The sequence below is a fragment of the Xanthomonas sp. CPBF 426 genome, assembly GCF_903989465.1.
Taxonomy (GTDB): Bacteria; Pseudomonadota; Gammaproteobacteria; order Xanthomonadales; family Xanthomonadaceae; genus Xanthomonas; species Xanthomonas euroxanthea.
This window is the reverse complement of sequence record NZ_LR861805.1, coordinates 515,684-746,369: the sequence shown is the minus strand read 5'-3', so window position 1 is coordinate 746,369 and position 230,686 is coordinate 515,684. Positions and strand designations below refer to the sequence as shown.

The 230,686-nt window shown below is 66.1% G+C and carries 191 protein-coding genes, 2 tRNA genes and 2 pseudogenes (1 of these 195 only partly in view); 92 read left to right on the top strand and 103 right to left on the bottom strand.

The features are described 5' to 3' along the window. Positions 1-412: 412 nt before the first annotated feature. Both H7A87_RS03155 and H7A87_RS03150 read right to left on the bottom strand, forming a co-directional pair. Entirely contained in the window at positions 413-1,429 is a 1,017-nt protein-coding gene (locus H7A87_RS03155) for a hypothetical protein (protein ID WP_180496879.1), read from the bottom strand. A 275-nt stretch (positions 1,430-1,704) separates the two neighbouring features. Continuing rightward, complete coding sequence (locus tag H7A87_RS03150; RefSeq protein ID WP_104649252.1) at positions 1,705-2,457, bottom strand: DNA-formamidopyrimidine glycosylase family protein; 753 nt, start codon at positions 2,455-2,457, stop codon at positions 1,705-1,707. A gap of 107 nt (positions 2,458-2,564) precedes the next feature. On the opposite strand from H7A87_RS03150, the gene H7A87_RS03145 reads away from it, so the two are divergent. Then, complete coding sequence (locus H7A87_RS03145) at positions 2,565-3,347, top strand: DUF72 domain-containing protein (RefSeq protein WP_119129540.1); 783 nt, start codon at positions 2,565-2,567, stop codon at positions 3,345-3,347. 469 nt (positions 3,348-3,816) lie between these two features. Then, entirely contained in the window at positions 3,817-5,490 is a 1,674-nt protein-coding gene (gene treA, locus H7A87_RS03140; protein ID WP_115675961.1) for an alpha,alpha-trehalase TreA, read from the top strand. A gap of 147 nt (positions 5,491-5,637) precedes the next feature. On the opposite strand, the gene H7A87_RS03135 is transcribed toward treA, so the two are convergent. Together H7A87_RS03135 and H7A87_RS03130 are read right to left on the bottom strand one after the other, a co-directional pair. Next, positions 5,638-6,597 (bottom strand): arabinan endo-1,5-alpha-L-arabinosidase, encoded by a 960-nt coding sequence (locus H7A87_RS03135; protein WP_119129539.1) that lies wholly within the window; start codon positions 6,595-6,597, stop codon positions 5,638-5,640. Between the two features lie 91 nt (positions 6,598-6,688). Further along, positions 6,689-6,901 carry a hypothetical protein gene (locus H7A87_RS03130; protein ID WP_126942928.1) on the bottom strand — a complete coding sequence of 71 codons (213 nt, stop codon included), beginning with the start codon at positions 6,899-6,901 and terminating at the stop codon, positions 6,689-6,691. A gap of 230 nt (positions 6,902-7,131) precedes the next feature. On the opposite strand from H7A87_RS03130, the gene H7A87_RS03125 reads away from it, so the two are divergent. After that, positions 7,132-7,827: an AIM24 family protein gene (locus H7A87_RS03125; RefSeq protein ID WP_039523320.1), complete on the top strand. Its 696-nt coding sequence runs from the start codon at positions 7,132-7,134 to the stop codon at positions 7,825-7,827. Between the two features lie 717 nt (positions 7,828-8,544). On the opposite strand, the gene H7A87_RS03120 is transcribed toward H7A87_RS03125, so the two are convergent. The 3 genes from H7A87_RS03120 to H7A87_RS03110 form a co-directional block, all read right to left on the bottom strand. Further along, positions 8,545-9,456, bottom strand: coding sequence for a CorA family divalent cation transporter (locus H7A87_RS03120; RefSeq protein ID WP_104649256.1), 912 nt, complete (start codon positions 9,454-9,456; stop codon positions 8,545-8,547). 187 nt (positions 9,457-9,643) lie between these two features. After that, entirely contained in the window at positions 9,644-11,020 is a 1,377-nt protein-coding gene (cycA, locus tag H7A87_RS03115) for a D-serine/D-alanine/glycine transporter (protein WP_115675957.1), read from the bottom strand. 327 nt (positions 11,021-11,347) lie between these two features. Further along, positions 11,348-11,563 (bottom strand): hypothetical protein, encoded by a 216-nt coding sequence (locus H7A87_RS03110; RefSeq protein ID WP_104649258.1) that lies wholly within the window; start codon positions 11,561-11,563, stop codon positions 11,348-11,350. 410 nt (positions 11,564-11,973) lie between these two features. Here H7A87_RS03110 and H7A87_RS03105 point away from each other — a divergent pair, with 410 nt between their 5' ends. Then, positions 11,974-12,774 (top strand): transporter substrate-binding domain-containing protein, encoded by an 801-nt coding sequence (locus tag H7A87_RS03105; protein WP_119129538.1) that lies wholly within the window; start codon positions 11,974-11,976, stop codon positions 12,772-12,774. Between the two features lie 129 nt (positions 12,775-12,903). Here H7A87_RS03105 and H7A87_RS03100 read toward each other — a convergent pair whose 3' ends face one another. Beyond that, a complete protein-coding gene (locus H7A87_RS03100) occupies positions 12,904-13,779 on the bottom strand; it encodes a DMT family transporter (RefSeq protein WP_046345616.1) in 876 nt (291 codons plus the stop codon). A gap of 314 nt (positions 13,780-14,093) precedes the next feature. Here H7A87_RS03100 and H7A87_RS03095 point away from each other — a divergent pair, with 314 nt between their 5' ends. Next, complete coding sequence (locus H7A87_RS03095; RefSeq protein ID WP_119129537.1) at positions 14,094-14,945, top strand: SAM-dependent methyltransferase; 852 nt, start codon at positions 14,094-14,096, stop codon at positions 14,943-14,945. Positions 14,946-15,149: 204 nt separating this feature from the next. Further along, positions 15,150-15,704, top strand: coding sequence for a hypothetical protein (locus tag H7A87_RS03090; protein WP_180496878.1), 555 nt, complete (start codon positions 15,150-15,152; stop codon positions 15,702-15,704). Between the two features lie 170 nt (positions 15,705-15,874). Here the strand turns inward: H7A87_RS03090 and H7A87_RS03085 are convergent, their stop codons facing one another. Beyond that, positions 15,875-16,087, bottom strand: a complete 213-nt coding sequence (locus H7A87_RS03085) for a hypothetical protein (protein ID WP_119129727.1) — start codon at positions 16,085-16,087, stop codon at positions 15,875-15,877. Positions 16,088-16,358: 271 nt separating this feature from the next. Beyond that, positions 16,359-18,233, bottom strand: a complete 1,875-nt coding sequence (locus H7A87_RS03080; protein WP_115675953.1) for a diguanylate cyclase — start codon at positions 18,231-18,233, stop codon at positions 16,359-16,361. Positions 18,234-18,665: 432 nt separating this feature from the next. Between H7A87_RS03080 and H7A87_RS03075 the strand changes: the two genes are divergently transcribed. Together H7A87_RS03075 and H7A87_RS03070 are read left to right on the top strand one after the other, a co-directional pair. Next, complete coding sequence (locus H7A87_RS03075; protein WP_119129535.1) at positions 18,666-19,757, top strand: DUF1615 domain-containing protein; 1,092 nt, start codon at positions 18,666-18,668, stop codon at positions 19,755-19,757. A 160-nt stretch (positions 19,758-19,917) separates the two neighbouring features. Next, positions 19,918-22,242, top strand: a complete 2,325-nt coding sequence (locus H7A87_RS03070; protein WP_180496877.1) for a S9 family peptidase — start codon at positions 19,918-19,920, stop codon at positions 22,240-22,242. A 317-nt stretch (positions 22,243-22,559) separates the two neighbouring features. Here H7A87_RS03070 and H7A87_RS03065 read toward each other — a convergent pair whose 3' ends face one another. Beyond that, positions 22,560-24,491 (bottom strand): S9 family peptidase, encoded by a 1,932-nt coding sequence (locus H7A87_RS03065; RefSeq protein ID WP_119129726.1) that lies wholly within the window; start codon positions 24,489-24,491, stop codon positions 22,560-22,562. Positions 24,492-24,684: 193 nt separating this feature from the next. Next, entirely contained in the window at positions 24,685-25,020 is a 336-nt protein-coding gene (locus tag H7A87_RS03060; protein WP_180496876.1) for a DUF3817 domain-containing protein, read from the bottom strand. A 150-nt stretch (positions 25,021-25,170) separates the two neighbouring features. On the opposite strand from H7A87_RS03060, the gene H7A87_RS03055 reads away from it, so the two are divergent. The 4 genes from H7A87_RS03055 (at position 25,171) to H7A87_RS03040 (ending at position 28,803) form a co-directional block, all read left to right on the top strand. Then, positions 25,171-25,794 carry a YiiX/YebB-like N1pC/P60 family cysteine hydrolase gene (locus tag H7A87_RS03055; protein WP_119129532.1) on the top strand — a complete coding sequence of 208 codons (624 nt, stop codon included), beginning with the start codon at positions 25,171-25,173 and terminating at the stop codon, positions 25,792-25,794. A gap of 231 nt (positions 25,795-26,025) precedes the next feature. Further along, positions 26,026-27,009, top strand: coding sequence for an alpha/beta hydrolase-fold protein (locus tag H7A87_RS03050; protein WP_119129531.1), 984 nt, complete (start codon positions 26,026-26,028; stop codon positions 27,007-27,009). Between the two features lie 107 nt (positions 27,010-27,116). Beyond that, positions 27,117-28,046, top strand: a complete 930-nt coding sequence (locus tag H7A87_RS03045; RefSeq protein ID WP_119129530.1) for a CPBP family intramembrane glutamic endopeptidase — start codon at positions 27,117-27,119, stop codon at positions 28,044-28,046. A gap of 295 nt (positions 28,047-28,341) precedes the next feature. Further along, positions 28,342-28,803, top strand: coding sequence for a DUF4126 family protein (locus tag H7A87_RS03040; RefSeq protein WP_161959829.1), 462 nt, complete (start codon positions 28,342-28,344; stop codon positions 28,801-28,803). Between the two features lie 143 nt (positions 28,804-28,946). On the opposite strand, the gene H7A87_RS03035 is transcribed toward H7A87_RS03040, so the two are convergent. The 3 genes from H7A87_RS03035 to H7A87_RS03025 all read right to left on the bottom strand — a co-directional run bounded on the left by H7A87_RS03035 (position 28,947) and on the right by H7A87_RS03025 (position 31,365). Then, a complete protein-coding gene (locus H7A87_RS03035; RefSeq protein ID WP_119129529.1) occupies positions 28,947-29,342 on the bottom strand; it encodes a VOC family protein in 396 nt (131 codons plus the stop codon). A 91-nt stretch (positions 29,343-29,433) separates the two neighbouring features. Beyond that, positions 29,434-30,408, bottom strand: a complete 975-nt coding sequence (locus tag H7A87_RS03030; protein WP_119129528.1) for a glutathione S-transferase family protein — start codon at positions 30,406-30,408, stop codon at positions 29,434-29,436. A gap of 177 nt (positions 30,409-30,585) precedes the next feature. Next, the gene (locus tag H7A87_RS03025; RefSeq protein WP_119129725.1) at positions 30,586-31,365 is read right to left on the bottom strand and encodes an SPFH domain-containing protein; all 780 of its coding nucleotides are present in this window, start codon (positions 31,363-31,365) and stop codon (positions 30,586-30,588) included. 429 nt (positions 31,366-31,794) lie between these two features. Between H7A87_RS03025 and H7A87_RS03020 the strand changes: the two genes are divergently transcribed. From H7A87_RS03020 to H7A87_RS02985, 8 genes are all read left to right on the top strand, one after another. Continuing rightward, positions 31,795-33,381: an SDR family oxidoreductase gene (locus tag H7A87_RS03020; protein WP_119129527.1), complete on the top strand. Its 1,587-nt coding sequence runs from the start codon at positions 31,795-31,797 to the stop codon at positions 33,379-33,381. A 192-nt stretch (positions 33,382-33,573) separates the two neighbouring features. Beyond that, a complete protein-coding gene (locus H7A87_RS03015; protein WP_119129526.1) occupies positions 33,574-34,599 on the top strand; it encodes an alpha/beta hydrolase in 1,026 nt (341 codons plus the stop codon). A 287-nt stretch (positions 34,600-34,886) separates the two neighbouring features. After that, positions 34,887-35,513, top strand: a complete 627-nt coding sequence (locus tag H7A87_RS03010) for a GntR family transcriptional regulator (RefSeq protein WP_180496875.1) — start codon at positions 34,887-34,889, stop codon at positions 35,511-35,513. After that, positions 35,491-35,649 carry a hypothetical protein gene (locus tag H7A87_RS03005; protein WP_180496874.1) on the top strand — a complete coding sequence of 53 codons (159 nt, stop codon included), beginning with the start codon at positions 35,491-35,493 and terminating at the stop codon, positions 35,647-35,649. The genes H7A87_RS03010 and H7A87_RS03005 overlap by 23 nt, the downstream gene beginning before the upstream one ends. Positions 35,650-35,910: 261 nt before the next feature. After that, positions 35,911-36,051, top strand: a complete 141-nt coding sequence (locus H7A87_RS03000; RefSeq protein ID WP_119129525.1) for a lasso peptide xanthomonin 1 — start codon at positions 35,911-35,913, stop codon at positions 36,049-36,051. A gap of 48 nt (positions 36,052-36,099) precedes the next feature. Further along, positions 36,100-36,246: a benenodin family lasso peptide gene (locus H7A87_RS02995; protein ID WP_104573314.1), complete on the top strand. Its 147-nt coding sequence runs from the start codon at positions 36,100-36,102 to the stop codon at positions 36,244-36,246. A 110-nt stretch (positions 36,247-36,356) separates the two neighbouring features. After that, complete coding sequence (locus H7A87_RS02990; RefSeq protein ID WP_119129723.1) at positions 36,357-37,031, top strand: lasso peptide biosynthesis B2 protein; 675 nt, start codon at positions 36,357-36,359, stop codon at positions 37,029-37,031. Further along, positions 37,031-38,764 (top strand): lasso peptide isopeptide bond-forming cyclase, encoded by a 1,734-nt coding sequence (locus H7A87_RS02985; RefSeq protein ID WP_119129524.1) that lies wholly within the window; start codon positions 37,031-37,033, stop codon positions 38,762-38,764. Before H7A87_RS02990 ends, H7A87_RS02985 begins: the two co-directional genes overlap by 1 nt. A gap of 70 nt (positions 38,765-38,834) precedes the next feature. On the opposite strand, the gene H7A87_RS02980 is transcribed toward H7A87_RS02985, so the two are convergent. The 9 genes from H7A87_RS02980 to H7A87_RS02940 all read right to left on the bottom strand — a co-directional run bounded on the left by H7A87_RS02980 (position 38,835) and on the right by H7A87_RS02940 (position 49,660). Then, positions 38,835-40,916 (bottom strand): Atxe2 family lasso peptide isopeptidase, encoded by a 2,082-nt coding sequence (locus H7A87_RS02980; RefSeq protein ID WP_232087917.1) that lies wholly within the window; start codon positions 40,914-40,916, stop codon positions 38,835-38,837. 69 nt (positions 40,917-40,985) lie between these two features. Continuing rightward, complete coding sequence (locus H7A87_RS02975; RefSeq protein WP_119129522.1) at positions 40,986-43,433, bottom strand: TonB-dependent receptor; 2,448 nt, start codon at positions 43,431-43,433, stop codon at positions 40,986-40,988. Between the two features lie 267 nt (positions 43,434-43,700). After that, positions 43,701-43,943 carry a hypothetical protein gene (locus H7A87_RS02970; RefSeq protein ID WP_147421122.1) on the bottom strand — a complete coding sequence of 81 codons (243 nt, stop codon included), beginning with the start codon at positions 43,941-43,943 and terminating at the stop codon, positions 43,701-43,703. 167 nt (positions 43,944-44,110) lie between these two features. After that, on the bottom strand, positions 44,111-44,434 hold the full coding sequence (locus H7A87_RS02965; protein WP_119129521.1) for a DUF4880 domain-containing protein: 324 nt from the start codon (positions 44,432-44,434) through the stop codon (positions 44,111-44,113). 94 nt (positions 44,435-44,528) lie between these two features. After that, positions 44,529-45,101 (bottom strand): RNA polymerase sigma factor, encoded by a 573-nt coding sequence (locus H7A87_RS02960; RefSeq protein WP_232087916.1) that lies wholly within the window; start codon positions 45,099-45,101, stop codon positions 44,529-44,531. A gap of 622 nt (positions 45,102-45,723) precedes the next feature. Next, entirely contained in the window at positions 45,724-46,317 is a 594-nt protein-coding gene (locus H7A87_RS02955; protein ID WP_147421121.1) for a hypothetical protein, read from the bottom strand. Positions 46,318-46,489: 172 nt separating this feature from the next. After that, positions 46,490-48,196 carry an XVIPCD domain-containing protein gene (locus H7A87_RS20775; RefSeq protein WP_232087915.1) on the bottom strand — a complete coding sequence of 569 codons (1,707 nt, stop codon included), beginning with the start codon at positions 48,194-48,196 and terminating at the stop codon, positions 46,490-46,492. 29 nt (positions 48,197-48,225) lie between these two features. Beyond that, positions 48,226-49,038 (bottom strand): hypothetical protein, encoded by an 813-nt coding sequence (locus tag H7A87_RS02945; RefSeq protein WP_147421120.1) that lies wholly within the window; start codon positions 49,036-49,038, stop codon positions 48,226-48,228. Between the two features lie 205 nt (positions 49,039-49,243). Next, complete coding sequence (locus H7A87_RS02940) at positions 49,244-49,660, bottom strand: SymE family type I addiction module toxin (RefSeq protein WP_119129516.1); 417 nt, start codon at positions 49,658-49,660, stop codon at positions 49,244-49,246. Between the two features lie 720 nt (positions 49,661-50,380). Here H7A87_RS02940 and H7A87_RS02935 point away from each other — a divergent pair. The 3 genes from H7A87_RS02935 (at position 50,381) to H7A87_RS02925 (ending at position 52,130) form a co-directional block, all read left to right on the top strand. Next, complete coding sequence (locus H7A87_RS02935) at positions 50,381-50,944, top strand: hypothetical protein (protein ID WP_119129514.1); 564 nt, start codon at positions 50,381-50,383, stop codon at positions 50,942-50,944. Positions 50,945-51,042: 98 nt separating this feature from the next. Further along, positions 51,043-51,705, top strand: a complete 663-nt coding sequence (locus H7A87_RS02930) for a hypothetical protein (protein WP_119129513.1) — start codon at positions 51,043-51,045, stop codon at positions 51,703-51,705. 74 nt (positions 51,706-51,779) lie between these two features. Further along, a complete protein-coding gene (locus H7A87_RS02925) occupies positions 51,780-52,130 on the top strand; it encodes a hypothetical protein (RefSeq protein ID WP_119129512.1) in 351 nt (116 codons plus the stop codon). A 799-nt stretch (positions 52,131-52,929) separates the two neighbouring features. Here the strand turns inward: H7A87_RS02925 and H7A87_RS02920 are convergent. Then, positions 52,930-53,868, bottom strand: coding sequence for an XVIPCD domain-containing protein (locus H7A87_RS02920; protein WP_119129510.1), 939 nt, complete (start codon positions 53,866-53,868; stop codon positions 52,930-52,932). A 9-nt stretch (positions 53,869-53,877) separates the two neighbouring features. Next, positions 53,878-54,516 carry a hypothetical protein gene (locus H7A87_RS02915; RefSeq protein ID WP_119129509.1) on the bottom strand — a complete coding sequence of 213 codons (639 nt, stop codon included), beginning with the start codon at positions 54,514-54,516 and terminating at the stop codon, positions 53,878-53,880. A gap of 173 nt (positions 54,517-54,689) precedes the next feature. Here H7A87_RS02915 and H7A87_RS02910 point away from each other — a divergent pair, with 173 nt between their 5' ends. Next, entirely contained in the window at positions 54,690-55,196 is a 507-nt protein-coding gene (locus H7A87_RS02910) for a transposase (protein ID WP_232087914.1), read from the top strand. 320 nt (positions 55,197-55,516) lie between these two features. Further along, the gene (locus H7A87_RS20770; RefSeq protein ID WP_232087913.1) at positions 55,517-55,969 is read left to right on the top strand and encodes a transposase; all 453 of its coding nucleotides are present in this window, start codon (positions 55,517-55,519) and stop codon (positions 55,967-55,969) included. A gap of 964 nt (positions 55,970-56,933) precedes the next feature. Here H7A87_RS20770 and H7A87_RS02895 read toward each other — a convergent pair. From H7A87_RS02895 to H7A87_RS02875, 5 genes are all read right to left on the bottom strand, one after another. Continuing rightward, on the bottom strand, positions 56,934-58,178 hold the full coding sequence (locus H7A87_RS02895) for an AAA family ATPase (RefSeq protein ID WP_119129721.1): 1,245 nt from the start codon (positions 58,176-58,178) through the stop codon (positions 56,934-56,936). A gap of 63 nt (positions 58,179-58,241) precedes the next feature. Then, positions 58,242-60,929 carry a pyruvate dehydrogenase (acetyl-transferring), homodimeric type gene (gene aceE / locus H7A87_RS02890; protein WP_104585704.1) on the bottom strand — a complete coding sequence of 896 codons (2,688 nt, stop codon included), beginning with the start codon at positions 60,927-60,929 and terminating at the stop codon, positions 58,242-58,244. A 520-nt stretch (positions 60,930-61,449) separates the two neighbouring features. Further along, on the bottom strand, positions 61,450-62,451 hold the full coding sequence (locus H7A87_RS02885; RefSeq protein WP_119129507.1) for an arabinogalactan endo-1,4-beta-galactosidase: 1,002 nt from the start codon (positions 62,449-62,451) through the stop codon (positions 61,450-61,452). Positions 62,452-63,490: 1,039 nt separating this feature from the next. Beyond that, on the bottom strand, positions 63,491-64,813 hold the full coding sequence (locus H7A87_RS02880) for an XVIPCD domain-containing protein (protein ID WP_119129506.1): 1,323 nt from the start codon (positions 64,811-64,813) through the stop codon (positions 63,491-63,493). Then, the gene (locus H7A87_RS02875; RefSeq protein WP_179464996.1) at positions 64,810-65,409 is read right to left on the bottom strand and encodes a hypothetical protein; all 600 of its coding nucleotides are present in this window, start codon (positions 65,407-65,409) and stop codon (positions 64,810-64,812) included. Before H7A87_RS02875 ends, H7A87_RS02880 begins: the two co-directional genes overlap by 4 nt. Before the next feature lie 295 nt (positions 65,410-65,704). Here H7A87_RS02875 and H7A87_RS02870 point away from each other — a divergent pair, with 295 nt between their 5' ends. From H7A87_RS02870 to H7A87_RS02855, 4 genes are all read left to right on the top strand, one after another. Next, positions 65,705-67,657, top strand: a complete 1,953-nt coding sequence (locus H7A87_RS02870) for a SpoIIE family protein phosphatase (protein WP_232087963.1) — start codon at positions 65,705-65,707, stop codon at positions 67,655-67,657. Further along, a complete protein-coding gene (locus H7A87_RS02865; RefSeq protein ID WP_104585696.1) occupies positions 67,654-68,085 on the top strand; it encodes an ATP-binding protein in 432 nt (143 codons plus the stop codon). Before H7A87_RS02870 ends, H7A87_RS02865 begins: the two co-directional genes overlap by 4 nt. Beyond that, positions 68,082-68,501 carry an STAS domain-containing protein gene (locus tag H7A87_RS02860; protein ID WP_005923815.1) on the top strand — a complete coding sequence of 140 codons (420 nt, stop codon included), beginning with the start codon at positions 68,082-68,084 and terminating at the stop codon, positions 68,499-68,501. Before H7A87_RS02865 ends, H7A87_RS02860 begins: the two co-directional genes overlap by 4 nt. 239 nt (positions 68,502-68,740) lie before the next feature. Then, positions 68,741-69,361, top strand: coding sequence for an HAD-IA family hydrolase (locus H7A87_RS02855; RefSeq protein WP_119129505.1), 621 nt, complete (start codon positions 68,741-68,743; stop codon positions 69,359-69,361). A 173-nt stretch (positions 69,362-69,534) separates the two neighbouring features. On the opposite strand, the gene H7A87_RS02850 is transcribed toward H7A87_RS02855, so the two are convergent. The 9 genes from H7A87_RS02850 to mdcA form a co-directional block, all read right to left on the bottom strand. Beyond that, the gene (locus tag H7A87_RS02850; protein ID WP_104649291.1) at positions 69,535-70,254 is read right to left on the bottom strand and encodes a GntR family transcriptional regulator; all 720 of its coding nucleotides are present in this window, start codon (positions 70,252-70,254) and stop codon (positions 69,535-69,537) included. A gap of 79 nt (positions 70,255-70,333) precedes the next feature. Further along, positions 70,334-71,689, bottom strand: a complete 1,356-nt coding sequence (locus tag H7A87_RS02845; RefSeq protein ID WP_039523211.1) for an SLC13 family permease — start codon at positions 71,687-71,689, stop codon at positions 70,334-70,336. Positions 71,690-71,843: 154 nt separating this feature from the next. Continuing rightward, positions 71,844-72,764 (bottom strand): malonate decarboxylase subunit epsilon, encoded by a 921-nt coding sequence (gene mdcH, locus H7A87_RS02840; RefSeq protein WP_119129504.1) that lies wholly within the window; start codon positions 72,762-72,764, stop codon positions 71,844-71,846. A gap of 178 nt (positions 72,765-72,942) precedes the next feature. Further along, positions 72,943-73,755, bottom strand: a complete 813-nt coding sequence (mdcB, locus tag H7A87_RS02835; protein ID WP_232087962.1) for a triphosphoribosyl-dephospho-CoA synthase MdcB — start codon at positions 73,753-73,755, stop codon at positions 72,943-72,945. A 344-nt stretch (positions 73,756-74,099) separates the two neighbouring features. After that, entirely contained in the window at positions 74,100-74,741 is a 642-nt protein-coding gene (gene mdcG / locus H7A87_RS02830; RefSeq protein ID WP_119129502.1) for a malonate decarboxylase holo-[acyl-carrier-protein] synthase, read from the bottom strand. A gap of 2 nt (positions 74,742-74,743) precedes the next feature. Continuing rightward, positions 74,744-75,448: a biotin-independent malonate decarboxylase subunit gamma gene (mdcE, locus tag H7A87_RS02825; RefSeq protein WP_104583578.1), complete on the bottom strand. Its 705-nt coding sequence runs from the start codon at positions 75,446-75,448 to the stop codon at positions 74,744-74,746. Further along, a complete protein-coding gene (locus H7A87_RS02820) occupies positions 75,439-76,359 on the bottom strand; it encodes a biotin-independent malonate decarboxylase subunit beta (protein ID WP_119129501.1) in 921 nt (306 codons plus the stop codon). Before H7A87_RS02820 ends, mdcE begins: the two co-directional genes overlap by 10 nt. 406 nt (positions 76,360-76,765) lie before the next feature. Beyond that, positions 76,766-77,083: a malonate decarboxylase acyl carrier protein gene (gene mdcC / locus H7A87_RS02815; protein ID WP_104649296.1), complete on the bottom strand. Its 318-nt coding sequence runs from the start codon at positions 77,081-77,083 to the stop codon at positions 76,766-76,768. Between the two features lie 9 nt (positions 77,084-77,092). Continuing rightward, positions 77,093-78,739 (bottom strand): malonate decarboxylase subunit alpha, encoded by a 1,647-nt coding sequence (gene mdcA, locus H7A87_RS02810; protein ID WP_119129500.1) that lies wholly within the window; start codon positions 78,737-78,739, stop codon positions 77,093-77,095. 193 nt (positions 78,740-78,932) lie between these two features. Between mdcA and H7A87_RS02805 the strand changes: the two genes are divergently transcribed. After that, positions 78,933-79,475 (top strand): PadR family transcriptional regulator, encoded by a 543-nt coding sequence (locus H7A87_RS02805; protein WP_119129499.1) that lies wholly within the window; start codon positions 78,933-78,935, stop codon positions 79,473-79,475. Between the two features lie 358 nt (positions 79,476-79,833). Beyond that, the gene (locus H7A87_RS02800) at positions 79,834-80,622 is read left to right on the top strand and encodes a siderophore-interacting protein (protein ID WP_104583573.1); all 789 of its coding nucleotides are present in this window, start codon (positions 79,834-79,836) and stop codon (positions 80,620-80,622) included. A gap of 301 nt (positions 80,623-80,923) precedes the next feature. Here the strand turns inward: H7A87_RS02800 and H7A87_RS02795 are convergent, their stop codons facing one another. Together H7A87_RS02795 and H7A87_RS02790 are read right to left on the bottom strand one after the other, a co-directional pair. Then, positions 80,924-81,652, bottom strand: coding sequence for a YceI family protein (locus H7A87_RS02795; RefSeq protein ID WP_104583572.1), 729 nt, complete (start codon positions 81,650-81,652; stop codon positions 80,924-80,926). 231 nt (positions 81,653-81,883) lie between these two features. Beyond that, a complete protein-coding gene (locus H7A87_RS02790) occupies positions 81,884-82,474 on the bottom strand; it encodes a malonic semialdehyde reductase (protein WP_119129498.1) in 591 nt (196 codons plus the stop codon). Between the two features lie 136 nt (positions 82,475-82,610). Between H7A87_RS02790 and H7A87_RS02785 the strand changes: the two genes are divergently transcribed. The 4 genes from H7A87_RS02785 (at position 82,611) to H7A87_RS02770 (ending at position 86,057) form a co-directional block, all read left to right on the top strand. Beyond that, the gene (locus tag H7A87_RS02785) at positions 82,611-83,558 is read left to right on the top strand and encodes an ELM1/GtrOC1 family putative glycosyltransferase (protein ID WP_119129497.1); all 948 of its coding nucleotides are present in this window, start codon (positions 82,611-82,613) and stop codon (positions 83,556-83,558) included. 49 nt (positions 83,559-83,607) lie between these two features. Then, the gene (locus H7A87_RS02780; RefSeq protein WP_119129496.1) at positions 83,608-84,471 is read left to right on the top strand and encodes a DUF2145 domain-containing protein; all 864 of its coding nucleotides are present in this window, start codon (positions 83,608-83,610) and stop codon (positions 84,469-84,471) included. Then, positions 84,468-84,971: a hypothetical protein gene (locus tag H7A87_RS02775; RefSeq protein WP_119129495.1), complete on the top strand. Its 504-nt coding sequence runs from the start codon at positions 84,468-84,470 to the stop codon at positions 84,969-84,971. The genes H7A87_RS02780 and H7A87_RS02775 overlap by 4 nt, the downstream gene beginning before the upstream one ends. Before the next feature lie 528 nt (positions 84,972-85,499). Beyond that, positions 85,500-86,057 (top strand): VUT family protein, encoded by a 558-nt coding sequence (locus tag H7A87_RS02770; RefSeq protein ID WP_119129494.1) that lies wholly within the window; start codon positions 85,500-85,502, stop codon positions 86,055-86,057. Positions 86,058-86,201: 144 nt separating this feature from the next. Here H7A87_RS02770 and glnE read toward each other — a convergent pair whose 3' ends face one another. The 9 genes from glnE to H7A87_RS02725 form a co-directional block, all read right to left on the bottom strand. After that, positions 86,202-89,033: a bifunctional [glutamate--ammonia ligase]-adenylyl-L-tyrosine phosphorylase/[glutamate--ammonia-ligase] adenylyltransferase gene (gene glnE, locus H7A87_RS02765; RefSeq protein WP_119129493.1), complete on the bottom strand. Its 2,832-nt coding sequence runs from the start codon at positions 89,031-89,033 to the stop codon at positions 86,202-86,204. Between the two features lie 420 nt (positions 89,034-89,453). Beyond that, a complete protein-coding gene (locus H7A87_RS02760; RefSeq protein ID WP_119129492.1) occupies positions 89,454-89,804 on the bottom strand; it encodes a DUF3325 domain-containing protein in 351 nt (116 codons plus the stop codon). Next, a complete protein-coding gene (locus H7A87_RS02755; RefSeq protein ID WP_119129491.1) occupies positions 89,792-90,115 on the bottom strand; it encodes a hypothetical protein in 324 nt (107 codons plus the stop codon). The genes H7A87_RS02760 and H7A87_RS02755 overlap by 13 nt, the downstream gene beginning before the upstream one ends. Next, a complete protein-coding gene (locus tag H7A87_RS02750) occupies positions 90,112-91,710 on the bottom strand; it encodes a PepSY-associated TM helix domain-containing protein (protein ID WP_232087912.1) in 1,599 nt (532 codons plus the stop codon). Before H7A87_RS02750 ends, H7A87_RS02755 begins: the two co-directional genes overlap by 4 nt. 64 nt (positions 91,711-91,774) lie before the next feature. Continuing rightward, positions 91,775-94,294, bottom strand: coding sequence for a TonB-dependent siderophore receptor (locus H7A87_RS02745; RefSeq protein WP_119129489.1), 2,520 nt, complete (start codon positions 94,292-94,294; stop codon positions 91,775-91,777). Positions 94,295-94,411: 117 nt separating this feature from the next. Next, positions 94,412-95,461 carry a FecR domain-containing protein gene (locus tag H7A87_RS02740; protein ID WP_119129488.1) on the bottom strand — a complete coding sequence of 350 codons (1,050 nt, stop codon included), beginning with the start codon at positions 95,459-95,461 and terminating at the stop codon, positions 94,412-94,414. Between the two features lie 9 nt (positions 95,462-95,470). Further along, positions 95,471-95,980: a sigma-70 family RNA polymerase sigma factor gene (locus H7A87_RS02735; protein WP_104534532.1), complete on the bottom strand. Its 510-nt coding sequence runs from the start codon at positions 95,978-95,980 to the stop codon at positions 95,471-95,473. A gap of 418 nt (positions 95,981-96,398) precedes the next feature. After that, entirely contained in the window at positions 96,399-98,813 is a 2,415-nt protein-coding gene (locus H7A87_RS02730; protein ID WP_119129487.1) for a hypothetical protein, read from the bottom strand. A 206-nt stretch (positions 98,814-99,019) separates the two neighbouring features. Next, positions 99,020-101,197, bottom strand: a complete 2,178-nt coding sequence (locus tag H7A87_RS02725; RefSeq protein ID WP_119129486.1) for a hypothetical protein — start codon at positions 101,195-101,197, stop codon at positions 99,020-99,022. 389 nt (positions 101,198-101,586) lie between these two features. Between H7A87_RS02725 and H7A87_RS02720 the strand changes: the two genes are divergently transcribed. Next, the gene (locus H7A87_RS02720) at positions 101,587-103,101 is read left to right on the top strand and encodes an acetyl-CoA hydrolase/transferase family protein (protein WP_119129719.1); all 1,515 of its coding nucleotides are present in this window, start codon (positions 101,587-101,589) and stop codon (positions 103,099-103,101) included. An 838-nt stretch (positions 103,102-103,939) separates the two neighbouring features. Here the strand turns inward: H7A87_RS02720 and H7A87_RS02715 are convergent. The 4 genes from H7A87_RS02715 to H7A87_RS02700 form a co-directional block, all read right to left on the bottom strand. Further along, a complete protein-coding gene (locus H7A87_RS02715) occupies positions 103,940-105,013 on the bottom strand; it encodes a 3-deoxy-7-phosphoheptulonate synthase (protein ID WP_104649313.1) in 1,074 nt (357 codons plus the stop codon). 729 nt (positions 105,014-105,742) lie between these two features. Then, positions 105,743-108,634 carry a TonB-dependent receptor gene (locus tag H7A87_RS02710; RefSeq protein ID WP_119129485.1) on the bottom strand — a complete coding sequence of 964 codons (2,892 nt, stop codon included), beginning with the start codon at positions 108,632-108,634 and terminating at the stop codon, positions 105,743-105,745. A 467-nt stretch (positions 108,635-109,101) separates the two neighbouring features. After that, complete coding sequence (groL, locus tag H7A87_RS02705) at positions 109,102-110,742, bottom strand: chaperonin GroEL (protein WP_011035771.1); 1,641 nt, start codon at positions 110,740-110,742, stop codon at positions 109,102-109,104. 147 nt (positions 110,743-110,889) lie between these two features. Beyond that, the gene (locus tag H7A87_RS02700; protein ID WP_003483210.1) at positions 110,890-111,177 is read right to left on the bottom strand and encodes a co-chaperone GroES; all 288 of its coding nucleotides are present in this window, start codon (positions 111,175-111,177) and stop codon (positions 110,890-110,892) included. A 474-nt stretch (positions 111,178-111,651) separates the two neighbouring features. Between H7A87_RS02700 and H7A87_RS02695 the strand changes: the two genes are divergently transcribed. The 7 genes from H7A87_RS02695 to accC all read left to right on the top strand — a co-directional run bounded on the left by H7A87_RS02695 (position 111,652) and on the right by accC (position 119,740). Beyond that, on the top strand, positions 111,652-113,463 hold the full coding sequence (locus H7A87_RS02695; RefSeq protein WP_119129484.1) for an endonuclease: 1,812 nt from the start codon (positions 111,652-111,654) through the stop codon (positions 113,461-113,463). Positions 113,464-113,742: 279 nt separating this feature from the next. Beyond that, positions 113,743-114,075, top strand: a complete 333-nt coding sequence (gene cutA / locus H7A87_RS02690) for a divalent-cation tolerance protein CutA (protein WP_104583552.1) — start codon at positions 113,743-113,745, stop codon at positions 114,073-114,075. Positions 114,076-114,080: 5 nt separating this feature from the next. Next, positions 114,081-116,432 carry a protein-disulfide reductase DsbD gene (locus H7A87_RS02685; protein ID WP_119129483.1) on the top strand — a complete coding sequence of 784 codons (2,352 nt, stop codon included), beginning with the start codon at positions 114,081-114,083 and terminating at the stop codon, positions 116,430-116,432. A 463-nt stretch (positions 116,433-116,895) separates the two neighbouring features. Continuing rightward, positions 116,896-117,342 carry a type II 3-dehydroquinate dehydratase gene (gene aroQ / locus H7A87_RS02680; protein WP_104649184.1) on the top strand — a complete coding sequence of 149 codons (447 nt, stop codon included), beginning with the start codon at positions 116,896-116,898 and terminating at the stop codon, positions 117,340-117,342. Between the two features lie 91 nt (positions 117,343-117,433). Beyond that, a complete protein-coding gene (gene accB, locus H7A87_RS02675) occupies positions 117,434-117,922 on the top strand; it encodes an acetyl-CoA carboxylase biotin carboxyl carrier protein (protein WP_104649183.1) in 489 nt (162 codons plus the stop codon). A 78-nt stretch (positions 117,923-118,000) separates the two neighbouring features. Continuing rightward, a complete protein-coding gene (locus H7A87_RS02670) occupies positions 118,001-118,330 on the top strand; it encodes a four helix bundle protein (protein WP_221202722.1) in 330 nt (109 codons plus the stop codon). A 42-nt stretch (positions 118,331-118,372) separates the two neighbouring features. Continuing rightward, the gene (gene accC, locus H7A87_RS02665) at positions 118,373-119,740 is read left to right on the top strand and encodes an acetyl-CoA carboxylase biotin carboxylase subunit (protein ID WP_104583546.1); all 1,368 of its coding nucleotides are present in this window, start codon (positions 118,373-118,375) and stop codon (positions 119,738-119,740) included. 278 nt (positions 119,741-120,018) lie between these two features. On the opposite strand, the gene H7A87_RS02660 is transcribed toward accC, so the two are convergent. Together H7A87_RS02660 and H7A87_RS02655 are read right to left on the bottom strand one after the other, a co-directional pair. Beyond that, positions 120,019-120,381, bottom strand: coding sequence for a hypothetical protein (locus tag H7A87_RS02660; protein ID WP_104534522.1), 363 nt, complete (start codon positions 120,379-120,381; stop codon positions 120,019-120,021). Next, the gene (locus H7A87_RS02655) at positions 120,378-121,301 is read right to left on the bottom strand and encodes a hypothetical protein (RefSeq protein WP_119129482.1); all 924 of its coding nucleotides are present in this window, start codon (positions 121,299-121,301) and stop codon (positions 120,378-120,380) included. Before H7A87_RS02655 ends, H7A87_RS02660 begins: the two co-directional genes overlap by 4 nt. Before the next feature lie 366 nt (positions 121,302-121,667). Between H7A87_RS02655 and prmA the strand changes: the two genes are divergently transcribed. Then, positions 121,668-122,588, top strand: a complete 921-nt coding sequence (gene prmA / locus H7A87_RS02650) for a 50S ribosomal protein L11 methyltransferase (protein ID WP_119129481.1) — start codon at positions 121,668-121,670, stop codon at positions 122,586-122,588. Between the two features lie 12 nt (positions 122,589-122,600). Here the strand turns inward: prmA and H7A87_RS02645 are convergent, their stop codons facing one another. After that, complete coding sequence (locus tag H7A87_RS02645; RefSeq protein WP_180496873.1) at positions 122,601-123,116, bottom strand: hypothetical protein; 516 nt, start codon at positions 123,114-123,116, stop codon at positions 122,601-122,603. A gap of 146 nt (positions 123,117-123,262) precedes the next feature. Between H7A87_RS02645 and H7A87_RS02640 the strand changes: the two genes are divergently transcribed. The 3 genes from H7A87_RS02640 to fis all read left to right on the top strand — a co-directional run bounded on the left by H7A87_RS02640 (position 123,263) and on the right by fis (position 125,644). Beyond that, positions 123,263-123,640: a helix-turn-helix transcriptional regulator gene (locus H7A87_RS02640; RefSeq protein WP_104583543.1), complete on the top strand. Its 378-nt coding sequence runs from the start codon at positions 123,263-123,265 to the stop codon at positions 123,638-123,640. 469 nt (positions 123,641-124,109) lie between these two features. After that, entirely contained in the window at positions 124,110-125,255 is a 1,146-nt protein-coding gene (locus H7A87_RS02635) for a DUF3426 domain-containing protein (RefSeq protein ID WP_119129480.1), read from the top strand. A 116-nt stretch (positions 125,256-125,371) separates the two neighbouring features. Continuing rightward, positions 125,372-125,644, top strand: a complete 273-nt coding sequence (gene fis / locus H7A87_RS02630; protein WP_104583541.1) for a DNA-binding transcriptional regulator Fis — start codon at positions 125,372-125,374, stop codon at positions 125,642-125,644. A 324-nt stretch (positions 125,645-125,968) separates the two neighbouring features. Here the strand turns inward: fis and H7A87_RS02625 are convergent, their stop codons facing one another. Next, entirely contained in the window at positions 125,969-130,261 is a 4,293-nt protein-coding gene (locus tag H7A87_RS02625) for an Ice nucleation protein (protein WP_180496872.1), read from the bottom strand. A gap of 1,022 nt (positions 130,262-131,283) precedes the next feature. Continuing rightward, a pseudogene (locus H7A87_RS20765) lies at positions 131,284-131,424 on the bottom strand (CDP-alcohol phosphatidyltransferase family protein); the annotation flags it as partial. Between the two features lie 74 nt (positions 131,425-131,498). On the opposite strand from H7A87_RS20765, the gene purH reads away from it, so the two are divergent. The 3 genes from purH (at position 131,499) to yccS (ending at position 136,972) form a co-directional block, all read left to right on the top strand. Beyond that, entirely contained in the window at positions 131,499-133,082 is a 1,584-nt protein-coding gene (gene purH, locus H7A87_RS02615; RefSeq protein WP_119129452.1) for a bifunctional phosphoribosylaminoimidazolecarboxamide formyltransferase/IMP cyclohydrolase, read from the top strand. 138 nt (positions 133,083-133,220) lie between these two features. Continuing rightward, positions 133,221-134,516 carry a phosphoribosylamine--glycine ligase gene (gene purD / locus H7A87_RS02610; protein WP_119129451.1) on the top strand — a complete coding sequence of 432 codons (1,296 nt, stop codon included), beginning with the start codon at positions 133,221-133,223 and terminating at the stop codon, positions 134,514-134,516. Between the two features lie 242 nt (positions 134,517-134,758). After that, the gene (yccS, locus tag H7A87_RS02605; protein ID WP_119129450.1) at positions 134,759-136,972 is read left to right on the top strand and encodes a YccS family putative transporter; all 2,214 of its coding nucleotides are present in this window, start codon (positions 134,759-134,761) and stop codon (positions 136,970-136,972) included. Between the two features lie 133 nt (positions 136,973-137,105). On the opposite strand, the gene H7A87_RS02600 is transcribed toward yccS, so the two are convergent. After that, positions 137,106-138,296: an MFS transporter gene (locus H7A87_RS02600; protein ID WP_119129449.1), complete on the bottom strand. Its 1,191-nt coding sequence runs from the start codon at positions 138,294-138,296 to the stop codon at positions 137,106-137,108. Between the two features lie 97 nt (positions 138,297-138,393). Between H7A87_RS02600 and H7A87_RS02595 the strand changes: the two genes are divergently transcribed. The 4 genes from H7A87_RS02595 (at position 138,394) to H7A87_RS02580 (ending at position 142,283) form a co-directional block, all read left to right on the top strand. Then, entirely contained in the window at positions 138,394-139,302 is a 909-nt protein-coding gene (locus H7A87_RS02595; RefSeq protein WP_119129448.1) for a LysR family transcriptional regulator, read from the top strand. A gap of 61 nt (positions 139,303-139,363) precedes the next feature. Beyond that, entirely contained in the window at positions 139,364-141,286 is a 1,923-nt protein-coding gene (locus tag H7A87_RS02590) for an MFS transporter (RefSeq protein ID WP_119129447.1), read from the top strand. A gap of 242 nt (positions 141,287-141,528) precedes the next feature. Further along, positions 141,529-141,873 (top strand): CD225/dispanin family protein, encoded by a 345-nt coding sequence (locus H7A87_RS02585; protein WP_104583533.1) that lies wholly within the window; start codon positions 141,529-141,531, stop codon positions 141,871-141,873. Beyond that, positions 141,873-142,283 carry a DUF2752 domain-containing protein gene (locus tag H7A87_RS02580; RefSeq protein WP_119129446.1) on the top strand — a complete coding sequence of 137 codons (411 nt, stop codon included), beginning with the start codon at positions 141,873-141,875 and terminating at the stop codon, positions 142,281-142,283. Before H7A87_RS02585 ends, H7A87_RS02580 begins: the two co-directional genes overlap by 1 nt. Before the next feature lie 520 nt (positions 142,284-142,803). On the opposite strand, the gene H7A87_RS02575 is transcribed toward H7A87_RS02580, so the two are convergent. The 6 genes from H7A87_RS02575 to H7A87_RS02550 all read right to left on the bottom strand — a co-directional run bounded on the left by H7A87_RS02575 (position 142,804) and on the right by H7A87_RS02550 (position 148,546). Then, positions 142,804-143,697 (bottom strand): cobalamin biosynthesis protein, encoded by an 894-nt coding sequence (locus H7A87_RS02575; protein WP_119129445.1) that lies wholly within the window; start codon positions 143,695-143,697, stop codon positions 142,804-142,806. 79 nt (positions 143,698-143,776) lie between these two features. After that, on the bottom strand, positions 143,777-144,667 hold the full coding sequence (gene nudC / locus H7A87_RS02570; protein WP_119129444.1) for an NAD(+) diphosphatase: 891 nt from the start codon (positions 144,665-144,667) through the stop codon (positions 143,777-143,779). 310 nt (positions 144,668-144,977) lie between these two features. Next, entirely contained in the window at positions 144,978-146,240 is a 1,263-nt protein-coding gene (locus tag H7A87_RS02565) for a lipase family protein (RefSeq protein WP_119129443.1), read from the bottom strand. 645 nt (positions 146,241-146,885) lie between these two features. After that, complete coding sequence (gene erpA, locus H7A87_RS02560; RefSeq protein WP_024938186.1) at positions 146,886-147,272, bottom strand: iron-sulfur cluster insertion protein ErpA; 387 nt, start codon at positions 147,270-147,272, stop codon at positions 146,886-146,888. A gap of 83 nt (positions 147,273-147,355) precedes the next feature. Further along, positions 147,356-147,805, bottom strand: coding sequence for a polymer-forming cytoskeletal protein (locus tag H7A87_RS02555; RefSeq protein WP_104583528.1), 450 nt, complete (start codon positions 147,803-147,805; stop codon positions 147,356-147,358). A gap of 3 nt (positions 147,806-147,808) precedes the next feature. Further along, positions 147,809-148,546: a DUF6776 family protein gene (locus H7A87_RS02550; RefSeq protein WP_104583527.1), complete on the bottom strand. Its 738-nt coding sequence runs from the start codon at positions 148,544-148,546 to the stop codon at positions 147,809-147,811. 128 nt (positions 148,547-148,674) lie between these two features. Between H7A87_RS02550 and H7A87_RS02545 the strand changes: the two genes are divergently transcribed. From H7A87_RS02545 to H7A87_RS02535, 3 genes are read left to right on the top strand one after another with little or no spacing between them, the layout of a single operon-like run. Then, a complete protein-coding gene (locus tag H7A87_RS02545; RefSeq protein WP_104649169.1) occupies positions 148,675-149,301 on the top strand; it encodes a DUF4126 domain-containing protein in 627 nt (208 codons plus the stop codon). 38 nt (positions 149,302-149,339) lie between these two features. Beyond that, on the top strand, positions 149,340-151,292 hold the full coding sequence (locus tag H7A87_RS02540) for an EAL domain-containing response regulator (RefSeq protein WP_180496870.1): 1,953 nt from the start codon (positions 149,340-149,342) through the stop codon (positions 151,290-151,292). Positions 151,293-151,331: 39 nt separating this feature from the next. Then, positions 151,332-153,599 (top strand): ATP-binding protein, encoded by a 2,268-nt coding sequence (locus tag H7A87_RS02535; RefSeq protein WP_180496980.1) that lies wholly within the window; start codon positions 151,332-151,334, stop codon positions 153,597-153,599. A 255-nt stretch (positions 153,600-153,854) separates the two neighbouring features. On the opposite strand, the gene bfr is transcribed toward H7A87_RS02535, so the two are convergent. The 3 genes from bfr to H7A87_RS02520 form a co-directional block, all read right to left on the bottom strand. Continuing rightward, positions 153,855-154,325 (bottom strand): bacterioferritin, encoded by a 471-nt coding sequence (gene bfr / locus H7A87_RS02530; protein WP_005990707.1) that lies wholly within the window; start codon positions 154,323-154,325, stop codon positions 153,855-153,857. 351 nt (positions 154,326-154,676) lie between these two features. Then, positions 154,677-154,886 carry a (2Fe-2S)-binding protein gene (locus H7A87_RS02525; protein ID WP_024938191.1) on the bottom strand — a complete coding sequence of 70 codons (210 nt, stop codon included), beginning with the start codon at positions 154,884-154,886 and terminating at the stop codon, positions 154,677-154,679. 80 nt (positions 154,887-154,966) lie between these two features. Beyond that, the gene (locus H7A87_RS02520) at positions 154,967-155,584 is read right to left on the bottom strand and encodes an RNA pyrophosphohydrolase (protein WP_024938192.1); all 618 of its coding nucleotides are present in this window, start codon (positions 155,582-155,584) and stop codon (positions 154,967-154,969) included. 118 nt (positions 155,585-155,702) lie between these two features. Between H7A87_RS02520 and H7A87_RS02515 the strand changes: the two genes are divergently transcribed. After that, positions 155,703-155,779: transfer RNA gene (locus H7A87_RS02515), tRNA-Met, on the top strand. Positions 155,780-155,831: 52 nt separating this feature from the next. Next, positions 155,832-155,905: transfer RNA gene (locus H7A87_RS02510), tRNA-Gln, on the top strand. A 447-nt stretch (positions 155,906-156,352) separates the two neighbouring features. Here the strand turns inward: H7A87_RS02510 and rpsI are convergent. Together rpsI and rplM are read right to left on the bottom strand one after the other, a co-directional pair. Next, complete coding sequence (gene rpsI / locus H7A87_RS02505; protein WP_016902423.1) at positions 156,353-156,745, bottom strand: 30S ribosomal protein S9; 393 nt, start codon at positions 156,743-156,745, stop codon at positions 156,353-156,355. A 2-nt stretch (positions 156,746-156,747) separates the two neighbouring features. Next, positions 156,748-157,176, bottom strand: a complete 429-nt coding sequence (gene rplM, locus H7A87_RS02500; protein WP_016902424.1) for a 50S ribosomal protein L13 — start codon at positions 157,174-157,176, stop codon at positions 156,748-156,750. A 181-nt stretch (positions 157,177-157,357) separates the two neighbouring features. Here rplM and coq7 point away from each other — a divergent pair, with 181 nt between their 5' ends. Next, entirely contained in the window at positions 157,358-158,011 is a 654-nt protein-coding gene (gene coq7 / locus H7A87_RS02495; RefSeq protein ID WP_119129441.1) for a 2-polyprenyl-3-methyl-6-methoxy-1,4-benzoquinone monooxygenase, read from the top strand. Between the two features lie 287 nt (positions 158,012-158,298). Here the strand turns inward: coq7 and H7A87_RS02490 are convergent, their stop codons facing one another. Next, positions 158,299-158,613, bottom strand: a complete 315-nt coding sequence (locus tag H7A87_RS02490; protein ID WP_003483069.1) for a multidrug efflux SMR transporter — start codon at positions 158,611-158,613, stop codon at positions 158,299-158,301. A 163-nt stretch (positions 158,614-158,776) separates the two neighbouring features. Next, complete coding sequence (gene speD, locus H7A87_RS02485) at positions 158,777-159,571, bottom strand: adenosylmethionine decarboxylase (protein ID WP_005990692.1); 795 nt, start codon at positions 159,569-159,571, stop codon at positions 158,777-158,779. Between the two features lie 137 nt (positions 159,572-159,708). Here speD and crp point away from each other — a divergent pair, with 137 nt between their 5' ends. Next, a complete protein-coding gene (gene crp / locus H7A87_RS02480) occupies positions 159,709-160,401 on the top strand; it encodes a cAMP-activated global transcriptional regulator CRP (RefSeq protein ID WP_024938194.1) in 693 nt (230 codons plus the stop codon). Between the two features lie 227 nt (positions 160,402-160,628). Here crp and H7A87_RS02475 read toward each other — a convergent pair whose 3' ends face one another. The 6 genes from H7A87_RS02475 to H7A87_RS02450 form a co-directional block, all read right to left on the bottom strand. Next, complete coding sequence (locus H7A87_RS02475) at positions 160,629-161,345, bottom strand: haloacid dehalogenase-like hydrolase (RefSeq protein ID WP_104583522.1); 717 nt, start codon at positions 161,343-161,345, stop codon at positions 160,629-160,631. Continuing rightward, the gene (gene trpC, locus H7A87_RS02470) at positions 161,338-162,135 is read right to left on the bottom strand and encodes an indole-3-glycerol phosphate synthase TrpC (protein ID WP_104583521.1); all 798 of its coding nucleotides are present in this window, start codon (positions 162,133-162,135) and stop codon (positions 161,338-161,340) included. The genes H7A87_RS02475 and trpC overlap by 8 nt, the downstream gene beginning before the upstream one ends. Positions 162,136-162,266: 131 nt before the next feature. Next, a complete protein-coding gene (gene trpD / locus H7A87_RS02465) occupies positions 162,267-163,304 on the bottom strand; it encodes an anthranilate phosphoribosyltransferase (protein ID WP_119129440.1) in 1,038 nt (345 codons plus the stop codon). Positions 163,305-163,420: 116 nt separating this feature from the next. Then, the gene (locus tag H7A87_RS02460) at positions 163,421-164,053 is read right to left on the bottom strand and encodes a flavin reductase family protein (RefSeq protein WP_119129439.1); all 633 of its coding nucleotides are present in this window, start codon (positions 164,051-164,053) and stop codon (positions 163,421-163,423) included. Between the two features lie 174 nt (positions 164,054-164,227). Further along, on the bottom strand, positions 164,228-164,806 hold the full coding sequence (locus tag H7A87_RS02455; protein ID WP_104583518.1) for an aminodeoxychorismate/anthranilate synthase component II: 579 nt from the start codon (positions 164,804-164,806) through the stop codon (positions 164,228-164,230). A gap of 789 nt (positions 164,807-165,595) precedes the next feature. Continuing rightward, positions 165,596-166,735, bottom strand: coding sequence for a lipocalin family protein (locus H7A87_RS02450; protein ID WP_119129437.1), 1,140 nt, complete (start codon positions 166,733-166,735; stop codon positions 165,596-165,598). A gap of 164 nt (positions 166,736-166,899) precedes the next feature. On the opposite strand from H7A87_RS02450, the gene H7A87_RS02445 reads away from it, so the two are divergent. Beyond that, on the top strand, positions 166,900-167,610 hold the full coding sequence (locus H7A87_RS02445; protein ID WP_164738990.1) for a TetR/AcrR family transcriptional regulator: 711 nt from the start codon (positions 166,900-166,902) through the stop codon (positions 167,608-167,610). A gap of 94 nt (positions 167,611-167,704) precedes the next feature. Here the strand turns inward: H7A87_RS02445 and H7A87_RS20710 are convergent, their stop codons facing one another. From H7A87_RS20710 to H7A87_RS02430, 3 genes are all read right to left on the bottom strand, one after another. Continuing rightward, entirely contained in the window at positions 167,705-167,896 is a 192-nt protein-coding gene (locus tag H7A87_RS20710; RefSeq protein WP_181901080.1) for a hypothetical protein, read from the bottom strand. A 325-nt stretch (positions 167,897-168,221) separates the two neighbouring features. After that, the gene (locus H7A87_RS02435; protein ID WP_180496869.1) at positions 168,222-168,416 is read right to left on the bottom strand and encodes a hypothetical protein; all 195 of its coding nucleotides are present in this window, start codon (positions 168,414-168,416) and stop codon (positions 168,222-168,224) included. Between the two features lie 745 nt (positions 168,417-169,161). Continuing rightward, positions 169,162-169,554 (bottom strand): hypothetical protein, encoded by a 393-nt coding sequence (locus H7A87_RS02430; protein ID WP_119129435.1) that lies wholly within the window; start codon positions 169,552-169,554, stop codon positions 169,162-169,164. A gap of 221 nt (positions 169,555-169,775) precedes the next feature. Here H7A87_RS02430 and H7A87_RS02425 point away from each other — a divergent pair, with 221 nt between their 5' ends. Continuing rightward, positions 169,776-170,627 (top strand): helix-turn-helix transcriptional regulator, encoded by an 852-nt coding sequence (locus H7A87_RS02425; protein ID WP_119129478.1) that lies wholly within the window; start codon positions 169,776-169,778, stop codon positions 170,625-170,627. A gap of 350 nt (positions 170,628-170,977) precedes the next feature. On the opposite strand, the gene H7A87_RS20950 is transcribed toward H7A87_RS02425, so the two are convergent. Continuing rightward, positions 170,978-173,599 carry a methyl-accepting chemotaxis protein gene (locus H7A87_RS20950; protein ID WP_119129434.1) on the bottom strand — a complete coding sequence of 874 codons (2,622 nt, stop codon included), beginning with the start codon at positions 173,597-173,599 and terminating at the stop codon, positions 170,978-170,980. 157 nt (positions 173,600-173,756) lie between these two features. On the opposite strand from H7A87_RS20950, the gene H7A87_RS02415 reads away from it, so the two are divergent. Next, the gene (locus H7A87_RS02415; RefSeq protein ID WP_119129433.1) at positions 173,757-174,854 is read left to right on the top strand and encodes a hypothetical protein; all 1,098 of its coding nucleotides are present in this window, start codon (positions 173,757-173,759) and stop codon (positions 174,852-174,854) included. 192 nt (positions 174,855-175,046) lie between these two features. Here the strand turns inward: H7A87_RS02415 and H7A87_RS02410 are convergent, their stop codons facing one another. Next, entirely contained in the window at positions 175,047-175,676 is a 630-nt protein-coding gene (locus H7A87_RS02410) for a TetR/AcrR family transcriptional regulator (RefSeq protein ID WP_119129432.1), read from the bottom strand. Positions 175,677-175,826: 150 nt separating this feature from the next. On the opposite strand from H7A87_RS02410, the gene H7A87_RS02405 reads away from it, so the two are divergent. Continuing rightward, the gene (locus H7A87_RS02405) at positions 175,827-176,639 is read left to right on the top strand and encodes a universal stress protein (protein WP_180496868.1); all 813 of its coding nucleotides are present in this window, start codon (positions 175,827-175,829) and stop codon (positions 176,637-176,639) included. Positions 176,640-177,080: 441 nt separating this feature from the next. Next, positions 177,081-178,472 (top strand): NAD(P)/FAD-dependent oxidoreductase, encoded by a 1,392-nt coding sequence (locus H7A87_RS02400; RefSeq protein WP_232087911.1) that lies wholly within the window; start codon positions 177,081-177,083, stop codon positions 178,470-178,472. A gap of 153 nt (positions 178,473-178,625) precedes the next feature. Here H7A87_RS02400 and H7A87_RS02395 read toward each other — a convergent pair whose 3' ends face one another. Beyond that, the gene (locus H7A87_RS02395) at positions 178,626-179,705 is read right to left on the bottom strand and encodes an alcohol dehydrogenase catalytic domain-containing protein (RefSeq protein WP_115675808.1); all 1,080 of its coding nucleotides are present in this window, start codon (positions 179,703-179,705) and stop codon (positions 178,626-178,628) included. A 26-nt stretch (positions 179,706-179,731) separates the two neighbouring features. Then, a complete protein-coding gene (locus H7A87_RS02390) occupies positions 179,732-180,502 on the bottom strand; it encodes a glucose 1-dehydrogenase (RefSeq protein ID WP_232087910.1) in 771 nt (256 codons plus the stop codon). Positions 180,503-181,233: 731 nt separating this feature from the next. Here H7A87_RS02390 and H7A87_RS02385 point away from each other — a divergent pair. Both H7A87_RS02385 and H7A87_RS02380 read left to right on the top strand, forming a co-directional pair. Further along, positions 181,234-183,480 (top strand): methyl-accepting chemotaxis protein, encoded by a 2,247-nt coding sequence (locus H7A87_RS02385; RefSeq protein ID WP_119129430.1) that lies wholly within the window; start codon positions 181,234-181,236, stop codon positions 183,478-183,480. Between the two features lie 510 nt (positions 183,481-183,990). Then, complete coding sequence (locus H7A87_RS02380) at positions 183,991-185,574, top strand: thioredoxin family protein (protein WP_119129429.1); 1,584 nt, start codon at positions 183,991-183,993, stop codon at positions 185,572-185,574. Between the two features lie 224 nt (positions 185,575-185,798). Here the strand turns inward: H7A87_RS02380 and H7A87_RS02375 are convergent, their stop codons facing one another. The 7 genes from H7A87_RS02375 to rpe form a co-directional block, all read right to left on the bottom strand. Further along, complete coding sequence (locus H7A87_RS02375) at positions 185,799-188,084, bottom strand: glycoside hydrolase family 3 N-terminal domain-containing protein (protein WP_119129428.1); 2,286 nt, start codon at positions 188,082-188,084, stop codon at positions 185,799-185,801. A gap of 217 nt (positions 188,085-188,301) precedes the next feature. After that, positions 188,302-189,084, bottom strand: coding sequence for an SIMPL domain-containing protein (locus H7A87_RS02370; protein ID WP_104649152.1), 783 nt, complete (start codon positions 189,082-189,084; stop codon positions 188,302-188,304). A 30-nt stretch (positions 189,085-189,114) separates the two neighbouring features. Next, a complete protein-coding gene (locus tag H7A87_RS02365) occupies positions 189,115-190,179 on the bottom strand; it encodes an aminotransferase class I/II-fold pyridoxal phosphate-dependent enzyme (protein WP_119129427.1) in 1,065 nt (354 codons plus the stop codon). Then, complete coding sequence (trpE, locus tag H7A87_RS02360; RefSeq protein WP_104583485.1) at positions 190,179-191,654, bottom strand: anthranilate synthase component I; 1,476 nt, start codon at positions 191,652-191,654, stop codon at positions 190,179-190,181. The genes H7A87_RS02365 and trpE overlap by 1 nt, the downstream gene beginning before the upstream one ends. Before the next feature lie 292 nt (positions 191,655-191,946). Next, positions 191,947-192,876 (bottom strand): lipid kinase YegS, encoded by a 930-nt coding sequence (yegS, locus tag H7A87_RS02355; RefSeq protein WP_119129426.1) that lies wholly within the window; start codon positions 192,874-192,876, stop codon positions 191,947-191,949. A gap of 233 nt (positions 192,877-193,109) precedes the next feature. Continuing rightward, entirely contained in the window at positions 193,110-193,601 is a 492-nt protein-coding gene (locus H7A87_RS02350) for a GNAT family N-acetyltransferase (protein ID WP_119129425.1), read from the bottom strand. Further along, positions 193,598-194,269, bottom strand: coding sequence for a ribulose-phosphate 3-epimerase (gene rpe, locus H7A87_RS02345; protein ID WP_119129477.1), 672 nt, complete (start codon positions 194,267-194,269; stop codon positions 193,598-193,600). The genes H7A87_RS02350 and rpe overlap by 4 nt, the downstream gene beginning before the upstream one ends. Positions 194,270-194,391: 122 nt before the next feature. On the opposite strand from rpe, the gene H7A87_RS02340 reads away from it, so the two are divergent. Next, positions 194,392-195,231 (top strand): outer membrane beta-barrel protein, encoded by an 840-nt coding sequence (locus H7A87_RS02340; RefSeq protein WP_104583586.1) that lies wholly within the window; start codon positions 194,392-194,394, stop codon positions 195,229-195,231. A 92-nt stretch (positions 195,232-195,323) separates the two neighbouring features. Here the strand turns inward: H7A87_RS02340 and H7A87_RS02335 are convergent, their stop codons facing one another. Further along, a complete protein-coding gene (locus H7A87_RS02335; protein ID WP_104649147.1) occupies positions 195,324-195,653 on the bottom strand; it encodes a DnaJ domain-containing protein in 330 nt (109 codons plus the stop codon). A 208-nt stretch (positions 195,654-195,861) separates the two neighbouring features. On the opposite strand from H7A87_RS02335, the gene H7A87_RS02330 reads away from it, so the two are divergent. From H7A87_RS02330 to H7A87_RS02300, 7 genes are all read left to right on the top strand, one after another. After that, positions 195,862-196,788 (top strand): phosphoribosylaminoimidazolesuccinocarboxamide synthase, encoded by a 927-nt coding sequence (locus tag H7A87_RS02330; protein ID WP_164741009.1) that lies wholly within the window; start codon positions 195,862-195,864, stop codon positions 196,786-196,788. A 118-nt stretch (positions 196,789-196,906) separates the two neighbouring features. Continuing rightward, positions 196,907-197,605: a hypothetical protein gene (locus H7A87_RS02325; RefSeq protein ID WP_180496867.1), complete on the top strand. Its 699-nt coding sequence runs from the start codon at positions 196,907-196,909 to the stop codon at positions 197,603-197,605. Positions 197,606-197,880: 275 nt separating this feature from the next. Further along, positions 197,881-198,387 (top strand): hypothetical protein, encoded by a 507-nt coding sequence (locus tag H7A87_RS02320; RefSeq protein WP_119129423.1) that lies wholly within the window; start codon positions 197,881-197,883, stop codon positions 198,385-198,387. A 233-nt stretch (positions 198,388-198,620) separates the two neighbouring features. Next, the gene (locus H7A87_RS02315; RefSeq protein WP_104583479.1) at positions 198,621-199,157 is read left to right on the top strand and encodes a hypothetical protein; all 537 of its coding nucleotides are present in this window, start codon (positions 198,621-198,623) and stop codon (positions 199,155-199,157) included. Positions 199,158-199,231: 74 nt separating this feature from the next. Then, positions 199,232-200,989, top strand: coding sequence for a peptidoglycan-binding protein (locus H7A87_RS02310; protein ID WP_119129422.1), 1,758 nt, complete (start codon positions 199,232-199,234; stop codon positions 200,987-200,989). Positions 200,990-201,419: 430 nt separating this feature from the next. Continuing rightward, a complete protein-coding gene (locus tag H7A87_RS02305) occupies positions 201,420-203,015 on the top strand; it encodes a M4 family metallopeptidase (RefSeq protein ID WP_119129421.1) in 1,596 nt (531 codons plus the stop codon). Between the two features lie 98 nt (positions 203,016-203,113). After that, positions 203,114-203,599, top strand: a complete 486-nt coding sequence (locus H7A87_RS02300; RefSeq protein ID WP_119129420.1) for an Mpo1-like protein — start codon at positions 203,114-203,116, stop codon at positions 203,597-203,599. Positions 203,600-203,715: 116 nt separating this feature from the next. Here H7A87_RS02300 and H7A87_RS02295 read toward each other — a convergent pair whose 3' ends face one another. Beyond that, positions 203,716-204,618 carry an NAD-dependent epimerase/dehydratase family protein gene (locus H7A87_RS02295; RefSeq protein ID WP_164739686.1) on the bottom strand — a complete coding sequence of 301 codons (903 nt, stop codon included), beginning with the start codon at positions 204,616-204,618 and terminating at the stop codon, positions 203,716-203,718. A 166-nt stretch (positions 204,619-204,784) separates the two neighbouring features. Here H7A87_RS02295 and H7A87_RS02290 point away from each other — a divergent pair, with 166 nt between their 5' ends. From H7A87_RS02290 to H7A87_RS02260, 7 genes are all read left to right on the top strand, one after another. After that, entirely contained in the window at positions 204,785-207,613 is a 2,829-nt protein-coding gene (locus H7A87_RS02290) for a monovalent cation/H+ antiporter subunit A (RefSeq protein WP_119129418.1), read from the top strand. Beyond that, positions 207,613-207,987 carry a Na+/H+ antiporter subunit C gene (locus H7A87_RS02285; protein ID WP_119129417.1) on the top strand — a complete coding sequence of 125 codons (375 nt, stop codon included), beginning with the start codon at positions 207,613-207,615 and terminating at the stop codon, positions 207,985-207,987. Before H7A87_RS02290 ends, H7A87_RS02285 begins: the two co-directional genes overlap by 1 nt. Then, positions 207,984-209,528, top strand: a complete 1,545-nt coding sequence (locus H7A87_RS02280; RefSeq protein WP_119129416.1) for a monovalent cation/H+ antiporter subunit D — start codon at positions 207,984-207,986, stop codon at positions 209,526-209,528. Before H7A87_RS02285 ends, H7A87_RS02280 begins: the two co-directional genes overlap by 4 nt. Next, on the top strand, positions 209,525-210,031 hold the full coding sequence (locus H7A87_RS02275) for a Na+/H+ antiporter subunit E (RefSeq protein WP_119129415.1): 507 nt from the start codon (positions 209,525-209,527) through the stop codon (positions 210,029-210,031). The genes H7A87_RS02280 and H7A87_RS02275 overlap by 4 nt, the downstream gene beginning before the upstream one ends. Then, complete coding sequence (locus H7A87_RS02270) at positions 210,028-210,312, top strand: K+/H+ antiporter subunit F (RefSeq protein WP_016901330.1); 285 nt, start codon at positions 210,028-210,030, stop codon at positions 210,310-210,312. The genes H7A87_RS02275 and H7A87_RS02270 overlap by 4 nt, the downstream gene beginning before the upstream one ends. Beyond that, on the top strand, positions 210,309-210,734 hold the full coding sequence (locus H7A87_RS02265; protein WP_115675773.1) for a Na+/H+ antiporter subunit G: 426 nt from the start codon (positions 210,309-210,311) through the stop codon (positions 210,732-210,734). The genes H7A87_RS02270 and H7A87_RS02265 overlap by 4 nt, the downstream gene beginning before the upstream one ends. A gap of 248 nt (positions 210,735-210,982) precedes the next feature. Then, positions 210,983-211,534 (top strand): hypothetical protein, encoded by a 552-nt coding sequence (locus tag H7A87_RS02260; RefSeq protein WP_119129476.1) that lies wholly within the window; start codon positions 210,983-210,985, stop codon positions 211,532-211,534. 211 nt (positions 211,535-211,745) lie between these two features. Here H7A87_RS02260 and hmgA read toward each other — a convergent pair whose 3' ends face one another. Together hmgA and hppD are read right to left on the bottom strand one after the other, a co-directional pair. Beyond that, positions 211,746-213,059, bottom strand: coding sequence for a homogentisate 1,2-dioxygenase (gene hmgA / locus H7A87_RS02255; protein WP_119129414.1), 1,314 nt, complete (start codon positions 213,057-213,059; stop codon positions 211,746-211,748). Positions 213,060-213,425: 366 nt separating this feature from the next. After that, positions 213,426-214,541, bottom strand: coding sequence for a 4-hydroxyphenylpyruvate dioxygenase (gene hppD, locus H7A87_RS02250; RefSeq protein WP_180496866.1), 1,116 nt, complete (start codon positions 214,539-214,541; stop codon positions 213,426-213,428). A 122-nt stretch (positions 214,542-214,663) separates the two neighbouring features. Between hppD and H7A87_RS02245 the strand changes: the two genes are divergently transcribed. Further along, positions 214,664-215,152, top strand: coding sequence for a MarR family transcriptional regulator (locus tag H7A87_RS02245; protein ID WP_119129413.1), 489 nt, complete (start codon positions 214,664-214,666; stop codon positions 215,150-215,152). A 51-nt stretch (positions 215,153-215,203) separates the two neighbouring features. On the opposite strand, the gene H7A87_RS02240 is transcribed toward H7A87_RS02245, so the two are convergent. From H7A87_RS02240 to H7A87_RS02230, 3 genes are all read right to left on the bottom strand, one after another. Continuing rightward, on the bottom strand, positions 215,204-215,794 hold the full coding sequence (locus H7A87_RS02240) for a thioredoxin family protein (RefSeq protein ID WP_104583472.1): 591 nt from the start codon (positions 215,792-215,794) through the stop codon (positions 215,204-215,206). An 11-nt stretch (positions 215,795-215,805) separates the two neighbouring features. Beyond that, entirely contained in the window at positions 215,806-217,320 is a 1,515-nt protein-coding gene (locus H7A87_RS02235; RefSeq protein WP_119129412.1) for an oligopeptide:H+ symporter, read from the bottom strand. 188 nt (positions 217,321-217,508) lie between these two features. After that, positions 217,509-218,411: a tryptophan 2,3-dioxygenase family protein gene (locus H7A87_RS02230; RefSeq protein ID WP_119129411.1), complete on the bottom strand. Its 903-nt coding sequence runs from the start codon at positions 218,409-218,411 to the stop codon at positions 217,509-217,511. Between the two features lie 531 nt (positions 218,412-218,942). Between H7A87_RS02230 and H7A87_RS02225 the strand changes: the two genes are divergently transcribed. From H7A87_RS02225 to H7A87_RS02200, 7 genes and pseudogenes are all read left to right on the top strand, one after another. Next, positions 218,943-222,530: a lamin tail domain-containing protein gene (locus tag H7A87_RS02225; RefSeq protein ID WP_119129410.1), complete on the top strand. Its 3,588-nt coding sequence runs from the start codon at positions 218,943-218,945 to the stop codon at positions 222,528-222,530. A gap of 177 nt (positions 222,531-222,707) precedes the next feature. Beyond that, positions 222,708-223,796: a pyruvate dehydrogenase (acetyl-transferring) E1 component subunit alpha gene (gene pdhA, locus H7A87_RS02220; protein ID WP_104649134.1), complete on the top strand. Its 1,089-nt coding sequence runs from the start codon at positions 222,708-222,710 to the stop codon at positions 223,794-223,796. Further along, positions 223,789-224,859 carry an alpha-ketoacid dehydrogenase subunit beta gene (locus tag H7A87_RS02215; protein ID WP_166766449.1) on the top strand — a complete coding sequence of 357 codons (1,071 nt, stop codon included), beginning with the start codon at positions 223,789-223,791 and terminating at the stop codon, positions 224,857-224,859. The genes pdhA and H7A87_RS02215 overlap by 8 nt, the downstream gene beginning before the upstream one ends. A 1-nt stretch (position 224,860) precedes the next feature. Next, positions 224,861-225,244 carry an SH3 domain-containing protein gene (locus tag H7A87_RS02210; protein WP_104649133.1) on the top strand — a complete coding sequence of 128 codons (384 nt, stop codon included), beginning with the start codon at positions 224,861-224,863 and terminating at the stop codon, positions 225,242-225,244. Further along, entirely contained in the window at positions 225,241-226,779 is a 1,539-nt protein-coding gene (locus tag H7A87_RS02205; RefSeq protein ID WP_119129409.1) for a dihydrolipoamide acetyltransferase family protein, read from the top strand. The genes H7A87_RS02210 and H7A87_RS02205 overlap by 4 nt, the downstream gene beginning before the upstream one ends. Positions 226,780-227,170: 391 nt before the next feature. Beyond that, positions 227,171-227,455, top strand: a pseudogene (locus tag H7A87_RS20755) (hypothetical protein). A gap of 126 nt (positions 227,456-227,581) precedes the next feature. Then, positions 227,582-228,874 carry a DEAD/DEAH box helicase gene (locus H7A87_RS02200; protein WP_119129407.1) on the top strand — a complete coding sequence of 431 codons (1,293 nt, stop codon included), beginning with the start codon at positions 227,582-227,584 and terminating at the stop codon, positions 228,872-228,874. A 60-nt stretch (positions 228,875-228,934) separates the two neighbouring features. On the opposite strand, the gene H7A87_RS02195 is transcribed toward H7A87_RS02200, so the two are convergent. Beyond that, positions 228,935-229,267 carry a DUF6172 family protein gene (locus tag H7A87_RS02195; protein ID WP_104649192.1) on the bottom strand — a complete coding sequence of 111 codons (333 nt, stop codon included), beginning with the start codon at positions 229,265-229,267 and terminating at the stop codon, positions 228,935-228,937. A 220-nt stretch (positions 229,268-229,487) separates the two neighbouring features. After that, positions 229,488-229,892, bottom strand: a complete 405-nt coding sequence (locus H7A87_RS02190) for a helix-turn-helix domain-containing protein (RefSeq protein ID WP_104649130.1) — start codon at positions 229,890-229,892, stop codon at positions 229,488-229,490. A 129-nt stretch (positions 229,893-230,021) separates the two neighbouring features. Between H7A87_RS02190 and H7A87_RS02185 the strand changes: the two genes are divergently transcribed. Then, positions 230,022-230,686 carry the 5' portion of an SDR family oxidoreductase gene (locus H7A87_RS02185; RefSeq protein WP_164739689.1) on the top strand. It continues 91 nt past the right edge of the window, so 665 of the gene's 756 nt are visible here — the first part of the coding sequence; the start codon lies at positions 230,022-230,024; its stop codon lies off the right edge, out of view.

The following is a 230,686-nucleotide window of genomic DNA, read 5'->3' as shown; positions in this document are numbered from 1 at the left end:
CCATGCCGCGTAAGGTCCCGCGACGGTAGGCGGGCAAGGACCAGCCGGGATGGTCGGTGCATGGTAAGAGCGGTGCCGGATACGTCTTGTTCGATCATCGAAGCATCGGCTCCAGGTCTGATGCACACCGCACGACAGACAGCTTTTCGAACGAGCGCCGACCGACTGTCTGGTGCGGTGCCCTCGCCGGTTGCGGGACCGTGTGGCGGCATGAATGCCGCCACCGAGCCCCCAGGGACGGGTTCACGGCGTGTCCCGCAAGCGGTGAGGGCGCCGCGCACGCGACTCACCGAGCTGTTGACTACACCCAGATACCGCGACGCCCTGACATTCAGTCGTCTTGTCAGCAGCGTTCTAAAGGTGCTGCCAGCCACCTACAGCGCAGCGCAGGCAAACGCGCTCCCCGAACCACTCACCCGATCGCGCACTGCTTCAACTGGCGGTCCGCATACCACAGCGCGCGGCGGGCCAGGTCGTAGGCGCTATCGGCCTGGCGCGGCAGCATCTGCGCGGCCATCACCGGGTCGGCGCCATTGTTCAAGGCGTGTTCGGCGCGTTCCAGGTCGCCCAGATGCGTACGCACCGGCGACAACAGGGATTTGCGCTTGGACGCATCGCAGCGCGCGCTGCGTTGTTCCAGCGCTGCCAGCGCCTCGCGGATACGGCGGCTGGCTTCGCCCTTGAGGTCGGGCGGCGTCTCGTGCGCGATCGGCGCGGCCTTGTAGGCATCGCCGGTCGCTTCGCTGCCCATCTCGGCCTGGTTACCGGCCAACGCGGGGTTGAAGCGCACATCCGGCGGTGGCCGCGCCTTGGCCACCTGCGTCTGCGGCCCGTTGAGCATGTCGTTGAACTTCTTCATGCCGCGATTCATTTCCTGCATCGCCACATCGCCCAGCGTGCCGTCGCTCTTCCAGTCCTTGGCAAAGCGCGTGTCCTGGTACTGCACCGGATTGACCCGTTCCATCACGTTGCGCGCCTTGGCCTGCGCGCGTTCGTCGGTCATGCCCGGCGGCGCTGCACCGGGCTGCGCCATCGGGTCGACCTGCGCGTCACGCGGCATGCGCAAGCGGCCTTGCCCGGTGTAGAGCTGGGCCGCCATCGACTCGCCAGCCGGCGCATTGGCGGCCGCCACCTGCCGCTGCGGCGGCGGGGTGCGTGTCGGTGGTGGCGCAGTGCGGGCGGATGAGGCCGCGGCCGGCGCAGCGCGTGGTGTGGGTTGGCGTTGCGGCGGCGGCGTCGCCGGCGCCGGCACCGGCAGCGTCAATTGCGGACGCGGCACGAAATACACCTGCAAACTGTCGTCGCGTCGCACCGGGTCGCGCGGCGGCGGCATGTACAGCAACAGACAGGCAAGAAAGAACAGGATGGCGCCCGTGCATGCGACAGCAGCGACATGCGGGACAAGCGTTTCCTTCCTGCGGGTAATCACAATGCGGGAGACCGATGAGATGGGAGATGCGTGCGCGCACCGTGAACCCGGTGCAGGATGCGCAAATCTAGCGGGCGCGGCGCCAGCGCGCGTTTGAAATTCGTTGTTTGGGCGGCAAACGCCAGCCGCCATTCACATTGGCAAGCACGACGGGTCGTTACGGCGCCTGCCAACGGCCTCAGCCACTGCCCCAACGGCATGCATCCTTCCTGCCGTGCACCGGGCGCACGCCCATCGCGACCGACCACGCACGCCGGGCGCAGGACGTACCCGCCTCAGCCGTCCTCCGAGCGGTACAGCCGCTGGCAGACCTCGCAGAAGAATGCCCGCCGCCCGGCCTTGCCCAGGTGCTTGCGATACTGCAACGGCGCGCCATCGCGCGGGCAGCTGGTTTTGGTATGCACCTGGTAATGCTTCTTCAACACGAAGGCTTTTTTCCAGGTGTAGAAATCGAAACTGTACGCGCGCGCCTGGGTGACCAGCTCGCCAAGCTTGCGCGCCGGCAACGCGCCCACCGGGCTTTCCGGATGCACACGGATGCGATGCAGCACTTCGTTCTTGATGATGTTGCCGACGCCGGCAAAGATGTCCTGGTCCAGCAATGCATCAGCGGCGAGCATGCCCGGTGCGGCGCGCAACTTGCGCCGTGCCTGCGCGCCATCCCAGTGCGGGTTCATGACATCGGCCGTCCAGTCGTAGACCTCATCCAGCGGGCGCTCGATGAACTGCACCGAGCAGGCGTAGAAATTCAGGCGCTGGCCCTTGGAAAATTCCAGACACAGGCGCGGCACCGCATTCGGCTTGTCTTCGTCGATGCGATAACTGCCGAACAACAGGAAGTGGATGCGCACGCTGAACTGCGCGCACTCGATCAGGAAGTGCTTGCCCCAGCTGCGTAACGCCAACACCTTCTGCTGCCCCAGCCGCGCGATGTCCTGCTTGCTGTTGCCGGACACGCGCAGGATCTTGCGACCGACAAACGCCTCGGTCTGTTCGCGCAGGATGACAAGGGAGGGGCCTTCTGGCATGTGCCCAGTATCGAAGTCGTTGGTGAGTCGCCCGTGAGCGCGGTGCACACGCGGCGCTGACGCGCGCGCATGCATAGAGTGCTGCCCACTGGCCTTGCGCACACCCTATGCAAGCTCGTTCATCCGTCGCCCTGCCGCGCGTGCGCTGTGGCTGCGCGGGCTGGTCGATCCCGGCCGCCGACCGCGCCGCATTCGGCGATGGCACCAGCGTCTTGCAGCGCTATGCCACACGTTTTGATGCGGTGGAAATCAACTCCTCGTTCCATCGCCCGCACCGTGCCGGGACCTATGCACGCTGGGCCGACAGCGTGCCGCAGGATTTCCGCTTTTCGGTCAAGCTGCCGCGCAGCATCAGCCACGATGCACGCCTGCAGGGCACCGGCCCATTGCTGGATGCATTCCTCGCCCAGGCCGGCGCGCTGGGCACGCGACTGGGCTGCCTGCTGCTGCAACTGCCGCCCAGCGCCGTCTTCGATGCGGCAGTGGCGGCCAGGTTTTTCGCAATGCTGCGGCGGCGCTGGGACGGCGGCGTGGTCTGCGAACCGCGCCATGCCAGCTGGTTCCTGCCGCAGGCACAGGCGCTGCTGGCGCGCCACCGCATCGCACGCTGCGCCGCCGACCCGGCACCGGTGCCGGACGCCGCCACACCGGGGACGACAGCCGGCCCGCAGTACTGGCGCTGGCATGGCGCACCACGCATTTACTACAGCAGCTACGACGACAGTGCGCTGCAGGCACTGGCCGACGCGGTGCGCAACCCTGCGCACGATGCGGCGCATCCACAGGCAGAACGCTGGGTGATCTTCGACAACACTGCCGCCGGACTGGCGGTGCCCAACGCGCTGCACCTGCAACGTTTGCTGCATACCGATCGCCGGCGCCCACGCTGACGCAAGGACACTAAGGTGCGCCTGGACCACACGAAGACGGCAGGCCGCCTGGCGTGACCCGGCCTGCCACCGGTGCATCCCGGTGCGTCCACGCCGCCGCCATTCGCCGGGCGCGCCAGGCCGCCTGACGCCCGCCATTGCCCACGCGCACCGGCTGCCGTGCACGGGCAGTGCCGCCCTGCCCGTCGCTCACTCCGCTGCGCACCCGCCGCACGCTGTGGCGCGCATCTTGCAGCAATGTCGGCAATCCGACACGGCCTGGACGCGGCTCAAGCTGCCTCGATCCGGGCCGATAGGCCTGAATCGGCAAGGCAACCGGCGCAACCACCTGCAGTCCCGCGCCCGATCGCCTTGCTGAATCCTGTCGTCTCCGTGCGAAGTCTGTCGGCCTGCCGACCCCCTCGTCCGGCCCCGCCCGCCACTTCGGTCGTTTACCATGCCGCACGTCACTGCCCGTTCTGGAGATGCCATGAGTTCTGCCGCGCCCCCGTGCTGCACGTCGCTGCTTGGCCTGTCGCTGAGCATGTTCGTGGCGCCCTGCACGCTGACCGCCGCGCCGATGGACACTCCGGTCGTCAACGCCCCGGCGGCCACCCCGCCCACGCCCGACCTGGCCTACCCGGAACTGTTCCAGGCGGTGCAGCGCGGCGAGCTGTTCGACGACCAGAAGCACTTCGTCGACTTTCTGCCGCTGCGCGACCCGGCGCTGATCAACGCCGACTATCTGGCGCAGCACGACCACCCCGGCTTTGACCTGCGCAAGTTCGTGGATGCCAATTTCGAAGAGTCGCCGCCGGTGCAGACCGACGCGATCCGCCAGGACACCGCGCTGCGCGAACACATCGACGAACTGTGGCCCAAGCTGGTGCGCAGCCAGACCCACGTGCCGCCGTACAGCAGCCTGCTGGCGCTGCCATATCCGTACGTGGTGCCGGGCGGGCGTTTCCGCGAGGTGTACTACTGGGATTCCTACTTCACCATGCTCGGCCTGGTGAAGAGCGGGCAGACCACGCTCAGCCGCCAGATGCTGGACAACTTCGCCTACCTGATCGACACCTACGGGCATATCCCCAACGGCAACCGCAGCTATTACCTGAGCCGTTCGCAGCCGCCGTTCTTCTCCTACATGGTGGAACTGCAGGCCGGCGTGGAAGGCGAAGCGGTCTACCAGCGCTACCTGCCGCAGCTGCAGAAGGAATACGCCTACTGGATGCAGGGCAGCGACGGCCTGCAGCCTGGCCAGGCCGCGCGCCATGTGGTGCGCCTGGCCGACGGCAGCCTGCTCAACCGCTACTGGGACGAGCGCGACACCCCACGCCCGGAAGCCTGGCTGCACGACACCCGCACCGCCGCCGAGGCCGGCGACCGCCCGGCCGCCGAGGTCTACCGCGACCTGCGCGCCGGTGCCGAGAGCGGCTGGGACTACACCAGCCGCTGGCTGGCCGATGGGCAGAACCTGCGCACCATCCGCACCACCGCGATCGTGCCGATCGACCTGAACAGCCTGCTGTACCACCTGGAGCGCACGCTGGCCCAGGCCTGCGCGCAGCCCGGCGCCGAATGCACGCAGGACTACGCGGCGCTGGCACTGCAACGCAAGCAGGCCATCGATGCGCATCTGTGGAACGCGGCCGGCTACTACGCCGACTACGACTGGCAGGCGCGCAAGCTCAGCGACCAGGTCACCGCTGCGGCGCTGTATCCGCTGTTCACCGGCCTGGCGACCGACGCGCATGCCAAACGCACCGCCAGCACCGTGCGTGCGCGCCTGCTGCGCCCCGGTGGCCTGGCCACCACCGCAGTGAAGACCGGCCAGCAGTGGGACGAGCCCAATGGCTGGGCGCCGCTGCAATGGGTGGCGGTGGACGGCCTGCGCCGTTATGGCGAAGACGCGCTGGCGCGCACCATCGGCGAGCGCTTCCTCACCCAGGTGCAGGCGCTGTTCGCGCGCGAGCACAAGCTGGTCGAAAAATACGGGCTGGAAGCCGATGCGGCCGGCGGCGGCGGTGGCGAATACGCGCTGCAGGACGGCTTCGGCTGGACCAACGGCGTCACCTTGATGCTGTTGAACCTGTATCCGGACACGGCGACCAAGCCGGCGCCTGTCAAACGCGTGCGCAAGCCCGAAGCGGCCACGCGCTGAATGTGCACCAGCGCTGCCGGGCAGTGCCCGGCATCCGCTGGCGGCATCGCATGTCGATCAGTCGGCAGCGCCGGCCGATCACTCCGACACGCATCGCCGGATCGTTGCGTCATTGCAAGGCGCCGCAGCGTGCTCCATTGACTGCTGCTACTGCACCACCGGCCATGCACTGCTGTCGTACCCCAGCCGGTTGATGCCCAGGCGCGCATCGCCGCGGTCGTCGTAGTAGTGGTAGACCAGGATGTCGCCGTCGCCATCGCGGAACACCGATTGCCCGCCCGGCCCATGCATGCTGCCCAAGCCGGACTGGATCACCGTGCCGCCGCCGTTGCGCATGTCCACACCGGCGCGATCCAGATACGGCCCGGTCACCGAACGCGCACGCCCCACCGCAATCTTGTAGGTGCTGCTGGCGCCCTTGCAGCACGCATCGAACGACACGAACAGGTAGTACCAGCCATTGGCCTGCTGGATGAAAGGCGCCTCCACCGCGCCCGGGGACGGCCGGCTTGCCAGGCTGTAGCGCGTCGTGTTGCCGGACAGCTGCTTGCCGGTGCCGGGATCGAGCTGGATCAGCTTGATGCCCGACCAGAACGAGCCAAACGCCAGCCACCACTTGCCATTGCCATCCACCACCAGATTGCCGTCGATGGCGTTGTAGTCGTCGCTGCTCTTGGACGTATAGACGATGCCTTGATCCTTCCACGAGCCAGGCTTGCCGGTGCTGCTGCTGGCAAGCGCAATCGCCGAGGTATTGGTGGCGAATCTTGAGGCGGTGTAATACATCAGATACTTGCCGCCATGGAAGGACACATCCGGCGCCCACAGCTGGTTGTCCGGGTTGTAGCTGCGCACCCAGCTCGGCATGCTGCTGAAGATCGCGCCCGCATTGCTGAACTTGGTCCGGTCGGTACTGGTGACCACGCCGGTGGTGGCATAGATGTAGTACCGCCCGTCGCTCAGCTTGAGCACCGACGGATCGTGCACGATGGTGTCGCCGCTCACCACACCCGGCCCCACGGCCGCGTGCGCGGGTGCGCTGTGCAAGCCAGCGGCAGCAGCGGCCAGGGCCAACAACGACGCGATCGCGCCACCACGCAGCGACATTCCAGACCAGCCCCCTTCCACTCGACTACCACCAACAACGCGCATCGCCCCACTCCTTGAACAACGTAAAGACGTTTTCTGTAGGAGCAATCTAGCCCGGCAGCAATGCCACGAATCCGACGCCGATCTCAGAAGCACCGCGCAGGCCGAGCAGTTGTTTTATTTGCGACGTGCCTTCGTGCCGAACTGTGTAACGCAGCCGAGATTGCATACGCCGGAGCGTGGCGCGCACAGTGTCACTGCACCAGTGGCGTATCGGCGTTATCTCTTCATCGTCGTGCAGTGCGTCGATGACAACCCGCATCCATGACGCTGCAAAAAGCTACAGCACCTCCTCGCCATGACGCACAGATCCTGATGGATGGTCGCCAGCTTGTGGCTGTCATCGCGCGCGACGCGCTGACTGCGCGCCATGTGCGCCGCAACATCAGCGCGCCATCTGTGCAGACGCAAAGCGACTCGCACACCAGTACGCTTCGAAGACACCAGCCTGCCGCGTATCATGCGCACTCTTTCACGCATCGGGATGGACCCATGGCCGTACGCACGCTCAACGAATTTCTCGCCCATTCCAAGGAAAAGGATGTCAGCCCCGATCCGTTCGAACTGGAAAACCCGCACCTGCTGGAAGTGCGCCTCGACGGCATGGTGTGGTCCAAGGCCGGCGCCATGGTCGCGCGTACCGGCAACGTCAAGTTCACCCGCGAGGGACTGCTGGAACAGGGCCTGGGCAATCTGCTGAAGAAGGCCGTCAGCGGCGAAGGCATGCAGCTGATGAAGGCCGAAGGCCAGGGCCGGGTGTATCTGGCCGACCTCGGCAAGCTGGTGACCTTGCTGCGCTTGAATGGCGAGGCGATCTTCGTCAACGGCAACGACGTGCTGGCCTTCGAATCCGGTGTCGAACACAAGATCACGATGATGCGCAAGGTGGCCGGCATGCTGTCCGGCGGCCTGTTCAACGTGCGCCTGAGCGGCCACGGCATCGTGGCGATCACCTCGCACTACGAGCCGCTGACCCTGCCGGTCACCGCCGCCAGCGGCCCGGTGTTCACCGACCCCAATGCCACCGTGGCCTGGTCGGGCACGCTGAGCCCGGAGCTGGTGACCGACGTGTCGATCGGCACGCTGTTCGGCCGCGGCTCGGGCGAGAGCCTGCAGATGCGCTTTGCCGGCGAAGGCTGGGTGGTGGTGCAGCCGTACGAAGAGGCCAGCTTCCAGGCCAAGGGCTGATCCAGCCCGCCCCGTAGCAATCAGCAAGGCGCATCGCCTGGTCACACGCTACGCAGCTAGGCAGTTTTCCAGTCACGATACAGGTGCGCAGTGACAGGCTGCGCACCCCAGCCCTTTGTAGGAGCGCACCTGGGCGCGAGAGACTTACCGGTAACGCCACGTCGCGCCCAGGTGCGCTCCTACGGGTTTCGTGCATTTTGCCGCGCGATCCACAACTACCGAAGCCGCATTGGCTTGGCAGTGCGTGGTCGCGAGTCGTGCACACCAGATGATGCGCTGGCGGCACGTCGTAGGAGCGCACCCGGGCGCGAGGGCCTTACCGGTAACGCCACGTCGCGGCCGGGTGCGCTCCTACGGGTTTCCGGTAGTTTGGCGCGCGCGGCACAGCTACCGAATTGCGCTGGCTTGGCAGTGCGTGGTCGCGAGTCGTGCACACCAGATGATGCGTTGGCGGCACGTCGTAGGAGCGCACCCGGGCGCGAGGGACTTACCGGTAACGCTATGTCGCGCCCGGGTGCGCTCCTACGGGCTTCCGGTAGTTTGGCGCGCGCTGCGCAGCTACCGAATTGCGCTGGCTTGGCAGTGCGTTGTCGCGAGTCGTGCGCACCAGATGATGCGCTGGCGGCACGTCGTAGGAGCGCACCCGGGCGCGAGGGACTTACCGGTAACGCCATGTCGCGCCCGGGTGCGCTCCTACGGGCTTATGGCCCTGATGCGTTACACCCAGCCACGTTTGCGAAACCACGCCAGCGGAACCACCATACTCAGCACGATCACGCCCAGCGCCCAGTAGTAGGCATCGTGCCATTTGAGCTCGGGCATGTAGGCGAAGTTCATGCCCCAGATGCCGACCAGCACCGTTGGCGGAATGCCGACCACCGACGCCACCGCCATCACCTTCATCACGTTGTTCTGGTCCATGTTGATCATGCCCAGCACGCTGTCGAGCAGGAACTCGATGCGGTCGTCCATGTGCTGCTGGAACTCGCTCAGGGTGGTCAGGTCCTTGTGCAGCAAGCCGATGCGTTTGGCCGCATCGGCGCCGAACCAATCCGGCGCAGTGCCGTCCAGATAGGTGACCAGGCGCAGCAGTCCCTGCCCGGCATTGTGCAGGCCGCCCAGACGCCGCCCCATGCCACCGACCTGATGCAGCATGCGCTCCAGGTCCTTGGTCTTGTGCGGGTTGTCGAACACCTGGCGGGTGGTGTCGGTGACCTCGGCTTCCAGCGATTCCAGCCGGTCTGCCAGCCGCCCCACCAGCTGGTCGAAGATGCGCAGCAGCAGATCGTCGGCGCTATGGCAGGGGTCATGTTGCAGCTGCGCCGCCACTGCATCCAGCGAACCCATGTGCTGCTCGCGCAGGGTCACCAGCATGGTGGGCGACAGCGCAAAGCCCAGCGGCGCGGTCGGGCCATCGTCGTCCTGAAAGCGCGGCACGTTGAGAAACAGCACCTCGCCCTGGCGCCGCACCCGGCTGGAGAATTCGATCTCGCCGATCGCCGCGCGATCCGGCAGCGCAAACCCCACCGTGTCTGCGGCCTGCGCCAGCTCCTGCGCGCTGGCCTGGCACAGGTCGACCCAGCACCCTTGTGTGTGCTGCGTTGTGGCGATCGGGTGCGTGGTGATCATGCGGTGGGCCGTGGCGATGGATGGCGGCGAGCATCCCGTTCCATCCGATCCGCGTCAACGTCACGCGTACAACACGCTTAGCTGCCAGTGGCCTTTATCTCGGCGCCGTGCAGCCACACACGCCAAGGCCCCGCAATGCGGGGCCTTGAGGATGTCTTCGGTGGATGTGTTCGGCCCGTGCGAGCGCTCAGCCGCTGCGCGCCTGCTGCCGCTTCACCGCATAGCCGATCGCCAGGATCAGGAACCACACCGGGCTGGCCAGCAGCGCCTGGCGCGTATCGGCCTGCAAGGTCAGCAGCACGATGACGAAGGCGAAGAACGCCAGGCACACGTAGCACATCACCACGCCACCGGGCATCTTGAATGCCGAGGCCGCGTGCTGCTCGGGCCGCTTGCGCCGGTACGCGATGTACGCGCACAGGATCAACGACCACACGAACATGAAGAGCACCGCCGACAAGGTGGTGACCAGCGTGAACGCGGTGACCAGGTTGGGGATCAGATACACCAGCATCGCGCCCAGCAACAGGCACAGGCAGGAGAACAGCAGGCCACGTGCCGGCACCGCCGCACGCGAGAGCTTGGCGAAGCCCTTGGGCGCGTGCTGCTCCTCGGCCAGGCCGTAGAGCATGCGGCTGGTGGAGAAGATGCCGCTGTTGGCCGAGGAGGTGGCCGAGGTCAGCACCACGAAGTTGATCAGGCTCGCGGCCGCCGGCACCCCGGCCAGCACGAACAGCTCCACGAACGGGCTCTTGTCGGCCACCACCTGCCGCCACGGCGTCACCGCCATGATCGCGACCAGCGCCAGCACGTAGAAGATCAAAATGCGCACCGGGATCGAGTTGATCGCCTTGGGCAGGTTGCGGCGCGGGTCTGCGGTTTCCGCAGCGGTGGTGCCGACCAACTCGATGCCGACGAAGGCGAATACCGCGATCTGGAACCCGGCAAAGAACCCGCCAATGCCCATCGGGAACATGCCGCCGTCGTTCCACAGGTTCGACAGCGAGGCCACGTTGCCCGACGGCGAACGGAAGCCCCAGGCCACCAGCCCGGCGCCGGTGATGATCAGCGCGCAGATGGCGATGATCTTGATCAGCGCGAACCAGAACTCCATCTCGCCGAACAACTTGACCGTCACCAGGTTCAGGCTCAGCAGCAACAGCACGCAGAGAATGGCGGGGATCCACGGCGCCAGCCCCGGAAACCAGAACTGCGCATAGGCGGCGATCGCAATGACATCGGCGATGGCGGTGATGATCCAGCAGAACCAGTACGTCCACCCGCAGAAGAACCCCGCCCACGGCCCGAGCAGGTCGGTGGAGAAGTCGATGAACGACTTGTACTCCAGGTTGGACAGCAGCAGTTCGCCCATCGCGCGCATCACGAAGAACAGCATCGCGCCGATGATCAGATACACGAACAGGATCGACGGGCCGGCCAGGCTGATCGTCTTGCCCGAGCCCATGAACAGCCCGGTGCCGATCGCGCCACCGATGGCGATCAGCTGCAGGTGGCGATTGGAGAGACTACGTTGCAGATGATCGGGCGCGGACGGATCAGACATGGGGCACGGCACCGGCAAGTGAACAAGCCGTCAAAAATACGAGATCGCGGCAGCGCACACCAGCGGTTTGCGTCGCCGCGCCGGGTAGGCCACAGCGGGCGCCGGCGCAGGTGGCCGGCTTGCCCCACCCTGGTGCGCCAGATATCCGCGCGTTCGGCACTGCTCTCATCGAGGAATCGCAGCCCCGGCGATGCGCGCACCCCACGCCCCGAGCGTCATCGCCATTTGCCTGGCACCTGCGTATTGCAACGACCGACGCTGAAAGAATCCCGGTACCGGCCGCGCACCAGGTGACTGATCGAGCTTAGCCGCGATTACCCGCCCGTATTACCCACCCGCAAGCCCACCGCCAGCTCGGCCTGGCAAGGCCTGATCATCATCTTCTTCGAGGTCGCCCACCTCCTCGCGCAAACCGCCTTGCTGCGGCGTCTGCTCTTCCAGCGGGATCTCGTCTTCGTTGGTATCCGGATCGGGGGTGCCGTGTGCCGACAGACCGGCATTGGCGATGGTCATCGGGCGCGCAGTGCGTGGATTGAGCTGCATGGAGTGGCTCCGGTGGGTTCGAATGGAGCCCCGACAGTGCGCATCGCAGCGCTACCGCACCGTGATCCTGGGCCGGATCGTGCTGACATTGCGTTGACGTCGGCAGGCTGACGCGCGTCAACGCGGCTCATCCACTAGGCACTTGGCACTTGGCACTTGGCACTTGGCACGTGTACCTGGCACTTGCACTTGGCACGTGTACCTGGCACTTGCACTTGGCACTTTGCGACCAAAAGACAAAGGGCCATGTCTATCGCCAAGGCAGTCTGCGTGCAGACGCCGCTGCGGCCTGGCCGGCCTGGAGCGCAAGCGTTGGCGCGTCGCCTGAGATCGACTTGTCCGCTTGAGCCCTACTCGACCACGCCGTGCCGACCGCGACTATCATGGCCGCACTCCTTCGAGGCCACGCCATGCGCCATCGCATCTGCCTTGTAGTGCTGCTGAGCTGCGGCATCGCCCACGCGGCCGAGCCCGAGCCTGCCTCGCGCCTGGATGCGGTGCTGCAGTCCGGCGTGCTGCGGGTCTGCACCACCGGCGACTATCGTCCTTACTCGCTGCTGCGCGCCGACGGGCAGTTCGAAGGCAGCGATATCGCCCTGGCGCAATCGCTGGCCGGCAGCCTGGACGCGCGCGTGGAGTTCGTCCGCACCAGCTGGCCGCAACTGATGCCCGACCTGCTCGCCAACCGCTGCGACATCGCCGTCGGCGGCATTTCGGTCACCTTGCAACGGCAGCGCCAGGCCGGTTTCAGCACGATGCTGGACGTGGACGGCAAGATTCCGCTGGTGCGCTGCGCCGACCAGGCGCGCTACCGCGGCATCGCGCAACTCAATCGACCCGAGGTGCGCGTGATCGAACCACCGGGCGGCACCAACGAGGCCTTCGCACGCCACCAGTTGCCGGGCGCAAGCCTGCGCCTGTTCGCCGACAACACCACCATCTTCCAGGAGCTGCTGGCGCAGCGCGCGGACGTGATGATCACCGACGCCTCCGAAGCGCTCCACCAGCAGGCACGCCTGCCCGGCCTGTGCGCGGTCGCACCGGAGCAGCCACTGCAATACGGCGAAAAGGCCTTCCTGCTACCGCGCAACGACCACGCCTGGAAAGCCTATGTCGACCAGTGGCTGCACCTGAGCAAGGCCAGCGGCGAGTACGCGCGCATCGTTGACACCTGGCGTGCACCGCGCGAGGAATCCACGACGGCGCCGTAACGGGAATCGGGAATCGGGAATCGGGAATCGGGAATCGCATCAGCATCAAGCGCATCGCGACATTTCGATAGAGCGCCCCTCCGATTCCCCATTCCCCATTCCCGATTCCCGCGGCGCACAGCGCCGCCCTCAGACAATCTTGGTCCGCCGCCACCACCGCGAGACCTGCTCTTCGCGGATCAGCGTGAACAGCCCGGCACCCAGAATCAGCGCGATGCCGACCGCCATCGGCCAGTCCAGGTGGTCGTGGAACAGCAGGTAGCCGAAGGCGATCGCCCACAGCATCTGGCTGTATTGCGTTGGCGCAACCACACTCACCGGCGCCATGCGCGTGGCATACATCAGGCAGATCGCCGCCAGGCCGGCAAGCAGGCCATAGCCCGCCAACAGGCCCCACTGAGACAGCGTGGGCCAGACAAAGGTCGGCAACATCATGATCCCGCCCATCACCAACGGGCCGATCACGCCGGCGCCGTACAAGGTCAGGCGTTTTTCGCTGTGGCCGGCCATGCGCAGGGTGATGACCGAGATGGCGCCGACCAGGCCACACACGATCGCGGCCACATGCCCATGGGTGAGATGGCGAAAGCCCGGGCGCAGCACGATCAACACGCCGATGAAACCCACGATCACCGCCGACCAGCGCCGCCAGTGCACCTCTTCCTTGAGAAACACCACCGACAGCACGGTGACGAAGATCGGCATCAGGAAGATCAGCGCGAATGCCTCGGCCATCGGCAAGGTGGTGAACGCAATCACCGAGGTCAGATTGCCGATGGCGCCGGTAAGCGCACGCAACAACCACAGGCTGGGTTGCTTGGCCATCACCAGTTCGCGCAACCGGTCGTCCGGCTTCTTCAGGAATGGCACGGCCACCAGCATCAGCAAGGCGCCGAGAAACAGCACTTCGTAGACCGGCAGCGTGCCTTCCAGCAGCTTCACGAACGCATCGCTGATCGAATAGGCCGCATAGCAGGCAAACCCCAACAACACACCCTTCAGCATTGCCGATCCTCCATTGCCGATCCTCCACGGTTGGCGCCAATCGGACACCATGTCGACGGGGCGGTGCGCAGTATGCGGTGCGGCGTGCGCCAGAGGAATCGGCGCAGGTCTCCGGGCACGGGCGCTCATGCACTGCCACCGGCACCGCCGCACACGGCCGGGCTGGCCACCGCGTTGCAGAACGGCCGCTGCGCCGCCCCGCCGGCGTGCGGGTCATGCATTGGATGCCCATGCGCGGTGGGTCGGTTACGATGCCGGTCCATCCCTTGTAATGGCGACGCGCGTCACGCGCGCCGACCCCAGACCAGCGACCCGTGCCCAACTACTCCGGCCCACTCCTCACCTGCTCCGATGCCCAGGCACTGCTTGCCGCGCGCGGCAGTGGCCTGACCCAATGGACCGGCTCGCTGGACCTGGGCCGCAGTACCGGCATCGCCCAGCTGGACGCGCAGACCTGGCAGTGGCGTGGCCGGGGTTACCCGTATCCGGGCAAGCTCAAGGAGCGCACGCTGTACTTCTGGGACGGCGACGACTTCGCCCCGATCTCGCGCTTCGGCGGCGCGTTGATCAAGCTGGTTCCCACCGAATGGGGCGCGCCGACCTTCGAGATCGATGGCATCAAGATGCTGCCTTCGGCGCAGCTGTCGCCGTTCGAGGATGCGCGCCGCAAGGTGGCGCTGGTCGATCCGCGCGGCAAGGTCGTGCTGGATACCTGTGGCGGGCTGGGCTACTTCGCCGCCTGCTGCCTGGAGGCCGGGGTGGCGCAGCTGCAGTCGTTCGAGAAGAATGCCGACGTGCTGTGGCTGCGCACGCTCAATCCGTGGTCGCCGGATCCGGACGATGCCGCCCACGGCGGGCGTCTGCAGCTGACCCAGGCGGATATCTCGCAGCACATCGCCACGCTGGCTGACGGTGCGTTCGACGCCATCCTGCATGACCCGCCGCGTTTCGGCATCGCCGGCGAGCTGTACTCGCAGCTGTTCTACGACCAGCTGGCGCGGGTGTTGCGGCGTGGCGGGCGCCTGTTCCATTACACCGGCGCGCCCAACCGGCTCACCAGCGGGCGCGATGTGCCCAACGAGGTAAGCAAACGCTTGAGCAAGGCCGGTTTCAGCACGCAGCTGGCGCTGGATGGCGTGCTGGCGACGCTGCCGGCGCGGCGCTGACTGCACGATTTTTCTGAGGTGACCGAAGCGCGCAGTCTGGAGCGGCCAGCCGTGTGTCGATGCTGCGGGCGAAACCGCGGTACAGCAGACAGACGCCACACCGAGTATCGGCTACCCGTACGCGTGAGGCGCATCGCGTCTGCCACCGGCATCAGGCCTGCAAATGGATCTGCGATACTGCACTGCCCACGACAAGGACGTTGCATGCGCATCCACCTTACGACCTGGTTGCTCTCCGCGCTGTTGACGACGACGGGCGCGCCAGTCCACGCCCAGACCGCGCCGCAAACACCGTCACCGTCGCAACCCATGTCCGAAGTCACCGCCCGCCATCCGGTCACCACCGCCGTCCTGGCCGGGCGCGCGATTCGCCTGGGCGAACACGCCGGCAAGTGCGCGCTGCTGCGCGATGATGAAGTGCTCCCACTGGGCATCGGCGCGCCGTGCTACTTCAGCATCAATCGCGAGCATGGCGCCCAGGTGCATCACTTCAACGGCAGCGATATCGTGCTCGTGCAACATGCCCACCCCCGCGCGGAACCGGACTGGGACATCAAGCTGTACGGGCCGATCTGCGCATTCGAAGCGCAGGCCGTGCGCGAGGTGGATGGCGTGCTGGAACCCGGCAGCGTCGCCAATTCCTGGCACTGCGACCCCACCGTGGGCGCCGATCAGAAGCAGTTCGTCTACAGCTACGACACCTGGCCCAGGCGCGAGACGCAGACGCCATCGCGCAAGCAAAAGCAAACGCAGCCCTGATTGCCGCATGACGCGCAGGTGTCGATCGGCGCAGGCGGTTGCCACCGCCTTGCGACCCCTTTGCTGATCAACACCGTGTACTGACCAGCGGCTCGCCGCACGCCTGCGCCGCCGCGTCGTCGTCGACAGTGTGGCACCGCAGTTGCGCATGCCGTGGAGCACCGCGCAGGTCATCGCCGGCCGCGTCTTTGCGCCGTCCAGACAACGTAGGCGAACCAGGCGATGACCGCCAACGGCACACTGGTCAGTAACGCATCCCAGCCGATGGCGATCCAGAAACGCTGCGGGTCTGCATCCGCATGGAAGATCCTGGTCGGCCGGCCGCGGATGACGCTGATATAGCGCCCCGTGACGATCGCCTCCAGCAACAGCCACAGCCGCATGCAGCAGGCGATCGCCACGACAACGGCCCCCCCGCCGATGATCCATTCATGGATCCGGGATGCTGCGGGCGCTGGCGCAGGTGGCGGTGATTTGGGCCGCTTTTTTTTCACGCAGGCATCGGTTCGATGGAGGCGGCGCAGTGTACGCCCGTGGGTGTCGGGCGGTCGCGGGCAGAGCCTGGTGACCGCTGCCACCCACCACCGCGCGCACTGCACTCGGTGCATCAGCGAGCGCTGCGGCAGCCAGGCCGCAGGTGCCCTCATCCACGCGTCAACATACCGCCCACTGATCGCGCCCGGCGGTCTTGGCGGCGTACAGGGCAAGATCGGCCTGCCCCAGCAGCACATCCAGGCCGGTTCCTGCAGTCACGCTCACCGCGCCCATGCAGAAGCGCACCGGCTGGTCGGTGGGCAGGCCGGCGATCTCGATCGCGGCCACTGCATTACGCAGCCGCGTAAACACGGCAGGAATCTCTTCTGCGCTGCAGCCCGGCAGCACCAGCAGGAATTCCTCCCCGCCCAGCCGTCCCAGGCGATCCTGCGTCCGCAGCGCCAGCCTGGAGGCGCAGGCAAGCGCCTTGAGCACGGCATCGCCGGCAGCATGCCCGTGCACGTCGTTGATCAGCTTGAAGTGGTCCAGGTCGATCAATGCCAGCATGCACGGCACCTGCGAGCGCACCGATTGCTCGACCTGCTGCTGCGCCTCGGCGCGAATGGCGCGGCGGTTGGGCAGGCCGGTGAGCTCGTCGCGCATCGCCAGCCGCGAGAGTTGCCGCCGATGGCACGCACCGAAGGCCAGCACCACCAGCGCACCCAGCAACAACAGGCAGGCCGCACACAGGGCGATCCACAGGGCGCGTTGACCGGCTTCGCGGGCCTGCAAGGCCAGTTGCGCGGTCTCGCTGCGCCGGCGCAGCTCGGCGGTTTCGGCGCCACGGCGCGCGTCTTCGTAACGCGCCTGCAGGCGCAGCATCACGGTGTCGCGCTGGCGATCCAGGCTCTGCGCACGCAGCGTGTTGGCGCGTTGCAGTTCCTGGTATGCCTCGGCATGGCGCCCCTCCGCCGCCAGTGCCTGGGCAATGGCATCGAGCAGTTTCGCGCGCCGTCCCAGCGACAGGTGGGGGTCGTCCGCCGCCTTGGCCGCGACGATCTCCACGCCGAGGCTGCCGGACTTGAGCGCGGTCAATGCCTGCAGCAACACCGCATGGCAGGCGGCCACCCGGCCGACATTGCCCTGGCGTTGCATCAACGGCAGTGCCTCGCGCGCCATTGCCAATGCCGCGCTGGCATCGCCGGCTTCGATCAGGACCTCGCTGCCGCTGGTCAATGCCGCGGCCACGCCGGCCTGATCGCCCAGCTCGCGACTGAGCGCCAGCGCGCGCTTGAAATGCAGCAATGCCGCGTCCGGCTGCTGCGCTGCCAGCGACGTGCCGTACTCGTATTCGATCAGGCTGCGCTGAAAGCGTGCCGGCTGGCCACGCAGGCGCTCCAGGGCACGCTGCAGGTAGTCTTCGGCGTCGTTGTCCTCGGTCGAGCGGCCACCCACGCGGCTGGCCAGCGAACCGAGCTGGGTCAAGGCATCCAGCTCCAGGCCCAGGCTGTGTTCGCGCACTGCGCACTGGTAGCTGGCCTGTGCGGCGTTCCAGGCCTCGTCGCTGCTGCCGGAGGCGAGCATGCTCCACATGTCGACCGCCTCGACCTCGCACAGCAGATCGTTGCGCCCCAGCGCACGCGCCTGCTGACGCAGCGCTTCCAGCCGCGCCAGCATGCCGCGGTTGGGACTCTCGCGCACATCGCTGAGCGCCTGCACGATCGCCAGCCACAGCTGCGCCTGCGCCGTGTTGCCACGCACGTTCGTCAACATCGCACGCGCCTGGGCCAGGGCCGCCTGACGGCGCTCGCTCTCTTCCAGGGAAATCAGCACGCGCGCCTGCGCCAGCAAGGCCCAGAACTGCGCGTCGGCGTCGCCATCGCTGCGGGCACGCTGCAACGCGGCCTGGGCGACCTGCAGGGCGGCCCTGGGGTCGTCGATCGTGGCGGTTTCGATGCGCTTCCATGGCTGCGGCTGCGCCCACAGCGTCGCACTGCACAGCATCGCGGCCATCGCAACGACCATGCGCCGCCAGCGCGGCGTCGCGCCGCTCATCGGGCCCTCACGGCGACGACAAGCCACACCGCATGGCTGCCGTGGACGGGACATGCCGCCCGCCCCGTATCGGGTTTGCTGGTTGCTGCAGCACTGAAGCTCTCCCGTGGCTGGCTGGCTGGCGGTGGAATCGGAGCGACGTCGGCGTCTGCCTGACGCCGCGATGCAAACACACGGTCATGATGACTGGCGAGCGCGGCAGGTCATGTGATCGCCACGCATTGCGCCAGGATCGTTAGCGGCCTGCGGGCTGCGGGCTTGAATCGGCCTGCAGCTCGTGCCGGTGGCGACCGGCGACCGGGCGCGTTGCGAAACGCCTGCGACCCGGCAGGCTGGCCGCAGCCGCCCTGCTGCACTCGCCGGATGCGGCCCGGCGACAGCCACGTAAACTGCCGCACGGCACCTGCCGCCCCCACCGATTTTGGAGACGCCGTGACATCCCGCCTGCCCCGCCTGCTCACGCTGCTTGCCGTCGTCTTGCTGTCGGCCTGCGCCACCCAGGCGCCGCGCGCGCCACAGCGCTCGCCGGACGCGGTCAAGGCCGACATCGCCCGGCGCCTGCCGACCACGCTGACCGATCGCGCCAGCTGGGCCGACGATGTGTACGTGGCCCTGTCCTCGCAGGGGCTGGACACCAGCGCCGAGGACATCTGCGCGGTGCTGGCGGTGACCGAGCAGGAGTCGACCTACCAGGCCAACCCGGTCGTGCCCAATCTCGGCAGGATTTCGCGCGCGGAGATCGACCGCCGCGCCGGCGCGCATCACATCCCCGGCTTCATGGTCGATGCCGCCTTGCGCATCGCCTCGCCCGATGGCCGCAGCTATGCCACGCGCATTGCCAGCGCGCGCACCGAGCAGGAGCTGAGCCGCATCTTCGAAGACTTCACCGGCAGCGTGCCGCTGGGCGCGCGCCTGTTCGACGGGCTCAATCCGGTGCATACCGCCGGGCCGATGCAGGTCAGCATCGCGTTTGCCGAGCAGCACGCCGAGCGCTATCCGTATCCGCCTGGCGACTCGATCCGCCACGAGGTCTTCAGCCGCCGCGGCGGGCTGTGGTTCGGCACCCGGCACCTGCTCGGCTACCCAGCCAGTTACGACGCGCTGCTGTACCGCTTTGCCGACTTCAACGCCGGCTGGTACGCCAGCCGCAATGCCGCGTTCCAGGCAGCACTGAGCAAGGCCAGCGGGATCGCATTGACCCTGGACGGCGACCTGCTGACGCCCGGCGCCAGCCTGGATGCGCCCGGCGCCACCGAACGCGCCGCACGCGCCCTGGGCAGCCAGCTGGCGATGAGTGACCGTCAGCTCCGCCGTGCCCTGGAGGCCGGCAACTCCATCGATTTCCAGGATACCGAGCTGTATCGCCAGGTGTTCGCGCTGGCCGAGCGCAGCGCCGGCAAACCGCTGCCACGTGCGGTACTGCCCGGCATCACCCTGGACAGCCCCAAGATCACCCGCACCCTCACCACCGCCTGGTTCGCGCAGCGGGTCAACGCGCGCTGGAATCGGTGTATGGGCAAGTAGTCGCCGGTGCCGCAGGGCGAGCGGCACCTGGGGCGCCACGCCTGGCATCTTCGTTCCACGGCAAGGCACGACGTTTGGCAGGGTCGCATGCCCCGCCCGCACACGTAGCATGCGAGGTTGCACCGCCGTTGTCGGCGCGCACCCTTTTGATGAGGTCCACATGCCCACACCGTTGCCGTTGCGCCACCTGCTCGCTGCCCTGATGACCGCCCTGCTGCCCGCGGTGGCCAGCGCGCAGGCACCGGGCGTGACCGAGGCCGACTACGCCCGTGCCGAGCGCCTGATCTACTACGCCGCGCAGCCCCTGGTCGACCATGCTCCCACGCGCGTGACCTGGCTGGATGCCACCCATGTGGTCTACGTCGACCACGATGCCAAGGGCGACCGCCTGCTGCAGCTGGACACCGCCACCGGCAAGACCGCGCCGCTGTTCAAGCCCGCGGCGCTGGCCACCGCGCTCAACACCCTGCTCAAGACCGGTGACAAGCCGCTCAAGGCCGCCACCCTGGCGCCCAAGGTCAGCCTCGGCGCCGATGGCCGCTACCGCCTCAACGTGCGCGACACCGCGGTGGTCTGCGACGCCCGTGCGCGCTGCAGCAAGCTGTATGCGAAGGACAAGCCCGAACCGGGCGTGCTGTCGCCGGACAAGCGCAGCGAAGCGTTCATCCGCAACTGGAACCTGTGGGTGCGTGATCTGGCCAGCGGCCAGGAAACCCAGCTCACCCGCGATGGCGTGGAAAACTTCGGCTACGCCACCGACAACGCCGGCTGGCAGCACAGCGACAACGCCATCGTGGCGTGGTCGCCGGACTCGCGCAAGATCGCCACCTTCCAGCAGGACCAGCGCAAGACCGGCGACATGTACCTGGTCAGCACCAAGCTTGGGCATCCGCAACTGCAGTCGTGGAAGTACCCGCTGGCCGGCGACAAGGACGTGACCACGATCGAGCGCGTGATCATCGACGTGCCCAGTGCCAGCGTGGTGCGGCTGAAGATGCCAGCGGACCAGCACCGCTCCACGCTGTGCGACGACGTCAGCTGCTCGCCGGGCCTGTGGGACGACGTGAAGTGGGCGCCGGACAGCAAGACCCTGGCGTTCGCCTCGACCTCGCGCTTCCACAAGCAAGTCTGGCTGCGCATTGCCGATGCCGGCACCGGCGCCGTGCGCACCGCCTTCGACGAAACCGCCAAGACCTATTACGAAAGCGGCCAGGTCGCCGCCAACTGGGCTTACCTGCCCGGCAGCAACGAGGCGGTGTGGTTCTCCGAACGCAGCGATTGGGGCCAGCTGTATCTCTACGACCTGGCCACCGGCAAACCCAAGCGCGCGATCACCAGCGGCGAAGGCAACGTCACCGAACTGCTGCGCGTGGACCCGGTGACGCGCACTGCATGGTTTGTCGGCGTGGGCCGCACGCCGGGCGTGGACCCGTATTACCAGCAGCTGTGGAAGGTGAGCCTGGACGGCGGCGAGCCGGTGCTGCTCACGCCCGAGGTTGCCGACCACAGCATCGCGCTGTCGCCCGATGGCAAGCGCTTCGTCGACACCTATTCCACCTCGGTCACGCCGCCGGTGAGCGTGCTGCGCGATGCCGCCGACGGGCGCACGCTCGGCACCATCGCCACCGCCGACATCAGCCGCCTGAAGGCCGCCGGCTGGGTGCCGCCGGAGCCGATCACGGTCAAGGCGCGCGATGGCAAGACCACGCTGTACGGGCTGATGTTCAAGCCGACGAATTTCGATCCCGCGCGCAAGTACCCGGTGATCGACTACGTCTACCCCGGCCCGCAGACCGGCTCGGTGCGCGGCCGCAGCTTCCTGGCCGGCCATGGCGACAACCAGTCGCTGGCCGAACTGGGCTTCATCGTGATCGCCATCGATGGCATGGGCACGCCGTGGCGCTCCAAGACCTTCCACGACACCTGGTACGCCAACATGGGCGACAACACCCTGCCCGACCAGGTGGCCGCCGTGAAGGAACTCGGCCAGCGCTACCGGTGGTTCGACACCAGCCGCGTCGGCATCTGGGGGCATTCGGGCGGCGGCAATGCGTCCACCGCCGCGATGCTGCGCTACCCGGAGCTGTTCAAGGTGGCCTGGTCGGAAAGCGGCAACCATGACAACCGCGGCTACGAGGACGACTGGGCCGAGAAGTATCACGGCGAGCACATCGTCAACAAGGACGGCACCTCCAACTACGACGACCAGGCCAACGCCACCCACGCCAGCAAGCTCAAGGGCAAGCTGATGCTGGTGCACGGCACGCTGGACGACAACGTGCCGCCGTACCTGACCTTGCTGGTCGCCGATGCACTGATCAAGGCCAACAAGGACTTCGACATGCTGATGCTGCCCAACGCCAAACACGGCTACGGCGAGCTCACCCCCTACGTCGCCCGCCGCCGCTGGGACTACTTCGTGCAGCACCTGCTCGGCGCCACACCACCGGCGCAGTATCAGATGAAGCCGATGCCGGAGAAGTAGGCGACGCTGGACGCGGCATCGTCGGCCATCGACGGTGCCGCGCTATCGCGCAGTTGAACCGGGAGTGCAGAGAAAGCGGCGCCGCAGCCAGCCTGCGCCGTCGTGCAGCATCGGCCCTGGGCGCGACACCATGCCCCCCAAGAACCGTAGGAGCGGACCCGGCCGCGACGCCCACCCGCACACGCAAACGCCGCAACACAGCACCGCAAAGGAATGCAGGCGCACACGGTACAGCTGCCACATCAAACCGCATGCACCACCACCGGCACGCGAGATCACGCGCCCCATCAGGCAACACCTGGTGGAACGCCACCCCGTTACTTCGCGGTCCCACCACCCAGCTGCTTGCCCAAGAACGCCAGCAAGCGCGTGTAGTACTCGCGTCGGTGCGCCTCGGTATAGAAGCCGTGGCCCTCGTTGGGAAAGTACAGCGACTCCACCGGCACCCCCGCACCCTTCAACGCGCGCTCCATCGCCTTGGTATGTTCGATCGGTGCGCGCTCGTCCTTGCCGCCGGCCGCCAGAAACACCGGCACCTTGATCTGCTTGGCCAGCACCACCGGCGAGCGCGTGGCCAGGGTGTCACGTGCACCCAGCCAGTCGCCGGTCCAGTTCTTTGCCCAACGCGCGGAGCGCGCGGTGTCGCGGGCCATCATGTCCAGATCGTAGACGCCAACATAGCCAGCGGCGCAGCGGTACACCGCCGGCTCCTTGGCAACCCCCATCAGCGCAGCGTAACCACCGTAGCTGGCACCGTAGAGACAGATGCGCGAGGCATCGGCCACTCCCTGCGCGATAGCCCAGCGGGTGGCATCGGTGAGATCGTCCTGCATGCGCCCACCCCACTCCCTGGCGCCGGCCTGGGTGAAGGCACGCCCGTAATTGGCCGAGCCGCGGTAATTGACGCGCAGCACCGCGTAACCGGCTGCGGCCAGCAGCTGGGTGTCGTCGTCGAACTCCCATTTGTCGAAGATCCCGAACGGGCCACCATGCGGCATCACGATCAACGGCAGCGGCTTGCCTGCCTCGGCGTGCAGCGGCTGGGTCAGATAGCCGTGCAACTCCAGGCCATCGCGCGCCTTGAAGCTCACCTGCCTGGTCGCCGGCACGCCATCGGGCGGAAACCATTCGCGGCGACTGAACACCCGGTCGGCCTTCTTGCTGACCGTGTCGAACAAATAATAATCGCCGTTGTTGCGATCGCTCCACACATACACCAGCACCAGGCGACGGTCGCGGGTGGCCGAGGTGATGTAGACCGCATTGCCGTCGAAGGCTTTTTCCAGGCTGCGATAGAGCCTTGCCGTCGGCGACTTCTCGTCGAAGAAGCGATTGCGCACCCGGTCGCTCATGTAGGACGCACCGATCGGCGTGGTGCCATCCAGGTCGCGCAGGATCCGGTAGGGGTCGACGGTGTCGTCGTGCAACAACGGCGTGGACTTTCCGCTGGCCGGGTCCCATCCCACCAGCACATCGGTGCCGGTTGCCTGCTCCACTTGCAGGTAGGCCTGGCTGCCATCGGCCGCAAAGCCGAGCGGAAACGCACGATGCCCGCTGCTGGCGGCATCGTTGACCAACCGCCACGGTGCAGCATCGTCGTCGCGGTAATACAGCTTGCTGACGTTGGTGACATCGGCGCCGTTGGCAAAGCGGATGCGCCCCTGCTGGTCGGTCACGAAGTTCGCACGACGCACCGGCGATGTCGCCACGGTACTGCGCCGGCCGGTCAGGATATCCAGCTTGTCGATACGGATGCTCGGGTCGCCGACGAACGGGATCGTGGACACCAGGATGTTGCGCGGATCACCGGGCAAGGTATCGAGCATGAACGTGCCAGGCTCCAGGTCCATCTTCAACTGCACGCCGTTGATCTCCGGATTGGTGCCATAGGGGCTGGCCAACAGACGGCCATTCTTGCCATCGGCGTCGATGGCATGCAGTTGCCCGATCGCCATCGGCTCGTCGCGCGAGCCCAGCCGCTGCGCCATCGACACCACGATGCGGTCGTCGCTGGCCCACCAGAAATCGTCCACCACGCTGTTGGCGCCACCGGTGACTTTCGCGGTGGCCACCTTGTCCTGGCGCCGCACGATGCCCAGCACGGTGCGATCTTCCAGCGGCATGGTGAGCGCGAAATAGTCGCCCGTCGGCGAGATCTTGATCCGCTCGAACTGGTCGCTTTTGAGATAGGGCGTCAGATCCACCGGTTGCGGCGGCGTCTGCGCGCAAACCGATCCGGTGATTGCCATCGCCACCGCCAGTGCGACAGTCGCCTTCCTCATCCAGTAATGCATTGCGACACTCCGCCTCTTCCTTGGTCCACCTATGGTGGCAAAGGCGGTTGGCGGCGTCCATCCTCTGACGTGACGTTGGATGCGTTCACAGCGAGATGCCGCGTACCGCGCACGGCCGCCTGGCAATGCCTGGCCTGCCCTGATGTGCTCAGACACCGCCCCGTGTGCGCACACCCAGCAAGCCGATGCGCCGAAACCACATCTCCAGCGGCACCGTCACCAGCGGCGGCAACGCGGCCAGCAGGCTCAGCGCCCACGCCCACCACGGCCAGCGCAGCCGCAACGCGGCAAGCACGCTGACCGCCACATAGAACAGGAAGGCCGCGCCATGCAGGCGCCCGAACACCCACACCACCAGCTCGGTGGTGTGGGTGCCGTACTTGAGCAACATGCCGACCAACAGCCCGGCCCAGGTCAGCCCTTCGAAAAAGGCGGCGGCGGCAAATAGCCGGCCGATCGGCGACAACGCAGAAGAAGCACGCATGCAACACTCCAGACGGACAGGGATTGCCGCGACGCGATGGCGGCGGCGACGCCCGCTGGCCACCGCATTCTACAGAGCGCATCGCGCACCAGCCGCCCGCCGTCGTTCCTGGCGATAATGGGCGCCCTTTGCATCACCTGCCGGCCTCCCATGCGCGTCCTCCTCCTGCTCGCCGTGCTCGCACTGGCACTGCTGCCCGCAACGTCCATCGCAGTCCAGCTCCAGGACGGCGACCTGTTGTTCGTCACCGCCGCCCGCACCGGCCTGAGCGGCGCCATCGACGATGCCACCGCCAAACAGGACGCACCCAGCTTCGATCACGTCGCGCTGGTAGCGCATGCCGGCGATACGCAGGTGGTGCTGCATGCGGACGAAAACGGCTCGCGCGAGCAGGCGGTGCAGGCGTTCATCGACGACGCCAGCGCCAGGCACCGGCAGATCGTCGTGTACCGGCTCACCCCCGAGCATCGCGCTGCCATCTCCGATGCCATCGCGCAGGCTCGGCGCATGCTCGGCAAACCGTACAACCAGACCTACGTGCAGGACGACAACAGCTACTACTGCTCGGACTTCATCGAGCGCGCCTTCCGCGCACATCACGTGTTTGCGCTGCAACCGATGAACTTCCGGAACCTGCAGACCGGTCAGGTGTCGCCATACTGGACCGAGTTCTATCGCAGCAAGGGCATGGCCGTGCCGCAGGGCCTGCCCGGCACCAATCCGAACGATATGGCCAAGTCGGCGGCATTGCGCGTGGTTGGTCGTCTGCACTGAGCACCGGTGCTCCCGGGTTCTCGATGATTCCGCGGGCGCTTGGGTTCTTCGAGCATCGAGAACCTGGCAGCGGCCCGTGTTATACGTTGCCATGCCAGTCGCGTCTTCCGGCATTGCTGGCATCGTCGATGTCGGTACGCACCCAACGCGACAGAACCGGCACGCGCGGTCCGCCACGTATCAACAGCCAGCTCTCGTCTGCACCGCTGCAACGGCACCACGCTTCACCACATGCAGGAGGCTGTATTGAACAAGCTGTTATGGGCTGGATTGGCAGTGTTGCTACTGATTGGCTGCGGCAAGGCACCACCGCCAGCACCCACACCCAGTGCCAAAGCGACACCAGCAGCCACAGCGGATACGCCCGCTCACGCGCCTGCTAGCCAGCGTGGCGGTGGGCAACCGTATGAACTGGCCGATACGCAGGTCTGGGACGTGCCCGATCCGGCGACAGGCCGCACCTACCAGGTCTTCGTCGCGCTGCCACGCGGCTATGCGGACAATCCGCAGCGTCGTTACCCGGTGTTGTATGCCACCGATGGCGACTATGCGTTCCCGCTGGTCAAGCAGATCGCGCGGCGCTTGAACGGCGAAGGGCCAGCCATCGCCGATTTCATTCTGGTCGGGCTGTCCTACGCAGTCGGCGACGAGCCCATGCCGAGCCGCAGACGCGATTACACGCCCACCCCGGAAGATGGCCCGACCGCAGCGCCGGTTGCCACCCACGGCAAGAGCGCCGACTACATCCGCTACCTGCGCGATCGCGTGCTGCCGTTCGTCGCCAACCGCTACCGGACCGACGAACAGCGGCGCCTGTATCTGGGGCACTCGTACGGCGGCCTGCTGGGCACGCAGATCCTGTTGAGCACACCTGAGATGTTCGCCGGCTACATCCTGGGCAGCCCCTCGTACTGGTATGGCGAGCACGCGATGGTGGCGCAGGAAAACAGCTTTGCCGCGTCGCATACCGACCTGCCGGCGCAGGTGTACATGTACGTCGGCGAATACGAGCAGGTGCGCCACCACCAGAATTACGACATGGTCATCGACGCACAGAAGATGGCGCAGGCGCTGCGCGCGCGACACTATCCATCGTTGCATCTCGCGCTGGAGGTTCTCGATGACGAAGACCACTTGAGCGTCGCACCGCGCGGCATCACGCACGGGCTCAAGTCCTTGTTGCGCAGCAGCTCCTCACCGGGCGACACGCGCTGATCGACCCGGCAGTGCAACAGCGCTCATTCGCCAGCCGTATCGCAGTCGTGGCAGACGCCTCGTCCCGTTCAACCACCCGCTAGCAACCACCCACAGGCCCCCAACCCATGCACGCACCAACGCCGGCGGTTTCCAATAGCGCACTGACCACGCACGGCCACGCGTCCCACCGCATTGCGCTGGGCGAGCGCAACGTCCTGCAGCCCGGCCGCCTACGCTGGCTGCGGGCGATCGGCTGGGCAGTCCTGCTGCTGGTGGCGGTCGCCACGCTGGCGCCCATGGCCGGCAGGGCCGTCGGCAGCCTGCTGCCCAAGGACTCCGGGCCGCTGCAACTGATTGCCAGCCTGGTCGGTATCGCGGTGGGCTTGGCGGTCTACGTGGTGGCGGTGCGCCTGGCCGAAGGACGGCGCGCCAGCGAGCTCGCACTACGCCCGATGTTGCCGCAGCTGAGCATTGGACTGTTGATCGGCGCGGCCATGTTCGCCGCGGTCATGGGCATCATGGCGCTGTTCGGGCTGTACGACATCCAGGCGCTTGGCCGGGCGCCGGCCTGGACGGCGGTGCGCAAGGCCTTGCAGGCCGGGGTGATCGAAGAGCTGTTGTTCCGCGCCATCTTTCTGCGCCTGGTATGGCGCGCGTTCGGCCTGTGGGTGGCGTTTATCGCCTCTGCCGCGCTGTTCGGTTTCGGCCATATCGCCAACCCGCATGCAACCGCGTTTGCGGCGATTTGCATCGCACTGGAAGCAGGCATCCTGCTGGGCGCGTTCTATGCCTTGACCGGCCGCATCTGGATGTCGATCGGCGTGCATATCGCCTGGAACTTCACCCAGGGCTATTTGTTCGGTGCGGCGGTCTCCGGGACCGACATGGGCCCGGCCATTGCCCGCAGCACGGCAACGCCCGGATTTCCGCAATGGCTCACCGGCGGGGCCTTCGGCCCGGAAGCCTCGCTGCCCGGCGTGCTCATCTGCCTGGCGGTGGGTCTGTCGGTATTGTGGCTGGCGTGGCGCGCGGGCAGCTTTGCAAAGCAGCCCTGACCGGTCCTGGCGATGGCAACGCGCTGCCGCGCCCGCATGGCCAGGCAGCGCGCCGACACGGGCATGGCCTTGCCGGCTGCTGCCGCACGCCCGCACCACTACCCCGGCATGGATCGACCTGCACCTTCCCCCACGCGTCAGGCAACACCGCCCTCCCGCCAGGCAGGCACATCGCACTGGCACCGCCTTGCCATCGCGCAGACATCCGGCCTCCTAGGCTCTGGGCATCGACAACCCGACGCATGCCTGCCGGCTCCACATTGGCGCCAGGCAGCATGCTCCTGCAGAGGTGCACATGGCTTTGATCCACTCCCTCCTGATGAGCGCCGTCGCCGGCATGCGCTCGATGACCCCGCTGGCCGCAGTGGCCAACGCTGCGCGCACCGGCAAGCTCCCCGCCGACAACGGCGCGCCGGCACTGCTCGCCAATCCCCTCGCATCGGCCGGCATGCTGGCGCTGGCCGGTGGTGAGCTGGCCGGCGACAAGATGAAAACCGCGCCCGACCGCATCGTGTTGCCCGGCATGATTGCCCGCATCGCCACCGGCATCATCGTCGGCACCGCGCTGGCACCGCGCCATCAGCGCGGCGTGGCTGCCGTGCTGGGCGCGACCACCGCAGTGGCGGCCGCCTACCTTACCTTCAACGTGCGCATGCGCGCGATCGAACGCTATGGCCAGACCAGCACCGGTGTGGTCGAGGACGCGATCACGGTGGGCGCTGCGACGCTGATCATGCGCGACGCGGCAAAGCACTAGCCCAACACCCGGTGCCTGGGTCCGTCACCTGACGCAACCGCGTGCCGCGCCGCGGCGACGGTCACCCCACCGTCGCCCTGGCGCAGCAACAGCACGATGCCCGACAGCGCTGCGGCATGTCGCCGCAGCGCAGGCATCCGGGTCTAGACGGGCCGGTAGATCGCACAGAGCTTGTTGCCATCCGGGTCGCGCACGTAGGCCAGCCAGACCGCTCCCATGCGGCTCTCACGCTCGCCCGGCGGATTCTCGATGGATACCCCGCCTGCAGCCACGGCCGCGTCGTGGAAGGCCTGCACCTGCTCTGGCGAACTGCAGGTGAAACCGACGGTGGCGCCGTTGCCGCTGGTCGCCGGTGCATCGTTGATCGGCTCGCTGACGGCGAAGGTGCTGCCGGCATGGCGATAGAACAGGCGCACATGGCCGGAGCCGGCAGTGTTGACCAGCGGCGCGGGAGCGCCGAAGACGCCGCCGAGCACCGCATCGTAGAACTGCCTGGATCGCGCAATATCGTTCGATCCCACCATCACATGATTCAGCACTGACCGCTCCTGTTGGTCACCAAGGCGCACAGCTTAGTGCACGCCATGCGGCAGTGCGCCCGAGCGCTGCGCCGTGCAGCCGCCGGTTGTATCAGCCACCACGCCCATGCGGCGCCCGCAGATCCAGCACCGGCCCCAGCGGCACGATGCCGGTGGGGTTGATCAGGTCGTGGCTCTGGTAGTAATGGCCTTTGATGTGCTGGAAATTCACCGTCTCTGCGATCCCCGGCATCTGGTACAGCTCACGCAGGTAGCCGGAGAGCTGTGGATAGTCGGCAATGCGCCGCAGGTTGCATTTGAAGTGGCCCACGTACACCGCGTCGAATCGCACCAGCGTGGTGAACAGGCGCCAGTCCGCTTCGGTGAGCTGGTCGCCGCACAGGTAACGCTGCCGGCCCAGACGTGCATCGAGCCAATCCAGGCTTTCGAACAACGGCAGCACCGCCTCTTCGTACGCCGCCTGCGTGGTGGCGAAACCCGCCTTGTACACGCCGTTGTTGACGGTGTTGTACACGCGCGCATTGATCTCGTCGATCTGCTCGCGCAACGGTGCCGGATAGAAATCGCCGGCCGCAGCACCGACCGCGTCGAAGGCGCTATTGAACATGCGGATGATGTCGGCCGATTCGTTGCTGACCACGGTATTGCGCTCGCGATCCCACAACACCGGCACGGTCACGCGCCCGGAGTAGCGCGGATCGGCGTTGAGATACACCTCATACAATCGCTTGGCATGGTGAACCGGATCGGCGATAACGCCCGGACCAGGATCGAACGTCCAACCCTGGTCGCGCATCAACCAGTTCACCACCGACACGTCGATCATCGCCTCCAGCCCTTTCAGGCGCCGGAAGATCAGCGTGCGATGCGCCCACGGGCAGGCCAGCGACACGTACAGGTGATAGCGACCGGGAGCAGCCTGAAAGCCACCCTCCCCGTGCGGACCAGGGCTGCCATCGCGCGTCACCCAATTGCGGAACTGCGATTGCGAGCGCTCGAAACGTCCGCCGCTCTTGTCGGTGTCGTACCAACTGTCCTGCCACTTGCCGTCGACCAACAGGCCCATGCCGCGTTCTCCCGCTACACCATATTAGGCAGCAACCCTAGCCCAGCCGATTTGGAGAGTGCGTGAGCGGGCCTGCTGGCATGAGCAACCGCGACCAGCCATCTGCGCTGTAAGACCGGAGATCAACGACTGCAAGGCAATCGCGGCTCTTACACCGCATGCGGCCGGCAACGCGCGCTATCTGGCAATCACCGACGTGCCGGAAGGCACCATATAGCAGGCCTGCGCCTTCTTGCAGGCATCGGCGTTGAGCTCGGCGATCTGGCTGGCCAGGTACTGCTCGGGCGTCAGACCCATGCGATTGCGGTACGCATTGTCGGCATCGGCCTTGGCCACCTGCTCCTGTTCACGCTGCCGCTCAGCCGTGGTGGCCTCGACCAGCGTCTTGACCCGCTGCTGCTGTGCAGCGGTCAGGTTCATCTGCTGCAGGACATCCGGGTTGGGACGTGCGCGGCCCAAGGTGATGTTCTGGATCTCGATCGGCAACTGCTGCTCCTTGACCAGCGCACGCACGTTCTGGGTCACCGAATCGTCGATCTGTCTGGCGGTATCGGGATCGCTCATCATCCTGGTCATGTCGTAGCGCTTGACCTGGTCGCGCACGATGGACGCATATTGGCTGGCGACATTGTTCTTGAACCAACCCTGCCCGAACCTGGACAACAACAACGCCGGCGCGGTGATGCGATATTGAATCTGGGTGGAGAAGTCCAACAGGATATTGTCGCTGGACGAGAAATCGTCAAAAGCCACCTGCACCGTCTGCGGCGTCACATCCACATAGGTGACCGACGTGGTCAACCACGCATACGTCCGACCTGGCTCACGCACATCGTCCAGGCGAACGCCACCCTTGCCGAAGAACATCGGTTTATCCACCAACACGGCCTTCTGGCCAGGATCGGGCGAGACAACGGTACAGGCACAGAGCAAGCTGGCCAGCGCAGCGGCCAGCACGGACGTCTTCATCGATTTCCCCCTTGAGCGGTCGGGCGTCACTGCCGTTCCGGTGTGTTGCGAAGGTTACCTAAACTCCCGCGCATTGGCACCGGGGCCGCCCTCGCTCGAGGCTTCAACCACTGGCAGAACGCCAACTGCCTGCCATGACTGCGACGGTCCCCTCGCCACCTGCCGCGAGCGGCCGATCCAGCTGCGACACGACAGCGCACCCAAGTCCCGATCAAAACGTCCCTTGGCCGCCCTCCCCTCCACCCCTCTCTATTGGCGCCAACCCATCACAATCGGCGAAAATAGCGGACGGCCGCACCACCGGCCAGCGGCGTGCCGTCCTCGTCCGCTGTACAAAGGCTCACCGTCCATTGCGCTCTCCTGTCGGCTGCCCGCCGCACTCGTCACGGCTTGCTGCCGCTCACTCCCGGATCCATCTTGAACACCAACGCCCCACTCCCGCCCGCCGACGACCTGCCCCTGACCGACCGCCTGCGCGCGGCGCTGGACCTGCTGGAGGCCATCGAGGCCGACCGCAGCGTGCTCGATACCCTGCCCGAGGCCGACCGCGTGCGCCTGCACCAGGTGGTGGCCAGGGTCTACCACCCCGAGCCCAAGGCGCGGCGGCAGCTGCTCAAGCAGCGCGAGCGCGAGCGGCACCAGGAGAAGGTGCGCAAGGCCGAGGCGCTGCTGGAGCAGCGCGGCATCCGCGCACTGCGGCGCAAACCGGTATTCAGCACGCCGAACTTCTTCCCGCCGCATGCCGCCGGCCTGCACGATGCGCACAACGGCGAAAACACCACTGCCGCACCGGAGCCCACGCATTCGCCGGAGCTGCGCCACTGCTACGTGTGCAAGCAGAAGTTCACCCAGCTGCATCACTTCTACGACCAGATGTGCCCGGCTTGCGCCGAGCTGAACTACTTCAAGCGCACCGAAACCGCCGACCTGCGCGGACGCGTTGCGCTGCTGACCGGCGGCCGGGTCAAGATCGGATACCAGGCCGGCCTGAAACTGCTGCGCGCCGGTGCGGAACTGATCGTGACCACGCGTTTCCCGCGCGATTCGGCCGCCCGCTATGCGCAGGAGCCGGACTTCAACGAGTGGGGCCATCGCCTGCAGGTGTTCGGCCTGGATCTGCGCCATACCCCCAGCGTGGAAGCGTTCTGCAGCCAGCTGCTGGCCACCCGCGACAGGCTGGACTTCATCATCAACAATGCCTGCCAGACCGTGCGCCGCCCGCCGCAGTTCTACGCGCACATGATGGCCGGCGAAACCGCCGCGCTGCATGAGTTGCCGGACACCGTGCGCAACCTGGTCGGCCATTACGAAGGCCTGCGCACGCCCGAACCACTGCGCGATGCCTCGGCGATGGCGCTGCCGGCAGTGCATGGCCGCGGCCTGGACGGCGCCGATGGCCTCACCCGCGCCGCCGAGCTGTCGCAGGTGGCGTTGCTGGACGACGAACTGGTTGGCCAGCAGCACCTGTTCCCGGAAGGACGGCTGGACCAGGACCTGCAGCAGGTGGACCTGCGCGGGCGCAACTCCTGGCGCCTGCTGATGGACGAAGTGCCCTCGGTGGAGCTGCTGGAGACCCAGCTGGTCAACGCCATCGCGCCCTTCATCATCAATGCGCGGCTGAAGCCGCTGATGCTGCGCACGCCCGAGCGCGACAAGCACATCGTCAACGTCTCGGCGATGGAAGGGCAGTTCTACCGCAACTTCAAGACCACCCGGCATCCGCATACCAACATGGCCAAGGCCGCGTTGAACATGATGACGCGCACCTCGGCGGCCGATTACCAGAACGACGGCATCCACATGAACAGCGTCGACACCGGCTGGGTCACCGACGAGGATCCGGCCAACATCGCCGCGCTCAAGGTCCAGCAGGAACGCTTTCACCCGCCGTTGGACATCGTCGACGGCGCCGCCCGCATCGTCGACCCCATCATCCACGGCGCCAACACCGGCGAGCATGTGTGGGGGCAGTTCCTCAAGGACTATGCGCCCACCGATTGGTGAGCGCTGCCTGCAGCCGGCGCTTCGCGTGATGCCGCCAGCGGCACGAAGCGCGCGCCGCTGCGATCATGCAACAGCGATTGCAAGCGGCGTCCGCCGCAGATGTTGCGGCCATGTGCATAACGGCCGAGCTCCCTTTTCACCCCATTGACTGTGCCACCGCTAGCGTCAGGGTAAACCAACCGAGACGCACCCATGACAGAGCACGGCAAGCCCAACCCGATCATCGACACCCTTTCCAATGTCATCGGCGCCATCCGTGCCGACAACGACATGCACGACCTGGCCCAGGCCCACGATGCGCTCGAGCCCAAGGCCATCGAAAAGCTCACGCCGGCCGAAGCCCGGCAGCAGCCAACCATCGCCGATGCGGTCAAGAAGCTGCTGCAGGATCAGGGCAAGACCGCCGATCCGGAGGTACTGGTACCCGGCGTCAAGCGCACCTCCCACACCTTGGAAACGCCTGCCGGCAATCTTCCTGCCTTCGTCTACACCCCGCAGGGCGGCACCGCACTGCCGATCATCGTCTATTTCCACGGTGGTGGCTGGGTGATCGCCAATGCCGAGGTCTACGACGGCGGCGCGCGCGGGCTGGCCAAGGAAACCGGCGCCATCGTGGTCTCGGTCGACTATCGCCAGGCGCCCGAACACAAGTTCCCCGCTGCCTGGGACGACGCACTCGCCGCCTACGAATGGGTGCTGGCAAACGCGGCCAGCATCGGCGGCAATCCGCAGCGCGTTGCCCTTGCAGGCGAAAGCGCCGGCGGCAACCTGGCCATCGCCACGGCCGTGGCCGCACGCGACAAGGGGCTGCAGGCACCGACGCATATCCTGGCGGTGTACCCGGTCGGCCAGACCGGCAGCCTGCACACTGAGTCCTACATCGAAAACGCCATCGCCAAGCCCTTGAACAAGGCCATGATCGAATGGTTCGTGGGGCACCTGATCCGTAGCGATGCGGACAAGGCAGACACGCGCCTGGACCTGGTCAACGCCAACCTGCGCGGCCTGGCACCGGTGACGATCATCAACGCCACCATCGACCCGCTGCGCAGCGACGGCGCCAAGCTGGAAGACGCCCTCAAGGAGGCCAACGTACCGGTCGAGCGTGAGGTCTACACCGGCGTGACGCACGAGTTCTTCGGTTGTGCCGCAGTCGTTGCCAAGGCGAAGGCCGCGCAGGAATATGCGGGCAAGCGGCTGCGTGAGTCGTTTCGCTAAGCAAGCCACGGCGTGTGGCACGCCGGTCGTGCCACGCGACAGCAGGAACAGATAATGTTCAAACGAGGGCCGCCCTGGCAAACCAGGCGGCCCTCTTTCTATTGGCCTCAGTTTTGGCGTTATAAAAACTCTTACTGTCGGGGCAGCGTATTGGCTCGCAGCCTGACTCGTACGCGGCACGATGTGACAAGCCCGGGACCAAAAGGACTACCGCAGCAACTCCTGCCGCAGCCATTGCATGTACGATCCAGCCAGGGGAGGCGTCGCGGTCAGACAAGGAGTTCGTCATGGGTGAAATCCACTCCAAACGTGCAGTTGCCTATGCGCAGGTCAGGCGCGCACTGCAGTCCGGGCGGTATCCGCCCGGTCAGCGCATCGACCCGGCAAAGCTGGCCACCGAGTTAAAGATCAGCTCCACGCCAGTTCGCTTTGCGCTGTATCGCCTGGTCGGCGAAGGCCTGCTCATCGATCACGCACGCTATGGCTTTCAGGTGCCGCTGCTCACCGAGGTCGCGTTGCGGGATCTGTACGACTGGATGGAGCGCCTGTTGCGGATGGCCTGCGATATGGGCGTTGCATTGGTGCCGCATGCCCCTGCCGAGCTGGAATCCACCAGTGCAGCGGCAGACGTGGTCAAGCAGACCTGGAAGCTCTTCGACGCCATCGCCCGTGCCACCGCGCACTGGTCGCTGCACCACGCGGTCAGGCAGACCAATGACAGGTTGGCCCCGGTGCGACGTGCCAAACACGGCCTGCTCGACGGGCTCGAGGAAGAACTGGCAGAGCTCACGCTGCACTGGCAGCAGCGCGACCTTGCGGCGCTGCAAACAGCGTTGCATGCCTATCACGTACGCCGCATCCAGGCCGTGCCGCGCATCGTGGCGGTCATGCATGAGCGCAGCCGTCAGGTTTGACAGCGCGGCCACGCTGCAGCCAGTGCAGCGTGACCCTGCGGCGCTGAGTGCTGCGCTGCATGCCTACCATGCGCGTCGCATCCAGGCCGTGTCGCGCATCGTGGCGGTCATGCGTGAGCGCAACCGTCAGGTTTGAAAGCTCGGCCACTGACTGTCGCCAGCGCTACGCCTAGCAAGATCCACATTCTGTACTGGCGCACCGCCGGCAGCGTGCGCCTGATGTGGCATGAATGGCGCGATACGACGCCACCGGCCAGGCTTGCACGGTCATCTTCGATGGCGGTCACACAGTGCATTTAATTATAACGGTGTTACGACTTAATCATTTGAAAATCAATACACCCGTTTCCTAACGTGTCTGTGTCATGGATCCCCATGGCACAACCAGGAGACAGCGATGAACATCAATGACATCACCCACAGCGATGCATCCAGCGAGATCACGGTGCTTGGCGTTGCCAGCACCGACACCAAGGGCGGCCCGCTCGCCGGCGAAGAAATCGGCGGCTTCAATGTGCCGGGCATTTCCGAAGAGTGAACCCGAGGCGTGCCTGAGCGCACGCCCCTCCCACCAGGAGTAGAGACCATGGATACCAGCAACAACGACGCGCATACCACGACGTCTGGCCAGGATCTCATCGTGCTTGGCATCGCAAGCCTGGACACACAGGGCGGGCCATTGGCAGGCGAAGAAATGGGTGGCATCACCACGCTGGGCATCAGCCAGGACTAGGCGCTGCCAACGCGCGGCAGTCGCCACTCGGCCGTACATGCCGGTGGGCAACTTCCCAGGCCACGGGGCGCACTGCAACGGTGCGCCCCTTCTCTCTCAAGGATAGCGCCATGCAATGCTACACATTGCGCGACGACCTAGCGTTCTGCCGCATTGGCGAGCGCCTGGTGTTCCTGGATGTCGGTAACGACCGCTACTTCCGCCTGCCCAAGGCACTGGAGCACTCCCTGCTCACCTACCTGGCGCAAGACCCGGTGTCGGACCTGGAGATCAACGACCTTGTCGAACGGGGACTGCTGGTGGAACGGTCGCAAGCGACCGCCGGCCCGCAGCTTCCCGTCATACCTGTTGCGCGTAGTGCGATGGAAATGCCCGTGCCGGCGCGACGACCACAGCTGCTTGAAAAACTCGAGGTACTGGCACTTGTGCTGTCCACACGCCTGGCATTGAAGCGCAACCCGCTTGGCAGGGTCCTTGGCAGCCTCTCCGCTGCAGCACAGGGTCGGGGGATGCAGCAACGCCCGCTCGCCGAACTCGAGCAACGGCTCACCGATGCGGCATCCGTCTTCCGGCGCGCACGCGTCTGGGTGCCGGTCGAGATGCGCTGCCTGCTCGATTCAGTCGCACTGGCAAGATTCCTGCGTCGGCGCCAGCTCGGCGCCCAGGTTGTCTTCGGCGTCGCACTCGATCCGTTTTCGGCCCATTGCTGGGTCCAGACAGGCGATCTGGTCCTGAACGACACGGTCGGCAACGTCCACGCGCATACCCCCATCCGGGTGGTGTGATGTACCGCTACATCGCCTTGTTCAACCATGCGCAGGCACACCGCGATGGCGACCGCGCCGCTGTCGATGCGTCGTTGCGACAGATCGGGTTACAGCTACGGCAACGCGCTGGGCACATCGACCTGTATGCATCAGACGACACGCCCGTGCTCGACCTGCCTGGTGGTGGCGCACTGATCGGCCATGTCTTTTCGCAGCGCGACAACGCCCCCTTGGGCGACGGCGCATCGCTGCATGCGTTGTCCGCAGCACAGCGGACGCGGCACCTGATCGAGACGTACTGGGGCGAGTACCTGCTGTTGCATGCACCGCACGCGGACCCGAGCGCCATCACCGTGATGCGCGAGCCTTCCGGCGGCGTGGCATGCGTCTACGCGCTACAGCATGGCTTCATCACTTCAGACATCTCGATCGCCACGCATGCGGGTGTGTACACGCGTGAGATCAACTGGGACGCCATCGCCCATCATCTGCACTACCCGCACCTCAAGACCGAGCGCACCGGGCTTGTTGGCGTACGCGAATTGCTGCCGGGCAGCCAGCTGTGTCTGCAGCCCGACCGCAGCAGTCTCGAACACGTCTGGAACCCGTGGGATTTCGTCGCAGCCTCTCGGCGCCGGCACGACCCACTTGACGCACAGGCACAGGTGCGTCAGGCGGTGGCCTCCAGCGTCACCTGTTGGGCGCAGACCGATGCGTCCGTGCTGCTGGAACTCTCTGGCGGCCTGGACTCTTCCATCCTCGCCGCATGCCTGAAAGACACCGCCGCGCGCGTGGCGTGCTGCAATCTGGTCACGCCGGTGCCTGGCGCCGACGAGCGGCACTATGCCCGGCAGATGAGCGATCTGTTGGGCACCGAGCTGATCGTGCGCACCCTGGGACTCGACGCTGCACCGGTCGATTTCGCACCGCCGGCACACGCGGTCGGGCCCAGCACCTGGTTTCTGCAGCATGCCTCCAATGCGCTGAAAGAAGCGATCGGCACGCAGCTGGCCATCACCAGTTTCTTTTCCGGCGGCGGTGGCGACACCGTGTTCTGCAACACCAGAACCGCCGCGCCCGCCGCAGATGCCTTCCGTGCAGGCGGCCTGCGCGCCGGCGTCAGCGCAGTCCATGCGCTTGCCGAACTGCACCAGTGCACGCTCTGGAAAGCAGGCAGGTTGACGATCAAGAAACTCTGCGCCAAGGCCGGGCCGCCGCGCACGCCAGAGCGATCGTTCCTGCCAGGCACGCAGGCTGCGGTTCCGTTGCAATCGCATCCCTGGTTCGATGCCCCACCCGACAGCCTGCCCGGCGACCGCGAACGTATCTTTGATCTGGCCGGCACCCAGGTGTTCCGCGATGGACTGGCGCGCAGTGCGTCGTGGCACCTGCGCATGCCGCTGCTGTCGCAACCGGTGGTGGAAGCCTGCCTGACGGTGCCGAGCTGGATGTGGATCGCTGGCGGCCGCAATCGCGCCGTGGCACGCGATGCGTTTGCGGATGTGCTGCCTGCACAGATCCTGCATCGCCGCAGCAAAGGCACCTTCATGAACTACTCCGGCGCGGTCTATCGTCGGGGCAGGCAGCAGATCCGCGATTATCTGCTGCAGGGTCGGCTTGCAGGCCAGGGCCTGCTGGAGGCCGATGCCCTGCGCCACCATTTCGACCATACATTGGCCGACGGCGACCACAGCGTCATGCGCATCTTCGACCTGTGTGCGGTCGAGAACTGGGTCCGTCATCAGCGCTGACATTGCCTGCGCTGCGTAGATGCGTGCCGCCCGCATGCCAGCGGACCACGCGTCAGCCGCACCACGCACGCTAGTTGCCACGCGCCGGCAGTGCCGCCTTGATTGCACGCCAGCGCGCGTACTGGGCGGCCTTTTCCGGTGCAGGGTCCTGGTAATCCTGCAACCAGAAGCGGAACCAGTCGACGTTGCGCGCATACACGGCCAACTTGTGCCGGGGCTGGAACTTCTGGTGCGGCTCGTTTGCAAACACGTACAACTCGGCGCGTTGCGCACGCAGTAGTGGAATCAGGTAGTCCAGCGCGTACAGATACTCTTGCTCGGAATGCTGGAACAGGATGGGCGCGCGAATCCGCTCCAGCTTGAACGCCGGCGACAGCGCGTTCCACCGCTCGGGTGTCTGCTCCGGTGCACCCAGGCCCCACATCTCGCGCAGCCCCTTGAGAAAGGGCTCGCCCTTCATGCTGCCGAACAGGTAGTACGACGGCGACACCACCGGGTTGGCCACCGACGCGGCGGCCAGCAGGTTCGACTCGGTCGCCGTCCACAAGGTCACCGCACCGCCGAAGCTCAGCCCGCCCATGCCCACCCGCCTGCGATCGATGCCCGCCTGCGACGACAGCAAGGCCACCGCGCTTTCCACCGCCGCCAGTCCTTCGCCGTGGCGTTCCACCGCATCCATGGTATAGCCGGGCAATTGATTGATGCACAGCGCTGCGATGCCCACCTGCGCCAACGCGGCCAGCGGCCACTCATCGCCCACGCCACCGCGCACGAAGCCCGGGCAGCTGTAGTAGGTGACGAACAATGGCAGCTTGTCCGCGCCGGTACCGTGTGCCGCAAAGAACTGCCCGCTGTAGTGCCGTCCGCGGGTATCGGTCCACTGCAACAGGCGCGCGGGCGTCGCGTTTGCCATGTCCACCGCCAACGCCGCATTGGGGTCGAACAGGACGCCGCGCGTGCCGCTGTCCAGCGCGATGCGTTCCAGACGTGGCGGGCGGTCAGCATCGGCCGTCACGCAGACCAGTGCCGTGGCCGATGCGCCACAGTGTGCCGATGGATCGCGCCCGCCATTGATCAACCCGCCGCCCTGCACCACCAGTTGCACCTGCCCGCTGGCCGGGTCCCAGCGATGGATGGATTGCGCAAGCCCCAAGGCAGGATCGGTGATGGTGAACAACACCTCCGTGCTCCCGGGGCGCCACTGCGCTGCAGTGATTGCCTTTCCCACGCAGGCCGCTGCCGTACAGCGCACGGCCTTGCGCGCATGTGCACCGGGCAAGACTGACAGCGCCACGTCCGGCCGGGACAGCTGCCCACTGCCGTCACCCACTCGCGACAACACCGCTACCGCACCGCCTTGTGGCGCGCGCGCAGATTTCCACACATCGCCGACCAGGCCGCGCAGCGCGCTGACGTCGGGCTCTGCGTCAGGTCGCTGCGCATCGGCAAGCACCTGTGTAGCCCCAGTCGCCAGATCCAGTGCCATCCACCGCGCCGGCACCCCGGCCGACAGCCCGGTACGATCGAACCACACCGAGCCGAAGCGCTGCGTGGCCAGGCGCCCGTCGACATTGCCCGAACGGAACAGGCCCTGCCCGAGCGGCACCGTCTCGTCGATCCGGATGCCCTGCGCATACTCGTCCTGCTCTGCCGACAGCACCTGCTCGCGCGTCGCACCGATGCGGTAACGCAGAATGCGCCCGTCCGCATCCAGCGCGAACTCCTGCACATCCGCCGCATCGTGCGTCACCGGCTCCGCCCCGGAACCGTCCGCCGCCGCGCGCCACACCGCAATCACGCCATCGATCAACGCGCGGTAGTACAGCCAACGGCCATCCGGCGACCACAGCACCTTTGCAGGCAAGGACCCGCCAGCCGAATCGCGCAACGGCACACCGCCATCGGCAACGCGCCTGGGCGCGGCATCCTGCAGGCCCTGCACATACCAGACGCTGTCGTAGGTATTGCGCTGCACCGCTGCCTGCTCGGTGCGAAAGGCCACACTGCGGCCATCCGGCGACAGCGTGGGGCTGCCGATATCCACCACCTCCAGCAAGCGCTGGGGCGATACCGTTTGGGCGTTGCACACACACGCACCTGCCGTCATCAGCACGCCTGCAAGCAGCAGGCGCCAGGTTTCTTGACTCCTCACGCACACACTCCTCTCAACAACGCTCAAGGACCATCGCCAGTACCTCGGCTGCAGCAGGCAGCCGACGCATCACCAGTGCTTGGACACCGAAACGCTCACGAAGCGGCCGATTGCCGAATAGTTGGTGGAGTCGTACGGGGCCACGTACAGCGGCGAGGTCACCCGGTACAACGGCGGGGCGCGATCGAAGGCGTTGTCCACCGATACCCCGAACTCCAGCCCCGCCCATGCATCGCGGCGTGCGCCGGTGGCGTAGCGCAACGCCATATCGAATTTGGTGAACGATGCCGACTCCACTCCATCGGCGCGGTTGCGCACCCCGCCGCGGTAGTTGCCGAACAGCGAGGCAGTGAGCCCGCCCTGCTTCCATACCGCGCCCACGCGGCTGCTTAGCCTGGGCGGGTTGAACAGCGTGCCGGACAGATCGAACGCCGGTTGCGTGGGCAACGTCTGCTGCGTGCTGTCCAGCCAGCTCGCCGCCCCGCGCAAGGTCAGCGTGCCGCGCGCCAACGCCACCTGGTAGCTACCGCTCAGGTCCAGCCCCTTGATGTCCTGCTGCGCCACGTTGGCGTACTGCGTGTAGATGATTGCCGCCACCCGGCTCGGGTCGTAGGCGACGCCGGCAAAGTTGGAGAACCGGCTGGCGAGCGCAATCACATCGGCCTGCGCCTGCGGCGTCGGCATACGGTCCACGAAGGGCGCGTAGATCGGATTGCGCAAGGCCTGGCTGGCATTTGCGATCGGCTGCAGCACGCGGTTGCTGTAGTCCACCCCGAACCAGGTCAGCTCCGCCTCCAGGCCATCCAGCGCCTCGGGGTGCCAGGCCAGCGAGACCGAGCGGGTGATGGCGCGCTCCGGCTGCAGATCCTGGTTGCCGCCATCGGCCACCAGCACCGTCGTCCCGGCGGGAAAGCCCACCCCGCCGAACGCACCCGGCTGGAACAGCCATGCCTCCTGCGCGTAGTTGCGCTCGAACAGCGTCGGCGCCTTGAACGACTTGCCCCACGAGGCCTTGAGCGTCACGTCGCTGCCAGGCGCATACAGCACACCGAACTTGGGCGTTGTCACCCCGCCAAAGCTGCTGTAGTCCTCCCCGCGCACCGCCGCGGTCAGCGTCAGTCGCTGCACACCGGGCACGCCCTGCGCCGGGTCCACCACTGGCAGGCTCACCTCCGCATAGGCAAAGCGCGCGCTTTCGCTGCCGTCGATCGTCTCCACGCCGTTGACGTGGTTGACGTTGCGGAACGTGTTGCTGCGATACCCCACCCCGGCGGCAAGGCGCGCATCGCCTGCCGGCAGCGCGAACAGCGGCCCTTCGGCACCCAGCTCGTAGCTGCGGCTGTCGTTGCAGTAGCACAGGTCGGTCACGCTCACCGCACCGCTGGCCAGCGCCGTTTCCTGGCGGTATTGATCGTGCTTGCTGTTGCCGTCGGTGGCGCCCAGCGTCAGCATCCAATCGTTGGGCAACCACACCGCAAGGCTCGGCGACAGCAGCAGGCTGGTGGTGGTCGGCGTGACCCGGCTGTTGCGGCCACTGACAGCATAAAAGTGCAGCTGGTCGCGTTCAGTGCGTAACGCATCCAGGCGCAGCTCGGCGTTGTCGCCCAGCGCCTGGTAGGCACTCAGCAGCCCGCTGCGCAGGTCGCTGCCCGGATACAGCGTGGACGGGTCCACCAGCTGTGTGGTGTAACTGCGCTGACGGCTGTAGATCGGGTCTGCGGAGACGTCCTGGTAGGTTGCGATCACGCCACCGCTGCGCCAGGTGGTGCCGGCGGTGACGCTGTATTGCCGCGAGGTGAGCCCACCCTGCGTCGCCCGCCCGAAGCGCGTACCGACGTTCACCCCGTCGTAGTCGCGCTTGAGGATCACGTTGCCCACGCCACCCACCGCGTCCGACCCATAGATTGCCGACGCGCCGTCGGCCACGATCTCCAGCCGCTCCACTGCCTCCACCGGGATCGCGCTGAGGTCCACCGCCTGGGTGAATCCGCCATAGGCCAGCCGGCGCCCATTGAGCAGGGTGAGCGTGGCATCGGCGCCCAGCCCGCGCAGGTTGAGGCTCGCGCCACCGGTCATGTTCTGGTTCGCATTGCCGGCCCCGGCCAGATTGCCGCTCAACACCCCCGGATTCTGCCCACCGGAGAAGTTCTGCGGCACGCTGCGGATCACCTCGCCCAGATCCCCGAAATCCTCTTCCTGGATACGCGCTGCGCTGATCGAAATCACCGGCGACGGAACTGCACCGCCCTTGATGCGGGTGCCGGTGACTTCGATGGACTCCAACTCGGTCGCGGCGGTTTGCGCCGGCGCACCCGCCGCAATCGCAGGCCTCGGCGAGCTGGGCCTGGGTGGCTCGCCTGCGTTCATTGCCACGGCTGCTGGCGTTTTCTGCGCCGCTGCCTCAGGTCCCGTCGCCACCTCCGCCGTCCCCGCCCGTGCCCCCACCACACCTGCCGCGCCGCTCGCCATGGCGAACAGGGCGATGGAAATGGCGTTGCGTAACGTACGTGTCTTCATGCTGCGTCCTTTGGCTTGCCTGGTTGGCCCGCCGACGGCGCACTCCGGTCGCCCCGGTGCGCATCGCCAGCTGAGCAAGATCGGTCCTGCACCTGACTGCTGAAACACCGACCCCGCAACCGGCGAACAGTGATCAGAATCGCTAACTGTTTTGCTTGCGAGCAATCGTCGCGCACGCACAGTGCCTCGGCACCCATCCGAGCCCCGACACGTCAATCGCTGTGTGCGCTATTGCCCTCCCCCACCACCTGCTGCACGTTCGACGCGCTATGCACGCATCGTCATCGTCATCGTCAGTGCACGCCTTGCAACGGCTACGTTGGCAGGCGCATCAACGCGCTGCGTGTCGGCTTCCACCGCAGGTACCTGCACGCGTTGCGCGGAAGCGTGTTGCTGCGCTCCAAGCTCGTGCAGCGACAGCAGCGCCATCACCGCCACTACCAGCCTGCTGCGTGCATGATCAAAACCGACACCGCTCCCCGTTACTGCCCGTCGTGCGTGCATGTGCATCCTTCGCGTCCTGGGCGCGGCACCATCGCCATTGCGTCCCCCGACAACAAGTGATGTTGCGCAAGCGCAATGCCCTACCAACAACGTGTGCAAGATGCAGGCAGCGCTGCAGCAGAGCGCACATTCAACGGTCTATGCGACACGCAGTGCAGAGTGCCGAGTGCGCGCTACTGCCTCAGCAGGTGATGCACCGCATAGCCGATCGCGGCAATCAGCATCGCTGCCAGCACCAGCCAGGGCCAGCGACGACGCCGACCGGAGGGTGGCGTCAGCAGCTCCAGGTCGTGTGCAGTGGCGGCCTGCAACTCGGGATCATCCAGCACTGCCGATGCATGTGCGTCCACCTCGAGCAACTGCTGGTAGGCCACACGGTGGCGCGGGTCGGCAGCCAGCCATGCCTCACGTGCGGCACGATCGGCCGCGTTCTCGCACCCGCGTCGCACGAGATAGGCGGCCGCCTGCGCATGGATACGCTCGGACTCTGCACGCATGGCTGGTGACTCCCGGCGGGCGGTCTCCCTGCGCCCTCGCGCACGATGCTACCAGCAACTTCCGGCGGCGCCAGCCAGCGGCCTTGCAGGCCGGTTACTGCGGCAACTCCCCCACGGCCGCACGACACGCCAGCAGCGCACGGCTGATGTGCTTCTCCACCATCTTGATGGAGATGCCCATTTTCGCGGCAATCTGCGGATAGGTGAGCCCGTCGAACCGGCTGAGCTTGAACGCAAGCCGGCACTTCGGCGGCAGCTCGAGCAAGGTGCGCTTGAGCAGCACATCGAGCGTCTGGCGCGCCTCGGCAATCTCGTCCACGCCGGCCTCGTCGGCCCTGATCGGCGCCACCTGATCCAGCGACACGTGCTGCGCCGCCAGCCGCCGCTGACGCGAGCGCCGCAGCTCGATCACCAGATTGTGCGCGATGCGATACATCAGCAGCCGGCGGTCGCCGATGTTGGGCGCATCGCGGTACACCATCATCCGCGAAAAGGTCTCCTGCGCCAGGTCTGCAGCGGTCTCGGCATCGCGCGTACGGCGGCGCAGGTACACCAACAGCTCAGGATGCAGTGCGGCCAGCGCCTGGTCGAACTCGGCACGCAGGCGCTCCCTTTCCCCAAGCGACAGCTGGCCGCGCGCCGCAGGCGGCCCATCACGCGAGCTCATCGTGATCGCCGCGCCTTCGGCCGAGTGCCGCTGCCCACCAACGCCCCCACGCATCTTGCGACACAACACACCAGCGCCATGCGCGCGCAAGGGCCGTGCAAGTGGATCTGAACATGAGCAGTGCAGCCAAAAGGTGGAGAGTGGGTGGTGGGCACCGCACCCCGAACCGCAGCCCCACCTCTTCCTCTATGACGGCAAGCGATGCTAACCCCCTACGTTTTGCGCGTTAGTCAGCCTGGGGCATGACCACCACGCGCTCGACACTAGATCGCTGCACGCGCAGCGGAGCGCAGCATCGCCCGGTTGTCACGCTTTTCCCGCGCACTCTATGCAAACAGCGAGGCGGCACGCTTTAGCAGTTGCAGATAACGGCTACGCCGCTTGCTACGAAGCGTGCACTAGACCAATGCGTGTGCTCACCTCACGAATGCGCATGCGTCTCTGCAATGTCGACCACTACTCAGCTTCTATGTGCCGCCTTTTGAAACTCGACGGGCCCGTGAGCGCCCGGATACTTCTTCTTGATCAAGATGCGATCGGACGGCGTGACGCAGCTGTCCTCCAGTGAATTGACCACAGACGCCTCATCCATCCTGCAGACAACCTGACTGCACCTGTTGAATCAAGTCTTGCTGATGGTGATGTAACTCACGTGCAGCTGGTCTTCGGTTAGACCAATGACAACTCGCGTCGTACCGACCTGCATCAGCCTGTAAGCCCTGGAGCCGGGCGCATCTGGGTGAGGCGGATACGGGAGGGCATCTGCCCAGGCCGCATCATCGAAAAGAACGCGGGACGGCCAGACCTCTATCACCAGAGTTGTTCGTGATCGATCTTCTTGCGCACCCCGCAGCTCGATATTACGCACGGCGACGCCTGCCAACAGACCATTGCTACCGACGCGTACAGCCATCCCATCTCGTGACTGGATGGGGCCGAGTCTTGTCGTCAGTAAAGAATCAAGCGCCGCAATATCCTTGAAGTCCGTGATGACCAAGCGGTCTATCTCTCGCCTAAGTCGCCTCATTACATCAGGCGCATCCGGCTGCGCTCTGCTTCCGGATGCTACAACAGCTTGCTGAAAGACCGGAGTGCCGGAAACAGGCGCCGCAAGAATCAGACAGGCCGCCATCGACACTAACAGGCTCACCGCGCATCCCCAACCGCATGCTGTGCCGCTCGCCGGGTCAGTCACATGCGCCGAGAAAAAGATCATGTCCCCGTCCTTCAGTCTGGATGTACGCCTACAACCGGCAACCTGATCGAAATGCATATGACCAGAACGGTGGTTGGGGCAGCGACCACTTTCGCCCTGCCAATCATGCGAGATGCCCACCACAAATCCGACTACCCGAAAGGAACATCCCAGACCACCAGACCCGTAGTCCTTACACCATCCGGTGCTGCGGAGCGATCGATTGCTCGCGCTGCTGCTCCTGCTGCTGGGAGTGCTGCTGACGCTGCGTCTCGTTCAAGGCCTGCAACTGCGCCAGAGACTGCTCGACCGGCTGTGCAATCGCGTCGTTGGTCTTCATGTGCGCCATCTTGTGGGCGGGGTCGTTCAACGCGCCTTCCACCACGAAGACGTTCTCGCCCTGTCGCACGGACTTGGTGTTCTCGCTCAGTACGACATGATCGATCCGCGCCAGCCCGTTTTCCTTGGCTAGATACGCGCTGCTTGCTGCAAGGCGGGCGCTGTTGTTGTCGTACTCCCTGCCGAGGCCTTGCTCCAAGCGGCGCACGGCATCTTCGGCCTGGCGATGTAAGGGATCTTGCGATGGACTGAGCGAGCCATGCGTCGGCCCTACAGGCTGCGCTTCATGCCGCTCAGGGTGCCCGACCTCACCTCGTACACGCAATGGAATTGCATGCGGATCAACATGGAGCAGGCGTTCGTGTGAGCCATCCGAGTTAACGCGATTGATATCAGTCGTTCCGTCCTGGTGCCGCTCACGGTTCAGACTACCGCGTAAAGCATCCGACCACACACCACCAATAACTGCATGGCCCTGACCGTCACGATTCCATACGACAACATCGTTGCCAGAAGAGTAACGGCCTGCGGTTGGACCGCTCTTTCCCTCAGCTTGTGGGCGCCCCCATGCGTGACTTGCGCCTTGATCCACTGACTGGATAAAGGCTGGGGCTTCGCCGTTTTGCAAGAAGAGTGTTTTAACCACACCGTAGTGATGAGATACATCAGCAGCGCCATGGCCATTACGTGCATCAGTTGGATTGATGAGTGGATCGGCCACCACGCTACCGTACGCAGTAGAGAGTGGGCTTGCTTGGTTTGCCTCACGCAACGCGTTGAAGACAGCGGTACCCTTAAGTGCATGCTCTACACCGCTTTCGATGTAGTCCGCCTGCTCGTGACCTTTGACGATCTTGTTGGGAAGCATGCCGTCGATTCTCGTCTTTACATCGTCGACACTCTGTAACGTCCCGTCGTTGATACCCTGTAGCACGCCAGGGTAGCGACCACGTCCAGCCTGATTTTCGAGCTTCATGATCATCGTTGCCAACTTTGCTTGATCATTCAGACCTGAATCTGCATATAGATCCGTCTTGCGTAGCTGCTGCACTGCGCTGCCCAAATCTTTTGCGCCATCGCCCGTTCGCATCAGCTGCTCGACCTGAGTTCGGTCGTGCTCATGTACAAAAGCGACTCCCGCGTCAGAAGCAAGAAATCGATCAATGTTTGATTTGACTGTCCCATCAAGTGCTCTTCCATTCTCCGCCTTGATGGCATGACCATCCCGCTGTAAGTCGTGGATGGTTTGCCTGCGCTGCTGCTCTGAAAGAGCTACAGCCGGTGTTTGTTGCTTAGCCCATCCCTGATAGGCGTCAACTAGACCAGTTGCGACATCTGGATGTTGCCCGAGATCGGTTTGCAGTGTCCCGATTGAAAATCCACTATTGCCGATGGGAGTCATTACACCATCATTGATGGACCCCGCAAATGAAAGCTGGTAGGCAACGTTTTTGCCTGCCATGCTTCCCTCTGATGCGACGCCGATCGCAAAATAAGCAAGTGTTTTGAGTTCATTATCACTCAGCTGCGGCCGCGCTGGTTGTCCTGTTTCTTGTGGCATTTCCTTCTCCTTGGCTGACAATCAATCAACTAACGGCTGCAAAGCGCTATGTTCGTGCGGGCAGCGTGGATGACGGTCAAATACTCATCAACGACCGCTGGCGCCATCCCTTCGGAAATCTGGTCATCCGTGCGAGCAGCATCTTGCTTGTATTTGGATAAAGCCGACAGGCAACCTGGCTTGTCTTTCAACTTGTAGAGCGTGAGCGCGTAATCGTTCCGTAGTGTGCCCTCATCGGCAAAACTCATAGTCGGAACGCAGCTCTGATAAATGGGCGCAAGCACACCCTTGGCTTCGACATATTTCTTTTTATCGTAGAAGGATTTGAAGTCGTGACGCGCCTTCTCGATCGCATCGGTGGCACAGCTTGAAGACACACGCTTATAGATTCCCTCGAAGCTGCCGTTGCTTCCGCAATAGGCCTGGCACTGCTCTTTGGTCGAAGTGCTGATGGCCACACCATTCGCCTCCATCTTTAGAACAAGCGAGCATTGACTTGCCTCTGCACCTTCATAAACAACCGCGTGGCCGCTTTTATCCAACTGACCAGAAAGCGTACATCCGCTGTCGACATTCTCTGTGTCCAACGAGAACTTCGAAAGTTCTTGGCCCTTGGGTGCATCAATGATCAGGCGCCCCCACCCACCTTCGGTGACATAGGTGCCGATCCCAACCTGGGCAGGTCGCGGTGGATCGACATTTATGGTTGGAGTAGAAGCAGGCGTCGCAGCGGTGGCCGCCGCTTGCGGGCTACCAGGTTCCGGCTGTGCTTGACCGCACCCAGGCAGCAGAAGGACTCCGGCAAAGATTAGTGCATAACAACTATTCCCAATGCCTTTCATGGCCGTGTACCCTTATATGTGTCCAGGCTGGACAAGTTACATCACGCAACCAGTTCGGGCACGTTCCGGCCAATACAGTGGCCGCGGATCTCTTCGCTTCATAGGCTAGCAACGGAATACGCTAGGGAACAAAACTCACGTAGGTGAAGGGTTTTCCCGCGCCTCTGGCCAAGCCTAGTGCCAGCTCAGGCCGTCGGCCCCCAGCCTAGCGTCGCGCCCTGCTTGTCGCTACCGGCACCTCCACCGGCGGCAACACCTCCATCAGCAGCTGCCCTTCGCTGGCGGTGATGCGCAGCTTGGTGCCGATGGCAAAGCCCAGTTGTTCCAGCCACAGGCCGCTGAGGCGGACGTGGGGCACGTGCTGGTCGCCGCCGTGGTCGTGGGCGCCGGGGTAATGGGTGTAGCTGACGGTGCATTGGCGCGGGCGGCGGGCGCGGCGGGGTGCGCGTAGCGTGCCGGGGCCTTGCGGGGAGGCGTCCGGGTCGGGCGGCAGCATCGGTGGCAGCTTGGTGCGGTCGGGTTCCACAACGACCCACTGCACCCGCTTGGGCGGCGCGGGACGCGTACGCGTGCGGGTGGGCCGTGTGCTGGCAGATGCCGTGGGTGGGCGGCGGCGTGTCATGGCGCCTCCCGGTGATGGCGGGTGATGGATGCGGCGACGCACTGCTGCAACGGCACGGCCCTGCGTGCGAACCGGCGGCTGGAGGTGTGCGGCAACACAGCGAGCTGGCGACTCAGCGGATGCGCGGGATGGTCGCTTGCCTGCTCAACAGCTGCGCGTGCGACGAGCCGGCGCAGTACCTCGCCCACATCCCAACGCAGGCGGTGAGCGGAAGCTGGCAACAGATCAACCGGCACAGATACCGGCATGGATGGTGCGGTAGACATGGCAATGCCCTCCTGGAACAACCCAAGAACCGCCGCCAACGGCGACGGGATGTCGGGAGGTTCGAAACCGCACAGAGCCGGCGGGCATATTCCCCTTGCGGGTGTTGTATTAGCCGCCCTCCCGACGCAGGCATCGCATCGGCTTGTACCTGCAGGATGCAGGCACAAAAAACCCACCGGTTTGACGGAGGTGGGTACCGCTCTGTGAGGAGTTTCGACGCTCCTTGCGCCTAGATTGCGAGTGCAGGGCGTGGCATGTCAATAGTCACTTTAAGGCCTTTGCCTGACTTCGCGCCCATAGGGCAAGCCCGCCGCAAATGCTTGGCATCGATCGCCCAGCCAGTGACTCGTATCGCAAAACCGAAGATCCGTTCTCAAGGAGTTGCGCACTGCCACCGATGCAATGGTTTGCTGCTTTCGGTATACCGCGCTCCGCGCCACTTGAAGGAACGACATGTCAATCTTGCGAAGAATTTCTGAGTCAATCGTAGGTACCAAGGAGGCAATCAAGGAGAAAGGCGATATTGGGGAGACGGATCTCTGCAAGTGGCTTGGCGACTCTGGCCTGTCTTACGTTGCGGTCTGCCAGGCAAGGGAAAGCTTCGCCCCACTCTTCACGGGTGAGATCAAGCGACCGGATTTCATGGTCCTGCTCGACTCCATCGGACTGATTGCCGTAGATGCCAAAAACTTCGACTTGAAGGAATGGGATGGCTCGCCCTGCTTCACGCTAAGCCTGCAGAAAGAGCTGCTGAAAGCGGTCGCGTTCGAGCGCATGTTCCGTATCCCGCTCTGGTACGCCTACAGAGGCGAGGACAATGACAACGTCTCCTGGTATTGGATCAGCGCGCTCAAGGCCGTTGAAGTGGGAGTCAAGCGCGACGGTCGCCATGGTGATTTCCTGACCATCGGCCTCGAGCACTTTGCACATGTGGTCAACCCCGATGACATGGCCAAGCTCTATACACAGCGGCTGCCCGGTGTCTCCAGGATCGCGGCCCTTCCGGTCACGAACTGAACGCGGAGTCGGCATCTGCAGACGTGACGTCTGCTGCCGATCTTGCGTCCGCACTTCCGCCGACCATCGTGGTCTTCACGCTCATTGAGGAGGGGTGAATGTTCAAGGATATGATCGCTGCCGGCGGCCCCGGCCTACTCATCCCAATCGTGTTGTTCGCGCTCATCATTTATGCAACGCGCGGTCTCTTCGATCTTCATGGCAGGCGAAGTCAACATCGACGGGAATTCCTTGAGCACTGGGACCCCAAGCGCGCAGATGACAATTTGTGGCTTGAGGTCACCGTTCGCCATCTCTATGGACAACCGCTACCTGCTCATGTCATCCGCACTGCCCTGAGCCACCCACACTGCAGCCAGGCACTGATGGACCTTTCGGAGATCTGGGAGTTCTACCATTACGACTCAGACACCCAAATGGTGCGCTGGGCTCACACTCGGCACAAGCGCGCAGTTCGCAGATGGCTGAATCACCGCTGGTCGTTGGTGCGCTATTTCCTGCTTGCCTGCCTGGCAATGGTGGCAGCCTATGTCGCGCCCCTAGTTAGCGGGCTCTCGCAATGGATCTACGCAACTGCTGCAGCACTGTGCGGAATTGGTGCGTTCATTAGCTTGTGGCGCTGCGACGCGGAGAAAAAGGCGGCTGATGCCGGCGAGATCTGGATCAAACGCATCAATGATTCCCTCAAGTCGCCCCACGCTACAAATGACCTGACTGCTTGTGAAACCGCCTCCAGTGCCGCGTTAGTAGAAGAAAGCTAATCTCGGACACATAGACACCTTAACCATCAGGAGCCTTCACCGTGCCATCTGCCACACCCTATGATCCAACTCTAATGCTCGGCAACCTGGTCGACATGAAACGACACGAAGTGCTCGCGCAGATCGCGGCCATCCAAGCACTAGCTGATTCCGCGAAAGACATGCTCGACGCGCTCATCGCGACCAAGCGTTCGCTGGATATGACTTCGCAAGAGGTTGCTTCAATGGGTATCGATACAGCGGAGCTAGACGCCGAGCGGGCGCGGCTCGGCGTCTTGGTTTCCGAAGCTACAGACACCTATGCAAAAGCCAAGGAGAAAGCGGTCAAGGACACTCAAGCTCTGCGTGCAGGTCTGACAGATCCCGGCAGACCCGTAGAGTCGCCTGTCATACCTCAATCACCAACTGCGCCGGATAGATCCTAGTAGACGCGAGCTTCGACGTCCGCAGCAGGCTCTATTCACTGAATTTTTCAGCAAGACGTTAAAGACCAGGTGCTTTTTCCTATGAGAAGCAGCTGGTTAACTCGACCCCGCATAACAGCATCATTGCTACTTCTTAAATTCAAGCTATTGCCGAGAGCGCATTCTCACATGACCTAAGCAGTTGAGACATTGCACAAAATTTTATCCAGCAGGTAACAGCACTTTAAGCGACCTACTTACGAAGCGGCGACTAGTTTTGGTCGGGTGATAGAAAGGCTTCTGCGAGATCGCTCATGTCATGTGTACCGCTCCTGCCGGCCTAGGACCGCGTGGTGGCGAAGAAGTATCCCAAAGCCACGATCCCGCCCCAAAAGGCCAATGCGATCCCACACAATTGCCATGTTTGTTGAGGGAACTTGCCACCTTTCCAACGGATTACTAAGCCGCGAGTAATCAACCCAAGCATCATTAACAGCGCGAGAAGTAACCCTACCGCCATAGCACCAGAATACCCAGGCAGCCGTCACCGTGGCAGTTGGTAGCGAATAAAGAACCCCAACCCGTAGGCGCGGCCACAAGCACAAGCCCCAAAACCAACACTGCCTTGACAACGCGCCCCATAGTCCAGCCTCGTAACTCGCAATTAGCCATGGAAGCAGCGCAACCACGACGTCTTCTTCCTGATACTCAAAGAAAGGGCCGGCTGCTTCGCCGGCGTCAAGCTGACTTATCGGCTAAGCACATTGACCCAGCCATTCCCTCACCAACCGGCTCCCTTTCCCAGCCAAACCAACGGCGATCAACCCATCTGCATCGGCGCCCGACTTTGCTCAAGTGGGGGTTCCTGCTGTGCTGCCAACGCACGTTCTTGTTGGGTGTTAGAGATTTGCTCGACCTTTGCGAATGACTGCTCGACAGGTGTCTTTGCTGCTTCTTCGGCCTTTATCGATGCTCTGAGGTGAGCAGGGTTATCCAACTCGCCTTGCACTACAAATAGGCGCTGGCCTGCTCCATCACCGGGAGTGTTTCCGAGAACCACGTGGTCTACGCGGCTCAGTCCGCCCTCCTTCGCGGTTGCCAGCAAACTAACGGAAATCTTCTCGCTAGTGGCATCGTAGGCCCTGCCATGTTGCTGATCGATGCCTGCAACCTGTTCCCGAATCGTGTTGAGCATCTCACGGTCCTTGTCTGGCAACTGCGCATCACTGATCACGCGCTGCAGGAGTGTCCGCTCCGGCATCGGGTTGTATTGCTCAGTGTTCAATTCGCTGCCGGGAACAGGGGCTTTGATACTACGGATGTACTCAACGTTGCTGAGCGGTTTCAGGCCACCCTCGAAGTCCTTATCCTGTATGAACTTCAGGTCGGTACGATGCAGACCGGCGTAATTGACAGCACCCCATGTGTAATCGATGCAACTGTTCATTGCGCCGTGATACTGCGTATTGAAGCCGTGTTCGCCGGGCTTTGCACCAAACTCCATCAATTTTTCGTACTGATCCTTGCTGATCTCCATCGTGCGTTGATAGAAAGGCTTTTGGTATTGATCGGCGTCATCGTTGTAGACCTTTCCAGGCCCTGACATCACGCCGTGCTCGATGGGCGCAAACCCGAAGCTGGTTTGTTCCTTCCCGTGCGTGACTGTGTAATACATGTGCCCTGCCGCTGATGTTCCACCATCAAGAAGCGGTGTCCCTGGCGCGGCAACGTAGAGAGTGACAGCGTATTTATCGTCCATGAGGTGTTCCTACTTTGATTTGTGCCGGTAAGCGACCAGCAACTCGGATTCGATCGATGCCAACTGCGGCGGCTGGCCAAGCAGCCTGATGCTCAGCTGATACCTGCCAGGCTGAATTCCTTGCGCCCATGCGAAGGCAAGCTGCGTGTAGCGACGCTCTGGAGATTCAAGACCCGCAGATTGAAGGGACGAGCCATCCACATCGTCCAGCCACACGCCTGGAACACGCCCGTCTGCACTCACAGCGATGGTCCGAGCGGGGACGCCTGCCTGCGATTCAACACGCACCAATGGGATGTTGACTGCGACGCTTGGTTCAAGCCGTTTCAGAACAAGCTCAGCTCGCAGGCCGGATCTGCGGAGCGCTTGAGCAGCTTCAAGTGACTTCAGAGCATCCTCGTCACCGACGCGGATACCCAGGAACAGTGTGCCAGTCGCGCTCTTGCCAGGAGGCTGCACGTTGAATTCGACCACCATCGGACTGTTCATCGCCGTCAACTGCAGCGGCCGTACGATGGGAAGCTGCCCATCAGCCGCAACGCGCGTTGGCACGTCCTGCGTCTGGGTTGTCTGTGCCTGGCAAGTTGTCAGCAGCGAGATGCCTGAGCAGACCAGAACACATAACAGTAGTTGCCCGTATCGTTGCATGTGGATCCCTTCACTTTAAGCAAGATTAGCGAGCCGCGCGTCTATGGCTCTGCTTATTTATACACCGCTGACAGCGGCCAGGTTACTTCCTACGCAAGTTTCAGGCTGCAGCCTTACCCTTTGGGAGGGTGTCCTCGCTGTCAGAACCAATACCTTGCTGCGAGTCTTGCCAGGTGGCCAGACTTCCGCGTAGCGACCTTCCGGGCATCCCGCAGCACATCGTGCAGCGCGGGAACAACCGCATGCCGTGCTTTCTGGATGATGGCGACCGATTACGCTACCTGCACCTGCTGCATGAGGCCCTACAGGCCACGGGCTGCAAGCTGCATGCCTATGTATTGATGGACAACCATGTGCACTTGCTAATCACGCCACCTGCAGCGGGACGGATCGGGCAACTGATGCAACGGCTTGGGCGCAACTACGTCGCGCTGTTCAATGGCCGCCACGGGCGCACCGGTACGCTATGGGAGGGACGCTACAAAGCCTGCCTCGTGGAAAGTGCTGACTACGTGCTTCGCTGCTATCGCTACATTGAGCTCAACCCAGTGCGCGCTCGCCTGACCGACGATCCGGCGTCGTATCGTTGGTCCAGCTGTCCGGCCAATCTAGGCCAGCGCGGACACTCCGCGCTGACGCCACATCCCCTGCTGGCTTGCGCTTGGCAACGACCCGACTGAGCGATCCAACGCTTACCGCGCTCTGCTCGATGAAACCCTCTCCGACGAACTGCTTACCAGCATTCGTCTTCATCTGCAGCAGCAGCGAGCCCTGGGCCACGACGCCTTCCGCGCAATGGTCGAAGCCAAGACCAACCGCTTTGCAGGCGTCAGGCCAGCTCATCGGCCACGCAAACCGAACACCCCCGACTGATAAGTTAACCTGACTCCGTTATTAAGGCCACGACGCCTTCCGCGCGATGGTCGAAGCCAAGACCCGCCGATTTGCTGGCGTCAGCCCCGCGCATCGGCCACGCAAGCAGAGCACCGTCGATTGATAAGTGAACCTGACCCCGTTATTACTGCGAGTCTTGCAGGTGGCCAGACTTCCGCGCATCGACCTTCCCGGCATCCCGCAGCACATCGTGCAGCGCGGGAACAACCGCTTGCCCTGCTTTCTGGATGATGGCGATCGATTGCGCTATCTGCACCTGATGCATGAGTCCCTGCACGCGACAGGCTGCCAGTTGCACGCTTACGTCTTGATGGACAACCATGTGCACTTGCTAGTCACGCCGTCTGCTGCGGGACGAATCGGTCAACTGATGCAGCGGCTTGGACGAAACTACGTCGCATTGTTCAATGGCCGCCACGGGCGCACTGGTACGCTATGGGAAGGGCGGTACAAAGCGTGTCTTGTGGACAGTGCAGACTACGTCCTTCGCTGCTATCGCTACATTGAGCTCAATCCGGTGCGTGCTCGCCTGACCGACAACCCAGCGGCGTACCGCTGATCCAGTTGCCCAGCCAACCTAGGCCAGCGCAAACACTCCGCGCTGACGCCACATCCCTGCTGGCTTGCGCTTGGCAGCGACCCGATCGAGCGATCCAACGCCTACCGTGCTCTGCTCGATGAAGCCCTCTCCAACGAACTGCTCACCAGCATCCGCCTTCATCTACAGCAGCAGCGAGCCCTGCGCCACGACGCCTTCCGCGCAATGGTCGAAGCCAAGACCCACCGCTTTGCCGGCGTCAGGCCCGCTCATCGGCCACGCAAACCGAACACCGCCGACTGATAAGTTAACCTGACCCCGTTACTCCAAGTGAACCTGACCCCGTTACTCCAACCCCGTTACTCCAACCCCGTTATTCCGGGATAAGTTTGATACATAGGCCAGGGTCAGCGCCTCTCGTTTGCACGCACTAGCGCAGATACAAACATTGAGAACTCTTTGTCTGGACCGCCCTCGGCGGAAAGCGCCTCAAGCAACAACTCCCGCAGCGTAACGCTCTTAGTTCGATAGCAGGCATCGATCGCAGACTGAACTTGCTCGAGACGCAGGGCTCTCTGCTCAATCAACTCGGCTCGATTAAGGCTAGCGAGAGTGACCGTAGTTTGGCCGCGCTCACTGCCCGCTTTGTGCCTAAGTAGAGTTCCGAACGGAAAGAGGTGGTCGCCAGGGTCTTCAGCGTAGGGGTCTATCGGCGGACATTCTTCATCGTAACGATCACTCTTAGAGTTATTGCAGACAGCACAGCAGAACCCAAGATTTGACCATTCGAATTCTAGGTGAGGATACTTATCTTGGGCCTTCGGCTTGATGTGCTCGATGTCCCCAAAGTAGACGTGTGACACCTTGCTTTCGCAGTACATGCACTTCCCCCAAGAAGCGTCGATTAGCGCCTGCTTGTTTAAGTGATACTTGTAATTGGAAGCAAGCTTTACCAGGTCCGGGCACGCGGGTCGAATGATGCTAATCAATGTTCATTCTCCGCAATGGCGGTGATCGCCTGAGGAAACAGCCGTTCAAGTCCAGCATTCGCTAGGTCTGATCGCAGCTTACGAAGTGAATCAGAACTTGTGGCCATACTTGAATGAGCATCGATTATTCCGGCCAACTTCTCAACCGCCCAAGCAGGCAAAGTGGTAGAAACGCCAAGAACCTCATCCAAAATATCGAGGGCATTTCTCACTTCGGACTTGAGATCCAGAACGGTTGATACGACTTTCTTCTGCTCATATCGCAACACGTACACCCTCGCACCCTCTACAGATGTTACGACAAGGGGGCTATGGGTACTCACAATGAAGCGAGCCCGAGGAAACGCCTCAATCATCTTCGGCAAGAGAGTTCTTTGCATGCTCGGATGCAAATGATTTTCCACTTCGTCGATAACCACGGTATAGGTTTCATGTCCACTGCCGTCGAACATAAATATCTGCCATGCCATGTCGATAAGTGCCGCCACCCCTCCGGAGGAGGTTTCCAATAGAAAATCATCGGCACCTCCATTACAGGAGAATACCAACTCATAGTCTCTGACCTCAAGATCCTCAAAGCCGAGATTTTCAGGAAGCACTTTGCGCAGTACGTCTCGAAACCCTTCAAAGTTTTTAATCTGCGTGGGATCCTGCGGCATAATCACCTTGGCCCCACTGCGCACGCCGTAGCCGTTGATCATCCAGCCGAGAAGAGTGCCCTTGATTACAGAACTTGTAGATTCTGCGCTGTGGCTTCCGTGGAGCCTAGAAATATAAACGTTCTGAAACTCATCAAAGGCCGACTGCCGCTCTTTTCTTACCGTACTGATACTTGATATCCGTCGATAAGCAAAGGTTTGCCGATGAGATGGTATGAAAAATACCGGAACCATCTGCTGGTTATCGATCTGAACCTGATACTGAGGATTCTCGGTATCAGGAACATGGAGACGCGCTAATGCGCCACTTGCGTATTCGATCGAACCGATCGATCGATCATTTTTGTCCGCTCCCCAGAGCAGACGAGCCAAGGGAAAGTACTTCATCGCCTTAGTTTTCAAGTCTGATCTAGGAGTGGCGAGAGAAGGCACGTACCAGTTTCGATGCCGAGCAAGAAGGGACAAGATGGTGGTCTTACCACTCCCATTAGCCCCCGTAAGAATTGTTACGCGCTCATCCAAGCTCACTTCGATGGACGCGAATTGCTGCCAATCTTTGAGCTTCAGCTCCTTGAATTTCATGCCCCCCCCTTTCATCTTCCACTGATAAAAAGAAGGCGACCAGTGGCCGCCTTCTTAGCTCAATCAAACCCCAACAGGATTCGCCTTCTCAGGATCAATCTTGTACTGCTTGATCGCCCGGGCCACATCCTTACCTGTCATCTTGCCATCCTTCGCTAGCGCGGCAATGGCCGCGTGCGCGATGTAGTAACGATCAACCTCAAAGAACCGGCGCAGGTTGGCACGCGTATCCGAACGACCGAACCCGTCCGTGCCGAGCACGGTGTAGGTCATCGGGACGAAGGCGCGGATCTGGTCGGCGAAGGCGCGTACGTAGTCGGTTGCGGCGATGGCCGGGCCCTGGCGGCCTTCCAGCAGCTGGGTGACGTAGGGCTTGCGCTGTTCGGCCTCCGGGTGCAGGCGGTTCCAGCGTTCCACGGCGTAGCCGTCGCGGCGCACTTCGTTGAGGCTGGGGCAGGACCAGATGTCGGCGGTAACGCCGAAGTCCTTGTCCAGCAGCTCGGCCGCGGCAATGGCCTCGCGCAGGATGGTGCCGCTGCCCAGCAGCTGCACGCGCAGCTCGCCCTTCTTGGGCTTGCCGGCGTCCTTGAGCAGGTACATGCCCTTGATGATGCCCTCGGCTGCGCCGTCCGGCATGCCGGGGTGGGCGTAGTTCTCGTTCATCAGGGTGATGTAGTAGTACTCGTCGATCTGGTCTTCCATCATCGCCTTCATGCCGTGCTGCATGATGACGGTGACTTCGAAACCGAAGGTCGGGTCGTAGCTACGCACGTTCGGGATGGAGCCGGCGATGACCTGGCTGAAGCCGTCTTCGTGCTGCAGGCCTTCGCCGTTGAGCGTGGTGCGGCCGGCGGTGCCGCCGAGCAGGAAGCCACGCGTGCGCATGTCCGCTGCCTGCCAGGCGATGTCGCCCACGCGCTGGAAGCCGAACATGGAGTAGTAGATGTAGAACGGCAGCATCGGCACATCCGACACCGAGTAGCTGGTGCCGGCGGCCATCCACGAGGCGATGGCGCCCGGCTCGCTGATGCCCTGCTGCAGCACCTGGCCGGTCTGGTCTTCGCGGTAGTACATCAGCTGGTCGGCATCGACCGGTTTGTACTTCTGGCCGAACGGGGCATAGATGCCAATCTGGCGGAACATGCCTTCCATACCGAAGGTGCGCGCCTCATCGGCCACGATCGGCACGATGCGCGGGCCCAGCTCCTTGTCACGCAGGGCGATGTTGAGGCTCTGCACGAAGGACATGGTGGTGGAATAGCTGCGCTCGCCGCTGTCCTTGAGCAGGCGCTCGAACTTGTCGAGCGTGGGCGCGACGAACGACTTGCTGGCCTTGGGGCGGCGCGAGGGCAGGAAGCCGCCCAGCACGTTGCGGCGCTCCTTGAGGTACTGCACTTCCGGGGAATCTTCGCCGGGGTGGTAGAACGGCACCTGGCCGTCTTCCAGCTGGGCGTCGGTCACCGGGATGTTGAAGCGGTCGCGGAAGTGCTTGACCGCCGCATCGTCCAGCTTCTTGGTCTGGTGGGTGGGGTTGAGCGCCTCACCGGCCGAGCCCATGCCGTAGCCCTTGACCGTCTTGGCCAGGATCACGGTGGGCATGCCGGTGGTGTTCACGGCCTGGTGGTAGGCGGCGTACACCTTGTGCGGGTCGTGGCCGCCACGGTTCAGGCGCCAGATGTCGTCGTCGGACAGACCGGCGACCATGGCCGCGGTCTCCGGGTACTTGCCGAAGAAGTTGGCGCGCGTGTAGGCGCCGCCGAAGGCCTTGCAGTTCTGGTATTCGCCGTCGACGGTTTCCATCATCAGCTTGCGCAGCACGCCGTCGGTGTCCTTGGCCAGCAGGGCGTCCCAGTAGCCGCCCCAGAGCAGCTTGATGACGTTCCAGCCGCCGCCACGGAACACGCCTTCCAGTTCCTGGATGATCTTGCCGTTGCCGCGCACCGGGCCGTCCAGGCGCTGCAGGTTGCAGTTGACCACGAAGATGAGGTTGTCCAGGCCTTCGCGGCCGGCCAGCGCGATGGCGCCGAGGGTTTCCGGCTCGTCGCTCTCACCGTCGCCGATGAAGCACCACACCTTGCGGTCGGACTTCTCGATCAGGCCGCGGTTTTCCAGGTAGCGCATGAACTGCGCCTGGTAGATGGCGGCCAGCGGGCCCAGGCCCATTGACACGGTGGGGGTCTGCCAGAACTCGGGCATCAGCCACGGGTGCGGGTAGGAGGAGATGCCCTGGCCGTCCACTTCCATGCGGAAGTTGTCCAGCTGTGCTTCGCTGATGCGGCCTTCCAGGAAGGCGCGGGCGTAGATGCCCGGGGCGCTGTGGCCCTGGATGAACAGCAGATCGCCCGGGTGCTGGTCGCTGGGCGCGCGCCAGAAGTGGTTGAAGCCCACGTCGTACAGCGTGGCGCTGGAGGCGAACGAGGCGATGTGGCCGCCCAGGTCGCCCGGCTTGCGGTTGGCCCGCACGACGGTGGCCATGGCGTTCCAGCGGATGATCGAGCGGATCTTCCACTCCAGCGCGGAGTCGCCGGGGTTCTTGGCCTCGTTGGCCGGTGCGATGGTGTTGACGTACTCGGTGGTGGGCGAGAACGGCAGGTAAGCGCCGGCGCGGCGGGTCTGTTCGACCATGCCTTCCAGCAGCTGATGGGCGCGCTCCGGGCCTTCGACGTCGATGACGGCCTTGATCGATTCGAGCCACTCCTGCGTCTCGAGCGGGTTCGGATCGTTGTGCAGCACTTCGTTCAACCAGTTCATTAGCGCTCCCGGGGGGACACACCCCGCGGGTGTGTCGACATCGTGAATTCGTGAACCCCCAAGTGTACCGCACGCACCTGTTGCCATTCCTCGCTACGGGTGCGTATGGAATGGGACGGTGTCGTGCGTGGGTGGGGTACCGATGCCGGCGGGGCGAGGATCCGGCGCAGCGGGCGCTGCCGGTGTACGACCAAAGGATAAGGGCCGGCGGCGGGCGGTGGCCGCCGGGCCCGGCGCGGAACGAACCGATGTAGGAGCGCACCTGGGCGCGACAGGCTTTCCCGGTAACGCCCGTCGCGCCCGGGTGCGCTCCTACGAGGGGCGTGAGGTCTGGGGGTGCGGCAGGCGGTCTCTGGCAGAACATCCGGCCATCGGTGCTGGCGGGCAGGTAGCGTCGAGGTAGCGATTGCGCGGCCAGTTGGCGTTTCTGCACGCCCAACCGTAGGAGCGCACCTGGGCGCGACGGGCCTTCCCGGTAACGCCCCGTCGCGCCCGGGTGCGCTCCTACGGGGCGGGTTGGTTAGAACGCCTGCAGGGCTTCGGTCAGCTGGCCGTTGGTGTTGACTGCGCCCATGGTGTAGCCCTGCCAGCCGGGGTAGGCGTTGGGCTCCCAATAGAAGATGCCGAGCACGCGCGAGCCGATGGCATTGCTGCGGCTGAGCAGGTTGGTGAGCATGGCGCGGGTGGTGGCGGCCTGCTGCCAGTCCATGCCGACCTCGGCCACGACCACGTCGCTGCCGTAGCGGGAGATCATGTCGCGCATGTTGGTGTCCAGGCGGGCGTTGTAGTCCTGCCAGCTACCCACCGGCGGGTAATGCGACATGCCGATGACGTCCCACTTGCCGCCGGCCGAGCGCAGGTTGTCGAAGAACCAGCGGAAGTTGGCGTTGTCGTAGCCGTTGGCCAGGTGCACGATGACCTTGGCGTTGGGGTACACCGCCTTGGTGGCGTTGTAGCCGCTATTGATGAACTGGCCCAGCGTGGCGAAGTTGGGCGTCTTGCCCTCGTTCCACAGCATGCCGCTGTTGATCTCGTTGCCCACCTGCACCCAGCTAACGGTGATGCCGTTGTCCTTGAGGTATTTGAGGATGCCCTGGGTGTGGCTGTAGACATCGGTATTGAGCTGGGCGACGGAGTGGCCCGCCCAGGCGGCCGGCTTGGTCTGCTTGCCCGGGTCGGCCCAGCTGTCGCTGTAGTGGAAGTCGATCATGATGCGCATGCCCTGCGCGGCGGCGCGCTTGGCCTTGTCCAGGGTGTCACGGCCATCGTTCCAGCCGCCGGACGGGTTGACCCACACGCGCAGGCGGATGGCGTTGCCGCCCACATCCTTGAACAGCTTGATGAAGTCGGTGGTGTTGCCGGCCGCATCGCGAAACACCTGCGGCGGGTTGGCCGCAGCCTGCTGGTTGAGCCAGCTGACATCGGCGCCCTTGGCGATGCCCTGCGCGCCGGCGCCGGCGCTGAGGCCACCCAGCAGCAGCACCAGCAACACACGGCAATAGCCCGTACGAAAAATGCGCATGAAACCCTCTCCCTTGATCGATGGATGTCGCGCCACATGGCGCCCTGCCTCCCCCCTGAACCTCACTGCGGGTTGTGCGGCGATGCGGGCAATGCCGCGATGCCACGCGCGCTGCAAGACGGTGGCGATTCCAGCACGGCGGCGCAATGCTGTCGCGCTCGCTATAGCTGCTGCGCCGTTGCGGCATATCTCGCGGTAGCGAACGCCTTGCGCCAGCGAACTGGCGATATTTTCGCCAGCGCATTGTTGTGCGGGTGCAACAGAAAATCGGCGCGGTAGTGCGCAGCGGGTCTGTCACTGGCGATCGGTCGCTGAGGTGGCAGGCGTGGTCGACTGTTAGGGCAGCACAAGCAGACCTGGCTCGATGCGATGCGGCGACGTGCTGCCGACTTCCCGGCACCGGGGCGCGTTGCTGGAAGCGCACACCATCACCGTACGCACGCCGCTCACCGCGCGCTGTGGCTGTGGCCGCGGCTGCGCTGCGCTGTGACTGCGGCTGCGGCTGCGTGGCTGTGGCTGTGGCTGTGGCTGTGACTGTGGCTGTGACTGTGGCTGCGGCTGCGGCTGCGGCTGCGGCTGCGGCTGACAGCTGATTCTGTAACGACCACCCTGGCTCGATCACCGTCACCGGCGCTACGCGGCAAGCTGCGATTCCAGCTCGACAGCAGCAGCCCGACGGGTGAAGGCCGCCTCGCCTTCCAGCTGCCCTGCCCGCTCGGCGCACTCGACAAGCTCGCGTCCGTGGATCGGCAGCAACCGAAACGAAAAACGCCGGACAAGCCGGCGTTTTTCCTGTGCACCATTCGATGGCGGCAGTTGGCAGATCGAGCGTCGCCGCGTCAGCCCTGCGAGTCGGACGCAGTCACCGCATCAAGCGCGACTCCCAGCGCGTAGCGAGCGGCCATCAGATGGTGCGGCTGGCGCGCTCAGCACCGCAATGCATGCGTTGTCCACGCCGTTTCCGAGAAGCAGCCGCGCCCATCTGACGGCTGGGCAGCAGTTTTGTCGGCCGCTCCGCGCCGTGCATGCATGAGCGCACTCAGCCCAGCGCGCGTGCGCCCTGCTGTTGTTGCTGGGTCTGCGTTTGCTGCTGCTCCAGCGCCACCGACTGGCGGGCGGCGTTGTCGGCCACACGCTGGCTGCTCTGTTCCAGCGGCGTGTTCATCGCGGTCATGGTCTCCACGCTGACCCGCAGCTGCGCGGGGTCGTCCACGCGGCCCTGCACGGCGAAGGTGCGGGCGGCATCGGGGCTCATCATCACCGCGTCGATGCGCTGGCCGCCGGCGGCGTGCATTTCCGAGGCGAGCGAGCCGGACAACTGGGCACTCTGCTGGTCGGGTGTGCGCCCTGCGCGCGCATCCTGTGCCTGCACGCCGCGCTGCGCGTCCTGGAACAAGGCATTGCCTACATGCCCCGGCTGATCGATGCGCAGCGAGGTGTGCTCGTTGCCATGTTCGCGCACGTCGCGCTTGGCAGGCTCGCCCGGGGCGAGCGGGCCGCGGATGGCGTCGATGGCGTCCTGGCCGAGTCCGCGCGCGCTGCGCGTCAGGATGGTGGTGCCGGTGCGCAGCCCGTCCACATCGCTGCGGTATTCGTCGATCATGCGCGCGTTCTTTTCGGCAAGCGGACGCGCGTTGGAATCTGTAAGCGCCGAATGTTCGCCCAGGAAGTTGCCCAGCTTGTGCGCGCCCAGCGAACCGCCGGCCGCCACCAGCGGGTAGTCGGGAATCAGGAAATTGGCCTTGCTGTTGCTGTAGCCGGCGCCGCTCAACGTGGCGATTTCATCCGGCTTGGCGTAAATGCGCACCTGCCCGAAATGCGGCGAGGCCGCGCTGACCGGGTCCGACGCCATCACGTGGTTGATCACGCTGTTGCCGCCTTCGGGAATGCGGTAACTCAGGCTGGCTGCACCGTAGGCGTTGAAGGTTTCGCCCTTGAGGTCGTAGTGGTGCGCGGAGACCTGCGCAAGCGCACCGCCCAGGGAGTGGCCGGTGACGGTGACTTCGGGAGTGCGCCCCTCTTCCTTACCAAGCTCCTTTGCGTAGCCCAATGCGTTCTTGGTCAGCGCCAACGCATCGGCCGCTTGCGGGTTGGTCCGCGAGGTGACCATCTTCGCATCGGTGAGAACATCATTGACTGCGCCTTCGGTGCCTCGATGCGCAACTACAATCTCGCCACTGCCTTCGCGGCGATAGATGGTGCCTTGATAGCCATTGGACTTGTTGTTGACGTGCTCGAGAACGGCGTAACGCTGCCCTTCAATCGTGACGACTTCTTCCTGGCCAGGCGCGCGCCGACCTACCGCGCGATCCTTATAAACATCCTCCGACAAGCCAGCGTACTGTTGAGATGGGATGGTCATGGCGCAACTTCCTTGGCAGCCAACGTGATGGTGAAGAGCTTGTCGCGAATTTCTGGCTTGAATTCTTCAGCGTTGTGCTTCCCCATGTCCGGGAAATCACTCATCTCTGAACGCGGATAACGCTCGCTCCAGTAATACTCAGTAGACGCCTGCTGCGCCTGCACCGTCTTGCCTTCGATAAACGACAGGAAGCGGGTCTCTTCCTCTGCACCGGTGGCCTTCAGCAGCACGCTGGCGCCGCTGAATTCCCAGTGGCAGACGCCGCGACCGTAATAGTCCTCGTCCTGCATCAGGTCCAGATAGACGGTGCCGCGGTACTCGGTGTCGGAGATCTTCTTGAGCGCGAAGTCCTCCTGGCTGGTGATGCGCCCGGCGGTGCCGGTTTCGGGCTGGATCTTGCCGCATTCGGCTTCGTTGCTGACGTCGTACTGCGCCGCGCCCTGCACCAGACCGAACGCACCGGGCGCCTTGTCCAGGGTCAGGGTGACCTCATACGCCTTGCGCGGGTTGGGATTCAACTTGGCAAGGCCGCGGCCACCGGCCTCGACGTCGGCTTCTGCGGCGGCCTCGGTTGCGGGGGATTGGGTCTGGGTCATGCTTGTCTCCGGGGCGTTACAGGCCGTAAGCAAAAGGGCCAGCAGGCTCGGGGTCAGAATCTGGCGCAAGGCCGGCCTCCATGGCGATAGGGGGAGTCAATCTAGTTCGCTGACCCGCCGGGGTCAATTTACGGCAGCTGAGGATGAGGCCCCCGTGAGCCAGTTGCCGGCCGGCGGAAAACTGCCATGATCGGGGCCATCCACCGCCAGGAAGCGCGTCATCGCCACCGGTCCCACATCGCCAGCCGACGGCGTGGCCGTCACCCCGCGGGTGCACTGGCGGCACAGCCTGCGCATGCGGGTGTTGCTGGCCGCCACCGCGGTGCTGGTGGTGTTGCTGGCGGTGCTGGGCACGGTGTTCTACCTGGGCGCGCGCGCCGAGCTGGTGGAGGCGGCGCGCACCGAGGTGGATGGCCTGACCGAGCAGACCGCGCGCAGCCTGGCGGCGATGCTGGATTCGGTGCAGGTGAGCGGCCGCACGCTTGCCGCCAGCAGCAGTGCGGTGGGGCTGCAGCCGTTCAATCTGCGCGCCCTGCTGCTGGCCACGCTCAGCGGCGACCCGGATATCGGCGCGGCGCGTTTGATCATCGAGCCGCGTACGCAAAAGGCCCGCGACACCGGGTTTGTCTGGTACGTGCATCGCGACGGCACGCGCGTACTGGAAAAATCGGTGCAGGAGCTGGGCTACGACTACCGCGCGATGCCGTGGTACCTGCGCACCCAGCGCGAAGGGCGTGCGTGGTGGTCCGAGCCATATCTCAATCCCAATGGCGGCAGCGCGCTGTACACCAGCTACAACCTGCCGTTGCGCCGCCCGGGCGATGCGGTGGATGCCGCGCCGGTGGGCATGGTCAGCGTGGACCTGCCGCTGCAGCACCTGCGCGAGATCATCGACCAGCTGCCGCGCGACATCAGCATCCAGCCGATGCTGCTCTCGCCCGAAGGCATGCTGGTGTTCAGCCCCGACCCGGCGCTCAACCTGCGCTACACGCTGGAGCGCTATGTTGCGCATGCGCGGCCGGACCTGCTGCCGCTGCAGCGCGCGGTGGCGGCCGGCCAGCCGATCTCGTTCGCGCACACCGCCCCCGACGGTGAGCGCTTTCTGACCCATAGCGCGGCGGTGGGGCGCAGCGGCTGGACCTTTGTGCTGTCTGCCTCGGAAGGCTATGTGCTGGCGGGGCTGAACTGGCTGGCCGCGTGGGTGGCGCTGGCGGCAGTGCTGGGCGCGGTGGTGTGGTGGTGGCTGATGGGGCGGATCACCCGCAAGCTGACGCGGCCGATCGAGGAACTGACCGACACCGCCGAGCACTTTCGCCGCGGCGAATTCGACTACCCGCTGCCGCACATCGAACGCCGCGACGAGGTGGGCGTGATGGCGCGTGCGTTCGACAGCGCGCGCGATGCGATCCGCAACCACATCGCGCAGATCGGCGAGATGACCGCCGCGCGCGAGCGCATGCACAGCGAGCTGCAGATCGCGCGCGAGATCCAGCAGGCGATGCTCCCCTCCGGGCGCACCTTCGACCGCGCCAATTCGCACCTGGAAACCTGTGCCTGGCTGGAGCCGGCCAAGGCGGTGGGTGGCGACTTCTATCACTTCGTGGAGACCGAGCCGGGGCTGCTGTGGTTCGTGGTGGGCGATGTGTCCGACAAGGGCGTGCCGGCGGCCCTGTTCATGGCGCGCGCGGTGAGCGTGCTGGAAATCGCCGCGCGCCGGCATACGCGCCCGGACAGCATCCTGATCGCCGCCTCCACGCGGCTGGCCGACAACAACGACACCTGCATGTTCGCCACGGTGCTGTGCGGGGTGATCAATGTGGTGAGCGGCGACTACTGGCTGGCCAGCGCCGGCCACGAGCCGCCGGTGCTGATCGACATCGACGGCACCGCGCGGCCGTTGCCGCTGGAGACCGGCGCGCCGCTGGGGATCGAGCCGCAGGTCGCCTACCCGGTGCTGCAGGGCCGCATGAGCGCCGGGCAGACGCTGCTGGGATACACCGACGGGGTGACCGAGGCGATGAACGAGCGTGGCGCCAGCTACGGGCTGGAGCGCCTGCTCGGCGCACTGCGGCCACGCCGCAGCGCGGCGGCGCAATGCAAGGCGGTGATCGCCAACATCGCCCACTTCACCGGCCAGGCCGACCCGTACGACGACATCACCCTGCTGGCGATCCGGCTGCGCCAGGAGCATGCTGGGCGGGTCGCAGACGCTGGCCGGGACGCACCCGGAAAGGCAACGACCCGATGAAGCTCGATCTGGCCATCGCGCCCTCGCTGGCCCAGCTGGCCGGCGCCAACGACGCGCTGGAACACTCGCTCACGCTGGAAGGCCTGCATGCCGAGCGCATCGGCCAGGTGCGGCTGATCGTGGAAGAGCTCGGCTGCAATGCGCTCACCCACGGCCAGTGCGCCGAGCAGCCGCTGCGCCTGCAACTGCAGCTGGACCCGCAGGCGCTGGTGCTGGAGATGCACGACCCCGGCAGCGCGTTCGACCCCAGCGCCGCAGCGACGCCGGACCTGACTGCCGAGCTCGACGATCGCGAGATCGGCGGGCTGGGGCTGTTTCTGGTGCATCAATTCGCCGATCACATCGACTACCGCCGCGATGGTGCATACAACGTGGTGCGCGTCACCCTGCTCCATCCGTACGCCCCTGTCCCCGAGGCACTGTCATGACCACGCTCGCCATCCAGATCGACCCGCCGCAGGACACCCGTCAACGCGTCATCCTGACCGGGCGCCTGGACACCCACACCTACCAGGACCTGGACGCGGCGCTGTCGCCGCTGCTGGGCACGCTGATCACCACGCTGGTGCTGGACCTGACCGCGCTGGAATACATCTCCAGCGCCGGCATCCGCTGCATCTTCAAGGCGCGCAAGGCGCTGGCCACGCGCCAGGGCAAGGTGCTGGTGACCAACCCGCAGCCGCAGATCCGTAAGGTCTTCGACATGGTCAAGGCAGTGCCGCTGAGCGATGTGTTCGCCTCCACCGAAGAACTGGATGCCTACCTGGCGGCGATGCAGCGCAAGGTCATCGAACAGCATGCGCAAGGCGATACGCCGATCGTGCCGCATTTTGCCGAGGCGTGAGGGTCGCTGACGACGTATAGCCGACGGGCGTGGGGTGGATGCGCGTGCACCTGGTAGAAGCGCACGCGTGGTACGTGCCGATTCCCGGCATCGGACGCGCGCCCACCTGGCGATGATTGCAGTGGGTGTACCGATCGCCTTGCGGTGTCGCCTCGCCTGCGCGCACACATATGGGTGTGCCTGCGCGCGGCATGTGCACGGCAGTGGTTAGGCTATGACGCCATGATCCCTGCGTTGCAATGCCCAAGCTGATCATCTTCGACTTCGATGGCACCCTGGCCGACTCGTTCGGTTTCTTTCTGAGCACGCAGCGCGTGCTGGCCGAGCGGCACGGCTTCCGCGCCGCGCAAGCGCATGAAGTGGACGCCGCGCGCCGCCTGAGCACCCGCGCGCTGCTCAAGCAATCGGGCCTGAGCAGCTGGCGCATTCCGCTGGTGGCTGCCGACTTCATCCGCCTGATGCGTGCCGCCCCGCCGATGGCCTTGTTCGACGGCATTGCCGAGGTGCTGCAGACCCTGCACGCGCGCGGCACCTGCCTGGCCCTGGTGTCGTCCAACTCGGTGGAGAATGTGCAACGCGCCCTGGGCAAGGAGCTGAGCGCGACGTTCGCCGTCATCGACGGTGGCGCGCATTTGCTGGGCAAGCAGCGCGCCTTGCGCCGCGTGCTGCGCGCCACCGGGCATACCGCAGCGCAGGCGGTGTACGTGGGCGACCAGGTCGCTGACTGGGAAGCGGCGCAGACGGTGGGCTTGCCGTTTGCCGCGGTGGCCTGGGGCTATGCGCATCCGGAGGTGTTTGCGGGATTGGCGGGCACGCAGCTGATCGAGCGCGTGGACGCGTTGCTCGGGTTGGCGGAGTAGGCCGTTTTTTTCGGCTGGGATTGGGGATTGGGATTGGGGATTCGCCAGAGCGAGAAGCTTGCCGGTGCTGCGTGCGCGCGTGCCCTCATCCGCCCTTCGGGCACCTTCTCCCGGAGGGAGAAGGGAAGCGTATGGCGTGCACTGAATGGTCGCCGGGAGCCACGCGTTGACGTCTAGACCCCGCCCACGCGCGGTAATGGCGCCGGCACATTCAACATGCCGCCCGCTGCCACATACGCCGCCAAGGCCTGGCCCTGACTCAGCAGATGCCCGTGCATCGTGCGCTCGGCACCTTCGGCATCGCGGCGGCGTACGCATGCCATCAGCTCGCGGTGCTCGGCCAGCGACTGCGCCATGCGCCCGGGCGTCAACAGCTGCCGGCCGCGGTGCATCTTGAGGATGCGGTGCAGATCGTGGGTGACGCGGATCAACCACGGGTTGCCGGCGTATTGCTGCACGGTTTCGTGGATCAGGTAATTGTTGCGGTAGTACTCGGCCAGGTCGCCAGCGGTGGCGGCGGCTTCCATCGCCGCGTGCAGCTCTTCCAGGCGCTGCACGCCGGCTGCATCGATGCGCTTGACCGCATCGTGCGCGCAGCGGCCTTCCAGCATGGCCATCACCGGGAACAACTGGTTGAGGTCTTCCAATGTCAGCCGCGTGACCCGGCTGCCACGGCCGGCGTCCAGTTGCACCAGGCCTTCGGCGGCGAGCAGCTTGAGGCTCTCGCGCAGCGGGGTACGGCTGATGCCGAGCTCCTCGGCCAGCGCCGGTTCGTCGATCCATTCGCCCGGCGGCAGCGCGTAGTCGTAGATCTTCTGGCGCAGGCGCTCGGCCACTTCCTCATACAGCGGTACGCGCTTCTTGGCGCTGCGCGAATCAGGGGCGAGGGTCATGGCAGGCGGGTCGTCGATGCGGGCGTGGGGGCGCCCATTCTACGGGGGCGCCCCGATACCCTGCCGAACGCGGGCCGGATCACAGCCAGCCCGGCACCACGAACAGCAGCCAGGCCACCAACGGCCCCAGCAGCACCACCAGCCCGCTGTACACCAGGAAGCGACGGAACAGCGCGTCGCGCTCTTCCTTGGCGGCCGAGGCCACCACCAGCGCACCGTTGGTGGAGAACGGGCTGACATCGACGATGGTGGACGACACCGCCAGCGCGCAGATCACCCCGGCCGCGCCGAGCTGGCCCTGCATCAGGAACGGCACCGCCAGCGGGATGGTGGCGCCCAGCACCGCCGCCGACGAGGCGAACGCGGACACGATGCCGCCGACATAGCAGACCAGCAACGCGCCCAGCAGCGGCATGCCGATATGCGACACGCCGGTGCCGATGTAGTCCACCGCACCGGCCTTTTCCAGCACCGCCACGTAGGTCACCACGCCGCTGATCAACAGCACCGTGGACCAGCTGATGCCATCCACCGCGCCCTTCTGCGCGCTGGGCGAGATCAGCGCCAGCGCCACCGCCACGGTGATCGAGACCAGCCCGACATTGAGGTTGTAGACCAGCGCGGCGACGCCCAGACCGAGCAGGCCGACCAGCGTGATCACCCGATCGCGGGTGATGGCCACCGCCTCCAGCGCCAGCGGATTGGTCGACAAGGTGCCGCCACCGGCCGCCACCAGGGAGCCATGCCCTTCGATCGCGAACGGGCGCTTGGAGGCCTGGTCGTCGGCCACCGCCACGTATTGCGCGTCGGCCAGCGACACCTCCTGCCGCCGCATCAGCTTGAGCCCGCCGAAGGCGCAGAAGCAGATGATCGCCATCATCAGGTTGAAGCCCAGGCTGGTGAGGAACACCGCCATCTCGGTGACGTCCAGCCCGGCCTTTTCCACCACCTTGTTGGTGATGCCGCCATACACGCTGATCGGCGAAAAGCCGCCGCCCTGCGCGCCATGGATCACCAGCAGGCCCATCATCAGGGGATTGATGCGGTATTGCTTGGCAAAGCGCAGCGCCACCGGGCCGATGATGGCCACCGCCGCCGGCCCCAACGCGCCGAACGCGGTGAGCAGGCCGGTGATGACGAACATCACCCAGGGAATGGCCACGATGCGCCCGCGTACCGCGCGCACCGCCCAGTGCACCAGCAGATCGATGGTGCCGTTCTTCTGTGCGATGGCGAACAGATAGGTGATGCCGACCAGGGTGAGGAACAGGTCGCCGGGAAAGCCGGCCAGCACCTCCTTGCCGTCCAGCCCCACCCAGACGCCGCCGATGATGAAGGCCAGCGCGAAGGCCACCGCACCCATGTTGATGGGCAATGCGGTGGCGACGATGAACATGATCACCAAGCCAAGAATCGTTGCAATTTGCGGGGTCATGCGCCCTCCCAGACACCTGATACGCGTACAGCACGGATGGCCACCCGCCACCCAAGGGTCACACCTGGTCAGACGCAGGGCGGCTGACAGAAATAAGGGGCAGCTGCCGGGCGGTTGCCTGCGCCACGCCCACATCGCCGCTCCTGGCGTTACTTCATGCCGCGCGCTCGCACGCGGCGTGGACCCACTCCACCACGCCCTGCGTGCTGTGGAAGTCCTCCACCGATCGCGCTTCGCAGCCCGGCACGATGTCGCGTGCCATGCGCGCCAATGCGCTGCCTGGCCCCAGTTCGAGAAACACGCGCGCGCCGCGTTCGGCGGCCTGCACCAGCACGTCGTACCAGCGCACCGTCTGCGCGATCTGTGCGGCCAGCGTGTCCACCACCAGGGCCTGCGTGGTGACGGCACGTGCATCGATGCCGGCCAGCACGCGCAGCCTGGGCGCGTGCACGGCTGCGTTGTTCAATTCAACCGCGAAGGCATCGGCCGCCGCACGCAGCCAGGGCGTATGCGCTGGCACGCGCACCGGCAACTGCGTGACGCGTGCGCCCTGCGCCTGCGCTGCATCGCCCAGTGCCTGCAGCGCAGCGTGCGGGCCACCGAGCACGGCATGGTCGTCGCCGTTGACGATGGCGACGGCCGCGCCATGCGTCTGGCACAGCGCTTCGAGCACACGCAGCGGCAGGCCGGCCACCGCCATCAATCCGGCGTGGTCCGGGCTGGCCGCGTCCATCAGGCGTGCGCGGGTGGCGGCCAGCTGCAGGCAGGTATCGATCTCCATGCTGCCGGCTACCGCATGCGCGGCCAGCTCGCCGACGCTGTAGCCCAGCACCAGCACCGGCGTGGGCAGCTGCGCACGCAGCAGCTGCCAGTGCGCCAGGGTGCCGGCGCACACCAGTGGCTGTGCAATGGCATTGGTGTAGCGGGCGTTGTCTGCGGCAAGCGTGTGTGCCGAGGCGCCGAGCACCTTGCTTGCGGCAGCGATTACCTCGGCCGCGGCCGGCGCATCGGCAACACGCGCGAACATCGCCGCATGCTGCCCACCCTGGCCGGGACAGAGCACGGCCAGGCTCATGCGGTGGCCTGCTGGCAGGTAACGCCGTGCGCCGTGCGAGTGGAGTCCTGATCCGCCCTGCAGGCCACGTCTCCAGGGACAGCGAGAAGGATGCCGTGTTCTGCTGCACTGAAACGGGCAGCGCGACTGCACGCGCGTGCGCGCACTGTCTTCGCGGCTGCCGATGGCTGGCGCATGTTTATGCGCTCTCCTGACACTGCAGGAACCAGGCACAGGCCAGCAGGTCGGCGCTGCCGCCCGGGCTCAGACAACGCGCGACGAACTGCCTGCCAATGGCGTTCAAGCGCGCGCGCCACTGCGGTTGTGCGATGCCGCCTTCGGCGAGAAACCCACGCGCTTGCGTCTTTGCGTAAGCCAGCCCTTCCTGCCCGCCGCGATGCAACAGGTTGAGGTCATCGACCTCGGCAACCAGGTGCATCAAGGTGTGCGCCAGTGCCGCCTCGCGCGTGGCGCCGTTGTGCATTGCGCTGCGCAGAGACGGCAACGCGATCTCGCGCAGCAAGGGATAACCGTCCGCGGCCTGCTCGCGCACGCCGCCGATCCGAAACCGTGCACGCGCACGCTGGCCATTGCTGCGTGGATCCAGCGGCGCGGCGCGCAATGCATCGCGCCAGACCTGCACCGCGTTGCAGACTGCTTCACCTGTAGGGGCATGCCCATGCACGGCACGCAGGCGCGCCGCCTGTGCAGTGAGCACGCCAAGGCTGAAGATCGCACCGCGGTGGGTATTGATGCCACCGGTGGCGCGCAGCATCGCCGCTTCGGCCGAGATGCCGAGCTGGCGCACATGCTCGAACGGGGCATTGTCGATACCCGCCTGTGCAATCGCGACGAAATAGCCGCGCAGGGCAAACAGGCTGCGCAGGAATGTCGTGGCATCCATGTCGGCATGGCTGCCGTTGTCGAACGGCGTGACCAGGCCGGGCTTGGGCGCGCAGCGCAGTTCCGCGTGCAGGGCGGCGACCGCGAGCCGCCCCAGACGGTGCGCCAGCGCGCTGGCGGTGCCGGCTTCGGCATGCCATGTGGCTTGTAGCGCGACGTTGTCTTGCACATCGCCATGCGTGCGTGCAGCACGCGACGGCGCGTAAACAAGATCCGAGCCATCGCGTGCAGGAGCAAGGCGCAGTCTTGGCTGTTGGGATGCTTCTGGCGGTGCTGCCTGTGCCAGTGCCGAGGGGATGTCCGCAGCAACCAAGCGCGTCGATGGGCTGTCTGCACCAGGCCGGGACGGCGCGATGCCCGTTTCTTTTGATGTTGTCGCTCGCGGCTGCCGCTCGGCCGCAGTGCACTGCGTCCCCGCGGGCCTGGCATCAGCAACGCGTTCGACCAATGCACTCATGCCGCGCTCCACACCGGAAACAGCGCGCTGCGCGGCAGCAGGCGGCAGCCATTGGTGGACTTCACCAACACCTGCTGCGCGCTGCCGGCGTACTCGCGCCAGTTCACCGCGGTGTCGTCGGGCAGCAACAGCTCGCCGTCTGCGCGCAATCCGTGGGGGTGTTCCCAGCGCTGCAGCAGCGTCACCACTGCCTGCGCCTGTTCGGGCGTGGCGATGGACCACAACAGATCCAGGTCCGATTGTGCATGCACATACGCAAGCCCGGTCAGGGCTTGCCATGCGAAGCTGCCGAAGACGCGCGGCTGCAGGGCACTGGCATTGGCCTGCGCCCGCAAGGCCTGCAGTGCAGGCTGCAGCGTGGCGGGTGCGGCTGCGATCACCGCGTCCAGCGCCAGCGGCGCGGTGCTGCGCACGATAGCGTCCAGGCCGGCACTCAACGCCAGCCGCTGCTTGCCTTCGTTTGGCGGCAACGGCACGCCGAGCGGCACGCGGCCGGGCGCGTGGCTGCCATCGCCACGCGCCACCACCGCCGGCCACCCCGCGGCGAACCACTGCTGCAGCCGTGGCTGCGCACCTGGCGTCAGCGCTTGCCAGCGCGCGTCCGGATGCAGCCACACCAGTGCGTGGCGGGCGGGCATGCTCAGGCCTCGCCTGCGGCCACGGCGGCGGCGACATCGCGCGCCAGGGTGCGCCCGCCACGTTGCGCGCCAAGTGCCCGGCGTTGATCGCCATCGCCGGGCGCAGCCAGGGCGTCGAGCAGCGCCTGCGCCAGGTCGCCGTCCCAGAGCGACTCCACCGCGCCCATGCGCACGTAGTTCTCCACGCCCGGCGCGAACACCGGCGAGCTCTTGCTCAGCGCCTGCAAGGTATCCACGCTCTGCTTGGTCACGCGCGCCATCGCGCGCAGATCCATCACCCGGATCTGCGCGTCCGGCAACGCGTGGATATGGTCGGCCATCAGGCCGAACGACAGGAAGCCGCCGCTGACCGATTCGCCATACACCAGTGTGACCAGCCGCGCGCCGCGCTTGCGCGCCAGATCCAGCGTGCGTGCCAGATGCGCGAAGTAGCCGTTGATGCCGAGCAGTTCGTCGCGGCGCGCGAGCCGTTGCCCGGCGGTGTCGGCCAGCATCACGATCGGCCGCTGCGGATGCGCGCGCGTGCTCGCCAATACGGTCGCCGCCAATGCCAGCGCATGGTCCACGCCAACTTCCAGCTTGTTGGCGGTGCCGATCACGGTGACGGCGCCCGCGGCCGTGGTGGCGCTGCCGGTGAGCACATCGTCGTTGCAAGCGATGGCGTGGCCGAGCGGAAACAGCTGGTCCAGCAGTTGGCTCAGTTCCATGGCGTGCTCCGGTCGGCGGTGGCGGCAAGGAAGGCGTCGGTGTCCAGCAGCGGCAGCCGCTGCGCATCGACGATGCCCTGGCGTTGCCAGATCTCCAGCCCATCGCGGCAATCGCCATAGGCGTCAATGCGCCTGGACAACTGTTGATGCGCCACTTCCAATGCCTGCAGTGCGGCCTCGCCCGCCGGCTCGGCCAGGGTGTCCAGCGTCTGCGCGGCGGCATCGGCGAATGCAGCGATGCGGTCGGCCACCAGCGTCTGTGCCTCGCCCAGCAGATAGCGGTGCTTGCCGCCGGTGACGCGCCACACCAGGGCGCGGTCGCGGGCGTCGAACTCTTCCACGCCGCGCACGGTTTCGATCACGTCCGGGCCGGACAACGACAGGCGACCTTCTTCGGACATGATCACCGCGCTGCAGCAGCGCGCCACGATGCCCATGCCGCCGAAGGCGCCGTTGCCGCTGCCGATCAAGGCCAGCACCGGCACACCGGCGGCACGCGTGTTCAAGGTGGCACGCATGATTTCAGAGATGGCGATCAGGCCGGCATTGGCCTCGTGCAGACGCACACCGCCGGTGTCGAGCAGCAGCAGCACTGCGTCCGGGTGGGTGGCGGTGGCGCGTTCGAGCAGGCCGGTGAGCTTGGCGCCGTGCACTTCGCCGACGCCGCCGCCCATGAAGGCGCCTTGCTGCGCGGCGATCAGCACGGTGCGCCCACGCAGCATGCCTTCGCCGACGACGATGCCGTCATCGAAGGCGCCGGGCGTGTCCAGTTGGGCCAAATGCGGGCTGATCAGGCGGCGACGTGGGCCGACGAATTCGCGAAAGCTGCCGGCATCCAGCACGCCGTCGATGCGCTCGCGCGCGTCAGCCTCGTAATAGCTGCGCTCGGCCACGGGAATGGTGGTGCTCATACAAGTCTCCCGACGACATGCGTAGGAGCGCACCCGGGCGCGACCAGGGCATTACCGGGAAAGCCCGTCGCGCCCGGGTGCGCTCCTACGGGATGACTGCGAAGTACCGGTGCGTCGTCCCTGCACTCGGCCACGGAGATGGTGGTGCCTAAGTGATTCCGGATGACCGGCGTAGGAGCGCACCCGGGCGCGACCGGGGCATTACCGTGAAAGCCCGTCGCGCCCGGGTGCGCTCCTACGGGGTGACTGCGGTGTGCCCGTGCGTCGTCCCTGCACTCGGCCATGGAGATGGTGGTGCCTAAGTGATTCCGGATGACTGGCGTAGGAGCGCACCTGGGCGCGACCAGGGCATTACCCGGAAAGCCCGTCGCGCCCGGGTGCGCTCCTACGGGGTGACTGCGGCGGCTCATGCGGTAGCTCCCTGCAGGACGTCCACCGCCTGCTCCAGGCGCAGGCTCACCACCGCGGGCGTGGCGCCGACATCGTTGATGCTGATGCGCACATCGCGCAGCGGATGGCGCGCGGCAAAATCATCCAGCACCGCCTGCCAGATCGCGCCGAAACCGCGTGCGGCGGTGAGGATCTCGATCTCCATCGCGCCGTCCAGCGGCACGCGCTCGACCAGCACTTCCAGGTTGCCGGAGGCGACCACGCCGACCAGCGCATGGTCCAGCCCGGCGCGCGCGCCGTGCTGGCCATCGAAGCGATACCGCAGGGTTTCCATGCCGTGCCCCTACCAATTGCGAAAACGTTTCGGCGGGTCGTACAACCCACCGGACCAGCGCACCAGGTCCTTGACCGTGCGCGCGGCGAGCAGGTCGCGCGTGGCATCGCGCGGCCGGATGCCCAGATCTTCGGGCCGCCTGATGACACCGCGATCGCGCAGGTTCTCGACCGCGCGTTTGTCGCGGCCCAGGCCGACGGCGGTATACCCGGACACGCCACGGATGGCCTGTTCGCGTTCTTCGGCGCTTCGGCACAGCAACAGGTTGGCGATGCCTTCTTCGGTGAGCACATGGCTGACGTCGTCGCCATAGATCATCACCGGCGGCAGCGGCATGTTGGCGCGCTCGGCCAGCTCCCAGGCATCGAGCCTGTCGACGAAGGCCGGCGCCATGTGTTCGCGGAAGGTTTCCACCATCTGCACCACCAGCTTGCGTCCGCGCGGCATCTCGCCGGGGCGCGCCGCCTCGCGCCCGGCCTTGAGCCAGGCGTCGCTGGCGTGCCGGCGGCCGCGCGCATCCGAGCCCATGTTGGGCGCGCCGCCGAAGCCGGCGATGCGGTCGCGCGTGGCGGTGGAACTGTTGCCCTGCAGATCGATCTGCAGGGTGGAACCGATGAACATGTCACAGGCATACAAGCCGGCGGTCTGCGACAACGCGCGGTTGGAGCGCATGCTGCCGTCGGCACCGGTAAAGAAGATGTCCGGGCGCGCGGCGATGTAGGCCTCCATGCCCAGTTCCGAACCGAACGAATGCACCGAGTGCACGAAACCCGATTCGATCGCCGGGATCAGCGCCGGATGCGGATTGAGCGCCCAGTGCCGGCAGATCTTGCCCTTCAGCCCCAGCGATTCGGCATAGGTAGGCAGCAGCAATTCGATCGCTGCGGTGTCGAAACCGATGCCGTGATTTAGCCGGTCCACGCCGTATTCGGCGTAGATGCCCTTGATCGCCATCATCGCCATCAGCACCTGGATCTCGGAGATCTGCGCCGGGTCGCGGGTGAACAGCGGTTCGATGTAGTTGGGCTTGGGCGCCTGGGTAACGAAGTCCACCCAGTCGGCCGGGATGTCCACGCGCGGCAGGGTATCAACGATCTCGTTGACCTGCGCAATCACGATGCCGCCCTTGAACGCGGTGGCCTCCACGATCACCGGGGTGTCTTCGGTGTTGGGGCCGGTGTAGAGATTGCCGTGGCGGTCGGCGGCCTGCGCGGTGACCAACGCGATGCGCGGGGTCAGGTCGATGAAGTAGCGGCCAAACAACTCCAGGTAGGTGTGGATGGCCCCAATCTCGATGCGGCCCTCGCCGACCAGCCCGGCCAGGCGCGCGGCCTGCGGGCCGGAGAACGAGAAATCCAGCCGCTTGGCGATGCCGCGCTCGAACACGTCCAGATGCGCCGGCAGCGACAACACCGATTGCACCATGTGCAGGTCATGCACGCGCGCGGGATCTACCTCGGTCAGGCAGCGCGCCAGGAAATCGGCCTGCTTCTGGTTGTTGCCTTCCAGGCAGACGCGGTCGCCCGGCTCGATCACCGCCTCCAGCAGCGCCACCACGTCGTCGGCCGCCACCACGCGCCCCTGCGGCGCCAGCGCGGCGGCGCGCTGCAGGCGCTGGCGCCGGCTCTCGGCCTGGGTGTCCCACTGTCGACTCATGCGTCTGCCTCACCGGGCCAAGCCCGTAATGTCGAAGTAATTACATCGTAATTATGGAGATCAGTTGTGTCTAGCCGCGTTGCAGCATGAGCCGCAGCGATAGCCATGTTGGTCAGCCGGGCGACAGGCAGGTGCTTGCAGGCCGCCATACTTCGATATATCTTTTCAGCATGCTTCGATATATCGAATGACAATGCGCTCCCACCGCGACAACCTGCCGAGCGAGCTCGATCCATCCGTGGCGCCCAGTGCCACGCGCCGTGGTGGCGCCGGGCGCGCGCGGCCGCTGGAACATGGCGACCTGCGCCTGCTGCTGGTGGCGCTGATCGAGCAACAGCCACGCCATGGCTACGAGTTGATGCGGCAGATCACCGCACTGTTCAAAGGCCTCTACACGCCCAGCGCAGGCGCCATCTATCCGGCACTGGCGCAGCTCGAAGCCGATGGCTGGGTGCAGACCGCGCTGGACGAGGGCCGCAAGCGCTATCAGGTCACCGCCTCCGGCCGTACGTATGCGGCGCAGCACCGCGATGCACTCGATGCCGCATTGGCCCGCACCCACCGCCGCGCGCGCGAGCTGATCAAGGCACAGACACCGGCGCCGATTCGCGAAGCCATTCACCGCATCAAGCACGGCCTGTTTGCGCGGCATGGGCAATGGACGGATGCAGAAACCACACGCATTGCCGCGCTACTCAACGCCGCCGCTGACGGCATGGAGCGCGACGACGGCTGAGTGCGTCCATCGCTGTGGTCCGAAGCCAACCGATGCCGGTTTGAATGCGCCTTGCGGCAGTGACGCGTCATCGCGGTGGTTGCGTTGCGCGGCGTCAGTGGCATGCATGCATTGCTGTCCCTGCGCTGTTCTGCGATTTGATCAGCGTGTCGCTGCAAGACATCGACCTCGCTTGTTTGGCAGATGCGCGAGGCGTCGCCCGTACCCGCATCCGCCCCTGCGGGGCACCTCCTCCCGATGGGAGAAGGCTGAGCAACAACCGCTGTTTTTCGCCAGTTGTCTGGCTAGATCGTCACATCACCGTATGCAGTCACTCCCCCGCCGCGCAGCTGCGCGCCACCTCCAGGAATCGCACCACATGGCCATCCACACCCACACCCAACTCCGCCGCGACCCGCGCCTGCGCTCCGTGCAGGTGGTGCGTTGCGAATCGCTGACGCCGCAGATGCGCCGCATCGTGTTCGGCGGCAGCGAGCTTGCCGGCTTTCAGAGCGAGGCACCGGACGACCACGTCAAGCTGTTCTTCCCCAATGCCGATGGCGCCTTCGTGCTGCCGACGATGACACCGGACGGCCCGCGCTATGCCGAAGGCGCCCTGCCCTCGCCCGGCCGCGATTACACGCCGCGCTATTTCGACCCGCAGAGTGGCGAGTTGAGCATCGACTTCGTGCTGCACGGCGACGGCGTGGCCTCCAGCTGGGCGGCGCAGGCACAGCCCGGCGACACCCTGACGATCGGCGGCCCGCGCGGCTCGTTCCTGGTTGCCGACGACTACGACCACTACGTGCTGATCGGCGATGAAACCGCCTTGCCGGCAATCGGCCGCTGGCTGGAAGCCATGCCCGCCGACATGCATGCAGAGGTCTTTATCGAAATCGCCGATGCGGCCGAGCGCCAGGAGCTGCTCAGCGCCGCCGAGGTGGACGTGTACTGGCTGGAACGCAACGGCTTCGATGCCGCCAGCAGCACCCTGCTGGAAGACAGCCTGCGCGATTACGAGCCGCACGACGGCGACACGTTCTACTGGATCGGCACCGAATCCATGCGCGCACGTGCGATGCGCAAGTTTCTCGAAGAGCACATGGGCGTGGATAAGGATTCAGTGCGCGCGAAGGGCTACTGGAAGGCGAATCCGGCGGCGGAGTGAGGGTGGGCACGCGCGTGGTGCCGGGCTGAGGGTAGAGCCCTCGCGGCCAGGGCCGCTCCTACGAAGGTCGGATGCTCATGCGTTGTGGTGGGGCTGAGGGTAGAGCCCTCGCGGCCAGGGCCGCTCCTACAAAGGTCGGATGCTCATGCGTTGTGGTGGGGCTGAGGGTGGATCCCTCGCGGCCAGGGCCGCTCCTACGAAGAGCTGATAGGCGCCCAAGCAAAAGCCCGCCGATCGGCGGGCTTTTGCGTTACACGCATCGGTGCGATTGCTCGCACCGATGCATCCACTGCGCTGCGACTTACTTGGCAGCGGCAGCGTCACCGGCCTTGGCCTGCAGGGCTTCGGTGGTGATGCGGATCTTCACTTCATCGCTGACGTTCGGGGCGTACTGGCCCACGCCGAAGTCGGTGCGCTTGATGGTGGTGGTGGCGTCGAAACCGGCTGCCGGCACCTTCTTCATCGGGTGCTCGCCGGCACCATTGAGGGTGACGTCCAGCACGACCGGCTTGGTCTGATCCTTGATGGTCAGATCGCCAGTGACGGTCAGCTTGTTGGGGCCGGCCGCTTCGACCTTGGTGCTCTTGAAGGTGGCGGTCGGGAACTTGGCCGCGTCGAAGAAGTCACCGCTCTTCAGGTGCTCGTCGAACTTGGCGGTGAAGCTGTTCAGACCCGACAGCGGCAGGGTGACCTGCACGGTGGACTTGGTCACGTCGGCCGCGTCGTACACCAGGGTGCCGTCGACATTGCCGAAGTGGGCGGTCGGGTTGGAGAAGCCGAAGTGGCTCCACTGCGCCAGCACGTCGGTGTGGCTCGGGTCCAGGGTGTAGGTGCCCGAGGCCACTTCCACGGCCGGCGCGGTCGAGGCGGCCGGTTCGGCGGCGGCAGGTGCCGTTGCAGCGGCATCGGCCGGGGCGGTGGCGGCCGGGGTTTCGGCAGCAGGCGCGGCGGCGTTGTCGGCCGGCTTGGAGCAGGCGGCGATGGCCAGGGTCAGGGCGAGCGGCAGCAGCAGTTTGTGGGTGGTCTTCATTGAAACTCCTTGAGGATGAGGGACCGCATTGGATCAACGCGGATGGAACGGACGCAGACGGACGAGGACTGCAGGAAAGCGGAAAACATGCGCCTGGGGCCGATGGCACAGGGCGCACGCTCGTCGGGTGGTGCGGGGGGCGCTCCGAAGCCGGAGTGTACGTCGCTCCCCGCCTGGCGGCGCGCCGGCTGCGCCCGCCTGACGGTGTGCGCAGCCGGTGTCTCGCCGCCGTTATTCGATGCGTGCGGCTTCGTCGAAGCTCAGGCGCGGCAGCCGCGGGAACAGCCCGGCCGGATCGCCGTAGCCAAGATTGATCAGAAAGTTGGACTTGATCGGCGTGCCGGCAAAGAACGCCGCATCCACCTTGGCGTTGTCGAAGCCGGACATCGGGCCGGCATTCAGACCCAGCGCACGTGCGGCCAGGATCAGGTAGGCGCCCTGCAGCGAGCTGTTACGGAACGCACCGGTTGCGCGCATCTCGCGCGAGCCTTCGAACCAGCTCTTGGCGTCGGCATGCGGGAACAGGTACGGCAGCTTTTCGTGGAACTCCTCATCGGAGCCGACGATCACCGTGACCGGCGCGGCCAGCGTCTTGGCGGCATTGGCCTCGGACAGCGCCGGCTTGAGCTTCTGCTTGCCCTCGGGCGTGGTCACGAACACGAAACGCGCCGGCGACCCGTTGGCCGCGGTCGGGCCCCACTTCAGCAGATCGTAGAGCTCGCGCAGCTGCGCTTCGCTCACCGGCTTGTCGAGAAAGGCGTTTTGCGTGCGGGCGGTACGAAAGAGCTGATCCAGCGCGGCAGCGTCGAGCAAGTCGGACATGGAGACTCCGGGAAGCAAGGGAATGGGCGACAGTAGGGTGCAGCACCGGCGCCAGCGTGAAGACCCGCAGTGTAGAGTGGCGCGATTGCTGCAACACACGCTCAATCTGAAACAAATCTATGTCGGATCTGAAACGATGGCGCTGACCTGGGCCGTGAGCGACGGCCGCGCCGGCAATGCACGCCAGGCCGAGGCCTTGGCGCAGGCGCTGCACTCCACACCGGTGACCGCACTGCATCTGCAGGCCCGCGCGCCGTGGCGTTGGGCCGCACCGCGCCTGTTGCCGGGGGCGCAGGCCGCATTTGGCGCGAAATTCGCGCGGCATTTGCAGCAGCCGCCGACGCTGGCGATCGGCTGCGGGCGCCAGGCCGCCCTGGCCACCCGGCTGCTGCGCGCGCGCGGCAGCCAGGCGGTGCAGATCCTGGACCCGCGGCTGGACCCGCGCCACTGGGATCTGCTGATCGTGCCCGAGCACGATGCGCTGCGTGGCGCGAACGTGATCACATTACTCGGCAGCTTGAACCCGGTGGACGATGCGTGGCTGGCCGCCGGGCGCGCCGCCTTCGCACCGCTCGGCGCGCTGCCCGGCCCACGCGTGGCGCTGTTGATCGGCGGCCCGACCGCGCAGGTGCCCTGGACCACCCAGGCGCTTGCGGCGCTGTGCATGCAACTGCGCGCGCAGGTGCTTGCGGCCGGCGGCAGCCTGCTGGTCACCACCTCCCGGCGCACCCCGCCCGAGGCGATCGCGACGCTGCGCAATGCGCGTGCAGGCCTGCCAGGCCTGCTGTGGTGCGACGAGCGCGATGGGCCGAACCCGTATGCCGGCCTGCTGGGCTGGGCCGATGCGATCGTGGCCAGCGCCGACTCGGTCAACCTGCTCTCCGAAGCCTGCGCCACGCGGGTACCGGTGGCAGCGGCGTTTGCCGAACACGCGCAGGGACGGGTGGCGACGTATCTGCGGGCACTGCAGGCGCATGGCCGTCTAGCCGATGCGCGGGATGTCTTCGCAGCCCCGTCGCAGCTGCAACCACTGCGCGAAACCCAGCGCATCGCCGCACTGGTGCGCGAGCGCCTGCACGTATGATGGTGCCGCCGTGGATGCCACGGGGCAGCCACACGGACGATCAATCCCCATGCAATGCGAACACACACGGCGCAGCTGGCCTGCAACAACGGCGTTGCTCATCGCCCTGACCTGCGCATTGCCTGCCATTGCCGCGCCGGTCTGCACGCCGCACTATCCAACGCCCGCCACGCTGGCGGCGATGTTCGACATGGCCAGGTCCACCCAGCAGGCGCTGGACGCAGTGGACGGTGCGCAGGTGGTGCTGCTGGCACGCGGCGGCCAGGATCTGAGCCGCTATGGGCTGAAACACAGCCACCTGGCCTTCGCGCTGCGAGAGGACGACGGCACCTGGCGGGTCAAGCACCTGCTCAATCACTGCAAGTCGGACACCTCCGCGCTGTATCACGAAGGTCTGAGCAACTTCATCGGCGAAACTGCCCTCACTGCCGACCTGCGCGTCGGCGTGCCGGCACCGGCGCTGCAGCAGCAACTGCGCACGTTGCTGCAGGATCCGGCCACGCTGGCACATGCGCTGCACCAGGCGCGCTACAGCATGATCGCCTACCCGTTCTCCACCGATTACCAGAACTCCAACCAGTGGGTGCTCGAAGTGCTGGCGGCGGCCTTGGCGGCGACCCACACAGCAGATGCGACATCTGCACCGGTGAGCGATCGACGCAGCGCGCAAGCCTGGCTCAAGCGCAATGGCTACCAACCTACGCGCCTGCACCTGGACCTGAGCAAGCGCATCGGCGCCCGTTTCTTCGTCGCCAATGCCGCAGTGACCGACCATCCCGCCAGCGAGCGCATCTCCGGCAATTATTCGGTGATCACGGTCGAGTCGGTGTTCGATTTCCTGCAGCAGCAACACATGCTGCTGCAGGATAATTCCATTCCCCACAGCGTTGCCACGCACGGAGCATCTCCATGAACATCCCTCTTCGATCTGCCGGCCTCGGGTTGTTGCTGGCCATCGCGTTCGGCCAGCCGCTGCCGGCCACTGCAGGCTTGACCACGATCACCCGCGGCGATGCCTCGGCGATGTCGGCGATCCTGGTGATCTCCGCGCCGTACTTCGTGTCGTTGGCGCTGGGCCACAGTGCGGTGGCAGGTTCGGAAGCCCTCGGCGACGCATCGCACAAGGCCTCCACAGGGCCGTTGCCGCCGATGCGGGTCAAGTCGGTCGAGAAAGCCACCGATGGCGGCTGCGAAGTGCAGTTGCAGGATCCGGCAAACGCCGACAACACCGCCTTGCTGCGCTGGCCGGCACGCCAGGACGACCCGACTGCGGGCTTTCGTGTTGGCGAGACGGTGACCTTCCAGCCGAGCCCGGCCGGTGCCGGCTGGACGGTGCAGTCGCCCCAAGGCCAGGCGCTGGCGTTCGTGCCGACCGCAGAATCCGCTGCGCAAAACAGCAGCACGACCTGGTGACGCCGGCAAGCTCCTGACAGACGCACCAGGTCACGATGGGGCGTTGCTGACACACTGTTTGCGGACACGGCGGGACGCGCGGGACGCGCAGAGGCATTTTCCGCAGCCTGCCGAACTGCCTGCGCGACGGTTTGTTGATCGTCACCGACGCGCACAGCCGCGTGCAGTTGCAGAGCCTTGGCGCACCGATGCCTGGCACGCACGCAATTGCCAGCGTGCTACGGGTCGCGCCGCCCGCGGCAACGGTGTACATGCGGATTGGCGATGTCTTCGGAGGCATGTGCGTGCTGCACGCCGGCATGCGCTCAAACAGCAGCGCAGCAGCACGCTGGATCGATAAGGCATCGCGGCCACGCGAACACAAGCAATCCGCACGGCATCACTCCACATGCTTGCCGCCATCCGCTGACCAAGACACTGTTTCCACCGGCAGCACGCCGCCGTGTTTGCCATGCACGGCCGATGCACACTGGCCCGCATGCGCTAACGCGCGGATAATCCGCGCTGCCCTGTCACTGCCACACCGCCATGCCGATCAACCCGCCGACGCCGTTCACCCCGCTCACTGCGCGCGCGTTGGCATGGGCGGTCTCGGCCATGGGCGCGGTGGTGCTGTTGTCCAACATCCTGGTGCAATATCCAATCAACGACTGGCTGACCTGGGGCGCGTTCTCGTATCCGCTGGCGTTCCTGGTGAGCAACCTGATCAATCGCCGCTTCGGCCCACGCGCGGCGCGCAAGGTCGCCTGGTGCGGCTTTGCGCTCGCGGTGGCGTTGTCGCTGTGGCTGGCCACCCCGCGCATCGCAGCGGCCTCCTGCACCGCCTTCATCGCAGCGCAGTTGCTGGATATCAGCGTGTTCGACCGGCTGCGCAGTGGCAATTGGTGGCGCGCGCCGATCGTGGCCACCACCTGCAGTGCCACGCTGGATACGGCGATCTTCTGGAGCATCGCCTTTGCCGGTGTCGGCCTGCCATGGATCAGCTGGGCGGCCGGCGATCTGGCGGTGAAGCTGGGCATGGGCGTGTTCCTGCTCGGCCCGTTCCGCGCGCTGCTGTGGCGCAGTGCGCCGCGGCCGCATGGCTGATCACAGCGCCTGCGTACAGGCAATCAAGCAGACAACAGACGCGGTGATTGGATGCGATTCCAACGCAGCTGCACTTCGCCAACCCGCTCTGCATGCCGCACTCGCCTCATAGCGCAAGCAACGCAACGCCCGGATACCGGCCGATCAAGGCGATGGCGCTGCCACATCCTTGCCGGCCGGAAACGCCAGTCCTTGCGCGTGCGCGGTGGTGAAGATGCTGTGCCGTGCCTGCTGGATGGCCGGGGTCGGTGCGATCAGCCGCGGCCGGCGATCCAGCGTGCAACTCAGGCCCGCTTCCACCAGCGCGGCATGCGCCTGGTGCAGCGCTGCTGCGCTCTCGGCCGGCAGCCACTGCACCTGCACCAGCGCATCGATCAAGGCGGGCGTGGCGCAGGCCAACAGCAACGTGGGATGGTGTGCGGCCTGGCCGAGCACGCCGGCCTGCAGGACGAATTCCAGATCGACCAGGCCGCCGGCGCCCTGCTTGAGATCCAGTCGCCCCGCATCGCTGCGATCCAGCTCGCTGCGCATGCGCGCGCGCATCTTGCGCACGTCCTCGTGCAGCGCTGCGGTGTCGCGCACGCGTGTCAGCGTGTCGCCACGCACCTGCGCGAACGCTTCGCACAGCGCCGCATCGCCGGCCACCGCACGCGCGCGCACCAGCGCCTGATGCTCCCAGGTCCAGGCGCGCTCGCGCTGGTAGTCGCGGTAACTGGCCAGCGATGACACCAGTGCGCCCTTGCCGCCGTCCGGGCGCAGCCGCACGTCGATCTCGTAGAGACGGCCGGCGCCGGTTTCGGCAGCCAGCAAGGTCATCACCTTCTGCGCCAGCCGCGCAAACCAGCGCCCGGCGTCCAACGGTCGCTTGCCATCGGAAGCCTCCACCTGCCGCGGGTGGTCGTAGAGAAACACCAGATCCAGGTCCGAGCCGAAGCCCAGCTCCAGGCCACCCAGGCTGCCGTAGCCGATGATGGCGAACGCCCCGCCCGGCACCTGCCCGTGCGCAGCGATCAGTTCGCGGCGCGCCAGCTGCAGCACCGTCTGCACCACTGCTTCGGCCAGCCAGGCCAGTTGCTCGGTGCTGTCCACCGCCTGCTGGCGGCCATCGAGCGTGGCCAGTGCAATGCGGAAGCTCAAGGCGAGCCGGCGCTCGTTGAGTTCGCGCAGCGCCGCTTCGGTGTCCTCGATCTGCAAGGTGTCCAGGCACGCAGCCTGCAACGCATCGCGGTCGGGCAGCGGGCCGCTGATGCGGGTGTCGAGCAATTCGTCCAGCAACAGCGGATGTGCAGCCAGACGCTCGGCCAGCAGGGCGCTGCGCGAGAGCACATCGACCAGGCGTGCAAGTGCGCTGGGCTGTTCGTCCAGCAGGGCCAGGTAGCTGGTGCGGCGCAAGGTGGATTGCAACAGGCCGAGCATGCGGCGCACGGCGGCATCGGGTTGGCTGGCGCGGGTGGCCGCATGCAGCAGCGCAGGCATGACACGGTCCAGGCGCGCGCTTGCGGTATCGGAGAGCGCACGCACGCCGGAGGACTGCGCAAAATCGGCCAGCACCTGATGCGCGCCGCCCGGGTCGTGCAAGCCGATGCCGGCCAACGGTGCGGCATCGCCTTCGGGCAAGGCGCGCCAGTAATCGGCAAGCGCATCGGGCGCGCTGGTGCGGACACGTGGTGCCAGCAGCTCGGCAAATTCGGCGGCAACGCGCGCGCGTTGCGGAGCGAGTGCCTGCAACAAGGCCGGCCAATCCGCATGGCCCAGGCCCAGCGCGATGCGTTCGCGATCCAGCGGCGCCTGCGGCAAGGCATGCGTCTGTGCATCGCGCAACATCTGCAGACGATTCTCCAGCCGGCGCAGGAAGCGATACGCCTCGGTCAATGCGCGCCCGTTGTCCGCATCGATCTGGCCTGCGTCCACCAACGCCTGCAAGGCCGGCAGCAGGCGACGCTCGCGCAGGCTCGGCTCGCGTCCGCCGCGAATCAGCTGCAGCGATTGCGCCAGGAACTCGATCTCGCGAATGCCGCCCGGCCCGCGCTTGATGTCGTCCAGGCGATCGTGCCGGGCGACTTCGGCAGTGATCGCCGCCTTCATCTCGCGCAAGCCGTCCAGCGCGGTGAAGTCCAGGTAACGCCGGTAGACGAAGGGGCGTAGCGTCTCCAGCCAGGCTTCGCCGGCATCGATATCGCCGGCCACCGCGCGGGCCTTGAGCCAGGCATAGCGCTCCCAGTCGCGCCCTTCGCGCTGGAAGTACTGGTCCATGCCGGTGAACGACAAGGCCACCCGCCCGGCCGTACCGAACGGACGCAGGCGCAGATCCACACGATGGCTGAATCCATCGGCGGTGGTTTCGTCGAGCAGCTTGGCCAGCTGCTGGCCCAGGCGTGCGAAATATTCCTCCGCCGCCAGCGGACGGGCACCATCGGATTGGCCGCCCTGCGGATACGCATAGACCAGATCCACATCCGAGGAAAAATTCAGCTCGCCCCCACCAAGCTTGCCCAGCCCGAACACCACCAGCCGCTGCACACTGCCGTCTTCGGCAATCACCTGGCCGTGGCGGTCGCGAAATTGCTGCTCCAATGCCTGCAGCCCACATTGCAGGCAGGTTTCGGCCAGGCGGGTGGCACCGGCCAGGGTGGCATCGACACTGTCCAGACCGAGCACATCGCGCCAGACCAGGCGCGTGGATTCGGCGCTGCGATAACGCCGCAGCTGCGCTGGCCAGGCCTGGGGCTGTGCGGGGTCCAGCACCGGCAGCGGCAACGGCGGTGGATCCGGCTGCGCCAGGTGCTGCAGCAACGCCGGCTGGCGCGCCAGGGTATCGAGCGCGAACTCGCTGGCGAGCGCAACCTGTGCGAGCTGCCGATCGACGTCATCGCCCGGCCAGGGCTGGTCGGCCGGCACGGCATGACGAACACGCGCCACGGCCCGCTCGATCAGGGCGGTGAGCGCAGGAGACACGGACATGATGGGCGGCGACATGCGCCGATTCTGGCATCCCTGCGCGATGGCGGCATATGTCTACGGTTGATCCAGCGGTGTCGAGGGTCAGCAATGCAACTACCGGGTCTACCGCCGCGCTGCGTGTAGTCCCATCAGCACGCGGCCATGTCAGCGGGCGTGATGTCCTTACTGGTTGCGGGCTCCTTGGCGGCTTGTTCGATGTCTCTTTTTTTAGGCGTTGTGCCCCGAAGGGGCCTCAGCGTGTGGATAGCTCAGTTGCGGAGCAGTTGATGTGCGACTTGGCTGCAGGGCCCTTGCCCGCCCACCATCGCAGGACACGCCGCAAGTACGTCCATGTAGGCTCTTACGCGGCATCCATGCCGCGTAAGGTCCCGCGACGGTGAACGGGCAAGGACCTGGCGAGATGGTCGGTGTGTGTGGTCTTCAAACGACAGCAAGCTACAGCACGTGCCAAGCCATCACTGCGCATGCCGCGCCGCCCAGCAGCACTGCCAGCCCTGCACTCCAGCGCGGCGCGTACGCCAGGCCCAGCGCCACCCACAGCGCGGCTACGCTGACAAAGCCCAGCCACAACAAGGTGCCCACCGCTCCGCCCCAAGCGAGCACGCACAGCACCAGCGCGGCGATCAACAGACAGACAGCCATCGCACGCAGCAACCAACGCTGCATGACCGGCGCAGTGCGGCGGCCGGTGAGCTGCTCGTAATGGCGATGCATCGCCACGGCCAGGGCCATCATTGCGGCATGGCAGAGCGCGGCGCCCAGCAGCGCGGTGATCAGCCCATCCATGGCGGATGTCCCAGCAACCAGCTCGCACCGCCCAGCGCAGCGATACCCACGCCCAGCCAGCCCCACATGCGCAATGCACTGCGCGCACGAAACATCCACAGCACGACGACCGTGTAGATGGCGAAACTCAGCAAGGTCGTGCTCAGCACCGAGACCGCAGGCGACACGCCGGCAAACCGCGACAGCAGCTGCGCCAGCACGCTGCAGCCGGTGGAGGTCAGCACATAGCCGCCGACGCTGGCAGCGAGTACGCGACCGGCAACCGACCAGCGGTAGCAAGTCACCGACGCGGCGCTCGAAGAACGCTTCACAACACATCCATCACAGCAGCGGCGCCGCGCCTGGCGCGTGTCGGCACCGGTCGCACCGCGCTGCGGTGCGCCCGATATGCCGCGTAAGCAAATGCAATGCCGAAGACCAGCGAGACCAGCTCGACCCCGGCGCGCTGCAGGTCGCCCGCAGCCAGGTACACACCCAGGTGCTGTCCGGTGGTGACCGCATTGAGCAGCGGCAAGCCCAGGCACAGCAACGCGGTCATCGCCAGTTGTTCCACCCAGGCACGGGCGGGCCGGCGCAGCAGCGCATGCAGCAGCGTGGCCGCCCACACCCACAGGAATGCGTGGATTTCGATCTGGCTGCGCGCGGCCTGCGCAGCCGGCACCAGGCGGTTGGCATAGAAATACGCAATGCTGGCCAACGCGGTTCCTGCGAGCGCGGCGGCATTGAGCGCTTCCACCACCCGATAGATGCCGGCCGTGGCCGCGCCGAACTCCTGCTCGCTACGCCGACGCCGCTTGATCGAAAACAGCACCGTGCCGGTGGCCATCATCAAGGTGCCGGCCAGGCCGCAGATGAAGTACAGCCACTTGCTGGTCCAGCCGCCGAACCCGGCCACGTGCAGGGTCTTGATGACCTCTTCCACGTCCTGTGCGTGCATGTCCGTCCGTGCGGCATCCGCATGCTGCTCCAGCACCACGCCGCTGTTCGCATCGAACACCACGCTGTTGGCAGGATTGAGCAGGCGCCGCGAGCGGCCGGTATCGGCCACGCGCGCGATCACACGCAGCCTGCTGTCAGGGCGATCGGGCCGCTCGATCACCAGTGTCTGCGCAGCCGCACCATTGCGCACCGCTGCACGCTGCACCAGTTCCGGCAAATAGGCGGGCACGCCGTTGGCCGCGACTTCACCTGCGCCGGCCGCAGGCGCTGCCGGCGTCAGCGCATCGGCATACCGCGTGTACGCGGCCTCGTCGCTGCCATACAGCGCCTGCAATGGCCCAGGCATGTAGCTGGTGGCGAAATACGCCAGGCCGGTGTAGACGATCATCAGCAGGAACGGCAGCGTCAGCACCGCCGTGGCGTTGTGCGCGTCCAGCCACGAGCGCTGGCCCTTGCCCGGGCGGAAGGTGAAGACATCCAGAAAGATCCGCTTGTGCACGATCACCCCGGACACCAGCGCGATCAGCCCGCACATGGACACCCAACCCACCAGCCAATAGCCGGGAATGCCGCCGTGCAAGGTGTAGTGGAAGCTCATGAAATGCCGGCCGCCTTCGGTCTGCCGGCCCCATGGAGACGGCAGCAGCTCGCCGCTGCCGGGATCCAGTGCTGCCTGGCCCTGGCCATCGGATGTCCGCCAGATAAGCGTGAGCGCCTCGCCCGGATGCGTGGGCAGGCTGATCCGCCACATGCGCGCCTGCGGCGCAAGCTGGCGCAGTTGCGCCAGTGCACGCGGCACCAGCGCGTCTTCCGACAGGACCGTGTGCATGCGCGCGCTCGGCAGGGCCGGTGTGGCCTGCATCCAGCTGGTGATCGGATCGCGAAACACGCTGAGCGTGCCGGTCAGGAAGATCGCGCACAGCAGCCAGCCGCAGCTCAGGCCGCACCAGGTGTGCAGCCAGGCCATGCTTTGACGAAAGCCATCTTTCATCCGGCACGCACCAGGCACCACCGCAGCACGCGTGCACGCATCACAGCGCGCCGCGCAGGGTCACCATCACATTGCGCGGTTCGCCGTAATAGCGCCCGTTAACGAAGCTCGACAAGGTGGTGTAGTAGTGCTTGTCGAACACGTTGTTGAGATTGACCGCCACCGACCACTGCCGGTTGACCTGATACCGCGCCAATGCGTTCCAGACCGCGCGCCCCTGGATCGGCGCAGTGGCGGTGCCGATCTGCCGGTACGCCGCGCTCTGCGCGCTGACACCGCCGCCGACGGTGACATCCTGCAGCACGCCCGGCAGCCGGTACGTGGTCCATACCCGCAGCAAGTGCTTGGGCGTGTAGCTGTTGAAGGTCTGGCCCTGGCTGCTGACATCCTGCAGGTAGGTGGTGCGGTTGAAGGTGTAGCCGGCAAACACATTCCAGTCGCGCAGCACCTCGCCGCTGACTTCGGCATCGAAGCCACGGCTGCGCACCTTGCCGCTGTCGATGTAGCAGAAATCGTTGTTGCGGCAGGTGGGGCTGGTGCTCAGGTCGGCCTGGGCGCGGTTTTTCTGCTCGATCTGGAACAGCGCAAACGCGCTATTGATGCGCCCATCCAGCCACTCGCCCTTGAGGCCCAGCTCGTAGTTGGCCCCGGTCATCGGCTTGAGCATCTCGCCGGCTTCGGTCTGCGCGTTCTGCGGCTGGAAGATGTCCGCGTAACTGGCATAGGCCGACCAGGTCGGGCTCAAGGCGTACAACAGGCCGGCGTACGGCGTGACCTGCCCGGTCTCGCGGGTGTGCTCGATCGATTGCGATGGCGACAGCCCGGTGGTGGTGGTGTTCCAGCGGGTGTCGTGCCAGCTCACGCGGGTGCCGACGATGGCCCTCAACGGATCGGTCAGCTGCCAGCGCAATGCGCCATACATGCCGAATTCGCGCGAGGTGCCATGCCGGGCCTCGCGCGCATTGGCGAAGATTTCTTCGTCGCTGATCGCCCGCACGTTGCGCTGCAGATCGAACACATTGAAGGTCTGGAAGTTGTTCTTGTTGCCGTAAACGGTATCGACCGTGTTCTCGGCAAAATTACTGCCCAGTACCACCTCATGCCTGCGCCCGAGTGCATTGAAGTGCCCGATCACGTTGGCATCGAAGCCGAACGCATCCGCATCGGAAATGGTGCGCGCCGCCAACAAGGCGCCGGTGCCGTTGGCCGGATTGATCGCGCGGCTGGAGCTGGCGTATTTCAGATCGTGCAGCTCGCGCACCTGCACCGCACTGAGCTTGAACACCCAATCGGCCGTGAAGCGATGGTCCAGGTCCAGATACAGCCCGCGATTGGACGAGGACTGCCGGTTCCATGCCGCACCCAGATTGGTCTGGCGCGGCAGGCCGATATCGCGGCCATCGCTGAAACTGGGCAGACCACCGAAGAACGGCCGGCCTTCAACTTGTTCGTAGCTCACGCCCAGGCTGAGCTGGGTCTGCGGCGAAAATGCGTAATCGAGCGTGCCGTAATAGGTAGGCGTGCGGCGCGTGACCCCATCGACGAACGCGCGCTGGTCCTGGTAATCGATCACCCCGCGCGCGCGCAAGGCGCCATCGGCGCTGAGGTTGGCACTGGCATCGATCAGCGCGCCGTAGCGATCCCAGCTGCCGCCCTGCACCATCACGCTCACGCCCGGCACATCCAGCGGGCGCTTGCGCACCAGGTTCACCGCACCGCCGGGGTTGCCCGCACCCTGGAGCAGGCCGGCCGCACCGCGCAGCACTTCGGCGCGATCGTAGATGCCCATGTTGGCGCTGTAGTTGCTCGCCCGGCCGTACATGCCGCGATTGAGTGGCACGCCGTCGTACTGCACCGTGGTGATGTCGAACCCACGCGAATAGATGTACTTGCCGCCCTGCGGGCTCTGCACGATGGTGATGCCGGTGGTGCTGGCCAGCGCGTCGTAGACCGAGGTGATGTTCTGCTCGTCCATCAACTGGCGGGTGACCACGCTGATCGATTGCGGGATGTCCTTGAGCGACTGCTCGCCACGGCCGATGCTGACCGCGCGCGCGGTGTAGCTGCCGGTGCCGCTGGTGGCCGCACTGCGGTTGGCCTGCGCGGTCACCTTGACGGTGGGCAGCAGCCACGCATCCACCTCGCTCCTGGTCGCGCTGGGCTGCGGCGCGGCGCGCAGCACGTAGCCGCCGGTCTGCAACGGCACAGCCTGCAGGCCGCTGCCGGCCAGCAGCGCAGCCAGGGCGGCCGGTGCGGTATAGCTGCCCTCCAGCCCGGCGGTGGTCCTGCCGTCGGTCTGCGTGGCGGTGAAGCTCAGCAACAGGTTGGCCGAACCGGCCAGTTCACGCAGTGCAGGTGCCAACGGGCCGGCGGGGATGCGATACGCCTGGCGGGCATCCTGCGCGGCAGGCGCGGTCTGGGCGATGGCGTTGGGCATGCCGGCGCACAGTGCCAGGCTGCACAGCGCAAGCGCCACGGCCGTGCCGAGTGGGCGCTGCACGGCGCTGCGCTGAGACGAGGAAGAAGAAAGTTGGCCGCGGCGGCGGGCAGTGATCGACATGCTGTTCCCACAAAGGTTTGGTGTCGCACTGACACCGTCATTGGGGAGGTGCCACAACGGCGGCGATCGGGCAGCCCGGGTGCACACTTTTTTGGCGACGTGCCGGCTGGCGGCGCCTCAGCCATGCCCGGCCGCCTGCACCGTCACCCAGTAACGGCTGCGCCGGCTCACCCGCACCGGCAGCACGTTGGGCAGCATCGCCAGGATGCGGTCGGTGTCGTCCAGCGGGAACACGCCGGAGACGCGCAGGCCGCCTACCAGCGGGTCGCAGCGCAACAGCCCGGAGCGATAACGGCCCAGTTCGGCGACAAACGCATCCAGGCGCCACTCGTCGGCAATCAGCTGCCCGCGCACCCAGGCGGAGCCCTGTACATCGACCGGCGCGATGGCGCCGAGCGTGTCGGCGGTAAAACGGCACTGTTCCCCCGCCTGCACGCGCCCGACGGCCTGCGCGGCCCCACGCGGACGCACCTCCACCGCGCTTTCCAGCACGCTCAGCCGGGTGTCGTGCTCGTCCTGGCGCACGCAAAAGCGCGTGCCCAATGCGCGGATATCGCCCTGCGCGGTGCGCACCAGCAACGGCCGCGCATCGTGGCCCGCGCCAAGCGCCTGCGCAGTGGTCACCATGATCTCGCCGGCCAGCAACTGCAGCAGCCGTTGCTGCGCGTCGAACCGCACATCGATGGCGCTGCGGGTGTTGAGGGTGATGCGGCTGCCATCCTGCAACTGCACCTCGCGGCGCTGCCCCGTCGCAGTGGCGTAATCGGCGGTGGCGCGCTGCCAGCGTTCGGTGCGCGAGGCCAGCACGCCGGTGGCTCCGGCCACCCCGCCCCACAGCAGCAGATTCAGCGCCTTGCGCCTGCCCGGCGATGCCTGGCCATTGCTGCCCGCATACGGCGACAGGCTGCGATAGGCCGCCTGCGGGGTCAGCGTCTTCAGCCGCCCGGTCACCGCCTCGATATGCGCCCACGCCCGCGCATGGTCCGGATGCGCATCGCGCCATTGTTGCCAGCGCTGCAGCTGCGCCTGGCTCGCGGTGCCGGACATCAGCACCGTCAGCCACTCGGCAGCCTGATCGGCGACCTGCGCACTGATCGGTTGCCCGCCGGCCAGCGGTGCTCGCTGGTCATCGGCGGCGCGCGCGCGGCGTGAGGCGGCATCAGCCATCCGTGCGGCTCACGCCGACAGGGCGAACAGGCAATGCCGGTTGGCACGCGTGAGATATTGCTTGACCGAGCTGCTGGACACGCCCAGCCGCTGCGCGATCTGCGCGTAGCTCAGCTCCTGCAGATGCGCCAACAAAAAGGCTTCCTTCACCTTGGGCGGCAGGCCATCCAGCGCCTGGTCCACCTGCTGCACCGCTTCCAGCGCCAGCAGTTGCAGCTCCGGCGACGGCGCCAATTCCTCCGGCAGCGCAGCCAGCAGTTCCAGGTAGCTGGTTTCCAGCAATTTGCGCCGCTGCCGGTGCGCCATCAGCCGGCGCGCGATGGTGGCCAGGAACGGGCGCGGTTCGCGGATCTGGTCGGCCGCCCCTGCGCTGATCACGCTGATGAAGGTGTCCTGCGCCAGGTCGGCAGCCACGAACGCATCGCCCAGCTTGCGCCGCAGCCAGCCCTGCAGCCAGCCGTGGTGGTCGGTGTACAGGCGCTCCACCTGTTGATGAAGCGCGCCTTGCGTGACCGACACGATGACCTCCTGAACGGCTGGTCCGGACGGCAAGGCGCCCGGCGACAAATGAGAATTGATCTCATTCTAGCGGAAGCCGGCCGAGCCTGCAGCCGCAGCCACCGGCCGATCCGTCACGCGGGTTGGGCGACGTGTGGGCAATTGGCGCCCCTGCCTGAGCCGGCAGTGGCCTGGCCAACCCTCGACAGCTGGGCGTCTGGCAGGCGAGCGGCGGTGCGGTGGCTTGACTCGCCAGGCGTCGGGCAATAAAAAAGCCCGCTTGCAGCGAACTGCCAGCGGGCTTTGCTCCCTCCCCCACGTCGGGATGCAGGATCATAGTGCGCGCCCCGAACGCCACTTGCACGCTGCACTGCAAAACAACACCAGGCAGTACAGAACTGGCGCTTTTTTCTTCACGTCGCGTTGGCGCGCGGCAGCCTCAACGCAGCAGATCGGGCTGGGCCTGATACCACTCCGGTGCACGCAGCAGATGCCATTGCGGGGTCTGGCCGCGCAGCCCCACCGCTGCGCTCAACATGCCCCAGCGCGCGAGCAGGCTGCCGCTGCGCTGGCTGCCCTGCAAGCGCAGGCGTGCATCCACCTGGAAGCGTTCGTTGCGTGCCTGCAGCCGGTCGATGATGACGGTTTCACCCTGCCAATGCACACGCCCGGTCACCTGCGCCTGGCCTGCATCCACCAGCCGCAGCATCCAGTTCGGAATCGAACGGTCGCGCGCGTATAGCGACATCAGGAATGCCAGGTCACGCACCTGGATGCGCACGCGTCCATCCACACCGACCGGCTGGCGCCATTGCATGCGGGTGTCTTCCAGCACGATGCGCGCCCACCAGCCATCGCGGCGCCGGCCATCGGGCCCGGTGAATCCGACATTGCGCAGCTGGATGGTGCTGGCATCGAGGCGGAAGTTTTCTGCACGCAGATCGCCGCGCTGCAGGCGCAAGTCCGCATCCACATCGCCACGCAGTGCCAGGCCGGCAAACTGCAGCCGCGCCGCACGTGCGCCGATCCGCAGGCCGCCCTTGCCGATGCGGCCGCCGGGTTCGATCTGCAGATCGCCGCTCAATACACCGTTGCCGCCATCGAAGCGCAACTGCTGCTGCGGCAGATAGCGGTTGTAGGCACGCAGATCCGGCACGCGCGCATTGGCGAACCGCAGGTGCGCGCGCGTGGCGTCGCGCAACGTGGCCAGGTTGCGCGCATCGGCACGCGTCTGCAGCTCCAGACGCAGGTCGCGGCCCTGCACGAATGGACGCGTGGGCGCCTCGTCGTGCGCAATCGAGAACTGCTGCATCTGCAAGGCAAGTGCCGGCAGAAGCTGTCCGCGCGCATCGGCGCTCACACGCAGATCGGCACTGGCCTGGCCATCGATCGCATGCCCCATCACGCCGACATGCGCCTGCACGTGCGGCACCTGCAGGCGGCTGCCGGCGTCGAGCTGGCCGCGATCGATGCGCAGATCCGCATCCACCAGGCCCTCGCCTTCCAGCGTCAGCCAGTCCACATCGGGAAACAGCGCCGGAATCCAGCTCAGCGAAGACAGTTGCCAATGCAGGCGCGCATGCCCGGAGGTGCGCGGCAGCAGGCTGCGCATCGATTGCAGCGGCAGTTGCCGGCCTTGCACGCGAAGATCCGCATCCAGGGTCAGCCCGGCATCGGCGGGCTCGGGCATGCTGACTTGCAGACGCATGTCCTGATCCACCTGCAGTTGCGCTGCAAGCTCGCCCAGCAGGGCAGCCGGCGTGCGCGTGCCATCGTGCAGCGGTGCGCGCCATTGCAGTTGGCTGCCGGGCTGCAGGCTGCCACGCGTCCAGCGCAACTGCCCATCCGCACGCCCCTTGCCGGCACGTATGGCGAGCGTATGGCGTCCTTGCGCATTGCGTGTGACATCCAGTGCTGCGGTGTCGCCATGCACGGTCAGCTGCGCATCGGCAAGCTGCAGCATCGCCAGCCCGCGCGCCTGCTCCGGCGCATGGCGCGCGATGCTGGCGTCGATGCGCAGCTGCCCGTTGCGCAGCACCTCGCTACCACCCCAGCGCATCCGTGCATTGTCGAAGCGCGCCCGCGAGGGAAACAGTTCCATCGGCCCGCCGCGCAATTGCTTGAACAGGCCCAGCTCCAACTGACCATCGCCTTCGATCTGCAGCTGCCGCAGCGTCACTGCCTGCACCTGGTCGGCGACGATGCGGTCGAATTGCAGGGTCCAAACCGGAGCGGTGGATGCGGGAACTGCGGGTACACCAGCGGTCTTGGCGCCCCCGGCGGATTGCGGCACACGGGTGGATGCGCCGGTCGTGCGGGCGGGCGGCTGCGTGCTCGCCGCGACGTCCGTGGTGCGTGTGGGTGGCTTGTCCTGTGCGGTCGTTGGCGTCGTCATACTGGCTGCGTCAGCCAGCGCCGCAGCTAACACCGGCGTATTCGGCGCTGTCGCCGGTGCTGGCATCGCCACGGTACCGGCTGTGGGCACAGCCGCCTGCATGCCGCCACGCACCCCGTGCGCATGCACCTCCGGCACCAGCAACTGCCGGTGCAGCAACGGCAGCAGCTGTACCTGCCCGCTCATGCGCTGCGCGCTGACGTTCCAGCGGGTGCGTGCCGAGCGGCCTTGCAACTCCACCCTCCACAGCGTCAGCCGGCCTGGCCACCAGGTCACTGCCGGGCCCCAGTGCATGGTGAACCTGTCCGGCTTGCGATTGAGCGCGGCCGGCCCGAGTGGCGTGTTGAGCAACAGGTTGCCGAGCAGCAGATAGCTTGCGTACACCACCAGTAACGCCAGCAACGGCCAACGCACCAGGCGGGGCAATCTTTGCCAGCGGGCGCGAACAGGCATCGTCATGACGGCAAGGCTCCTGAAGACCGCGCACGCGGCATGACGCAGTGTGCCAAGGAAACCGTGAGCGCGGTGCGCAGCGGCGAGTGCGGCTGGGCACCGGCAGGTTGCCCGGTGTGCAGTCGATGTCCTGCACGCGCGGCAATGCGCGCACTACCTCTTCGAAGACGAAAAATCTGGCCGCGTTACCCAAGCCTCAAACAAGGAACCGCTTACTTCGCTTTCGACACCGCCGGCAGCAATCCCGGCTGCGCGTCGTACCATTCGCGTGCACCGGCCAGGTGCCATTGGCGTTGCTTGCCATCGAGTTCGATCCCGGCGCCCAGCACGCCCCAGCGCAGATACAGGTCGCCGCGCCGCTGCTCGTCATTCAAGGCCAGCCGCGCACGCAGCGACAGGCGTGCATTCTCCGCATGCAGGTCGTCGATCAGCAGTTGCTGCTTGCGCCAACGCACCCTGCCGGTGGCGTCGAGTTCGCCCGAATCCAGCAAGCCCAATACCCAACGCGGGTAGTCGGCGCGTTGCGCAAACACCGACAGCAGCGGCGCGATATCGCGCATGCGGATCGCCGCGTCGGCATCCACCTGGAATGGTGCGCTGGCCTGGATGGTGCCGGCACCGACCTGCATCTGCCCCCACCAGTTGGCATCGGCGCTGTCCTCGCCCACCCGCATATTGCGCAGGCGCACGCGCGTGCCGCTGAGGTCGAAGAACTTGTTCTTGAAATCGGCGCGCTGCAGCTGCGCCTGCAATTCGGCATCGCCGCGCATCTGCACGCCGGCCAGCGCCAGATGCGCGCCCTGCCCGCGCAGGTTGGCGTGGCCGCTGCCCACATCGCCGGCGGCATTGAGCGCCACATCGCCGGTCAGGCTGCCGCTGCCGCCGAGCAGGCGCACGTTGTTGCCCGGCAGGTAACGGTTGTAGACGGTGAGATCGGGCACGCGTGCATCGCTGAAACGCAGCTGCGCCTTGAGCGTGTCGCGCAGGCGCGCCAGTTCGGCGTCGCCATGCATGGCCAGCTGCAGATCGCGGCCGTCCAGCAGGATCTGTTTGGGTGCAGCGCGCGACGCGGCCTTGAAGATGGGGATGCTCACGTCCAGATGCGCCTGCGGCGTGGCGGCATCGTCGATGCGTCCATGCGCCTTGGCGACACCGGCCAGCCGCGTATCGAACACCTGCGCCACTGCCTCCACCCGCGGAATCTCCAGGCTGCTGCCGCTGGCGAGCCGGCCTTGCGCCAAGCGCAGATCGGCCTCGACCAGGCCACCGCCTTCGAGCTGGAACCAGGGCTTGCGCACGAACAACTCGGCAATCCAGTTCAGCGATTCGAACTGCCAGCGCCCACGCACCTGCCCGGACAGGCGCGGCAGCACCTGCGCAGGATCCTGGAAGGGGATGCTGCGTCCGGCAACGCGCAGATCGGCCTGCAGCTCGCTGCCCGTCTTTGCGTCGCGTGGCAGCCGTGCCTGCACGCGGATGTCGCGCGCCACGTCCAGCTGCAGCGCCAGCATGCCGCGGTCGGTCGCCCCGACGCCGGCCATCAACGGCAGGCGCCAGACCGCATGGCTGCCTTCCTGCAGCGTGCCGCGGTCCAGCGTGATGTCGGCCTCCACCCGCGCCGCCGACGGCCCGCTGCGGATGTCCACATGCGGCGCACCGGTGTCGATCTTCAACGCCACCGTAGCGGCCTTCAGCTGCAGCCGCGCGTGGGTGATGCCGAGCTTGCGCAGGCCCGGCGCTTCATCGCGGTAGTGACGCGGAAACTGGAATTGCGCATCCAGCTGCGCGCCATTGAACACCTGCACCCCGTCATAGCTGACCACCGCATCGCTGAAGCCTGCCTCGGAGGGAAACAGCTCCGACGGGCCACCCTTGAGCTGCTTGAGGAAGCCGACGCTGCCATGGCCCTGCCCGGCGATCAGCAGCTTGCCCAGGCGCGCGCTGCGGATGCTGTTGCTGGTGATCGCATCGAAGCGCAGCGTCCAGCCCTGGTCGCCGCGTGGCGGTGGCGGAATCGGGGTGTCGGAGGTTTCCACCTCCGCGCTCAGCCCGGTGGCGTGCAACCACGGCAGGCGTACCTCGCGTCGCAACAGTGCCAGCAAGGCCACGCGCGCATTGGCGCGATCGGCATGAAACACGTACACGGTGCGGTTGGCCTGCCCGCGCATGCGCACGTTCCAGGCCATCACCTGCCCCGGAAACACCGTCAGTGCCGGGCCGGTCTGCATGGTGAATTTATGCGGCTGCCGATTGGTGACGGCATCGAACAACGGCGTGTTGAGAAACAGGTTGCCGGCCAGCAGATACAGCGCATACAGCGCCACCAGCACGACCACTGCGATGCGCCATGGCCGGGGCCAGCGCTGGAAGCGGTCGCGAAGAGAGGGCATGGGCGCAGGCACAAGTCGAGTCTGCCGCCACTATCGCGGTTGCGCTGGCGGCGAGGCGTGAACGTGGCCGGTCGCCCGTAACCGCACACGCTGCACGCCAGCTGGAGCTGCATGGCGGCCGGCACTGCGCGCGGGTGGTGCGCGAGATGGCCGGCCAGGTCCGCCAGGTGACCGCACGCCTGGCCAGCGGCGACGCCAACGCCACATATGGCAGCGTCCCAGAAGCGCAGCGGGAGTGGATGAAGCCTCGCCCGTGCCGCGCTCCTGCCACGCAACAGGTCGCTTCGCATGCGTCCGACGCGGCCCGCGAGGCGCATTGCACCATGGTCGCAGCGCGGCCGACGCACGCAGCGGCGATAATGGGACGTCTCCTGCCTGCTGTGCCGCCCATGTCCGACGAACGCATCCTGTACGCGCCGCTGCGCGAGCGCCTGGTTTCTGCCGAGGCCGCTGCCGCATTGATCCAGCCCGGCGAGACCGTGGCGATGAGCGGCTTCACCGGCTCCGGTTACCCCAAGGCGGTGCCGATGGCGCTGGCGCAGCGCATCGAAGCGGCGCATCTGCAGGGCCAGCCGTTCCAGATCAAGTTGATGACCGGCGCGTCCACCGCGCCGGAACTGGATGGCGCACTGGCCAAGGCCGACGGCATCGCCATGCGCATGCCGTTCCAGTCCGACCCGGACGCGCGCCAACGCATCAACGCCGGCACGCTGGACTATATCGACATCCATCTCAGCCACGTCGCCCAGCATGTCTGGTTCGGTTTCTACGGGCAGATCGACACCGCCGTGGTGGAGGTCTCGGCGATCCGCGCCGACGGCAGCCTGGTGCCGTCCACCTCGATCGGCAACAACAAGACCTGGCTGGACCTGGCCAGCAAGGTGATCATCGAGGTCAACGACTGGCAGCCGGCCGGCCTGGATGGCATGCACGATGTCTACTACGGCACCGCGCTGCCGCCGCAGCGCAAGCCGATTCCGCTGATCCACGGCGACGACCGCATCGGCGAGCCCAGCCTGCGCTGCGATCCGGACAAGATCGTGGCAGTGGTGCGCACGCATGGCCCGGACCGCAACAGCCCGTTCGCCGCTGCCGACGACAGCAGCGAACGCATCGCCGAACACTTGATCGCGTTCCTGCGCCATGAAGTAAGCAAGGGCCGGCTACCGGCCAGCCTGCTGCCGCTGCAATCGGGCGTGGGCAATATTCCCAATGCGGTGCTGGCCGGGCTTGCACGCAGCGGCTTCCGCGATCTGGAGGCCTTCACCGAGGTGATCCAGGACGGCATGCTCGCGCTGCTGCGCGATGGCGTGCTGCGCTACGCCTCGTGCACCGGTTTTGCGCTCAGCCCGGAGGGCAACGAGGAATTCAAGCGCAATATCGATTTCTACCGGCAGCGCATCATCATGCGCACGCAGGAGATTTCCAATCACCCGGAACTGGTGCGCCGGCTCGGCTGCATCGGCATGAACGGCATGATCGAGGCCGACCTGTACGGCAACGTCAATTCCACCCACGTGATGGGCAGCCGTATCATGAACGGCATCGGTGGCTCCGGCGACTTCGCGCGCAACGGCTTCCTGTCGATCTTCCTGAGCCCCAGCATCGCCAAGGCCGGCAGCATCTCGTCGATCGTGCCGATGGTCAGCCATGTCGACCACACCGAACACGACGTCTCGGTGATCGTCACCGAACAAGGCCTGGCCGATCTGCGCGGCCTCACGCCCAAGCAACGCGCACGCCAGTTGCTCGATCACTGCGTGCACCCGCGCTACCGCGATGCACTGGAAGAGTATGTGGCGCGCGCCAATCGCGACAGCTATGGCAAGCACACCCCGCATCTGCTGACCGAGGCGCTGTCGTGGCATCAGCGCTGGTTGGAGACCGGGGATATGTTGGAGTGAGCTGGGAATCGGGAATCGGGAATCGGCGGTTGTAGCCCATCGCCTCGGCGCGATAGGTGGAGTGGAAGAGCGTCGACGCCCGATGGTGCTTTACCTTGGGCAACTTGCAACGCTGCTGCCATTGAGGGAAGTCATGGTGCAGTCGTCATGTCTGGCGTTTGACGCTGGCCGAACTGCATTGCCGGTGCCGACCTGCGTGACATCGCCACGTCATGCAGGTGGCGGATAACGTTCCTGCCCGCTCGCATTCGGCGGCAGGACGGCTCTCTCCCCATCCTGCCGCTGGGGCGCGACGGGTCATCACCGGGTGGTGCCAAATCCGCCAGGCCGGCTCCGTGCACCGGCCCGGCGTTCGTGTTCTGGAGCGGCCATCAACACGACTGCGCACATCGCCAGGCTGCTCGACCGGCGTGTTGACCGCTTGCCGCCCAAGCGCGCGCTGTTTGGGATGTGCAGCGTGCTGGACACTTTGCACTTTGACTATGCGAAGCACCGGATGGAATCTGCGGCGCATTAAGGTGCTGCGCGTTGAGATGCTGCAGTCCGGACGAGATGGGCTTTGCATTTATGCCCTTGCGCGCCGGCGAGTGCGCCGCATCGTTTGTGGGCATGCAGTCTCAGATCGCTGTCGTCCGCCGTACGCGCATCCTTCCGCTCCGCGACCCGGCCCGTGCTGGCAGCGCGCGCGTGCCAACACACGCGCGCCAGTGACGCACGCTGTGTCTTTGCGCGCCGCAGGGAGCAATGCTTATCCCTTCTCCCTGCCGGAGAAGGTGGCGCGCAGCGCCGGATGAGGGTGCGGGCGAGGCCGCGTTCCCTCACCCGGCTGCCCCGACGATCACGCCGCTTCGGCAACCCGCCTGGCACGCCGCGCACGCACGGCCGTCGCCAGGCGCTCCAGCACCTGCACCGAGGCGTCCCAGCCCAGGCAGCCGTCGGTGATGCTCTGGCCGTAGGTCAGCTCGCAGCCGGGCACCAGTTCCTGGCGTCCGCCGACCAGGTGGCTCTCCACCATGACGCCGACGATGCGCGTCTCGCCGCCTTCCAGCTGCGTGGCGATGTCGTCGATGACCTTGGGCTGGTTCTCGGGGTTCTTGCCGCTGTTGGCATGGCTGGCATCGATCATCAGGCGCGCCGGCAACCCGGATTTGTTGAGCACCTGGCTGGCCGCTTCCACATTGGCCGCATCGAAGTTGGGCTGCTTGCCGCCGCGCAGGATCACATGGCAATCCGGATTGCCTGCGGTTGCGGCCACCGCAGTGTGGCCGTCCTTGGTCACGGCCAGGAAATGATGCGGGTGCGAGGCCGCGCCCACCGCATCCACCGCGATCTTGACGTCGCCACCGGTGCCGTTCTTGAAGCCCACCGGGCACGACAGGCCCGAGGCCATTTCGCGGTGCACCTGGCTTTCGGTGGTGCGCGCGCCGATCGCGCCCCAGGCCACCAGGTCGGCGATGTACTGCGGCGAGATGATGTCGAGGAATTCCACACCGGCCGGCAGGCCGAGGTTGTTGATGTCGCGCAGCAGACCGCGCGCCACCCGCAGGCCCTTGTTGATCTGGAAGCTGCCATCCAGATCCGGGTCGTTGATCAGGCCCTTCCAGCCGATGGTGGTGCGCGGCTTTTCGAAGTACACCCGCATCACGATCTCCAGCGCATCACCGAACTGCTCGCGCAGCGGGCGCAGACGGTGCGCATAGTCCATCGCCGCGACCGGATCGTGGATCGAGCAGGGCCCGATCACCACCGCCAGGCGGTCGTCGTGGCCATGCAGGATGGCGTGCAGCGCGGCGCGCGAGTTGGTCACGGTCTCGGAAGCGCGCTCGTCGCAGGGCAGCAGCGACAGCAGCTGCGAAGGCGGGGCAAGGGCTTCGATCTTGCGGATACGCAGGTCATCGGTCACAGGCGGCATAACAGTGTCTCGGTGGGCGGTGTTGCATCAGGGGGCCAGGCGCGGCGGCAACAAAAAAAGCCGCCAGTGTGCGCTGGCGGCTTTTCGGGAATGCTGCTGAAGATTTCTTCAGGGTGAGCGCAATCCGTCCTCCGCCAGCGGCATCGGAAAACCGTAGTACCAAAAGTAAAACTGGCTGCGGGGTGCGTTCATTGAGTGCATTGATACCACGCACGTTTCGGCCGTGCCACTGTTTCATCGGCAACGGAACGTTGCAGCGCGCTGCCGGCGCCATCCGGGTCGATTGCCTGATCCGCGCATTATCGTGTCCAAACCCCTGCGATTGCGGCGTCTCAGACGCAACCTGCGCAGGGATGCAACGCCGATGCGCCGCGGGTATAAGCACGGCCGATCATGACGATGCGAACAATCGATCACCACCTCCGCGGAATTCGGGACTGGGCGCGGTACACCCGACCAGCCCTCTCTCCCCTACATGGCTTCAACCAGCGGCGGCTTCGATGTTGGGTCACCGCCTACTCGGACAACGTACCCAGCGACAAGTAGCGGTGACTCCCGCGATGCCAAGATCCAGTCAGGCCCTGCGGCAGAAACGTTTCGTGTCGACCATCGTCGGCAACCACGCAACCCCACCTGCTGCAGGGTGGATGACAAACGGCGCGCCCGTTTTTGCCTGCACCACACGCCACGGCGCTATGCCGTGACGTGTGGTGCGGCCGCCACGCTCAATCAGAAGGTGAACACATATTCCGCCGCCACTTCGCGGCCGATCGGATTGAACAGCGTGGTGTTGTAGAAGCCGTAGCCGTAGAAGCGCTCCTTGTTCTCGTAGCCCACTTCGTTGAACACGTTGTTGACGTAGAAGTTGACCTTGGCGTGGTCGGTGATCCTGTAGCCGGTGCTGAGGTTCCAGTAGATCGCCGGGCCCACACGGCCGAAATAACGCTTGCTGCTCTCGCCCAGATGCACGTTGGCGGTGTCGGTGACCACGCATTCGTCGGCGGCACTGGGTTGGTAGCCATCGTCGAAACGCGCGCAGGTGCCCCAGTTGACCGCGCGCATGGAGCCGAGCCTGCGGAAGTACACCGTCCAGTCCCAGGCGCCGCCGTTATCCCAGTGCACGCTGCCACGTACACGGCTGCGCACGCGTTCGTCGCGGCGGTTCTCATCGCTGTCGGTGCGGTAGATCTGCTCGCGGTAGGCCAGCAGGCTGTTGTAATCCAGCGACAACTGGAAGTTGCCCCAACCCGCCGTGGCAAGGCGATACTTGAGCGAGGCGTCGATGCCGGAGGTTTCCATCTGCGCCAGATTGATCGGGCCGCGCTCGATGCTGGCGATGGTGCCGTCGGCGTTGCGCGTCACCCGCGAGGTGATGGTGTCGCAATAGCCGGCACCGCCGGGATTGTTCCAGGCGCCGCCACTGATGGTGGTGCCGGTGCGGCAGCCGGCTTCGGCCGACAGGATCTCGTCGCGGTCCAGATCCTTGATCATTTCCTCCAGCTCGATGCGGTAGTAATCCACGCTCAGCGACAGGCCCTGCACGATGTCCCACACCACCCCGCCGGTGAACGAGCGGCCGGTTTCCGAGCGCAGATCCGGGGTGCCGCGACGGTTCACATCCACGGTGTAGTAGATGTTGCTGTTCTCGTCGTTGCAGCCGCCGGTCTGATACGCGCCGGAGGCGATGCAGCGGTACTGGTCGATCACGGTCTGGTTGGTGGAGCTGGGTTCGCCGAGCACGTAGTGCATGTCAGGCGCGCGGAAGCTGGTGGCCAGCGTGCTGCGCAACAACAGGCTCTCGACCGGGCGCCATTCCAGACCCGCGCTCCAGGTGGTGTCGCTCTGGGTGCCGACATCGGTCGCAATCGCGGCCGAGGAACGGTAATTGCCGTAGCGATCGTAGCGACCGGCGATGTTGGCGCTCAACGTCGACAGTAGCGGGATCTGGAATTCCAGCCCGGCCGAACTGCGCAGGCGTTCGCCACCACCACTGTCCACCACGTCCACCGGGTAGCATGCGTTGGCGCAGGGGTCGGGCGACAGCTGGTAGCCCTGCTTGGCGACTTCGGCCACGGTGGCGAAGCGGATCGGCCCGGCCCAGCCCTGCACCAGATCGCCGCTGAGGCTGAAACTGGCCTGGTTCACCCACGAATAGGCCGAGTTGTGCGATTTGGCGACCAGGTCGTCGTACTCACTCGAGGACAGCGGCGCATACAGCCGCGCCTGGTTGATCGCATGGATCGGCGTGCCATCGGCAGCGGTGCCGATGGGGCTGCCGAGGAAATACGCGGTGGCGCGCGCGGTATCCACGGTGCGCACATATTCGTCCACCGTATAGCGCGAGCGGCCCACGCTCAGTTCCCAGTCGAAGCGGTCCGCCCACGCACCGCGCAAGCCGGCGCTCAGGTCCCAGGACTGCTCCTTGTTGTAGTTGGCCAGCCTGTCCCAGCCGCCGGCTTCGCGCCGGGTGAGCTGACGGATCAGGTTCAACGAGCGCCCGGTGTCGGCGTCCTGGAACGGGCCCAGATACGCGTACGGCGGGTCATAGGTCCAGCGGCCGATGCTGCGGTTGGCCGACAGCGTGGCCCAGGCCTCGGTGTGCTCGCCGAATTTCCAGGTGCCGTAGAGATAGGCCGAATAATCCTCGCTGCCGGTGACCAGCCCCCAGTCGCCGTAGTCGCGCGCCACGCCGCAGTAATCGCCGGCATTGGTGACCACCCCGGTGTTCTGGTCGTAGCTCAGCCGTTGCCCGTCGATGAACTCGCCGCCGAAGCGCGCGCAGGTGCCGGCAGGTGGCGCCAGGCGTTCGCTGGTATTGGCATCGACCAGGCTCAGGCCGGTGAACGGGTTGAAGCCGTAGCGGCGGTTCTGGCCGGTCCAGTTGGAATAGGACATGTCGTCGGAGTCGTCCATCTGCGGGCGATCGCGCCCGTTCAGCGGGTCGCGCCGGGTGGCCTGCAGCGCGTAGGTCAGGCTCCAGTTCTCGCCGGTGCGCCCGCCCGCCCACGACACGTCGAAACTGTCGCGGCCGCCTTCGGTCGCAGTGCCGCCGCGCAGGCGCACCTGGTCGCCCTGGTAGTCGCGCTTGAGGATCACGTTGACCACGCCGGCCACCGCGTCCGAGCCGTAGATGGCCGAGGCGCCGCCGGTCAGGATGTCGATGCGTTCCACCGCCGCGGAGGGGATGTTGCTGTAGTTGGAAAAGTTGCTTTCGCCGCCGTACGGCAGCGGGTAATCGGCCACGCGGTGGCCGTTGACCAGCAGCAGCGTGCGGCCCGGCCCCAGGTCGCGCAGGTTGATCGGTGAGGCATTGGGCGTGTGCGAGCCCCACTGCGTATCGGCCTCCACCGAGCCCTGCTGGTTCATGCTGTTGAGCACGTCGTAGACGGTGGCAAAGCCCTCCTGCTGGATCTGCTGCGCGGAGATGGTGACCACCGGCTGCGCGCCTTCGACCTGCGCGCGCTTGATGCGCGAGCCGGTGACGCTGACCGCGTCCAGCGTGGAGGTGGCGCGCGGTTGATCCGGCTCGGCCTGCTGGGCAGTGGCCGACGGTGCGACGGCGGCGGTCAGGGCAAGGGACAAGGAAATCGACAAGGCAAGGCGATGACTGCGGCAGTTCATAAGATCCCCGGGAGATGCCGGCATGGCCGGCGTGGCGTTCCACTGCAACGACGCCTGCGAGCGATGCACCGCATCGCCGCCCCCTGTCCGATGGCCCCCCGACCGTTCGGCGCAAGCGCCTGCCCAGCGACGCTAGGGTTGCGATGACATCGGTGTCAACACCTTGTCATGCAAGTGTGATTGACGTCGCGATCTGCGCGGTTTTGCGATGGTGCACACGGTTGGGGCCGCGAGCCTGTTGCGCGGGCTGGTGGCGCATCTGCGCGGCGTAGGAGCGCACCCGGGCGCGATTGGGGCGTTACCGGTGAAGCCTCGTCGCGCCCAGGTGCGCTCCTACGGGTCATGGGGGTTGCGTGGACCAGGCACGACCAATCGACGATCGCCTCTTGCGGCATCCACGACCGGCCACAAAAAAACCCCGCCTTTCGGCGGGGTCCTTTTTTGCTGCAACAACCGGTGGGGCTGGATCAGAAATCCATGCCGCCCATGCCGCCCATGCCACCGCCGGCCGGCATCGCCGGCTCGTCCTTCTTCGGTGCATCGGCCACCATGGCTTCGGTGGTGATCATCAGGCCGGCGATCGAGGCTGCGTTCTGCAGCGCCGAACGGGTGACCTTGGTCGGATCCAGGATGCCGAACTCGACCATGTCGCCGAACTCGCCGTTGGCGGCGTTGTAACCGTAGTTGCCGGTGCCTTCCTTGACCTTGTTCAGGATCACGGACGGCTCTTCGCCGGCATTGGCCACGATCTCGCGCAGCGGGGCTTCCATCGCGCGCAGGGCGATCTGGATGCCGTGGGTCTGGTCTTCGTTGGCACCGGTCAGGTTACCGACGGCCACCAGCGCACGCACCAGGGCCACACCGCCGCCCGGGACCACGCCTTCTTCGACGGCTGCACGGGTGGCGTGCAGGGCATCTTCGACGCGGGCCTTCTTTTCCTTCATTTCGATTTCGGTCGAAGCGCCGACCTTGATCACTGCAACGCCACCGGCCAGCTTGGCCACGCGCTCCTGCAGCTTCTCCCGGTCGTAATCGGACGAGGTGTCCTCGATCTGGGTCTTGATCTGGCCAACGCGGGCTTCGATCGTGGCCGAGTCGCCGGCGCCGTCGATGATGGTGGTGTTCTCCTTGGAGACCTGCACCTTCTTCGCACGGCCCAGGTCCTTGATCGTGGCCTTCTCCAGCGCCAGACCCACTTCCTCGGAGATCACGGTACCGCCGGTCAGCACGGCCATGTCTTCCAGCATCGCCTTGCGACGGTCGCCGAAGCCCGGTGCCTTGACGGCCACGACCTTGACGATGCCACGGATGGTGTTGACCACCAGGGTCGCCAGCGCTTCGCCTTCGACTTCCTCAGCCACGATCAGCAGCGGCTTGCCGGCCTTGGCCACGCCTTCCAGCACGGGCAGCAGGTCGCGCACGTTGGAGATCTTCTTGTCGTGCAGCAGGATGAACGGGTCGTCCAGGTCGGCCGACTGGCTCTGCTGGTTGTTGATGAAGTACGGGGACAGGTAGCCGCGATCGAACTGCATGCCCTCGACCACGTCCAGCTCGTTTTCCAGGCCCGAGCCTTCTTCAACGGTGATCACGCCTTCCTTGCCGACCTTCTGCATCGCTTCGGCAATGATGTTGCCGATCGACTCGTCCGAGTTGGCCGAGATGGTGCCGACCTGGGCAATCGCCTTGTCGTCGGTGGTGGGCTTGGAGATGTTCTTCAGCTCGATGACGGCAGCCTTGACGGCCTGGTCGATACCGCGCTTGAGGTCCATCGGGTTCATGCCGGCGGCCACGGCCTTGGCGCCTTCGCGGATCAGGGCCTGGGCCAGCACGGTGGCGGTGGTGGTGCCGTCGCCAGCGTTGTCGTTGGTCTTGGAAGCGACTTCCTTGACCATCTGCGCGCCCATGTTCTCGAACTTGTCAGCCAGTTCGATTTCCTTGGCGACGGACACGCCGTCCTTGGTGATGGTCGGCGCGCCGAAGCTCTTCTCGAGCACGACGTTGCGGCCCTTCGGGCCCAGGGTGGCCTTGACGGCATTGGCAAGCACGTTGACGCCACGGACCATGCGGGTACGTGCGTCTTCACCGAAACGAATGTCTTTAGCAGCCATTGGTATGTAACTCCGGAAATGGGGAATTGGGAATGGGGAATCGGTAGATCAACAGCGTGAATCGGGCCTGGGTGGGATGGCGAAGGGCGCTAGCCGCTTTGCCTATTCCCGATTCCCAACTCCCGATTCCCGGCGCATAGCGCCTGATCAGCCGATGACCGCCAGGATGTCGTCTTCGCGCAGCACCTTGTACTCGACGCCTTCGGACTTGTAGCTGCTGCCGGCGTACTGGCCGTAGATGACCTTGTCGCCGACCTTGACCACCGGCGCGCGCAGGCTGCCGTTGTCCAGGGGCTTGCCGGCGCCGATGGCGACGACTTCACCCTTGGTGGACTTTTCCTTGGCGGAGTCCGGGATCACGATGCCGCCGGCGGAAACTTCGTCGGCTTCGATCGGCTTGACTACAACGCGGTCGTGAAGCGGCTTGATGCTCATAGAGAAAGACCCTCTTAAGTGATTGATTGGTCTGGAAATTATCGGCGATGTTAGCACTCGCATGTGACGACTGCCAGCACAGCGCGCGGAAAAAACCCGACAGAGCGGGTGCGGGCCAGAGATTGTGCTGTGTGGGCAGCTTTCAAGGGCTGGGGGCAAAAATTTTTTCGCCGGGCAGTCCCGGTCCACAGCTGGCAGGGCCGCTGGCGGGAGCCGGCGGGCAGTTCGCCAGGTGGCTGCGAGCGGGCGGGTTTGCCACCGGACTGCGCAACGGGCTGCGGCGCCTGGCGGCACTGGGCACTGGGCACTGGGCACTGGGCACGGGGCACGGGGCACTGAGCGGTAAGCGGTAAGCGGTAAGCGGGTTAGCCGAGTCACCGGGCCAGCCGCACTAAAAATGGAACCAGGTTCCACCGATTGTCATGCGCACGTCTTACAGTCGGCAACGCATTCCCCGATCACAAGGAGCTGTCGATGAGGTTGCCGTCCCGTGCCCGTGTTTCCCCCTTGCGCTGGTCCCTGCGCTGCGCGCTTCCCCTGGCCTGTGCCTTCGCGCTGACCGCCCCTGCCGCCCACGCGGCGGTGTTCATCAACGAACTGCATTACGACGACGCGGGCGCCTCCGGCGACAGCGGCGAAGGCGTGGAGGTGGTGGCCACCGCCGGCGAATCGCTGAGCGGCTACCGCATCTATCTGTACAACGGCAGCACGCCGGGTGCGGCGACGGTCTACGCCAACACCGCGGTGCCGGCCGGCAGCCTGGTCAGCTGCGGCAGCCAGGTGCGCGTGGCCACGGTCGGCTACGCCAGCAACGGCGTGCAGAACGGGCCCAACGACGGGGTGGCGCTGGTCGATCCCAACGGGCAGCTCGTGCAGTTCCTCAGCTACGAAGGCGCCATCACCGGCAGTGGCGGCCCCGCCGCGGGCGTGACCAGCCAGACCCTGCCGGTCAGCGAGAGCAACAGCAGCGCGGTCGGCAGCTCGCTGCAACTGACCGGCACCGGCAGCAGCGCGGCCAACTTCAGCTGGGCCGGCTCGTCGGCGCAGACCTTCGGCGCGTGCAACCGCGGCCAGAGCTTCAACGGCAGCGGCGGTGGCGGCGAGACCGGCGGCGCACCGACGATCACCAGCACCACCCCGACCCAGGGCGCGACCGGCTTCCCCGCCGCGGGCGACCTGAGCGTGGGCTTCAGCGAGGCGGTGACGCTGGGCAGCGGCGCCTTCGCGCTCAGCTGCGCCAGCTCCGGCACGGTGGCACTGAGCTACCCGACCAGCGGCACCCGCTTCAGCCTGTCCACCAACACCGCGCTGGTGGGTGGCGAGCGCTGCACCCTGGCGATCACCGCCAGCGCCATCCGCGATGCCAGCGGGCTGAGCCCGGCCGCCAACCAGTCCATCGCCTTCACCGTGGCCACCGCCAGCGGCGGCGGTACCGGCTATTACGGGCGGGTCAACACCGCCAATGCCAGCCAGTTGCGCTGCTCGCTGCACACCGTGATCAAGGGCCACACGGTCTATCCGTACAGCGGCTCGGGCACCAGCACCTGGACCATCCTGGAAATGGCCGACGAGGATCCCAACAACAGCGGCCGGATCCTGGACGCCTACCGCAACCGCAGCTACGCCAAGGGCAGCGACCGCGCCGGCACCGGCAGCGGGCTGACCTACAACCGCGAGCACACCTGGCCCAACTCGCTGGGCTTTGGCAGTGCCAGCGGCGACAAGGGCCTCCCGTATGCGCCCTACACCGATACCCACATGCTGTATCTGACCGACACCGCCTTCAACGCCGACCGCGGCAACAAGCCCTATGCGGCCTGCACCAGCAGCTGCGGCGAGCGGGTCACCGAGGTCAACGACGGCAGTGGCGGCGGCAGCGGTCGCTATCCGGGCAATTCCAACTGGGTGCGCACCCCCGACGGCAACGGCGGCACCTTCGAGGTGTGGGGCAAGCGCAAGGGCGACATGGCGCGTGCGGTGATGTACATGGCGATCCGCTATGAAGGTGGCACCGACGCAGCCACCGGGCAGTCCGAGCCGGACCTGGAGCTCACCGACGACCGCAGCAAGATCGTGCAGACCTCGGCCTCGCCGGCCTACATGGGCCTGCTGTCCACGCTGCTGGCCTGGCACCAGGCCGACCCGCCGGACGATGCCGAGCGCGCCCGCAACCAGGTGATCTTCAGCTTCCAGGGCAACCGCAATCCATTCGTGGACCACCCCGAATGGGCGACGTCGAGCCTGTTCACCTCGGCCAAGCCGGCCAGCTGCCAGCTGGCCGAGTGATCCAGCCCGGCCCGGCGCGCAAGGCGTCGGGCCGGGCGTCGGCCTGCGGCGGCAACCCACACCATCGCCCACGCGGCGAACGTGCGCGGCCGCCGGCCCGCGACGTCCGACGTTGTGCCCTTCATCCGGCGCATCGCCATCGCGTCCTTGCATGCGCGAGCCGCCGGCGCGCGGGCACCGCCGCCCGGCCACCCGGCCGTCAGGCCTGGCGAAGTTGACGCCCTGTTCCGGAATCTGCGGTCGATCCCCTGCAGACAGGGGATTACACTGCGCGGTCACATGAGCGCCGCTTCCCTCCATCTATTGTTCAGCACCTGCCCGGACGCCGACAGCGCCGAGCGCATTGCGCGCGCGCTGCTGGACGAACGCCTGGCCGCCTGCGTCACCCAGTTGCCCGGGGTGCAGTCGCTGTATCGCTGGAACGGGGCGATCGAGCGCAGCCAGGAAGTGCAGCTGTTGATCAAGACCTGGGAAGACCGCGTGCCGGACGCCATCGCGCGGCTGCGGGCGCTGCATCCGTATGAACTGCCGGAGGCGATCGCGGTCCAAGCCAGCGCCGGGCTGCCGGCGTATCTCGATTGGGTCCGGGCCGAAACCCGCAAGGAATCCTGACGTCCATGAAGTCTCTGTCCCGCTGGATCGCCCGCTGCGCACTGCTGGCCGTACCGTTGCTCGCCGCGCCGCTGGCGCTGGTGGCGCCCCTGCCCGCGCGGGCCGCGGTCAGCGAGGCCGACCTGCTGCCGGTGGACCAGGCCTTCACGCTCAGCGCCACCGCCGACAGCCGCGACAGCATCGCGCTGCGCTGGAAGATCGCGCCGGGCTACTACCTGTATCGCCACCGCATCAGCGTCAAATCCGGGCAAGGCTTTGCCGCCGGCGAGCTGGCGCTGCCGGAAGGCCAGAGCAAGCACGACGAGTTCTTCGGCCAGGTGCAGACCTACCGCAAGCAACTGCAGGCCAGGCTGGCCGGCAAGGCCGATGCCGGGCTGCGGACCGCCGTGCTGCAGGTGCAATACCAGGGCTGCGCCGATGCCGGCGTGTGCTACCCGCCGCAACGTCGCGAACTGCGCGTGAGCTTGCCCGAGGCCGCGACGGCCTCGACGGCCTCAGCGCCCGCCGCCGCCACCGCCACCGCCGCCACCCAGCGCGAGAACCTGGGCGCACTGGTGCCGCGCGCACCGGCGGGCCCGCGCCTGTTCGGCAGCACCGGCCAGGCCGCCGGCGTGGACGCACTGCCGTTGCCGGCCGAGCAGGCCTTCCGCTTCGAGGCGATCGTTGGCGACGGCAACAGCCTGCTGCTGCGCTTCACCCCGGCACCCGGCTACTACATCTATCGCGACCGCACCTCGCTGGCGCTGGAAGGCGCCGGCGGCGTGCGTCCCGGGCTGCCGCGCTGGCCGCAGGGCAGCGCGCACCGCGACGAGCATTTCGGCGACGTGGTGGTGTATTTCGACCAGGCCGAAGTCACCTTGCCGTTGCTGCGCGAGCACGCCGAGCCGGTCAGGACGACGCTGGTGGCGACCTTCCAAGGCTGCCAGACCGACGGCATCTGCTACCCGCCGATGACCCGCCGCGTGGCGCTGGAGCTGCCCGCCGGCACCGTGTCGCCGCAGAACCAGGCGCAGGCGGCACCGCTGATGATTTCGCCGCTGCCCGCCGGGCAACTGCCTGCCGAGCCGGCGCCGGCACCGACGCCCGCGGCGACTGCGGCACCGGCCGCAGATGCCTCGGCCGACAATCCGCAACGCACCCAGCCGCCGCATACCGACAAGGGCCTGCTGGCGATGCTGGTGCTGGCCCTGCTCGGCGGGCTGGTGCTGAACCTGATGCCCTGCGTGCTGCCGATCCTGTCGCTGAAGGTGCTGGGCCTGGCCCACAGCGGCGAGAGCCGCAGCCACGCGCGCAGCCATGCGATCTGGTATTCGCTGGGCGTGCTGGTGTCGTTCGCGGCGATCGGCGCGCTGGTGATCGGCCTGCGTGCGGCCGGGCAAGCGGCCGGCTGGGGCTTCCAGCTGCAGCAGCCGTGGTTCGTCGCGGCGCTGGCGTATCTGATGTTTGCGGTGGGCCTGAGCCTGTCGGGCGTGTTCACGCTGGGCGGCAACCTGGGCGGCATCGGCCAGTCGCTGGCGTCGCGCAATGGCCCGCTGGGCGACTTCTTCACCGGCGTGCTGGCCTGCGTGGTGGCCAGCCCGTGCATCGCCCCGTTCATGGGCACCGCACTGGCGTATGCGTTCACCGCCCCGGCGCTGCTGGCGATGCTGGTGTTCCTGGCGCTGGGCCTGGGCCTGGCGCTGCCATTCCTGCTGATCGGCTTCATCCCCTCGCTGGCGCGGCGCCTGCCCACGCCCGGCGCGTGGATGGAAACGCTCAAGCAGGTGCTGGCGTTCCCGATGTATCTCACCGCGATCTGGCTGCTGTGGGTGCTGGGCAAGCAGCGCGGCGTGGACGCGCTGGCGCTGATGCTGGTCGGTGCCACCCTGCTGGCGCTGGGCCTGTTCTGCTTCGAGCGCAGCCGCTGGAAAAGCCACCGCATCGGCATGGGCCTGGCGGCGGTGATGCTGGTGCTGGCGATCGTGCCGGTGGTAGGGGTCACCCGCCTGCGCCTGCCGGCGGCCACCGCCGCCGAGGGTGTGGTGGCGTATTCACCGCAGCTGCTGGACCGCCTGCGCGCCGACAACCGGGTGGTGTTCGTCAACATGACCGCGGACTGGTGCGTGACCTGCAAGGCCAACGAAAAGAACGTGCTGAGCAGCGCCGACTTCCGCGACGCGCTGCGCCGCGTCGACGCGGTCTACATGAAAGGCGACTGGACCAACGTCGACCCCAGGATCAGCGCCTTCCTGGACCAGCACCAGGCCGTCGGCGTGCCGCTGTACGTGGTCTATGGCCCCGGTGCCCCGCCGGCGGTGCTGCCGACCGTGCTGACCAGTGCCATCACCGAGGATGCGTTGCTGCGCGCGGCGCGCTGAGCCGGCCGGCCTGCCACGTCGGCCGTCGCCCCGGCGAGCATCGCGGCCTGATCCGGCAACGACGCGGGCTGATGACACGGCAGCGCCAGCGCTGACACCGCTGGATGTCGGTATTCAAGGGCAGGACGTCGCTGCCGGCCATGTTGATCGGCAGCGTGGCGGACACCAGGCGTGGATCGACACAACGCCCTCATCGTTGTGCCGGCAATCAGCCCCACTTCCGCGCGAGCGGACACGGCAAACGCCCCGACGGCAATTCAGCGCGTGGTCGGCCTGCGATCGACCGACGGGCCGCGCCAGGGGCAACCCTCGAAACGGCGGCCCCGCAAGGTTCCACGCAGCAGCAACACTGCCCGCCACGCCCAAATTTGAAACAAACGTTTAAAACAAGCCTAACTTCGCCTATCTGGACAGCATCGGCCACATCGCGCAGACTTCCGGCCTTTCTGCTCTCCCGGATGTCATGGCCCACCTGCTGCTGTTGCATGGCCCCAACCTCAACTTGCTCGGTACCCGCGAGCCGGATGTCTATGGGCGCACCACGCTGGCGCAGATCGATGCGGCCCTGGTGGACCGCGCGCAGGCGGCCGGGCATACGCTGGCCTGCCTGCAGTCCAATGCCGAGCACGTGCTGGTGGAGCGCATCCACGCCGCGCGCGAGGACGGCACCGTCTACATCCTGATCAACCCGGCCGCCTTCACCCACACCTCGGTGTCGCTGCGCGACGCGCTGCTGGGCGTGGGGTTGCCGTTCGTGGAAATCCATCTGTCCAATCCGCATGCGCGCGAGCCGTTTCGCCACCACAGCCATCTCAGCGACAAGGCCGATGGCGTGATCTGCGGCTTTGGCGCCGACAGCTACCGGCTGGCGCTGGAAGCGGTGATCGCGCGGCTGGAGCGCGACGCATGACACCCGTATCGCCGGCGCCTGCGCCGGCCGCCTGACCCCATTCCGCCGGCAGCCGCCGGCAACCTCCACCGATTCACCTCATGAGGCCCGTATGGATCTCCGCAAAATCAAGAAACTGATCGACCTGCTCGAAGAATCCAATCTCGCCGAAATCGAGATCAAGGAAGGCGAGGAAAGCGTGCGTCTGGCGCGCGTGCCCAAGGGCACGACCGTGATGAGCGCGCCGGTGCAGCAGTACGCACCCGCCCCGCTCGCGCAGGCCCCGGCAGCGGCGCCCAGCATGCCGATGCAGTCGCCCACCGAGGCCTCCACCGGCGGCGCCAAGCAGGCTGCCGCCTTGCCGGACGGCCACGTGCTGCGCGCCCCGATGGTCGGCACGTTCTACACCTCGCCCTCGCCGGACAAGCCCGCCTTCGTCACCGTCGGCCAGCAGGTCAAGGCCGGCGAAACGCTGGCGATCATCGAGGCGATGAAGATGTTCAACCCGATCGAAGCCGACGTCTCCGGCACCATCGTGGCCATCCTCGGCGAAACGGGCCAGCCAGTGGAATTCGATCAGCCGCTGTTTGTGATTGGCTGAAGCGCCGGGGAATCGGGAGTGGAGAATCGGGAATCGGCAAAGCGGCCTCATGAACGCCTGGAGGCGTGGCGCGATTCCATGGAGCTTGTGGAAATGATCTATCGGTTCACCGAACTCTTTCCCGAGCAGGAACGCTACGGCCTGACGGCGCAATTGCGCCGTGCAGCCGTCAGCGTCCCGTCGAACATCGCCGAAGGTGCGGCGCGGCGCTCAACTCCCGATTACGCGCGGTTTCTCTCGATTGCGCGCGGATCGCTCTCCGAACTGGATACACAGGTCCAGATCGCCGTCCGACTGGGCTACAGCAACACCGAAGACGAAGACATCGTTAGCCAACAGGTCGACCAGGTCTTCGCCAAGCTCACCGCATTGATGAATGCCTTACGCAGACGTGGAGCCGCACCATGATGCCCGCATCTACCCATTCCCCATTCCCGACTCCCTATTCCCATGCTCGATAAAGTCGTCATCGCCAACCGAGGTGAAATCGCGCTGCGCATCCTGCGCGCGTGCCACACGCTCGGCATCCGCACGGTCGCGGTGCATTCCACGGTCGACCGCAACCTCAAGCACGTGGCCATGGCCGACGAGTCGGTGTGTATCGGCCCGGCCGCCTCCAGCGACAGTTACCTCAACATCCCGGCGTTGATCGCCGCGGCCGAGGTGACCGATGCGCAGGCCATCCATCCCGGCTACGGCTTTTTGTCGGAAAACGCCGACTTTGCCGAGCGCGTGGAGGAATCGGGCTTCATCTTCATCGGCCCCAGGGCCGACACCATCCGCCTGATGGGCGACAAGGTCGAGGCGATCCGCGCGATGAAGGCCGCCGGCGTGCCGTGCGTGCCCGGTTCGGGCGGCCCGCTAGGCGATGACATCGTCGCCAACACCAAGGTGGCGCGCGAAATCGGCTACCCGGTGATCATCAAGGCCGCCGGCGGCGGCGGTGGACGCGGCATGCGCGTGGTGCATTCGGAGGCGGCGCTGAAGGCCGCCATCGAAACCACCAAGTCCGAAGCCAAGGCCGCTTTCAGCAACGACCAGGTCTACATGGAGAAGTTCCTGGAGAATCCGCGCCACGTGGAGATCCAGGTGCTGGCCGACGGCCAGGGTGGTGCGATCCATCTGGGCGAACGCGATTGCTCGATGCAGCGCCGCCACCAGAAGGTGGTGGAAGAAGCGCCGGCGCCGGGCATCACCGAAGAGCTGCGCAACGAGATCGGCAAGGTCTGCGTGGATGCCTGCATCCGCATCGGCTACCGCGGCGCCGGCACCTTCGAGTTCCTGTTCGAAAACGGGCGCTTCTACTTCATCGAAATGAACACGCGCATCCAGGTGGAGCATCCGGTCACCGAGCGCATCACCGGCATCGACCTGGTCTGCGAGCAGCTACGCATCGCCGCCGGCCGCAAGCTGACCATCAAGCAGAGCGACATCGTGCTGCGCGGGCATGCGATCGAGTGCCGTATCAATGCCGAGGACCCGGAAACCTTCATGCCCAACCCGGGCCTGATCACCGCCTTCCATCCGCCCGGCGGGCCCGGCGTGCGGGTGGATACGCACATCTATGCCGGCTACAAGGTGCCGCCGAACTACGACTCGATGATCGGCAAGCTGATCGTGCACGGCCCCGATCGCGAGACCGCGATCGCGCGCATGCGCGTGGCGCTGAGCGAGATGGTGGTGGACGGCATCAAGACCAACATCCCGCTGCAGCAGCGCATCATGCGCGACAAGGGCTTCCAGGCCGGTGGGCAGAACATCCACTACCTGGAAAAGCGCCTGGCCGAGCGCAAGAACAAGTCGATCGCGCTGACCTGATCGCAGCAGGCAGAGCACAGAAAAGCCCGGGAAACCGGGCTTTTTTTTGCGTTGTTTCCCGGTGCTCGCGCCGGCAGTGCCTCACGCAGGCCAGGCACGCGGCCAGCCGACCCATGCGTAGGAGCGCACCCGGGCGCGACCGCGCCTTATCGGTGGAACCTCGTCGCGCCCAGGTGCGCTCCTACGGGATCCTGGGTGCGACCGGATCCGCTGCGCAGATCTTGTCGTCCGCGCGGATACGCATCGCACCCGCATCGGAGCGCGATGCGCTGCATCGCTCAGCGCCGCGGCGCCGGCTGCTGGCTGCCCGGCACCGGCACGATGCCGCTGGAGGAGGCCGGGTCGACCACGGTCATGGTTTCGGTGGAACCATCCGGCCATACCACCTGGAACGTGGAGCCGGCCGGCAAGGTCGAAAACGGCATCGCGCTGCTGGCGCGGTACACCGCGGCCACCTGGCTGGCGCCATGCCGTCGCTGCTGCTCGTCGGCGGTGACCGTGGTGGACTTGACCGACAGCGGCTGGTAGCGGTGATCGGCGGTGTCGATCATCACAATGCCCACGGCCGCGGCCGAATACGCCACGAACAACGCGACCCAGAACCAGAACTTGGCGCCGTGCGCCAGGCGACGGTAATTCATGACTGCGCTCCCGGCTCGGAGACCAAGGCATCGACCATCTCATCCACTCTGTCTGCTCCCTGCCGCGGCACCGCGGCATCGAATACGAACGACACGAAATCCTGTGCGCTGTCGCGCGAGCAGATGCCCGCGTTGGCGCAATAACTGGTGACCAGGGTGCTGTCTGCGCTGCAGTCCAGCCCCAGCCGGCAGGCGGCCACCTGCCAGGCCAGCTCGGCGAACTGATCGCCGGCCACATAGCCGGCCAGGCTGTCATCGCCACTGGCGCGCGCGCCCATCGCCGGTGCAAGCGCCAGGTAGGCCTCCGGATCACGCGAGGCCAGCACGCGCTGCACCAGCGCGCGCCTGTAGCTGGGCGCGTGCTGCAGCGGCTCGCCCAGCGCCAGCAACGCCGCCTCGGCCGCCAGGTTGCCCGCACGCGCGGCCGCCTGGCGTTGCTGCGCCACCAGCCGTGGGCTCAGGCCATCGCTGGGCGCAAAGCCGGCGCAGCGTTGCGCCACGCGCGTGCGCGCGGCGTGCATCGCCACCACCCCCGGCGTGTGTTGGGCGGCGATCCATGCGCTGTCGGCGGCATAGCCGGCCGGGCTGGACGCATACGGGGCGCAGTAATCGTAGACGCGGCTCAGGCGCCACCCCGCCTGCGCATCACCGGCGCGCACCTGCTGCTGCAATTGCTGTGCATAGCGGTACAGGTCCGGCTGCGCGTCCACCGCATCGCGGTAGGGCAGCTGCAGGGCAGTGCCGCGTTCGGCAGGCGCGTGCGCCGCCGATACAAGCGCGCCTGCGCGGGCAGTGACTGCCGCCGCTGACGGCGCCGCAGCGGGCAGATCGTCCGGTTGCGCGCGCACATGCCACCACGCCGCCGCGAGCGCGACGGGAGCCAGCAACAGCCACAGATGGCGGGAACGAGCAAACGGCATGGACGGCGGCGACCCTGCTGCGGAAAGCCCCGCAGCGACGGCGCGGAGTCTAGCACCCGCATTCGCACGCGCTGGCGCGCAAGCGGACGCTGCCGGTGCAGGTTGCGAAAGAGGGAATGCATGAGGAGGCAGATCTGCGCGTGTGTGGTGTAAGTGGCGCGCGGCGGCAGTTTGGTTGCCGGCGCGTTCGCCTCAGCCGCCGGCAGCTGCCGGCGACACTGCGCTGCGGCCGCAGTGCGGCGTCCGGCGTCGGCGTGATCGTGCGCTCGACGCACCCAGGCACCCAGGCACCCAGGCACCGTTGCGCAAGGGTCGGCCCGCACGAATGGTCTACGATGCACGCTTTCGAATTGCCCGACCGCCACGATGCCGTTTCTTGAACTGACCCTGCCCTGCTCCGATGCCACCCAGCCCCGTTACCAGAATGCGCTGGACGATATCGGCGCGCTGGCGGTGACGCTGCTCGACGCCAATGCCGACACCAGCAACGAGCGCGCCATTCTCGAACCCGGCGTCGGCGAAACGCCGCTGTGGAACACCATGGTGCTGAATGCGCTGTTCGACGGCGACAGCGATGCGCTGGTGCTGCTCGCCGCGCTGGAGGCGTTCGATCCCGGGCTGGACTGGAGCCAGGTCGCGTTCCGCACGGTCGACGACAGCGACTGGGAACGCGCCTGGATGGATCAGTTCAAGCCGATGCAGTTCGGCGCGCGCACCTTCATCGTGCCGTGGAATCACGCGCTGCCCGAGGCCGCGCAAGCGCCCGACGCGGCGGTGATCCGCCTGGATCCGGGCCTGGCGTTCGGCTCGGGCACGCACCAGACCACCGCGCTGTGCCTGCGCTGGCTGGACAGCCTGGCCGGCAGTGGCGAGCTGCAGGGCCGCAGCGTGCTGGATTTCGGCTGCGGCTCGGGCATCCTCGCCGTCGCCGCGTTGAAGCTGGGCGCCGCCAGCGCGGTGGGCGTGGACAACGACCCGCAGGCGTTGCTGGCCACCGCCGACAATGCCGAGCGCAACGCCCTGCAGGCGCAGCTGGCGGTGTACCTGCCGCAGCACGAGCCGGTGCAGACCTATCCGGTGGTGGTTGCCAACATCCTGGCGTCGGCACTGGATGCGCTGGCCGACACCTTGTCCGCACGCGTGGCGCCGGGCGGGCGGATCGCCTTGTCGGGCATCCTGCACGGCCAGGAAGAGGAGTTGCTGCAACGCTACGCGCCCTGGTTCGAGCAACTGCGCTGCGAACGCGACGAAGACTGGATGCGCATCGACGGCGTGCGCCGCCACTGACGCCGCCTCGCGTCAGCGCGGCGGCCGGCCGGCGCGGATCTGCGCGGTGGTCACTGCATCGGCCACGCTGATGGCGCGCAGCCGGGTCACCGCCTGCCAGCCCGCGCGCTGCAGCGCCGCGCTGCGCCACGGCCCGGCCTGCCGGGCCACACGGACACGCAAGCCCAGCTCGGCCAGCAGCAACGCCGCCCAGGCCGGGAGCGACCACGCCTGCAGGCCCAGGCTCGCCACGCCGCCGGCCAGCGCCAGCAAGCCCATCCCCGTCGCCAGCAGCCGCCAGTGCCGCTGGCGCAGCGCCCACCACCGCGGCGCCAGCCCGGCCGACCACTGCGTGCCGTCGGCGACGGCGGTCCACGCGTCATGGCGCCGCCAGACCTGGTAGCACGGTGCGCCACGAAAGTGGTTGATCGCCGGATCCAGTGGCGAATGTGCCGGCCATGCGGCAGTTGGCGGAGCGGCTGGCGGCCTGGCTGGCGGCGTTGCCGGCGTGCTGGGGCGGGCGGTGTCGGGAGCGGCTGGCTCGACCATGGACATCCTCCTTGAGTTCGCTGTGATCCCGTCATCATTGACGTGACGACAGTATCGCAAACATATCGGCATATGAAAGTTATACGAACTATCCCTGTTTGCTGCTAGGGCTATATCTCCCGGCCCGTTCCCACTCACGGTGCCGTGTGAGCAAGTTGTACGAACGCGTCCGCGAAGCCCGCGCGCTGACCAAGCTGACCCAGGAAGCGCTGGCCGGCGAACTGGGCGTGACCCGCAGCGCGGTGGCGCAGTGGGAGATGGCCGAAGGCACCGCGCCCTCGGTGGAAAACCTGATCGGCCTGGCCAGGCGCAGCGGCATGGCGTTCGAATACCTGGCCACCGGCCGCGGCGAGCGGACCTTCGGCCCGCCGGTGCCGGCGATCGCCGAAGAGCCGGCGCAGTACCGCCACCTGGACGACCAGCAACGCGTGCTGCTGAACCGCTTCGACACGCTGGCCCCGCGCCAGCGCAGCGGCCTGCTCGATCTGCTGCTGGCCGAGGGCAAGACGCGGCGCAGGCGTTGAGTCGGGAATCGGGAATCGGGAATCGGGAATCGGGAATCGGGAATCGGGAATCGGGGGCAGGCTGCTCGGGGCGTCATTCGGAAGGCAAGCTCGGAGTTGGCAGCTAGCCCAATCGGATGCGGATGATGTGGCGCCGGGACTTCCGCGTGTGGGCTGGAATACGGCCTTTGGCCGCAACCTCGTGGGCGCGCTCCGAGTTGGCAGCTAACCCGAGCGGATTCGGATGACGTGGCGCCGGCAACTTCGTTTGCACGTTGGCCGGAATGCGGACTCTGCTGGAATGCGGCCCTTGGCCGAGACAGGGCGCTGACTGCAGCGCGACGGTGGCCACCGGGTGGATGCATCCCCGCAGTCGATTGGAGGCGGTATCGGTGCCTGTGGTGCGTGTCGCACGCACGCATGACGCACCCGGGTTCGCCCGCTGGCGTGCGCGTGGTTGAATAGAGCCCTTCCCGCTGCACGCCTGCCGATGTCCGAGACTCCGCCACCGCGCCGCCCCCTGGCCACGTTCCTGCGTGCGACGCCGGCGGCTCCATCGCTGCTGCCGACCCCGGTGGTGCCTGCTGCCGAACCGCCGCTGCCCGCGCCGCCGGTGCCGGCCAGCGAACTGGCGCCGGCGCCGTCAACCGAGCCGGTGGCCGCACCGGCGGCGCCGGGCGTGTCGCCGCCCTTCGAGCCGCTGGTGACCACGCCGCGCAGCGAGCCCGCGCCGGTGGGCATCCCCCTGCCAGGCGGCGATGCCGGCCAAGCCGCAGCGGACGCCACCGCGCCGGACCGGCCGGCGTGGACCACGGCAACTGCGCGCCCGCTGCCGGGCGATCCTGCCGAAGGCTCAGCGGCCGGCGCCAGCGACACCCGCACCGCGATCGCCAGCACTTCCGCTGCACAGCAGACCGCCGCACATCCGGGCGGCGTGGCGACCGGCGGCATTGCCGGCGCAGACCAGCAGCGCGCGCACTCCGCTGCGTCCGGCGTTGCATCCGTGCCGGACGCCACGCCAGCGTCCGGTGCCGATCCAGATACGGGCGCCGAGCCAGGCGGCAGCGCCGCAGGCCTTGCCGGCGCAGCGGCACCTGACCGGTTCCAGCCCCTCGCGGCCCAGGCCGCGCCCGCCTTCGCTCGCCGCGGGCTGGCCCGGCCACGGCTGCGCGCCAGCGGCCGCCAGTGGGCCTTGCTGGTCGGGCTGGTCGGCCTGCTGGCGCTGCAGATCGTCATCGCCGACCGCGCGCAGCTGGCCGCCGATGCGCGCTGGCGTCCGCTGGCCAGCGCGGCCTGCGCGGTGGCGCGCTGCACGCTGCCGGCCTGGCGCGAGCCGGCTGCGCTGACCTTGCTCCATCGCGATGTGCGCCCGCTGCCCGGGGTGCCGGGCGTGCTGCAGGTTCAGGCCAGCTTCCGCAACGAGGCGCGCTGGGCGCAGGCCTGGCCGTGGCTGCAGCTGTCGTTGTCCGACGCCGACGGGCGGGTGATCGGCACGCGCGTGCTGGCGCCGCAGGAGTATCTGGGCCAGCCACCGGCCGCGCAGGACACGCTCGCGCCGGGCCAGGCGGTGCAGGTGGCGTTTGCCGTACGCGAGCCGGCCGCGAGCACCGCCGCCTTCAGTTTCGACTTCCGCTGAGCGGACGCGACCTGCGCCGATGGCCACACGGGCGTGGCGAGCGGTGAGGTCACGCGCTAGACTCACTCCCCCTCGCCGGCCACGCGTCCCGGCTTCGTGACACTGGGAACCCTCCTTTGAACGCAGCCCCCTCTCGCCCTGACCCCGGTCGTGGCGCCCCGAAGTCGCCGCTGCGCGAACACGTGGCCCAGTCCGTCCGCCGTTACCTGCGTGACCTGGACGGCAGCGACGCCGACGATGTGTACGAAATCGTGTTGCGCGAGATGGAGATCCCGTTGTTCGTGGAAGTGCTCAACCACTGCGAAGGCAACCAGAGCCGCGCGGCGGCGATGCTGGGCATTCACCGTGCCACGCTGCGCAAGAAGCTCAAAGAGTACGGGTTGACGTAGGACGGGATTGGGGAATCGGGATTGGGGAATCGTTAGAGCGTTGGGGTGTGCTGCGGGCTGGCAGTGCGCTGCGCTGGCACGCTTGGTGATGACGCGGCCGATGGACGATCTCGTTGCGTGTTGTGGAATGCGCAGCGTGTTGATGTCGGGTCGGGCTGCCCAAAGTGTTCGCTCTTGATCCCACGCCTTGGCGCAGGACTTCCGTCGCGCCCAGCGTGCCGCGCATGGCGCGCCTTCTTCATCTGATTGGGCCAACCGCCGCGTCTTCGGCGGTTGGCCGCAGTGCTGGATCGGCAACGCCGATCGCCTGGTCGAAGGGATTGCTCAGTTCGGCAAGTGCGTCACCGCTGCATGGTCGCCTGCGGACGCCGGCCCGCTGCCCTGTTCCAGCACGATGGTGGCGATGGTGTCGAACGGATCGTCGAACTTCTCGACCACGTTCTTGTCTTCGTCCACCTGGTAGGCGGTGTCGGCCTCGACGCCCTCTTCTCCGGTCTTGGCGATGATGTTGGTATAGCGCTTGCCGTCCCAGCAGCGGAAGATCAGCACCGAGTCTTCGCCACCGGTCAGGGTGGAGCCCAGGCTGCCGATCAATCTGCTGTTGGCACCGGCCGTCAGGATGCTGTTCTTTCCGGCGGTCAACTTGCTGCGGTCGCCCGCCATCAGCGTACAGTCGTCGCCTGCGGTGAGCCTGCTGCGGTCCCCGGCGGTGAGGAAGCTGTTGCTGCCGGCCAGCAACTTGCTGCGATCGCCGGCGATCTGGGTGCTGTCGGCGCCCGCAATCAGCTTGCTGCGGTCGCCCGCCGTCTGCACGCTGCCCATGCCGGCGATCAGCGTGCTGCGCGAACCGGCCGTCTGCGAGCTCAGCTTGCCGGCGATCAGCATGCTGCGATGGCCGGCAATCTGGGTGCTTTCGTGCCCTGCGATCAACGAGCTGCCATAGCTGGCGATCTGGTTGCTGCCGTAGCCGGCCGTCAGATAGCTGCGCACGCCGCTGGTCAAGCTGCTGCCATAGCCGGCAATCAGCGAACTGTCCTGCCCGGCGGTCTCGGTGCTGCCGTAGCCCGCGGTCAACGAGCTGTTGTCCTGCGCGATCAACGTGCTGCCGTAGCCAGCGGTCAGGGTACTGTCGCCACCGGCGGTCTGGCTGCTGCCGTAACCGGCGATCAGCGTGCTGGAAAACCCGGCGATTTCGGTACTGCCGTAGCCGGCGGTGAGCGAGCTGTTTTCCAGCGCGGTCAGCGTGCTGCCATAACCGGCGGTCAGGGTGCTTTCGTAACCGGCGGTCTGGGTGCTGCCGTAGCCCGCGATCAGGGTACTTTCGTAACCTGCCGTGGAATTGCTGCCGTAACCGGCGGTCAGGATGCTGCCATGGCCGGCGGTTTGCGTGCTGCCGTAGCCGGTGGTGAGCCAGCTGATTTCCTGCGCCGTCTGGGTGCTGCCGTAGCCGGCGGTCAAGGTACTTTCGTAGCCGGCCGTCTGGGTGCTGCCATAGCCGGCAATCAACGAGCTCTGGAAACTGGCGGTGGACGTGCTTCCGTAACCGGTGATCAACCAGCTGCTGCTCTGCGCGGTCTGGGTACTGCCGTAACCGGCCGTCAGGAAGCTGTCGTAACCGGCGGTCTGGGTACTGCCATAGCCGGCGATCAGCGAGCTGTCCGGGCCGGCCATGGAGGAACTGCCGTAGCCGGCAATCAGCGAACTGCTTTCCTGCGCGGTCTGGGTACTGCCATACCCGGTGGTGAGAATGCTCTTGTAACCGGCGGTCTGCGTACTGCCATAGCCGGCAATCAGCGTACTGTCATGCCCTGCCGTCGATGTGCTGCCGTAACCGGTGGTGAGCGAGCTGCGCTCCTGCGCGGTCTGGGTGCTGCCGTAGCCGGCGGTGAGGATGCTCTTGAAACCGGCGGTCTGCGTGCTGCCGTAGCCGGCAATCAACGAACTGTCCGAGCCGGCGGTGGAAGAACTGCCATAGCCGGCAGTGAGCATGCTGCCCTCTTGCGCGGTCTGGGTGCTGCCATAGCCGGTGGTCAGGATGCTTTTGAAGCCGGCGGTCTGCGTGCTGCCATAGCCGGCGATCAGTGAACTGTCCGAACCGGCAGTGGAAGTGCTCCCGTAACCGGCGGTGAGGTCACTGCCCTTGCGTGCGGTCTGCGTACTGCCATAGCCGGCAGTGAGTGAACTGTCGCCGCCGGAGGTTTGCGTGCTGCCATAACCGGCGATCAAGGTGCTGTCGGCACCGGCGGTAGAGGTACTGCCGTAGCCGGTGGTCAGGTCGCTGCCGCTGCGCGCGGTCTGCGTGCTGCCATAGCCGGCGGTCAGCGAACTATCGCCGCCGGAGGTTTGCGTGCTGCCGTAACCGGCGATCAAGGTGCTGTCGCCACCGGCGGTGGAGGTACTGCCGTAGCCGGTGGTCAGGTCGCTGCCGCTGCGTGCGGTCTGCGTGCTGCCATATCCGGCAGTGAGTGAACTGTCGCCGCCGGACGTTTGCGTGCTGCCATAGCCTGCAATCAGCGTGCTGTCGCCACCTGCGGTGGAGGTGCTGCCATAGCCGGTGGTCAGGTCGCTGCCGCTGCGTGCGGTCTGCGTACTGCCGTAGCCGGCAGTGAGTGAACTATCGCCGCCCGACGTCTGCGTGCTGCCGTAGCCTGCAATCAGCGTGCTGTCGGCACCGGCGGTGGAGGTGCTGCCATAGCCGGTGGTCAGGTCGCTGCCGCTGCGTGCGGTCTGCGTACTGCCGTAGCCGGCAGTGAGTGAACTGTCGCCGCCGGACGTCTGCGTGCTGCCATAGCCTGCAATCAGCGTGCTGTCGGCACCGGCGGTGGAGGTGCTGCCGTATCCGGTGGTCAGGTCGCTGCCGCTGCGTGCGGTCTGCGTACTGCCATAGCCGGCAGTGAGTGAACTGTCGCCACCGGACGTTTGCGTGCTGCCGTAGCCTGCAATCAGCGTGCTGTCGGCACCGGCGGTGGAGGTGCTGCCGTAGCCGGTGGTGAGGTCGCTGCCTTTGCGTGCGGTCTGCGTGCTGCCGTAGCCGGCAGTGAGCGAACTTTCCCCACCGGACGTTTGCGTGCTGCCGTACCCGGCGATCAAGGTGCTGTCCGCGCCCGCGGTGGAAGTACTGCCGTAACCGGTGGTGAGATCGCTGCCCTTGCGCGCGGTCTGCGTGCTGCCGTAGCCGGCAGTGAGCGAACTGTCCCCGCCCGAGGTCTGGGTGCTGCCATACCCGGCGATCAAGGTGCTGTCTGCACCGGCGGTTGCGGTGCTGCCATAGCCGGCAGTCAGGTCGCTGCCCTTGCGCGCGGTCTGGGTACTTCCGTAGCCGGCAGTGAGCGAGCTTTCGCCGCCGGAAGTCTGCGTGCTGCCGTACCCTGCGATCAAGGTGCTGTCCGCGCCGGCCGTGGAGGTACTGCCGTAACCGGCCGTGAGGTCGCTGCCGGTGCGGGCGGTCTGCGTGCTGCCGTAGCCCGCGGTCAGCGAGCTGTCGTTGCCGGAGGTCTGTGTACTGCCATAACCGGCAATCAGGGAACTGTCGGCACCGGCGGTACCGGTGCTGCCATAGCCGGCGGTGAGGTCACTGCCGTCCTGCGCTGTCTGCGTGCTGCCGTAGCCGGCGGTCAGCGAGCTTTCCCCGCCGGAGGTCTGGGTGCTGCCGTAGCCGGCGATCAGCGAGCTGTCGGTGCCCGCCGTGCTGGTGCTGCCGTAGCCGGCGGTGAGATCGCTACCGTTCTGCGCGGTCTGGGTGCTGCCGTAACCGGCCGTCAACGAGCTGTCGCCGCCGGAGGTTTGCGTACTGCCATAGCCTGCGATCAGCGAGCTGTCTGCCCCCGCGGTTTCCGTGCTGCCGTAACCGGCGGTCAGGTCGCTGCCATGCCGCGCGGTCTGGGTGCTGCCATAGCCGGCCGTCAGCGTGCTGCCCCCGCCTGCGGTCTGGGAACTGCCGTAGCCGGCAACGATGGTGCTGTCGGATCCGGCCACGCCGGTGCTGCCGTAGCCTGCGATCAACTCGCTGCCGTTACCGGCAGTCTCGGTACTTCCATAGCCGGCGATCAGCTGGCTCTGATCGGCGCCCGTGAGCGTGCTGCCATAGGTGGCGATTTCGCGGGTGCGCAAGATCGCATTCGAAGGCTGTGCGGCCTGTGGGTCAATGCCGCTGGCCGCCATTGGATGTGGCGCGGTGGAAGGCGCACCGCTGTCGACGGCCGGCGCAGTGAACTGCGCCTGCGCTGCCTTGGGAATGAAGTCCGCGGCAACGACTGCAGGCGGCTCCGGCTGGGGCGGGGTGTGCTGCGCAATGCCCGCGGCAATGCACTGCATCGCGCCGGCACGGTTGCCGGCGTAAACCACCTCGGCGCGGGGAAACTTGATCATTCCCTCCTCGCCCAACCAGATGATGTCGGCGGTATCCACCATGCAGACCACCCAATGCGCATCGGCATGCATGTTCAGATGCGCATTGGTGCCCTGCCCCCACAACAGGCCGGTCAAACCGTTTTCCTGCTTGATGGTGGGTTGCCAATGCCGGCACTCGACACTGCCGGACTGCGGCCAGATCAGTCCGCAATGATCGGACATGTTGTTGGTGCAGGTGCGTAAGGCCAGGACTTTTTCGCGATTCATAGGCTTGCTCTCATGAGGATGTTCCGGGCAGCTGCGCAAACCGGCGTGCATGCCCTGGCCAATCGAGGGATGCGGGTCATCCCGCCGTCATGGCGAGACGGATCCGCCCATTGGCAAGGGCAGTCGCGGTACTGCGGCGGTTGGTCATCGACGAGCGCCACCAGGCGCACGCGCGCTGCGGTGTCTTGCTTGAATCGCAGGGTCATGGACGGCCGTGACGGCAAGACGCAGCGGGGAGTGACGGCAAGGCTGGCTCCTGCGCGACAGCCGTTGCAGCAATTAGCGACGGGACGCCTCGCCGAGAGCGTCGTTGCTGGTGAACCGGTTGAGCGAATCGGTCAGCGAGCACAGATCGTCGGTCAGCCCGGCGTGGCCACTGTCGCCGCAGCGGAAGACAGGTGCGCATTCCCGAAGGACAGCTGGGTGCGCCACGCACGGGGACCGGTTTTTTTGATCAATCTGCGACCGGCTCCGGATTGTGTTCGTCAGTGCACAAGCCGAATCGAGGAACGTGTCGCGCACTCACCGCATCGCGTCGCGAACGCATGCCGGCATCAGATGAAGCGCCATCGCCCGCGAAAACAGGCACCCCCGCGCCGCGTGGCAATGCCGAGCGGGGCTGCAACTGAGATGCAGTGTATTCAAGGTGCGTGATCCATTCGCGCCTGCAGGCGGTGCACGGTTGGCAGTTTCATCGTGGCGATGACTGCCCGCAGCGGTGACGGGCGTCAGGCAACGCGCGCAGCAGACACTGTTGCAACCGTCTGCCTGGCAGATGCAACGGGCGCCGCAGCGTCGAACGTATCGCCCGTTGCGACGCATCACCTGATGATCGAAGCCTGGCACGCCTGTGGCCGGAGCGCGTCGTCTGCGTCATCGGGTGCCCGGCATCGCTGCAAGCCGGGCACCGAGGTGCGCCACGCACTCGCGCCCCGCTGTCGCGGATCACAGGGAACGCCACCTTTGGCAGCGACGCAGACCGAGGCCAGCTGGTCGCGCACGCCACCATGGCCTGCGCGACCGACCAGCGCGGCCACCAGCAACGACGCTGCAGCCGCAGCAGGCATCACCTGGCTGGTGCCGATGCCGCCGCGAGGCAGCGTGTCCCGCATCGGCCGCAGCAGCGCCCGGAAGTGTCCTGTCAGCGCATGGATCGACGCCATCACGGGCGGTCGAGCCCATTCGAGCGCCGGTGCGGCCTACAATATCGGCTGCCCCGCCTTGATAGCTCCCACCAATGGCCTCTGATTTCCTGCCCGTGCGCCGGGCCCTGCTCTCCGTTTCCGACAAGACCGGCCTGGTCGATCTGGCCCGCGCGCTGGCAGCGCGCAACGTCGCGCTGCTGTCCACCGGCGGCACCGCCAAGGCGCTGCGCGAGGCGGGCCTGCCGGTCACCGACGTTGCCGAGCTGACCGGGTTCCCGGAGATGATGGACGGCCGCGTCAAGACCCTGCACCCGCTGGTGCACGGCGGCCTGCTCGGCCGCGCCGGCGTCGATGAAGCAGTGATGGCCGAACACCGCATCGTGCCGATCGACCTGCTGGTGCTGAACCTGTATCCGTTCGAGTCGGTGACCGCCAGGGCGGACTGCACGCTGGCCGATGCGGTGGAGAACATCGACATCGGCGGCCCGGCGATGCTGCGCTCGGCGGCGAAGAACTTCGCCCGCGTGGCGGTGGCCACCGACCCGGCGCAGTACGCCGAGCTGCTGGCCGAACTCGATGCCAACGACGGCCAGCTGTCGGCGGCCAAGCGCTTTGCGCTGTCGGTGGCCGCGTTCAACCGCGTGGCGCAGTACGACGCGGCGATCAGCAACTACTTGTCGGCCGTGGCCGACAGCGCCGAAGCGGTGCCCACGCGCAGCCCGTTCCCGGCGCAGATCAATTCCAACTTCGTCAAGGTGATGGACCTGCGCTACGGCGAGAACCCGCACCAGGCCGGCGCGTTCTACCGCGACCTGTATCCGGTGCCGGGCACGCTGGCCACCTTCCAGCAGTTGCAGGGCAAGGAGCTGAGCTACAACAACCTGGCCGATGCGGATGCGGCATGGGAATGCGTGCGCCAGTTCGATGCGCCCGCCTGCGTGATCGTCAAGCATGCCAACCCCTGCGGCGTGGCGGTGGGCGCGGCCTGCGGCGATGCCTACGAGCTGGCCTATGCGACCGACCCGACCAGCGCCTTCGGCGGCATCCTGGCCTTCAACAAGACCCTCGATGCGGCGACCGCGAAAGCCATCCTGGACCGCCAGTTCGTCGAGGTGTTGATCGCCCCGGACTACGAGCCCGGCGCGCTCGACTACGCGACCAAGAAAGCCAACGTGCGCGTGCTCAAGATCCCGCACGGCAACGGCCTCAACAACTACGACACCAAGCGGATCGGCTCGGGCCTGCTGATGCAGTCGTCCGACAACCGCGGCATGTCGCTGGGCGAGCTGAGCGTGGTCACCCAGCGCGCGCCCAGCGAGGCCGAGCTGGGCGATCTGCTGTTCGCCTGGCGCGTGGCCAAGTACGTCAAATCCAACGCGATCGTCTACGCCAAGGACAACCGCACCATCGGCGTGGGCGCCGGGCAGATGAGCCGCGTGGTCAGCGCCAAGATCGCCGCGCTCAAGGCCGAGGAAGCCAGGCTCACGGTGGCCGGCTCGGTAATGGCGTCGGACGCGTTCTTCCCGTTCCGCGACGGCATCGATGCCGCCGCCGCTGCCGGCATCCAGGCAGTGATCCAGCCCGGCGGGTCGATGCGCGACGGCGAAGTGATCGCCGCCGCCGACGAACACGGCATCGCAATGGTGTTCACCGGCGTGCGGCATTTCCGGCACTGACGCGCCGGGAATGGGGAGTTGGGAATCGGGAATCGGAAGAGCGGTTCCCTAGATACCACTCCACACCGTACGGCCCGCAGAACCAGAGACTTTGCTTTTCCTATTCCCCATTCCCCATTCCCCATTCCCGGCACTCACATGAAAATCCTCGTCATCGGCTCCGGCGGCCGTGAACATGCCCTGGCCTGGAAGATCGCGCAGTCCGCACGCGTGAGCGAAGTGCTGGTGGCACCCGGCAATGCCGGCACCGCGACCGAAACCAAATGCCGCAATGTGGCGATCAAGGTCGATGATCTGGATGGCCTGCTCGCCCTGGCGCGGCGCGAAGCCGTGGCGCTGACCGTGGTCGGCCCGGAAGTGCCGCTGGTGCTGGGCGTGGTCGACCGTTTCCACGCCGCCGGCCTGCGCATCTTCGGGCCCACTGCCAAGGCGGCGCAGCTGGAAGGCAGCAAGGCCTTCGCCAAGGATTTTCTCGCCCGTCATGGCATCCCCACCGCGTACTACGCCGTGCACACTGACGTCGACGCGGCGCTGGCCTATGTGCGCGAGAAAGGCGCGCCGATCGTGGTCAAGGCCGATGGCCTAGCCGCCGGCAAGGGCGTGATCGTGGCGATGACGCTGGGCGAGGCCGAAGACGCGGTGCGCGACATGCTCTCGGGCAATGCGTTCGGCCATGCCGGCGCGCGCGTGGTGGTCGAGGAATTCCTCGATGGCGAAGAAGCCAGCTTCATCTCCATGGTCGACGGCACCCACGCCTTGCCGATGGCCACCAGCCAGGACCACAAGCGCGTCGGCGACGGCGACACCGGCCCCAATACCGGCGGCATGGGCGCGTATTCGCCGGCCCCGGTGGTCACGCCCGAGGTGCATGCACGCGTCATGCGCGAGGTGGTCGAGCCGACCGTGCAGGGCATGATCGCCGACGGCGTGCCGTTCACCGGCTTCCTGTACGCCGGGCTGATGATCGATGCGCACGGCGCGCCCAAGGTGATCGAATTCAACGTGCGCTTCGGCGACCCGGAGACCCAGCCGGTGATGCTGCGCCTGCAATCGGATCTGGTGGGCCTGCTCGACGCCGCCATCGACGGCAAGCTCGACCAGGCGCAGGCGCACTGGGACCCGCGCCCATCGCTGGGCGTGGTCATCGCGGCCAAGCCCTATCCGGAAACCCCGGTCACCGGCGAGGTCATCAGCGGCCTGGACGCCGTGCCGGCCACCGCCAAGGTGTTTCATGCCGGCACTGCACTAAATGCCAACGGTGAGGTCGTCAGTGCCGGTGGCCGCGTGCTGTGCGTTGCCGCCCTGGGGGACAGCGTGCAGGAGGCGCAGCGCAACGCGCATGCCGGCCTGCAGCCGATCCACTGGACCAACGCCTTTCATCGCAGCGATATCGGCTGGCGTGCGATCGCCCGCGAGCGCGACGCACAGGGCTGAGCACTCGCAACCACACGTTGCAAGGTCGTCAAGCGCGATACATGCCCGTGCAGTTGGCCGGACGCGCAGCTCACGCGGCTGCGCGCAGGCACGTGCAACTGGGCTGCAGTGCAGGCACCGTCATCGCGCAATCGGCTCCAATCCGCACAAACGCTGCCCTACTGACAAAGAATTAGCCGCCCTCCACCCCGGCGGCGCGTGCCTGCGGCAATAATGCCCGGGCACCTTGCCTTGCAGAGACCGTGGCCCCTCCCTCCTTCGAAACCCGCCTGAGCCGCCTGTGGGCCCATGAAAAGGCCAGCTATGGCCTGCGCGTGTTCATCGCGCTGGCAGTGGCGATGGGCGTGTGCTGGCACTGGCAGCAGCTCACCGCGGTGCCGGCGCTGTTCCTGGGCGCCATCGCCAGTGCCATCGCCGAGACCGACGACAACTGGCTGGGCCGCATCAAGTCGGTGCTGCTGTCGCTGTTGTGTTTCGCGGCCGCCGCCGCGTCGGTGGTGCTGCTGTTTCCGTATCCGCTGGCGTTTGTGACCGGCATGGCGGTGGCGACGTTTTCGCTAACCCTGCTCGGCGCGCTGGGCGAGCGCTACGCCTCGATCGCGCAGGCCACCGTGGCCTTGTCGATCTACGCCATGATCGGCATGGACCAGCACGGCAGCCACGATCCGTTGATCGCCTGGCACGGCGCGGCGCTGCTGCTGATCGGCGCCACCTGGTACGGCGTGCTGTCGATCCTGTGGACGCTGCTGTTTGCCAACCGCCCGGTGCGCGAGCGACTGTCACGGCTGTTCTTCGAGCTGGGCCGGTATCTCAGGCTCAAGGCCGACCTGTTCGAACCGGTGCGGCAGAGCGACCTGCATGCACGCCGGCTGGCGCTGGCCGAGCAGAACGCCAAGGTGGTCGGCGCGCTCAACGCCGCCAAGACCGCGATCATGAGCCGCTTCGGCCGCTCGGGGCGGCCGGGCGTGCAATCGGGCCTGTATTTCCGCCTGTACTACATGGCGCAGGAATTTCACGAGCGCGCCAGTTCCTCGCACTATCCCTACGAAGCGCTGACCGACGCGTTCTTCCACAGCGACGTGCTGTACCGCTGCCAGCGCCTGCTCGCGCTGCAGGGCAAGGCCTGCGCGGCCCTGGGCGAGGCGATCCGCCTGCGCCAGCCATTCGACTACGGCGACAACAGCCGCCTGGCCACCGAAGACCTGCGCCAGTCGCTGGACTACCTGCACGCGCGTGCCGACCCCGCCCTCGCACGTCTGCTCGGCGCGCTGGAATTGCTGGTGACCAACCTGCAGAGCATCGAACGCAAGCTGTCGGAAGCGGCGCAATCCGATTCCACCAGCGACAACCTCGACACCCGCCTGCGCGATTCCTCGCCGCATACCTTGCGCGAAATGGCCGCGCGTCTGATGCAGCAACTCACGCCCGGCTCGGTGCTGTTCCGCCACGGCCTGCGCATGGCCATCGCGCTGGTGGTCGGCTACGCCATCATGCAGTCCATCCATGCCGACAACGGCTACTGGATCCTGCTCACCACCGCCTTCGTGTGCCGGCCCAATTACGGCGCCACCCGCCTGCGGCTGGTGCAGCGCATCGCCGGCACCCTGATCGGCCTGGTCGCCACCTGGGCGTTGATGCAGCTGTTTCCCGGCACCGAAGTGCAACTGCTGCTGGCACTGGCCGCCGCCCTGGTCTTCTTCATCACCCGCACCGATCGCTACATGCTGGCCACCGCCGGCATCACCGTAATGGCGCTGTTCTGCTTCAACCTGCTCGGCGATGGCTTCGTGCTGATCTGGCCGCGCCTGATCGATACGCTGATCGGTTGCGCGATCGCCGCGGCCGCCTCGTTCCTGATCCTGCCGGACTGGCAGGGCCGCCGCCTCAACCAGGTGATGGCCACGGTGCTGGCCAGCTGCGCGCGCTACCTGGCCCAGGTGCTGGAGCAATACGCCAGCGGCATGCGCGACGACCTGCCCTACCGCATCGCCCGGCGCGACATGCACAACGCCGATGCCGCGTTGTCGGTGGCCTTGTCCAACATGCTGCGCGAACCGGGCCGCTATCGGCGCAACCTGGACGCCGGCTTCCGCTTCCTGGCGCTGTCCAACACCCTGCTCGGCTATCTGTCCGCGCTTGGCGCGCATCGCGCCGCGCTCGATGGCGAACATGATCCCGCCATCGCGCAGGCCGGCGACTACCTGCAGCGCGCGCTGGGCGAAATCGCCACCGCCCTGCGCGAACGCCAGCCGCTGCCGGTGCACGACGAAAGCCAGGAAATCGCCACCGCCGAAGCGCTGGAACAGCACGCCGTGCAATTGCCGCCCAAGCAGCGCCTGGTGCGCGACCAGCTGGCACTGACCCTGCGGCTGTTGCCCAAGCTGCGTGCCGCGGCCCTGGCGGTCACGACGGCACCCACAGAGACGCCAACAAGGCTGGCGGCCACCAAGGCCTAGCGCACCGTTGTCGGTGCGCCTGGACACCGCAGCAGGCACGCCTGCGTCCGCACGCAAGGGCGATGCCGGGCCATGCGATGCACGTCCGGGCCACGCCCGTCCAACGCCTGCGGCGTCGCTCCGTCCGCTGCGCCTACTTCCACTGCTTGCGCGCCACGCTCAGCCCCACCCAGCCCAGCGCCGCCGCCGCCAGTACCGCCCCACCGATCACCACACCGTTCCAGCCGGCCTGCGCATAGGCCGCCGTGCCCAGCGAGGAGCCCACCGCACCACCGATGAAGTAGCAGGTGATGTAGGCCGAGGTGATGCGATTGCGTGCGTTCGGATTGCGCTGGTAGATCACGCTCTGGTTGGCGATATGCACGCCTTGCACCGCGATATCCAGCAGCAGCACGCCGACGATCAGCAGCGCGATCGACTGCGGCGCAAACGCCAGCAATCCCCAGGACAGCAGCAGCATCACCAGCCCGCCCCAGCTGACACGGTCGCCATGGCCGTGGTCGGACCAGTGACCGGAACGGTTGGCCGCCAGCGCGCCGGCCGCACCGATCAGGCCGAACAGCCCGATCACCGCCGTGCCATAGCCATAGGCGGGCCCGGACAACAGGAACGCCAGCGTGGTCCAGAACATGCTGAAGCCGGCAAAGATCAACCCGCCCAGCACCGCGCGCGCGCGCAGCACCGCATCGTCGCGCAGCAGCGTCAGCACCGAGCCCACCAGCTGCGGATACGACAGCTGCGCATTGCCCGGGTGCCGCGGCAGCCCGCGCCACAGCAGCCAGGCGGTGACCAGCAACAGGCCGGAGGCGATCCAGTACACCGTATGCCAGCCACCGACACCGGCCAGCACCCCGGCCGCGGTGCGCGCCAGCAGGATGCCCAGCAACAGGCCGCTCATCACCGTGCCGATCACCCGCCCGCGCTCGTGCGGGGCGGCCAGGGTCGCGGCGAATGGCACCAGGATCTGCGCCGCCACCGAACTGGCACCGGTGACGATCGTGCCGGCCAGCAACATGCCGAAGCTGTGCGAGACGGCGCTCACCAGCAGGCCCAGCGCACTGAGCACGAACAGGCCGACGATCAGCCCGCGCCGCTCCAGCCGGTCGCCCAGCGGCACCAGCAACAGCAGCCCCGCCGCGTAGGCCAGCTGCGCGGCAGTCACCACCGCGCCGGCACTGCGCACCTGGATCCCGAACGCCTGCGCCAGCGTCTCCAGCAAGGGCTGCGCGTAGTAATTGCTCGCCACCGCCAGCCCGGTGGCGGCGGCCATCAGCAACACCAGCCGGCGCGGCAATGGCGGGGGGGCAATCGGTTCGACGGTCATGGCAGGTGCCTGCTGAAGGAGTGGGCGCAGTGTGGGCAGCGATGCGGCATCTTTCCAATGTATTGTTTTCACTGTGTCCATCGCGTTTTGAGATCGCATGCTGACCCTGCGCCAACTGGAGTTCGCCGTGGCCGTGGCCGAGGAAGGCGGCTTCACCGCCGCCGCGCGCCGTTGCAACACCGTGCAGTCGGCGCTCAGCCACCAGGTCGCCAAGATCGAGCAGACCCTTGGCGCGCGCCTGTTCGAGCGCGGCACCCGTCAGGTGCGGCCCACCGCCGCCGGCGAGGTATTCCTGCACAACGCCCGCGCCACCTTGCGCGCGGCCGAGCGCCTGCACGAGGAAATGGCCCAGGCCCTGGGCACGGTGCGTGGCCAGCTCACGCTGGGGCAGATTTCCTCGCTCACCACCGTGCAGCTGCCGGCGCTGCTGCGCGCGTTTCGCAACGCGCATGCGCGGGTGGACGTGCACCTGCGCACCGCCATGAGCGAGGCCCTGCTGCACGACCTGGGCGAAGGCCGGCTGGACGTGGCGCTGGTCGGCGTCGGCCCGCAGGTCGCGGTGCCGGACCAGCGGCTGCTGCTGCACGAGGAAGCCCTGGCCCTGATCGTGGCGCCCGGCCATCGCTTTGCCACGCGCAAGCGGGTGGCGCTGGCCGAGCTGGACGACGAACCGATGGCCGGGCTGATCGCCGGCGCTGGCGTGCGGGGCATCGTCGATGCGGCCTTCGCGCAGGCCGGTTTGCGGCAACGCCAGCAATACGAGGTCACCCACGCCGATCTGATGCGCGAACTGGTCGCCGCCGACCTGGGCGTGGGTATCGTGCCGCAGACCATGGCCGCGGCCATGCGCGGGGTGGTGACGGTTGCACTGAAGGAGCGCTTCGGCTTTTTGACCTATGCGGTGTGGCGGCCCGACCCCACCCCGGCCGCACGCGCCTTCGTGGCGCTGCTGCGCGCCCAGGCCGCGCGGCGCGCGCCATCGGCACGCACGCCGCGCCGCGCGTAGCGGCATGCACCAGCCCGCCGTGGAAGCCTGCTAGGCTGCGCGCGTTCGCAAAGGAAACTGCATGTCCGGTCACAGTCAGTTCGCCCTGCTCAGGCAGCGCCGCTTCTTGCCGTTCTTCGCCGTGCAGGCGTTGGGCGCCTTCAACGACAACGTCTACCGGCAGGCCATCATCGGCCTGTTGTTCTACCTGGGCATCGATGCGGCGCAGCGCACGCTGTACACCAATCTGGCGCCGGCACTGTTCATCCTGCCGTACTTCCTGTTCTCCGCGCTGGCCGGGCAGATCGCCGAGAAGCTGGAGAAGCAGAAGCTCATCGTGATCACCACCACGATGGAGATCGCGATCATGTCGCTGGCGGCGGTGGGCTTTCTCACCGAGAACATGGTGATCCTGCTGATTGCGCTGTTCTGCACCGGCCTGCAGTCCACGCTGTTCGGGCCGGTGAAGTATTCCATCCTGCCTTCGGTGCTCAAGCCCGAGGAACTCACCGGCGGCAACGGCCTGGTCGAGATGGGCACCTCGATCTCGATCCTGTGCGGCATGATCTTCGGCGGGCTGATCTTCCAGATCGCCGGCAGCCACGGCCCGGAGGCCGCAGCCACCGCGGTGATTGCCATTGCCGTCACCGGCAACCTGGTCGCGCGGCTGGTCCCCAAGGTCGACGCCGGCGCGCCAGAGCTAAAGATCAACTGGAACCCGATCCCCGAATCGCGCGCCATCATGCGTCTGACCCGGCGCACGCCGGCGGTACGCAACGCCGTGCTCGGGGTGTCGTGGTTCTGGTTCGTCGGCACCGTGCTGACCGCGCAGCTGCCCACCTATGCGCAGGTCAATCTTGGTGGGCAGCAGGATCTGTACGTGTTCGCGCTGGCGCTGTTTTCGATCGGCACCGGTGTCGGTTCGCTGCTGTGCGAGCGGCTGTCCGGGCGCACCGTCGAAATCGGCCTGGTGCCGCTGGGCGCGTTCGGCATCAGCGCCTTCCTGCTGGACCTGTATTTCGCACGCCCCGGCGCTGCGCCCGCCACCGATCTGTCGATCGGCCAGTTCGTGCAGCAGGCCGGCAGCGTGCGCCTGATCGTGGATCTGGTCGGCATCGGCCTGTTCACCGGTCTGTTCGTGGTGCCGTTGTTCGCGTTGATCCAGAGCCGCACGCCCAAGGCCGAACTCTCGCGCGTGATCGCCGGGCTCAACATCCAGAATTCGCTGTTCATCGTCACCGCCGCCATCATCGGCATCGCGCTGCAGTTGCCGCAGCTGGTGCTGTTGGGCGTGCGCATTCCGCTGCCGGGCCTGAGCATTCCGCAGGTGTTCCTGGCGTTGGCGCTGGCCAATACGCTGGTGGCGCTGTGGATCTTCACCCTGGTGCCCGAGTTCCTGATGCGCTTTCTCAGCTGGGTGCTGGTGAGCGTGCTGTACCGGCTGCGCGCACGCGAGATCGACCGCCATGTGCCCGAGGAAGGCGCCGCGCTGCTGGTGTGCAACCACGTCAGCTACATGGACGCGCTGATCCTGTCGGCGGTGATCCCGCGCCCGGTGCGCTTTGTCATGTACTACAAGATCTTCCGCATCCCGGTGATGCGCTGGATCTTCCGCACCGCCAAGGCGATCCCGATCGCCGGCGCGCGCGAAGATCCCGCGCTGATGCAGCAGGCCTTCGACCGTATCGACGCGGCGCTGGCCGACGGCGAGCTGGTGTGCATCTTCCCCGAAGGTGCCTTGACCCGGGATGGCGAGATCGCAGCGTTCAAGTCGGGCGTGGAAAAGATCCTGCAGCGCCGCCAGGTGCCGGTGATTCCGATGGCATTGCGCGGCATGTGGTCGAGCATGTGGAGCCGCCGCGACACCCGCCTGGGCCGCATGCGCGTGCCGCGCCGGATCCGCGCGCATATCGAAGTGGCCGCCGGCCCAGCGGTTCCCGGCGACACGGCGACCGCCGCGCTGCTCGAGCAGCAGGTCCGTGCACTGCGCCAGGATCAGCCATGAGTGCGGCCGGCGTGGGCTTTGCGTCCATCGCGCGCCGCGAGTAGCCTGTGCGCCATTACACGTATTGCCGCCGCGCTCGCCTAGCGGGCGCGACAAGAAGGACCGGGGGGAAGTCGCCGTACGCCACATCACCGTGTCAGACGCGTTCGCCGTGACCGGTGGACGCTGCCTGCGCGGCCCATCGCTGCCTTCCCCACGCGCTGCAACATCTCGCTGTTGTTTACCACCCAAGGAGCTTCACCATGAGTGCCATCCCACCGCCGATCCATCCCTCGTCCAGCGCCGCACCCGGCCCGGTCCCCAATCACCTGATCTGGGCGATCGTCTCCACCGTGCTCGGTTTCTGCCTGTGCTGCCCGGCCCTGATCACCGGCATCGTGGCGATCGTGTTCTCCAGCAAGGTTAACGGCCTGCTCAACCAGGGCGACATCGACGGCGCACGGCGTGCCTCCAACACCGCCAAGACCTGGTGCATCGTGACCAGCGTGCTGGCCGTGATCGGCCTGCTGATCAACATCGGCGTGGTCGCCACCGGCGGCATGCAGGGCTACATGGACTACATGCAGCAGTTGCAGCACATGCAGTAATGGAATTGCGTCCACGCCACTGGCTTGGACTCGGGGCGGCCACCAGCGTGGCCGCCTTTGGCGTGTCGCTGCTGTATCGCTTCGATCCGAACGCGAGCAACAGCCCGTTCCCGCCCTGCGTGTTCCGTGCCGTGACCGGCTGCTATTGCCCCGGTTGCGGCATGACCCGCGCGCTGTATGCGCTGGTGCACTTCGATCTCCCCGGCGCCTTCGCCATGAACCCGGCCGCCGTGCTCGGCCTGTGCACCCTGCCCGGCCTGATCGCCTGGAAGGCCGGTTGGCGCGCGCGCTGGTTCGCACCGGTGGTTGCCGTCATGTCCGAGCCGAAGTTCTGGTTATGGGCATTGCCGCTTTATTGGATTGCACGGAATCTGCCGTGGTTTCCTTTCAATCTGCTTGCGCCGGGGTAGCCGCGAACAACCGCTTGATGCGGTGATATTGCAACGCGCAGCGGCGCGCCATGCATTGCGGCGCCCGAGATCATGCCTGGCGCGGTTTCCTTTTACGCTGCTTGCGCCGGGGTAGCCGCGAACAACCGCTTGATGCGGTGATGTTGCAACGCGCGGCGGCGCGCCATGCACTGCGGCGCCCGGGATCATGCCTGGCGCGGTTTCCTTTCAACCTGCTTGCGCCAGGGTAGCCGCGAACAACCGCTTGATGCGGTGATATTGCAACGCGCGGCGGCGCGCCATGCATTGCGGCGCCCGAGATCATGCCTGGCGCGGTTTCCTTTCAACCTGCTTGCGCCGGGGTAGCCGCGAACAACCGCTTGATGCGGTGATACTGCAACGCGCGGCGGCGCGCCATGCATTGCGGCGCCCGAGATCATGCCTGGCGCGGTTTCCTTTCAACCTGCTTGCGCCGGGGTAGCCGCGAACAACCGCCTGATGCGGTGATATTGCAACGCGCAGCGGCGCGCCTGTATCGCGCCTACCGCACCCATCCGGCAATCACCAGCAGCGCCAGCACCACCATCCACAGCAATAGCACGCGCCAGACCAGGCTCATCGCATCGCGCACTTCCGGCAGGCGGCGCCACACCGGCACCAGCCCTGCATCGGTGTAGTCGTGCGCTTCCTCGCGCAATTCGGCGCTGACGCTGGCACGCGCCACCGCACCGAGAAAATGCGGCTCCAGGGACCAGCGGTTGCCATGTGCCTGCCGCCAGGCGCGAAACACCGTGTCGAAATTGCCCACCAGCGCCATCGACACCGTGATCAGCTGCGCCACCGGCCATTCCAGCGCGGCCAGCAGCCAGCGCGCGCCGGCCAGGTTGCGCGGCGGCAGCAGCACCGACAGCGGGCTTTCCACCGCCAGTGCCGTCAGCCGATACAGCACCGCACCGAACGGCCCCAGCAGCAAGAACCACCACAGCACCGCGAACCAGCGCCGCAGCCCGTTGACCACCACCGCTTCCACCAGCGACGGCGCATCTTCGTGCACGCTGCCGCCGGCGGCCTGCAGGTGCGAGATGGCCTCACGCCGCAACGCCGGCGCGTCGGCATCGATCACCGCTTCCACATCGCGGTCCAGATCGCGCGGCCCCCAGGTCCAGGCCAGCACCGCCACGCCGAACAGCAAGGCCCAGAACCCGCGCCACACATCGTCCAGCAGCCATTGCAGCAGCAGCACCACCAGCAGGGCCGGCAACAGTGCCAGCAGCACGCCATAACGCCCCTGCCACGCACCGCGCTCGGCCGCATGGCTGTCCAGCCGGCGTAGCCACTGGCCGAACCATTCGAAACGCCGCAGCCGCGCCACCTGGGCGGGCGCCAGGTGGCCCAGCGCAAGTGCGACGACGACAGCAACCAGGGTGGTGAACATGGGTGGGCCTCCTCAGCCGAGTCTAGCCGAGCCGCTGCACGCGCACCCGATCTGCGTGCGCTGCGCCGCTCGCCCCGGCTCAGCCATGGACGCGATGCCAATGCTCGATCAGCGCGCGCGCGATGGAAATACGCGGCGGCAACCCGATCTCGCCGTCGCCGGCCAGTGCCGCGGTGACCTCGGCATGGCTGGCCCAGCGCGCGTCTTCCAGTTCGCCGGTGACCTGCGGCACTTCGCTTGCCGCAGCGCGCGCGCTGAAGCCCAGCATCAACGCGCCCGGGAACGGCCACGGCTGCGCGCCCAGGTAGCGGCAGTCCTGCACCTGCACACGGGTTTCCTCGAACACCTCGCGCGCCACGGTCTGCTCCAGCGACTCGCCGGGTTCGACAAAGCCGGCAATCACCGAGTAGCGCCCCGGCGCCCAACTCGCCTGCCGCCCCAGCAGCAAGCGCGCGCCATCGCTGACCGCCACGATGATGGCCGGATCCACGCGCGGGTAATGCTCGGTCTTGCATTGCGTGCAATGGGCGATGAAGCCGGCCCGCCGGAATGCGATCGCCCCGCCGCAGACACCGCAAAAGCGCGTGCGCGACTGCCAGTGCAGCATCGCGCGTGCGTAGGCGAACGCGGTGGAGACGTCTGCCGGCCAGTCGGCGGCGGCCTGGCGCAGGTCGATGCGCTGCGGCGCTTCCACACCCGGCACATCGGACGGCAGGCAGAACCAGCCGACCTCATCGCGCAGCCCCAGAAAGATCGCTCCGTCCGGCGCTTCGCCAAGCGCAGCACCGTCCATCAGCAGCGGCTGGCCATCGGCATCGGCCAGCGCGGTGCCCTTGGCATCGAGCAGCAGCACGCGGCCTTGTGGCCACAGACGCGCCAGCGCAGCGGCATCGTCACGCAGCAGATCGCCGCGATCCAGTGGCGCGTGGGTGAAGGCAAAACCGGAGGCGGAAAAGGAAGGCTCTGACATCGGCGCAAGCCTGCCGATAATCGGCATCGCCTGCAACCGGCGCGCCACGGATGCAGGCCCGGCTGGCGGCGCGCGTTCAGACGTGCCAGGGGCCCGCGCTCGCCGGCGGTGCTGACTGCGTCACATTGCGCGCTGCGCCGCACGGCAGGGCACGCGCGATCGGCATGGCGTTGCGGCAACCAGGTCGAATCCGGGCATGCTCAGCCTTGTCGCCTGCAACAGCGACAAGGCCTCGATCCGATCGTGACGCGTCCAGGCGGACCCGGGACGCGACGATCATCGGCGCTGGCCGCGCCCCGCCATCCAGGCCTCAGCGCTGCTTGTCCAGCAGCTGATGCCGTACGGCGACGATGCACGGCTCATTGGTGGTCAGATGCACGAAAGCCGAGTTGTCGTTGGGGTCGCCACTGCCGATGTCCACCAGCGCTGCCTGGGTGCTGCCGCGACGCTTGAAACCGGCAATGGCGGTCACCGCATTCTTCAGCGGGATGGTCGCGTCGTTGGACGAACCGCACAGCAGCGTCGGCGTCTGCGGCGCCCAGTCCAGCACGTCGTTGCGTGCCAGATCCTTGCGGAACGGATTGTCCGGGTTGCTGGCGAAGTCACGGTAGAACCCGGGCTGGAAATACGCCTTGAGCTGATCGATCCCGGGCAGCGTATCGCCCAGCACCAGATCGGTCAGGCCCAGCTTGCCGGGGAACAGCCCCTCGACCCTGGCCGCCCATGGGTCCTGAAACACCTGCCCGGCCGCCAGATAGAGATTGCGATACGTGTGCTGCATCGCGACGATCGCGTAGCTGCCCAGAATGATGCCGAAGCTGCTTTCACCGACGGCGTTGCTCCCGCTCCAGCTGTCCACGAAGGTCTGCTCCAGCGCGTAGGGCCCGGAGATCGGCGCGCTGGCCACCAGATGGAACTCGCTGGACAGATGCGCCTCGATTTCCCGCTGGGTTGCCAGTGCGGCATGGCCGCCTTGCGAATACCCCGACAGCATCACCTTGCCGGACAACGGCGTCTTCAGCCGCTGCAGCACGCTGCGTGCCGCGCGTAGCGCATCGATCGTCGCACTGGCCTCGGATGCGCTATGCAGGTAGGGATGGAAACCGTAGCTGGATTTGCCCAGCCCCAGGTAATCGCTGCTGACCACCACATAGCCCTGGCTGGCCAGACGAGTGACCAGCGGGTCGTTCCCCTTGGCATCACGGATGTCCTTGGCCTGTTCCTCGTTGCGGAGCGTCGCGGTCGACCGCCCCCAGCCCAGCAACGGATACGGACCGGTGCAACGCTCGCCACCTGGAATCAGCACCACGCCCGACGCCGTGGCCGGTTCGCCATCGACGCCGACGGTGGCATAGGTGAACTCGGCCACGCGCACGTTGCATCTGGGCTGTTCGGTCGCCGGCTCGGCGGTGAGCAATGCGGCAATCGCATCGCGGGTGTAGCTGGTCAGGAAATTGCTGCTGAGCAAGCTGCCGCGCGCGGGTGACGCCTGCGCACCGGGTGCAAGCACTGCGCTGGCGATGCCAAGCATGGCCAGCAGGCCAAACGCCGATCGGGTTCTGATCTGCAACATGGTGAGACGTTCTCTCATGGATGGATGCAAGGGGCGGGGGAGCCGGCGCGACGCAGGAACGGGATCAGCTGCCCGATCCACGTACGCACGCGTGGCGATGCGCTTACTGCGCCATGGTGTGGAAGTGGCATCGCGCGCGGCACGCTCGCTCAGCGCAGTGGCGAGGCCCGCGTGTGTCAGGCAAGACAAGACGCGATGCATGAATGAAGCGAGCATGTCCGGGCACCGGCGCTGAGCGTGCGTGCAGTATGTCCATCGCCGCACGCGCTGCAGCTCACGCGCACGAAGCTTGCGCGCGCACGGCGAAACCCGCAGCACGCAAATGTTTACAGCGCGTTAGACATGCACATCGATAGCGCTTGGCGCCATACCACCCCGTGGCATTCGTCCCGGTGGCGATCGTTTGAGCGGTACGTGGCGCACATCGCCCGGCGTTCTGACTGCGCCCGGCAAACGGTATCGGTATCGGTGTTGGTGTCGCGCGACATGCATCGCGTCCAAGAGATCCGCAATGCACAAGCGACGTACCGCATGCGGCCCTGTCGCCGCACTTATGCCGCTACCGCACTCACCACGTCGCGCTGAACATGGAAACGCTGTACGCAGTAGATCGCCCGCGCCTCAAACACCGGCAACCGCGCCGATTCAGACGCTGAAGCTGCTGCCGCACCCGCAGGTGGTCTTGGCGTTCGGATTGCGGATCACGAACTGCGCCCCGGTCAGGCTTTCGGTGTAGTCCACTTCCGCGCCCATCAGGTATTGCAGGCTCAGCGGGTCGACCAGCAGCGTCACCCCGTCGGTGGCCACGGCTAGGTCGTCCTCGGCGCGGTTCTCGTCGAACTCGAAGCCGTACTGGAAGCCGGAACAGCCGCCCCCCTGGATATAGACGCGCAGCGCCAGCTCGGCGTTGCCTTCTTCCTGGATCAGCTCGCGCACCTTGCTGGCGGCGGCCACGGAAAAGTTCAGCGGCCGGTCGATGGACTGGTAGTCCGGGGCCGGGGCGGCGGTGGGAAGCGAAACGAGCGTGCTCATGGCGTCAGCATGGGGGCCAGGCGGCCCCACTTCAAGCGCTGCCTGCCAAACCCGACACCCCGCTTCAGCCGCAGGCCACGCACTCAGGCCTCGGCAGTCTCGGCCTGCAAGGCCTTGGCGGGCTCGGCACGGCCGGCGTCCGGCGCCGGCAACGCGGCGGTCGCGCCGGCGGTGGCGGCATGGATCAGGCGCCCGGTGAGCTGCGCACCGGCGCTCATCTCCACCACCTGGTAATGCACATTGCCCTGCACCCGCGCGTTGGCGGCCAGTTCGACCCGCTCGGCCGCATGCACATCGCCGGTCAGCTGGCCGTTGATGATCACCACCGGCGCGCGTACCTCGCCCTCGATGCTGCCCTGCTCGGCCACCGTCAAGATGGCGCCGGCGCCGTCTTCGGCGATCACCTTGCCCAGGATGCGGCCTTCCACATACAGCCCGCCGCTGAACACCAGGTCGCCGCGGATGACCACCTGCGGCCCGATCAAGGTATCGACCACGGTCTGCGCACCACGGTTGGATTTGTTTCCGAACATGAGCTACTCCCCCGCGCCACTCCCGGCGACTTTCCAGTCGAATGTCTGATTGACCGGCGCCCCGTCGCCGCTCAGGGTGATTTTGACACGTTGCGGAGTGAAATCCTTCGGCAGGATCACGCTGCCGTCCAATTGCTGGAAATAGCGGAACGAGTAGGCCTGCCCGGCCGCATCCGGCTTCTGGTGCAGCTCGTTCCAGTTCACCGTGACCAGCTTGCCGGCGCGCACGCCTTCCACCGTAAAGCGCAGCTGGCCCTGGCTGATCGCGCCGCGGTTGAGGTTCTGGGTCAGCACCACGCTGTAGTTCCAGGTGCCGCCGGCCTCTGCGCTGAATTGCACCGAGTGTGCGTTGAGCCCCTTGCGTTGCGCGGTGGAGCCCACCAGGCGCTCGTAGAACGCCACATCCGCACGCAGTGCGGCGATCTGCTCGTCACGCTCGGCCAGCGAGGCCTGCACTTCGGTGTTGGCGGCGCGGCTGATCTTGTCGGACATTTCCAGATTGACCTGGCGCTGCTGCAACTGCGCAATCTGCCGACGCTGCTGGGCCTGACTGCGTTGCGCCTGCTGCAACGCCGCCTCGGCCTCGACCAAGCGCGGCGCAGCGGTACGGCTGGCCATCCACCATGCCCCGCCCAGCGATGCCAGCCACACCAGCGCGATCACCAGCCACCGCCAGCGGCCGCCGGAACGGCCACCGCCGGAGTCACGTTGGACGATCTGAACGCGTGCGGCTGGTCGCATGGGCATCGGGTCCGGACGGGCCGGCGCAGTCATGGGCGGCGTAGTGTGCCAGAGCGTCGGCAACCATCGTGCTGGCGCTGGACCGGCGGTTATCCGATAGTTCCGCATTGTTCGCAGGAAGCAACGCCATGAGCGAAGCCCATCTGTTCGTGATCGGCATCCTGCTGGCCTGGCTGGCCGGCATCCGTGTCTATCTCACCGTTTTCGGTGTCGGCCTGGCCGGCCTGCTCGGCTGGATCGAGCTGCCGCCGGCCCTGCATCCGGCGCAGTCGTGGTGGGTGCTGGGCACCTCCGGTGCACTGGCGGTGGCCGAGTTCTTCGCCGACAAGATCCCCGGCGTGGATTCGGGCTGGGACCTGCTGCAGACGCTGGCACGGGTGCCGGCCGGCGCCTTCCTGGCCGCGGCCACGCTGTCGCCGGACGGTGACCTGAGCACCGGCGTGCTGGCCGCAGGCGCCGGCGTGGCGCTGACCAGCCACACCCTCAAGGCCGGCACCCGCGCCTTGCTCAACACCTCGCCGGAACCGGCCAGCAACTGGGTCGCCTCGCTGGCCGAGGACACCATCGCCACCACCGCCCTGGCGCTGGCACTGGCGCACCCATGGCTGGCACTCAGTGTTGCGGTGGGCTCCAGCGTGCTCGCTACGCTGGTGGTCTGGTGGGTGTGGCGATTGCTGTGGCGGGGCATGCGGCGGCTGGTTGCGCCGATGCGCCCTGCCACCACGCCGGCTGCACGTCGCTCCCCGCTATCGTGAAGTTCATCGCATAATCATCGCGACTGCAGGGAGTATTGATGGCCGCCCGAGATCCGGTTCCTTTCACCCGTGACGACACCGCCACGCGTAATCGTCCACTGCGCGCCGAGACGCCGCCGGCCGACTACTGGCGCCGCTGGGCCGACGAGGCCGCGGCGGCATCCAACCCGGCAGAGCCGGTGATTGCCGCCATCATTCCCGCGCCCGCTGCCGCACCCGCATCGATCCTGCCGATGGCACCAGCCCAGGCCGTCGCGCCAGGCGGCAGTGCGCACGCGGCGGCCGCAGCGCCGACGCTGGCGACTGTCTCGGCGTCGCGCGAGGGCGACGACACCATGGCCGCCGATGCGCCGTACCGCGTGCTGATCGTCGAGGACGACCGCTCGCAGGCGCTGTTCGCGCAGAGCGTGCTGCACGGTGCCGGCATGCATGCGCAGGTAGAAATGACCGCCGCCAGCGTGCCGCAGGCGATCCAGGACTACCACCCGGATCTGATTTTGATGGATCTGCACATGCCCGAGCTGGACGGCATCCGCCTGACCACCCTGATCCGCCAGCAGCCCGGCCAGCAGCTACTGCCGATCGTCTTCCTCACTGGCGACCCGGATCCGGAGCGTCAGTTCGAAGTGCTCGACAGCGGGGCCGACGACTTCCTGACCAAGCCGATCCGCCCGCGTCACCTGATCGCCGCGGTGTCCAACCGCATCCGCCGCGCACGCCAGCAGGCGCTGCAGCAAGCCGGTGAACAGGTCAGCGTGCGCAGCAATCCGGAGACCGGCCTGCCGACACGTGCCCATGTGATGGAACTGCTTGCCGATGCGCTGGCGCGCAGGCAGACCGGCGGGTTGTTCTTCATTGAAATCGCCAGCGCGCTCGGCTTGCGCGAGCGCTATGGCTATGCCGCCTATGAGCGCCTGATGACCCAGGCCGGGCATCGCCTGGCCAGTGCCGCGCAGCCGTATCCGCTGGCGCGCCTGAACGACAACAGCTTCCTGCTGCTGGGCGTGGACATGCCCGAATCCAGCCTGGAACAGCAGGCGCTGGAAATCCGCCAGCGGCTGTCGGCCCATGCCTTCCCGGTGCGCGAGGAAGAATCGGTGCACGTGCGCTGCGCCATCGGCGTGGCACCGCTGGGCCTGGGCTTCGACGATACCGGCAGCGCACTGGAAGCGGTCGAGCGCACCGCGCTGCAGGCACGCCTGCGCAGCGACGGCGTGCAGGCCTACCTGGCCCCCAGCCAGGCCGAACAGCAGGAGCAGCTGCGCCTGGTCGAAGGCCAGCTCGAACTGGCGTATCAACCGATCGTGGCGGTGGCCGGCGGCGACACGGCGCAATACCAGGTGCTGCTGCGGCTGCGCCAGGCCGACGGCACGCTGCTGTCGGCCGGCCAGGTGATTCCCGCCGCCGAAGCGGCCGGACGCATCGCCGATCTCGACCAGCAGGTCATGGACCACGCGCTCGGCCTGCTGCATCTGTACCAGCACGCCCACCCGCCGCTGCGGTTGTTCGTGTCGCAGTCGCCGCGCACGCTGGCGCGCGATGCCTTCGCCGACTGGTTGCTCAAGGCGCTGGTCGAGCGCGGCGTGGCCGGGCAATCGCTGATCGTCGACCTGCGCCTGGACGATGCCTTGATCCACGCAGTCACCGTGCAGCAGTTCTGCGCCAGATTGATGCAGGCGGGCGTGCAGTTCTGCCTGAGCCAGTTCGAGCCCGGCGACGAAGCCAACGCGCTGCTGAGCCAGCTGCCGCTGAGCTTCGTGCGCATGGCCAACCGCTTCGCCGATGCCCATGGCAATGCGGCAGTCCGCGATGAACTGCGCGGCGTGATCGATATCGCCCATCAACGTGGCTTGCTGATCATCGGCCAACGCATCGAGGACCCGCAGTCGGCCGCGGCGATGTGGATGAGTGGCGTGGACTTCATCCAGGGCAACCTGGTGCAGACGGTCGGCAAGGAACTGGACTTCGACTTCACGAACGCGGTGCTCTGAGTGACAGCGCGGGCAGGAGGCCTCCGCGCCTGGAGCGGCCTGGCCGTGTTGGCTGCGCTGGTCGCAGCATTGGGTGCGGGCCTGCAGTGGTCGGCCATCGACGGGCCGTGGCGCACGGTGACGGCCGCCGCTGCAGCACTGGCAGTGGTGTTCGGCCTGTGTGCCGCAGCTGCCGGCTACCGCAGCGCGCGCGCCCAGCACGCCCTGACGCAACGCCTGGAAGAGGCCGACGTCGCCCGTGAGCGCCTGCAGCAGGAGCTGCAGCGCCACGGCGAGCTTGAACAGGAACTGCTGCGCGCCAAGCAGGCCGCCGAGGCCGCCACGCTGGCCAAGGGCGAATTCCTGGCCACCATGAGCCACGAGATCCGCACCCCGCTCAACGGCATCATCCCGATGCTGGAGCTCATTTCCAGCGGCCAGCTCAGCCTGGACCAGCGCGACATGCTGCAGACCGCCACCGGCAGCTCGCTGCAGTTGCTGCGCATCGTCGACGACATCCTCGACTACTCCAAACTCGAAGCCAACAAGCTCGAACTGGAGATCACCACCTTCAACCTGCGCGAGTTGCTCGACGGCGTCGTGCAGCTGTTGCAGCGTACCGCCGAAGGCAAGCAGCTGCGCCTGGCGCTGGATATCGAGCCATCGGTGCGCCTGCTGGTGCGCGGCGACCCGATCCGCCTGCGCCAGGTGCTGGGCAACCTGATCGGCAATGCGATCAAGTTCACCGAGCGCGGCAGCGTCGACATCCAGTTGCGCCGCCTGGGCGAAACCCGCGCCCAGCACCTGCTGCGCTTCCAGGTGCGCGATACCGGCATCGGCATCGCCCCGGATCAGCAGGCGCGCCTGTTCCGCTCCTTCGCCCAGGCCGACGCCTCCACTACGCGCCTGTATGGCGGCACCGGCCTGGGACTGGCGATCTGCAAACGCATCATCGACCTGATGGGCGGCCGCATCGGCGTGGAGTCCGAGCCCGGGCGCGGCGCAACGTTCTGGTTCGAGATTCCGCTGCTCAAGGTCATCGGCGACCTGCAGCAGAATAGCGGCGCCGATGCCGCCCGGGTGATGGTGATCAGCTCCGACACTCGCCTGTCGCAACGTCTCAAGCGCCTGCTCGACGGCTGGGGCGTGTCGCACGTGCTGATGGAGACCACCCAGGAAGCGCTGGAACGGGTGCGTCGCCACAGCGACGGCGAAGGCCTCCGCTGCGTCATTGCCGACCACGACACGCTGCGCTACAGCGCGCGCGCCGTGCATCGCGCACTTGCGCGCCCGGACGACCTCGGTGGCGCGCGCCTGATCTGGTTGTATGGCGACGAGCCGGTGCCTGCCGAGCTGCAGGACCATGCCACCCTGGTGCCGCGCCAGAGCCCGGACGAGACCCTGCGCTCGCTGGTGCTGCCGCCCGATCCAACGCCGGCCCCCGCCACCACGCTGGCCGCGGCGATGATTCCCGAGCCGATGGCACCGGCGCTGGCCGGTACGCGCGAAGTGCGCATCCTGCTGGTGGAAGACAACCCGGTGAACCTGCTGGTCGCGCAGAAGCTGCTGGCCGTGCTCGGCTTCGACGCCGACACCGCCACCGATGGCGACGCCGCGCTGAGCAGCATGGAGTCCACCCGCTACGACATGGTCTTCATGGATTGCCAGATGCCGGTGCTGGACGGCTATGCCGCCACCCGCCGCTGGCGCGCAATGGAGACCGAGAGCGGCGGCCGTCCGGTCCCGATCGTGGCGATGACCGCCAACGCCATGGCCGGCGATCGCGAGCGCTGCCTGGCTGCCGGCATGGACGACTACCTGTCCAAACCGGTGGCCCGCGAGCAGCTCGACGCCTGCCTGCAACGCTGGCTGCCGCGTCAACCGCTGCCAGCCGGCACGCCCCATGGCAGCCAGGCCGCAGCCGCCCCCGAAAGCGCCAGCAGCGCCGCGCAGGCGCGCGCCTTGCCGATCCTGGACAACAGCGTGATCGATGAGCTGTACGAGGTGGCGGGCGCGGACACCATCACCATCCTGCAGCTGTTCCTGGAAGATGCGCCGGGCATGATCGAACGCCTGGAAACCGCGGCCACCAACCGCGACAGCATGCAGCTGCGCGATCTGGCGCATACGCTCAAATCCTCCAGCGCCAACGTCGGCGCCCAGGCGCTGGCCAATGCCGCGCGCCGGATCGAACTGGCCGCGCGTACCGGCACCATTGAGCGCCCCTCGGTGATGGTGGCCCTGGTCATCGCCGAATACGCACGCGCTCGCCTGGCATTGCTCGGCCAGGTCGCCCGCCTGCAGACCAAGGCCCGCGCCGCCAACTGAGGGCGGCCAACAAACCGTGGCAGCGGCTGTCAGTCGGGTGCCCAGGACGCGCTCGCAGCAAGAGCGTGCGCGTGGTACATGCAGCTTCCGGGCAGCGACAGCCACGCCGACCGCTCATGACCTCATGCGCGCCGGCATTGTTCTCGCGATGGAAGAGGCCGAAGGCCCGACGGCAGAAGGAGCCAGGATGCAGTGAGCCGAAGCCACCCATCAACGCGCCGCCTGCCGGCAGCGCTGCAGCCCGCTCAGCGGCCCTCAGTCGTCCAGCTTGGTCAGCAGGTAGTTCGGCTCGCCGATGCGCGCCACCAGATCCAGTTGCGTTTCCAGCCAGTCGATGTGCTCTTCTTCCGACTCCAGGATGTCCACCAGCAGCTGGCGGCTCACGTAGTCGTTGACGGTCTCCGCATAGGCCACGGCCTCGCGCAGCACGGCAACCGCCTCACGCTCCAGCGCCAGATCGCAGCGGAACATCTCGGTGGGGTTCTCGCCGATGCGCAGCTTGCCCAGCGCCTGGAAATTGGGAAGTCCTTCGAGAAACAGGATGCGGTCGGACAGCTTGTCCGCATGCTTCATCTCGTCGATGGATTCCTTGTACTCATGCTCGGCCAGTTCCTTCAGGCCCCAGTTCTTCAGCATCTTGGCGTGCAGGAAGTACTGGTTGATCGCAGTGAGTTCGTTGTAGAGCACCTTGTTGAGGTACTCGATGACCTTGGTATCGCCCTTCATGCGATGTCTCCGAGACAGTGAGCCGGCCGCACTGTAGCGCGTTGCCGCGGCGCATGAAGGAACGCGAATCGTGATCAGTTGCGGGACGCTTGCCCGCTCCCGGCTCGATCGTCGTACGGCCTGTCGCGGGAGCGGAGCTCTATCGATCTGCGTCGAGCAGTCGCTGCGGACTGCGGAGGGAACCAGCGGCGGACTGACCGATGACCGCAACGGTCCGGAGCGAGCGCATGGCCGGAGGCCAGCAAGGCGACCTGTCGACGCCAGTGGCGCGGGTGGCGCGAGGAAAGCGTCAATGCGCCCACCAGCCCCGTCAACCTGTCATCGACGACGCGCGGACGCGCCGGGGAATGCTCAGGCAGCGCTGGCAAGCCCCAGCATGGGCAACGGCAGCGCGCGGCTTGCATGGGCCTGGCTCAACACATCACCTGCCATCTCCAGGCACGACCCACAGTTTGAACCACAGCCGGTGCGCATGGTCAGCTCGGCCAGGCTGGCGCAGCCGTTCTCGGCCGCTTCGCGGATCTGGTGGTCGGTGACCCCATTACAGATGCAGACGTACACGGTATCGGTCGGGTGCTGGCGATCCGGAGAGGACCGGCGCTGATTCCACCGCAAACGAGAATAGGTGTCAATTCCAAACGTTAATCATTATTAATCCGGACCGCACGAGGCCCGCCCCGCTTGCGTGGACGCTTGCGCGGGCTGTCGTGCCCGGCCGCGCTGCTGCCCGGCAACCAGGCCTCCAGCGCACGCTCGGGCATCACCCCGACCGCCGCCGAGCCGGCGATGGTCTGCGCCAGTGGAGCCAGATGACGCAGCGCGCGCGCATAGACCCCGCGCTTGAACATCACCACATGCTCGACCGGGTACCAGAAATCCACCCAGCGCCAGTGATCGAACTCGGGCGTGTCGGTGTGGTCGAGCTTGAGATGGGATTCGTGGCCAGTGAACTGCAGCAGGAACCACACCTGCTTCTGGCCGATGCAGACCTGGCGCTCATTGCGCCGTACTGCCCGGCTCGGCAGGCGATAGCGCAGCCACCCAGGGGTGGCACCGAGCAATTCGACATGCTCGGGCAACAACCCGGTTTCTTCGCGCAACTCGCGGTACATGGCTTCCACGGGTGTCTCGTCGGTATTCATGCCACCTTGCGGGAACTGCCAGCCGTCCCTGCGCACACGTCGTGCCCAGAACACCTGACCATCCTCTCGCATCAGCACGATGCCGACGTTTGGCCGGAAACCGTCCGGATCGATCACGATGCGGACTCCTGAAAATCTACTGTCACCGACTCTGCCACGGCGACGGCCGGCTCACAAGCTGAAAACGAAATGCTTGACAACACGCGAGCGCTTGGTAAGAATTGCCGGCTCCCTAGGCTATGTAGCTCAGCCGGTTAGAGCACAGCACTCATAATGCTGGGGTCGGTGGTTCGAGTCCACCCATAGCCACCAAGGTGTTCATGCGCTCACAGGCATGCAATAATCTTGGCCCAACACGTTTTATTGCCCCGTCGCCAAGCGGTAAGGCACCTGACTCTGACTCAGGCATCGGTGGTTCGAATCCATCCGGGGCAGCCAAACACAGAAGGTCCGATCTGACGATCGGGCCTTTTTTGTTGCCCGATGATCCGCCCCGGCAGCCACTGGGAATAGTCCGCACCAACCACTGCCGCACCAAGGGCACACAGGGATCGGCCGCAGGTGCCCCACCCTGCCGGAATGGGCGTGCGTCGGCCAAGCAGACAGGCACCACTGCCGGAACCTGGCCACCCCGCATGGCATCACCCCGGGCGACCGTGCACAGACGAAGCGGCCGCCGCCAGGTTGTTGGCACGAGAAGAGGGCCATGCCGCCCCTGCGAAGCTGCCAGACCCGGCCCCGGAAAGACCTGCCCTGCGCGACCCAGCACGCCCAGGCCGCCGAGCGCAGAGTCACGATACGCACCCCCGAAACGACAAAAGCCCGGCATGGCCGGGCTTTTGAAGTGGGCGCCCCGGCGAACCGGGACGCAGCAAACGCGATGGATCAGCGCTTGGAGAACTGGGTCGCGCGACGGGCCTTGTGCAGACCGACCTTCTTACGCTCGACTTCGCGGGCGTCACGGGTCATGAAGCCAGCCTTGCGCAGCTCGGACTTCAGGGTTTCGTCGTACTCGACCAGTGCACGAGCGATGCCCAGACGGATCGCACCGGCCTGACCGGTGGTGCCGCCGCCGGAGGCGGTGACCAGGATGTCGAAGCTTTCGGTGTTCTTGGTGAGTTCCAGCGGCTGACGCACGATCATGCGTGCAGTCTCACGGCCAAAGAACTCGTCCAGCGGACGGTCGTTGACGGTGATGTTGCCGGTACCCTTGCGCAGGAACACGCGAGCGGTGGAGGACTTGCGGCGGCCAGTGCCGTAGTTTTGCGTGATAGCCATGATTAGATATCCAGAACTTGCGGCTGCTGGGCGGCGTGCGGATGCTCGGCACCCGAATAGACCTTGAGCTTGCGGTACATGGTGCGGCCCAGGGGGCCCTTCGGCAGCATGCCCTTGACGGCGATTTCGATCACGCGCTCCGGGTGGCGCTCCAGCGCCTGCTCCAGGCTCTCGGTCTTCAGGTTACCGATGTAGCCGGTGAAGCGGTGATACTTCTTGTCTTTCAGCTTGTTGCCCGTGACCACGATCTTTTCGGCATTGATCACCACGAGGTAATCGCCGGTATCGACGTGCGGGGTATAAACCGGCTTGTGCTTGCCGCGCAGACGGCGGGCCAGTTCGGTGGACAGACGGCCGAGCGTCTTGCCGGCGGCGTCAACGAGATACCAGTCGCGCTGGACGGTCTCGGACTTGGCGGTGAACGTAGTCATGAGAAAACTCTTGAGTGGTCGGGCGGATTGCAGCGGCAATGACCGCTGGAACTTTGCCACGCGTTGTGAAGGCGAAACAGAAGAGGCGGGATTGTACGGGACGATACAAGGCCACGCAAGTCGCCGGCCGGCCGGAGTGCTGGCGGTTGGCAGCGGCTCGGTCCAGGGCCAGAATCGGCGCATGACCCAGACCTCCTCTTTCCGACTGCATGGCCCGCTCGACCGGCTGCTGGTCGAAGCCCAGCGCGCGCTGGACACGGTATTCGGCAATCCGCCCGCCGAGCGGCCCAACCCGGCCGCCGACACCCCCGACGTCGCACTGGAACCGGACCAGCGTCGCCACGCAGCCGGCTTGATGCGGATCAACCACGTCGGCGAGGTCTGCGCGCAAGGCCTGTATTTCGGCCAGGCCGCGGTCGCCCGCGACGCCCACACCCAGCAGCATCTGCTGGAGGCGGCGCAGGAAGAAACCGACCATCTGGCCTGGTGTGCCGACCGCCTGCACGAGCTGGACAGCCGCCCCAGCCTGTTCAACCCGCTCTGGTACGCCGGCAGCTACGCGCTCGGCGCCCTGGCCGGCTTGCGCGGCGACGACTGGAGCCTGGGCTTCGTGGTCGAGACCGAGCGCCAGGTCGAAGCCCATCTGGACGAACACCTGGAAACCCTGCCGGAGATCGACCAGCGCAGCCGCGCGATCCTGCGCGTGATGAAGATCGACGAGGCACGCCACGCCGACCAGGCCGAACAGGCCGGCGCCCGCCTCCTCCCGCCACCGATCCCCAGCGCCATGGCCCTGGCCTCCAGACTCATGAAAGCCGTGGCCTACCGGCTCTAGCCGGCGGGATTGGGGGATTGGGGATTGGCGACTTGCCGCTGGCCGCACCCGAGCAAATCAGGCTCCACACCTCGCAATACCCACCTGGAGCAGAGCCCCCTTTGTTAAGGGGGCGCGCCGAAGGCGCGGGGATAGGATGCTACGGAGTGGGGCCCGAGGTTTGCGTAGCAAACCTTGGGGGGCAGGCCCACGCAGTGGGACTGACTACGCGTGGGGCCCGAGGTTTGCGTAGCAAACCTTGGGGGGCAGACCCACGCAGTGGGACTGACCACCAGGGCTGACCACGCCTACCCCACCAGCTTCAGCCCGATCACGCCGGCCACGATCAGGCCGATGCAGGCCAGACGCGACCACGACGCGCTGTCGCCGAACAGCGCGATGCCGGCGATGGTCACGCCCAGCGCGCCGATCCCGGTCCAGATCGCATAACCGGTGCCTACCGGGATGGTCTTCAGCGCCTGGGTCAGAAACCACAGGCTGATGCCCGCCAGACCGATCGTCAGCACCGTCGGCCACAGGCGCGTGAAGCCGTCGCTGTACTTCAGGCCCATGGCAAAGCCGATTTCGAACAGGCCGGCCAGCAGCAGGTAGATCCAGGGCATCGCAGTACTCCTCAGTTGAAAAACGCACAAAAAAAAAGCGACCCAGTGTTTGCACACTGGGCCGCCGTCGGCTGTGGAACGCGAGGTCATCGCGTGGCGGGCCGTCCCGCCTTGGTTCTTTCGCGCGCCTGCAGGCAGCCGCGCACCAGCTCGCTCGCTGCGCTTACTCGCTCAGGTTGCGCCCGTGGAACAGTTCTTCGATCTCACGCTTGAGCAGCGTTTCGATCTTCATGCGCTCCTTGAACGAGAGGTTCTTGGCGCGTTCCTCGAACAGGTACTGGTCCAGGTCGAAGTCCTTCAGGTGCATCTTGGTGTGGAAGATGTTTTCCTGATAGACGTTCACGTCGAACATCTCGTAGCGCGACTTCACGTTCTTGGCGAGGAAGTGCTGGATCGAGTTGATCTTGTGGTCGATGTAGTGCTTCTTGCCCTTCACATCGCGGGTGAAGCCACGGACGCGGTAGTCCATGATCACGATGTCCGATTCCAGACTCTCGATCAGGTAGTTCAGCGCCTTCAACGGCGAGATCACGCCACAGGTGGCCACGTCGATATCGGCACGGAACGTGGCGATACCCTCCTGCGGATGCGTCTCGGGGTATGTATGGACAGTGATATGACTCTTGTCCATATGAGCGACCACTGCATCGGAGATCAGCTCCTTGCCGGCCTGCTTCTTGTCGATGACGGGCTCTTCCGAGATCAGGATCGTGACCGATGCGCCCTGCGGATCGTAGTCCTGACGTGCGATATTGAGGATGTTGGCGCCAATGATCTCGGCAACATCGGTCAGGATCTGCGTCAGACGATCGGCGTCGTACTGCTCATCGATATATTCGATGTAGCGCTGACGCTCCTCTTCGGTACGCGCATAACAGACGTCGTAGATGTTGAAGCTCAACGCCTTGGTGAGGTTGTTGAACCCCTGTAGCCTCAGGCGAGGCAACGGCTTGACCACGTCGGTCTGTCCTTATGGAAGGCGGGAAAGGAAACAATTATGAGCCAAAGATCCCAGCAACGAAATGCCGACGTTAAGAATGGTTTACCTTGCATGACTCATGCCGTTAAGCTTCAGGAATTACACGCGGAACTACCATGAGCCCAGGAAACACGACGGTTGTGACTACGACGGTACGTAACGCTACCCCTTCTCTGGCGCTGGACGCGGGCACGATCGAGCGTTTCCTGGCGCACAGCCATCGCAGACGCTATCCGACCCGGACCGATGTGTTCCGGCCAGGAGACCCGGCTGGCACGCTCTACTACGTGATCAGTGGCTCGGTGAGCATCATTGCCGAGGAAGATGACGATCGTGAGTTGGTGCTGGGCTACTTCGGTAGCGGCGAGTTCGTCGGCGAGATGGGGTTGTTCATCGAATCCGATACCCGCGAGGTGATCTTGCGCACCCGCACCCAGTGCGAGCTGGCCGAGATCAGCTACGAGCGGCTGCAGCAGCTGTTCCAGACCAGTCTGTCGCCGGATGCGCCCCGCATCCTGTATGCGATTGGCGTCCAGCTGTCCAAGCGGTTGCTCGACACCACAAGGAAAGCCAGCCGCCTGGCGTTCCTGGACGTGACCGACCGCATCGTGCGCACCCTGCACGACCTGTCCAAGGAGCCGGAAGCGATGAGTCATCCGCAGGGCACCCAGCTGCGCGTGTCGCGGCAGGAACTGGCACGGCTGGTGGGCTGTTCGCGTGAAATGGCCGGGCGCGTGCTCAAGAAACTGCAGGCCGACGGCCTGTTGCATGCACGCGGCAAGACCGTCGTGCTCTACGGCACCCGCTAAGCGGTCGCGATCGCGGTTGGTGCAGCCCTGCACCAACCGCAGCTCGAACCGCATGTCGCACGGCATGCGGGCTGATGTGGCCGGGTGCGCTCGGTCACCGACTGCCGGCCGTGTGCCGTGCATCGCCGACTGCTTGCCCGCCGACTCGATCGGCAATGCCTGACCTCATCGCAGCCGTGCACTTGGCCACAGCCGCGCACGGTACGTACCGCTTTCGGCACCAGGCGCTACAGCGCCTTGCCACCCCGATCGCGACATCCCCAGTTGAGGATCGGCGTGCCTGCCGGCAGCACCTGCCGGAACAGCGCTTCGCGATTGGCCTTCGGATTGACCACCACCGGCGCGCGCGCCGCCTTCAGCAGCGGCAGATCCGCGGTGCTGTCCGAGTAGGCAATGGCGATGTCGGCGTAGCCGCGCTCGCGCAGCATGCGCATCTTCTCTTCATTGTGGCAGTGGCGTCGCGCGGTGACCGCGCCCAGGCGTGGACCGACCAGGCTGCCGATCACCGGCACGTCCTGATGCGCGACAAAGCCGAGAATCGCGCGGGCAAGTTCCGGCGGCGCGCCGGTGGCCACCACCACACGGTCGCCGGCGGCGCGGTGGTCGGTGAACACCTTTAGGGCGTGCGGCAACAAGCGCTGCCGGATCTGCGCTTCATGCTTGAGCACGTACGCATCGATGAAGCGATTGAACTCGCGCGCGCGGTGCAGGCCGAAGGTGGCGATCCACACATAACCGGACACGCCGCGGCGGCGGGTCGGCAGCATCGCCACCATCGGGCCGAGGATCGGCGAGGCCAACAGCGCCACCAGCAGACGCAACGGGTTGCGCTTGATCAGCCAGGCGAACAGGTGGCTGCCGGAGTCACCGTCATACAGCGTGTGGTCGAAATCGAAGACCACCAGCGGTGCGTCGTCGCGCGGTACGGGATACGCCTCAGTCATGCGCGAAGAATAGCTGACGCAGCGACTCGCCGGGTTCGGGCGCGCGCATGAAGGTCTCGCCGACCAGAAACGCGTTCACGCCGTGGCCGCGCATCAACTGCACATCGGCCGGCGTCACGATGCCGCTTTCGGTCACCAGGATGCGGTCACGCGGCACGGCGGCGCGCATGTCCAGCGTCGTTTGCAGCGTCACCTCGAAGGTGCGCAGATTGCGGTTGTTGATGCCCACCAGCGGCACCGGCACCTGCACCGCGCGCTCGAGCTCGTCGATGTCATGCACTTCCACCAGCACGTCCAGGCCCAGCTGCATGGCCAGGCCGGAGAGCTCGGCCAGCTGCGCGTCCTCCAGTGCCGAGACGATCAGCAGGATGCAATCGGCGCCGAGCACGCGCGCTTCGTAGACCTGATAGGGGTCGACGGTGAAATCCTTGCGCAGCACCGGCAGCGTGCAGGCCTCGCGCGCCTGGCGCAGATAGGCATCGGCGCCCTGGAAGAAGTCCACATCGGTCAGCACCGACAGGCAACTGGCGCCGCCGAATTCGTAGCTCACCGCGATGTCGGCCGGGTGGAAGTCGGGGCGGATCACGCCCTTGGACGGACTGGCCTTCTTCACTTCGGCGATCACCGCCGGCTCGCCGGCGGCGATGCTGGCCTGCATGGCGGCGGCAAACCCACGCGTGAGCGGCAGGTCGGCGCTGCGCGCGATCAGCTCGGCCAGCGGCACGCGCGCACTGCGCTCGGCGATTTCTTCGGCCTTGCGGGCAAGGATGGTGTTGAGGATGTCGCTCATCGTATCGGGTCCTGGCGGGCGGGCATTATCGGTCAAGACGGCCGCAACTGGCCGCGGCCACGCGCCGGCGCGCAGCATGCCAGCGGTGGCGTGAGGGTGCCGACGCGTGCCTGCCGGTGCAGTGGCGGGGGTCAGCGCTGCGCGGCAGTCTGCCGGGTGAAGGCAACATAGGCATCCAGTTTTGCACGCGCCGAGCCATCGGCCAGGACCGCACGCGCACGCACGACGCCGTCGGCGATGCTGTCGGACACGCCTGCCACGTAAAGGGCCGCACCGGCATTGAGGGCGACGATGTCCAGCGCCGGGCCGGGCACGTTGTCCAGCACCTGCAGCAGCATCGTGCGCGACTGCGCGGCATCGGCCACCTTGAGGTTGCGGCTGGCCGACATGGCGATGCCGAAATCCTCCGGATGCACCTCGTACTCGCGCACCTGGCCATCGCGCAGCTCGCCGACCAGGGTGCCGGCACCGAGCGAGAGTTCGTCCATGCCATCGCGTCCCCACACCACCAGCGCGCGCTCGGCACCGAGTTCCTGCAGCACGCGCGCCTGGATGCCGACCAGATCCGGATGGAACACGCCCATCAGGATGTTCGGCGAGCGGGCCGGGTTGGTCAGCGGGCCGAGGATGTTGAAGATGGTGCGCACGCCCATTTCGCGACGCACCGGCGCCACCACCTTCATGGCCGGATGATGCACCGGCGCATACATGAAGCCGATACCGGTCTGCGCCAGCGAGGCGGCGACCTGCTCGGGCTGCAACTCGATCGCCGCGCCCAGTGCCTCCAGCGCGTCGGCACTGCCGGACTTGGACGAGACGCTGCGGTTGCCGTGCTTGGCGACCTTGGCGCCGCCGGCGGCAGCCACGAACATCGCGCAGGTGGAGATGTTGAAGGTATGCGAACCATCGCCACCGGTGCCGACGATGTCGACCATGTGCCGGCGATCATCCACTTCCACACGACGCGAGAACTCGCGCATCACCGTGGCTGCGCCGGCGATCTCGCCGATGGTTTCCTTCTTGACCCGCAACCCGGTGAGGATGGCCGCGACCATCATGTCCGAGACCTCGCCACGCATGATCTGGCGCATCAGCTCGACCATTTCGTCGTGGAAGATTTCGCGGTGTTCGATGGTGCGCTGCAGGGCTTCTTGCGGGGTGATGGGCATGGACAAGGACCGTGGCAAAACGTGGGAAAGATGTGCGGCAGTGAGCGTGATCGATCAATCCTGGCGATGCAGTCGCGCCCGGCGGCAACGCCACGCAGCACTGCGATGCGCAGCGCTCATTGGCCCGGACGCCGCATGCGGAAGCGCGCCTGCGCCTGCACTTCGAAATAATCGGCGGCGCCGCCCGCACGCAGAATCGTCTGTACGGCAGCAGGATCGTAGATACCGTCCTGCAGCGCCGCGTGCGCCAGATGCACACCGACCACCTCGCCCAGGACCAGCCAGGTTTCGATGGCCTGCCCGCTCGCGCTCTGCAGCGGCAGCAGCTGGCTGAGCCGGCATTCGAAACTGACCGGGCTGGCCGCCACACGCGGGGCAGCGATCAGCCGCGACGGCGCCATTTCCAGGTCGGCCAATGCGAACTCGTCGACCTCCGCCGGCACCATCGCGGCGCTGGCATTCATCGCCTCGGCCAAGGGGCGCGTGGCCAGGCTCCAGGTGAATTCGCCGGTGGCTTCGATGTTGCGCAGGCTGTCCTTGCGGCCGATGCTGGCAAAGCCGACGATCGGCGGCACGTAGTTGAACGCGTTGAAGAAGCTGTAAGGCGCCAGGTTGGCGATGCCCCCGGTGCTGCGCGAGCCGATCCAGCCGATCGGTCGCGGACCGACGATGGCATTGAAGGGATCGTGCGGCAGCCCGTGGCCCTGGCCTGGTTCGTAGAAGTGGAAACTGTCGCTGGCGGTGCTCATCGGGATCCGGATGCAGGTGTGGACGAAGCGAGGCGGGAAACCCGCTGCACGCTGGCGCGCAGCCGATTGCGGGCAGTGCGCGCATGGGTCGCCGATGCATCGATGGTGCCGAAGACTGCATCACGACTAAAGCAGATGCAGCGGCCCTTGCGACGCACGCGGTACGCATTGCGATCAACGCTGCAGGAAGTTCTTAAGCAGGGCGTGACCATGCTGGGTCAGGATCGACTCGGGATGGAACTGCACGCCTTCGACCGGGAACTGGCGATGGCGCAGGCCCATGATCTCTTCGATCGAGCCATCCGGATGCTCGGTCCAGGCAGTGACTTCCAGCGCGTCGGGCAAGGTGGCCTTGTCCACCACCAGCGAGTGGTAGCGGGTGGCCTCGTAGCTGTCCGGCAGGCCGGCGAACACGCCCTTGCCCTGGTGGCGGATCGGCGAGGTCTTGCCATGCATGATGTTGTCGGCGCGGATCACATCGCCGCCGTAGACCTGACCGATGCTTTGATGCCCAAGACACACGCCCAGGATCGGGGTGGTCTGACCCAGCTGCTCGATCAGCTGCAGCGAGATGCCGGCCTCGTTCGGGGTGCACGGGCCGGGCGAGATCACGATGCGCTCGGGCCTGAGCGCGGCGATCTGATCCACGCTCATCGCGTCGTTGCGCACCACCGTGACCTCGGCGCCCAGGGCCTGCAGGTACTGCACGAGGTTGTAGGTGAAGCTGTCGTAGTTATCGAGCATCAGCAACATAGTTGGCCTATCTATCTGTTTTTAAAAGGGCCATGTGCCCGATGAGACTGCTGATACCCGCTCCGATACCCGCTTGTTTGGTTGATGCACCAGGTGCCGGGGTCGACAGGGACCACGCATGGCATATCTTCGCACGGGCTTGCCCTCGGCTTCCCGAACGGATCATTCCGCACATCGGCCTGGGGCTGGCGAGTCCGGTGCACGGTGGCCCCGGTGGCGACCCGGCGCTGGAACGACGTCGCCGTCAACAAGGGCGGTGCCAGGCAAGGTTGGACGCGGCAGATTCCCTATCGGCTGATGATCCGCTCTGCAGACCATTGGACCCCCGCCTGCGTCCCGGTCGATATCCGTCCACCAGCCTGCCGCCGTTCGCCAGGGCGCACAAAAAGCATGGAAGCGATCTTGAGGGTTGCGCAGCTCACAGATGAGCCTCGGCAGGCCCGGAGCGCGCAGCAGATGCCGATGCGCCCAGGCTCGGGCAGGCTGGCGAAATGCCTGATGTGCGGCTGCTCCGCTGCGCCACCAGACGCTGCGCAGCATGCTGACTACGGGCCAACGGCGCGGCCCCAGCAGATCGCCCACGCTTATCGCCGATGCGTGCGAATCCGATTGGTGCGCGGTGCCCCAGCCGTGTCGATGTATGCGGAGGCCATGGTGCGTATCCAGGTCCAGTGGCCGCCGGTGGATGCGGATGACCTGCACAGCCCGGATAGCACCGGGCCGGCGCTGGCGCGTCCGTCGCTACCTAGCGCCATGCGGTAATCCTGCCATGGCGCTGGGCACCTGCGGTCAGGCCAAAGGCTCGAACGTTGGCCCCTGGCTGCTCTCGCTCGCGGTCAGGATGGTGCGACAGAACGAATTGACGGTCAGGTGTTCCTTCAGTTGCACCGAACGCCCGTCCGGTAGCCGGATCTGGCCGGTCATCGTCGACAGCAGATAACAATAGATGCGCGTGCCGCTGGCAACCGGCCAGTGGCTATATGCGCGGCCATGCGCGGCGATGTGCACGTCGACCACCGTGTCACCATTGGTCATCTTCAGCCGCCATTTGACGGGCAGGTTGATGCCGGTGCGCGGGTCCTCCCACTTTTCCAGAACCTCGAACTCGATGTCTCCCTCACCGCTGGCGGCGTTGATGTTGACCTGCTTGTTGTCACCGTACTTGACGAAGCCCAGCTGCATTCCGTCCCGGGGCTGGAAGAAGTTGATCTTGACGTCATCCTGGATTGTGTACAGCCACCACATCCAGTTGGGCGCAGGTAGGTTCTTGATCGGATCGTTCGACTGACCGGTGATGATGTGCTCACGCACGCCATAGCCGTCGCTGAGTTCGAGCTGGTACGCCGGGGTTTTGATGGTGCCCTCCACACCAACGAACACGTCGTAACCCGCGCGGTCGTTCTCGCTCGCCTTATCGAAGGGGCCCCAGTTCCAGAGCGGTGCGCCCTTCTGCGCATAGCGTAGGTCGAACTGCGCATCGCCTGCGTGGCCCTCCAGCCGCCATTGGGGCGGCTGGGCGACAAAGCGCAGGCCATCGAAATCCCAGGTCACCGCATCTTCGCTCCTGGTCACCTTGAACTTGTCTCCCTTGAGCCGTTCGCTTGGCGTCCAGCCCACGCGCACGAAATCGTTGTCGGACATCGACCCGCGCTGGGACTTGGGGACCACGATCAACTGGATTTCACGCTCGGCAGAGGCGCCTTCGCCCCATAGGCCCTTGCCGTTGCCGAACAGCGCATAGCCGGCGGCCCAGAGCAGTACGTCGTACTCGCCGGCCTCGGCGACCACTCCCAGTGCAGTCTCTTCCCAGATATCCGTTTGGCTGGACGGAAGCGCCAGCGCCTCGAAGTGGGTCGCCTCATCTGCGAGCGTGACCGGTGCCTCCGAGTGCTTGATCGCGTTGTATTTGGCGCTGTAGTCGTCGCTCATGAATAGCGTTCTCAATGTTCCAGTCGATGGTGGATTGCCCAGGCGCGTGGCGAAGGCCTGCAGCCGAGCCGCAATGCCTGCCTCAAAAAACTATACCACGCAGTTTCGTTTTTTCAGCTGGCGCGAAACCGGCACAATGGGAAGCCCTTTCGTTCAGTCCGTCCATGTCCAATTCCCATCTCCGCCCCGACAAGCTCATCCCACCGCGCGCCAGTCAAGGTGGCCGCCCCACACGCGACGTGGCGGCCAGGATGAACGGACACATTCTGGAGGTCGCACTGGCACAGTTAGTCGAGCATGGAGAGGAGCACGTGACCATGGATGGCATAGCGCTTGCTGCCCAGGCCTCCAAACGGACGCTGTACGCCCGCTTCGGATCGCGCGACGCTCTCGTGGTAGCGGCGATCGAGCACGGTGCGGCACGCTTGCTGCAGCCGATTGCCTTGTCGGTTCCAGATGGACTGTTGAAGGACCGGCTGCTGTATGTGGCGCAGCGCATGCTTGATGCCTCACTCAGCGCCGAGGTCGTGGCCATGGAAGCGCTGGTGGCAAGAATTTCCGAGCGCAGACCAGGGCTCCATTCGCAACTTGCTGCCTGGCTTCATCGCACCCCGGCGTTGCTGATCCAGTCGCTGCTGGAGCAGGCGGCCTCCAAGGGCCAGCCCATCACCCCGCTTGCTGCGGAGATGGCGCCGTTCATCTACGACGCGCTGGTTGCTCACCCGAGACGCCTGGTCCTGATTGGGACGCTACCCAGCGCAAGGCCTGCTGCCATTCGCAAATACCTGGGAAAGGTGCTCGACATCATCCTGCATGGCGTCTTGGAAAGGCCTTCGCAACCAGATACCCGCGCCGTACGCGCAAGCGATGCGTGAGCAACCGGCAGCGCCGCAGGTCGTTTCTTCAACGGGGTTGACGATTCGGCGAAAACACAACTTTGCAGTCGGGAGCAAGCCGCCGCATCCCGATTCATTCGCTTGCGGGATGCCCCAATGCTTCCAGCGTATGACGAAGGTTGTCCAAGCCCGCTTCGTCCAGCTGGCAAGCGGCCCTGATCTGGCCGTTAACGGCACGGACCTTGGTTCCGATGGCATGGCTCGCATCAGTCAAGTCGACAAACACGCGGCGCTCGTCGGTCACATCGCGCGTGCGGGTCACCATGTCGGCAGCCTGCAGCCGCTTGAGCAGCGGGGGTCATCGTTCCGGTATCCATTCCAAGACGCGTACACAACTCGCCCACGGTACGCGGCGAGCTGTGCAGCAGCTCGAGAATCGCCAGGTACTGAGGGAAAGTCAGCCCCAGCGGATCCAGGAACTGCTTGTGCAGCCGCATGACCCGGTTGGCTGCTCCATACAGGGCAAACGATAGTTGGGCACCTACCCCGTCGCTGTCACGCACTGGCGCATTCCTGATTTGGTGAACATGGCTTCAAGATGCCACGCTCAGACTGCCCTGACAAAGCAACGTCCACGGAAATCCCACGCTTCAGTGGAGATCGAACCGGGGATGTGGAGAACCGTAATACTCGCGTAGCGATTTCGGGTTGAAGCCGGGAATATCCGACACGCCGTAACGCTTGCCCAATTCGGCTCCGATCAGCGTCTTGCCTGCCAGCTTGATCATCTCCGGATCGCCCCAGACGGCCGCAATGACACGCCCCTCATAGCGCGGACTTTCCATGCACATGCCCTCGAAGACCTCGATCTTGTCCGCCTTCTTTAAATGACATGTCCGCTTCTGTAGCGCCCTGCAACTTCGGATAGCTTGATCGCTCGACATAAGCAATGACCGCCTTCTTATGGAGATCAAAACTGGCTGATGAACTTCCTGCTCCGAACCGCACGATGAGAGGGCACACGGCAAACTCAAGAAGAGGGCTACCGACAGCTTCATGGACGAAGACCCTGATAATGGACTGCTTGCTCACCCTTCGCAGAAGGTTGGATGGTTGATTGCCCAACTGCGACGTCGAAACGCTGCCTAAAGGCCGTCAGCCCCGCCTGAGGGATCATGGCTACGCGGAGCTGTGCTCGCCGCAGCCGCCTGCAAGCGACGGCAGACTCATTCGCTAACCCGCACTGGTTTCAGGCCACAAACCGTTCCACCCATCACAGACCGGCCGGCCGTGCGGTGGACAGCGCGCGCTATCGCAGTCGGCCGCAATCGCATCCGCCTTGCTCGGGCGATCTACCTGCATCCCAATAGAAAGCGCCAATGCCGGAACAAGTGTCACCAATGCCAGGCAGAGCGTTTCAGCCGCAAGAGCTGGCGAAAAAAGAGATGTCATCTCGTGACTCCAGAACACCAAAACATGCCACGCGGCCGAGAGGGCTAGTAACGCGCTGCGCCGATAAACGCCAGACTTGAACGTAAAAGACTTCCACAAAGCAAGCCGATCCTGCAAAGAAGAATGCTCACAATGTCTCTAAGGATTGCCTGGCAACAATGTACGCGCCAGGGTCAGCGCTTCATCCTTGGTGGCGACCATGAGCATGGGATAGCCCCAGAACTTCTCATACATCGACGCGAACACCCTGGAAGCTAGTCGCCTGGCGCTACTTTTCTCAACATAGATAGCCGCCTTGACATAGGCGCGGAGCTCATTCTTGTGACGCTTCATCCATAGCGACATCTGCTTCTTTTCTTCTGGTGAATGTGAATGTTCACCGCCATCAAGCCCATCCTCATTGATCAGAAGAAAGACTTCCTTGCGTGCGAGCAGCGCCTCAAATGCGACGAAAGGAGAGATCGCAGAACCTGCGTCTGACACACTTTTTCTCATCCATGTTATTGGAAACTGCGAAGCATCGATTTGCATGCAAATATTCCTTCGAAAATAGATGGATCATCATTGGCGGCGTCGGCTCGGCTCGCCAAAAGAAAGCGACATCTCTTGCATCGGACAGCAAATCTTTAACAAGCCAAAAATGATGGAATACACAATAGCTGGGGAGATACCTAGACGTCATTGCGCAATCTAGCCATACTATTTCTCGATTAGGCCAATGCCCCTCCTTGATCCGTGGGTTGACACGCATGATGTCGAACATCGCCCTCGCCGGCCTGGCTGTGACCGGGGATGTTGATGATGTCCCCCGCCCTGTCGTCTCACTGAGTGCCACATCAGTCACCGAGGACTGGGAACATGCCACGCACCGTCACCGCAAGGCACAACTGATTTACTCGGTCCGCGGAGTTCTGAACTGCGAAATCGAAGATGGCGTCTGGATCGTGCCGCCACAATGCGCTGTATGGATCCCGGGAGACTTGCCACATGCGGCACGTGGCTCGGGGGAAACGGAATGCTATTGCCTGTTTGTGGAACCGAATGCCGCATCGGATCTTCCCAGACGTTGTTGTACGATCTCGGTGTCGCCCTTGCTGCGGGAGCTGCTTCTGAAAGCGGCTGGCTTCCCCGCGTTGTATGCGTTTGGGAGCCGGGAAGACAGGCTCATTGCCACGTTGCTGGATGAATTAGCGGCGGCTCCTGTGGAGGATCTGCACCTGCCAATGCCACGCGATCCGCGATTACGTCGCCTCGCGGACATGCTGTTGGCCAACCCCACAGACAAGACCGCAAAAAGCGATTGGGCTACCCGAATTGGCATGAGTGAGCGAAGTGTCAGCCGTCTCCTGCTGCAGGAAGTAGGAATGAGCTTTGGACGCTGGCGTCGGCAGCTGCATGTGATCCTTGCGCTTCAGCGCCTGACCAAGGGTGAAAGCGTGCAGACCGTGGCGTTGGAGCTGGGGTACGAAAACGCCAGCGGGTTCGTCACCATGTTCCGCAAGGCGGTTGGTAAGCCTCCCGCTCGATATCTCTCTGATAGAACGAGCCGCGATGAGCCTGCCGCTGTGCCCGGCATCATGCTCCCCGGGCAAATTTCGTCCTGAGTGGGTCGGCAACATTCCAACGCGCAAGTTGGTCCGAATCGAACAATGCAGGGATAGGGATTGGTCGGCATGCTGCAGTTCGGTCGGCGACCCAAATCCGCAGCTTGTTATGCAATCCGGACGTAATGCCCACGTTCCAGGCAGGCATTGACTGCCAGCAGGTCAGCTGCCCGGCAGGTACCTGGGTGTGGCGACGGCGCAAGCGCACAAGGCCCGGACGATGCCGGGCCTTGTGCGACGTATCAACGAACACTGGACGATCGGCTGCCGCGTACTAGCTGCGATGTTCTGGCGGCCGCCACTGCTGCAGCGCCTGAAACATCTTCCAGGCGGTGTCCAGACCACCGACACTAGAATTGTTGCCACCTACCGTCACTGGTCGACGTGCTCTTCACCAGCCGAGGCTTTGCTGCACCGACCTTCCCGCTCTTATTCGCAAGGTGCTGGGCCACCGGAGCGGACGTACGTTGCCGGGCAGCAACGACGGCGCTCCCTTCAATCTTGAACACGGCAACCGCATCGGTGAGCTGCACCGCCTGATCTTCGAGCGAGCGCGCAGCCGCCGTGGCTTCTTCCACCAACGCTGCGTTTTGCTGAGTCGCCTCATCCATCTGGGTGACGGTCTGGTTGACCTGTTCGATGCCGGCCGATTGTTCCTGCGAGGCGGCGGAAATCTCGCCCATGATGTCGGTCACGCGCTGTACGCTCGCAACCACTTCACTCATGGTCTTGCCGGCGCTGTGCACCAGAATGGAGCCTTCGCCGACGCGCTGCACCGAGTCGTCGATGAGATGCTTGATCTCCCTGGCCGCGCCGGAGGAGCGCTGTGCGAGGGTACGCACCTCGGAGGCGACAACCGCAAAGCCACGGCCCTGTTCGCCAGCGCGTGCCGCCTCCACTGCAGCATTCAATGCCAGGATGTTGGTCTGGAATGCTATTCCGTCGATGACGGAGATGATGTCGGCAATCTTTCTGGAAGAGGCCTCGATACCGCTCATCGTCTCGACCACCTGGTTCACGACCTGCCCACCCTGGGCAGCGACGCTGGCGGCGCCGATGGCGAGCTGGTTCGCCTGGCGCGCGCCCTCGGCATTCTGCCTGACGGTGGACGTTAGCTCCTCCATCGATGCAGCTGTCTCTTCAAGGTTGGCGGCCTGCTGCTCGGTGCGTTGCGACAGATCCTGATTGCCCGCAGCGATTTCGCTGGCGGCGCCCTTGATGGAAACCGCCGAGGTCTGGATGCTGCTCACAATCATCGCCAACTGGCTGGCAGTGGCATTGGCATCATCGCGCATTTGAGCAAAGACGCCGCGGAAGTCGCCGGTCATCCGCGCGGTAAGGTCGCCGGCGGCAATCGACTGCAGCAGGCGGGAGAGCTGCGCAAGGTTGATATCGGTGGTCTGCATCAGATTGTTCAGCCCCTCCACCATGCCGCGGAAATCGTGATCGAACGCAGCGGCATCGCCTCGCGTCGAGAAGTCTCCGGACTCGGCAGCCTGCGCCAACGCGAGAATCTGGCGGTTGATCGCCTGGAGATTGCGCTTGGTCGCTGCCATCGCGTCGCTCAGCGCCGCCTTCTCACCCGGCAGTTGCGGCATATCCGCCTGCATGTCTCCTACGGCGTAACGCGACATGACCGTGACGAGTTGCCGCTGGACCTGTACATGCGCATCCACCAGGTCGTTGGTGCCAGCCACCATCCGGCCGTACTCGCCTGGAAAGCGCTCTGCATGCATGCGGTAGCTCATCTCTCCGGCATCATGCCGCGTCGCCATGTCGTCCTGGGCCTCGATGACCGCGCGTAGCTGCGCCTGCATCGTGCCCATCGACAGCAACAGCTGGCCCATCTCATCCTGACGACGGGGTGCGATCCGGCTATTGAGTTCGCCGGACGATACTGCGGCAGATACACGCACCGCCTCGGCCAGGGGCGCCAACACCTGGCGGCGCAACAAGACATAGAGTGCGGCGCTGAGCAAGGCAGCCGAGAGCAGGCCCACGACGATGATCACCCAAAGCAAGGAGCGGGCCTGCGCCATGACGTGGTGCTTGGGAACCATGATGCCGAGCGCAAAGACCTCTGGCGCATCCCCCAGACGCAACGGCACGAACACCCGCAGCCAATCAGCTCCAGCCAGCTGTGTCTCGTCACTACTCACTTTCCCCGAGCGCACCTGAGCGAGCATGGCTTGCGTATGAGCATCGGTCATCTTCTTGCCGACCTGCTTTGTGTCGGCGCTCGCCATCACCGCGCCAGTCGGCGACAGCAGGATCGCCTGCCCGACGTCCAGCGGGCGAAGCCTCGCAACCCGTTTCTGCAACGCATCCAGGGAGATGGTGATGTTGACCGTGCCGAGGAAATGGCCATCCTCCATGATCGGCGTGCTCAAGGTGGTCATGAGTGTGTCCACGCCGGCCACCGGATAGTAATACGGCTCAAGTACCACCGGCGCATGGCTCTTGCGGGCGGCCAGGTACCAGTCCCCTTCTCCCGGCTTGTCATAGCTATGCAAGGCCTCCCGCACCAACGCGTCCTTCTGGTACGACCAATACACCATGAAGCGTCCGGTCGCGTCATGAAATGGCGCATTGATATTGGCAGAGTCGCGGCCATCGAACGCCTCGGGCTCCCAGAGCGTGCTGATGCCCAGCCAGTTCTTTTGCAGTCGCAATTGCTCGCGCAACACCGACGCGGCCGACGCGCGGCTCACGCCATCGGCCTTGCGCTCGATGCGGAACGTATTGGCCAGGGTCGCGCCCGTGTTGAAGGCGGATCCAACGTCCGATGAGATTTCGCTGGCCTCATGACGCGCCACTTCGCGCAGCATCTCCCGGGATGACCCGAGTAACGCCTCGCTACTGCGCCAATAGCTGATAGCGGCCGTCAAGCCGAAGCACAGCAACGCCAAGATCCCCGTTCCAATCATCAAGCGACTGGCCACACTGTTGCGACGAATCAACCGCCTGCTCATCGATGCTCCCGAAATGAAGTTGGCGCGCCGCGCTCGGGCACCTCTGCTCCGCTGGATATCGACATGCAACACCCGAACTTGAGCGCCACACGGTCCTCAGGCCGCAGAGCTTACGGCCGATATAGGACTGCCCAACAATGTCCGCCACACACACCCGATGAAACGACTATCCAAGCTATTGCTATTGCTTGCGCCTATCGCAGCATCCAGCAATGCGGCCGCCCAGGATGCAGCGGCTAACGAAACCTATGCCAAGCTCGGGGGCGCTGTGCGCTTCAACTATGGGTGGCTGGACTACGCGCCGTCCCAACCGCTGGACCTTGAATTGCTCAGGGTGGATCTGAACGCAGGCACCGGACCGGTCTTCGTGTCGATCCAGCATCGCTGGTACGACGGGTTCGATGCCGTGCATCACGCATTTGTCGGCTGGAACGTGAGCGACCGTATCACCGTCAAGGCGGGAATCCAGCAGGTGCCATTCGGCTTGCTACCGACCGCCTCGAACAGCTTCTGGTTCGGATCGGGTTATTACCTCGGCATTGAGGATGACTACGATCCGGGTGTTGTTGTGACACGGACAGACGAAAGCAATACGCTGCACATCGGATGGTTCCTGGGCGATGAATATGGAGACGGCGCCCGTTACGATCGCTACTCGTTCGACGTCGCTGATACAGATGCGCATCCATATCGCGAACGCCATCGCATCAATCTGCGCTATGAACATCGCTATGCGATGACCCATGGAACCGCAGCCCTCGGTGTATCGGCGTTCTACGGCCACATCCTGAACAACACGGACCGCAATCGTCACGGATATGGAAGTGCAGCGGTCCATGCGCAATGGACCGCCGGCCGCTGGACTACCCAGCTGCAGTGGGCGCGTTACCGCTATGACGTGCCTGGAGACCGGATCGCGATGTCGGCCTTCCTGTTCCCGTTCGAGATCGCCGCCGAGGCGGACGTGCCCACCGCGAACATTGCCTATTCCTTCGGCAAGACAGGGTGGCTCGAAGACGTCACTTGCTACAACAATCTCAGCAAGACGATGCCCTACAGCGGTGGACCTGGCGTGCGCTCGTCCGTGCAGAACGTCACCGGCTGCAGTGTAAAGAAGGGAGCGATGCTGACCTATCTGGACTGGATTGCGGGCAAGAACATGTGGTTTGCAGGTGGAAACGGCATAGGGATCGATGATGGCGAGCGGTCGCGCTGGCACTCGCGCTTCAACCTCAATATCGGCTTCTATTTCTGACGGCGCATTCGCGGCCCCTCGACCTGCCCGCGTACGCCTCCCGTGGCGCCTCTTCCCGTTGCATGGCAAAGCAACAGGCCGAGGCGTTGACGATGCATAGACGACATGGAAGGGCGTGACACCAGGCCGTTGTCGTAGCGCTACAGCGCGCCAGAGCGCCGCCCACATCTGATCCGCTGGACTCACTCGCCCCTACGGCCGGGCATGCGCAGGCTCCAGCAGTGCGTTGATAAGCTGCTTCACGAATTTGGCAATCGCCTGTCTATCGGCCTGCTGACCGGTTGCCGCACGCACCATGAAGCCATTGAAGGCTGCCGTGATCATCATCATCGCAGTTGTCAGCTGCGTGCGATCCATTCCCGGCGGAAGGCCGCACCGTTCCGCCGCGTCGATGAATTGCTTCAGGACGATGGCGTCGGACTGGGCGAGGATGCGATGGATAGCCGTGTTGCGCGCTCCTTCGGCTGCAAGTTCGAGACGCAGCTGCACGTGCTCCGGCTCAAGCACCTTGGCCAGGGATGCATCGACCAGGCGCGTGAGTCGCTCTGCGACCGACCCGCCCAGGGGGTCGAGCTCCACCTCGCGGGCCAGTTGTGCCATGTCGTGCTCCTCTCGCCTGGCGATGGCTTCGACGATGGAGTCCTTGTTGGCGAAGTAGTGGTAGATGTGCCCGGGGCTCATGCCGGCTTCGCTGCAGATCCGCGCAATGCTGGTGCCATGAAAGCCATGCCGACGAAAGCAGATGGCGGCGGCATCAAGCACCTGCTGGCGACGCATCTCTCCCTTTTGAGCATCCAGGGGGTCGGAGACAACTGACATCATCGAGGGGGACTCTCAAAGCTTGGCGAGACTATGTCGCTGACTCGATTGTAGTACGATGCAAAGAATAGAATGATCGTTCTAAATGCACAGACGTGGTCTGCCACCGCGCACGTACAAAGGGTCTGCTTGTCTACCTTGAGGAACATCGCGGTGCTGTTCGATGCCAGCGTGCAGGGGCTGCACGTGCTGGAGACCGCTGCGCGGATGGCAGGTCGGCAGGCAAGCCACCTGATCGGGATAACCGCGATGGATCGGGCTCCACGCCCCGTGCACGATCGCCACGCGATCAACGGTGCGGTGGCCGAGGTGCTCGCTCACAGCCAAGCGACCATTGCCTCACGTCTGCTTGCCTTGGGCCAGCGCCTGAGCAGCGCCGTGCAGCGGCATGCCAACAGTGGCGAGCTTCGCATCATCTCCTTTGCCGAGTCGAGCAGCGAATCCTCCCTGCATGCCCTGGGCTGCGATCTTCTGATCTTGTCCAGCCCTGCGCTTTCGGGCAGCCCGCGGAGCTGGGCGACACAGTCGATCCTTTTTGAGTCAGGGCTGTCGCTGCTGGTGGTCCCATGGACATGGGCGGATAAGCCCGTCGCGACAAGGATCCTTGTCGTATGGAACGGCAGTCGGCAATCAGGACGTGCGATTACCAATGCACTGCCTCTGCTTGCGGCCGCAGACGTGGTCAAGATTGTCGTGGTCGACCCGGAGAAGGCGTCCGAACGCCACGGTCATCCGCCCGGCGTGGATATGGTCGCGTTTCTGGCAGAGCATCGGGTTGCCGTCGACGTCGCCGCCATCTCCTCCGGTGGCAGGTCCGTTGCTGAAACCATTCAGGCCTATGCAGCCTCGATCGACGCCGACATGCTGGTGATCGGCGCCCACACCCACATCGCCGAGGGTCCGGCCGAGGAAGTGACGAAGACTCTGCTCTCGGCTGTTGCCCTGCCGATGTTCGTGTCGCCCTAGGACCGGCACGTGACCCGGACTCGCTATCTCATGCGTACCCGTCCTGCTCCATGACACCGCGCGTGCGACGGCACCAATTTCCTGCGCTGGGCCAAGCCATTGGCCACGGCCGAACGTTGCTTCCCAGACAGCCGGCCCATCCAGTACCACCCGTAAGCGACATCTGCCCGACGGCCTGGACAAACGGTCGCACGCAGCACCGCAGCGGTTCGGTGGGTGGCTCAACGGTTCCATGCCGAAGGCGCCCTGAGGATGTGCGCGAGCATGACCGCTCGGCACGCCAGTGCTGCAGCCGTATCAGCAACGCACCTCTCCGGATCTGCGTTGGTGGTGTCGAGAGTTACACCCGGCCGCCTGGCTCGAGACGCCTGGGCCTGCCTGTGCCGGTCCGCGCCGCCGCTCCGCACGTGTGGTGAATTCCACCAACCAAAGGACAATGCATTGACTCAGAGCAACCCACTGGAGCAGGCCCCCGGTCCGGACAATCCGGCGATGAAAGCACCAGCGCCTGGCGCTCCGGGCAGGTCAACGCCTGTGCAGGGCAGAGCGCATCTGGTCGTTGTCGGCGGCGGCGTGGCCGGGCTGGAGGTGGCCACGCGGCTGGCCAGGAAGTGGCAACGAAAGAACAATGCTCCTCGCATTACGCTGGTGGATCACGACAGTGCACATGTCTGGAAACCCATGCTGCACACGATTGCCGCGGGCACCCGCGATATCTCGCAGCAGCAAACCCCCTACGTGGCACAGGCGCATAACGCGGGGTTTGTCTACCAGCCAGGTGCGTTGCGCGGATTGGACCGTGCGGCTCGCACGATTTCCATTGCGCCGGTGTTGGCCTCCGACGGCCGGGAGCTGATTCCGGCGCGCACGCTTGCCTACGATCGACTGGTGCTGGCGGTGGGAAGCCGTGCCAATGACTTCGGAACGCCCGGCGTCGCCGAGCATTGCTTCATGATCGACTCGCGTCCTCAGGCCGTGCACTTCAATGCCGAGGTCCGCGTCCGCCTCTTTCAGGCACTCGCATCCAGGCACGATGTCACCATCGCGATCGTGGGAGGTGGCGCGACCGGCGTAGAACTCGCTGCCGAGCTGGTTCAACTCGTGCAGACCTCGGTGGCATATGGCGCAGACGAGCTCGAAAGTCGCGTCAGCGTATTGCTGATCCAAAGCGGCGAACGGCTATTGCCTGCGCTGCCGGCAGATGTGGCAGCTGCCGTGCAACAACGCCTGGAGTCGCTGGGAGTGACCGTCAAGCTGCATGCCACCGTGACCTCGGTCGATGCAGCGGGCTTGATGCTGGACGATGGAAGCCACATCCCTGCCTCCCCGGTGGTCTGGGCTGCCGGCGTGATGGCGCCGGCGTTCCTGAAGCAACTGGACGGCCTCGAGACGACGCGGTCCAATCAGTTGGTCGTGAACGCTGGCCTGCAGACGACGCGTGACCCGGCCATCTTTGCGCTGGGCGATTGTTCCAGCCTGCTCATGGAAGGTGCCGAGCGCCCCTTGCCACCGACTGCTCAGGTGGCTCACCAGCAGGCCGACCACTTCGTCCGCCACATCGACGCCATCATGACGCAGGGCGCGGCCCTGCCGGCCTTTCGTTATCGGGACATGGGTTCGCTGGTGTCGTTGGGCGACTACGATGCCTACGGTTCGTTGGGAAAGGCCGGGCTCTTCAAGGGAGTCACGATTCGTGGCCGCATCGCCCAGCTTGGCCACGTACTGCTCTACCGGGAGCATCAATCGCGGCTGCACGGGTTCTGGAAAGGAAGCCTGATGTGGTTCGTGGACGTGCTCAACTCCCGTCTGCACCCGAGAATTCGGCTCGACTGATGCGCGCTGGCCCGGGCGGCATTCCGGCATTGATCGGTCTGCCGCCTGGACTTCATCCACGAGGTGCGCAACGTCGGTTGTGCCGACAGAGAAGTCACCCCGGCAATCCACATGAGGTAGCCATCTCCTGCCATACCTGGGGCGATGGCGACTTCAACCTTGCGCGTTGGCCAACCTTTCCGCGCCGCCGTCGTTCATGACCAGCACCGCGCGACCGCGTACCCTGCCCGCCTCCAGTTCGTCGAGCGCATCGAGCGCCCGCGCGAAATCGTAGCGTTGGATCACCGGGCTGATGCGCCCGGATCGGGCCAGGTCGACGATCTGGTGCAGGTCGTCATAGGTGCCGCTGTAGGGCCTGACCAGCGACGCGCCCCAAGGGAGGATCGTCGAGGTCTGCGCGGTTTCGAACGGCAGAACCCCGCAGCCGAGTCCCGGCACACGTATGGCGCCATACCGGGCGATGACACCACTTGCCAGGCGCAAGGTTGCGTCGTTGCCCACGAAATCCAGTACGACGTCGGCACCGTAGCCGGAAGTGAAGGCGAGGATCTGCTCGGCGACGTCTTCTGCGTCTGACTTCAACGCAAGGTCGACATGGTCGCGTACGGCGTCCAGTGCGCCCGCATTTACATCGAGCGCAACGATCCGCGTGGCCGTCAGGGCACGCAGCATCTGGATGGCCAGGTGGCCAAGGCCACCCAGACCGATGACCACCGCCGTCGAACCTGGACGCAGCTGCTCTTCGACGGCCCGGATGGAGTGATAGGGAACAAGCGCCGCATCTGGAAGGATCGCCGCGACTGCCGGGTCTATGCCGTCTGCGCGCACCAGCGCGGACGCGGGCACGGCGACGTAGTCCGCCATGCCGCCCGCAACCGTGACACCGGGCGTGGGCGGCGATTGCAGCCTTCCACCCGTCTGGCGACACGCGTTCTGCCGTCCCGCGACGCATTCGCGACAGGCGCCGCATGACCAGCAGGGATAGACGATGACATCCTCCCCGGCTTGCCAACCGTGTACTCCCGCACCCAACCGCTCGATACGGCCGGCGATCTCGTGGCCCAGCACAAGGCCTGGCGGATAGGCGTCGCTCTGCTCATGCCGGATGCTGACGTCGGTATGACAAACCCCGGCCGCAGTGACGCGCAGCAGTACCTCGTGCGAGCGGGGTTCGGGGACGGGAAGCTCGGCGATGACGAGTTTGGTCGGCTGGACAAGCTGGACGGCTTTCATGGGGGTCTTCTCTTGCAGAGGCAGGGTTATTGCGCTGTATATCCGCCGTCCACGGCCAGGACGGCGCCGGTAACGAACGAAGCGAGATCGGACAACAGGAAAGCCGCCGCATTGGCGATCTCTTCGGGCGTTCCCAGGCGACCGATCGGATGGAGCGAGACGATCCTGTCGAAGTCCTCCTGGCTCACGACGCTGCGCACGAGCGGCGTGTCGATATAGCCTGGCGCGATCGCATTCACGCGAACGCCGCGATCCGAATAATCCATCGCTGCGGATCTCGTCGCGCCGACGATGGCGTGCTTGGAGGCGATGTAGGCCGCGTTGTTGCGTTGACCGACGAGCCCCAGGGCAGAGGCCATGTTGACGATGGCACCGCCGCCGGACGCGATCATCGCCGGAATCTGGTACTTCATGCAGCCGAACATGGCGTCGAGATTGACGGCCTGTACCCGGCGCCACACCTCTGGGTCGTACTCAACCACGCCCTTTGAATCGCCGCCGATCCCGGCATTGTTCACGGCCAGGTCGAGCCGGCCGAACGTGGTAACGGTCCAGGTGACCATCTGCTCGATGGCGTTGAAGTCACCAAGATCGATCTGGTAGGCACGGGTGTCTGCACCGATCTCGGCGGCGATGGCTTCGGCCGCGTCATGGTTGAAGTCCGCCACCACAACCGCTGCGCCCAGGGACGCGAGCCTGCGGACGGTCGCCGCGCCTATCCCCGAGGCGCCACCGGTGATGAGTGCGACCTTGCCTGCGAAATCCAGGTCCATGTTGCTGCTTCCGCGCTTGTCCATCCTGCTCTCCATGACGGTCGCGCCACAGACGCGCGACGCATTGGGTGACGGGTAGGAGGAGGAGGATAGGATTTAATTGACGCATCAACAATAGCGGCGACAGGGTTGGCTCACCGTTTCGGCCTCTCGTTACAGATGAGGTTAAGGTGGCGCGGAAAACAGGCCACACCCGGACGCTGCCTCGACCAACTTGCCGCCGCCGGGCCGAGGGCCGAACCGGGCTGCATCCAGGCCGCACGCCGTGGCTCGGGATGCCCTTCATGGGCATGCATCCATCGTCCCAGCGCATCCACCCTGCGATCCAGCGCCGGAGTTGCATCGGCTCTGTGCTGAGCGCTGCCCGCGTCGCAAGCAGCTCCTCGTCGTGCTGGCCCAGCAGCAGTGCAGCCAGCTCCCTGGCGTCGGCCTCGAACGTATTGGCATTGCTGCCTGGTTGGGCAGGCGCTCGGCCTGGCGGCTGTGGGCTGTATGGCGACCCTGCTCGACCAGCGCGCGCGCCTTCTCGTTGGCATCCAGCAATAGCCGGCGGGCGGTAGCGATCACCCGGGCATCGCCTGCTGCGGCGTTGGTTGCATCAAGGATGTGTGATGGCTGCCGCTAAGGAAGGGCAGGGCAAGCAATCTCTACCGCTCTGAACAACCCCGCTGCCGAGGCGTCGCGTCAGGCCGCCTTGCCGTGCCTTGCTCCCCAATTGGCTCTTCCGCCCCCTCAGCTGCATCACCAGGCCCGTCATGCTAACCACGATCAAGAGCAAATTTTTATTGGCATTGTTGGGAACGCTGATCCCGAGCATCCTGCTCTGCCTGTTCCTACTGAACAGCCTGCACACCTCCAAGAACAATGTCGGCACGCTCTACAACCGGGACTTCATCGGCTCTGCACTTGCCAGCAGCATCGACGGCCAGCTGACGCGCGTCGACATCAACATCTTGCGCATGATTGCCATCGGCACGCCGGAGCTGATTACGCAGTGGAAACAGGAAAACGAGAAGCGATTCACCCAGGCGGCCGCCAGCATCGTGGAACTGGAGCAGATGCTGCACAACGAAAAGCAGCACGCGGCCCAGTTGCAGAAGATCAAGACGAGCTACGCGGCCATGCAGGCCGGCATGCAGCGCCAGATCGAGTTGATCGAGGCAGGAGATATCGCGGGCGGCGCGGAAGTCAACCGCACCCAGGTCAAGGACAACGCGAACGCCACGTTCGCCGGGCTGGCCACCTTGCGCGATGAGCTGGCCAGCTCCGCCAAGCTGCGTTACCAGCAGCAGCAAGCCACCAACACGCGCGCGATGACCCTGTCGGCGATCGCCCTGGGCCTGATTGCACTGGCCGGCGTCAGCCTCGCACTGATCCTGGGCAACGCGATCTCCGCCTCGATTCAGCGGGCAGTGGCCGCCGTTGAGCAACTGTCGCGCGGCGTGCTGGATGTCGATATCAAGGTCAGCGGCAAGGACGAAACCGTACAACTTGCCAGCGCGGTCTACCGCATCCGCGATCGTCTGCAAGGGGTCATCGCGGCGCAGCTGGAAATGGCCCGTCGACACGACGCTGGCGAAATGAGCTACCGCATGGACGAGGGCGCATTTCCCGGAGAGTATGGCCACATGGTGCGCGATGCCAACGCGCTGGTGAGTTCGCACATCGCGGTGACGATGCGCCTGACCCAGATCATCGGGCGCTACGCCATTGGTGATCTCTCCGACGAGATGGACCGCCTGCCGGGCGAAAAGGCGGTGCTTACCCGGACCATGGACGAGGTCAGGGCCAATCTGACCGCGATGAATGACCAGATCAAGCAGCTCGCGCAGGCCGCCGCCAGTGGCGATTTCACCGCGCGCGGCGACGCCGACCGTTTCCAGTACGATTTCCACGTGATGGTCGACAGCCTGAACCAGCTGATGGCCACCGCCGATGGCAACCTGCAGTCGCTGTCGTCGCTGCTGCAATCCATCGCCGCCGGCGACCTGACCGCGCGCATGCGCGGCGACTTCAATGGCGTGTTCGCGCAGATGCGCGACGACGCCAACACCACCGCCGCGCAGCTTGCAGACATCGTCGGACGCATCCAGCACTCGGCGGTGTCGATCAACTCGGCCGCCAGCGAGATCGCCGCCGGCAACCAGGACCTGTCGCAGCGCACCGAACAGCAGGCCGCCAACCTGGAAGAAACCGCCGCCTCGATGGAAGAGCTGACGTCCACGGTCAGGCAGAATGCCGAGCACGCGCGTCAGGCCAATCAACTGGCGATCGGCGCGGCAAGCGTGGCATCGCAGGGCGGGGAGATCGTCAGCAAGGTCGTCGGCACCATGGCCGGCATCGAAGCCTCGTCCAGGAAGATCGCCGACATCATTTCGGTCATCGACGGCATCTCGTTCCAAACCAATATCCTGGCGCTCAATGCCGCCGTGGAAGCGGCGCGTGCCGGCGAACAGGGCCGTGGCTTCGCGGTGGTCGCCTCGGAAGTGCGCACCCTGGCCCAGCGCTCCACCGCGGCGGCCAAGGAGATCAAGGGATTGATCGACGACTCGGTGCAGCGCGTTGCCGAAGGCTCGACGCTGGTGCATACCGCGGGCTCCACGATGGCGGAGATCGTGGCCAGCGTACAGCGCGTGACCGACATCATGGGCGAGATCTCCGCCGCCTCGCAGGAACAGTCCGCAGGCATCGAGCAGGTCAACCTCACCGTGACCCAGATGGACGAAACCACCCAGCAGAACGCGGCACTGGTGGAAGAAGCCACCGCCGCGGCGCGTTCGATGGAAGAACAGGCCGGGCAACTCACGCAGGCGGTCGCGGTGTTCAAGATAGAAGAGGCCAAGGTCCGCACCGCGCACGCCCCGGCGCGGGCAACAGCAGCCCATAACGTCGCCCAGGGGAAAAACCCGGCACCTGGCAAGACGCCGACACGCCGGGCGGTTGCGCCACAAAAGCCGACCGCTCCCACCGCCATGGATGCCGCCAACTGGCGAGAATTTTAGTCCTCAGGCAACCGGAGGGCCCGGTGATCCGGGCTCTCTTGCGTGTGAGGTTGCTGGCTGAAGCAAGAAGCGCTGCCGCCGAGCCGGCGATGCCATGGGCATCGCTGATGCGTTGACCGTCCATGACTGGATGGTGACACCCCGATCGCGGCTATCCGGAGACGGTCAACACACCTGCAGCACCAGGCCTATCGATGGATCCGCGGCCCTCCACGCAGGCGATGCCGAGCGCTGCGATGCACCGGCACCTGCCGGCGAACGAGCGCGCAATGCTGGGCGATCGCTTCCATTCCTATTTCCGTTGAGCAGACCTTCGCGCACGACGGGCGCCATGCCCCGTGCGTCGTCGAGACCTTGACTCGCATCGCTGCGCTGGCGCCAACGCCACTTCGCATCCAGTGACGCTGCCGGATTGCCGTCGGCGCTAAATAGGGCGTGACGTCATCGAGCGCAGGCGCAATGCCGCGCGCTCAGTCATTCGATCCTCCCCGCTCTCACTGGTGATTTCTCATGCTGCTGTCATTCCAGCGCCCTTGGCCCCTATCGATCGCGCTGTTGGCGGTGCTGGCAAGCCTGACCGGCTGCGGCAAGCCGGACACACCAGCACCGCCGGCGCAGACTCGGACCGCTGCCCCACCTGCCGCCAGCGCCGGCATCGCCTGGCGCGAAGGGGACGTCGAGGGTGCCTTTGCCGAGGCCAGGCAGAGCGGCAAGCCACTGATGCTTTATTGGGGCGCCATCTGGTGCCCACCGTGCAACCGGCTGCAGGCCACCTTGTTCAAGGATCCTGCCTTCATCGCATTGACGCACAAATTCGTGGTGGTGCATCTGAATGCGGACCTTGCAGATGCCCAGAAGTGGGGCGATCACTTTAGCGTCAAGGCATATCCCACCATCATCGTGCTGCGCCCGGATCGCAGCCAGATCACGCGCCTGGCCGGTTATAGCGACAATGCCCGCCTGACCGACGCGCTGCGGGTGGCTGCCACACGGACCACGACCTCGGAGCAGCTGCTCGAGCGGGCGTTGCAGACGCCGAAGGAACTGAGCGCCGACGACTGGACCTTGCTGGCCGGCTACGAGTGGTGGGGCATGGCGCGCGAGCCGGCAAGAACGCACAGTGCAAGCGAGGTGCTTGAGCATTTGGCCGCCTCCGCGCCGCAGCCCGCATTGCATCGCAGGTTCGCGCTGCTGGCGCTGTCCATTGCACCAACGCCGCCGGTGACCAGCCCGGCGCATCTGGCGTTGTTGAAGGCGGTGCTGGCCGACCCGGCGGAAGTGCGCGCCAATCGCAGTGAGCTGAGCCGCTTTGCGCCGCGCCTGGTGGTGGCGTCCACCAATGATCCTGGCGAGCGCGCTGCCCTCTCCCTGGCGTTGAATCAGGCGCTGGACACGGTCTACGCCGACGCCACGCTTCCGATCGCGGACAGGATGATCACGGCCTCCACACGGGTCGATCTCGCTCGCCTGGCACAAGGTCAAACATCCGACAGCGCGCCGCAGAAGCCGCAACCACCGCTGCCGGCAGCGGTGCTCGACACCGTTCGCCAGCGCGTGCAATGGGCTGTGCAGGCGGCAAAGACCGACGAAGAACGTGAGTCCGTCATCGCCGGAGCCGCCGAACTGCTGGACGCAACAGGCGACAACGCCGGTGCAGAACAACTGCTGCTGGGCGAACTGACGCGTAGCAAGACGCCTTATCACTACATGCAGTTCCTGGCCTATCTCGCCGAAGAACGCAACGATCCGAAGACGGCGGTGACGTGGCTGAAAAAGTCCTACGAAGGTTCACAAGGCCCTGCAACGCGTGTGGAGTCGGCGTTGCGGTATGCCGATGGAGTGCTCCGGCTCACCCCGCAGGACACCGCTGCCGTCGAATCCGCCGGCGCGCAGGTGATCGCGGAAGTGGCAGGCCAACCGGATCGCTACGGTCGGCGTAACCGTCAGGGCATCCAGGCGCTGGGCAGCGCGCTCAAGACCTGGAGCAGGCAGCATCGCCAGGAAGGCGGCGCGGTGCTGGCGCGCCTGCAGCAGAAGATGCAGGCCAGCTGCGACGGCAAGACCACCAGCACCTGCAGCAGCTGGCTGAGCTGAGCGGGGACGCACCGGCAGGCAGCTGCAGGGCGGCGATGGCGCTGTCTCCGGTGCCTGCGGCCGCCCTCACCGCCCGCGCACCCGATTCCGGCGCCATGATTCGGTAGGGATCCTCCTGCGCCAACGATGGAACGTGGCCCGGCGACATCATGCTCCGGCAGATATCCCCGGCTGCGATTCTCAACCACGTCTGCCTGGGTGCGCAGGCAATACCGCACGCCGGTTCACTCCACCAATTCGAAGCTCGCCGTCACGCCTGCAGCTTCGGCCGATGGCGCCACCCACACATCGAACACCCCCGGCTCCACCGTCGGTTTCAACGCCTGGCCGATGAACAACAGGTCCGCACGCCGCAGCATGAACTCCACCGGCGCACTGCCGCCTGCAGGCACCGTGAGCTTGCGGAAATCCTTCAGCTCGCGCACCGGCCGGGTGACGCTGGCACTGCGGTCGCGGACATACAGTTGCACCACTTCGTCCGCATCGCGCGTGCCGTGGTTGTAGATGCGTGCGCTGATGCGCAGGCTGCCGTTGGCTGGCAGGCGCGCATCGCTCAAGCTCAGCTCGGCATAGGCGATGCGCCCATAGGTGAGTCCGTGGCCAAACGGAAACAGCGCCGCATTGGGCGCCGTCCGGTAATGCGTGGTGTAAGGCTCCAGGTCGTCCGGCTGCGGAGTGGGACGGCCGGTGGGTGGGTGGGCATAGGTGTACGGCACCTGCCCGAGCGCATGCGGGAAACTCACCGGCAAACGGCCGGACGGTGCCTGTGCACCAAGCAGGATGTCGGCCAGTGCAACGCCGGCGGCAGAGCCCAGAAACCAGGTCACCAGGATCGCCGCGCAGCCAAGCACCGGCCCCTCCAGCGCAAGCGCGCGACCGGTGCTCAGCAGGACCACGACAGGCGTGCCGGTGGCGACGACTGCCGCCAGCAACTGTCGCTGCGGCTCGGGGATGCAGATCTCACTGCGCGATTGCGCTTCGCCCGAGTAGCTCAACGGTTCGCCGATCGCCAGCAGCGCGACATCGGCACCGCGCGCGGCCGCCACCGCGGCCTGCACGCCGCCCGGCAGTGCCTGGTCAAAGTCGCAGCCGTCCACCACCTGCAGTAACTGCGGATCCTGCAACGCATTCGCCAGTGCGGCGGCCAGCGTGTTGCGCCTGTCCTCCTCGTCGAACAGGCTCCATGGCCCGGCGTGGTTGACCCAGTCGCGCGCCATCGGCCCGATCAAGGCAATGCGCTCCCCGCTGCGGCGCAATGGCAGCAGCTCGCCATCGTTCTTCAGCAATACCACCGATTTGCAGGCGGCTTCGCGGGCCAGTGCCAAGGTGTCGGTGGTGCGCTGCGATGACTGCGCCCGTGCGGGCCGGATGCGCCGGAACGGGTCGTCGAACAGCCCCAGCGCCGCCTTGAACGCCAGCACGCGTCTTACCGACGCATCCAGCCGTGCCATCGGCACATCACCTGCGGCAACCAGGGCCGGCAGGTGCTGCAGATACAGGCCGCTTTCCATGCTGATATCCACCCCGGCCAGGAAGGCCAGCCTTGCCGCGTCACGCCCATCGACCGCAACGCCGTGCGCAATCAGTTCCTGGTCGGCCTGGAAGTCGGACACCACCAGGCCGGGATAGCCCCATTCCTGGCGCAACGTCGTATCCAGCAGCCATGCGTTGGCCGTGGCGGGAATGCCCGACAGTTCGTTGAAGGCGGCCATGGTCGTGACCGCGCCGGCGGCAAACGCTGCCTGGAACGGCGGGAAATACACCTCGCGCAGGGTCCGTTCGGACACATCCACGCGGTTGTAATCCAGCCCACCCTCGGCCGCACCATAGGCGGCGAAGTGTTTGGGGCAGGCAGCCATCGCCTCGGGATGGGCCAGCCCCGCATCGCCCTGAAAGCCGCGTACCCGTGCCTGCGCAAACAGCCGTGCCAGCAGCACGTCTTCGCCGGCGCCTTCCACGCCACGGCCCCAGCGTGCATCGCGGGCGATATCCACCATGGGCGCGAAGGTCCAGTCCAAACCGACCGCACTGGCCTCCCTCGCCGCGGCACGCGCAGTGCGCTGTGCCAGCGCCGGCTCGAAGCTGGCTGCTTCGGCCAACGGCACCGGGAACACGGTGGTGTAGCCGTGGATCACATCGGCGGCGAACAACAGCGGAATCCGCAACCGGCTCTGCAGCGCGGCCTGCTGCAGTTGCTGATGCCAGCGTACGTTGGAACCGTTGAACACTCCGGTCAGCCGTCCGGCGCGGGCGGCAGCCAGTTGCGCGCTCCCGTCGGCAGTGCGCGTGAGTGGATTGGCGACGATCGCCTTGCCGTCCTGCTGCGCCGAACTGAACAGGCTGAGCTGGCCCGCTTTTTCCTCCACGCTCATGCGTGCGACCAATGCATCGATGAAGCCGGGCGGCCGTGCCGGACCGGCCGGCAATGCCCAGCCGGCGGGAATGCGCGCGAGCAAGGCAAGTGTGCCCGCGCCACGCAGCAGCTGGCGTCGAGTGGTGCATACGGACATAAGGATGGGGCTCGGCGGCGTCAGCCAACGCTACAGGAGCGGCAAGCCCGGGCGCAGATCCCACGTTCGCATTTGCGGCGCGTCCTTCGGGGCACCGGGCATCGTCAAATCCATCGCGTTGCACGAACAAGGATCGTCGGCCTGCACGGCAACGCACGGACTGGTGCCAAGGTTCATCAGGAGCCTCGCCCAGACATCCATCTGCTGCAGTCCTGCCTCACTGCGCGATCAGGAACACCGCATAGATGTTTTCGGTGTAGGTGATCGTGCCGGTCAGCAGGCTTTCGCCGATGCCCTGGGCTCCGGCGCTTGGCGCAGGCGGCGGCGGTGGGGCCGGTGGCGAAGGCGGCGACACCACCGAGCCTGGCTTTGGCGCTGCGGGGGCCGACCAGGTGCCCGCCTCGACGCCATAGGCAAAATTGGGGGCGACATCGGAGATGCTGTAGATCCCGCCGAGCCGCACGCCGTAAGCAGCGGCCAGTCCTTGGGCCGATTCGCGCGACTGCGTGGCGGCTTCGCGCTTGAGGTCTGCACGCAAGGCAGCGGCATCGGCGTAGGCGGTCTGCATCGACAACACCTGGACGTGCTCATTGGCCTCCAAGCCGCCGAGAAAGGCACGCACATCCTTCAAGGACGTAAAGGTGCCGCGGATCTTGCGCTCCACGCGGGTGCCTTCGAAGACCGATTTACCCGCCTCGTAACGCGATTGCGGCGCAATCGACAACGCAGAGGCATACAGCGAGTCCTTGAGCACGCGGTTGCGCTGCAACCCATCCAGGACCACACGGGCGCGCTCTTCGACGAACGTGCGTGCCAGGTCGGGCTGCAAATTGGTGTTGCTGACCTTCAGATCGACGATGAACCGGTCCGGATCCACGGTCCGATAGGCCTGCCCCTTCACCAGCAAGTGCGGCTGCGAGGGCAGTGTATTGATCTGCGCTGCGCCCACGGCAGGTAGCATGAGGGCGGTGGCGAGCATCCAGCCGGCGAATCTGTTCATTGTCGTCTTCCTTGATGGCGAGTGATGCCCCTACAGCGTGGGGTCCTGCAGAAGCGCCGCCACGTCCGCACACAGCCGATCGACCGCCGCCGGCGTGGTGGCCCATGAGGTCACGAAGCGAATGACCAGGCAGCCATCGCTGCGGGTTTCCCAGCGTTCGAAATCGTAGCGCCGGGCGAGCTGTTCGGCTTGCGCTGTGCTGACGACGATGAACTGCTGGTTGGTCGGCGAGTCGCTGGTGAACTGCACGCCAGCGGCCAGCAAGCCGGCGCGCAAGCGCTGCGCCATGGCATTGGCATGCGCGGCCAGCGCGAGGAACAGGCCGTCTTCGAACAAGGTCGCGAACTGCGACCCCAGCAGCATGCCCTTGGCCAGCAGCGCGCCACGTTGCTTGATCAGATAGCGGAAGTCCGCCTGCAATGCCGGAGTGACGATGACCAGCGCTTCGCCGAGCAAGGCGCCGTTCTTGGTGCCGCCGATGTAGAACGCATCGGTCAGCGCGGCAATCGTCGGCAGGTCCAGATCGTTGCCAGCGGCAGTCAGTGCGGCGCCCAGGCGTGCGCCATCCAGGTACAGCAGCAGGTCGTGTGCGCGGCAGAAACGCGACAGCGCCTGGAGTTCGGCACGCGTGTAGATGGTGCCGCTCTCGGTGCTGTTGGAAATGTAGACCAGGCGCGGTTGCACCATGTGCTCGTTGCCGTGCACGTCCAGCAACGGCTGGATCAGCGCCGGCGTCAGCTTGTCGTGCAACGCAGGCACGGCCAGCACCTTGTGGCCGGTGGCTTCGATGGCGCCGGTTTCGTGCGTGGCGATGTGCCCGGCCTCCACCGCGATCACCGCCTGGTGCGGGCGCAGGAACGCCGCGATCGCCGTCAGGTTGGTCTGGGTGCCGCCGACCAGCAGATGCACGTCGGCCTGTGGCTGCGCGACTGCATTGCGAATCAATGCAGCCGCACGCGCGGTGTGGCGATCGGTACCATAGCCGGCGTTCTGTTCGGCGCTGGCCTGTGCCAGGGCCTGCAGCAGGCGCGGATGCGCGCCCTCGCTGTAGTCGTTGCGGAAGCTGATGCGCATCGCGTTGCCCTGCCCGTCCATCACAACCCCTTGGCCGCCTGCGCGACCGCACGGAACAGCGCACGCCCCTTGTTCATGGTCTCCTGCCATTCCAGGTCCGGGTCGGAGTCGTAGACCACGCCGCCGCCGGCCTGCACGTACAGATACCCGTCCTGGATCACGGCGGTGCGGATCGCAATGGCGGTGTCGGCATCGCCATGCCAGCCGATATAGCCGACTGCGCCGGAATAGACGTTGCGCTTGACCGGCTCCAGCTCGCGGATGATCTCCAACGCGCGAATCTTCGGCGCGCCGCTGACCGTGCCTGCCGGGAAGGTGGCGCGCAGCACGTCGCTGTAATTCAGGCCGGCCTTGAGCGTGCCGGTGACCTCGCTGACGATATGCATCACGTGGCTATAGCGCTCGATCACGAACTGCTCGCCCACCTTGACCGTGCCCGGTTCGGCCACGCGGCCGACATCGTTACGACCCAGGTCGATCAGCATCACGTGCTCGGCGCGCTCTTTCGGGTCGGCCAGCAATTCTTCTTCCAGCGCCTTGTCCAGCTCCGGTGTTGCGCCGCGTGGGCGGGTACCGGCGATCGGACGCACGGTGACCACGCCATCGCGCAGGCGCGCCAGGATTTCCGGCGAGGAGCCGACCACCTGGGTACCGCCGACATCGAGAAAATACATGTACGGCGATGGATTGAGCGCACGCAGCGCGCGATACACATCCACCGGGCGCGCACGGAACGGCACGCGCAAGCGTTGCGACGGCACCACCTGGAAGATGTCGCCGGCGCGCACGTATTCCTGCGCCTTGCGCACCACCGCGTGGTATTCCTCGCGGGTAAACGAGGAGCGGAAATCCGACTCGTCGATCGCATCGGAAATCTGCGCCTGCGGATACCCGGCGCCGCCCTGACGCAGGCGGTGCGCCAGTTCGTCCAGGCGCCGGTTAGCGCGCACGTAGGCCTGCGGCTGGCGCGGGTCGGCATGCACGATCAGGTACAGCCGGCCCTTGAGATTGTCGAACACCGCCAGCTCTTCGGACAGCATCAGCAGGATGTCCGGCGTGCCCAGCTCATCGGGTTTGTCGCCGGTGCCCAGGCGCGGCTCGATGTACTGGATGCACTCGAAACCGAACCAGCCGACCAGGCCACCGGTGAAACCGGGCAGGCCGTCGAGCTGCGGCACCGAGTGCTCGGCGCGCAAGGCGTCGACTTCGGCCAGCGGGTCGGCGACCTCGCGGGTTTCCAGCACTTCGCCGTGCTCGCTGATTTCCAGCGTGTGCCCGCGGAAGCTGTACACGCGCCGCGCCGGCAGGCCGATGATGGAATAGCGCCCGAAGCGTTCGCCACCTTCGACCGATTCGAACAGGTAGGTGTAGGCGCCGTCGGCGAGCTTCAGATAGACCGACAGCGGCGTGTCCAGGTCGGACAGCACTTGCCGGACAACGGGGATACGGGTGTGACCTTCAGCGGCCTGGCGCTGGAACTGCTCTGCAGTGATCAAGACGACTTTCCTTCCGGGACTCTGTGGCGGGGCGGACGACGGCAACGGGCCACCATCGCCACCAGCGGCGAGCGGAAGAGAAGGAGCGTGGAGTCGTCAGGCGGGACACGCCGCTACTGTAGCGCAACTGCCGCGCAAGGGCAGCAGGCGCGAGACCAAAGCCGCGCAAATCGCGAAGCCGAGCCAGTCCGGCCTGGGTGTCTTACAGCCCGTGACACCAACACCCCGCAACACCCGCTCTATCGCTCTTCCGATTCCCCAATCCCGATTCCCGATTCCCGATTCCCAGCGCTCAAACGCTCCGCAACGGGCACTCCACCGGCAAATGCATCCGCAACCGCGCCGGCACGCATTCGATGCGGAAATGCAGCGAGGTCTCCGGCTCGCCATCCAGGTTCAAGGTCAGCGGCTGGTGCGAGACGATCTCCAGCCACGGCAGCCGCGCGCGCACGGCCACACGCTCCAGCGCGGCCTGTTTGCCGCCGGTGACCAGGGTACCGAGGGTGGCGGCCACTTCGCCGTTGAGCGCAGGCACGATGGTGACGTCGAGCAGGCCATCGTCGATCAAGGCTTCCGGACACAGCGCCTGGCCGCCGCCGGCCTGGCGTCCGTTGCCCAGGCCAAGTGCAATGAACTCGCCTTCCCAACGGAAGTCCGGGCCGCTGAAGCGGGCGCTGATCGGGTCGATCCGGCCCAGCCGCGACATGCCGGTGATCAGATACGCCAGGCCACCGAGCATCTTCTTCAGGCCTTCGTCGGTTTCGACGGTGACCTGGGTGCCGAACCCGCCGCTGGCGACGTTGGCGCACCAGTGCGGGCCGTGCTCGGCGTCGATGCGCAGCAGGTCGATCGGCTCGGCCGCACGCTCGGCGATCAACGTCAACGCGGCGAGCGGCTCGATCGGCAGATTGGCGGCAGTGGCGAAGTCGTTGGCGGTCCCCAGCGGCACCAGGCCCAGCGACGGCAGCGTGGCGGCGTCGGCCGTGTGATGCGCCAGCGCGGCGGCCACTTCGCTCAAGGTACCGTCGCCCCCGGCCGCGATCACGGTGTGGGCGCCGTCGGCAACCGCTTCGCCGACATAGCGCTCGGCATCGCCGTCTTCCCAGGTGACCCGCACCTCGAGCTGGATGCCGCGCTTGCGCAGCGTTCCCACCGCCTCACGCAGGTCCAGGTTGTCGGTGGACTTGCCGTTGAGGATCAGACGCCAGTGGGACGCGGCCATGCACGCTGCCAATGCTGTGAGGGTGGTGGCCGCAGGCTAGCAGCGGCCCGCTGCGTGCCTCGTGAATACGCAGCCTCGCCCGGCTGTCATCGGCATGTCACCGATGACCCGGAGAGTGGAAGGCCATAGCAGGGACGACGGGCGGAGGCAGGATCAGCCTCCAATTTTTCTGAAGGCCGCTCCGGTGGGGGCGGCCTTCTTCTTGCGTGCCACGGCGGCGCGGCAGGCCGCGCTCAGGTACCGGCGGCGAAGGCGGCCAGGCGCTCGCCGTCGAGCCGGTAGACGGTCCAGCCGTCCATCGGGCGCGCACCGGCCGCCTGGTAGAAGTCGATGGCCGGCTGATTCCAGTCCAGCACCGACCATTCGAAACGCCCGCAGCCACGCTGCACGGCCAACCGGGCCAGATGCCGCAACAAGGCCAGGCCGGCGCCCTGCCCGCGCGCCTGCGGACGCACGAACAGGTCTTCCAGATACAGGCCGTTGCGGCCGAGCCAGGTCGAGTAGTTGAAGAAATACACCGCAAATCCCAGCGCCTGGCCATCCTGCTCGCAGATCAGTGCATGCGCGGTGGCACCGTCGCCGAACAGACTGGCGCGCAGGTCCTCCGGGCTGGCCTTGACCGCATCGGGTTCGCGTTCGTACACCGCCAGTGCGGTGATCAGCTCGTGCAGCAGCTGCGCATCGTTCGGCGTGGCAGCGCGGATCTGCAGCGTGGGCGCGCTCATCGCACCGCGTCCACCGCTGCGCGCATCTGCGCGATCACCTGCGCATAGTCGGGCGCGTTGAAGATCGCCGAGCCGGCGACGAAGGTGTCGGCACCGGCCGCAGCGATCGCGCCGATGTTGTCGGCCTTGACCCCGCCGTCGATCTCCAGCCGGATCGGCTTGCCCAGCGCGTCGATCCTCTTGCGGATGGCGCGCAATTTATCCAGCGCAGAGGGAATGAAGGCCTGCCCGCCGAAGCCGGGGTTGACCGACATCACCAGCACCAGATCCAGCTCGGGCAGCACCCAGTCCAGGATGTCCACCGGGGTGGCCGGGTTGAGCACCAGGCCGGCCTGGCAGCCGTGCGACTTGATCAGCTGGATCGTGCGGTGCACATGGCGGCTGGCTTCGGGATGGAAGCTGATGGTGGTGGCGCCGGCCTCGGCGAAGTCCGGCACGATGCGGTCCACCGGCTCGACCATCAGGTGCACGTCGATCGGCGCGACGATGCCGTGCTTGCGCAGCGCCTGGCACACCATCGGGCCGATGGTGAGGTTGGGCACGTAGTGGTTGTCCATCACGTCGAAGTGCACCCAATCGGCGCCGGCCTTCAGGACGTTGTTCACTTCCTCGCCCAGGCGGGCGAAATCGGCGGACAGGATGGACGGGGCAATCGCCGTCGGTTGCATGGGCAGCTCGTCAAGGAACGGGACACGCATTGTCGCAGGCACGCAACGCCGGTGCATCCGCGCCGGTCCCGCCTGCGTATGCACCTGACCGGCGCACCGCGCCCTTTCGCCAAGGACACCGCATGAAGACCACCCCGCTCGCCTCCGCTGCGCTTGTTTTGATGGCCCTGGCCCCATCCGCCTGGGCACAGACCGGCCCGGCCGACTGGTCAGGTTTCTCGATCGGCGCCAATGTCGGCGGTGCCGACGTCAGTGGCGTTTCCGGCGGCCGCTTCGGCTTCGACACCAACCTGGACGGCCGCGATGGCGACCAGGTCAGCACCCCGACCGGCGCCGATGCCTTCTCGCCCGGATTCTGCGGCGGCGCGGCCGCCGGGCGCACCCCGGCCAGCGGCTGCAGCAAGGACAAGGGCGGCGCCGAATACGGTGCGCGGCTGGGCTACGACTGGCAGGCCGGCAACTGGGTCTACGGCGTGGTCGCCGAATACACCCGCAACGACCTGCGCGACAGCGTCAGCGCCTTCAGCACCACCCCGGCGTTCTACACCTTCACCCGCCAGCTCAACCGCACCGCCGCCCTGCGCGGCCGTATCGGCTATGCCTTCGGCGCACAGGGTGACTATCTGGCCTATGTCACCGCCGGCGTGGCACGCGGCGAGTTCGACCACAGCTTCTCCAGCAGCAACACCGCCAACAGCTTCACCAGCAGCGGCGGCGACAGCGCCGACGGCTACCAGGCCGGCCTGGGCCTGCAGCGCCGCTTGAGCGACAACGTCTCGGTCGGCGTGGAGTACCTGTTCACCCGCCTGCAGGACGAAGACACCCGCGTGCGTGTCGGCCCGGGCACCGCGCCGGCCACCAACCCGTTCCTGCGCGTCAACCCGGCCGGTACCGATCTGCGCCGCACCGATACGGACTTCTCGTCGAATGCGGTGCGCCTGACGGCGACCTATCGCTTCTGAGTTCTGGAGCTTGCGTGACCACGCCCGACCTGCAAGGGGTCGGGCGTGTTTGATGGTGGCGCCAATGCCGATGCCGGAACGCGGCGGCTGGATCAGCGTTTGCGCAGGCGCTGGATCCGGTCGTAGGCCGCATTGATCTGGCTGGCTTTCCGCTCGGCCTGGCGGCGTGCTTCCGGCTCGGCGTTGGCCACCTTGTCCGGGTGGTAGCGCGACATCAGCCGGCGATAGGCCAGGTCGATCTCGGCAGTGGTGGCGTCCGGCTCCAGCCCCAGCGCCTCGTACGGGTTTTCGACGCGGCGCTTGAACCAGCCGGCGTCCACCGCATGCCCGATGGCCAGGCCGATCATCAGCCCGACCACCGGCGCGCCACGGAACAGCAGGGCGCCGGCCAGGGCGCCGAGCAGTTTTCCATACCAGGACATGGGCGATCGGGGGGCGGGAAGGCGGGCTGGCGATCTTACCCGAACGCCCGCCCGGCCTGGCTGACGCGGCCTGCACGCCGGCCCGCAGGCGGGCTCCAATAAATACAGCGGCGCGCACCGAAGCGCCGTACACTACGCGGCCCGCTGCCCACCCGCGGGCCCGCCGGGTCCCGGGGACAGCGTCATTGCGACGTCCTTAGGAGTGCCTGTGTCGACCACGCTGTTGCAATCCGATCTGCCCGGCCTGCCGTTGCGTCACCGTGGCAAGGTCCGCGATGTCTTCGACATTCCCCGCGAGCGCCTGCCCGCCGATGCGCCCCCGGGCGATTATCTGTTGATGGTGGCGACCGACCGCCTGTCCGCGTTCGACGTGGTGCTGCCCGACCCGATCCCCGGCAAGGGCGAGATGCTGTGCCAGGTGTCCAACTTCTGGTTCCACAAGACCGAGCACCTGATGCCCAACCACCTGGTCGACATCACCGTGGAGCAGGTGCTGCCCGAAGGTGTGGACCCGGCGCTGTATGCCAGGCGCGCGGTCGTCACGCGCAAGCTCAAGCCGGTGCCGGTGGAAGCGATCGCACGCGGCTATCTGATCGGCAGCGGCTGGAAGGATTACCAGCGCACCGGCAAGATCAGCGGCATCGAACTGCCCGACGGCCTGCGCCAGGCCGAGAAACTGCCCGAGCCGATCTTTACCCCGTCGACCAAGGCCGCGGTCGGCGACCATGACGAAAACATCGACTTCGACGCGATGGTCATGACCGTCGGCGCCGAGCTTGCCGAACGCGTCCGCGATGCCACCTTGCGCATCTACCGTTTCGCCGCCGATTTCGCCGCCGAACGCGGCATCCTGCTGGCCGATACCAAGTTCGAATTCGGCACCGATGCCGATGGCCGCCTGTACATCATGGACGAGATGCTGACCCCGGACTCGTCGCGTTACTGGCCCGCCGACCAGTACGAACTCGGCACCAGCCCGCCCAGCTACGACAAGCAGTTCGTGCGCGATTACCTGGAAACCCTGGACTGGGGCAAGACCGCCCCCGGCCCCAGCCTGCCGGCAGACGTGATCGAACGCACACGCGCAAAATATGCCGAGGCATTGCAGCGCTTGGCGGGCATTTCGGTTGATTGATCTTCAATGCCCCGCACTCTGGGCTTTGACGCTGCGCCAAAGCAGCACTGGCGGCCGGCGCTCGTCATCGAGCGCCGAAGCACGCACCTGACGCCATCCATTGTCCAAGGAAGTCGCAATGGCTCTCTCCTGTTTTTCCTTGCGCAGATTGCCGGTGTTACGCAACGCCCTCCTGCCGGCGCTGCTTGCAGTAAGCGCGTGCAGCGCCGGCGAATCGGCAGTGCCTGCCGCGCCGCCAGTCACATCCACGGCGTCGGCGTCTGCAGCAGCACATGCCACCTCTCCTGGTGGCGCTTCCCGCAATGACCGGCTCGCTGCCTTACTGCAGGCAGCCGGCGTGCAGTGCGCCGATGCGAACATGGCAAAAGGCTGTACGGCCGGAAATGTCGATGCCGGCGATTTCTATGACGTAGAGCTCTCACCTGCATGTGGCAATCCGGGCTTCTTTGCCGGCGTGGCGCAAGCAAACGGAGTGGATGTACTCGACGCGGTGCCAACCACTGGAAGTAATGCGATCGCAAGAGCCAGGCTGGCGCAGGGCCAGCTCGTCTGCATCCAGGCGATCGGCCGCGCTGGGCAGACCCCTCTGTATTACTACGTCATCGCGATCCCTGCAGACACTGTCGCCCAATGCAAGAACAACCCGGCATGCGGAACATACGGCGACAGGCCGATCCAACGCTCGAGCACCGCCACTGGTGACAGCTGCCACGCCGCCGCACCGGGCCAGTACGTCGGCGAGTGCGCGCAGGGATGGGTGGGTGCGGATGCACTCGATGTGTTTTCAAACGGGATAGAGTCACCCGCGCCGGCCTGATCAATCCGCAGGTAACCCCTAATCAAATCATCATGATTTTTGCGAAGGCGGGATTTGCGTTAGCCTGGCGCGTGTTGGCGGCAATCACCGGCAATGGAACGACCCGAGCGCCGGGGCACGGATCGTCGGGCCGGCGGCTCTCCTGGGGTGTTGGCCTGCCGCCTGCCGGCCGGTTTGGGTCACCCTCGGTACTGCAAGCCTTCACACATTTGCAGGTAGCGCGCGGATAGCATCCCGCCCGCGCACCCGTTGCCCACCATGATCAGGAGGATCCCTTGGCCCTTTTCCGAACGTCCCTGCACGCGCTCGCACTGAGCCTGGCGCTGGTCGCCTGCAAACCGCAAGCAGAGCCAGCCGGCGCTGCGATGCCTGCTGCGACTGCCGCACCTGCCGCCTCGACACCTGCTGCCGCTGCAGCAACGCCTGCCCAGCCGGCAACCTGCCCCAGCACCGACTTCGCTACGTTTCTGAAAAGCTTCAGTGCGGACATTGCAGTACAGGAAAAGGCCACGGCCGATCCGCTGACGATGATTCAACTCGACCCGGACGCACAGCCCGAGCCGGCGCCGGTCACCCGCACGGTTGCGCTGGCCGACGTTGAATGGCCCGTCATCCCGAACCTGGAGGCGGCCCGCAACGGCGGCCGCGAAGTCACGATTTCCGAAGAAGCCGATGGCCGCCAGGTACTGGTCCGCACACCGGACACCGGCGATCAGCAGGTCTACCACTTCGCCCAGCGCCCTTGCTGGATGCTGGTCAAGGTGGACGACCAATCCCTGTAATCTGCGCGCCAGCGGCCGCGCCGTTCATCGCATACCTGCCATCGTTCCAGGAGATAACCTTGCGCCCTTTCCGATTGATCGGCCCTGCATTGGCAGTTGTCCTTGCGGCCTGTAACGGCCCCCAGGCCGGCGGTGCAACCGAGCAGCCGACGGCAGCTGCCGATACCGCGGCGACGCAGTCGTCCGCACCTGCCGCAACACCCCCCGCAACACCGACACAAGGGACTGTACCTATGGGCACGATAGACTCCTTCATTCCGGCAGGATCGAAGGCTCTGGAGACCATCCGCGGCGATCTGACTGGCGCGGGGCGCTCCGATGCGCTGGTGGTGATTTCCCCGCCAGCCACTGGTGCGGAAAAGCTCGGTGAAGGGCAGCCGCGTACGGTCCTGTTGCTGACACAGACTGCCGACGGCGCGCTGAAAAAGGCTGCCGAAAACAGCAAGATCGTCCCATGCGCCCGGTGTGGCGGCCTGGCAGGCGACCCCTATGCGTTTTCGCGCATCCAGCCCGGGCAATTCACCATTTCCATTTCCGGCGGATCGCGTGAGCGCTGGGCGGACGACTTTACATTCAAGTACTCGGCAGACAAGCAGAGCTGGTTGCTGGACAAGGTGGTGCGTGACCTGTCCGATACCGAGACCGAGCAGCACAACACCCTGGAATTGACCACCAAGGATTTCGGCACGGTGGCATTCGCGGAATTTGATCCCTCCACATTGAAGAAAGCTGCGGCATTGGACGACGCCGCAGCCGAGAAGGCGAATTAAACGGAAGTAATGGTTTGCACGGACAAGGAAGGAGTCCGTTATTTCATGTTGCTGAGAAATGAGGAGTTACACCCATGGCAACCGATCGCGAAACAGGGCTGCTCCAATCAGCCTATGCAGCAGGCATTACCCAGCCGAAGGAGCTGGCAAACTTCATGGCCCAGGTGGGTCATGAGTCGATGGGCCTCAACCGCCTGGAAGAAGGGTTCCGCTATACGCATGGATCCTCGCAGGTGAGTTCGAAGGTGCGATCCGCACTACGTGAGGGGCCCGAGGCCCTGGAGCAGGCGCGTCTGGATGCCCTGCGCGGGCAACCGGAAAAACTGGCCGAATTGATGTATGGCGGGCGCATGGGCAATAACGAGCCCGGCGATGGCTACCTGTACCGTGGCCGCGGTTACATGCAGCTCACCGGCAAGGATCAATATCGTGCGGCCGGCGAAGCGTTGAACCTGGACCTGGTGGCGCACCCCGATCTGGCGGCACAACCTGAGAACGCATCCCGCATCGCGACCTGGTACTGGCAGAACAACGTGCCACAGGCCGCCAGGCAGGACGCGCATGCGGCAGGCGTTGCGATCAACGGCGGCGATCCGCCGAATGGATTGGCCGACCGCGAGAACCGGTTTGCCCGCTGGCAGCGCGATATCACTCCAGAGCTGATGAACAACCTGGCACACGGCCAGCTCGGACAGCCGGTGCAGCCCGCTGCGCCAGCACCTGCGCAGCCGCAGCATGGCGGTTCCAGCACGTTTCAGCACACGATGGAACGGATGCTCCCGCCGCAGAACGGGACGGCGCCGCACATCACCGGCCATTACGGCGAGCATCGCAGTGCCCGCGATCACGGCGGTACCGACTTCAACTACCAGGGTGGCCAGACAGGCCGCAACCTGCAGCACCCGACGGTGCATTCGCCGGTCTCCGGAACCGTGACGTTTGCGGGCGGCAACTACGGCACTGTCAAGATTCGCGATGCACAGGGTAACTCGCACGAGATCCTGCACCTGGACGCACTCAAGGTGAAAGAAGGTCAGGCGCTGTCCGCGGGCGATGCCATCGGCACGATGGGTGGACGCGGCCCGAACGGCAACAGCCAGTACGCACAGCATGTGCATTACCAACTGCGCGATGCCAGCGGCAAGTTGACCAGCCCGGAGACGTTCTGGAATCAGGGTCATCAGCAGGAGTCGGGCGCGCGCCACTCCCAGCCAGCGACACCGGCGGGCAATGGCACGCTGCGGCATGGCGAGCAGGGCGGCGATGTCGGCAAGCTGCAGCAGGACCTCAACCGGCTTGGCGTGCGCGATGCGCAGGGCAACCGGCTTGCCGAGGATGGTCGCTTTGGCGACAACACGCGGGAGGCAGTGATTGCGTTCCAGAAGCAGCACGGACTGCAGCCCGATGGCGTGGTGGGGCGCAACACGCAGGCCGCGTTGTCCGCACAACCGGCACAGGCACAGGCACAGGCAGCACAGACGCCTGTCGCTGCGCCCAAGGGCCCGTCGCTCGACGATGCCTCGCACCCGGACCATGCCTTGCACACCGCGATCCGCAGCAGGCTGCCCAGCATGATCTCCAACGAGACGGCGGCCCACGTCACGCTGCAGGCCAAGCAGAACGGGATCGATTCGGCAGACAAGCTGCAGAACGTCACCGTGCAGGATGGCAAGGCGTTCGTCATGGGCACCACGCCGGGCTTCCGTGCGGCGGTGGATCTGAACCAGCCTGCCCCCACGCTGGAGCAGACCAGTGCGCAATTGCTGGCTGGCCAGGCTTCGCAGCAGCGCGCTCAGGACGAGCAGCAGAGGGTCGCGATCGGCGGCCGCTGAGGGCTCAACGGTGCAGCAAGAAAAAACCGGCCAGGTCTCTGGCCGGTTTTTTTGTGCGTGTCCTTTCGGCATTGCCGCCGAGAGCGATGCGGCAACCGTGCCTCGGCACACACGCATCAGCGCGTTGCTTTCGCCATTCGCCGTTGGCCGATTGCCTGCCACCGGAGATCGACACACCTTCCAGACGTCGGTTAGACACGGCCTGCAGCGCTGATGACGTCCCACACGCAGCGCCACGTCGGGCGCTCTGCGATGCCCTCCACATCGCAAAGTGGCGCGGCGCACAGAACGCAACACAGCTGTAACTTTTCCTACTGCGCTGTCATGGACTGTGCAAGTTTATCTGCAGGCACCTGTTGCCAGTCGCGATCGGCCGTGATGCGTGTCGCCGCCGATCTTTGCATTGCACGTTTTCGGGGAGAGAGTCGTCATGCAAGTTCATGTCCTGGGCGCGGCGATCTGCTGCGCGCTATCGTTGTCTGCTGTCGCCACTGCCGCGGATCTTTCCGCAAATGCCGCGGTGTCGCGCGCGCAAACCTTGTTGGGCAATCACGCTGCGGCGCTGGCCAACCGTGCAACGGCCGATGCGTTTGTCGCGCGCGACAGCATCGTCGATGCCGACGGCACCGAGCATGTGCGCTTTGATCGCACCTATCAGGGCCTGCCGGTCATCGGCGGCGATGTGGTGGTGCATTCGCGACGCGGAGTGATGCGTCAGTTGAGCCAGAGCATGGACACCAGCGTGCGCCCGAGCATCGTGCCGGGCATCGATGCGGACACGGCTATGCGTGCGGCCGGTGCGCAGTTCGATCTGGCACCCGATGCGGCGCCGCGCGCAAGCCTGGCCTTGTATGCGCGTCAGGGGGCACCGCGTCTGGTTTATGAAGTGATCTACAGCGGCATCAAGCCCGACCAGACGCCGACCGAAATGCATTACATCGTCGATGCAGTCAGTCAACGCATTCTCGAGTCCTGGGACACGGTGCATACCGCCTGCGCGGGCGGCACCAGTGCGGCCGGCACCGGACGTTCGCTGTATGCAGGCAGCGTGGCATTGGCAACGACGCGTTGCAGCAGCGGGTATGAATTGACCGATCTGAGCCGCGGCAGCGGCGCCACCTACAACATGCGCAACAGCACCTCCGGCAACGGCACGCTGGTCACCGATGCCGACAACACCTGGGGCAGCGGCGCCAATAGCGATACGGTGACTGCGGCGGTGGATGCGCATTACGGCGTCGCATTGACCTGGGACTATTTCCGCACCGCCCATGCGCGCAGCGGCATCGCCAACGATGGAGCCGGTGCACGCAGCCGGGTGCATTACGGCAGCCGCTACAACAACGCGTTCTGGCAGGACAGCTGCTTCTGCATGACCTTCGGCGATGGCGACGGCAGCACGTTCACGCCGTTGGTGTCGGTGGATGTGGCCGGTCACGAGATGACCCACGGCGTGACCAGCCGCACCGCGCGCCTGGTGTATTCGGGCGAGTCGGGCGGCTTGAACGAAGCCACCTCCGACATCATGGGCGCGATGGTGGAGTATTCCGCCAACAACAGCGCGCAGCCGGGCAATTACCTGATCGGCGAGAAGATCATCCCCGGCAACAGCAGCGGGACGCTGGCGCTGCGCTACATGTTCAAGCCCAGCCTGGATGGCGACTCGCCCGATTGCTACAGCAGCAGCCTGGGCTCGCTCAACGTGCATTACAGCTCGGGCGTGGCCAACCATTTCTACTATCTGCTGGCCGAAGGCGCGGTGGTGCCGAGCGGCTTCGGGTCGGGCACCAGCTGGAACGTGACGCCGGCCGGGTTGGTCTGCAACGGCAACACGGCATTGACGGCGATCGGCCGAGCGGCAGCCAGCCGCATCTGGTACCGCGCGTTGACGGTGTACATGACCTCCTCGACCAACTATGCGGCCGCACGCCGGGCGACGTTGAGCGCGGCCACCGATCTGTACGGCAGCAGCTCCACGCAGTACCGCGCGGTTGCCGCAGCGTGGAGCGCCGTGTCGGTCAACTGATGGATGCCGCTCCCTGTCACGCGCGCTACGCGTGGCAGGGGCGCGTCTGCCACTGTGCCATCCGCGCGCGTATGCTTGGGTCATTCCTGGGAGGGAACATGACCGAACGCACCAAGACCGCGCGACCGATCGACCGCTATTTCGCCAGTTATTCCGACGACCATCGCAACGCGACCAATCAGCAGATCCATGTGCTGGCGGTGCCGGCGATCCTGTGGTCGGTGGTGGGCCTGCTGTGGTGCATCCCGGTCGGCGGCACCTGGTTCAGCAGCGGCGTATGGGCGGCGTTGTCGATGTTCGCGGCCTGGTCTTACTACAACCGCTTATCGCGTCCGCTCGGGCTGGGCATGCTGGGGATCTTCTTTTTCTTCGGCTGCCTGTGCCGGTTGATCGAAGGCAGGCTCGGGCTCAGCGGCCTGTTCACCACGGCGCTGACAGTGTTCGTGCTGGCCTGGATCGCGCAGTTCGTCGGCCACCGGATCGAAGGCCGCAAGCCGAGCTTTCTAACCGACCTGACCTATCTGCTGATCGGGCCGATCTGGGTGCTGGCCAAGTTATATCGTCAGTTGGGTTGGCGGTATTGAGCACGGCCGACACGCCCAGCGCACAGCCCGGTGCCGGCGTGGTCATGCGTTGAAGCGGCGTATTACGACTGCGCGCCACGCAGCGCTGCATGGCACACAGGTGCACCTGCGGGGTATCACTCGCCGATGCCGAGCTCTTCGGGCAGCGGACGAAAGGCGCGTGGCGCGTAGCCGAAGTCGCGACGCGCCGGTTCCAGGTCGAACACCAGGTCATCGCGCATGCGCTGCAATGCGGCCGCATTGATGCCACGCAGGCGCCCCAGCCGCTGCGCGGCAGTGAGGGCAAGGCCGAACAGGCCGGGCGGCACCTGATACAGCCGCGCCGGTCGCGGCAGCGCCGCCAGCACGCGCTCCACCATCTGCGTATAGGCCAGCACCTCGCCGCCGCCGACGGCATAGCTGCGCTGCTGTGTCGCCGGCTGGGTGAGCACCGCCAGCGCGGCGCTGGCCAGATCGTCCACATGCACCGGCTGGCGCAGCCCGGTTGCGTTGGCCGGCAGCACGAAGGCGCCGGTGCGCTGCGCCAGCCCGGCGATCTGGGTGAGCGTGCGGTCGCGCCCGGCCCCATAGACCAGCGTCGGGCGCAGCACCGTCGCCGTGGCACCACGCGCCTGGGCTGCGGAGAACAGCGCCTGTTCGGCATGTGCCAGGCGCTGTGCGACATCGCGCTCGGCCGCGTCGATCGAATGTTCCTTGACCTCCAGGCTGGTGGAACCGAACGCCACAATGCGCGGAGCGCGCACCGGATTTTCGGCATACCAGCGCGCGAAATGGTCCAGCGGGCCGCAGCTGAAGATCACCTCGAAGGCCTCGCCTGCGGCAGCCGGCGTGGCCAGGTCGCCCTGCCGCCAGATCAGCCCGGAGCGCGCCGCGCGCGGCTGGCGCGACCATGCCGTCACCTGCCAGCCGCGGCTGAGCAGCCGCGTCAGCAGGCGTTCGCCGATCTGACCGCTGCCGCCGAACACCAGGGCGCGCGGCGCAGAAACGGCAGGGGACGGAGCGGGATCGGCAGCGGTCACGGGGCTCGGATGCGGTCTGGGTGATCCCAGCATAGCGAGTGACACGCAGCGGCGCGATGCTGCTGCGTTGGCGATTTGCGCATGCGCGCAGCCACGGCGTTGACGCGGGCGTCAGTCAACGGTTTGTTAAGCTCTCTGGCCTGCTCGCGAATCTTGTGTTCCCTGCATGCCTTTTCCGCTGGAAATCCTGCTCGCGCTGCCATTTGTGATGGCGGCCGCCACTGCGCTGCTCTGGCGCGTCTCCCGTTCGATCACTGCGTGGTTGGCTGCGGCCGCGCCGTTGGGCGGGCTGCTCATCCTGGCAACGCTCACACCGGCCGTGCTGCGCGGCGAGGTGGTCGGCAGCCAGCACGCGTGGTTGCCGCAGATCGGCCTGATGTTCTCGCTGCGGCTCGATGGCCTGGCGTGGATGTTCGCGTTGCTGGTGCTGGGCATCGGCGCGCTGGTGGTGCTGTATGCGCATTACTACCTGAGTGCACGCGACAGCGCCTCGCGCTTCTTCGCCTATCTCATGCTGTTCATGGGCGCGATGCTCGGCATGGTGTTGTCGGGCAACCTGCTGTTGCTGATGGTGTTCTGGGAGCTCACCAGCATCAGCTCGTTCCTGTTGATCGGCTTCTGGTCGCACCGCAAGGACGCGCGCGAAGGTGCGCGCATGGCCTTCGTGCTGACGGCCGGTGGCGGCCTGGCGCTGCTAGGCGGCATCCTGATGATCGGCGGCATCGTCGGCAGCTTTGAGCTGGATGCGGTACTGGCGGCCGGCGATCTCATTCGCGCCAGCCCGCTGTATCCGTATGCGTTGGGATTGGTGCTGCTGGGCATCTTCACCAAGAGCGCGCAGTTCCCGTTCCACTTCTGGCTGCCGCACGCGATGGCCGCGCCCACGCCGGTGTCGGCGTATCTGCATTCGGCCACGATGGTGAAGGCCGGCGTGTTCCTGCTGGCGCGCCTGCATCCTGCCCTGGCCGGCACCGATCTGTTCTTCTATACGGTCACCAGCATCGGTGCGATCACGCTGCTGCTTGGCGCCTGGCACGCGATCTTCCAGCACGACCTCAAGGGCGTGCTGGCGTACTCGACCATTTCGCATCTGGGCCTGATCACGATGCTGTTCGGCCTGTCCACGCCGATGGCGGTGGTGGCCGGCGTGTTCCACATCCTCAACCACGCGGTGTTCAAGGCCTCGCTGTTCATGGCCGCCGGCATCATCGACCACGAGACCGGCACGCGCGACATGCGCAAGCTGGGCAATCTGCGCCGCCTGATGCCGGTCACCAGCGCGCTGGCGATTACCGCCTCGCTGGCGATGGCCGGCGTTCCGCTGCTCAACGGCTTCCTGTCCAAGGAAATGTTCTTTGCCGTGGCGCTGGAAACCGACGCGCCGCAGACCATGCGGGTATTGGCCAGCATCGCCGCCCTGCTGGCCGGCCTGCTCGGCGTGGCCTACAGCCTGCGCTTCGTGCACGACACCTTCTTCGGCCAGGGCCCACGCGATCTGGACACCACCCCGCACGAGCCGCCGCGCTGGATGCGGATACCGGTGGACGTGCTGGTGCTGATCTGCGTGGCCGTGGGCATCGTGCCGGCCTGGACCATTGCGCCGGTGCTGCGCGCCGGTGCCAGCGCCATCCTTGGCGAGCGCCTGCCCGACTACAGCCTGGCGCTGTGGCACGGCTGGAACTGGCCGCTGGCGATGAGCATCGCCGGCATGGTGGGCGGCACCCTGTTGTACATGGCGCTGCGCCGCACGCTGGACATGTACGCGATCCAGAACCGCTCGCCGGGCAAGGCGCTGTTCAACTGGAACCTGCGCGCCCTGTTCGCCGGTACCGTGCGCATGACCGATGCGGTCACCAACGGCAATCTGCAGCGCATGCTGATGCTGCTGGTGCTGAGCGCGGTCGTGGTGGCGCTGGTGCCGTTCCTGCAGGGCGGCGCCTTGCCGGCCTGGCCGGCGCCCACCCCGCTGCCGCTGCTGGGCTGGACGATCTGGCTGCTGATGATCGCCTGCGCCCTGGGCAGCCTGTTCCTGTACAAGCAGCGCCTGCTCGCCGTGCTGGTGCTGGGTGGCACCGGCCTGGCCGTCAGCATGACCTTCGTGTTCCTGTCAGCACCGGACCTTGCGTTGACCCAGCTGCTGGTGGAGATGGTGACGCTGGTGCTGATGCTGCTGGCGATGAATTACCTGCCCGAGCGCTCGGTGCCCGAACCTGCGCGCCTGCGCAAACTCCGCGATGCCGGCATCGCCGTGGTCGGGGGCGCCGGGCTGGCTGCGTTGGCCTACACCTTGATGACCCAGCCCAGCCACACGGTCGCCGGCGAGCTGCTGCAGCGTGCGCTGCCGGAAGCCTACGGGCGCAACGTGGTCAACGTGATCCTGGTGGATTTCCGCGGCTTCGATACCTTCGGCGAGATCACCGTGTTCGCGATCGCCGGGCTGGTGGTGCACGCGCTGCTGCGGCGCTCGCGCATGGCGCCGGAGCGCACCATGCCCGGCCCGCCGATCAAGTTGCCGGTGCCGGCCGACCTGGCGCAGATCATGTTTCCGCTGACGCTGACGGTGTCGTTGTTCCTGTTCCTGCGCGGCCATAACGCGCCCGGTGGCGGTTTTATCGCCGGGCTGGTGCTGGCGGTGCCGTTGCTGATGCAGTACGTGATCCAGGGCACCGCATCGGTGGAATCGCGCTTCGGCTTCGACTACATCCGCCTGATCGGCATCGGCCTGCTGTGCGCGCTGGTCAGTGGCGCCGGTGCGCTGCTCTTCGGCATGCCGTTCCTGAGCAGCGGACATCTGGAGATTCCGTTGCCGCTGCTGGGCGATCTGGAACTGGCCAGTGCGCTGGGCTTCGATATCGGCGTGTATCTGGTGGTGTTCGGCGCGGCGATGTTGATGCTGTCGATGATGGGCACGATCAAACCCTCGCGTACGCGCAGCTCCCAGCGCGGCGAGATCGACCCCACCCAGCGTTCGACACGCACCGCGGAGCAGCATTGATGGAACTGGCAATGGCAAGCGCGATCGGCGTCCTGACCGCATTGGCGATCTACCTGTTGCTGCGCGCGCGCAGCTTCGACGTGATCCTGGGCATGACCTTCCTGTCGTATGCAACCAACCTGCTGATCTTCGCCGGTGGGCGGCTGCGTAGCGGCCAGGCGCCGGTGCTGCGCGAGGGCGTGCCGGCCGACCTGATGCACTACACCGACCCGTTGCCGCAGGCGCTGGTGCTGACTGCGATCGTGATCGCCTTCGCGATGACCGCCGTGAGCCTGGTGCTGGCGATCCGCAGCCGCAGCGACAACGGCAGCGACCATGTGGATGCGCATGAAGACGCCACCACCGGCGTGGACACGCGCGAGGCACGGCGATGAATCATCTGCTGATCCTGCCGATCCTGATCCCGATGCTGGGCGCATCGGCGTCGCTGTTCGTTGAACATCGCCGCTATGGGCCGCGCGTGCAGCGCACGGTGGCGTGGACGAGCATGGTGTTGCTGGCCGTGTCCGTGATCGCCCTGTTCGCGCGCGCCGCCGACGGCCAGGTGCTGGTGTACCTGCTCGGCGACTGGCCGGCGCGCATCGGCATCGTGCTGATGGGCGACCGCCTGTCGGCGTGGATGCTGTTAACCACCTTGATTCTGGGCGCGGCTTGCCTGCTGCATGCCTGCGCGGGCTGGGACCGGCGCGCGCCGCATTTCCATGCCTTGTTCCAGTTCCAGTTGATGGGCTTGAACGGTGCGTTCCTGACCGGCGACATCTTCAACCTGTTCGTGTTCTTCGAAGTGATGCTGATCGCCTCCTACGGCCTGTTGCTCAGCGGCGGGCGCGGGCTGCAGATGCGTGTGGGCCTGCATTACGTGGTGTTCAACGTGTGTGCGTCGACCCTGTTCCTGATCGCGCTGGGCCTGCTGTTCGGCGTGTTCGGCACCTTGAACATGGCCGAGCTGTCGCAGCGCATCGCCACGTTGCCGGCGCAGGACCTGCCGCTGGCCAAGGCCAGCCTGGGCCTGTTGCTGCTGGTGTTCTGCAGCAAGGCCGCGTTGCTGCCGCTGTACCTGTGGTTGCCGGAGACCTATTCGCGCGCGCCGGCGGCGGTGGCGGCGTTGTTTGCGATCATGACCAAGGTCGGGCTGTACGCGACGCTGCGCGTGTCGGCGCTGTGGTTCGGCGCCGGTGCCGGCGCGCTGCAGGGCTTCGGTCGCCACGCATTGCTGTGGCTGGGCATCGCCACGCTGTTGATGGCCGCCTTCGGGGTGATGGCCGCATCGCGGCTGCGGGTGATGGTGTCGTATCTGGTGGTGTTCTCGGCAGCGACGTTGTTCATCGCCTTCTCGCTGGACGATGCCGGCGCATTGGGTGCGGGGCTGTACTACCTGCCGCACAGCAGCTTCGTGGCCGCGGCACTGTTCATGGTATCGGACCTGATCCGGCGTCGCCGCGGCAGCGCCAGCGACCGCAAGGAAGTGGTCGCGCCGCTGCCGCGGCGCGGGATGCCCGGTGCGATGTTCATGGTCGCCGCGGTGGCGGTTGCCGGGCTGCCGCCGTTGTCCGGCTTCCTGGCCAAGGCCGCGTTGCTGCAGCACGTGCCCGCCGGCCTGGTCGGGCCGGTGTGGGTCGCCATCCTCGGCAGCAGCCTGCTGGTGGTGATCGGCCTGACGCGTGCCGGCGTGCGCCTGTTCTGGCGCGTGCCCGAAGCGGTGCAGGATGTCCCCGCGCTGCAGCCGCAACGCCGTGCGCGCATGCGCCCGGTGGAGACCGCCGCCACGCTGCTGTTGCTGGGCGGGCTGGTGGCGATGACGGCCGGTGCCGGCCCGTTGATGCGCTACACCGACGCGGCCGGCGTGCAGCTGCGCGATCCCGGCGCCTACGTGGAACAGGTGCGCGCCACCATGCCGCAACGGAGGCAGCCATGAGCACGCGCATGCCGCTGCGCAGCCGGCTGCTGCCCTCGCCCTCGCTGAGCGTGACGGTGTTCATTTTCTGGCTGTTGCTCAGCGACAGCTTCGGGCCGCAGCAATGGGTGCTGGGCCTGCTGCTGGGCTGGGTGGTGCCGATCTTTGCGGCGCGCCTGGACCGCGAGTTCGCCCGCATCGGGTCGCTGCGCTCGGTGCCGCGCATGTTGCTGGTGGCCGCCGGCGACATCGTGCGCTCCAACCTCAAGGTGGCCGGCCAGGTGCTCGGCCCGGAGTCGCGCATCCACCCCGGTTTCATCTGGGTGCCGCTGGACATCGCCAACATCCACGGCATCGCCGCGCTGACCAGCATGATCACCCTCACTCCCGGCACGGTGTCGGCGGCGCTCTCGGATGACCGCAAGTATCTGCTGGTGCACGTGCTGCACCTGGACGACCCGGACGCCCTGATCGCCGAGATCAAGACCCGCTACGAGAAGCCCCTGATGGAGATCTTTCCATGACCGGCCACATGTTCATCGAATCGACCATCGTCATCTGCATGCATGCGGTGGGCCTGGCCATGCTGATGGCGCTGTGGCGCCTGCTGCGCGGGCCGAGCGTGCCCGATCGCATCCTGGCACTGGACACCCTGTCCATCACCGCCATCGCCGAGCTGATGCTGCTGGGCATGTACCTGGATTCGCCGATCTACTTCGAGGCCGCGCTGGTGATCGCGATGCTGGGCTTCGGCAGCACCGTGGTGCTGAGCAAGTTCGTGCTGCGTCGGGACATCGTCGAATGATCGCGCTGACCGAATATCTGCTCAGCGCGCTGTTGCTGGTCGGCACCTTCTTCATCCTGATCGGCGCGTTCGGCCTGGTGAAGCTGTCGGACTTCTTCAAGCGCCTGCATGCGCCGACCAAGGCCAGCACGCTGGGGGTGGGCTGCGTGCTGCTGGCATCGGTGGGCTATCACCTGTTCCTCGGCGTGGACCCGCAACCGCGCGAACTGCTGATCACCGTGTTCCTGTTCATCACCGCACCGATCAGTGCCCATCTGATGGCCAAGGCGGCGCTGTCGCTGATGATGGAAGACCGCCCGGAAGTGCCCAACCACGGCGACATGAAAAAGGAAGGCCTGCCCACGCCGCAGACCCAAGGCGATGTCGGCGAGAACGCCGACACCGCCAGCCAGCACGCCGGGCCGGACAAGCATCCGCACTGAGGCTTCCTGCTGCCGCGTCGGCCGCCACCGCCGTGCTGGCCCCGGCGCGGTTGCTGCCGGTCAGCAACAGCAGTGTGCCCATCAAACCGTGCAATCCGGTGGTCATGCATGGCGTTGCTACGGGTCCGCCACAGCCCAACGGCGCACATCGCGGCGGCGTGCAGAACGCCAGCGCGCCCTGCAGCGTGCCGATGTCATCGGCGCTTCATTGGCTGCGGGCAAGCTGGGCGCCTCGCAGGACCGCCGCCATGACCCCACGCAAGACCGAGCTCGCCCTCACCGCGCTGCAATCGCACTGCAGTCCCCTCACCTTGCTGCAGCGACGCGCGCTGATCCTGGCAGACGGGCAGCGCGATCTGGCCACCCTGGCAGCACTGCTGGGCGGCGACGGCGCCGCGTTGGTGCAGGGGCTCTGCGCGATGGGCTATCTGGCCTTCGGCACGCCTGCAGGCAACGCGACAACGCCACTCGCGCCCCCGGCCGCTGCGCTCGCTCCCGTCGTTGCGGGCGATTGCGTGCCGCCGCCAGCTGCGCCACCGAGCGAGGAGGACCTGCAACGCCAGCGTCGCCGCGCGGCCACCAACGCACGGCTGTACCTGCTCGACATCCTGCAGCTGCAACGCAACCCGGCGGCCGTGGTGCTGCACCGGCAGCTGCACGCCGCACGTACCGAAGACACCATCGCCGCCGCCATCGCCGAGGCGCTGCGCGCGTTGCCGCAGATCACCTCGGCAAGCTATGCCGAGCGCGTACGTGCACGGATCGGCGAGCTGCTGCCGGATGCGTTGCAGGCTGCCTGATCGGGCAACTGAAACCGACATGGCGTGGATGGCGTGATCGGCCAGCGGCAACGGATGCCTTGCAGTTGGCGTGATCCGACAATCGCAGCCGGTACCGTACAGGCTGCTCGAGCACGCGCCTGCGACTGCTGCGTTGCGGACGGCACGTTTCCGACAACCACGCCTCTGCCGTGCCGTACTGCCTGCTCAGCCCCCCGGCTGGCGGCCTGAGCTACGGTGCATCACCTGACCTGGGCGCCTGGAACGCTGCGCGCAAGCCGGACCAGCACTGCTGGTAGTCGCCCTGCCGATGCGCGGCCTGCAATGCCTGCTGCGTGGGGCACAGCACCGCGCGCGTTTCGAACATGAAGGCCATGGTGTCGGCGATCACGTCCGGGCGCGTCAGGTCGGCATGCGAGGCCTTGTCGAAGGTCGCCGCATCCGGGCCATGCCCGCTCATGCAGTTGTGCAGCGAGGCACCACCGGGCGCGAAGCCATCGGCCTTGGCATCGTAGACGCCGTGCACCAGCCCCATGAACTCGCTGGCCACATTGCGATGGAACCACGGCGGCCGGAAGGTGTGCTGCGCCACCAGCCAGCGGGGCGGGAAGATCGCAAAATCCATGTTCGCCGTGCCATGCGTGTCGCTGGGCGAGGTCAGCACGGTGAAGATGCTCGGGTCCGGATGGTCGAAGCTGATCGAACCGATGGTGTTGAAGCGGCGCAGATCGTAGCGATACGGCGCGTAGTTGCCATGCCAGGCCACCACGTCCAGCGGCGAGTGGCCGATGTCCGCGCGCCACAGATGGCCCTGGAACTTGGCCACCAGTTCGAACGCGCCTTCGCGCTGCTCGAAGGCCGCATGCGGCGTTTCGACATCGCGCGCATTGGCCAGCCCGTTGGAGCCGATCGGCCCCAGGTCGGGCAGCCGCAGCAATGCGCCGAAGTTTTCGCAGACATAGCCACGCGCCTCGCCATCGGGCAGCTCGACACGGAAGCGCACGCCGCGTGGTATCACCCCGATCTGCTGCGGCTCCAGTTCCAGCACCCCGAGCTCGCTGTGGATGCGCAGGCGCCCCAGCTGCGGCACCAGCAACAGCTCGCCATCGGCATCGTAGAAGAAGCGATCGTGCATGGAGGCATTGGCCGCATACAGATGCACGGCAACGCCGGACATCGCCTCCGGCCCGCCGTTGCCGGCCATGGTGTAGAGGCCATCGACGAAGTCGGTTGGTGCCGACGGCAGCGGCAACGGGCTCCAGCGCAGTTGATCCGGCGGCACCGGGCCGCGCCCGAAGTCGTTGTGGAAGTGCGTCTGTGCGATCAGCGAGAACGCGCCATGCACCGCCGCCGGGCGGATGCGATACAGCCAGCTGCGCCGGTTCTCGCTGCGTGGCGCGGTGAACGCGGTGCCGGACAACTGCTCGGCATACAACCCGTGCGCCACGCGCTGCGGCGAGTTCTGCCCCACCGGCAAGGTGCCGGCCACCGCTTCGGTGGCGAACGTGTTGCCGAAACCGGTCATGTACTGCGGGGTGTTGTGCATGGCATGCGTCCGGATCTTGGCCCTCCCTCCCCGGATGCAGAAGGTTGGGATTGAGTTGAATCAGGCCTTTCCTACCGAAGAAGAGCTAAGGCCTGGCGGATTAAGCCCCTCTCCTCGTGGGGAGAGGGGCTTTAACGACGTGCGTCTTCGTTACTTTGTGTTGTCGGAAAAACACCTTGCCTGAGCGCGCTTGATTGCGACCACTTGCCGCCCGCTTCGTTGGATCCGTACCGGAACCACATCCGACGTTACGGGCAGCCAGGCTGGACATCGCAACACTTCGCACCACTCAAACCCGCACCGACCCAGTTAACCGCACCAACCACAAATCCCGAATCCCGAACAGCGAATCCCCAATCCCCGCCCTCAAAGCACCCCACGCTTCATCTGATCGCGCTCGATGCTCTCGAACAGCGCCTGGAAGTTGCCCTCGCCAAAGCCCTCGTTGCCCTTGCGCTGGATGATCTCGAAGAAGATCGGGCCGATGCAGTTGGTGGTGAAGATCTGCAGCAGCTTGCGCTGCTTGGTGTCCACATCCGCATCGATCAGGATCTTGTTGCGCCGCAGGCGTTCGACATCCTCGCCGTGGTCGGGGATGCGCAGGTCCACCACGTCGAAATAGGTGTCGGGCGTGTCCAGGAATGTCACGCCGGCCTCGCGCATCTTTTCCACCGAGCTATAGATATCGTCGGTGAAGCAGGCGATGTGCTGGATGCCTTCGCCGTGGTAGGCGTCCAGATATTCGTTGATCTGGCTCTTGGGGTCGGAGGATTCGTTGAGCGGGATGCGCACGATGCCGTCCGGGGCAGTCATCGCCTTGGACACCAGGCCGGTCTTGGCGCCCTTGATGTCGAAGTAGCGGATCTCGCGGAAGTTGAACAGGCGCTCGTAATAGTCCGACCAGCGCTGCATGTTGCCGAAGTACAGGTTATGGGTCAGGTGGTCGATGAAGGTCAGCCCGAAGCCGGCCGGCTGCGGGTCGGCGCCTTCGATCGGCTCGTAGTCGGCGTCGTAGATGCTGCCCGCATCGCCATAACGGTCCACCAGATACAGCATGCAGTCGCCGATGCCCTTGACCACCGGGGCCGGGACAGCGCGCGTGTCGGCCTTGTCCTGCACCGCTTCGCCGCCGTTGCCCAGCACGGTCTGCAGCACCGTCTCGGCCGGGGTGCGGAAGCGGATCGCAAAGCCGCAGGCGCTCGGGCCGTGCGCGGCGGCGAAATCGGCGGCAAACGAATCGGGCTCTTCGTTGAGCAGGAAGTTGACCCCGCCCTGGCGATAGACGGTAATGGCGCGGCTGCGGTGACGCAGCACCGCGCTGAAGCCCATCTTGCGAAAGTAGTCGTGCAGCTGCGCGGCCTGGCCGGCGGGCGCGGCGAATTCGACGAACTCGAACCCGTCGATCCCCATCGGGTTGTCGAAGGTGGTGACCTGCATGCCCAGGTTCGGGCGGGTTGCGGTACTGCTCGGTTGTGCGCTCATCGTCGTTTCTCCACGCTAGGCCGTCCGCAGGGCTATGCGGGGTGGCAGAAGACCCGCGAGAATGCGCAGGCCACCCAAGGTTTGTAGTTGCAAATGAAACCAAAATCAAGACACAGTGCAACATGAGCGATCTCGACGCCCCTACCCCGCCGCCACATCCTGTGCTGCTCAACCTCGAGCAGTTCCTGCCGTATCGCCTGAGCGTGCTGTCCAACCGCATCAGCAGCAATATCGCCAAGGTCTACGGTGATCGTTACGGCATGGCCATTCCCGAGTGGCGGGTGATCACCATCCTGGCGCTGTATCCGGGTTCCTCGGCCAGCGAGGTCTCCGACCGCACCGCGATGGATAAAGTTGCAGTCAGCCGCGCCGTGGCGCGCCTGCTGGAGCGCGGCTTCATCCGCCGCGAAACCCATGGCGACGACCGCCGCCGCTCGATGCTGGCGCTGTCGCCGGCCGGGCGCCAGGTCTACGAGACCGTCGCCCCGCTGGTCAACGAGATGGAACGCCGGCTGATGTCGGTGTTCAGCGCCGAGGAACAGCAGATCCTGGAAACGCTGATCGACCGGCTGGCCAAGGACGGGCTGCCGCGCATGGCCGGCAAGGACTGATAAAAAACCCCCGCAGTTGCGGGGGTTTTTGCATGCCACGGCAACGACGGGTCAGGCCTGCGGCGGCGCCCACTGCTTGAGGAAATCGAACAGTTTCCTGCGGTCGAAGCCCTCGCCCTTGCGCAGTTCCGGGCCGGACTGGGTGGTCAGCAGCTTGCCGTCGTTGTCCAGCACCAGCAGCGACGGATAGTCGTTGAGCTGGGCGAACTGCGACAGGAACGCGGCGTTCTCGTTGGTCGCATCGCGATTGACCTTGACCACCACGAAGTGCGCATCGCGGAAGCTGCGCAGCTCCGCATCGCCGCCCATCAGCTCGTCCAGCGCCTTGCACGGCTCGCAGGCCGCATTGCCGACGTTGAGCACGATGCGCTTGCCGCCGCGCTTGGCCTCGACCTTGGCGGTCTCCAGATCCGCGGCCGGATCGCGCGAGGGGTCGTACTGCGCATTGAGCGCCGCCGCCGCAGCGATGTCGGCCGCGGTGGGCGTATTGCCCGAGGACACCGGCTGGCTGGGGTCGGCGCTGGGCGGCTTCTGCATCGAGGTGTCCAGCGGCCGTGGCGCCTCCTGTTGCTCGGTGGGCTGCCCGCAGGCGCTCAACAGACCTGCCAGCAGCAGGCCACAGACAGTGGGTTTGATCGGCATTGCTGTTCTCCTCACTTCACACCATGCATCAGTTTGTTGATCAACGGCGCGATCAGGAACAGCACCGCGCCAGCGCCCAATAGCGCCCAAAACCCGAAGGTATACCCGCTCAGGGCCGAGGACACGCTCATCCCTTCGCTTCCGCTGACATGCCCGGCAAAAATGCCCGACAGGTTGTTGCCGATGCCGGTAGACAGAAACCAGCCGCCCATTCCGAAACCGACCAGACGCACCGGTGCCAGCTTGGTCACCATCGACAGGCCGATCGGCGACAGGCACAGCTCGCCTACCGACTGGATCACGTACACCATGAACAAGGTCCAGAACGGTACCTTGCCAGCATCGTTGACCAGGCTCGACAGTGCAAACATCAGCAGCAGAAACGCCAGGCCGTTGAACAGCAGGCCCAGGCCGAACTTGCGCGGAATCGACGGATTGAAGCGGCCGGCCTTGACCCAGATCCAGGCGACGATCGGCGCCAGGGTGATGATGGCAATCGAGTTCACCGACTGGAACCAGGCGGTCGGGAAGGTCCAGTCGCCGAAACCGCGGTCGACGATATTGTCGGCCAGGAAGGTGAACGAGCTGCCGGCCTGTTCGAAGAACATCCAGAACAGCACGTTGAAGGCGAAGATGATCAGCATCGCGATCACCTTGTCGCGCTGCACCTTGCCTTCGCGGATGCCTTCGACCAGCAGCATCACCGACAGGCCGACGAACAACACGGTCAGCACGATCTGCAGCACGTCTGCACCGACGGCGAGCAGGAGGTACACCACCGGGATCGCCAGCACGCAGCCGACCAGCACCATCAGCACCCGGCCGATGCCCTGCGCGTTCGGCGCCGGTGCGCCGATACCTTTGAGCTGCGCGCGGCCGATCCAGAACCACACCAGGCTGATCAGCATGCCCGCGCCGGAGGCCATGAACACCATCTTGTAGGACGGCATGGCCTGGGTGCCGAACACCTTTTCGGCCAGCAACTGGGTCAGCACCGGCGAGATCATCGCGCCGAGGTTGATGCCCATGTAGAAAATGGTGAAGCCGCTGTCGCGGCGCGGATCGGCCACCGAGTACAGCTTGCCGACCATGGTGGAGATGTTCGGCTTGAACAGCCCGTTGCCCACCACCACGGTGGCCAGGCCGATCTCGAACATGGTGTGCTCGGGAACGGCGATCAGGAACAGGCCGGTGGCCATGACGGCCGCACCGACCAGGATCGAGCGTTGGTAGCCGAGCACGCGGTCGGCCACGTAGCCGCCGAAGATCGCCGCCGCATACACCAGCGCCAGATAGGCGCCATAGGTGCGTCCGGCCGGCGCCTGGCCGGTGGCATCGCCGCTGAAGAACTGCGCCACGATGTACAGCACCAGCGCCCAGCGGATCCCGTAGAACGCGAAGCGTTCCCAGAATTCGGTCATGAACAGCATCCACAGCGGCCGGGGATGGCCGAGCAGCGTGGGGAACTCGGGCGGTGCAGGCGGCGGCGGGGTGGCGGAAGTCGGCGCGGTAGCGTCAACGCTCATGGAATGTCCCTTGCGTATTCAGGAATGGCTGGGTGCCCAGGGCGTACCCCGGGAGACGCGCGAGGATCACTTAGACGTCATGTACGCGTCAAATTCGCAGCACTCCTCGACCTGATGGCGGCCACTGGAGTGCCACCGGCCTCGACTCCAGCGAGCCACTACCGCCCCGCCCGCTTCCGCTGGCCCGCTCAGCCGTTCTCCGGCTCATCGCGGCCAGTCTTCAGCGGCTCGCGGCTTTCCATACCCACCGACGTGCGCACGTCGAACAGCTCCGGGAAGAAGGTCAGCGCCAGCGCCTGCTGCAGGAATCCCACGCCGCTGGACCCACCGGTGCCACGCTTGAAGCCGATCACCCGCATCACCGTGCGCATGTGGCGGAAACGCCATAGCTGGAACTGGGTTTCCACATCGACCAGGTCCTCGCACAGCGAATACTCGCGCCAGTAGCGGTCGGTGTTTTCGTAGATGCGCTCGAACACCGGGCGCAGGCTGTCGTCGGCCACATGTGCGCAGGTCCAGTCGCGCCCCTGGTATTGCGGCGGGATGGCATGCCCGAAGCGCGCCAGGTAGCGCAGGAATTCCTCGTACAGGCTGGGCGCTTCCAGCACCTGGCGCAGCCGTGCCTGCCCTTGCGGGTCGTACGCGAACACCTGCAGCATCTGCGGGTTCTTGTTGCCCAGCAGGAACTCGATATAGCGGTACTGCAGCGACTGGAAGCCGGACGAGGGCCCCAGCACGTCGCGAAACCCCATGTACTCGCTCGGGGTGAGCGTCTCCAGTACCGACCACTGTTCGGTGAGCTGGCGCAGCACCTGCTTGCTGCGCGCCAGCACCTTGCGGCACTGCCAGACCTGATCGTTCTGCAGGTGCACCATCGCCGCGCGCAGCTCGTGCGCCAGCAGCTTCAGCCACAGCTCGGAGGTCTGGTGCTGGATGATGAACAGCATCTCGTCGTGGTGCGCCGGCTCGGACAGGGGCTGCTGCGCCGACAGCAACTGGTCCAGCCGCAGATAGCCGCCGTAGGTCAGCCGCCCCTCCAGATCGGTATGGATGCCGGGTTCCAGGTCACGCAGGTTCTTGTCGACGGGCATGGCAGCGCAGATGGATCGGGCCGGTCAGGGTAGCTCAGTGGCGGGGATTGGGGATTGGGAATCGGGAATCGGGAGCGGAGATTGGATATCGACGGCCTGGCGGCTGAGGGCGGCGCTGGAGGCTGGGTCTTCGACACGTGATCTCCGGTGTGTGTCGCATCGTTCTACCGTGCAGACCTTCTGGCTGGACCGACGCCCTTCCGGATTATTCCTTGTGCAGCGCGCGGCCTCCCTGCATGTCGTTGCAGCGCGCCTGCATGGCGCTGTAGCGCGCCTTTGCCGCAGCGCCCGATCTGACTGGGTGACCGGCTCACGCGGGCAGCCTGACAACGCGGTGGCGTACCCGACCAGTACTTCACACCTGAAAAAGCCAACCGCTTTCGACTGCGCAGTCGCAGCAACTGCGCCGGTGTCACCGTATCGTCAACCTAGGTCTGCAAATTCATGCAGAATCGAACGGCGCTGCCGGCCAGGGACGTGGCCGGACCAGGGGAGCGTTTCACGTCTCATGGATCAGGGGACTCTCATCTCATGCATGTGTTGCAGCGTCGTGCAGCCTTACTTGTCTGTGCGCTGGCGGTTGCCGGCCACGCCAACGCCCAGGTCGTCATCAGCCAGGTCTACGGCGGTGGCGGCAACAGCGGTGCCACCTTCCGCAGCGATTTCATCGAGCTGCACAACATCGGCAGCACCACGGTCAGCCTGGACGGCTGGTCGGTGCAATACGCCTCGGCCGCCGGCAGCAGCTGGCAGGTCACCCCGTTGGCGGGCAGCGTGCCGGCCGGCGGCTACTACCTGGTCAAGCAGGCCGACGGCAGCGGCGGCAGCGTTGCCCTGCCCACGCCCGACGCCACCGGCACCATCGCCATGGGCGGCGGCGCCGGCAAGGTGGCGCTGAGCAACAGCGCCTCGGCGTTGAGCGGCGCCTGCCCCACCGGCAATGCCGATCTTGTCGGCTATGGCAGCACCGCCAGCTGCGCCGAAGGCAATGCGCCCACCCCGGCGCCCAGCAATACGCTGGCGGTGCTGCGCGGCGGCGATGGCTGCACCGACACCGACAACAACGCGGCCGATTTCGCCACCGGCGCGCCGGCCCCGCGCAACGCCGCCAGCCCCGCACGCCTGTGCAGCGGCGGCGGCCAGCCGATCGCCACGCTGGCCGATGTCAGCCAGGCCGAGGGCAATAGCGGCAGCCGCAGCCTTGTGTTCACGCTGAGCCTGAGCCAGCCGGCCGGTGCGGGCGGGGTGAGCTTCACCGCGGCCACCGCCGATGGCACCGCCGTCGCTGGCAGCGACTATGTTGCCCTGCCCGCGGCCAGCGTCCGGATCGCCGCCGGCGAGCGCAGCGCCAGCATCAGCGTGGAGGTGCTGGGCGACACCACACCCGAGCCCGACGAGACCTTCGCGCTGCAGATCAGCGGCCTCACCGGCGCGTTGCCGGCCACGCTGAACGCCACCGGCACCGTCCTCAACGACGACTTCAGCCTGCTGCCGATCCACGCCATCCAGGGCAAGGGCGCACGCTCGCCGCTGGAAGGCCAGGTGGTCGCCACCTCGGGCATCGTCACCGCCCGTCGCAGCGCCGGCTTCTTCCTGCAGGCAGCAGATGCGGAAACCGATGGCGATGCGGCCACCTCCGAAGGCGTCTACGTCTACACCGGCAGCGCACCGCCGGACGCCGCTGCCATCGGCAACCGGGTGCGCGTGCAAGGCACGGTGCTTGAGTACGTGCCCACCGCCGATTCGACCCAGCCGCCACTGACCGAGATCGGCGGCAGCCTGACCGTGCTGCTGGATTCCACCGGCAATCCGTTGCCGATGCCGGTGGCGTTGAGCGCGAACTTCCCCAACCCGAACGGTGCCTTTGATCAGCTCGAAGCGCTGGAAGGCATGCGCGTTACCGCCGCCAGCCTCACCGTCAATGCGCCCACCGGCGGCAACGTCAACGAGACCAACGCCACCGCCACCAGCAATGGCGTCTTCCATGCGGTGGTCACCGGCGTGCCGCGTGCCTTTCGCGAGCCCGGCGTGCAGTTGCCCGATCCATTGCCGGCCGGCTCGCCTGCCGGGGTGCCGCGCTGGAACACCAACCCGGAAGTGATCGCGGTCGGCAGCGCCGGCGTCGGGGCCGAGCGTCTGGACCTGGCATCGGGCTGCGTCGTGCAGGATGTCACCGGCCCGCTGGACTACAGCTTCCGCCGCTACACGCTGTATCCGGAACGCACCCCGCAGGTGAACTGCAACGGTGCCGACCAACCGCGCCCGGCACCGCGGCCGCAGGCCGACGACGTGGCCGTGGCCACCTACAACATGGAGCGCTTCTTCGACGACCAGAACGACCCGGCGATCGGCGAACCGGTGCTCACTCCGGCCGCGTTCCAGGCCCGCCTCAACAAGGCCTCGCTGGCAATCCGCAACTACCTGCACACGCCCGACATCCTGGGCACGGTGGAAGTGGAAAGCCTCGGTGTGCTGCAGACGTTGGCTGCGCGCCTCAACGCCGATGCCATCGCTTCCGGCCAGCCCGATCCGCAGTACGTGGCCTACCTGCAGGAAGGCAACGACGTCGGCGGTATCGACGTGGGCTTCCTGGTCAAGACCGCTGCGGTGTCGGCCGGCGTGCCGCGCGTGGAAGTGGTATCCATCGCCCAGGAAGGCAAGACCACCACCTGGACCGAACCGGGCGGCGCGGTGAGCCTGCTCAACGATCGCCCGCCACTGGTGCTCAGTGCCAAAGTGCACCAGGCCGATGGCCGCGTGCTGCCGCTGACCGCCATCGTGGTGCATCAGCGCTCGCTCAACGGCGCCGAGACCGACGATGCGGCCGGCACCCGCATCCGCGCCAAGCGCCAGGCCCAGGCCGAGTACCTGGCGCGCCTGCTGCAAACGCGCCAGCAGCTCGACCCGGCCGAGCAGGTGCTGGTGATGGGCGACTTCAACGCCTTCGAGTTCAACGACGGCTACGTGGATGCGATGGGTACCGTCACCGGCAGGCCGGCGCCGGATGCGCAGACCGTGGTGGGCGGCGATGGCGTGGACCTGGTCAACCCGGACTACACCGACCTGACCTGGTTCAACACGCCGGACCAGAGCTACTCGTACGCCTTCGACGGCAACGTGCAGTCGCTGGATCACATCCTGGCCAACGAGGCGCTGATGCGCGCGCCCAACATCGCCTCGCTGTCGGTGGGCCATGCGCGCATCAATGCCGACTTCCCCGGCACCGCGCGCAACGATGCCAATACGCCCACGCGCTTGTCCGATCACGATCCCACCGTGGTGCTGTTGCGCATGACCAAGCAGGTGAACGCGGACGTGCAGGTGGCTGTCACCGCCGCGCGCGACCAGGTGGTCGAAGGCGAGCACATCGACTACACCGTGGATGTCGAAAACCGAGGGCCGGATCGCGCGCCGTTCACTGCGCTGGCGTTGGTATTCGACCTGCCGGCACGGGCGCGCCTCACTGCCCCGCCGGGCTGGATCTGCCAGAACCAGACCAATGCCACGCAGACCACGTTTACCTGCAACATCCCACTGCTTGCGGCGGGATCTGCGCAGAGTTTTGCAGTGCAACTGGATGCCGGCCCGGACCTGGCCGGGCGCACCCTGACCCTGGCCGCCTCGGTCGCCTCGCAGTCGCCCGACCCGCAGCCGGACAACAACACCGACACCGCTGCCGTTGTGGTGCAGGCACGGCCGCAGCCGCGCAGCGACCTGGCGGTGCGGTTCGACGGCCCGGCCAGCCTGCCGACAACAGCGTTCAGCGCCAGCTACCGCGTGCTGCTGGACAACGTCGGTGCCGCGCCGGCGCAGCGTCCCGGCTTGGTGATCGAAGGCAATACGGTGTCGGCGCTGTCGCAGCTGGTGCCGCCGCAGGGCTGGCGCTGCGACAAACAGGTGCAATCGCTGCGCAATGCCCGCTTCGTGTGCAGCAGCGCGGCGGTCGTGCTGCCGGGCGCGCAGCTGGCCTTCCAGTTGACCGTGGCAGCCAGGCCGATCCCTGCCGACGGTGCCATCCGCGTGCAGGCGAGGGCCACATCGACCTCGCCCGATGCCAACCCGGCCAACGATTCGGCGCTGATCGTCACCCCGATCGGTGGAGGCGCCGACCGCCGCTGATCGCAGTGCACCACGTCGCAATTCTGTACTGCGACAAAGGGCGCGGCCTGGTCCGCGCCCTTTTTTTTGTGCAAGCCAGCATCATTGTGTGCTGCGGTGCAGGACAGCTTTTTGCTGTGTGGTCCTTAACATCGCAACTCATATCATTTGAAACTTCTTGGTGAAGGTGTCGCCGCAATGAGCGTAGCCGCGCAGTTCGAGATCGAATATCTGCAATACATGGACGCGGACGGCCAGATCGTCCGCGACGACCTGCCGGCCGACGCCGCCAACCCGCAACAGCTGCTCGCCCTGTTCAAGCGCATGCTGTTCGTGCGCACCTTCGACAGCAAGTCGGTCGCGCTGCAGCGCACCGGCAAGTTGGGCACCTATGCGGCCTGCCTCGGTCACGAAGCCACCCACGTGGGCATCGGCGCGGCGATGCGCAGTGGCGATGTGTTCGCGCCCAGCTATCGCGAGTACGGCACCATGTTCGAACGCGGCGTGCGCCCGCGCGATGTGCTGCTGTACTGGGGCGGCGACGAACGCGGCAGCGACTATCCGCGCGATGCCGATGCGGCGATCGACTTCCCGATCTGCGTGCCGATCTCCACCCAGTGCCTGCATGCGGCCGGTTCGGCGCTGTCGTTCAAGCTGCGGGGCAAGCCGCAGGTCGCGGTGGCCTGCTGTGGCGATGGCGGAAGCTCCAAGACCGACTTCTATGCCGCGCTCAATTCGGCCGGTGCCTACAAACTGCCGCTGATCCTGTGCGTGATCAACAACGGCTGGGCGATCTCGGTGCCGCGCTCGGCGCAGACCGGTGCGCAGACGCTGGCGCAGAAGGGCCTGGCCGGCGGCCTGCATTGCCTGCAGGTGGATGGCAACGACCTGATCGCGGTGCTCGAAGCGATGCGCCAGGCGCGCGCGCGCGCATTGGCCGGCGACGGCGGCACGGTGATCGAGTTCCTGACCTATCGCCTGTCCGATCACACCACCGCCGACGACGCGCGGCGCTACCGCGGCGAAGAAGAGGTCAAGCAGGGCTGGGCGCGCGAGCCGCTGCTGCGCCTGCGCCGCTATCTCACCGCGCAAGGCCTGTGGGACGAGGCGCAGGAAACCGCATGGAAGGCCGAATGCGGTGCGCGCGTGGACGCAGAGGTCAATGCCTATCTCAACACCCCGGTGCAGCCGGTCGAAGCGATGTTCGATTACCTCTACGGCGACCCGCCGGCCGAGTTGCTGGCCCAGCGCGCCGAGGTGATGGCGCAGGAGGCCCGTCATGGATGAGCTCAACCAGTCACACCTGGCTGCGACACAGCAGGCCAGTGCCCCTTACAACGCCGCAGCCACGCGCGGAGAGAGTGCCATGAGTTCGCCCATCACCCTGATCGAAGCCATCACCCAGGCGCTGGCCTGGGAGCTGGAACACGACCCTGCGGTGCTGGTGCTGGGCGAGGATGTCGGCGTCAACGGCGGCGTGTTCCGCGCCACTGCCGGCCTGCAGCAACGCTTCGGCAGCGAGCGGGTGCTGGACACGCCGCTGGACGAAACCACCATCGCCGGCCTGAGCGTCGGCCTGGCCGCGCAGGGCATGAAGCCGGTGGCCGAAGCGCAGTTCGACGGCTTCGTGTATCCCATGGTCGATCACCTGATCTGCCATGCCGCACGCCTGCGCAACCGCACCCGCGGCCGCCTGCATTGCCCGATGGTGCTGCGGGTGCCGTGGGGCGGCGGCATCCGCGCGCCGGAACATCACAGCGAAGCCAACGAGGCCATCTTCACCAACGTGCCCGGCCTGCGCGTGGTGTTGCCGTCCTCGCCGCAGCGCGCCTATGGGCTGTTGCTGGCCGCGATCCGCGACCCGGATCCGGTGATCTACATGGAGCCCAAGCGCATCTACCGCCAGTACAAGGAAGTGGTCGCCAACGATGGCGAAGCGCTGCCGCTGGATGTGTGCTTCGTGCTGCGCGACGGTACCGACGTCACCCTGGTCACCTGGGGCGCGCAGGTCAAGGAAGCGCTGGAAGCGGCCGACAAACTCGCTGGCGAAGGCATCAGCGCCGAAGTCATCGATGTGGCCACGCTGCGCCCGCTGGACTTCGACACCATCGCCGAATCGGTGGCCAAGACCGGCCGCTGCGTGATCGTGCAGGAAGCCCCGCGCACCGCCGGCTTCGGTGCGGAGATCGCCGCGCAGCTGGCGGAAAAATCGATGTACGACCTGCTCGCACCGGTCGAACGCGTCACCGGCTACGACACGCATATCCCGCTGTTCCGGCTGGAAATGAAGTACCTGCCGAGCGTGGAGCGCATCGTCACCGCCGCCCGTCGCGCGGTGGCTGCCGGCTGACATGCGCGCCCGTCTGCTCTGCGATTACCGCGCCGCGTACGCCAACCCGATCCGCTTCCACGCTGGCCAGCACGTGACCATCGGCGTGCGCGACGAGGAATGGCCGGCCTTCGCCTGGGTCAACACCGGCGACGGTCATGCCGGCTGGGCCCCGGTGGCCTGGCTGCGCCCTCTGGGCGACGGCCAGGCCGAAGCCCTGCGCGACTACGACGCACGCGAACTCGATGCCCAACAGGGCGAGGACGTGTTGCTGCATTACGAACATGGCGGTTGGTGGTGGTCCGAGCGTGCCGATGGCATGCAGGGCTGGCTGCCGGCTGCCGACCTCGAACTCCTCGACGACACCACGCCGCCACTGCCTGCGGCGCAAGAGAACCTGCCATGAGCGAAGCCAAGAATTTCCACCTGCCCGACCTGGGCGAAGGCCTGCCCGATGCCACCATCGTCGAATGGTTCGTCAAGGAAGGCGACAGCGTGCGCCTGGACGATCCGCTGGTCTCGATGGAGACCGCCAAGGCGGTGGTCGAGGTGCCCTCGCCGTTCTCCGGCACCGTGACCAAGCTCGCCGGTGCCGCTGGCGATGTGATCGTGACCGGCGCGATGCTGGCGCAGTTCGCGCTGGACGCCTCGCAGCCGCAGCGCGCCGACGGCCAGGACACCGGCCACTCGCATGGCCCTGCACCCACGCATACGCCCAGCACCGGCGACAGCGCGGCCGGCCCGACCGCGCGCGTGGTCGCCTCCGACAACGGCGGCGAGATCGCCGACGCCGACGCCAGTGGCCAGAGCGAGCGCGACGACGCCGGCACGGTGGTCGGTGCGATGCAGAGCTCCAACGCGGTGCAGAGCGAACAGGCGATTGCCGTCGGCGGCGTGCGCGCGATGCCGGCGGTGCGTGCGCTGGCGCGCAAGCTGCGGGTGGACCTGGCACAGGTGCGCGCCACCGGCCCGGACGGCACGGTGACGATGGCGGATGTGAAGCAGGCCGCAGCAGCAGGCACCGCACGGCTTTCAGCCGGCGCGCAGGGCGTGTCGACCTCATCGGCCAGTGGCCGAGGGACCGCCGCTGGCGGCGGAGCGACCGCAGGCAACAACGCGCACCAGTCAGACGGTAGCGTGCATCCTTCGGACAACAACGCGAACCATTCGGATGGCAACGCGCGTTCCCTTCTCCCGCCTGCGGGAGAAGGTGCCCGCAGGGCGGATGAGGGCACCACCGCCCGCTCGTCGCTGTCGGCCAGCGGCAAGCCGATGCGTACCCAATCGCCCGGCACCAGCGTCAAGGGCCAACCCGAACAGCTCAAGGGCGTGCGTCGCAACATGGCGCGGGTCATGGCCGATGCGCACAGCAAGGTGGTACCGACCACGCTCAACGACGATGCCGACATCCACGCCTGGCAGCCCGGCAACGACGTCACCGTGCGGCTGGTGCGCGGCATCGTGCGGGCCTGCCAGGCGGTGCCGGCGCTCAACGCCTGGTTCGACGGCGAGGCACTCAGCCGCACCCTGCACCCCCAGGTCGATATCGGCATTGCCGTGGATACCGAAGAAGGCCTATTCGTGCCCGCGCTGCGCAATGCCGACATGCTGGACGCACACGGCATCCGCGAGAGCGTCAACCGGCTGCGCCAGCAGGTGGAAACCCGCAGCATCGCCGCATCGGAACTCAGCGGCTACACCATTTCGCTGTCCAACTTCGGCATGTTCGCCGGCCGCTACGCCACTCCGGTGGTGGTGCCGCCATGCGTGGCCATCGTCGCCGCCGGGCGCGCGCGCTACCAGCTCACCCCGGTGATGGGCGGCGTGGAAACCCACAAGGTGATGCCGCTGTCGCTGACCTTCGACCACCGCGCCGCCACCGGCGGCGAAGCCGCGCGTTTCCTGCGTGCGCTGCTGGACGATCTGGCGCTGGCCAACTAACGCGCGGACAGCAAGACGACCGGCGCCCACCGCCAGGTGGGCCCGGCAGGTCTTGCGGATCTCATCCGCACGCGACCGGGGCGGCGCCTGCAGTGCACGCATTGCTTGGGGACCGTTGGCAGCAGGCCACCATGTCGCCATCCATGGATGAAGTCGCGACGTGTCACACGATCGGTTGAGGGCGCCGCTCGGTAAGGGCGCCGCGCAGTCGACCCACCGTTTTTTTTCAAGCATCTGACCGCGGCGGAATGACGCCTTGGTCGAAGTAGTGGTCGCTTTGCGTCGTGCCCCGATGAGGCTTGAACACTGCGGATGGATCAGTTGCAGAGCAGCCGATCTGCGGGATTTCTGCAGGGCCCTCGCCTGCCCACCATCGCAGGACACGCCGTGAATCCATCCATGGAGGCTCTTACGCGGCATCCATGCCGCGTAAGGTCCCGCGACGGTGAGCGGGCAAGGACCTGTCGAGATGGTCGGTGTGCGGGTGCAAGCAATGCATGACGTGCACTGTTTGGATAACGGGGCGTTCGCTCGACCTTCCGCCATTTTCCATTGCAGGCCAGCAGCCGGCCAACTGTCTGGTGCGGTGCCCTCGCCGATTGCGGACCGTGTGGCGGCATGGATGCCGCCACCGAGCCCCCAGGGACGGGTTCACGGCGTGTCCCGCAAGCGGTGAGGGCACCGCGCACTCGACGCTGCGCGTTGGCTGCAGGGCCCTTGCCCACCCACCGACGCAGTGCCCGCGGCGGCCCCGCATGGGTCTCACCGACCATTGCAGTGCAAATGCCTGGATAATCGGTCCATGTCATTTGCCCATCTTTCGCTGTCGCCGCAGCTGCAGCCATTCTTCGACACCGCGCTGGCACGCGCCGGCCACCACACGCCCACGCCGATCCAGCAGCAGGCGATTGCGCCGATGCTGCAGGGCCGGGATCTGATTGCGATGGCGCAGACCGGTTCGGGCAAGACGCTGGCCTATGCGCTGCCGCTGCTGCAGCAACGCTGCCTGGCGCCGGATGTTGCCCCGCGCGTGCTCGGCGCGCTGGTGCTGGTGCCCACGCGCGAACTCGCCGCGCAGGTCGAAGACACCTTGCGCCAACTGGCCGCGCATCTGCCGCGGCGGCTCAAGATCGTTGCGGCCACCGGCGGCAGTTCGATCAATCCGCAGTTGCTTGCCCTGCGCGGTGGTGCCGATATCGTGGTCGCCACGCCCGGCCGGTTGCTGGACCTGGTGGATCACAACGCGCTGCGCCTGGGCGAGGTTGCCACGCTCGTGCTGGACGAAGCCGACCGCCTGCTCGAACGGGGCTTCGGCGCCGAGCTCGATCGCATCCTGGCCCTGCTGCCGGCGCAACGGCAGAGCGTGCTGTTCTCGGCCACGTTTCCGCCCGCCATCGCCTCGCTGGCCAAGCGGCGCCTGCGCGACCCGCTACGCATCACCGTCGATGCCACCCCGGAAGCTACGCCTGCAATCGAACAACGCGCGATCGCCGTCGACGCCGGCCAACGCACGCAGCTGTTGCGCCACCTGCTGCAGGAGCATGGCTGGTCGCATGTGCTGGTATTCGTCGCCAGCCGGCACACCGCCGAGAAAGTTGCCGAAAAACTCACCAAGACCGGCATCGCCGCACAACCGCTGCATGGCGAACTGAGCCAGGGCCGCCGCGAGCGTACGTTGCATGCCTTCAAACAGCGCGAGCTGCAGGTGCTGGTGGCCACCGATCTGGCCGGGCGCGGCATCGATATCGATGCGCTGCCGGCAGTGGTCAATTACGACCTGCCGCGTTCGACGGTGGACTACACCCACCGCATCGGCCGCACCGCGCGCGCAGGCGCCAGCGGCCTTGCGATCAGCTTCATCACCGCAGAGAGCCAGCCGCAATGGCGCCTGATCGAAAAACGCCAGGGCCTGCGCGTGCCCACCAGCGTGGTTGCCGGTTTCGAGCCGACCCTGGCGGCAACTGCGCCTGCGACGCAGACGCCAAATGACGGCGCGCGCGCTCCGGACGACAACGGCGGCATCAAGGGCAGGCGGCCGAGCAAGAAGGACAAGCAACGCGCAGCGGCGGCGACGCAGGCTGGCAAGCCCGACTGACAGCGGGGAGTGCCACCTGACGCGCCGTCGTCACGCGAAGGTGGACGGTGCGACGATGCCTCAGTCCTGCTCGAAATCCAGCTCGCCGCCCGGCGCGTTGTCGCCATCCGCACGCGGGGTACGCTTGCCGGGCTTGCGCAGGATTTCCACGAAGAACTGTTCACCACCTTCGCTGGTGAGCGCATTGATCGAGCGGATCAGCTCGGCCGGCGGCAGCGGCGCGGCACTGGCCTCGTCCGCCCCGAAGCGCATGTCGAAGTCCCAGTAATCCGCGCCTTCGGGCAAATCCTTGCGGCGCTCGCGGCGGATGTACTTGCGGATATCGTGCTTGCTGGACTCCAGCAGACGATCGCGGTTCTTGCCTTCGAGGTTGAGCTGATAGGTCTTGCGCATGGCGACATCGGTTGGGAACTGGCCGCCTATTGTGAGGCCATGCGGCCACTCTGGGTGAATCGCCGGCCATTGGCGTGGACCGAGCAGGCACCTGCGTGTGCATGCGCTCGATTGCGTGGTCGCGTTCGTGCCGGGGTGCACGCCGATGCCAGGCAGCACCATGTGCAAGCCTCCGTCACCTCAACTCGTCATCACGCACACGTGCATCAGCCGCAGTCCCTCACCCCACCGTTGCCGTTGCCGGCGCCAGCGCTTGCGTGCCCGCGACGAACGCCTGCTCGGCCGCAATCACCTCATCGGCGTGGTCCTGGCACCAGTGCAGCAGCGCCATCATCGGCGCTTCCAGGGTGTCGCCCAAGGGCGTGCGCCGGTATTGCACGGCCACCGGAGACGAGGAAATCACTTCCCTGCTGATCAAGCCGATCCGCTCCAGCCGCCGCAGCGCTTCGGTCAGCGACTTGTGCGTCACCCCGTCCAGTTGCCGCTTGATCTGATTGAAGCGCGTCGGCCCGTTGCACAGCACCGTCATGATCATGATCGACCACTTGTTGGCGATCGGCTCCAGCACGGTGCGGATATCCGAGATGCGATAGAGGTCGCAGGGCGCAGCGGTTTCCTCGGCCATATCTAGTTACCTCAAAGTGCGTAATTGAAACTAAGTATAGGATGGATATCATCTCGCCGGTACTGAAAACCGACTGGACGCGGTATCGCCGCGTCCAATCCCGTATCGACAACCAGCGAGAAACTGTCCATGTCAACGAATGAGCTCCACGGCAAAGTGGCCCTGATTACCGGCGCCTCCAGCGGCATCGGTAGCGCAACGGCCAAGAAACTCGCAGCGGCAGGAATGAAGGTGGGCCTTGCCGCACGTCGCATCGACCGGCTGCAGGCATTGAAGGCAGACATCGAGCAGGCGGGCGGCCAGGCCGTCGTGCTGGAAATGGATGTCGCCAGCAAGGACTCGGTCACAGCCGGCGTCGCAGCACTGATCGCCGCTTACGGCGCCATCGATGTGCTGGTCAACAACGCCGGCATCATGCCGCTGTCCAGCATCGATGACTTCCATACCGACGAATGGGAACAGATGATCGATGTCAACGTGAAAGGCGTGCTCAACGTGGCCGCAGCGGTGCTGCCGCAGATGATCAAGCAGCATTCCGGCCATGTCTTCAATACTTCCTCGATCGCCGGGCGCAAGGTCTTTGGCCAGGGATTTGCGGTGTACTCGGCAAGCAAGTTTGCGGTGACCGCGTTCACCGAAGGCCTGCGCATGGAAGTCGGCAAGAAGCACAACATCCGCGTCACCAGCATTCAGCCGGGCATCGTTGCAACCGAGCTTCCGGCACAGACCACCAGCGCGGAATATCAGGCAATGATGGCCGGTTATGCCGGCACGGTGCGGATGCTGGATCCGAT

What these genes read in the sequence shown, in the direction of transcription:
- H7A87_RS02925 (WP_119129512.1), top strand. Translation starts at nt 51,780, where the DNA reads ATGCTCGGCAACCTGGTCGACATGAAACGACACGAAGTGCTCGCGCAG.
- H7A87_RS03060 (WP_180496876.1), bottom strand. Translation starts at nt 25,020, where the DNA reads ATGCGTGCTTCTTCTGCGTTGTCGCCGATCGGCCGGCTATTTGCCGCC.
- H7A87_RS02745 (WP_119129489.1), bottom strand. Translation starts at nt 94,294, where the DNA reads ATGTCGATCACTGCCCGCCGCCGCGGCCAACTTTCTTCTTCCTCGTCT.
- H7A87_RS03030 (WP_119129528.1), bottom strand. Translation starts at nt 30,408, where the DNA reads ATGGGCCTGTTGGTCGACGGCAAGTGGCAGGACAGTTGGTACGACACC.
- H7A87_RS02390 (WP_232087910.1), bottom strand. Translation starts at nt 180,502, where the DNA reads ATGGACAAGCGCGGAAGCAGCAACATGGACCTGGATTTCGCAGGCAAG.
- H7A87_RS02450 (WP_119129437.1), bottom strand. Translation starts at nt 166,735, where the DNA reads ATGAGCGACGACTACAGCGCCAAATACAACGCGATCAAGCACTCGGAG.
- H7A87_RS02300 (WP_119129420.1), top strand. Translation starts at nt 203,114, where the DNA reads ATGACCGAACGCACCAAGACCGCGCGACCGATCGACCGCTATTTCGCC.
- H7A87_RS02270 (WP_016901330.1), top strand. Translation starts at nt 210,028, where the DNA reads ATGACCGGCCACATGTTCATCGAATCGACCATCGTCATCTGCATGCAT.
- H7A87_RS03045 (WP_119129530.1), top strand. Translation starts at nt 27,117, where the DNA reads ATGCACGCACCAACGCCGGCGGTTTCCAATAGCGCACTGACCACGCAC.
- H7A87_RS02670 (WP_221202722.1), top strand. Translation starts at nt 118,001, where the DNA reads ATGGAGCTTGTGGAAATGATCTATCGGTTCACCGAACTCTTTCCCGAG.
- H7A87_RS02240 (WP_104583472.1), bottom strand. Translation starts at nt 215,794, where the DNA reads ATGCCGATCAAACCCACTGTCTGTGGCCTGCTGCTGGCAGGTCTGTTG.
- H7A87_RS02725 (WP_119129486.1), bottom strand. Translation starts at nt 101,197, where the DNA reads ATGCCCTCTCTTCGCGACCGCTTCCAGCGCTGGCCCCGGCCATGGCGC.
- H7A87_RS03150 (WP_104649252.1), bottom strand. Translation starts at nt 2,457, where the DNA reads ATGCCAGAAGGCCCCTCCCTTGTCATCCTGCGCGAACAGACCGAGGCG.
- erpA (WP_024938186.1), bottom strand. Translation starts at nt 147,272, where the DNA reads ATGAGCACGCTCGTTTCGCTTCCCACCGCCGCCCCGGCCCCGGACTAC.
- aceE (WP_104585704.1), bottom strand. Translation starts at nt 60,929, where the DNA reads ATGAACTGGTTGAACGAAGTGCTGCACAACGATCCGAACCCGCTCGAG.
- H7A87_RS02870 (WP_232087963.1), top strand. Translation starts at nt 65,705, where the DNA reads ATGCGGGTGTTGCTGGCCGCCACCGCGGTGCTGGTGGTGTTGCTGGCG.
- H7A87_RS02995 (WP_104573314.1), top strand. Translation starts at nt 36,100, where the DNA reads ATGGATACCAGCAACAACGACGCGCATACCACGACGTCTGGCCAGGAT.
- H7A87_RS02920 (WP_119129510.1), bottom strand. Translation starts at nt 53,868, where the DNA reads ATGGACGATAAATACGCTGTCACTCTCTACGTTGCCGCGCCAGGGACA.
- accC (WP_104583546.1), top strand. Translation starts at nt 118,373, where the DNA reads ATGCTCGATAAAGTCGTCATCGCCAACCGAGGTGAAATCGCGCTGCGC.
- H7A87_RS03005 (WP_180496874.1), top strand. Translation starts at nt 35,491, where the DNA reads ATGAGCGCAGCCGTCAGGTTTGACAGCGCGGCCACGCTGCAGCCAGTG.
- H7A87_RS02380 (WP_119129429.1), top strand. Translation starts at nt 183,991, where the DNA reads ATGCTGCTGTCATTCCAGCGCCCTTGGCCCCTATCGATCGCGCTGTTG.
- H7A87_RS02660 (WP_104534522.1), bottom strand. Translation starts at nt 120,381, where the DNA reads ATGAATTACCGTCGCCTGGCGCACGGCGCCAAGTTCTGGTTCTGGGTC.
- H7A87_RS02395 (WP_115675808.1), bottom strand. Translation starts at nt 179,705, where the DNA reads ATGAAAGCCGTCCAGCTTGTCCAGCCGACCAAACTCGTCATCGCCGAG.
- H7A87_RS02235 (WP_119129412.1), bottom strand. Translation starts at nt 217,320, where the DNA reads ATGAGCGTTGACGCTACCGCGCCGACTTCCGCCACCCCGCCGCCGCCT.
- H7A87_RS02930 (WP_119129513.1), top strand. Translation starts at nt 51,043, where the DNA reads ATGTTCAAGGATATGATCGCTGCCGGCGGCCCCGGCCTACTCATCCCA.
- H7A87_RS03040 (WP_161959829.1), top strand. Translation starts at nt 28,342, where the DNA reads ATGGCTTTGATCCACTCCCTCCTGATGAGCGCCGTCGCCGGCATGCGC.
- H7A87_RS03015 (WP_119129526.1), top strand. Translation starts at nt 33,574, where the DNA reads ATGACAGAGCACGGCAAGCCCAACCCGATCATCGACACCCTTTCCAAT.
- H7A87_RS20950 (WP_119129434.1), bottom strand. Translation starts at nt 173,599, where the DNA reads ATGAGCAGGCGGTTGATTCGTCGCAACAGTGTGGCCAGTCGCTTGATG.
- mdcG (WP_119129502.1), bottom strand. Translation starts at nt 74,741, where the DNA reads ATGCCCGCCCGCCACGCACTGGTGTGGCTGCATCCGGACGCGCGCTGG.
- H7A87_RS03130 (WP_126942928.1), bottom strand. Translation starts at nt 6,901, where the DNA reads ATGCGGGTTGTCATCGACGCACTGCACGACGATGAAGAGATAACGCCG.
- H7A87_RS02230 (WP_119129411.1), bottom strand. Translation starts at nt 218,411, where the DNA reads ATGCCCGTCGACAAGAACCTGCGTGACCTGGAACCCGGCATCCATACC.
- H7A87_RS03010 (WP_180496875.1), top strand. Translation starts at nt 34,887, where the DNA reads ATGGGTGAAATCCACTCCAAACGTGCAGTTGCCTATGCGCAGGTCAGG.
- rplM (WP_016902424.1), bottom strand. Translation starts at nt 157,176, where the DNA reads ATGACTACGTTCACCGCCAAGTCCGAGACCGTCCAGCGCGACTGGTAT.
- H7A87_RS02785 (WP_119129497.1), top strand. Translation starts at nt 82,611, where the DNA reads ATGGCGCTGACCTGGGCCGTGAGCGACGGCCGCGCCGGCAATGCACGC.
- H7A87_RS02315 (WP_104583479.1), top strand. Translation starts at nt 198,621, where the DNA reads ATGGGCACGATAGACTCCTTCATTCCGGCAGGATCGAAGGCTCTGGAG.
- H7A87_RS02880 (WP_119129506.1), bottom strand. Translation starts at nt 64,813, where the DNA reads ATGACCATCCCATCTCAACAGTACGCTGGCTTGTCGGAGGATGTTTAT.
- H7A87_RS03090 (WP_180496878.1), top strand. Translation starts at nt 15,150, where the DNA reads ATGCGCATCCACCTTACGACCTGGTTGCTCTCCGCGCTGTTGACGACG.
- H7A87_RS02715 (WP_104649313.1), bottom strand. Translation starts at nt 105,013, where the DNA reads ATGCCGCCTGTGACCGATGACCTGCGTATCCGCAAGATCGAAGCCCTT.
- H7A87_RS02325 (WP_180496867.1), top strand. Translation starts at nt 196,907, where the DNA reads ATGGCTCTCTCCTGTTTTTCCTTGCGCAGATTGCCGGTGTTACGCAAC.
- H7A87_RS02430 (WP_119129435.1), bottom strand. Translation starts at nt 169,554, where the DNA reads ATGCAAATCGATGCTTCGCAGTTTCCAATAACATGGATGAGAAAAAGT.
- trpC (WP_104583521.1), bottom strand. Translation starts at nt 162,135, where the DNA reads ATGAGCGACATCCTCAACACCATCCTTGCCCGCAAGGCCGAAGAAATC.
- H7A87_RS03055 (WP_119129532.1), top strand. Translation starts at nt 25,171, where the DNA reads ATGCGCGTCCTCCTCCTGCTCGCCGTGCTCGCACTGGCACTGCTGCCC.
- cutA (WP_104583552.1), top strand. Translation starts at nt 113,743, where the DNA reads ATGAGCGCCGCTTCCCTCCATCTATTGTTCAGCACCTGCCCGGACGCC.
- H7A87_RS02710 (WP_119129485.1), bottom strand. Translation starts at nt 108,634, where the DNA reads ATGAACTGCCGCAGTCATCGCCTTGCCTTGTCGATTTCCTTGTCCCTT.
- H7A87_RS02215 (WP_166766449.1), top strand. Translation starts at nt 223,789, where the DNA reads ATGGATGAGCTCAACCAGTCACACCTGGCTGCGACACAGCAGGCCAGT.
- H7A87_RS03110 (WP_104649258.1), bottom strand. Translation starts at nt 11,563, where the DNA reads ATGCAGCTCAATCCACGCACTGCGCGCCCGATGACCATCGCCAATGCC.
- H7A87_RS02385 (WP_119129430.1), top strand. Translation starts at nt 181,234, where the DNA reads ATGCTAACCACGATCAAGAGCAAATTTTTATTGGCATTGTTGGGAACG.
- H7A87_RS02940 (WP_119129516.1), bottom strand. Translation starts at nt 49,660, where the DNA reads ATGACACGCCGCCGCCCACCCACGGCATCTGCCAGCACACGGCCCACC.
- H7A87_RS02545 (WP_104649169.1), top strand. Translation starts at nt 148,675, where the DNA reads ATGAGCGAAGCCCATCTGTTCGTGATCGGCATCCTGCTGGCCTGGCTG.
- rpsI (WP_016902423.1), bottom strand. Translation starts at nt 156,745, where the DNA reads ATGGCTATCACGCAAAACTACGGCACTGGCCGCCGCAAGTCCTCCACC.
- H7A87_RS02965 (WP_119129521.1), bottom strand. Translation starts at nt 44,434, where the DNA reads ATGCGTGCAGAGTCCGAGCGTATCCATGCGCAGGCGGCCGCCTATCTC.
- H7A87_RS02595 (WP_119129448.1), top strand. Translation starts at nt 138,394, where the DNA reads ATGCTGACCCTGCGCCAACTGGAGTTCGCCGTGGCCGTGGCCGAGGAA.
- nudC (WP_119129444.1), bottom strand. Translation starts at nt 144,667, where the DNA reads ATGTCAGAGCCTTCCTTTTCCGCCTCCGGTTTTGCCTTCACCCACGCG.
- H7A87_RS02305 (WP_119129421.1), top strand. Translation starts at nt 201,420, where the DNA reads ATGCAAGTTCATGTCCTGGGCGCGGCGATCTGCTGCGCGCTATCGTTG.
- hppD (WP_180496866.1), bottom strand. Translation starts at nt 214,541, where the DNA reads ATGAGCGCACAACCGAGCAGTACCGCAACCCGCCCGAACCTGGGCATG.
- purD (WP_119129451.1), top strand. Translation starts at nt 133,221, where the DNA reads ATGAAAATCCTCGTCATCGGCTCCGGCGGCCGTGAACATGCCCTGGCC.
- H7A87_RS02990 (WP_119129723.1), top strand. Translation starts at nt 36,357, where the DNA reads ATGCAATGCTACACATTGCGCGACGACCTAGCGTTCTGCCGCATTGGC.
- H7A87_RS03050 (WP_119129531.1), top strand. Translation starts at nt 26,026, where the DNA reads ATGCAGGAGGCTGTATTGAACAAGCTGTTATGGGCTGGATTGGCAGTG.
- H7A87_RS02475 (WP_104583522.1), bottom strand. Translation starts at nt 161,345, where the DNA reads ATGACTGAGGCGTATCCCGTACCGCGCGACGACGCACCGCTGGTGGTC.
- mdcE (WP_104583578.1), bottom strand. Translation starts at nt 75,448, where the DNA reads ATGGAACTGAGCCAACTGCTGGACCAGCTGTTTCCGCTCGGCCACGCC.
- H7A87_RS02460 (WP_119129439.1), bottom strand. Translation starts at nt 164,053, where the DNA reads ATGAGCACCGCCAGCGACAGTTTCCACTTCTACGAACCAGGCCAGGGC.
- H7A87_RS02365 (WP_119129427.1), bottom strand. Translation starts at nt 190,179, where the DNA reads ATGGACGGGCAGGGCAACGCGATGCGCATCAGCTTCCGCAACGACTAC.
- H7A87_RS02410 (WP_119129432.1), bottom strand. Translation starts at nt 175,676, where the DNA reads ATGATGTCAGTTGTCTCCGACCCCCTGGATGCTCAAAAGGGAGAGATG.
- H7A87_RS03085 (WP_119129727.1), bottom strand. Translation starts at nt 16,087, where the DNA reads ATGCGGCTGTGGCTGTTGCTGGAGGCGATCGTCACGGGGCGCTATATC.
- H7A87_RS03135 (WP_119129539.1), bottom strand. Translation starts at nt 6,597, where the DNA reads ATGTCGCTGCGTGGTGGCGCGATCGCGTCGTTGTTGGCCCTGGCCGCT.
- H7A87_RS03120 (WP_104649256.1), bottom strand. Translation starts at nt 9,456, where the DNA reads ATGATCACCACGCACCCGATCGCCACAACGCAGCACACACAAGGGTGC.
- H7A87_RS02455 (WP_104583518.1), bottom strand. Translation starts at nt 164,806, where the DNA reads ATGTTGCTGATGCTCGATAACTACGACAGCTTCACCTACAACCTCGTG.
- H7A87_RS02855 (WP_119129505.1), top strand. Translation starts at nt 68,741, where the DNA reads ATGCCCAAGCTGATCATCTTCGACTTCGATGGCACCCTGGCCGACTCG.
- H7A87_RS03070 (WP_180496877.1), top strand. Translation starts at nt 19,918, where the DNA reads ATGCCCACACCGTTGCCGTTGCGCCACCTGCTCGCTGCCCTGATGACC.
- H7A87_RS03000 (WP_119129525.1), top strand. Translation starts at nt 35,911, where the DNA reads ATGAACATCAATGACATCACCCACAGCGATGCATCCAGCGAGATCACG.
- crp (WP_024938194.1), top strand. Translation starts at nt 159,709, where the DNA reads ATGAGCCCAGGAAACACGACGGTTGTGACTACGACGGTACGTAACGCT.
- H7A87_RS02635 (WP_119129480.1), top strand. Translation starts at nt 124,110, where the DNA reads ATGTCCGAGACTCCGCCACCGCGCCGCCCCCTGGCCACGTTCCTGCGT.
- prmA (WP_119129481.1), top strand. Translation starts at nt 121,668, where the DNA reads ATGCCGTTTCTTGAACTGACCCTGCCCTGCTCCGATGCCACCCAGCCC.
- H7A87_RS02210 (WP_104649133.1), top strand. Translation starts at nt 224,861, where the DNA reads ATGCGCGCCCGTCTGCTCTGCGATTACCGCGCCGCGTACGCCAACCCG.
- bfr (WP_005990707.1), bottom strand. Translation starts at nt 154,325, where the DNA reads ATGAAGGGCGATACCAAGGTCATCGAGTACCTCAACAAGGTGCTCTAC.
- H7A87_RS02760 (WP_119129492.1), bottom strand. Translation starts at nt 89,804, where the DNA reads ATGGATGGGCTGATCACCGCGCTGCTGGGCGCCGCGCTCTGCCATGCC.
- H7A87_RS03100 (WP_046345616.1), bottom strand. Translation starts at nt 13,779, where the DNA reads ATGCTGAAGGGTGTGTTGTTGGGGTTTGCCTGCTATGCGGCCTATTCG.
- groL (WP_011035771.1), bottom strand. Translation starts at nt 110,742, where the DNA reads ATGGCTGCTAAAGACATTCGTTTCGGTGAAGACGCACGTACCCGCATG.
- H7A87_RS02985 (WP_119129524.1), top strand. Translation starts at nt 37,031, where the DNA reads ATGTACCGCTACATCGCCTTGTTCAACCATGCGCAGGCACACCGCGAT.
- H7A87_RS02645 (WP_180496873.1), bottom strand. Translation starts at nt 123,116, where the DNA reads ATGGTCGAGCCAGCCGCTCCCGACACCGCCCGCCCCAGCACGCCGGCA.
- H7A87_RS03080 (WP_115675953.1), bottom strand. Translation starts at nt 18,233, where the DNA reads ATGAGCGGCGCGACGCCGCGCTGGCGGCGCATGGTCGTTGCGATGGCC.
- H7A87_RS02850 (WP_104649291.1), bottom strand. Translation starts at nt 70,254, where the DNA reads ATGACCCTCGCCCCTGATTCGCGCAGCGCCAAGAAGCGCGTACCGCTG.
- cycA (WP_115675957.1), bottom strand. Translation starts at nt 11,020, where the DNA reads ATGTCTGATCCGTCCGCGCCCGATCATCTGCAACGTAGTCTCTCCAAT.
- H7A87_RS02225 (WP_119129410.1), top strand. Translation starts at nt 218,943, where the DNA reads ATGCATGTGTTGCAGCGTCGTGCAGCCTTACTTGTCTGTGCGCTGGCG.
- H7A87_RS02445 (WP_164738990.1), top strand. Translation starts at nt 166,900, where the DNA reads ATGTCCAATTCCCATCTCCGCCCCGACAAGCTCATCCCACCGCGCGCC.
- H7A87_RS02800 (WP_104583573.1), top strand. Translation starts at nt 79,834, where the DNA reads ATGGCCATCCACACCCACACCCAACTCCGCCGCGACCCGCGCCTGCGC.
- H7A87_RS02820 (WP_119129501.1), bottom strand. Translation starts at nt 76,359, where the DNA reads ATGAGCACCACCATTCCCGTGGCCGAGCGCAGCTATTACGAGGCTGAC.
- H7A87_RS02695 (WP_119129484.1), top strand. Translation starts at nt 111,652, where the DNA reads ATGAGGTTGCCGTCCCGTGCCCGTGTTTCCCCCTTGCGCTGGTCCCTG.
- H7A87_RS02590 (WP_119129447.1), top strand. Translation starts at nt 139,364, where the DNA reads ATGTCCGGTCACAGTCAGTTCGCCCTGCTCAGGCAGCGCCGCTTCTTG.
- aroQ (WP_104649184.1), top strand. Translation starts at nt 116,896, where the DNA reads ATGGCCCACCTGCTGCTGTTGCATGGCCCCAACCTCAACTTGCTCGGT.
- treA (WP_115675961.1), top strand. Translation starts at nt 3,817, where the DNA reads ATGAGTTCTGCCGCGCCCCCGTGCTGCACGTCGCTGCTTGGCCTGTCG.
- mdcH (WP_119129504.1), bottom strand. Translation starts at nt 72,764, where the DNA reads ATGAGCCTGGCCGTGCTCTGTCCCGGCCAGGGTGGGCAGCATGCGGCG.
- H7A87_RS02770 (WP_119129494.1), top strand. Translation starts at nt 85,500, where the DNA reads ATGCCGATCAACCCGCCGACGCCGTTCACCCCGCTCACTGCGCGCGCG.
- H7A87_RS02960 (WP_232087916.1), bottom strand. Translation starts at nt 45,101, where the DNA reads ATGAGCTCGCGTGATGGGCCGCCTGCGGCGCGCGGCCAGCTGTCGCTT.
- H7A87_RS02280 (WP_119129416.1), top strand. Translation starts at nt 207,984, where the DNA reads ATGAATCATCTGCTGATCCTGCCGATCCTGATCCCGATGCTGGGCGCA.
- coq7 (WP_119129441.1), top strand. Translation starts at nt 157,358, where the DNA reads ATGACCCAGACCTCCTCTTTCCGACTGCATGGCCCGCTCGACCGGCTG.
- H7A87_RS02625 (WP_180496872.1), bottom strand. Translation starts at nt 130,261, where the DNA reads ATGAATCGCGAAAAAGTCCTGGCCTTACGCACCTGCACCAACAACATG.
- H7A87_RS02200 (WP_119129407.1), top strand. Translation starts at nt 227,582, where the DNA reads ATGTCATTTGCCCATCTTTCGCTGTCGCCGCAGCTGCAGCCATTCTTC.
- H7A87_RS02205 (WP_119129409.1), top strand. Translation starts at nt 225,241, where the DNA reads ATGAGCGAAGCCAAGAATTTCCACCTGCCCGACCTGGGCGAAGGCCTG.
- H7A87_RS02775 (WP_119129495.1), top strand. Translation starts at nt 84,468, where the DNA reads ATGAACATCCCTCTTCGATCTGCCGGCCTCGGGTTGTTGCTGGCCATC.
- mdcC (WP_104649296.1), bottom strand. Translation starts at nt 77,083, where the DNA reads ATGGAAACCCTGCGGTATCGCTTCGATGGCCAGCACGGCGCGCGCGCC.
- H7A87_RS02865 (WP_104585696.1), top strand. Translation starts at nt 67,654, where the DNA reads ATGAAGCTCGATCTGGCCATCGCGCCCTCGCTGGCCCAGCTGGCCGGC.
- H7A87_RS02970 (WP_147421122.1), bottom strand. Translation starts at nt 43,943, where the DNA reads ATGCACATGCACGCACGACGGGCAGTAACGGGGAGCGGTGTCGGTTTT.
- H7A87_RS02600 (WP_119129449.1), bottom strand. Translation starts at nt 138,296, where the DNA reads ATGACCGTCGAACCGATTGCCCCCCCGCCATTGCCGCGCCGGCTGGTG.
- H7A87_RS02265 (WP_115675773.1), top strand. Translation starts at nt 210,309, where the DNA reads ATGATCGCGCTGACCGAATATCTGCTCAGCGCGCTGTTGCTGGTCGGC.
- H7A87_RS02805 (WP_119129499.1), top strand. Translation starts at nt 78,933, where the DNA reads ATGCGCTCCCACCGCGACAACCTGCCGAGCGAGCTCGATCCATCCGTG.
- H7A87_RS02740 (WP_119129488.1), bottom strand. Translation starts at nt 95,461, where the DNA reads ATGGCTGATGCCGCCTCACGCCGCGCGCGCGCCGCCGATGACCAGCGA.
- H7A87_RS02860 (WP_005923815.1), top strand. Translation starts at nt 68,082, where the DNA reads ATGACCACGCTCGCCATCCAGATCGACCCGCCGCAGGACACCCGTCAA.
- H7A87_RS02415 (WP_119129433.1), top strand. Translation starts at nt 173,757, where the DNA reads ATGAAACGACTATCCAAGCTATTGCTATTGCTTGCGCCTATCGCAGCA.
- H7A87_RS02550 (WP_104583527.1), bottom strand. Translation starts at nt 148,546, where the DNA reads ATGCGACCAGCCGCACGCGTTCAGATCGTCCAACGTGACTCCGGCGGT.
- H7A87_RS20710 (WP_181901080.1), bottom strand. Translation starts at nt 167,896, where the DNA reads ATGGTGACCCGCACGCGCGATGTGACCGACGAGCGCCGCGTGTTTGTC.
- H7A87_RS02885 (WP_119129507.1), bottom strand. Translation starts at nt 62,451, where the DNA reads ATGCGCATTTTTCGTACGGGCTATTGCCGTGTGTTGCTGGTGCTGCTG.
- H7A87_RS02195 (WP_104649192.1), bottom strand. Translation starts at nt 229,267, where the DNA reads ATGCGCAAGACCTATCAGCTCAACCTCGAAGGCAAGAACCGCGATCGT.
- H7A87_RS03105 (WP_119129538.1), top strand. Translation starts at nt 11,974, where the DNA reads ATGCGCCATCGCATCTGCCTTGTAGTGCTGCTGAGCTGCGGCATCGCC.
- H7A87_RS02425 (WP_119129478.1), top strand. Translation starts at nt 169,776, where the DNA reads ATGTCGAACATCGCCCTCGCCGGCCTGGCTGTGACCGGGGATGTTGAT.
- H7A87_RS02945 (WP_147421120.1), bottom strand. Translation starts at nt 49,038, where the DNA reads ATGAAAGGCATTGGGAATAGTTGTTATGCACTAATCTTTGCCGGAGTC.
- H7A87_RS02285 (WP_119129417.1), top strand. Translation starts at nt 207,613, where the DNA reads ATGGAACTGGCAATGGCAAGCGCGATCGGCGTCCTGACCGCATTGGCG.
- H7A87_RS03065 (WP_119129726.1), bottom strand. Translation starts at nt 24,491, where the DNA reads ATGGCAATCACCGGATCGGTTTGCGCGCAGACGCCGCCGCAACCGGTG.
- H7A87_RS02435 (WP_180496869.1), bottom strand. Translation starts at nt 168,416, where the DNA reads ATGGAAAGTCCGCGCTATGAGGGGCGTGTCATTGCGGCCGTCTGGGGC.
- H7A87_RS02875 (WP_179464996.1), bottom strand. Translation starts at nt 65,409, where the DNA reads ATGACCCAGACCCAATCCCCCGCAACCGAGGCCGCCGCAGAAGCCGAC.
- H7A87_RS02845 (WP_039523211.1), bottom strand. Translation starts at nt 71,689, where the DNA reads ATGACCCCGCAAATTGCAACGATTCTTGGCTTGGTGATCATGTTCATC.
- H7A87_RS02685 (WP_119129483.1), top strand. Translation starts at nt 114,081, where the DNA reads ATGAAGTCTCTGTCCCGCTGGATCGCCCGCTGCGCACTGCTGGCCGTA.
- H7A87_RS02335 (WP_104649147.1), bottom strand. Translation starts at nt 195,653, where the DNA reads ATGTCCTGGTATGGAAAACTGCTCGGCGCCCTGGCCGGCGCCCTGCTG.
- H7A87_RS20775 (WP_232087915.1), bottom strand. Translation starts at nt 48,196, where the DNA reads ATGCCACAAGAAACAGGACAACCAGCGCGGCCGCAGCTGAGTGATAAT.
- H7A87_RS02915 (WP_119129509.1), bottom strand. Translation starts at nt 54,516, where the DNA reads ATGCAACGATACGGGCAACTACTGTTATGTGTTCTGGTCTGCTCAGGC.
- yegS (WP_119129426.1), bottom strand. Translation starts at nt 192,876, where the DNA reads ATGGCCGCGTCCCACTGGCGTCTGATCCTCAACGGCAAGTCCACCGAC.
- H7A87_RS02350 (WP_119129425.1), bottom strand. Translation starts at nt 193,601, where the DNA reads ATGAGCGCGCCCACGCTGCAGATCCGCGCTGCCACGCCGAACGATGCG.
- H7A87_RS02720 (WP_119129719.1), top strand. Translation starts at nt 101,587, where the DNA reads ATGTCCGACGAACGCATCCTGTACGCGCCGCTGCGCGAGCGCCTGGTT.
- H7A87_RS02310 (WP_119129422.1), top strand. Translation starts at nt 199,232, where the DNA reads ATGGCAACCGATCGCGAAACAGGGCTGCTCCAATCAGCCTATGCAGCA.
- H7A87_RS02585 (WP_104583533.1), top strand. Translation starts at nt 141,529, where the DNA reads ATGAGTGCCATCCCACCGCCGATCCATCCCTCGTCCAGCGCCGCACCC.
- H7A87_RS02790 (WP_119129498.1), bottom strand. Translation starts at nt 82,474, where the DNA reads ATGTCCGACTTGCTCGACGCTGCCGCGCTGGATCAGCTCTTTCGTACC.
- H7A87_RS02190 (WP_104649130.1), bottom strand. Translation starts at nt 229,892, where the DNA reads ATGGCCGAGGAAACCGCTGCGCCCTGCGACCTCTATCGCATCTCGGAT.
- H7A87_RS02795 (WP_104583572.1), bottom strand. Translation starts at nt 81,652, where the DNA reads ATGAAGACCACCCACAAACTGCTGCTGCCGCTCGCCCTGACCCTGGCC.
- H7A87_RS03125 (WP_039523320.1), top strand. Translation starts at nt 7,132, where the DNA reads ATGGCCGTACGCACGCTCAACGAATTTCTCGCCCATTCCAAGGAAAAG.
- H7A87_RS02260 (WP_119129476.1), top strand. Translation starts at nt 210,983, where the DNA reads ATGACCCCACGCAAGACCGAGCTCGCCCTCACCGCGCTGCAATCGCAC.
- H7A87_RS02375 (WP_119129428.1), bottom strand. Translation starts at nt 188,084, where the DNA reads ATGTCCGTATGCACCACTCGACGCCAGCTGCTGCGTGGCGCGGGCACA.
- H7A87_RS03145 (WP_119129540.1), top strand. Translation starts at nt 2,565, where the DNA reads ATGCAAGCTCGTTCATCCGTCGCCCTGCCGCGCGTGCGCTGTGGCTGC.
- H7A87_RS02275 (WP_119129415.1), top strand. Translation starts at nt 209,525, where the DNA reads ATGAGCACGCGCATGCCGCTGCGCAGCCGGCTGCTGCCCTCGCCCTCG.
- H7A87_RS02490 (WP_003483069.1), bottom strand. Translation starts at nt 158,613, where the DNA reads ATGCCCTGGATCTACCTGCTGCTGGCCGGCCTGTTCGAAATCGGCTTT.
- H7A87_RS02340 (WP_104583586.1), top strand. Translation starts at nt 194,392, where the DNA reads ATGAAGACCACCCCGCTCGCCTCCGCTGCGCTTGTTTTGATGGCCCTG.
- H7A87_RS02245 (WP_119129413.1), top strand. Translation starts at nt 214,664, where the DNA reads ATGAGCGATCTCGACGCCCCTACCCCGCCGCCACATCCTGTGCTGCTC.
- H7A87_RS02555 (WP_104583528.1), bottom strand. Translation starts at nt 147,805, where the DNA reads ATGTTCGGAAACAAATCCAACCGTGGTGCGCAGACCGTGGTCGATACC.
- H7A87_RS02580 (WP_119129446.1), top strand. Translation starts at nt 141,873, where the DNA reads ATGGAATTGCGTCCACGCCACTGGCTTGGACTCGGGGCGGCCACCAGC.
- H7A87_RS02780 (WP_119129496.1), top strand. Translation starts at nt 83,608, where the DNA reads ATGCAATGCGAACACACACGGCGCAGCTGGCCTGCAACAACGGCGTTG.
- trpD (WP_119129440.1), bottom strand. Translation starts at nt 163,304, where the DNA reads ATGCCCATCACCCCGCAAGAAGCCCTGCAGCGCACCATCGAACACCGC.
- hmgA (WP_119129414.1), bottom strand. Translation starts at nt 213,059, where the DNA reads ATGCACAACACCCCGCAGTACATGACCGGTTTCGGCAACACGTTCGCC.
- H7A87_RS02975 (WP_119129522.1), bottom strand. Translation starts at nt 43,433, where the DNA reads ATGAAGACACGTACGTTACGCAACGCCATTTCCATCGCCCTGTTCGCC.
- H7A87_RS02955 (WP_147421121.1), bottom strand. Translation starts at nt 46,317, where the DNA reads ATGATCTTTTTCTCGGCGCATGTGACTGACCCGGCGAGCGGCACAGCA.
- H7A87_RS02290 (WP_119129418.1), top strand. Translation starts at nt 204,785, where the DNA reads ATGCCTTTTCCGCTGGAAATCCTGCTCGCGCTGCCATTTGTGATGGCG.
- H7A87_RS02540 (WP_180496870.1), top strand. Translation starts at nt 149,340, where the DNA reads ATGGCCGCCCGAGATCCGGTTCCTTTCACCCGTGACGACACCGCCACG.
- H7A87_RS02935 (WP_119129514.1), top strand. Translation starts at nt 50,381, where the DNA reads ATGTCAATCTTGCGAAGAATTTCTGAGTCAATCGTAGGTACCAAGGAG.
- H7A87_RS02370 (WP_104649152.1), bottom strand. Translation starts at nt 189,084, where the DNA reads ATGAACAGATTCGCCGGCTGGATGCTCGCCACCGCCCTCATGCTACCT.
- H7A87_RS02700 (WP_003483210.1), bottom strand. Translation starts at nt 111,177, where the DNA reads ATGAGCATCAAGCCGCTTCACGACCGCGTTGTAGTCAAGCCGATCGAA.
- H7A87_RS02575 (WP_119129445.1), bottom strand. Translation starts at nt 143,697, where the DNA reads ATGTTCACCACCCTGGTTGCTGTCGTCGTCGCACTTGCGCTGGGCCAC.
- glnE (WP_119129493.1), bottom strand. Translation starts at nt 89,033, where the DNA reads ATGTCGCCGCCCATCATGTCCGTGTCTCCTGCGCTCACCGCCCTGATC.
- H7A87_RS02655 (WP_119129482.1), bottom strand. Translation starts at nt 121,301, where the DNA reads ATGCCGTTTGCTCGTTCCCGCCATCTGTGGCTGTTGCTGGCTCCCGTC.
- H7A87_RS02750 (WP_232087912.1), bottom strand. Translation starts at nt 91,710, where the DNA reads ATGGCCTGGCTGCACACCTGGTGCGGCCTGAGCTGCGGCTGGCTGCTG.
- H7A87_RS02730 (WP_119129487.1), bottom strand. Translation starts at nt 98,813, where the DNA reads ATGACGATGCCTGTTCGCGCCCGCTGGCAAAGATTGCCCCGCCTGGTG.
- H7A87_RS02565 (WP_119129443.1), bottom strand. Translation starts at nt 146,240, where the DNA reads ATGTTGCAGATCAGAACCCGATCGGCGTTTGGCCTGCTGGCCATGCTT.
- mdcA (WP_119129500.1), bottom strand. Translation starts at nt 78,739, where the DNA reads ATGAGTCGACAGTGGGACACCCAGGCCGAGAGCCGGCGCCAGCGCCTG.
- rpe (WP_119129477.1), bottom strand. Translation starts at nt 194,269, where the DNA reads ATGCAACCGACGGCGATTGCCCCGTCCATCCTGTCCGCCGATTTCGCC.
- accB (WP_104649183.1), top strand. Translation starts at nt 117,434, where the DNA reads ATGGATCTCCGCAAAATCAAGAAACTGATCGACCTGCTCGAAGAATCC.
- H7A87_RS02895 (WP_119129721.1), bottom strand. Translation starts at nt 58,178, where the DNA reads ATGAAATTCAAGGAGCTGAAGCTCAAAGATTGGCAGCAATTCGCGTCC.
- pdhA (WP_104649134.1), top strand. Translation starts at nt 222,708, where the DNA reads ATGAGCGTAGCCGCGCAGTTCGAGATCGAATATCTGCAATACATGGAC.
- purH (WP_119129452.1), top strand. Translation starts at nt 131,499, where the DNA reads ATGGCCTCTGATTTCCTGCCCGTGCGCCGGGCCCTGCTCTCCGTTTCC.